Here is a 222613-nt window from a genome sequence, read left to right as displayed (position 1 = left end):
CCGCGCTTCGGTCGGCAGCAGCCGTTCGACCGATCGCTTGAAGCGGTCCCGCATGCTTGGCCTCTCTTTCGTGGAATTGCTCATCGTCAGGTTACTTGCTCATCCGGCGCGGCAGGATCAAGGCAAAACGGGAAAAATGCGGGGGACGGCTCATTCTCCAGACTCATGAGGGCATTCATAAATAGCCAAAGCGTTTGCCGATCCGGTTCGTTCCCGGCCTTTCGGAGAGGGGCAAGCTGATGTAGCACTTCTGCAACGACAAAACCGCGACAGGAGGACATCCATGAGCGAGCATCACAGCGCCACCCCACAGCAGGCCCGCGCCAAGATGGCGCCCTTCGACTGGGCAGACCCCTTCCTCCTGGAGGACCAGCTCACCGACGAAGAGCGCATGATCCGCGACACGGCCCGCGCCTATTGCCAGGACAAGCTCGCTTCGCGCGTCACCGAAGCCAACCGCCACGAGATCTTCCACCGCGAGATCATGAGCGAGATGGGCGAACTCGGCCTGCTCGGCCCGACGGTTCCGGAAGAATATGGCGGCGTCGGCGCCAACTACGTCTCCTACGGCCTCGTCGCGCGCGAAGTCGAACGCGTCGATTCGGGCTACCGCTCGGCCATGTCCGTGCAGTCCTCGCTCGTCATGCATCCGATCTTCGCCTTTGGCACGGAAGAGACCCGCAAGAAGTACCTGCCGAAGCTCGCCTCCGGCGAATGGGTCGGCTGCTTCGGCCTCACCGAGCCCGACCACGGCTCGGACCCCTCCTCCATGATCACCCGCGCCAAGAAGGTCGACGGCGGTTACCTCATCTCGGGTGCCAAGAACTGGATCACCAATTCGCCGATCGCCGATGTCGCCGTCGTCTGGGCGAAGTCCGACGCGCATGACAACAAGATCAAGGGCTTCGTGCTGGAGCGCGGCATGAAGGGCTTCGAGACGCCGAAGATCGAGGGCAAGTTCTCGCTGCGCGCCTCGGCGACGGGCATGATCATGATGCAGGACGTCTTCGTGCCCGAGGAAAACCTGCTGCCCGAGGTCGCCGGCCTTGCCGGTCCCTTCGGTTGCCTCAACCGTGCCCGCTACGGTATCGCCTGGGGCGCCATGGGCGCCGCCGAATTCTGCTGGCATGCCGCGCGCCAGTACACGCTCGACCGCAAGCAGTTCGGCAAGCCGCTCGCCGCCACCCAGCTCATCCAGAAGAAGCTCGCCGACATGGAGACCGAGATCGCTCTCGGCCTGCAGGGCGCGCTTCGCCTCGGCCGCCTCTTCGACGAGCACCGCGCCCCGGCCGAACTCATCTCGCTGATGAAGCGCAACAATTGCGGCAAGGCGCTCGACATCGCCCGCGTCGCGCGCGACATGCACGGCGGCAACGGCGTTTCGGACGAATACGGCGTCATCCGCCACGTCATGAACCTCGAGGCGGTCAACACCTACGAGGGCACTCACGACATCCACGCCCTTATCCTCGGCCGTGCCCAGACGGGTCTCCAGGCCTTCCAGTAAGCCATTCCGGCTTTTCCGGCTCCGACGGCCGCTTGCTCGAATGCAAGCGGCCGTCTTCACGTTTTGTCCATCCCGTTTCGGTACACTCGGTCACGAGCCACAGGAGCGGGAGGGAGCCATGCCCCTCGAACACATCCACGACCAGCTTCGCCTGCGCCACCCCAAGCGCAGCTTCGTCCAGTATCGCATCGACAGGCCGGGCTTCGTCACGCCGATCGGCCATCACCTCAGCACGGCGATGCGCTACACCTGCCTCATCCGCAGCATTTCCAGCGCCGGCGCGGTGCTTTCGATCAACAAAGCGCTGACCCTGCCGGAGAACTTCTATCTGGAGATCCACGGCATCCGCGACGAGATCCCCTGCACGGAGTTCAAGCGCGACGGCGAGGAGCTGGTGGTGCGCTTCAACATGTTTCTCGATGCGGATTTTCTCGACCTCGTGCTCGGCCGGACGCCCCAGGACCACGACGCCTGAGCGGCGGCTGTGCCGAAAAGCGGAACACTTAAACTTTTAAGCATTTGTTTTAACGAAACAAAATAATCGCCTGCGACACTCTGCCCGTCTCTGTCGGACATGACGTCCTCTTTGGGAGAAAGCGGCAATGAGTGACGACGCAAAGCAGCGCATAGGCGCAGGCCTCTACGAACGGAAATGGGAACGGTTCGCGGTCAACCGGCAAGGCATGCTGATGACGGTCGGTTTCGACCTGATGGCGCCCAAGACACGCACATGCAAGCTGATCGACATATCGCTCGGCGGCGCGAGTTTTATCGTCAACACGACGATCGGTCTGCCGCTGCACTATTACCTTTCCATCGTCGGTGTCACCTCACGCATCGGCTGCGCGGAAGTCTACCGCAACGACAACCGCATCGGCGTGCAGTTCATCAAGGAGATCGACGAAGAACTCCTGCGCATGATCGTGCGGTCGGATTACTTCACCGGCGGCATTACCGGCCGCCTCAAGCAGCCGGAGCGGCGTTACATGACGGGCGTGGAGAAGAAGGCCGGCATCGGCTCGGCAGCCAACTGAGCGTTTCCCCGCCCCGCATTATTGGCTAGGCTGCCGCCGGGAAACCGATTCCGGCGGCGTGGTCTTGCGGCGCATCGGCAGCGGCCTCCCGCATCCGTGTCGATCGATCCCAGCAGGTCCCATGTCCGCATTCTCCCGCTTCACCGCCCTCGCCCAGTCCCTGCCCGCAACGGTGCCCTTCGTCGGGCCGGAAGCCATCGAGCGCAACCGCGGCCTGGCCGTGCGCGCCCGCATCGGCGCCAACGAGAGCGGCTTCGGCCCGGCACCGTCCGTGCTGGAGGCGATGAGCGCCGCCGCCGGCACCACCTGGATGTATGCCGACCCGGAGAATTTCGAGCTACGGGAGGCGCTTGCCCTGCATCACGGCATTTCGCGCGACAACATCGCCATCGGCGGCGGCATCGACGGGCTGCTCGGCGAGATCGCACGGCTGGTCATCGAGCCGGGCACGCCGGTCGTCACCTCGCTCGGCGGCTATCCCACCTTCAACTATCATGTGAACGGGTTCGGCGGACGGCTCGTCACCGTGCCCTATGTCAACGACCGGGAGGACCTCGACGGCCTGCTCGAAGCCGTGCGGCGGGAAAACGCGCCGCTGGTCTATTTCGCCAATCCGGACAATCCGATGGGAAGCTGGTGGGACGCCGACAGCGTCGTCTCCTTCGCGCGGGCGCTGCCGGAAACGACGCTGCTCATTCTCGACGAAGCCTATGGCGAGACGGCACCGATGGGCACCATTCCGGCGATCAGTGCACTGATCGGCCAGCCGAACATCTTGCGCATGCGCACGTTCTCGAAGGCCTACGGCCTTGCCGGCGCGCGGATCGGCTACGCGATCGGCACGCTCGGCAATGCGCAGGCCTTCGACAAGATCCGAAATCATTTCGGCATGGCCCGGATTTCGATCGAGGCGGCACTCGCCGCGCTGAAGGATCAGGCCTACCTTGCGGACGTCATCGCCCGTATCGCCGCGTCCCGCGAACGCATCTCGCAGATCGCGCGGTCCAGCGGCCTCGCTCCCCTCGCCTCCGCCACCAATTTCGTCACCATCGATTGCGGCCGGGACGGCACCCACGCCCGGGCCATTGTCGATGGTCTGATGGAACATGGCGTCTTCATCCGCATGCCGGGCGTCGCCCCCCTCAACCGATGCATCCGCATCAGCGTCGGGCCGGAAAACGATATGGCGTTGCTCGAGGAAGCGTTGCCGCAGGTTTTGAAGCAAATAGCGAACAGTGAATAGCAAATTGGGGCGTTGCCGTTTCCACGGTCTTCTTGACGCTTGCCTATTCGCTGCTCCCTGTTCGCCAGTCGCCTGTCAATGAACCGTCATCCACTCGCGGGCGGCGCGCAGCGCCAGGGCGAGGTCGGTCTTCGTCATCGTCGCGGCAAGGTCGGCGCGCAGCTCCGCGGCGCGTTCGCAACCCTTGATAGCGGCGATGTTGAGCCATTTGTGTGCCTGTACCACATCGACGGCGCAGCCGCGGCCGGTGGCATACATGAGGCCCATGTCGCAGAAGATTTCGGCGCGGTTCTCGCCGCCCGTCATGGCGGCCGTTTCGGTGTTCTGAAAGTCAAAGCGTGCCATTTCGATTGTCCCTGTCTACCTGGTTTTCTGCTCGTATTGTCCTGTTTTACCTGCCCTTTCGGGCCTCTTCCGGCGCCTGCCGTCTTGTGCGGCCTTGGTCTTCCGTCAGAGTTTTGCCGGCGGGTTTTCCCTGCTCGTCTTATGGCTCCACTATGCCGCGGGCCTTTCAAAATGCGCTTAAAATGCATGCTTAATTTGAGACAAACAAAGTCCAAACGCTTGGTAAAATTGGGTTTTCGTTAAACATCGAAAGCGCTGGAAACCGCGGCATTTGCTTCAAAATTTACCGATTGTTCAACCGCCGATTTCAACCTTTCGCTAACCACGCAAACCGGTCGGATTTTTCCAGGGCGCATTTTTCCACACCGCCAGCATCAAAGACCGCGCACGAATCCGCCTTTCCAGCATGTTTACTTTTACGTTCGCGTAAGACACTATTCCCACCGCATTCTGGAGGAGGAAGCACATGAACCTGAAGACATGGATCGCCGCGGCATTGCTCGCCGTTCCCGGCACGACCCTCGCCGCCGAGCCGATCGAGGGCAACTGGAAGACCGCCAGCGGCGAGACCGCGGCAATCGCCAGATGCGGCGGCAGTTTCTGCATCACATTGAAAACCGGGAAATTCGCCGGCAAGCGCATCGGCAAGCTGGACGGCGCCGGCGTGGACTATTCCGGTTCGATCACCGACCCGGCCGCGGACAAGACCTATAGCGGCTCCGGCGCGGTCAGCGGCAATTCGCTGAAGATGAAGGGCTGCGTCCTCAAGGTGCTCTGCAAGTCGCAGACCTGGTCGCGGCTTTGAACGGACAGGGGTGAAGAAACCGGCCGGCGCCCCGGCGCCGGTATACCCACCCGACTGCGGCTCTGTGCAGAGGCCCTCCGCCCTTGCTGCTGCCGATTTGCATTCCCAGATGAAAACAGCGGCCTTTCAGGCCGAACACGGGCTTCAGAACCGCTCGGTGTATGCCAATCGCCTCGCGTGATGGGCGACGGCATTCTGGACATGCGCCGCGCCTGCCGCCGCTCCGCGCGGCCTGCTCCCCCCCCTTTTGGCGCGATCACAGCTTTCCTGAACGGGAGATGAACCGACCTCTCAGGGAGCGTTCAGTCCCGCAATGCGACAAGGGCCACACTGAAACATTTCACTGAGGGACGACACCATGGACATCCTCGCACGCCGCCTGACGATCATCACCCTGCTGATGGCCATTTTTGCGATCATGCTCGCCGCCGCGGTCGAAACCGACTACCGCCGCAGCACGCACAACACCACGGGCAAGCTCGTCGCCTGCATGGCGCCGGACATGTGCCGCGCCTCGCTCTGATCCTTTCCCCAAGACGCCGGAACACGCCGTGATGACGACCGCCCTGACCCATACCTGCGCCACGGCCCTGCGCATTCTCGCCCTCTCGGCGATGCTGATCACCCCGGTCGGCGCGCTCGCCTGGAGCAATGCCGGCGGCCTCGGCATCGAAAAACAGGGCGCAGGCCTCGTGCTCTTCGTCACGCTCCAGCGCCAGTCGATGAGCTGAGAATACGCTTTCCCCTTCTGCCGTCCGTGCTAAACCGGTCAGGCCAGCGCATAGCCCTTCGGTAAAAATCCGGGAGCGGGCCGAGCGCAGATCGAACGCCTGCCCCTGGAGCCCGGATGAAATCCCTTCTCGTCTTTTCCCTTGCGGCCCTTGCCGAGATCGCCGGATGTTTCGCCTTCTGGGCGTGGTGGCGGCTCGACAAGTCCATTCTGTGGCTCGTGCCCGGTATGGTCTCGCTCGCGCTTTTCGGCTGGCTGCTGACGCAGGTCGACAGCGCCTTTGCCGGCCGCGCCTATGCGGCCTATGGCGGCGTCTATATCGCCGCCTCGCTCCTCTGGCTCTGGCTTGCCGAGGGGCTTCGCCCCGACCGCTTCGATGCGGCGGGCGCGGCGCTGGCGCTGGTCGGTGCCGGCATCATTCTGGCAGCCCCGCGCTAGGACCGATCGACATTCAGCCCGTACCGGCCTGCAAACGGCACGGGTTGAATGTCGATCGGTCCTGAGGCTTGCGGGCGCGCTGAAGTTGTCGTTTGCTTGTCAAACAACAACACTTATAGTGATTCATGAGCAAACGAATCTTCTCCCCCAGGCCCCTTTCCTTCGCAACGCCCGAGCCCTATGAGCCCCGTTCCTTCGAGGATCCGGTGGCCGCGGTCGACGCCCTTCAGGCCCTTTACGACCGCAACACGACCTTTCTGACGAATGCCTTCGTCTCGCTCGGCAAGAACGGTACGCCCGACAAGCGGTTCCGCGCCTGCTACCCGCAGGTCTCCATCGAGACGACCAGCTTCGGCCATGTCGATTCCCGGCTCTCATACGGCTATGTCGCCTCGCCCGGCGTCTACACGACCACCATCACCCGTCCGAAGCTCTTCCGGCACTATCTCAAGGAACAGCTCGGCCTCCTGATGCGCAACCACGGCGTTCGCGTCGTGGTATCGGAATCGACGACGCCGATCCCGCTGCATTTCGCCTTCGGCGAAGGTGCCTATGTCGAGGCGGAGATCGCCGAGGGCATCGAGCTGCCATTGCGTGATCTCTTCGACGCGCCGGACCTCACCACCACCGACGACGAAATCGCCAACGGCGCCTATGAGCCCGGTCCCGGCGAGCCCTCGCCGCTCGGGCCGTTCACCGCGCAGCGCATCGATTATTCGCTCGCCCGTCTCAGCCACTATACGGCGACGAGCGCCAACCATTTCCAGAACTTCGTGCTCTTCACGAACTACCAGTTCTATGTCGACGAGTTCTGCGCCTGGGCGCGCCTGCAGATGGCCGAAGGTGGCAACGGCTACACGACCTTCGTCGAGCCCGGCAACATCGTCACGCCCGCCGGCGCCGACAAGCCGGAGACCGATCTGACGCTCGCCCGCCTGCCGCAGATGCCGGCCTACCATATCAAGAAGAAGGGCCATGGCGGCATCACGCTCGTCAATATCGGCGTCGGCCCCTCCAATGCCAAGACGATCACCGACCACATCGCCGTGCTGCGTCCGCATGCCTGGCTGATGCTCGGCCATTGCGCAGGCCTCAGGAACAGCCAGACGCTCGGCGACTACGTGCTCGCCCATGCCTATGTGCGCGAGGACCACGTTCTCGACGACGACCTGCCGGTCTGGGTGCCGATTCCGGCGCTCGCCGAAGTGCAGGTGGCGTTGGAAAGCGCTGTGGAAGAGGTGACGGGCCTCGAAGGCTACGACCTGAAACGTATCATGCGCACCGGCACCGTCGCCACCATCGACAACCGCAACTGGGAACTGCGCGACCAGCGCGGCCCCGTCAAACGCCTCTCCCAGTCCCGCGCCATCGCGCTCGACATGGAATCCGCGACCATCGCCGCCAACGGCTTCCGCTTCCGCGTGCCCTACGGCACCCTGCTCTGCGTGTCCGACAAGCCGCTGCACGGCGAACTGAAGTTGCCGGGCATGGCGACGGCATTTTACCGGACGCAGGTGAACCAGCATCTGCGGATCGGCATCCGGGCGCTGGAGAAGCTCGCAGGCATGCCGACGGAGAAGCTGCATTCACGCAAGCTCAGGAGCTTCTTCGAGACGGCGTTTCAGTGATTTTATTGTAAGCGACCTCACCATGGTGTATGATTTTCGTGTTTCATACACATGCGAGGTTGCCATGCGCACGAACATCGATCTCGATGATGCCTTGATCGCTGAAGCGATGGAACTCAGCGGCTTGTCGACAAAGAAGGCAACCATCGAATTGGCACTTCGCGAGCTTGTCGAGGAAGGCCGTCGACGCAAGGCTCTGGAAGAGCTTTGGGGAATGGGCTGGGAAGGCGATCTCGATGCAATGCGCACAGATTGGGGACCGCCTGAAACGCTGCGGGATGACGCTGCCGAATGATCGTCGTCGATAGCTCGGTGTGGATTGCGGCATTCCGGGGGATCGTCACACCGCAATCCATGCGGCTCAAGACGATATCGCGAGCGAGGGACATCCTGCTCGGCGATATTGTCCTTCTGGAAATTCTGCAAGGCGCTCAGAGCGACGGGAATGCCGCCAACCTTCAAAAGCGGCTGGCCCCATTCCAGGTCGTTCCGATGCTGTCTCCCGACATTGCAATCAAAGCCGCCGCGAATTTCTGCCTTCTTCGCTCAAAAGGCATCACCATCCGCAAGACCGCCGATCTCATCATCGGCACCTATTGCATGGAGCATGGCCACAGCCTGCTCCATGCCGACAGGGATTTTAATCCGATGGCCGAGCATCTCGGCCTTCGGATCGCGTGATGAGGCCGATCAGGCCGTCATCACCTTCCAGGCGTGCTCCAGTCCCTTGCGGGTGATGTCGATCATCTGGTCGACTTCCGCATGGCTGATGACGAGCGGCGGGGAGAAGAGCATGCGGTCGCCGGTGGCGCGCAGCACCAGGCCGTTTTCCAGGCAATGGTTGCGCACGGTGACGCCGGCCTTTTCCTTGTCCTCGAAGCGCTTGCGGCTCGATTTATCCTCGGCAAGCTGGACGGCGGCCATCAGGCCAACCTGCTGGACCTGGCCGACAATCGGCAGGTCTTCGAGCGACTTGAGACCCGCAGCGAGATAGGGGCCGATGTCGTCGTGAACGCGCTCGACGAGCTTCTCATCCTCGATGATGCGCAGGTTTTCCAGCGCCGCGGCCGCACAGACAGGGTGGCCGGAATAGGTGAAGCCGTGGTTGAAATCGCCGACTTCTTCGACCAGCACGTTGCCGACGCGGTCGGACACCATGACGCCGCCGATCGGCAGGTAGCCGGAGGACAGGCCCTTGGCGATGGGCGCAAGGTCAGGCTCGACGCCGAAATGCTGGTGGCCGAACCAGTGGCCGGTACGACCGAAGCCGCAGATCACTTCGTCGGTCACGAGAAGGATATTGCGCGCCTTGCAGATGCGGGCGATTTCCGGCCAGTAGGTGGCCGGCGGCACGATGACGCCACCCGCGCCCTGGATCGGCTCGGCGATGAAGGCGGCAACGTTGTCCTCACCGAGCTCGTCGATCTTCTCTTCGAGCTGGCGGGCCATCTTCAGGCCGAACTCGTCCGAGGTGAGATCACCACCCTCGGCATACCAGAAAGGCTGGTCGATATGGTGGATGCCCTCGATCGGCAGGTCACCCTGCTCATGCATCCACTTCATGCCGCCGAGCGATGCGCCGGCAACCGTCGAGCCGTGATAGCCGTTCTTGCGGGCGATGATCGCCTTCTTGGTCGGCTTGCCCATGGCGCCCCAGTAGACGCGGGCCATGCGGAACCACGTATCGTTGGCCTCCGAACCGGAGCCGGTGAAGAAGACACGGTTGATGTTCGGGCCGGCATGCGACGTGATCTTCTGGGCGAGCAGCACGGCCGGCGGCGTCGTGGTGCCGAAGAAGGTGTTGTAATAGGGCAGCTCGTTCATCTGGCGCACGACGGCGTCCGCGATTTCCTTGCGGCCATAGCCGATGTTGACGCACCAGAGGCCGGCAAAGCCGTCGAGATAGCGCTTGCCATGGTTGTCGAAGATGTAGCAGCCCTCGCCTCGTTCGATGATGCGGGTGCCGGTCGCGTTCAGCTTCTTCATGTCCGAGAAGGGGTGAAGATGATGGGCGGCGTCGAGGGCTCCGAGGTTGGAAACGGCTGCTGCACTGCTGTTCGACATTTGACTACATCCTTGGGGGTAGATCCCGCCTTATTGAACGGCGGGACAGAATGGGTTACGAAAATGCCCATACAACAGGCATTTGGCAAGAGATCGAGCGAAAGCAAATTTTCTTGTCCATGCTTCCCGCCAAACCAAAAGCAGGCACCATGACAAACCACAAGACGGCAGCCGGTTCGCCGCCCGCCAATGCCCCGCCCCGTATCGAAATCCTCCTCGTCGGCATGAACGGGGACCTCCGCGGCAAGCAGGTTCCGCCCGAAGGCGAGAAGAAAATCTGGGATGGTTCGGTGCGCCTGCCCTCCTCCACCCAGTCGCTCGACATCTGGGGCGACGACAATGACGACATCACGGGCCTCTCGCTTTCCGTCGGCGATCCCGATGGCGTGTGCATTCCCGACCGCCGTTCGCTGACCGCCATGCCCTGGGCGCCCGAGGGATCGCGCCAGGTGCTCGCCACCATGCACGAATTCGACGGCACGCCCACCTTCATGGACCCGCGCGCCATTCTCGCCCGCATGCTGAAGCGGTTCGAAGACAGGGGGTTGACGCCCGTCGTCGCGACGGAACTGGAGTTCTACCTGGTCGAGGACGATTTTCGCGTGACCGGCAAGCCGCGTCCGCCGGCGGCGTTGATGTACCGCAACGAGCCGAACGGTTTCCAGCTCTACGACATGCGGGCGACGGACGTGCTCGACGACTATCTCCAGACCGTGCGGGCCTGGGCGAAGGAAATGGACCTGCCGGCGGATGCGACGACGGCGGAGTTCGGCCCCGGCCAGTTCGAGATCAATCTCCTGCACCGGCCGGACGCGCTCGCCGCCGCCGACGACTGCATCTACTTGAAGCGCATTGCCGAACAGGCTGCACGCCGCTTCGGCCTCAAGTCCACCTGCATGGCAAAACCCTATGCCGACCAGGCGGGCTCCGGCTTGCACGTCCATTGCAGCGTCATCGACAAGGACGGCAAGAACATTCTGGATGCCAAGGGCGGCGATCCGGTGAAGCTGAAATCGGTTTGCGCCGGCATGTTGCAGACGATGCGCGATGCGCAGCTCGTCTTCGCGCCCTTCGCCAATTCCTACCGCCGCTTCCAGCCGGGTTCGTTCGCACCGGTCGATCTGACCTGGGGTTTCGGCCACCGCGGCACCGCCATCCGCATTCCGGACAAGGATGGTCCGGCGGCGCGCGTCGAGCATCGCGTGGCGGGCGCGGATGTGAACCCCTACCTGCTGCTGACCGCGATCCTCGGCGGCATCCTGCTCGGGCTCGACGAGACGCTCGATCCGGGTCCGGTAACCGAGCCGGGCAAGGACGCGCCGGACGCCAAGCGCCTGACGCACGACTTCCTGACGGCTGTCGAGGAGTTTTCCGCTTCGCCCTTCATCAAGGATGCGTTCGGGGCGGAGTACCAGAAACTCTACGGCGACACGAAGCGCAAGGAGGCGATCGTCTACCTGCGCACGGTGTCGGATTTCGACTACCAGACCTATCTGCCGCGGATTTAACGGTCCACCCTCATCCGGCCTGCCGGCCACCTTCCCCCCGGCAAGCGGGGCAAGGGATAGGCCGATCCGTTTTCCTCAACCAACAGCCCGCCCGTGGGGCAGGTCCCCTCTCCCCGCTTGCGGGGAGAGGGTTAGGGTGAGGGGCAAACGCCACGCACCCCGCGCTCAGGCCGCCGCCGGTTCCGTCGTGGCCATGGCCTTCGCCTGGACTTTCGGCACCATCACCTTCAACTCGCCCGGATGCAGCCGGATCGAGACGTCGCGGTCCATCGGCAGCAGCTCGCCGTCGATGACGCAGTTGATCGCCCGGTCGACCTTCGGAAAATGCAGGTCGACGGCCGTGCCGGTCATTTCGGTAACGTCGGCATTTTCCCGCAGTTTTCCGCGCAGGATATCGAAGGCGAGCTTGGCCACGCCCGTCGGCTTCAGCGGCTTCGTCGTGTAGAAACCGAGATGGCCGCCGGTGAGGTCCTCGGCATAGAGCAGGCCGTTTTCGCCAAACCGGTTGTTCGAGACATTGATGGCGGAGACCATGCGATGCTCCTGGACGCCGTCGACATTGAACTCCACCTCGAATTCCGGCGGATCGAAGATGACGCCGACGGCCGCCCGGGTGTTGGCCGCGATCTTGCCCATGCGCGAGCGGTAGGTCATGGCATTGCGCAGGCGCACCATGCGGGCGTGCAGGCCGGCGGAAAACTGGTGCACGAAGGCCCGGTCGTCCGCCGTGCCGATGTCGGCCGCCGCGATGTCGCCGTCCGCCAGCGCATCGATCGCCTGCCAGATGTCGAGCGGAATGTTCAGCGAGCGGGCAAAGAGGTTCATGGTGCCGGCAGGGACGATGCCGAGCGGCATCCTGCTCTGCCAGGCAAGCCCGGCCGCGGCTGAGACCGTGCCATCGCCGCCGCCGGCCAGCATGGCGTCGAGATCCGTCCGGTCGGAACAACGCCGCAGCGCCATTTCGATATCGGCCCCTTCGACGATATCGCAGTCGAGGTGGTGCCCTGCCTCGTAGAAAACCCTCTCCGCGTGGCGGGCAAAGGCCTCCATGTCGGTGGTGCGGAACGTCCCCCCGTCCCTGTTGAATATCGCCTGTACTCTCATTCGCATACTCCGCGTCTAGGCCGAGAACGCCTGAAGGGTGATGATCGATCCATTAGATAAGAGAGAAAGCGGCGATTAACAGGCGCCCGTGAAATACGGCGCAAGAATTCGTGAGCGCCGGCCGCGCGGCCAAATGCGGGATGGGTGAAAAATCGCAGTAGGCAGAGCGCCCTTCTTTGATATATTGCCGCCCGGTCGCCTGCGTCGGGAGTACGCATGCCGGCCGCATTGTACCTTCCCCATCGTGGCCTTTCCGGCCGGACCATACCGCATCAGCAGCCAGGAGGAGTGGCCGCCCGTGCAGGGTCTGTCGCCGATTGTCCGCGTGTGGACCATTCCTGCGGAGCCATCCCGTGTCCGAACATGCCTTGCCCCATGCCGCCCTCTCCTCCGGGCAGCCGCCGCTTTCGGCGCTCACCGTCACCCTGATCATCCTGGCGCTCGCCGTTGGCAGTTTTGGCATCGGCACCGGCGAATTCGCCATCATGGGCCTCTTGCCGGACGTCGGCACCACTTTCGGCGTGACGACGGCCGAGGCCGGCTATGTCATCAGCGCCTATGCCCTCGGTGTGGTGGTCGGTGCCCCGATCATCGCGGTCGTCGGCGCCCGGTTCCGCCGGCGCGACCTGCTCCTCGTGCTGATGGGCCTCTTTGCCGCCGGCAATCTCGCCAGCGCGGTCGCGCCCACCTTCGAAAGCTTCATCCTCTTCCGGTTCCTCTCCGGCCTGCCGCACGGCGCTTACTTCGGTGTCGCCGCGCTCGTCGCCGCCTCCATGGTGCCGGTCAACAAGCGCACGCAGGCGGTCGGCAAGGTCATGCTGGGCCTCACCGTCGCCACGCTGATCGGCACGCCGCTCGCCGCCTTCTTCGGCCAGATGTTCGACTGGCAGTTCATGTTCGTCGCTGTCGGCATCACCGGCCTGCTGACGGTCGCACTCATCGCCGTCTTCCTGCCGCGCGACAGCGTGCCGAAGGGCATCAATGCCCTCACCGAACTCGGCGCGCTGAAACGCAAGCAGGTCTGGCTGACGCTCGGCATCGCCGCCAGCGGCTTCTGCGGCATGTTCGCCGTCTTCTCCTATATCTCGCCGATCGTTACCGAGGTCGCCGGGCTCCATGTCGGCATGGTACCGGTCATCATGGCGATCTTCGGCTGCGGCATGATCGTCGGCAACATCTTCGGCGCCAAGCTCGCCGACCTCTCGCTGATGCGCACCATCGGCTGGTCGCTGGTGCTCTATTTCTTCGTGCTGATCAGCCTGTCGCTGACGGCGGAAAACCCGATCCTGCTCGGTATCTGCTGTTTCCTCATCGGCTGCAGCTTCGTCGTCGGCCCGGCGCTCCAGACGCGCCTGATGGACGTGGCCGGCGATGCGCAGACGCTCGCCGCCGCCCTCAACCACTCGGCCTTCAACGTCGCCAACGCGCTCGGCGCACTCTTCGGCGGCATGGCGATCAGCGCCGGCTACGGCTACGGCTCGATGGGCTTTGTGGGGGCGGCAACCGCCGTCGTCGGCTTCGGTGTCTTCCTCGTCTCCCTGGCGCTCGAAAAGACCGAGCGTGCGGCAACGCCGGCCTGCCCGGCCGAGTAATCCGCCTAAGGCTCAACCAATCAGACGGCGTCCTCTTCCGGGGGCGCCGTTTTCGTTTCATGGGCCAGGCGGATGACCGTCTGCCCATCTTCGCGGGTGACGTTTTTCGAACCCCAGGCGGCGAGCGCGCTGATCACCGGCTCCAGGCTGCGGCCCGCGGCCGTCAGCTCATAATCGACACGGGGCGGCACGACGGGGAATACGGTGCGCGACAGGATGCCCGCATCCTCCAGTTCGCGCAGCTGTTTCGTCAGCATGCGCTGCGTGACGCTCGGCAATTTGCGGCGCAGTTCGTTGAAGCGTAGCTTTCCCTCCAGCAGATGAAACAGGATCACGCCCTTCCATTTGCCGTCGAGGAAACACAGCGTCGATTCCACCGGGCAGCCCGGGAAATCCTTCGTGAGCTTGGCGCGCGGGCGGGACATTCACGGTATCCTTTTCGACACTATGGGCATTAAATGTGCATTCTTGCGGATGGTGAGATTACTCTTCATCTAGGCTCCATTCAACGCGAAAGGAGACCCAGATGCGCGCCATCGCCTACCAGACCTCGCAGGAAATCACCTCCGAAACGGCCCTCGTCGATATCGAGCAACCCGTGCCCGAGCCGAAAGGCCGCGACCTCCTCGTCGAGATCAAGGCCGTCTCCGTCAACCCCGTCGACACCAAGCTTCGCCGCAACGCCGCGCCGGCCGGCGGCGAATGGCGCGTGCTCGGCTTCGATGCGGCCGGCATCGTGAAAGCCGTCGGGCCGGCGGTCACGCTGTTCAAGGCGGGCGACGCCGTGTTCTATGCCGGCGCCATCGACCGGCCCGGCACGAATTCCGAGTTTCACCTGGTGGACGAGCGCATCGTCGGCAGCAAGCCCGCCTCGCTCGATTTCGCCGCCGCTGCCGCGCTGCCGCTGACGGCGATCACCGCCTGGGAAATGCTGTTCGACCGGCTGAAGGTCCGCGATGCCGTGGCGGGTGCGGCAAACGCCATCCTCGTCATCGGCGGTGCCGGCGGCGTCGGCTCGATCGCCGTGCAGCTCGCCCGCAGCCTGACGGACCTTACCGTCATCGCAACGGCCTCACGGCCCGAAACGGCAGATTGGGCCAAGAGCCTCGGCGCACACCATGTCGTCGACCACAGCAAGCCACTTGCGGCCGAGGTCGCGGCGCTGGGCATCGGCGCCCCGGCCTTTATCTTCTCGACGACCAATTCGGTGGACCATCTGGCGGAGATCGCCGAGGCCATCGCGCCACAGGGCCGCTTCGGCCTCATCGACGATCCGAAGGCGCTGGATGTGCTGCCCCTCAAGCGCAAGTCCGTTTCGACGCATTGGGAGATGATGTTCACCCGCTCGCTCCTCCAGACGTCGGACATGATCGAACAGCACGAGCTGCTGAACGCGGTCGCCCGTCTTGTTGACGACGGAAAAATCCGCACGACGCTGGCCGAGGTCGTCGGTCCGATCAATGCCGAAAACCTCAGGAAGGCCCATGCGATGATCGAAAGCGGGCGCACGCGCGGCAAGCTGGTGCTCGACGGCTTTTGAGCCTGCGCGCGCCCTTCGTCGCCCCGGAAAATGGGCGGCGAAGGGTGTTACCGGGGTGACACGACCGCACCCGAACTCTGATAGACATAGGCCATCGCAGCACGCCGGACACGGACAGAACAACCGGCGGGCGGCAGGCGGGGACAGCCTGAAAGACGCCCCGCGGGTCCATGTCATCTATCGGAGACTATCCATGTCCGCCCTCGTCGAAAACATCACAGGCAGCCGCGTCTTCGGCTTCCTCGCCCGCACGATCCTCACCTCGATGTTCTGGCTCTCCGGCATCGCGAAACTGGCGGATTTCAACGCCGGCGTCGCCGAGATGGCGCATTTCGGCCTGGAGCCGGCGACGGGTTTCAACATCGCCGTCGCCATCACCCAGCTTGTCGGCTCGGCGCTGATCATCGCCAACCGCTGGACCTGGCTCGGCGCCGGCATGCTTACCGTCTTCACGGCGCTGACCATCCCGATCGCGCATAATTTCTGGACCATGCAGGAGCCGATCCGCACGATCGAATTCTACGTGGTGATGGAGCACATCACCGTCATCGGCGCGCTCATGGTCGTCGCCTGGAAATCCGCGAAAGCGCCTGTCGCCTCTGCGCATTGACGACAGGCCGGACGTCGTCCCTCTCTCCGGGGGTGGCGTCCCCGGACGGCCCCGCCTCTCCGGCCGTCCCAACCGCCCCGACGCCTCTCGTCGGGGCGGTTTTCCGCGTCAGAGCGACGGCAGCTTCAGGGGGCCGCCGGTCTTGATGCTGCGGATCGCGAAATTGGAGCGGATGTCGGTGACGCCGGGCATGGCGAGCAGTGTCTCGGTCAGGAGCCGCTCGTAGGCGGAAAGATCCTCCACCACCACCTCCGCCAGGAAATCGGCATTGCCGGAAATCAGGAAGCAGGACACCACTTCCGGAATGGCAAGCAGCGCCTCCTGCTGGGCCATGGCGTTTTCCTTGCTGTGCCGCCCCACCTTGATCTCGACGAAGACGGTGAGGCCGAGGCCGACCTCCTTGCGGTCGATATCGGCGCGGTAGCCGCGCAGCACGCCGGATTTTTCCAGGTTGCGGATGCGGCGCAGGCACGGCGACGGCGAGAGGTTCACCCGCTCGGCGATCTCGACATTCGTCGCGCGCGCATCCTCCTGAAGCACCTTCAGGATGGCGATATCGAATTTATCGAGATTTGGCATTTTCCAAAACTTTCCTCGCAGATTTTGGCATGATCATGCGCATTCTACATTCAAAGAGGCATAACTCGCAAGGACATGCCTCGGCCCCCGGCGCTAGAGTCTCACCATGAATTGCGCCAACGCCGGGAAGGAACGTCGCCATGGCCATGATCTCGCTTTCGTCCGAAGGGAAATCCAATCCGCAGGTCGCCGGTTATGCCGGCGCGGTCGTCACGGTGCTGATCTGGGCGACCTGGGTGCTGGCGACGCGCCACACCGCGGCAACGCCGCTCGGCACCATCGATATCGGCCTCATTCGCTACGGCGTGCCGGCCATCCTGCTGGCGCCGATCTGGCTGAAGACCGGGCTCTTGCCGAAGGGCGTGCCGCTGAAACTCGTCGTCGTCATGGTGGCGGGGGCCGGCGCGCTGTTCTTCCAGGTCACGGCCGCGGCCCTGCATGTGACGCCCGCCGCACCCGGCGGCATCCTGCTCGGCGGCTCCATGCCGCTGGCCACCGCTGTCATCGGCATCGCGCTCTTCGGCGAGCGGCCGGATCGCATGCGCCTTGCCGGCCTTGCCGCCATCGTCGCGGGCGTCGTCATCCTGCTCGCCGCCAGCCTGCAGAAGAGCGGCATGACGATGACCGGCTTCCTGCTCCTGCCGCTCGGCGCCGTGCTCTGGGCCGGCTTCACCCATGCCTTCCGCCGCTCGGGGCTAAGTGCGCTGGAAGGGGCTGCCCTCATCGCCGTCTGGTCGTTCCTGATCCATCTCGTGCTCGCCGCCATCTATGGCACGCATCTCGGCCAGGCCTCGCTGTCCGACCTCGCGCTCCAGGTCACCAGCCAGGGCATCCTCTCCGGCCTCATCGCCACCTTCGCCTATGGCACGGCCATCCGCGCGCTCGGCGGCAGCCAGGCCGCCGCCTTCACCGCCATCACGCCGGTGCTAGCAACGCTCGGCGGCGCGGTTTTTCTCGGTGAAAGCTTTGGTGCGGCGGAAATCACCGCGGCGCTGGTCGTCGGCGCGGGCGTGGTGCTTTCGACCGGATTGTTCTCGCGCAAGCACTAAGATCCAAACAAAAGGGGCGCCCGCGGCTTGTCGCCGGGGCGCCCTTTTTCACGTCCGCGCGAATCAACCGTGAATGATCTCGCGGTGTTTCTGCAGGCGCTTGCCGAAAGCCTGGCTGACGCGGTCGAAGATGATCGCGATGCCGACGATGGCGAGGCCGTTGAAGATGCCGAGTGTGAAATACTGGTTGGAGATGGCCTTCAGCACCGGCTGGCCGAGGCCTTGCACGCCGATCATCGAGGCGATCACGACCATGGCGAGCGCCATCATGATGGTCTGGTTGATGCCCGCCATGATGGTGGGCAGTGCCAGCGGCATCTGCACGTTCTTCAGCTTCTGCCAGCTCGAGGAGCCGAAGGCGTCCGCCGCTTCCAGCACATCCTTGTCGACGAGGCGGATACCGAGATTGGTGAGGCGGATCATCGGCGGGATGGCATAGATGACGACGGCGATGAGCCCCGGCACCTTGCCGATGCCGAGCAGCATGACGACGGGGATGAGGTAGACGAAGCTCGGCATGGTCTGCATGACGTCGAGAACCGGGTTGATGACGTTCTGCACCCGGTCCGAGCGCGACATGAGAATGCCGATCGGAATGCCGATGACGATGGAGAGGACGGTACAGACGAAGATCATCGAGACCGTCTTCATCGTGTCGTCCCACATGTCGAAATAGCCGATGAGAAGCAGCGTGCCGACGGCACCGGCGACGATCTTCCAGTTGCGGCTGGCGAACCAGGCGACGAGCGCGATCAACACAAGGATGATGGGCCAGGGCGTCTTCGTCATGAAGCGCTCGGACCAGATGAGAAAGTGCTGCAGCGGCTCGAAGATCGATTCGATGCCATCACCATAGGCGCGGGTGAAGGTGCGGAAGCCCTCATCGATCGTCTTCTTGAGATCGCGCAGGGTATCCGCGTCCATCGTCGGAAATTTCGTGAACCATTCCATATCGATCCCCTTCCGGCTCTGACCAATCTGCGCCGGTCTTCAAGCCAACCCTGATAGATGTTGCGCTGATATGCGCAGCGATTTGCGCCAGCGACATGCGATAAAACGAAGGCAGGACGGCGCGCCCGAAGACACGCCGCCCGTTTCGATCAGCCGCTCAGAGCGCAGCCTTGATCTTTTCGGCTGCTTCCGGCGAGACCCAGTCCTTCCAGAGGGCTTCGTTCTCCTCCAGGAAGTGCTTGGCGCCATCGTCGCCGCTCGCCTGGTTGTCGGTCATCCAGGCCATCAGCTTGTTGACCGTGTCGTTGCTCCACGAACGCTTGTTCAGGTAGCCCATGACATCGGCACCGGCGCGCTCGGAGAAGGTCTTGGTCACCAGCGTCTGGACCTTGTCCTTCGGCCAGTCGTTCTTCTTCGGATCCGGGCAGTCGGCAACCGTGTTGCAGCGCTTCCATTCGGCGGCGTCATAGGGAACGCCGTGCTCGAGCTTCACCATCTCGTACTTGCCGAGAAGGGCCGTCGGTGCCCAGTAGTAGCCGACCCAGCCTTCCTTGCGCTCGTAGGCCTTGGCGATCGAGCCGTCGAGGCCGGCGGCCGAGCCGGTGTCGACCAGCGTGAAGTTCGCCGCTTCGCCGCCATAGGCCTTGTAGAGCTGGCCGGTCACAACCGTGCCGCCCCAGCCCTGCGGGCCGTTGTGCACGGCGCCCTTCGACTTGTCTTCCGGATCCGGGAACAGTTCCGGATGCTTCAGCGCGTCGTCGATCGTCTTGATGTCCGGATTGGCGTCGGCGATGTATTTCGGGATCCACCAGCCCTGCACGGCGGCGTCGGAAAGGGCAACGGCAGCACCGATCAGCTTGCCTTCCTCGATGCCCCGGTTGACGACGTCCGGCAGCAGGTCGACCCAGCCTTCCGGCGCAAGATCCGGCTCACCCTTCTCGATCATCGAGGTGATGGTCGGAACCGTGTCACCGACGATGACTTCGGCATTGCAGCCGTAACCTTCGGTGAGGATGAACTTGTCGAGCGCAGCCAGAACCTCGGCGCTCTGCCAGTTCATGCTGGCAATGGTCACGTCGCCACATTCGGCGCGCGCCGCACCCGTCATGGCCAGAAGGCCGGCGACGAGGCAGGTGGAAGCAAGAAGATGTTTCATATCCGTTCCCTCATTTCGGCGGTGTCATTGTGCCGACAAGGGCCCGCTGCACCGCCGGCGCCGGGCCCGTGATCCCATGCGGATCCAATCTTGGACAGGGCCAGTCGAGGGCCTTCTCTTTCCACGATACCGCAGCCTCGACTTTTGCAGCTACGGAGTCGAATGCCGGTACGAATGCGTCTGCCATTGACCCCTATGCGTCATGGAACGGCCAAATCCGCAAGACGGCCCCGACTTTGTCCAAACTTGGGGTCGCGACGGCAATGTTATGATACAGTTCAGCTTTTTCAAAGAATGAAAACGCCGAAAGGGCCGGCGAAAGCCGACCCCTCTTCCCGCACCGGCCCGGCGCGATGTCGCATCCGCGCCGCCCGTCAGGCTTGACGGCGCCCCTGGATGACGTGGACGCGGCCGCCGGGCTGCACCCGAGCGTAAAGGTCGATCACGTCCTGGTTGAGCATGCGCACGCAGCCGCTCGACATGGCCTCGCCGATCGACCACGGCTGGTTGGTGCCGTGGATGCGGAACATGGTGTCGTTGCCGTTCTGGTAGAGATAGATGGCGCGGGCGCCGAGCGGGTTGTTGAGCCCGCCGGGCACGCCGCCGGCATATTTCAGGTTCTTCTTCGGGTCGCGGCGGATCATGTTCGGCGTCGGCGTCCATGTCGGCCACTCCGCCTTACGGCCGATGGTGGCGCTGCCGGCCAGCGAATAGCCCTGACGGCCGACACCGATGCCGTAGCGCATCGCCCGGCCGTTGCCGAGCACGTAGTAGAGCCTGCGGGCCGGCGTGTCGACGACGACGGTGCCGGCCGCATGGCCGGTGTCATAGGCGACTTCCTGGCGGCGCAGGTCGGGCTTGATCTTGTCGATCGGGATCGCCTTCAGCGGGAATTTCTCGTCCAGCCGGTCGCCGTAGTTGGCGCGGTCGCTGGTGCCGTTCGTCGCGCAGCCGGCGAGCAGTGCGGATGCGCCGAGCAAAAATCCGCGGCGGGAAATCGACATGGTTAAAGCCCCTTGAATTTTTCGTCCTCGGGGCGGGAAATTATGTGGTTATGGTTAATCGAGGGTTAAGCGGCGCGTCGGGGTTGCAGGCAAGGTTAAGGTGCGTGGCGAGAAAACGGCAATCGCTCTGTTGGCGCTTAAGCAGTCAATCCCCTACTCGCGCGAGATATTCATCGCGTGAAAAATCGGCAAAACCATCGGTGGGAAAGCGGTCTTCGCGAGGATGAGCCGTTGAGCGTATGCCGAAGAAGCCATCTGACAGAACATCACGGCTCCTGGTGAGGACGGCGTCAGACGTACCGGCTTCTACTTGCTTTTCAAATGCGTCCTCCCCTACCGTCGACATGCACCAAACAAGACGGACCTTCGTGGTGCAGATGTCGATAACAGGGTAGGAGCTAAAAGGCTCGCACACACCGATGGAGATATGTTCGCTCGATTGCCATATCGGTCTGCGCAGAAAATCGGACAAGCGCATTCCCTCGGCAAAACCATCCGCAGAAACGGCAATCTTTCCAGCACGAAAATATGAGGCGCCACTTGGTGGCAGTGCCGCCAGTTTTATCGATACAACTTCATATGGCTGCGCTGGATCGAAAAGCACTTCCAGATAACGGCCATATCCCCACAGGAGAGGAACGTGCGCATCATCGCTCCCTCCTTCCATCCACCAAGTGGGAGGTCCCAAGAGATTGGAGACCGCCAGCATGCTGAGGCCAAGCTTGAGAGGCCCCAACTCCCCGGTCCGGAGTAGACTAAGCAGGGAGGCCCGTTGGCTTTTGGCTCCCGTCCGCATCACATATTGGGATAGACGGGCCCTTCGCCGCCCTGCGGGGGCACCCAGTTGATGTTCTGGTTGGGGTCCTTGATGTCGCAGGTCTTGCAGTGCACGCAGTTTTGCGCGTTGATGACGAACACGTCCTTGCCGTCCTTCTCCACCCATTCGTAGACGCCGGCGGGACAGTAGCGGGTGGACGGGCCGGCATAGATGTCGAGCTCGGACGTCTTCTGCAGCTCCGGGTTCTTCACCTGCAGATGGATCGGCTGGTCCTCCTCGTGGTTGGTGTTCGACAGGAACACCGAGGAGAGACGGTCGAAGGTCAGGACGCCGTCCGGCTTCGGATAGTCGATGCGGCTGTGCTTTGCCGCCGGTTCGAGCGACTGCGCATCCGTCTTGCCATGCTTCAGCGTGCCGAAGAACGAGAAGCCGAACAGCGTGTTCGTCCACATGTCGAGCCCGCCAAGCGCCACGCCGATGGCCGTGCCGAACTTCGACCACAGCGGCTTGACGTTGCGCACCTTCCTGAGGTCCGAGCCGATCGCGCTGTCGCGCCAGCCCTGCTCGATCTCGATCGGCTCGTCATTGGCCCGGCCGGCGGCAATCGCATCCGCCAGCTTTTCCGCCGCGAGGATGCCCGAGAGCACCGCATTGTGGCTGCCCTTGATGCGGGGAACGTTGACGAAGCCGGCCGAGCAGCCGATCAGCGCGCCGCCCGGGAAGGACAGCTTCGGCACCGACTGGTAGCCGCCCTCGGTGATGGCGCGCGCGCCGTAGGAAAGCCGCTTGCCGCCCTCGAAAGTGCCGCGGATCGCCGGATGCGTCTTGAAGCGCTGGAACTCCTCGAAGGGGAAGAGATAGGGGTTCTTGTAGTTGAGATGCACCACGAAGCCGACGGCGACCATGCTGTCCTCCAGATGATAGAGGAACGAACCGCCGCCGGTCTTCATGCCGAGCGGCCAGCCGAAGGAGTGCTGCACGAGACCAGGCCTGTGGTTCTCCGGCCTGACCTGCCAGAGTTCCTTGAGGCCGATGCCGAACTTCTGGGGTTCACGATCCTTCTGGAGGTCAAACTTTGAAATCAGCTGCTTGGCGAGCGAGCCGCGCACGCCCTCGGAAATGAGCGTGTACTTGCCGAGAAGGGCCATGCCGCGGGTGTAGTTCGGGCCGGGCTCGCCGGTGCGCTCGATGCCCATGTCGCCGGTGGCGACGCCGATAACGGCGCCCTCGTCATTGTAGAGCACCTCTGTGGCAGCAAAGCCGGGATAGATCTCGACGCCGAGCTCTTCCGCCTTGGTCGCCAGCCAGCGACAGACATTGCCGAGCGAGACGATGTAGTTGCCGTGGTTGTTCATCAGGGGCGGCATGGCAAAGTTCGGCAGGCGCACCGAGCCGGCCGGGCCGAGCAGCAGGAAATGGTCGTCCGTCACCGCGGTCTTGAAGGGATGGTCGGCGTCCTCGCGCCAATCGGGCAGGAGGCGGTCGATGCCGATGGGATCGACGACGGCGCCGGAGAGGATATGCGCGCCGACTTCCGAGCCCTTTTCGAGCACGACGACGGTGAGATCCGGATTGACCTGCTTCAGCCGGATCGCCGCAGACAGACCCGCAGGACCAGCCCCCACGATCACAACGTCGAATTCCATGCTCTCGCGTTCGGGGAGTTCCATTTCTTCGCTCATTCGTCTCTCCACCCCGCAACCCCTCAAAAGCCGCGGCAATTCCCTCGGGTCGGCCTGTCATGACAAATGCCGAAAGCCTTGTCGAGCCGTTCTGCGACAGACTTTCCCTGCATTTGCGCATGACATCATGACAGGGTCGAAAGTTTATTGACTTTCACGTAAACGTCAATCGAATGCTGCCCGTATCATCCGTTGTCCGCTTGATTCCGCCTCTCCGCCGCACTACGCATTCCAGCCGGCCCATCGGCAGAGGAAACGGGAACATGTCCGAGATTATCCGATCGCTCGAACGCGACTTGAACGATTTCGGCGATGATCTCCACCTTGTCGGAAGCGACCGGCTGGCGAACCGGCACCCCGGTGAACATGCCGGCAATTTCGGCGCGGGCGCCATGGCCGAGCCGGCGACGCCCGAGGCCGCGGCCGCCGTGGTGCGCTGGTGCTCCGAAAACGACGTGCCCGTCGTGCCGCAGGGCGGACGCACCGGCCTTGTCGGCGGCGGCATCAGCCGGCCGGGCGAGCTCATCCTTTCCACCGCCCGTCTCAACCGGATCGAGGCGATCGATCCCCTCGCCCGCACCGTCACCGTCGGCGCCGGCGTCACGCTGCAGGCCCTGCAGGAGGCAACCGCCGAAGTCGGCCTCATTCCCGGCATCGACCTTGCCGCCCGCGGCAGCGCCACCATCGGCGGCATGATCGCCACCAATGCCGGCGGCATCCTCGCCTTCCGCAACGGCGTGATGCGCCACCAGGTACTCGGCATCGAGGCGGTGATGCCGGACGGCAGCCTCGTCAGCGACCTGACGCGTGTGCTGAAGGTCAGCGCCGGACCCGACGTCAAGCAGCTTCTCATCGGCTCGGAAGGCGCCTACGGTTTTGTCACACGCGCCGTGCTGAAGCTCGAAAGCTTCAATCCGATGCGCGCCACCGCGCTTGTCGGCGTGCCCGACGCGACGGCCGCCCTCTCGCTGATCGCCCATTTCCGCAGCCAGCCGGCCCTGCAGCTGGAAGGCGCGGAACTGATGTGGCAGCGTTATCTGCGCGACAGCGCTGCGGACAAGGGCTTCGATCTCGGCTGGCTGGAGACCGATACCCCCGCGATCCTCCTGATGGAAGTGTCCGCCGGCAGCGAGGCGGAGGCGCGCGAGGCGCTGGAAGAGGGTCTAGCCGCCCTCTGGGAGGAACACGGGCTGACTAGCGGCATCGTCGCCGCCTCGCTCGACCAGGCCCGCCGTTTCTGGGCACTGCGCGAGGACGGCGACTTCATGTACCGGCATTTCCCGGCCGCCCCCTCCTTCGACGTCTCCGTGCCGCCGGGCGCGCTCGACGGATATGTCGATGGCCTGCGGCAGCGGCTGAGGGCGATCGATCCGGGTTTCGACGCCTATGTCTACGGCCACATTGCGGACGGCAACCTGCATATCTCCGTCATCGGCAACGGCGTAGCGGCCCCGGGCGCGAAAGAGCCGATCGAGGATGCCGTCTATACCGGCGTCGCCGAACTCGGCGGCAGCTTTTCCGCCGAGCACGGGGTGGGAACGGAGAAGCGCCGCGCCTATCTCAGCTATGGCAATGCATCGCGCCGCGCTGTGGCGCAGGCGATCAAGGCCGCCCTCGACCCGAAAAACCTCTTCAATCCGGGCAAGGTGCCCTACCGCACCGACACGCCCCGCGCATAGGACACATCACGATGGATCTCGGAATTGCCGGCAAACGCGCCCTTGTCCTCGCCTCCTCCCGCGGCCTCGGCAAAGGCATTGCCGAAGCGCTCGCCCGCGAGGGCGCGCATGTCCTCCTGTGTGGGCGCAGCGCCGAGACACTGGCGGCCAATTGCGAGGCCATCAATGCGGAAGGCACCGGCCGGGCCGACTGGGTGCAGGCGGATCTCGGCGACGAGGACGTCGTCGAGACGCTTGTGAAGGCGACCCGGGAAAAGCTCGGCGGCGTGGATATTCTCGTCAACAATTCCGGCGGGCCGACGCCCGGCTCCACCGAGGACATGAGCGCGGAAAAGCTGGCGACCTACTTCCAGTCCATGGTGCTGCGGATCATCACCCTGACCAACCAGCTGCTGCCGGTCATGAAGGAGCAGCGCTGGGGCCGCATCCTGACGGTCGCATCCTCCGGCGTCATCGAGCCGATTCCCGGCCTGGCGCTGTCCAACACGCTGCGCCCGGCACTGGCCGGCTGGTCGAAGACGCTGGCAAGCGAGGTCGCCGAGTACGGCGTGACCAGCAACATGCTGCTGCCCGGCAGCATCATGACGGACCGGCTGAAGAGCCTCGACACCGCTGCCGCCGAGCGCAGCGGCAAGAGCGTCGCCGAGGTGCGCGCCGCCTCGGAACGGGCCATCCCGGCCCGGCGCTACGGCGCCGTGGAGGAGTTCGCTGCGACCGCCGCCTTCCTGTGCAGCGCGCCGGCAAGCTACGTTACCGGCAGCCTCATCCGCTGCGACGGCGGGGCGGCGCGGTCGGTCTGAGGCACAGGGGATAGCCCCTCATCCGCCTGCCGGCACCTTCTCCCCGTAAACGGGGAGAAGGAAATATGCCGCGCCAATTTCTCCAACCAACACCCGTTCGTGTGGCAAGTCCCCTCTCCCTGCCTGCGGGGAGAGGGTTAGGGTGAGGGGCAATCATACCTTCCCCCTTGCCTTCCCCGCCCGCCTGTGCGATCTGGCGCGCTCTCCAATTTCCGGGCGCGCCGATGCGCCTTTCGCGCGGGGCTTTCGCTCCGCTTCAACACATTTTTGACGATCGAAGGGGCACGGCGATGGCACGGGCACTCGGGCTTGATTTTGGCACGACGAACACGGTTCTGGCGCTTTCCGAAGACGCCGGGGCGACACAGTCCATGACCTTCACCAGCAGCGTCGGCGTCACCGACACGATGCGCACGGCGCTCTCCTTCATGAAGGATCCGGTCGTCGGCGCGCAGGCGCTGAAGGTGGAGGCCGGACAGGCGGCGATCCGCCAGTTCATCGACAATCCCGGCGACTGCCGTTTCCTGCAGTCGATCAAGACCTTTGCTGCGAGCGCCCTTTTCCAGGGTACTCTGGTCTTTGCCCGCCGCCATGCCTTCGACGACCTGATGGAGGTGTTCCTGCGCCGGCTGAAGGCCTATGCGGGTGATGGGTGGCCGACGGACGTCTCACGCATCATCACCGGCCGGCCGGTGCAGTTCGCCGGTGCAAGCCCCGACCCGGCGCTCGCCCTCGAACGCTACAACGCGGCGCTGACGCGGCTCGGTTTCCCGGAAATCCACTATGTCTACGAGCCGGTTGCGGCGGCCTACTACTTCGCCCAGACGCTGAAGAGCGACGCCACCGTGCTGGTCGCCGATTTCGGCGGCGGCACGACGGACTATTCGCTGATCCGCTTCGAACGGCAGGCCGGCCGGCTGACCGCAAAGCCGATCGGCCATTCGGGTGTCGGCATCGCGGGCGACCATTTCGATTCCCGCATGATCGAGCGCCTCGTCGCGCCGGAAATCGGCAAGGGCAGCTTCTTCAAGAGCTTCGACAAGGTCCTGGAGGTGCCATCGGGCTACTACGCTAACTTCGCCCGCTGGAACCAGCTGTCGATCTTCAAGACGACGCGCGAATTTTCCGACCTCAAGTCGCTGGTCCGTGCCTCGCTCGAGCCGGAAAAGCTCGAGCTCTTCATCGATCTCGTCGAGCACGACGAGGGTTACCCGCTCTACCAGGCGATCTCGGCCACCAAGATGGCGCTGTCGGCGGCAGACGAGGCGGAGTTCCATTTCGCCCCGCTGGGCGCGGCCGGCCGCAAGACGGTCAAGCGCAGTGATTTCGAGGACTGGATCGCGCCGGACCTCGCCCGCATCGAGGGCGCGCTGGACGAGGTGCTGGAGAAGACCGGCACCACGCCTTGCGCCATCGACAAGGTGTTCCTGACCGGCGGCACCTCCTTCGTGCCGGCCGTCCGGCGCATCTTCACCCGTCGCTTCGACGCCGACCGCATCGAGAGCGGCGGCGAATTGCTCTCGATCGCCCACGGCCTCGCGCTGATCGGCGAAAGCGACGACGTCGCGCAATGGGCGGCATGAAGATGGTGGCGGCGCTTTCCTCCGCGAAGCCGCTTCGCTAAGGTGCAGCCATGAACGCCGCGAACGACCTCGACCCCGCACAGCTTCGATCGCTTCTGCATTTCTATGCGGATGCCGGCGTCGAATGGCTGCTGGAGGAGGAGGCCGTCGACCGCATCGCCGAATTCGAGGCGATGCGCGCGGCGCGCGGCGTGCAGGCGCCGCGGGAGACTGCCCCCTCCCCGCAGCAGGCCGCCCGGCCGGCGCCAGCCCGGCAGGAGCCGTCGCGCGCCGCGACCCCTGCGCCCCAGCAGAACATCCTGCCCAATGTCGCGATACCGGACAGCCAGGCGGTTGCGGAAGCCGAGCTTGCGGCAAGCGGCGCCCGCACGCTGGACGAACTGCGCACGGCGATGGAGGCCTTCAACGGCTGCAACCTGAAGACCAGCGCCCGCTGCCTCGTCTTTGCCGAAGGCAATGCAAAGCCCGACGTCATGGTGATCGGCGCCATGCCGAATGCCGACGACGATCGGGACGGCCAGCCCTTTTCCGGCCGGCAGGGCGCGATGCTCGATCGCATGCTCGCCGGCATCGAGCTCGACCGGGCCGGTATCCTCTTGAGCAATGTCGTGCCCTGGCGTCCGCCGGGCAACCGCCCGCCCTCACAGCGCGAAGCCGATATCTGCCGACCCTTCATCGAGCGGCAGATCGCGCTTGCCGAGCCGGGCCACCTGCTGATTCTCGGCAATTTTGCCGCCCGATTCCTGCTGCGCTCCAACGACACGATCCACCAGTTGCGAGGAGAATGGCGGGATATTGCGATTTCCGGCCGCACCATCCCGACTTTTGCGACGCTTCATCCGCAGGATCTGGTAACGGCGCCGGTCAGCAAGCGTCTCGCCTGGCAGGATCTGCTTGCTTTTCGTGCAGGGCTCAAAGGCTGATCGGCAGGACCACTTTCATATTTTTCAATGACTTGCCGTTGGAGGCCTGTGGCTCGTCTGCAGAGGCTGCCGAAAATCTGCCGCAAGCATGAACAAAATGTTTCGCCAGTCATGCGATTTGCACATACCTGCCGGGCAGAATGTCGCATTGCAAAATCGATGCTGCGGCGCAATATATCACCATGGGAGGGACAGGATTTAAGGAATCGACCCATGACCGCCCGCTTTCGGCCCATCCATTCGAGCTTCGAGACGCTCCGCCATTCCGGTCTGCGCACCGGTCGCGGCTTCGGCGGCATCGCTGCCCCGGCCAACGAGCAGCTCACCGCCTCCGGCTTTGCCCGCATCAACCGCCCGGTCCAGCTCTTCGCCGAGTTCATCCAGCGCTAAGCCGATGCAAGGCGCCGACCGACGCCTTCCGATACAGACCCGACCCCAGGAGCACGCCATGGCCGCCCTTCGCAAGCTGATGTCCGATATCGCCGATATCCGCGCCGCCGTGAACGCTGCCCGGGAGTATTCCGTGCTGGCCTCTCTGCCGCGCGATGCCGCGCAGCGCCGCGACCCGCTCAAGGCCTTCCTGCCGAACTGAGCCCGGCCGCGGCTTTGAAGCCGGCCGGCGCTGTGCTATTGTCTTCATCGTGAGGAGGTGAGACGCCTTTTCCTCCGGTGGAGACCGGGCCGAAGCCCGATCCCCGTTTTCTTAGCTGATCGTCAGGGTGAACCGCCAAGTCCTGAACCTGATCGTCAGCGTAAGCCGGAATTTCAAACGTCTCACCTCCTTTCGTTTTGCCGGTCATTCGCCCGGCACGCAACCACAACACAACCTATCCGGGAATTCCTTCCGTTCACCGGGAGCGCTTCGGAAATCGGATTGCTTTACGCCAGCCACTGTCGCAGTGGACAGCGCGCGATCGTCGCAATAGAGCGACACTCCGAAACAGAACATGCCTTCTCCCGGAGCCCCCATGCTGGCGAGCCTCGTCTCCATTCTCAGCCTGATGCTGTCCACCCTCCTGATGATGGTGGCCTTCGGGCTGCAGAGTTATGTCGTGCCGGTGCGGGCGGTGGCAGAAGGCTGGTCGACGCAGACGATCTCGATGATCGCGACGGGCTATACGATCGGTTTCACGCTCTCCTGCATCGTCACGCCGAAATTCGTGCTGCTGGTCGGGCATGTGCGCGTTTTCGTGGCGCTGATCACGCTGCTCGCCATCGGCATCCTGCTCTGCGCGCTCGTCGTCGACTGGCGCGCCTGGATGCTGTTTCGCGCGATGTCCGGTTTTGCCATTTCCGGCAGCTACCTCATCATCGAAAGCTGGCTGAACGAGCGCGTGACCAACGAGAACCGCGGCTCGATCTTCTCCGTCTACCTGATCACCACCATGGTGGGCACGATCGGCGGGCAATATCTCGTACCGCTCGGCGACCCGTCCAATACATCGCTCTTCATTCTCTGCGGCATCATCTTCTCCGTCGCCCTCCTGCCGACGGCCCTCACCTCCTCGCCGCTGCCGGCTCCGCCGACGCAGGCGCGCTTCGATGTCGCCAAACTCTACCGCCGCTCGCCGGTCGCCGTCGTTGGCGCCTTCCTCGCCGGGGCGATGTCCGGCGCCTGGCTCAATCTCGGCGGCGTGTTCACGCAGCGCAGCGGGCTTTCCACGGCGGAAGGCGCGACGCTGCTGGCCTGCGTGCTCCTCGGCAGTGCGCTCTCGCAGATTCCAATCGGCCGCGCCTCCGACCGGATGGACCGCCGCCTCGTCATGGTGGCCTGCGGTATCGTCGGCACGATCTCCTGCCTTGCCATGGCGGCAGTCGCCGGCGGGCCGCCGGTGCTGCTCTATATCGCCGCCGCCTTCGTCGGCTCGGTCATCTTCCCGATCTATGCGCTGAACGTCGCCCATGCCAACGACCGGGCGCAGCCCGACGAATATGTCGAGGTCTCCTCCGGCATGATGATCGTCTACGGCGTCGGCACCATTTCCGGCCCCATCGTGGTCGGCCCCATCATGGACCGGTTCGGGCCGGGTTCGCTCTTCGTCGTGCTGGCCGCCTATTTCGTGCTCTACGGCGCCTATGCCGCCTGGCGCATCAGCCGGCGCGAGGAAAATGACGGCCTCGTGGTCAAGACCGACTATCAGGCAATGGCGGTGCAGCCGCTGGGCGCGGATGTTGCCGCGGCTGCGCTTCAACCGGACATGGCGACCGATGACCGCATCGAGGATACGACGACACCGGAATGGCGGTAGCGCCGGCCCTGCCCGTCCGCACTGCTTGCGGGCACAAAGTCGCTCCGCATGCCTGCTGGCGCCGGCCTACCCCTGAAGGGCCTGGTGGCGCAGGGCCGCCCGACGTTTCAATTCGAGCTGATGCTCGCGCAGGATGACGAAGATGCCCGCGGCGACGACAATGGCCGTTCCGACGAGCATGGTCTCCGTCGGCACCTCGCCGAACACGAAATAGCCGATGATGAGGCCGAGCACGATCGAGATATATTCGAACGGCGCGATGGTGGAGACGTCGGCATACCGATAGCTCGCCGTCAGCAGCAGCTGCGCGATGCCGCCGCAGAAGCCGGCAAGCGCCATCAGGCCGAGCGACGGCCAGCCAAGCTCGATCCAGCCGAAGGGCAGCGTGCCCAGCGAGAAGACCGAGGCGAACAGCGAGAAATAGAGCACGATGGTCGGCGTGCGCTCGGTCTGTACCAGCTTGCGCACCAGCACCATGGCAACGGAGCCGAGCACGGCAAAGGCCAGCATGGCAAGCGCCCCTTTTGCTTCCGACGAGCCGAAACCGCCTTCGCGGAACAGGGTCAGCCGCGGCCAGCTGATGATAGCGACACCGAGAAGCCCCACCAGCACCGCCGTCCAGCGATAGATGCCGACCTTCTCCTTTAGGAAGACCGCGGCGACGACCACGGTGACGAGCGGCAGCGCATAACCGAGCGCGATCGTTTCCGGCAATGGCAGGTGCACGAGGCCGTAGAAGCCGAAGCCCATCGACAGGATGCCGACGAAGCCGCGCTTGAAATGACCGAAGATGTCATTGGTGCGGAAGGCATCGCGCAGCTGGCCCTGCACGGCAAGGAAAACGATGATCGGCACCATCGCGAAAGCGGACCGCAGGAAGGTGATCTGCCCTGCCGGAATTTCTTTGCCCGCCGCCTTGATAAGAGCGGACATGCACAGGAAGATCACCACGGAAATGACCTTGAGCGAAATGCCCCGCATGGGGTTGGGGTACGTCATGTCCATGGAGAACTCTGCACGGCCGGCGGGCCATGGCATCAGGCGTTGAAGAGAGACCGGAGAACCGATTCAGGCTGGTGCCGAGTTTACCCGGATCGGTTGCCGGATGGGATCAATTCTGGTGATGCGTCACGGATAATTTTGATCGGATCCGCGATGGGATAGACTGTGCCGGGAAAGCACAAAATCGCAATTGGGGGTCCCGTGGAAATGAGATGTTAAGCCAATAAGCTTATCAATCCATGGAATTTGGGGGCAGACTGTCCGCGCTTCCCGTAGCGTTGTACGAAAACGATACGGCCCGGACGGCAACGAGCAGGACATATCCATGCGGACAGAGAACGGCCGGATCATTCATCTGGCAGATTATCGCCAGACCGACTTTGTTCTCGAGCGCGTCGATTTGACCTTCGAACTGGATCCGACGGAGACCAAGGTCGAGGCAAGGCTGATCTTCCATCGCCGCGAAGGCGCCGATCCCGCGGCACCACTGGTCCTTGACGGCGACGAGCTGGTGATGACCGGCCTGCTGTTCGACCAGATGGAGCTGGATGCCGCACGCTACGACGCCACGCCCGACAGCCTGACGATCCGCGACCTGCCGGCGACGGAACCCTTCGAAATCACCGTCACCACGATGATCAATCCGGAGGCCAACACCCAGCTGATGGGCCTCTACCGCACGAACGGCGTCTATTGCACCCAGTGCGAGGCCGAAGGCTTCCGCCGCATCACCTATTTCCCCGACCGGCCGGATGTGCTGGCCGTCTATACGGTCAACATCATCGCCGACAAGGCGAGCTGCCCGCTGCTCTTGTCCAACGGCAATTTCCTCGGCGGCGCCGGCTACGGCGAAGGCAAGCATTTCGCCGCCTGGTTCGACCCGCACCCCAAGCCCTCCTATCTCTTCGCGCTGGTCGCCGGCGATCTCGGCGTCATCGAGGACACGTTCACCACGCTGTCCGGCCGCGAGGTGACGCTGAAGATCTATGTCGAGCACGGCAAGGAGCCGCGTGCGGCCTATGCCATGGACGCGCTGAAGCGCTCGATGAAATGGGACGAAGAGGTGTTCGGCCGCGAATACGACCTCGACATCTTCATGATCGTCGCCGTCTCCGACTTCAACATGGGCGCCATGGAGAACAAGGGGCTCAACGTCTTCAACGACAAATACGTGCTCGCCGATCCCGAGATCGCCACCGACCAGGATTATGCGAATATCGAGGCGATCATCGCCCACGAATATTTCCACAACTGGACCGGCAACCGCGTCACCTGCCGCGACTGGTTCCAGCTCTGCCTCAAGGAAGGTCTGACGGTCTACCGCGACCACGAGTTCTCCGCCGACCAGCGCTCGCGCGCCGTCAAGCGAATCGCCGAGGTGCGGCACCTGAAGTCGGAACAGTTCCCGGAGGATGCCGGTCCCCTCGCCCATCCGGTGCGCCCGACGAAATACCGCGAGATCAACAACTTCTACACGACGACCGTCTACGAAAAGGGCTCCGAGGTGACGCGCATGATCGCGACCATCGTCGGGCGCGACGGCTTCAAGAAAGGCATGGATCTCTATTTCGAGCGTCATGACGGCGATGCCGCGACGATCGAGGACTTCGTCAAATGCTTCGAGGAGGCGAACGGCGTCGATCTCACGCAGTTCTCGCTCTGGTATCATCAGGCCGGCACCCCGCTCGTCAGCGTCTCGTCGAGCTACGACCAGGCGAAGGGCGAGTTCACGCTGTCACTGGAGCAGATGATCCCCCCGACGCCCGGCCAGGGCACCAAGGAGCCGATGCACATTCCGCTGCGCTTCGGCCTCCTCTCCGCCGATGGCTCAGAGGCGCTCCCCAGCGCCGTCAGCGGCGCCGAGGTGACCGGTGACGTACTGCACCTGAAGGAACGCCGCCAGACGGTGAGCTTCTCCGGCATCGCCTCACGCCCGGTCGTCTCGCTCAACCGCAGCTTCTCCGCACCGATCAACCTGCATTTCGAGCAGGCCCCCGCCGATCTCGCCCATATCGCACGCCACGACAGCGATCTCTTTGCCCGCTGGCAGGCGTTGAACGACCTTGCGCTGCCGAACCTCGTCGAGGCCGCCCGCAAGGCACGGGCCGGCGAAGCCATCGAAACGAACCCGGTCCTCACCGATACGCTGATCGCCATCGCAGGCGACGCGGCGCTGGAGCCGGCCTTCCGGGCGCAGGCGCTGGCGCTTCCCTCCGAATCCGACATTGCCCGCGAACTCGGCAGCAACAACGATCCGGACGCCATCCGCGCCGGCCGCGAGGCAGTGCTCGCCTTCGTGGCAAACCACGATCCCGCCGTCTTCACGACGCTCTTCGAAAGCCACCGCACCAGCGGCGCCTTCACGCCGGATGCGGCAAGCGCCGGCCAGCGGGCGCTGCGCAATGCCGCACTCGCTTATCTCGCCGTCTCCGACGGCACGCCGGCCCGTGCCGCGGAAGCCTTCGCCGCGGCCGACAACATGACCGACCTCAGCGCCGCGCTCACCGTGCTCGCCCACCGCTTCCCGGACGCGCCGGAGACGACGGCGGCACTCGAAACCTTCCGCGCCCGCTTTGCCGACAATGCCCTCGTCATCGACAAGTGGTTCTCCATCCAGTCCACCATCCCCGGCGACGGTGCACTCGAACGCGTCAAGGCGCTGATGGAAAGCCCGCACTTCAACAAGGCGAACCCGAACCGCGTGCGCGCGCTCGTCGGCACCTTCGCCTTCTCGAACCCGACCGGCTTTAACCGGGCGGACGGCTCGGGCTACCGCTTCCTCGCAGAGCAGATCCTCGAGATCGACCCGAAGAACCCGCAGCTCGCCGCCCGCATCCTTACCTCCATGCGCTCCTGGCGAGCGCTTGAGGACGGCCGCTCGGACCATGCGCGCAACGCGCTGCGTACGATTGCGGCGGGCGAAAAGCTCTCCTCCGACGTTTCGGACATCGTGGAGCGCATGCTGAAGGGTTGAGTAGATAGCGTTTCCTCTCCGGCCGGCGGGCCGGAGGGGACGCGCATCCCGCGAAGCGCCTCTCTGGCCACCGCAACCCCAATTTCCCAACCGTAATAATTGGTTAACAGTCCGTTACCTTTTCCTCTGGACAAGCCGAATCACAATTGATTCATTAGGGCAGATTCGGGCGAGCGGCGCGCCGAATCACGAGAGGGTACAAGGTTTAAGACTATGACGGACGCGCAACGAGGACGCGCAGCCGGCGGGTGGACTCACCTCAAATTTCCGGGAATGGCGGCCTGGGAAGATGAGTTGACGGGACAGGCGAAGATTTTCGCCGGGCCTGCCGCACGGCATTTGACACGGGCCGAGCCCGTGCTGAAGCGGTCGATACCGATCCTGATTATCGCCTTCCTGTTCGTGGTGGCCATCTCGCGTATGGCCGGCATCCTGGTCGAGCACGACCGGATGGAAACCAGCGTCAAGGACACGACCTCGCTGACGGCGATGGCCGTCGAGGCGGCGTTTTCCGGTCCGATGGCGGAAAGCCTTGCAAAGTCCGACCGCATGGCGGTCGAGGCGGCACTGTCCCTGCATCTGCCGCAGGACCGCATGCAGGCGGGCGGCCTTGTCCTCTTCGTCGCGGAAAAGGGCCAGGTCTTCGGCGCCTCGCTGGGCGCGGCCCGCTATGTCGGCCTGTCGCTGGCGCGCTTTGCGCCGGAGCTCGCGGCAACCCAGTATTTCGGCGATCCGGCCGGCGTCTTCCGCGCCCGCATCGGCGATGAGGACTATTACGCCTCGCTCGTGCAGATGCCCAAGAAGGGCGGCTTCATCATCGTCGCCAATCCGCTCGGGCAGCTCGCGACGTTCTGGCGCGACGAGGTGGCGTTGAACGTCACGCTCTTCGCCGGCATTTCGGCGATCCTGCTCGTCATCCTCTATGCCTACTACATCCAGGCAAAGCGCGCGCGCGATGCGGATGCGATCTTCGCGGAATCGAACCTGCGCGTCGAGACGGCGCTCGCCCGCGGTCGCTGCGGCCTCTGGGATTTCGACCTGTCGAGCCGGCGGCTGTTCTGGTCCCGCTCCATGTACGAAATGCTCGGCATGCCGGCGCGGGACAGCGTGCTGTCCTTCGGCGATGCGGCGCGCCTGATGCATCCCGACGACGACGGCATCTACCAGGTGGCGCGCGCTGTGGCGCGCGGCGAGGCCAAGCAGGTGGACCAGGTGTTCCGCATGCGCCACGCCGAAGGCCACTATGTGTGGCTGCGTGCCCGCGCCCAGCTCATCCGCATGGCCTCCGGCCGCATGCACATGATCGGCATCGCCATGGATGTCACCGAGCAGCACCGGCTTGCCCAGCGCTATCAGGAGGCCGACCAGCGGCTTGCCGACGCCATCGAATGCACGTCCGAAGCCTTCGTCCTCTGGGACAAGAGCGACCGGCTCGTCATGTGCAATGCGCACTACCAGCAGGCCTACGGCCTTCCGGACGACGTGCTCGTTCCCGGCACGGAGCGGGCGACGGTGCATGCCGCCGCGGCCCGCCCGGTCATCGAGCGGCGCATCGCTGATGCCGACGGCACGGGTGCCTCGCAGACCAGCGAAGTGCAGCTTGCCGACGAGCGCTGGCTGCAGATCAACGAGCGGCGCACCCGCGACGGCGGCCTCGTCTCGGTCGGCACCGACATCACCATGATGAAGCGCCACCAGGTGCGGCTGCGCGAATCCGAACGCCGCCTGATGGCGACCATCGGCGACCTCTCGGCCTCCCGCGCCAAGCTGGAGCGGCAGAAGGCCGAGCTTTCCGTCGCCAATGCCAATTACCAGGCGGAAAAGGACCGCGCGGAGGCGGCCAACCGGGCGAAGTCCGAATTCCTTGCCAACATGTCGCACGAGCTGCGCACGCCGCTCAACGCCATCCTCGGTTTCTCCGAGATCCTGCAGAACCAGATGTTCGGTCCGCTCGGCTCGGACAAGTACCGCGAGTATTCCCGCGACATCCACGAAAGCGGCAAGCACCTGCTCAACGTCATCAGCGACATTCTCGACATGTCGAAGATCGAGGCCGGCCATATGCGCATCAGCTGCGAGACGGTCGACCTGTCGCCGCTGATCGAGGAGACGCTGCGCCTCACCATGCTGCAGGCGGAGAAGAAGCATATCGAAGTCCAGCAAACCTGCCCCGGCCATCTCCTGACCGTCGCCGACCGCCGCGCGATGAAGCAGATCCTGCTGAACCTCCTGTCGAACGCCATGAAGTTCACCAATGCAGACGGTAAGGTGAAGGTGCGGGCGCGCCGGGTCGACGGGGCCGTCACGCTGACGATCGCCGATACCGGCATCGGCATCCCGAAATCCGCGCTGCAGAAGATCGGCCAGCCTTTCGAGCAGGTGCAGAGCCAGTATGCCAAGAGCAAGGGCGGATCGGGCCTTGGCCTTGCCATCTCCCGCTCGCTCGCCCACCTGCATGGCGGCGCCATGCGCATCTATTCCGTCGAGGGCAAGGGCACGATCATCTCCGTGCGCATCCCCGACCGGGAACGGCTGGCGGCACTGCATCTCGCAGCGGCCTGAGGGTAAGGTCAGGGAGTGGCTACCCCTTGACCGTCGCCTGAAAGATCTTTCGCACCGCCTTGGAGACCCGGCGGATATCCGCCTCCAGCGTGCGCATATCGGGGCAGTCGCCGGCGCGGCAAACGAGGTCGACGAGGCCGGCGGGCGCCTCCTTCGGGTCGAAGCCGCCATCGACGCAGAGACGCACGATCTGGGAGATCTCGGTATAGAGGGTGAGCGCCCGCTGCACCGTGTCGAGGTCGTTGGGGTCCATCATGCTCTGTCCGAGCAGAGCCAGCGCATCGCCGGTCGGCAGCGCCCCTTCCGGCGATGCCGCGCCCCGCACTGGCGCCACGAGCGCGAGGAACTGCGCGATGAACTCGATATCGATCAGCCCCCCGGCGATGAGCTTCAGGTCCCAGATGTCCTTCGGCGGCTTCTCCTGATCGATCAGCGTTCGCATCTCGGCCACATCCTTGGCGACCTTGCCGGTATCGCGCTTGCGGCCGAGCACGGTGCGGAAGATCTCTTCCGCCTGCCGCATCAGGCTCTCGTCGCCGCACAGCACGCGGGCACGGGTCAAAGCCATGTGCTCCCAGGTCCAGGCCTCCTCCGCCTGATACTTTGCGAAGGAGGTGATACGGGTGGCGACCGGCCCCTTGTTGCCGGAAGGGCGCAGCCGCATGTCGACCTCGTAGAGCACGCCTTCGGCGGTCGGCGCGGAGAGGGCCGCGATCAACCGCTGCGTGATGCGGGTGAAATACTTCATGTTGTCGAGCGGCTTGGCACCGTCCGATTCGAAGGCGTCGCTGTCATGGTCGTAAAGCAGGATCAGGTCGATATCCGAGCCTGCCGTCAGCTCGAAACTGCCGAGCTTGCCCATGCCGACCAGCGCGACGCGCCCGCCCGGGAACTTGCCGTGCGCCGTCTCCACTTCCTCCAGCACCGCCTTGAAGGCCGCCTGGACGATGAGATCGGCGACATGGGTGAAGGCGCGGGCGGCCTGCTTTCCCGTGATCGCGCCGGTTAGAAGGCGGATGCCGATAAGGAAGCGCTGCTCGGCGGCGATGATGCGCAGGCGGTCGAGGATTTCCTCGTAGTGCCGTGCGCCGGAGACGAAGCCGTCGATGCGCTCGGAAAGATAGGTGCGGGTCGGCAGTTCGGCGAGAAGCCCCGGATCGAGCATGCCGTCGAAGACATGGGGCTTTGCCGCAATCACCTCGGCAAGCCGCGGCGCCGACGACATGATGTTGACGATGAGGGAGAGCAGTGCCGGGTTGTTGCCGAGCAGCGAGAAGAGCTGGATACCCGCAGGCAGGCCGGAAATGAAATTGTCGAAGCGCAGCAGCGCCTCGTCCGCCCGTTTGCTCTCGCCGAAGACGCGCAGCAGCTCCGGCGTCAGTTCCGTCAGCCGCTCGCGCGCCTCGACGGACTGCGTGGCGCGGTAGCGACCATAGTGCCACGTGCGGATGGTGCGGGAAATATCGGCAGGGCGCTCGAAGCCGAGGCGCTTCAGCGTCTCCAGCGTGTCCGGATCGTCCTTCTGGCCGGTGAAGACGAGGTTGCCGGTCTCCGAGGAGAGTTTTGCCTCCTGCTCGAAGAGCGCCGCATACCGCCGTTCCACGGTCTTCAGCACCTCGACCAGCCGCGCGGAAAACGCCGCCGTATCCGCAAAGCCCAGCATATAGGCGATGCGCTTCAGTTCGGCCTCGGTTTCCGGCAGCACATGGGTCTGCTCGTCACGCACCATCTGGATGCGGTGCTCGACATCGCGAAGGAACCAGTAGGCCTCCGTCAGCTCCGCCGCCGTCGCGTCGTCGATCCAGCTCGCCCTCGCAAGTTCCGCCAGCATCGGTTCGGTGGCGCGCAGGCGCAGCGCCGGAACGCGCCCCCCGGCGATCAACTGCTGGGTCTGCACGAAGAATTCGATCTCGCGAATGCCGCCGCGACCGAGCTTGACGTTGTGGCCCTTCACCGCGATCTCGCCATGCCCCTTGTGTACGTGGATCTGCCGCTTGATCGAATGGATGTCGGCGATCGCCGCATAGTCGAGATACTTGCGGAAGACGAAGGGGGTGAGCTCCTTGAGGAAGGCCTCGCCTGCCTTGAGGTCGCCGGCAATCGGCTTTGCCTTGATGAAGGCGGCGCGCTCCCAGTTCTGCCCCCTGCCTTCGTAGTAGAGCATCGCCGAATCGACAGAAATGGCGAGCGGCGTCGCGCCCGGATCCGGCCGCAGGCGCAGATCCGTGCGGAAGACATAACCGTCCGCCGTGCGCTCCTGCATGATGCGGATCAGGCGGCGAACGAGGCGGGAAAAAGTCTCGACAGCCTCGCTCGGATCGACCGCGATCCCGGCCATCGGATCGAAGAAGACGACGAGGTCGATGTCGGAGGAATAGTTGAGCTCCGCTGCACCCAGCTTGCCCATGCCAAGCACGATGAGGCCCGATCCTTCGCTCGGTCGGGCGGGATCGGGCAGCTTCAGCTTGCCGCTCTCATGCGCCGAGAGCAGAAGGTAGTCGATGGCGGCTGACGTCGTCGCCTCGGCAAGCTCCGTCAGCAGCGCCGTGGTGCGCCGCGCGTCGAAAATGCGGGCAAGATCGGCAAGGGCGGTGAAGAAGGCGACCTCGCGCTTGGCGCGGCGCAGCCGCGTCATCAGCACCGCCTCCGTCACCTCGCCGCCCTCGGCCTGCCAGGCACTGCGGGCGCGGTCGATGGCAGTGCTCACGGCAGGCAGGATCGGCTCTTCGAGCGCGCGGGCGAGCAGGCCGGGATCGATGCGGGCCGTGTCGCGCAGATAGGGCGACAGTGACAGGGTCGCAACGATGAAGTCCTTGAGCGGCCCCTCTTCGCCGAGAAGCCGTGCGATGGCTGCGTGCTCCTTGCCCCAGTCCTTGAGATCGGACAGGACCGACTTGACCTCCGTCTGGCTGAGAGCCCGCACGGGGCTGGCCGAAAGATCGGAAAACCGCGTCGTTTCCGCTGCGCTCATGATGCCTCCTCACCGCATCCGACCGGAAAGGCCGGCGCGAAGAGGTGTATCAGTCCGCAACGACGGGGAAAACCATCCTGACCGTCAGCCCCCGATTGTTTTCCCGTTCCGGATGGGTCGCGTCGAGTTCAAGGCGGCCATGGTGCATTTCCATGACCGCGCCGGCCAGCGAAAGGCCAAGGCCCGTGCCGGGCTTGGAGCGGCTGGCATCGAGCCGCACGAAACGCTTCACGACATCCTCGCGCTTGTCGTCGGGCACGCCCGGGCCGCTGTCGGCGACCGAGAGCACGACATCACCCTGCCGCCGCTCGAGGAAAATGCGGATCTCGGGCTCGCCGCCGCTGCCCTCGGCATATTTGATCGCATTGTCGATGAGATTGCCGAGCGCCTGGCCGACGAGCTCCCGATTGCCCTTGACCTCGATACCGTCGGCAATGTCCGTCACCAGCTTCAGGCCGCTGTCCTCGGCCACCGGCTCGTAGAGTTCCGCGCTGTCCTGGGCGATGCCGCTGATGTCGATCGCGCTCATCTCCGCCGGCGCCTGGCCCGCCTCGACGCGGGAAATCATCAAGAGCGCGTTGAAGGTGCGGATGAGCTGATCGGATTCCCCGATCATTTCCTCCAGCGCCGCGCGGTAGTCGGCCCGCTCGCCGCCGGCAAGCGCCGCCTCCGCCTTGTTGCGCAGCCGGGTCAGCGGCGTCTTCAGGTCGTGCGCGATGTTGTCGGAGACCTGCTTGAGGCCTTCGCCGAGTTTCTCGATACGGCCGAGCATGGTGTTGAGCGATTCCGACAGGCGGTCGAACTCGTCGCCCGAGCCGCTGGTCGGCAGCCGCTGAGAGAGGTCGCCCGCCATGATGCGCTGGCTCGCGCCGGACATGCGGTCCATGCGTTTCAGCGCATTGCGCCCGATCAGGTACCAGATGGCGAGCGCCCCGAAGCCCATGACGCCGAGCGCCACCATCAGCGCCTGGCGCACGAGATAGCGGAAATTCTCCGGCTCGCCGAGGTCGCGGCCGACGAGCACACGCAGGCCGTTGGAGAGCACGATGACCTGCGCATAGGCCATCGGCCGGTTGCTGCCGCGCGCCTCTTCCTGGTAACGCTGGTAGCGGAAGGGCGTCTCCGTCCAGCCCTCCGTGTCGAGCACGCCGGGCTGGAGCGAGGCGACGTTGCCAGCCAGAACCTCGCCCGTCGGGCTCGCTATGATATAGAGGTTGGCGCCCGGCTGGCGGGCCCGCCGCTCGAGCGTGCGCAACAGGCCGTTCATGCCGTTGCTGTCGAAGATACGCTCGATTTGCTCGACCTCCTGTGCCACCGCCTCGCGCATCTGCTGGCGCAGCAGCCGTTCCGACATGGAGGAGACGTAGAAGACGAGAAAGGCCGCACAGATGGCGAACAGCAGCAGATAGACCGCGGAAAGCCGGACCGCGGTCGTGCGATAAAGGGCGGTCAGCCTGCCGAGCAGTCGATGCATGGGGTCAGCCCGCCGCCTCGTCCTTCATCATGTATCCCGCGCCGCGCACGGTGCGCAGCAGCGGCTGGTCGAAGTCCTTCTCGATCTTCGAGCGCAACCGCGAGACATGGACGTCGATGACGTTGGTCTGCGGGTCGAAATGGTAGTCCCAGACATTTTCCAGCAGCATGGTGCGCGTTACGACCTGACCGGCATTCTTCATCAAATACTCGAGCAGGCGGAACTCGCGTGGCTGGAGCAGGATCTCCTTGCCGCCACGCTTGACCGTGTGGGACAGCCGGTCGAGTTCCAGATCGCCGACGCGGTAGACCATGTCCTGCTCCGGCGTACCCTTGCGGCGCCCAAGCACTTCCACACGGGCCAGGAGCTCGCTGAAGGCATAGGGTTTCGGCAGATAGTCGTCGCCGCCGGCACGCAGCCCCGTCACACGGTCGTCGACCTGGCCGAGTGCGGAGAGGATGAGCACGGGCGTATGGATGTTGCGGCGGCGCAGCTCCGAGATCAGCGACAGGCCGTCGCGGCGCGGCAGCATGCGGTCGATGACAAGGACGTCATAGCTGTTCTCGGTGGCGAGGAAGAGACCGCTTTCACCGTCGCTCGCGTGGTCGAGCACGATGCCCGCCTCGCGAAAGGCCTTCGAGAGATAGGCGGCCGCCTCCAGATCGTCTTCCACAATCAATATCTTCATCGTCAGGACCTTACAGCATGTTCGGCAGGACTTGGCCAGAGCGCCATCGTCCGGATACGGCAGCGCCGCGAAACCTTGCGATTTCGCGGCGCCGTCAAGCGGGATTGCGGAACCGCTCAGCCCTGGTCGATCGGCAGGGCCAGGAAGCGGCTGCCGTCATTGGTCTCGATCTGGAACAGCGCCTTGGAGCGGCCGTCCTTGCGGGCGCCATCGAGAACCTTCACCACGTCGTCGGCCGATTTTACCGGCTGGTTGTTGACCGAGGTGATGCGGTCGCCCTGCTTCAGGCCGCGGTCGCTGGCGTCGGAGTCCGGATCGACGGAGGAAACCGTCAGGCCCTTGTCGTCAGGGGTGACCGAAATGCCGAGATCGGCAAGCGCCTGCTCGGCAGCCGGGGCTTCCGGTTCGGCTTCCTCGGCGCCCGTCGCTGCCTGGATCTGTTCGCCGGCCAACGTTCCGATCTCGACCGGGATCGTCTCGGACTTGCCGTCACGCCAGACCGAAAGGTCGACCTTCTTGCCGGGCGCGATGTCGGCGACGCGGCGGGCAAGGTCACGCGGATCCTTGATCGGCTCGCCATCGAGCGCCGTGATCACGTCGCCCTTCTTGATACCGGCCTTGGCGCCGGGCGAATCGGCCTGCGGCTCCACGACCAGCGCACCGGCGGCGTCCGCAAGGCCGAGCGAGTCGGCAATGTCGCGGCTCACCGCCTGGATCTGCACGCCGAGCCAGCCGCGGTCGACCTTGCCGTCCTTCATCAGGTCGGCGACGACGCCCTTGGCGACGGATGCCGGAATGGCGAAGGCGATGCCGACATTGCCGCCCGACGGCGAGAAGATCGCGGTGTTGATGCCGACGACCTGGCCGTTGAGGTTGAAGGTCGGGCCACCTGAATTGCCGCGGTTCACGGCAGCATCCACCTGAAGGTAGTCGTCATAGGGGCCGGAGCCGATGTCGCGGCCGCGGGCCGAGATGATGCCGGCCGTCACCGTGCCGCCGAGGCCGAACGGATTGCCGACGGCAACGACCCAGTCGCCGACGCGGATCTGGCTGTCATCGGCGAAGCTCACATAGGTGAACTTGCGCTTGTCCTTCTCCTCGACCTTCAGCACGGCAAGGTCCGTACGGCTGTCCTTGCCGACGAGCTTGGCATTGAGCTCCGTGCCGTCGTTCATCACGACGGTGAAAGCGCTGCCGTCATTGACGACATGGTTGTTGGTGACGATGTAGCCGTCTTCGGAGATGAAGAAGCCGGAACCCTGCGAGGTCGGGCGCAGGTGTGGCTTGCGGTCACGGCCGCGACGGTCGCCGCGTTCTCCGAAGCGACGATCCGGCCCACGGTCGCCCTGGAACTGGTCGGGGCCGCCGAATTCACGGAAGAAACGCTTCAGCGGGTGATCGTCGGGAAGCTCGTCGAGGCCCCGGCCACCGAAGTTGAAGCTGAAATTGCTCTCGTCATTGGCCGGCTTGATGTCGGACTGGACGCGAACGGAAACGACGGCCGGCGAGACGGCCTCCACGACATCGGCGAAGCTCGCAACCTGCGGACCCTGCACCGACACGGCTTGTGCAAAACTCTCGGTGACGCGCGCGGGAATGCCGGTGGCAAGCATGACGGCCGCAAGCCCGGCGACGGTGGTCGTCCTCAGGACGGTCTTGAGACCCGGACGGAATGCGGAAATCTTGGACATTCTTTGCACCTTTTCTCTCACTTCATGGCTGCGTTTGGCAGCGGATGATCAAGAGATAGGCGCCTGCACATTACAGCACACTATCCGCCGCATGAATTTTTGGTAATGTTGGACAATTCCGGGCGCGGACGCCTATTCCCCCTTGAGGGCGCGTTCCAGTTCTGCTTTTTCCGCCTCGGAAAGCGGCGTCCCCGTCGGCTTTCCGCCGCGCTTGCGCACGAAGAGCACCATCGCTGCCGCGCCCGCGAGGAAGAGCACGATCGGCGCGCCCCACAGGAGCAGCGTCTCGCCGCGCAGCCGCGGGTTCAGCAGCACGAACTCGCCATAACGCGAGACGACATATTCGATCACCGCCTCGTCGCTGTCGCCGTTCTTCAGCCGCTCGCGTACGAGAAGCCTTAGGTCGCGGGCAAGCTCCGCATTGGAATCGTCGATCGACTGGTTCTGGCAGACCATGCAGCGCAGTTCGGCCGAAAGCGCCCGCGCGCGCGCCTCCAGCGCCGGATCGGCCAGCACCTCGTCCGGATTGACCGCAAAGGCGGGAGCCGCGGCAAGCAGGAAGGCCGAGGCGAGGAGCAGGCGGCGCATCATTCCGCCGCCTCCAGCACAGGCTTGACCTTGCGCACCTTCTGCGGCGCGCCGACGCGCAGTCGCCGGTCGCACAGGGAGACAATGCCACCCGCCATCATGATCAGCGTGCCGATCCAGATGCAGAGGATCATCGGCTTCCACCAGACGCGCACGACGATGCCGCCGTCGGCCATCGCATCGCCGAGCGAAACATAGAGCTGGCTGAGCCCGAAGGTGCGGATGCCCGCTTCCGTCGTCGGCATGCGGCGAGCGGTATAGAGCCGCTTGGACGACCAGACGTCGGTAACGACGACACCGCCGCGCGCCACCGTGAAATGGCCCGATTCCTCGGAATAGTTCGGCCCCTGCCCGCGGCGCATGCCGTCGAAGGTCAGCGTATAACCGCCAGCCTCGATCTGCATGCCGGGTTTCATCTCGACGACATGCTCCGTCTCGAAGGCCGTCACCGCGATGACGCCGACGACCGTCACGCCGACACCGATATGCGCGAGCGCCGTGCCGAAGGCCGAGCCCGGCAGGCCGATGAAGCGGCGGAAGGCGACATTGCGCGCCACCTTGCCGACGCCGGCGCGCAGCCACAGGTCGGTAATCGCACCGGCGATCATGTAAAAACCGATGGCAAGGCCGAAATAGGCAAGCACCGGCCCGCCGTTCTGGATGTAGAGGACCACCGCCGCGAGGACAAGGCCGATTCCCGCCGCCGCAAAGAGGCGCTGGCCGGCGGCGAACACGTCGCCCCGCTTCCAGGCAAGCAGCGGACCGAACGGCACCGCCAGCAACAGCGGCAGCATCAGGAGGCCGAAGGTGAGGTTGAAGAAGGGCGGGCCGACGGAGATTTTTTCGCCCGTCAGCGCCTCAAGCACCAGCGGATAGAGCGTGCCGGTCAGCACCGTCGCCGCCGCGGTCGTCAGGATCAGGTTGTTGAGAACGAGCGCGCCTTCGCGCGAGATCGGCGCGAAAAGTCCGCCGGCCTTCAGCGTCGCCGCCCGGAAGGCGAAGAGCGACAGCGCGCCCCCGATGAAGAAGACGAGGATGGCGAGGATGAAGACGCCGCGCGTCGGATCGGTCGCGAAGGCATGCACCGAGGTGAGCACACCGGATCGCACCAGGAAGGTGCCGAGCAGCGACATGGAGAAGGTGAGGATCGCCAGCAGCACCGTCCAGATCTTCAGCGCCTCGCGCTTTTCCATGACGAGCGCCGAATGCAGCAGCGCCGTGCCGGCGAGCCAGGGAATGAAGGAGGCGTTCTCCACCGGGTCCCAGAACCACCAGCCGCCCCAGCCGAGTTCGTAATAGGCCCAGTAGGAGCCCATCGCGATGCCGGCGGTGAGGAAGCTCCAGGCCGCCAGCGTCCACGGCCGCACCCAGCGCGCCCAGGCCGCGTCGATCCGCCCGTCGATCAACGCTGCGATGGCGAAGGAGAAGCTGACGGAGAAGCCGACGTAACCGAGATAGAGCAGCGGCGGGTGGATGGCGAGGCCGATATCCTGCAGCACCGGATTGAGGTCCTGCCCCTCGGCGGGCGCCGGCTGGAGCCGCAGGAACGGGTTGGAGGTAAGCAGGATGAACAGCGCGAAGGCGGTCGAGATGAGGCCCTGCACGGCCAGCACATTGGCGCGCAGTCGCTCCGGCAGATTGGCGCCGAAGGTGGCGACGAGCGCGCTGAAGAAGACCAGGATGAGGAGCCAGAGCAGCATCGAGCCCTCATGGTTCCCCCAGACCCCGGTGATCTTGTAGATCATCGGCTTCAGCGAGTGCGAATTCTCCCAGACATTGCCGACCGAGAAATCCGAGACGACATAGGCGAAGGTCAGCACCGAGAAGGAGAAGAGCACGAGGAGGAAGCCCGCCAGCGCCGCGGCGGGCGCCACGGCCATCAGCGCGCGGTCGTTGCGGATCGTGCCGACCAGCGGCAGGATCGACTGGACGATGACGGTCGCCAGCGCGAGGATCAGGGCATAGTGTCCAAGCTCGATGATCATTTGATCGTTTCCTTGCCGGAAAGTTCGACGCCCTGCGCCTTCAGGCGGTCCGCGACGTCCTTGGGCATGTAGGTCTCGTCATGCTTGGCGAGCACCGTGTCGGCGAGAAAGAGCCCGTCCGTACCGAAGGCGCCTTCCGCCACCACGCCCTGCCCCTCCCGGAAGAGGTCCGGCAGGATACCCGTATAGGTCACCGGCACCGTCGAGAGCGTATCCGTCACCGTAAAGGTGATGGTGGAGCCCTCGCCGCGCTTGACCGTGCCGGCCTCCACGAGCCCGCCAAGGCGGATGCGCGTTCCCGGCGGGACATTGGCCTTGGCGAGATCGCCGGGCACATAGAAGTAGGCGATGGACTGGCTGAAGGCGAACATGACGAGCAGCACCGCCGCCACCAGGAAGGCGATACCGCCGCTTATCACTGCCAGACGTTTCTGCTTGCGAGTCATGGTCCGCTGCCCTCAGCCGAAATCGATAGGTCCCGGGCAAGCGCCAGAAGCTCTTTGCCGTTGTCGCTGTCGGCCGGGAAGGTCTTCAGCGCCGTCTGTAACGCGGCTTCGGCCTTCGGCCTTTGATCCAGCACAACATAGGAACGGATGATGCGCGTCCATCCTTCGATATTATCAGGGTTCTCCTGAAGTTTCGCCGCAAGGCTCTCCACCATGCCGGCGATCATCTGCTGGCGGTCGCCCGCCGACAGATCCTGCGCCGCCGCCACGTCGTCGGCGGTCGGATTGCCGAGGGTGCCGGCAACCACCCCGCCCTCTCCCCCGGCAAGCCCGGCTATATGCCGGTTGACGAGCGGCAGCCAGGGCGCATCGGCCGGCGCTTCCTTCACCATTGCCTCGAAGGCGGCGCGCGCCTCGGCGCGCTTGCCCTCCTGCTCCAGCGCCAGCGCCAGATAATATTCGGCACGCGGATTGTCCGCCTTCAGCGCCAGCGACTGCTCCAGCCGGGCACGCGCCTCGGCGGTCACGATGCCGTTCGACTGGGCGATCAGCGTTTCCGCATAGCCGTCCAGCCGTTCCGGCGTCGGCCCGAGCAGGCGGATCGCCTGGGAGAAGGCATTTGCCGCATCCTCCACCCGGCCGCTGCGATAGTAGATCGGCGCCAGAAGATCCCAGCCCGCGCCGTCGTCCGGATTGCGCGCCAGGTGGTTCTCCGCCTTGGCGATCAGGACGGAAATGTCGTTGCCGGGATTGGCAAGGCGCTCTGCGAGCGGCTGGGCCGGAAGATCCGGCCGGCCGGTCGCGATGTAAAGACAGAGCCCGATGGCGGGCAGAAGGAGGATCACGAAAGCCTGCGCCAGCCGGTTTCTGCGCTCGGCGGGGCTTGCCCTGCCCTTCGCCTCGGCCTTGCTGGCGGCGATCAGCCGGCGCGCGACCTCCGCGCGGGCAAGCTCGGCCTCGGTCGCGCCGATAAGCCCGGTCGCCTCGTCGCGCCTCAGTTCTTCAAGCTGGTCGCGATAGACCTCGACGTCATGGCCGGCATCGTCCGCGGCCACCACGGGGCGGCGCAGCAAGGGGAGAAGGAGGACGGCGGCCACGGCGGCCGTCATGATGGCGACGAGAATCCAGAAAAACATGACCGTTCAAATACTGGAACGCGCGAACGTTTCCAATTCCCCAGGGAACGATGACGTGAATTTGAGGCGTTTCGCCGCAACCGTCGAACGATCAGGCTTGCGTTTACGCATTTCCAGCCGAAGCGGCGCCGATCAGGGCGAAAGGCCTCGCATCCTTCCGGCAACGGGAGGCCGCCGGAAACAGGAGGCTATGACAGCGGCGCCCAGGCCCCGTCCGCATTGCGGCAGGCCGCGCCGCGTGTCGCGGTGTCCCGGCCCTCTACGGTCACCGTATGGCTGTACTGCCGGCAGTTCTGCGAGCCGACCTGATAGGGCGCAGCCGCGACCACCGATCCGCCGACGCCCTTGCCCTGCCAGACGACGGGCTGGCCGCCGGGCGCCGCTTCCAGCGCGCGGTATTCGGCTTCCAGCGCCCGCTGCATATCCGCCTTGGAGAGCTGGGCGCCACCGGCATTGCGGCTGACGAGCCCACCCTGCAGCGCCGTGATGTAAACACCCGCACCGGCTGCAACAGGCTTACCACCGGTGCCGGCCGCGCCGCCCGATGTGGTCGTGCATCCCGAAACCGTCGCTGTTGCCAGAAGGAAGGGGAAAAAGGCGCCGCGCAAACCCGTCTTCATCCGCTGGGACCGTCTCTCTTCATGAGAGAGCGCCTTCACCCGCCGGCGAAAACGCTCTAGCTTTCCGTTTCCACGCAAATGCGGTTGCAAAACCGCCGCGCGCTCCTGTTGGCCTGGTCCCGGAAGCGACACGCCCTCCCGGCACTTCGTCCACGTCGCGATCCTCATATTCGCGAGCCCCTCCCTTGTTGCATTGTCCGCCGCCTCAGGCAACATCCTTTGTGACGGCCGGCAGCACGAGCCGCGCCAGCAACCCGCCGCGCGGTCCGCGCGAAAGCCCGAAGGTTCCCTGGTACTCCGAGGCGATCTCGCTGACGATGGAGAGGCCGAGCCCGGTGCCCGGCTTGCTCTCGTCGAGCCGCTTGCCGCGTTTCATCGCCTCGCGAATCTCGTCCGGCTCCAGCCCCGGCCCGTCGTCCTCCACCTCGATGACGATCCAGTTCTTGCGCGCATCGTCGTTGCCGCGCACCTCGGCAGGCGCCATGGAGGCGCGCACGGCCACCGTCGTGCGGGCGTACCGCGCGGCATTCTCCAGGAGGTTGCCGACGGTTTCCTCGACATCCTGCTGTTCCATCGCCAGAACCAGCCCGGGCGGGTCGACGGTCAGCGGAAACTGCCGCTCGGCATTGAGCCGCCGCATCACGCGCACCAGCCGCTCCAGAACGGCCTGCGTCTCGGTGCGTGCCAGCACGGATTCGCGCTGGGCGGCGATGCGGGCGCGGTTGAGATAGGATTGCACCTGGCTCTGCATGGCTTCGGCCTGCGTGCGGACGAGATCGCCCTGCGGGGCGGCGAGCAGCCGCGCTTCATTGAGGAGAACCGCAATCGGCGTCTTCAGGGAGTGCGCAAGGTTGCCGACCTGCATGCGCGCCCGCTCGACGATGCGCCGGTTGCTGTCGATCAGCGCATTCACCTCGCTCGCGAGCGGCAGGATCTCCCGCGGGAAATCGCCGTCGAGCTGCTCGCTCTCCCCCGCGCGGATCTTCTCCAGCGCCTTGCGCGCCCGGTCGAGCGGCTTCAGGCCGATAAGGATCGCCGCCGCGTTGAGAAGCAGGCTGCCCACGCCGAAGCCGGCCAGCGCCAGATAGAGGCTCCCGGAGAAGTCATCGATATCGCCCTCCAGCACATCGCGGTTGCCGATGACGCGGAAGCGCGCCGTGCGCCCCTCATCGTCGAGCACCACTTCCGTCTCGCCCACCTCCACCTCGTTACCGAAGGAGTCGATGGTCGTGTAGAAGCGCTCGTAGCGCGTATCGAAGGGGATGCTGTCGGTATCGGGAATGGGGATGCTCCCCGTTCCGAGCGAGGAAGAGGTCAGCGTCTCGCTCGCCAATGCCCCGCCGATCGGCTCGACCACCCAGTACCAGCCCGATTGCGGCTGGAAGAAGCGCAGGTCCCCGAGCTGCGGCGTGCCGGTCAGCCGCGTCTCCTCGTCCGCCGAAACGGAATTGATGACGTTGTAGAGCTGCGCGCGCAAAAGATCACGAAAACTCTTCTCCGCGCTCTGGCGGTAGAGCGTCGAGATGACGACGGCGATGACGATGAGCGCGACCGCTGCCCAGAGCGAGGCGAGAAGAAGAACGCGGAAAGTGAGCGAGCGGGAGCGCCTGGCCTTATTTGCCATTGGCGGGGGCTTGCATCCGGTAGCCGAGGCCGCGCACAGTCTCGATCAGGTCGACGCCGATCTTCTTGCGCAGGCGCCCGACGAAAACCTCGATCGTATTGGAATCACGGTCGAAATCCTGATCGTACATGTGCTCGACCAGTTCCGTGCGCGATACCACCTCGCCCATATGGTGCATGAGGTAGGAAAGCAGCCGGTATTCATGCGAGGTCAGCTTCAGCGTCTCGCCATTGACGGTTGCCTTGGAGCCCTTCGTGTCGAGCCGCACCGGCCCGCAGACGATGTCAGGGCTCGCATGGCCCGCCGCACGGCGGATCAGCGCGCGGATGCGGGCCAGCACCTCCTCGACATGGAAGGGCTTGGCGACATAGTCGTCCGCACCGGCATCGATGCCGGCCACCTTGTCGCTCCAGCGGTCGCGGGCGGTGAGGATAAGGACAGGCATCGTCTTGCCGTCGGCACGCCACTTTTCAAGAACGGTGATCCCGTCCATTTCCGGCAGGCCGATATCGAGGATGATGGCATCATAGGGTTCAGTATCGCCGAGATAGTGGCCTTCCTCGCCATCGAAGGCCTGGTCCACCACATAGCCTGATTCCTTCAAGGCCTCGCTGAGCTGCCGGCTCAGGTTGACATCGTCCTCGACCACCAGGATGCGCATTCGCCCTCTTTCCTATCTCACTCATTCCATCACGAAGGCCGAAGGCCTTACATCGGCACGCGCACGGTCACCTTGCGCGGCCGGGCATTGCCCTTGCCGGGCACGAGCACCGTCACCACGCAGGTATCGCCCTTCGGCTGCGCCGAGAGCAGTTCGCCCCCCGTCTGGGAAACCACCTGCGCAGCCGCGTCGCTGCAATCGCCGGCGACCTCGACGACGCCCCGTGCAGTGCCCGTCTCGACGGGACCCGGGAGGATCATGCTGGCCGCAAGGGCGGTTATGAGAAGTGGCGAGGCCATGAATGTACTTTCGGGTGTGGATCAGTGTGATGCAAGCAATAAACGATCCACGCTGAATGGCAAATGAATGCCTTGTGGATCGTCAAGCCGCCTCACCGCACGCGCCGGCGCGCCAAAATCCGCCCGTAGAGCGCCACAAGCCCGCCCAGCGTGCCCACCGCCGCCACGAGGAGATCGGCCAGTTCCCCCTCGTCCCCGGCCGTCACCTCGACACCCGCCGCATTGGCAAGCGAAGCGAGGATCGCGACCAGCGCCCCCCAGACGGTGCGCGACTGATACCAGGCTTTCGCGTCGTCATTCATCGGAGTTCCTTTCCGTCAAAGGGTGATCGTCGCGCGTGCCGGCAGGCCGAGCGGGATGGCCCGGCCGAGCTGGCGCACGCGGATGGAGAGCGCCGCCTGCGGCGCCCCGAAATCGGCAAGCTCCTGGACAACGGGATAGGTGAAGACCGGCGCGGGGGTCTCGACGCTGCGCACCGCTGTCTCGCCCGAGAGGATATCGAGACGGTAGGCCTCCACCGGCTCGTCGAGCGGGATCTCGGCAGCCAGCCAGCTGTCCGAATCGATCCGCCCGCGCCGGATCCACGAGAGGCGCACGGCACCGTCGAGGTTCCGCTGGCCGCGCAGATGCACCGGCGCCAGGGGCGTCAGCGCCCGCTCCCCGCCGGCAAAGACGAACGGTCCCGCCTGCCCCGGCGTCATGCCGACAGGCTCGACCAGCCAGTTCGATGGCCGCCCCACCTCCTCCACGTCGAGGCCGAGCGGCACGACGGCATCGTCCAGCACCACCGCCCGCGCGCCCGCTGCATGGCCGGACGCCATGGCGTCCTCCGTGCCATTGAGGGCACGCAGCAGCCCGGTGAGCCGCCACCGCCCCGGCGCGATCTCGCTCGCCCCGGCAAAGCCGATGATTTCCCAGGCCCCGTTGCCGGCCCTGATCGCAAGCCGGTTGGCACCGTTCAGCATGGCAAGCGTCTCGACCGCGGAAAGCCCGCCGGAGGGCAGGTCGAGCACGACCGCCCGCCCCGGATCGAACCGCCCGACGACGCCCGCCGCCAGCGGTGCGACCAACGTGCCGATCCGCGCCGGCCGGTCCAGCCGCACGCGGCTGCGGTAGCCCTCGCTGCCTCCGGAACTCGACACGATCATCGATCGCCACGGCTGCGCATAGGCTGCGACACGCGCAAAGTCCTGCGCCCCGCCCGACCCGAGGACCGGCAGATCGAGAAAAACGACGTCCGGCGCGAAGCCATCGCTCGGCCCCGGTCCCGCGCCGCCGACCGCCCGCCCGCGGCCGTCCAGCAGCAATGGCGCCGGGCTTTCCCCGGCCGCGATCGCCCGCGCCTCCACCTCACGCACCAGCCCGTCGGTGATGCCGGTGACGAGGAAGCGCCCTTCCGGCCCGTCGGCCAGCCGCACGATGTCGCCCGGCGTCACGCCCATCGCCGTCGGCGGCAGGCGGAAGGTGAGCCGCCGCTGCCCGGCCCGCTGGTCGCGGAGCGCCGCCTCGACGCTTGCCGCGGCCGCCCCCGCATGCAGCACCGCCGGCAGCGCCAGCCGCAACACGCGATCGTTCTCCCCCGCCATGCGGCGCGAGCGCGCCGTCACACGCGCATAGGTGCCCGAATCGTCGAAATGATCGAGGATCGCCTCGCCCGCAAAATCGCTGAGATGCCCGCGGCTCTCCTCGAACAGCGCCTCCTCCGGCCGTTCGGCAAGCACGCTGATCTGCGCCGGTGGCAATGCAGATTTCAGCCGCGAGCGGAAGACAAGCCTGCCGTTCGCCTCCAGCGCATCGATCTGGAACGCCTCCATCAGCGGCTCGATCAGGGCGCGCGCCGAGGTCTGGTCGGCCTGTACGAAACCGGAAAGATCCCCCGCGACGCCCGAGACGTCGAAATCGTGAAAACCGTGATCCTTCAGGATGGCCGCGATCACATCCGCCACCGTCCCGGCCCCGAGCCGCGCGTTCAGCCAGTGCCCGCGCTGCCAGTTGAGCCCGTCCGACCAGAGCGCCGTGTCCTCGGGAAAGGCCGGATAGGGCCGCGCATCCCAGGTCCAGACGAAGACATGGCCCGGATCGACCATGCCCGCCTCCGGCCCGCCGCCCTGCCACCAGCCGTGATGCACATCGAGAAAGCGCCGCTGAATGCTGTCATTGCGCGCGCCACCGGAATGATAGGGCAGCGCGTTTTCCGAACTCTTCGGATCGACGAAAACGTTCGGCTGGTTCGGCCCCTTGTCGACCGCCGGGCAGCCGAGTTCGGTGAACCAGATCGGCTTGGAACGCGGCACCCAGGCCGTGTGGCCAGAGAGTTCCGCTCCGCCCGGTCCCCGCTCGTAGTGGCGGTTGCCCCACCAGCTCTCGAGGTCCTTGTAGCGGAACACCCAGGGCTTTCCCGCCATGCCGTCGGTGATAAGCACACGCTCGCGCGCCACCCGCGCCGCCGCGTCGGGGTAATACCAGTCGAAACCTTCCCCGCCCGCGATCATGGCGCGCATGGCTGCCATGTCCTCGCAGTGGCGGAACCCGTCCGGATTGCCGGCCAGCGTGTCGGCATTCTGCCAGTCGGACAGCGGCATGTAGTTGTCGATGCCGACGGCATCGATCGCCGGGGACGCCCAGAGCGGGTCGAGATGGTAGCGCACCTCGCCGCTGCCGTCCGGCGGCTGGTAGCCGAAATATTCGCTCCAGTCCGCGCCGTAGGTGATCTTCGTACCCGGCCGGAGGATCGCCCGCACGTCGCCCGCAAGTGTGCCAAGCGCGTCGACGAAGGGAAAGGCCCCGCTCCCGTCGCGCAGCCATGTCAGCCCGCGCATTTCCGAGCCGATCAGGAACCCGTCCACCCCGCCGGCGGCCTCCGCCAGCAGCGCATAGTGCAGGATCAGCCGCCGGAACCCCTCGTCGCCGGTCGGCCCGGTGATCGTCTCGCCGGAAACGGCAAAACTCCCCGCCCCGGCCGCGCCGACGAATGCGTTCACCTGGTCGCGCGCCAAAACTGTCCCGTCGGCCGATGGCGGATGGCAGGTGACGCGCCCGCGCCAGGGATAGGGCGCCTGCCGCGCGCCGCCATAGGGATCCGGCAGCGTGTTGTCGATCGGCACGTCCATCATCAGGAACGGGTAGAGATAGACCTCGATCCCCCGCGCCTTCAGGTCGCGGATGGCCGCAATCACGCTCGCATCCGAGGGCGTGCCGCCATAGGCCGGCCGACCCTCGACCCGGCTCACCACATAGGCGTCTTCGCGTGCGATGCCGGAAACCGTCCATGGCTTGCTCTCCTCCTGCCGGGCGGATACCTCCACCCCCGGCAGGATGCGGCACTGGCCGGCCCGAAGGTCCGTGCCGAACCAGGCAACCACCAGACCGACCCGTTCGAGGCCGGGGCACAGCGCCTGCAACTCGTCGATCGAGGCCACCCAGTCCGTCGCCGCCACCAGCGTGTTGCGGTTCATGTTGCGCGCCTTGCCGGCCGCGATCTTCTCCGTCACCAGTTGCGGGTCGTAGCCGTGTTCGCTCGAACCCGGAATGAGCGTCACCGCCCGCACCTTGCCCTCCAGCGAGCCGACCGGCCTCAGTACCTCGAACTGCAGGATGGGGATACGGTTGCCGAACGTGTCGAGCGGCAGCCGCTCGAAGACGACATAGGCAAGTCCGCGATAGGCCGGCGCATTGCCCGTTCCCTGCTTGGCGAGAATCAGCGGATCGGGCGCCTGGTCGGCGGTGCCGCGATGGACGCGCATCTCGATGCCTGTCAGGTCGATCTCCCGCCCATCCGCGAAGACGCGCCTTATGCCGGCGATCGGCCCCTCGCACACGCCGACGGCGAAATTGGCGAAGTAGCTGAAGGTCTCGACCCGCGGCCCGCTCGCCTTGCCGCCCGCGCGCTCGACGGAGACGTCCTCCTCGAAGCGCGTCGCCCAGATCAGCGTGCCGCCGACACGCGCCGTGCCGTAGACGCGGCTCATCGCCGTGCCTTCCTCGGCCCCCGGAACGCGCCCGTCGTTCAGCCGCGCGCCCGGGATCTTCGTCATGCCGCCCAACAGCGAGCGGTCGACCGCCGAGCCCGCCAGTGCCCCGACAGCCCGGCCCAGCATGGCGCCGAACGGCCCGAAGAGGCCGCCGAGCGTCGCGCCCGCGGCCTGGAAGAGAAGTGTCGCCATGGATCAGGAAATCTCCGGAAAACGGAAGACGCCGGCGATCCGCCGCCGCCATGCGGGCACGAGCGGCGATTCGATCACCGCCGCCTGCTCATAGGCATGGATGAAATGCGCGTCGGGCGCCGCGATGCCGGCATGTTTGGCCGCCACCCCCGCCCGCCAGCGAAAGATCAGGATATCGCCCGGCCGCAGCGCCGCCGCAGGCAGCGCCGCCCCGCAGTGCCGTGCCGCCGCTTCCAGCAACCGCTCCACGCCCGCCCGCTCCGCCCAGTCCGCGGCATAGGCGCCTGGCATTTCCGGCTCCGCCCCGTAAAGCTCCCGCCAGACCCCGCGTACCAGCCCGAGGCAATCGCAACCGACCCCCTTCAGCGCGCCCTGATGCCGGTAGGGCGTGCCGATGAAGCTGCGGGCGATGGTGACGACGCGCGCGCCGGTATCCTGCCCCTGCCCCTCATCCGGCCTGCCGGCCACCTTCTCCCCGTTCAAGGGGAGAAGGGATTTGCCGCCACGGTTTCCCGCATGACATTGCCGCGGTGGAAGGAGGCGGTTCGGCATGTCCCCTTCTCCCCGTTCACGGGGAGAAGGATGAGGGGCACCCCGCAGCATCTCACGCATAGAGCGGCCTTCCGTCATGCACCGTCTCGCCATCGGCATAGCCATAGGTGAAATCACTACCCGGCATGTGCGGAAAACCGCGAAAATTCAGCACGTTGGAGAATTTCGCCTTGCAGGTGGCAAAGCGCTTGTCGCATCCCGCCGTCACCTGCATCGCGTCGCCCGCGACCACCCCGGCCGGCACCGGCAACCAGAAGGTCAGTTCGTCACCGCCCGAAACCTTGCGCTGGTCCTCGATATCCGCCGTCAGCCCCGCCGCAGCGCCGCTCGTGAAGGTGAGCACGCCGTAGCGGAAGAACCGCTCGGCAAAGCCGGACAGCCCGCTCACCCGCAGCCGCATGTCGTCGAGCACCGCGCCCACTGTCGCCGTCGCCCGGAAGGCCGGCGCCGCCACGTTCACACCGCACCGGCCGTCACCCAGCACCGCGTCGCAGCGATGCCCGTAGATGCGCCCGCGCACCTGGTCCAGCCGGTGCGTCAGCCGCCGCAGCTCCGCACGAAAAAGCCCGCCCTCGCGCCGCACCTCGCCGAGTTCGGCGGTACGCAACAGCAGCCTTTGGGCCGGGTCCTGCCAGTTGACCATATAGACCTCGACCTTCGCCCCGTCATAACGTCCCGCCGAAAGGTCCTCGGCGCGGATCGCCTCCGCCGAAAAGCCGCCCGAGAGATCGCCGCCCTCGGCCGAAAGCCCGTTGCCGTCCTCCGCCTCGCTCGCCTCGAAGCCGCTTGCAGCGAGATAGGAAAGCCCGCCGAAGGAGAGGTCGCGGTCATGATCGGTAAAGCCCATCACCACGCCGTCGCGCCGCGTCACCCGCCAGGCATGACAAAGCGTCGTCGCCTCACCGTCGAGATGCGCCTGCAACCCGTCCGGGATCGTCCTCATGGCCTTATCTCCACCAGCGGAATCGACGGGATGCGCCCCGCGTCGAACTGCGCGAGGTCGATATCGATGCGGTCCGTGTCGAAACGCACCGGCACGTCGAACGCGTAGCCGGCCCGGATGGCGCCCGAGGCCGGAATCTTGCCCGGCTTGAAGGTGACGACACCCGTCGCGTGGTTCACCGTATAGTCCGCCGCCGGCCGCAGGCTGCCCGCCACGGAGACGACCACCGTGCCCATGACCGGCTTGTCGATGGTCCGCACCGTCTCCCCGCCGGCATCCGCATAGCGCTTGACGAGCTGGAAGGCCGCCGTCGTGCCGTCCCCCGTGCCGATCTGCTGGTCCATGGCGCTCACCGTCCCGCCCGGCGCACAGGATTTGTGGTCCACCGGGTCATGGAAGCGGAAACCGTTGAACTGTCCCGCCCGTGCCTCGAAGAAGGCGAGCACCGCATAGAGATCCGCGACCGAGCGCACGCCCGAACCCGCATCATAACGCCGCCGCGCGTCGTGCCAGCGGCGGTTGCGGTTCTCCCGCCCGTTGGAAAGGCTGACGATATCCGTCCGCCGCACCGGCCCGCCGCTGGTGCCGAGCGCGACACGCAGCGGAAACCGCACCTCATGAAACCCCGCCATGCCTTCTCTCCGTAAATTCCCTAGCCCCTCGCCCTCACAAACTGCGCTGCCCGCGCCCCACGGCGCGTGTCAGCATGGCCGAGATCTGCCCCTCGGATTTGCGGAAACTCGCCGCATCCTGCGCCGTCACGTTGAAGACGATGCGCGCCCCGCCGCCATCGCTGGCGACGCCCAGCGCCCCGTCCGGCCCGCGCTTCAAGGGCAGGATCGCCTCCGCCCCCGCCTCGCCCATCAGTCCGAGCCCGCCGCCCGTTCCGAAATAGGTCGGCGAGGCGACGACCCCACCCTTGGCGAAGGGCGTGGCGCCGCCGAGCAGCCCGGAAAGACCCGACGACAAAAACCCTTCCAGCGGCTTCAGCCCCACCGAAAGCGCAATGTCGCTCATGCGCAGCGCCAACCCGCGCAGCACGCCCTCCAGCCCCTTGCCGTCGACGACCGCACCCTTCAGCGCATTGGTCAGCGCCGAGCCGAAGGAGCGTGAACGCGCCTCCAGATCGTCGAAGACCGCCGAAAGCTGTCCGGCATCGTCCAGCGTGCCGGAAAGAGGTCTGTCATCCGCATCCGCCATGGTTCACTCCTTGTGGTCGGGAAAGGCGCGCATCAGCGCGGCAAGCGCATTGCGTCCGGGCGCCGACGGCACAGGCCGCAGCACACCGAGCGCGAAGGCCAGCTCGCGCGGCGTCATCGCCCAGAAATCCTTTGCAGAAAGCCGCATCCGGCAGAGCCCAGCATGGAGCACCGCCTCCCAGGGAAAGGCCGCCCTCTCGCCGTTCAGCCCGGATGCGGCCCCGGAGGGTTTTCCGGCCGCGCCTCCACGCCCGGCCCGAATGTCGCCTGCAGCAGTTCCGCCGCGATGCGCGCAAAACCGGAGAGCCCGTCCGCCACCGCCATCGCGGAAACCTCCTCGTCAGAATAGAGATTGCCCCCACCCCGCAGCCCCGCGCCAAGAATGCGGATGAGATCGTCGGCCTTCAGCCGCCCGGAGGAGAAGCGTTCCGCCAGCCCCGTCAGGCTGTCGGCCGCGAAGGCCGTCTCCAGCTCCGCCAGCGCGCCGAGCGTCAGGCACAGCACGCGCCGCTCGCCGTCGAAGGCAGCCTCGATCTCGCCGCGGTGCCGGTTCGCCCGCGCGCCCATCAGAGCGCCCCGAAGGTGAGGAGCCCGGCCGATTCCAGCGCGATCTCGAAGACCACCTCGCCGTCATGCGCGCCGGAATAGTCCAGCGCGGCGATCTGGAACGGCCCCGCGACCGTGCCGAAATCCGGGATCACGATCTGCCAGGCGACGATCGTGCCGGCAAAGAACAGCGCGCGCACCAGAGCGTCCGAAGCCTGGTCCTTGAAGATACCGGCTCCGGACAGGGCCGCGCGCTGCACGCCCGCCCCACCCAGCAGTTCGCGCCAGCGCCCCGCCGATTCCGCATCCGTCACATCGACAAGCTGCGCATTGAACGACAGCCGCTTCGAGCGCAGCCCCGCAACGGTGACGAAACCCGCCCCGTTGTCGATCTTGATGAGGAGCTCGCGCCCCTTCTGTGCCACCATGGTAAGGTCCTTTCCGAAAATGAGGTGTCAGGCATGCGGCTCCGTCACCGCCCGGAAGCGCATTTCCGCGCGGTGGAAGCGGGACTTGCCGTCACGGCGCAGCCGCGTATCGCGGTGGAAGAGCAGGACGAGATGGTGCCCGGCGATGACCAGCGCCGCGTCGTCGAGCGCCGCGCGCACCGCCGCGGCAATCGCCTGCGCCTGCCGGTGCCCCGCCGCCTCGGACCAGGCCTCCAGCGTCACGATATGTTCCTCGCCCGCCTCGCTCGCCGTCGAATGGTCGGTGCTGTCGATGCCCGCGATGACAAGGAGCGGCGTCGCCGGCCCGTCGGGCCTGCGGTCGGTGATGCCGTTCGCCCCGACCAGCGCCGTCAGCGCCGCATCGCCGGAGAGCCTGGCGAAGATCGCCCTCTGCAGGGCCGATGCCGCGCTCATGGCCGGATCTCCTCGCAGTCGCAGAGCATGTAACGCCCCGTCTCGTCCGGATCGCGGAACGCATGGATGGCGAAGATCCGCGCCCCCTTCCGCAGCCGCATGCCGCCGGCAAGGTCGCCCCGGTGCCGCAGCCAGATGCGGTGCGTCACCGTCACCGGCAGCGTGCCCGCCGCCTCGTCCGCCCGTGCCGCCACCGGCTCGATCGCCGCCCAGAGCGTCGCCAGCGCCGCAAAGCCGCGTTCGGCGCCGCCCTGCCCGTCCGGCGTCTCGACCGGCCCCTCCAGCGTCAGCCGCGCCGAGAGCGCGCCGGGATCGATGATCCTTACCTTCGCCATCACAGCCTCCGCAGCCGGTAGGGCGCCACCAGCCGGTCGTAACCCGCCGGCACCGTGCCCGGCTGGTCCACCGGCGAAAGCACGCCGCGCAGCTCGAACATCGCCGCCACATGCATGAGCAGCGCCCGCTTCAGCCCGTCCGGTACGTTCGCGCCGCTTTCGCCAAAGCCGGCGGTGAAATCGATCTCGATGCCGTTGAGCGCGCGGTCCGTATCCGGGCGCGCCGGCAGTAGCAGCCGCGCCGGGCGCGCCGCGCCGTCGAGCCGGTAGCCGGTCACATCGGCAGCGACCGGCAGCCCGGTCGCATCATAAACCGTCACCATCTCAATGGTTTGCACCGGCCCTCTGGCAATCTGAATCACCCGCGTCTCGGGCCAGTCGTCGAGATAGAGCCGCAAGGGTCGCGCAATCAGGCAAAGCCCCGTCGTGGCCTCCAGATATTCGCGTGCCGCGCGGATCAGCGTGGATACGAGCGCATCCTCGTCGGCCGCGTCGAGGCGCAGATGCGCCTTCGCCTCGGCCAGCGTCACCGGCTCCACGGCCGGCGGCAGCAGTTCGGCAATGGTCATGATCGTCCTTCGCGATGGAGAAAGGGATGCGGGCGCGGCCGGGAGGAAACCGCGCCCGCCGGCACCGGCAGCAGGAAACGCCCGCCGGTGCGAGAAAGAGGAAAACAGTGCGGCACCGCCCTTCGCCCCGCCTGCGGGGAGAAGGTGCCGGCAGGCGGATAAGGGGCGGCCGCACCGCGGCATCGGTTCGTGCGATCGCCCCTCACCCCGACCCTCTCCCGCAAGCGAGGAGAGAGGAGAACGTCAGCTCGCCGCGAACTTCACCAGCTTGATCGCCTCGAAATTCTGCACCCCGCCGCCGACGCGCTTGGTCGTGTAGAACAGCACATAGGGCTTGGCCAAGTAGGGATCGCGCAGCACGCGCACACCGGTGCGGTCGACGACGAGGTAACCGGCGCGGAAGTCGCCGAAGGCGATGGAGAGGCTGTCGGCCGCGATGTCAGGCATATCCTCGGCCTCGGCGATAGCAAAGCCGAGCAGCGAGGCCGCCTGCCCCGCCGAAGCCGGCGGACGCCAGAGATAGTTGCCGTCCGCATCCTTGAACTTGCGGATCTGGCCCTGCGTCTTGCGGTTCATTACGAAGGTGCCGTTCTGCCGGTGCCCCGCCTTCAGCGAATAGACCGTGTCGAACAGCGTGTCGGAGGGATTCGAGGCCTTGAAGGCCCCGGCCGCGCCCGTCGCGATATAGCCGATATTGCCCCAGCTCCAGCCCGCGTCGGCGACAGCCGTGTAGCCGAGGAACCCCTTCGGCTTGTTGGTGCCGTCGCCGGAAACGAAGGCGGTGCCCTCCTGCTCGGCGAAGACCATGTCGATCTCCGAGGCGATCCACCCCTCGACGTCCACCGCCGCATCGTCGAGCAGCCCGGCGGTCGCCGCCGGCATGGCGTAGAGCTCCATGGTCGGGAAGGAGAGTTCGGCAAGCTGCGCATTGCCCGTCTGCGGCCGCGCGGCGGTTTCCGCCACCCAGCCCGCCGCCATGCCGCCCGTCGCGAACGGCTTCTTCAGTACCGTGCCGGAGACCTGGCGCACGGTCGCGAGCGACCGGACCGGCGAGACGGCGGAAAGCCGGCGGCCGATCTCCGTGTCGGTCTCCGGTGGCACGAGATACCCGCCGTCCGCCGCCGAGCCGACCGACATGGCCTTGCCCTCCAGCGCCCTGAGCGCGCTCTCGTCGCCGCGCCGCATATAGGCGGAAAAGGCCGCCTTGTGCTCGCTCACCTCCAGGCTGCCCTCGCCGCCGAGCGCCGGGCGCGCCTTCTTCAGCGCCAGCTGGTCGATGACACGCTTGTGCTCGTCCATCGCGCGGTTGATGCGATCCACCTTGTCGCGCGTCACCACGTCGGCGGTCAGTTTCTGCTCGATCTCGCCGAGCCGGCGGTCGTTCGTCGCCTTGAAGGCCTCGAACGCCTCCATGAAGTCGTCGAAGGCGGCGGTCATCGTATCCGGCACGGCCTTGATTTCCGGCGCGGTCTTCTGGGTCTCCATGCTGTCTTCCTTTCGGGTTGGAATTTCCAGCCGACGCGAAACCGCTTCGGCGTCGGACACTGCGGTAAAACAAACGCCTAGCGTTTCATCATCCGGGCCGCCCGGCGCATGATGCGCACCAGCTCGGTCTCCCGGTCGCGGAACCACCGCGCATTCTTCACGTTCGACACCCGCGCCGAGGGCAGCATGGGAAAGGTGACGATCGAGATCTCCCAGAGGTCAGCCTCCAGGATGCGGCGCACCCCGCTCGCCCGGTCGGTCTTCGAGCGCACGGTCTGGAAACCGATGGAAAGCCCGTCGAGCGCGCCCGACTTCATGAGGTTCAGCACCTCGCGGGCCCGCGCCACGCCGGGCGAAAGCACGCCCTCGACATAGAGCCCGCGGCCGTCCTCGCGGATCGTCCGCCAGCGCCCGAGCGGTTCGGCCGGGTCGTGCTGGAACAGCATGCGCACGCCCGATGGTCCGCGCTTTTCCAGCGAACGGGCAAAGGCACCCGGCGCGATCGCATCCTTGCTCAGGTCCACCTCGCCGAAGAGGCTCGCATAGCCGGAAAACACCCCGTCGCCGGAAACGCCGGCAAGCGTCAGATCGGCATATTTCTTCGTCCGCCAGACCGGCAGGTCGTCGGTGATCATGGTCGTCTCCGATGATGTGAAGGGGGGCGAATGGCGAATTGGGAACAGCGCGCGGGAAAATGAATTCCCGGCCCACACCGACCTCCATTCGCTATTCCAAATTCCCTACTCGCTGTTCGCGGCTCGCTAACGCCGGATCCGCTCCGCCAGCCGCGCCAGCACGCCCAGCCCCCACCAGGCCGAAAGGCTGGCCGCCGCCGAGCCGGTCAGCAGCACCTCCACCGGCCCGAGATAGCCGGCAATGCCGAGCCGCACAGCGATCCACAGCCCGGTGGGCCCGCCGAAGACGAGGCCGCAGGCAAGCCCGGTGAAGAACCGGCACGCCGCCTCACGGCGGCTCTTGGGCAGGAGATAGATGAGCGAAACGGCCGCGCCCGCGGACGCGCCGATCAGCCGGGCCGTCCAAAGCCCGCCGTCGTTTCCGAAGTCAGCCATTGTTAAGCCTTTCAGATTATTATCGAAATCCGAGCCATCAGACCGCGAGCGGCAAAAACCGTCGGCTTTCCGCAAAGGAAGGCCGGGCCGATCGGCGAGTCTTTTGAATCCCTTGCCGCGCTTTGCTGGAAAACCGATTCAAGGTTTTCACAAGGCGGGTGCGGCACTCCGCAAAGTGATTCACATGCGCAGTGCAACCAATTAATTTTCCTGGAGAAAGCAGCAATCCCGGCCCCTCACCAACCCTCTCCCCGCAAGCGGGGAGAGGGGACTTGCCTCAAGAACGGTCATTGACCGGGGAAGCCGGCGCGGCATATCCTCTTCGCCCCGCTTGCGGGGAGAAGGTGGCCGGCAGGCCGGATGAGGGGCAGGCATCCCCGCCCCCCTCAATACCCCACCGCCCGCCGCTTCTCCTCGTCCGTCAAAAACCCCGCCGCGCCCACCCTGGCCCAGAGTTCCGAGCGCTCGTCCGCCAGCCCGCTCACCTGATCGAGATCCGGCACCAGCCGCAACGCGTCGCGCTCGGCAAACCACCCCGCAAAAGCTGCCGCCGTGCGCTGCACCAGCGGCAGCACGGTGAGCCGCCAGAAGGCGCGGTTGGCCTCCTGGTAATTGGCATAGGTCGCATCGCCGGGAACACCGATCAGCATGGGCGGCACGCCGAAGGCGAGCGCGATGTCGCGCGCCGCGCCGTTCTTCGCCGCGACGAAATCCATCTCGCGCGGGGAAAGCCCCATCGCCTTCCAGTCGAGCCCGCCTTCCAGCAACATCGGCCGTCCGGCCCGCGCCGGCCCGGAATACCCCTCCTCGAGCTCCGATTTCAGCCGGCCGTACTGGTCGGGCGTCAGGTTGCCGCCCTCCTTCGGCTGATAGACCAGCGCGCCGGAAGGCCGCGCCGAATTGTCGAGCAGCGCCTTGTTCCAGATGGCCGCGGCATTGGAGAGGTCGAGCGCCATGGACGCCGCCTCGAGCGGCGCAAAGCCGAGCTGGTCGTCGAGCGGATGGAACAGGCGGAGATGCAGGATCGCCTGCCCCTCGCCCGCAGGGTGCCGACGCACATGCCCGCCTGCGCGGTATTCATAGGCCTCCGCCCAGCCGTCCCGCCCCTCGACGATGCGCACTCTGTCGGGCCTCAGCAGATGAAGTTCGCGCAGGCCCTCGCCCACCCGCACGCCCTCCACGAAGGCATTGCCGGACAGCAGAAGGTGGCCGTAGAGCGTCTCGAAGAAATCCGCGCCCGCCTGGCGCCCGTTCGGCCGCGACAACAGCAAGAGCAAGGGCTCGTCCGGCCGCTCCGCCTCGCCCTGAGCAAGCCAGGGCACCGAGGCCGCCGCCTCCGCGATCATGCGCACGGCACGGTGCGCCACCGGGTTCTTCATGAACCCCTCGCGCGACAGCGAGGCATAGGAGCGGGACGACCAGTGCGCCCGGCCTTCGGCCGTCAGCGCGAAAAAGCCCGACGCCTTGGTCTCGGCCGCCCGGCGCTGCCGGGAGAAAAAGGATGGTAGCTTCATGATGTCCTCGACTTCACGAGATGAGGGTGGCGCCGCTCGAACGCCGGTTGTGGTTTTTTGCGCGCGGCGGTAGAGTATGACCGGAGCATTTCCGGTATCGACATGGGCAAGAGCAGCCGTGACAAGTGAAACGCTGAGCCTTGAATATCTGGCAAGACAGGCCAAATCGAACATGGATGAGATGCGTCTCATCCGTAAGGATCTGACCGAGATGATGCGGCTGCTCACCGCCAACTACGATCTCACGCGCCGCAACGAACGACGCCAGGTCGAGTTGCGCGACGACCTCGAACTGATGATCAAGATGGAACTGGGCGGTTCGCTGGCCAATATCCAGACCTCGATCGAAAACTCCCTCGGCCGCGTGGAGACTGCTATCGGCGATGTTGTTCAACGGGTCGATCATCTCGAAGGCAAATCCTGAAACCTACCCGCCAAGCGCCGCGAAGAACGCCCGCCCGTAGCCCGCCACCTTCTCCGCCCGGTCGCGCCCGTTGACGATCCGCCGCGCGCCGACCCAGTCCGCCCGCGCATCGGAGAAATGATCCTCGAGCCGCTGCCCGGTAAAAGCCCCGCGCAGCATGCCGGTGAACAGGATCTCGACCGCCGCCGCCATCTCCATCGCCCGTTCCGGCCGCGCAAGAAGGTCGATGCCGGTCAGCGCCGCCAGCCGCGCATAGTTGCGCCGGTGGGTGATCTGCACGAGCCCGCGCCCGAGCCAGCTCCTCCCCAAAGCATCGCGCCGCCAGTAGGGCGCGGAAACCTGCGGCAGCCGCCCGGCGGCAAAGGCCCGGTCCAGCCGGTCGATCGCCTCCCCGTCCGTCGCCGCGAAGGTCTCGCGCACCGGCTGCAGGCGCCCGCCCGTCTCGTGATGGGCCGTCGCCAGCATATAGGCGAGGAAGCGCAGGTCCTCCGTCTCGCCGCCCTGCTCGAACCGGTCGAGCAGCGCCGTCAGCCCCGCCACCTGCGTCCTTGCCAGCCGGCCGCCGTACAGCGTCCCGCGCACCGCATCGAAAAAGGCTTTGCGATCGATCGCCATCTCAAATCCCCCGCACCCGCGGCTCGCCTGCCCGCTCCAGCACCAGCGCCGTCAGCGCCCAGACCAGCGCGTCGAGCCGGTCCGGCGAGCGCCCGGAGGACAGCCCGTCCGGCCCGAAATCGCACATCTGGTCCTCCAGCTCGGCAAAGGTGGCCGCATGGACCACCCGCCCCTGCTCGTAGAGCGCCGCCACCGGCTCGGCGCGCAGGAATTTTCCGCGCGTCGCCCGCACGCTCGTCACCGGCAGGTTGACATCGATGCTTCTCAGCATCGCGCTCACCATGTCGCCGCCCTGGTTCACCTCGGCGACCACCCGGTCCGCGTCGAAGCGGCGGAAGGCACGCACCACGGCGCCCGCCCAGCCGGCCGGGCTCGCGCCCGTCACCGAGCAGTCGGCGAGCACCACGGCCCGTCCTGCCTCGTCCAGCCCCGCAACGACGATGCCGCAGACGGAGGCCGCCGAGGCCGTCGCCGGCGGGTCGACCGCCACGACGATGCGCGACAGTGGCCCGGGATTGCGCTGGCGGAGTGCCTCCAGCCGCGCCCGGTTCCACAGCGCGTCCTCGCGGTCGGCAATCAGCTCGCCGTCCAGCTCCTGCCGCCCCAGCCGCGTGCCGCCATAGCGCTCGGCCATTGCAACAAGAAAGCCTGGCGAGAGATTGCCGGCATTGTCGTCGGTGCGGATGCGCCGCACCGCGGTCTTCGGATCGCCCGCCAGCGCCCGCAGCAGCGGCACCGGTCGCGGTGTCGTCGTCACCAGCACGCGCGGATCGTCCCCGAGGCGCAGGCCGAATTGCAGCATGTCCCAGGTCTCCTGCGCATGTTTCCATTTGCCGAGCTCGTCGCACCAGGCGAAGTGGAACTGTGGCCCGCGCAGGCTCTCCGGATCCTCGGAGGAGAAGATCTGCGCGATCGAGCCGTTCGGCCAGACGAGCCGCCGCCGCGAGGCCTCGAATTCCGGCCGTGCCCGCCCGGCGATCCGGCAGATGCCCGATACGCCGTCGATCATCACCTCGCGCGCGTCGCCCAGCGTCTCGGCCACCAGCGCAATGCGCAGGTCCGCCGTCCCGCTGGCGATCGCCTGCACCCATTCGGCGCCCGCCCGCGTCTTGCCCGAGCCGCGCCCGCCCATCAGCAGCCACACCCGCCAGTCGCCGTCCGGCGGCATCTGGGCGAGGCGGTAGCGAAGGTGCCAGGCCTGCAACTGGTGCAGGCTCGTCGGCACGATCGGTGCCCCGCGGACAGGCTCCATTCCTTTGGCCGCGCCCCTCATCCCCCTGCCGGGACCTTCTCCCCGCAGGCGGGGAGAAGGGGGAACAGGCGCTCGATTGTTCCATTCCTCTTGCTCCTGATGGGTAGGAAACCCTGGCCCCATCCCCTTCTCCCCGCCTGCGGGGAGAAGGTCCCGGCAGGGGGATGAGGGGCAGGCCTCAGATGGGGGGCAAGCCTCGCCGCCCGTCCGCCCCAAAATCCCCGCCTCCAGCGCATCGGCCTCGATCGAAAACGCCGTCCGCCCGCGCTTGTCCTCGATCATCCTCAAACCCGCCGCCGCCGTCCGCATATCCGCGTCGAATTTTTTCCCGATACTCCGGCAGGCGCGCCGTGCCCTACGGTTCGCTTTCCGCACGCGCGGCAGCATCGCCGCCAATCCCGGGCTTTGGCCCGAGCCCACGCATCCAGTCTTCCTTCGCCGCATTCAACCGTTCCTTCACGCGGTCCTCGACAAGCCGGTCGAACTCCGCCGCCAGCGCCGCCGCGTCCTCGTCGCCGTCGGCGGCAGCGTCCGCCTCCGCCCGCGCCGTGAGCAGCGTGCGCTGCAGGCTGTCGATCTTCTCCAGCGTGCGCACGATCAGCGAGACCGCCTCGATCGCGGCCTTGGCGTCCGCCTGCGCCTGCTTGCGGAACGCCTCGTCCTGCGGCGCATCCGCATCCGCGTCGGCCAACACCTTCTGGCTCTGGAAGCGCTGGAAACGCTCGCGCAGCTCCTTGGTCATCTCGAAGAGCATGGCCTGCATGTCGAGAAACGGATCGAGCGGCGCCTCGGCCTTGATGTCGAGCATCAGTGCCGCCCCGCCCTCGAGGCCGGCCCGTTGCTCCACCAGCCCGTCATAGACCGCCGGCACCGGAGAGACGCCGAAGAGATCGAGATCGATCGCCAGATCCGTTTCCATGCCCATCCCCCAAATGAAAAGGCGCCCGGTCCGAAGGGAACGAGCGCCTGTCAATAAATTCCTGTGTCCGGATGCAGCAAGCCGGCCGCGGGCGAAGATCGCCGCTCCCCCAGCCTCCGGGAAAACCGGGGCGGATCTCTCCGCCCGCACCTTTCCGACTATACCACAACCCTACCAGACGACCGTGACGCCGTCAAGGACTATTTTCCTAATTATATACTTGACGTACCACGCGGCTCTTTGGTACAAGTATCCAAGGAGATAGCCCATGTTCGACATCACAAACGAAATCTACACCGATGCCGAAAAGGCCCGCGAACACCTTGAAGCTATCCACTGGCCGAATGGCCCGATCTGCCCCCATTGCGGCAATTGCGATACCACGACGATCACCAAGCTTGCCGGTAAGTCCACGCGCCCCGGTGTCTACAAGTGCAACGCTTGTCGCGACCCCTTCACCGTTACCGTTGGCACGGTCTTCGAGCGTTCCAAGATTGCCCTGAACAAGTGGGTTCTGGCTGCTCACCTCATGGCCTCCTCTAAGAAGGGCATGAGCGCTCACCAGCTTCACCGTATGCTTGGGGTCACCTACAAAACCGCTTGGTTCATGGCTCACCGCATCCGCGAGGCCATGAAGGAGGACGTTAAGTCCTCTGGTCCGCTTGGTGGTGGCGGCAAAACCGTCGAAGCCGATGAAACCTATATCGGCAAGCGCGAGACGCCCCGCAAACTCGCTCGTGGCCGCATCGCAAAGCCCACGAAAGGCGGCAAGTCTGGCGGCGCTGACAAGCGCATCGTTGTTGGCCTCGTTGAGCGCGGTGGGAAGTCCCGCATGTTCCACCTGAACGAAGCCACCCGCGATACCGTCCGCGAGGTTCTGGTCCGCAACGTCTCCCGCGATAGCAACCTCTACACCGATGAAAGCCGTCTCTATACGGTCGTCGGCAAGGAGTTCGAAACGCACAAGACGACGAAGCATTCCGCCAAGGAATATGCCCGTCGTGAAGGCGACGTTGTTGTTCACTCCAATACGATTGAAGGCGTCTTCTCTGTCTTCAAGCGCGGCATGGTAGGCGTCTACCAGCATTGCGGCGAAGCCCATCTTCACCGCTACCTCGCCGAATTCGATTTCAGGTATAACCGCCGCACCGCTCTGAAAGTATCGGATGCGGAGCGCGCCGAAGACCTGCTTCGTATGGCCCGCGACAAGCGCCTCACCTATCGGCGGTTTGACGAAAGCGCTCACGCCTAAGCAAAAAGCGCGCCGCCTTCTTCGAAAACGAAAGAAAACAACCTGCGATTCCCGTGGATCGCGGGGCAATGCCACTTGCAATATTGGGAACATGTCGAGAACATAATTGATGGCGGCGCTGATTCTCTCCCCAGAGGGGCGCCGCCATCAACGTGACCAGCCAAAGGACGGCTAGGCATGAAGACATTCCAGACTTTGAATCCTCCTTGGAGAGTCGTCAAGCCGTCCCTTGGTATCCATACAAGGAAACTAAAGAATGGCAGGAACCTACCAAGTCAATTGCCACAAGCCTGACAACTCCGACCCCGACAGGCGCATCCAAGGCCTAGGCGGGAAAGGGTCAACTCAGTGGTATAGAACTATCGACCAGTTGATCGGCCTGATTGAGGGCGGAGACAAGTTCTGGACGGTCGATCAGAAAGGCAATTCCGTTTGGATCATCGTGGCCGCAAGAAACGGTCGTAAATACCTAAAGACCGAGTCAGATGGCATCGAGCCTAACAATCTCTTGGCACTCCCGGTGTGTCCATAGATCCATCCGGCGCGCATTGCTTCCTCCCAGGCTTCGGCTTGGGAGGGACTTTCGGTTCCGGCGGAGTTCTTAGCATCCGCTTTAGAACGTCGTCACCCTTCTTTTCATCTGGCTTTTGATTGGTGTTAGCCATGCCAAATCCTATCGAAACTGATTTCAAGCTAGCCCTCGCCCTTGGTCGCCTTGCAGGCCGATGGGGGCAGGCAGAAATAGGTGTCGAGATGATCTATACGACCCTATCTGAAATGCCCTATCGCAAAGCGATCATTTCATTCTCTTTCCACAAAAGCGTGGCAACACAAAGAGATATAATTAGCCACTTAGCGGATGAGACTACTTGGATAGCTGAGGAGCTACGGGCAGAAATCAAATCGTCCCTGAAAGAATTCGTTGACAAGTCCGCTAAACGAAATGGGTGGATACATTTCCCCTTTGGGGTGTCCACCGCAGACGGGACAGACGAGATTTATAAAATGACGCGCGCAAGGAAAGGTGACGTTCTTTATTCGAAAACCCCGGCAAGCCATAAACTGATTACCGAATTCGCGGACGAGGTGTCTGAACTCACGTCTCGGCTTTATCGGGCGCACGGCCTTCTAACGCTCTCATACGAGAATAAACTAGCAGCACAGCGTCATGATCATAGTCCACAAGGGTTGTCCTCGCGTCTTCATGATATCCAAGCACTTCTCGCAGTGCCTGCACCCCGTTTTCAATCATCAAAGGACTGATCTCAAAGCCCTCATTTTTTTCCGGCCTGTCACGCTCGGGGATCATGACATTCCCAATCTTGGTACGTCAAGTATATAATTAGGACTATTTTCCTATTTCCGGCAAAATCTTTTCGGCCGGCCGAAAGGGTGGTACCCTTCCACCATGATATCCGACGATCTCGTGGTCATGGCCCTCGGCATGCCGGGGGCGCGGGAAAGTGCTCATTTCGGCAAGCGCGACTTCCGGGTGGGCGAGAAGGTGTTCATGACCCTGCCGGAGGCTGGCCGGGCGGTTCTGAAGTTCACGCCGGACCAGCAGGCGCTGGTCATGGAGACGGATCCCGGCCTCTGCGCGCCGGTGCCGGGCGGCTGGGGCCTCAAGGGCTGGACCTCGCTCTATTTCGACGGCGCGGACGGCGCGCGGGTGCGTGAACTGATCGACACCGCCTGGCGCAACGTGGCGCCGAAGAAGCTCGTGGCGGCCCGGCTGCACTGAACCGTCGTTACTTCCCCTCGCCCACTTCCAGCGGCCAGGTCACGAGATAGTCCTCGTAGTCGTCGACATCGATGCCCTCCTCGCTCACCGTGCGCCCGCGGGCGGAAATGCCGGCCTGGTGCACGGTGTCGGGATCGCCGGAAACCAGCGGGTGCCACCAGTAGAGGTCCTCGCCGTCGCGGATGAGCCGATAGCCGCAGGTCGGCGGCAGCCAGGAGATCTTCGCCACGCTCTCCACCGTCAGCCGGATGCAGTCGGGCACGGTCGCCTGCCGGTTCTCGTAGTCCGAGCATCGACAGCTTTCCCCGTCGAGCAGCACGCAGCGGATCGAGGTCCAGGCGATCTCGCCCGTATCCCAGTCCTCCAGCTTGTTGAGGCAACAGAGCCCGCAGCCGTCGCACAGGCTTTCCCATTCCGGATCGGTCATCTCGGCAAGGGTCTTTGTCTTCCAGAACGGCTGACCGTCCGGCTTTTCGGCACTGGTGATCGTCATGCCCGACCCCTGAACCCCTTGGCGGCAAAGGTCAAGGGCCCCGCCGCCAGGACCAATCGACATTCAGTTCAGGCCGCGCCGAAAATGGTGCTTTTCCAAGACCCGGAGCGCAGCGTACTTTCGGTAGGTGAGCACCGGAAGCTGGAAAAGCGCCATTTGCAGGTCGGCATGGGCTGAAGAGCGATTGGTCCTAACCGTTCCGCGCGAAATCCGTTCTGTTGCCTTCAAAAGACTGATATCCTCACCGAATAAACCCGTGGTGAGAGGACGTTAACCCAACGCAGGCAGGCTGCGACCCGCCCCCGCCAAAGGTATGCGAACCGTGGAAGACGACAGCCAGACGCCAAAAAGACCCCGCCGCCGCAAGCGGCATATCTTCCTGCGCATCGATTCCTGGATCGATTCCACGGTCTGGAATGCCGGCTTTCGCTTGGGCGAGATCTGGGAGGAGATCACCATCTTCTCCCGCCGCTTCCACGTCAAAGGCTGGAAGAAGGCCGTCTTCGAGGTCGCCGGCGAAGGGATGAATCTCGGCACGGCCGGCTTCATCCTGCTGCTCGCGCTCGCCCTTCCCGCCTTCGAGGAGACCAAGGGCAACTGGCGCGCCCAGAGCGACTTCGCCGTCACCTTCCTCGATCGCTACGGCAACGAGATCGGCCACCGCGGCATCATCCATGAAGATTCCGTGCCGATCGACGAACTGCCCGACCACCTGATCAAGGCGGTGCTGGCAACGGAGGACCGCCGCTTCTTCAGCCATTTCGGCATCGACTTCCTCGGCCTTGCCCGCGCCATGAACGAGAATGCGCGCGCCGGCGGCGTCGTGCAGGGCGGCTCGACGCTCACCCAGCAGCTGGCGAAAAACCTGTTCCTTTCCAACGAGCGCACCATCGAACGCAAGATCAAGGAGGCCTTCCTCGCCCTTTGGCTGGAGGCCAACCTTTCCAAGAAGGAGATCCTGCGCCTCTATCTCGACCGCGCCTATATGGGCGGCGGCACCTTTGGCGCGGCCGCGGCGGCACAATTCTACTTCGGCAAGAACGTCACCGACGTGAACCTTGCCGAATCCGCCATGCTCGCCGGCCTGTTCAAGGCCCCCGCCCGCTACGCCCCGCATGTCAACCTGCCCGCCGCCCGCGCCCGCGCCAACGAGGTTTTGACCAATCTCGTGCAGGGCGGCCTGATGACCGAGGGCCAGGTGATCGCCGCGCGGCGCAACCCGGCCACCGTCATCGACCGCAACGAGAAGACGGCGCCGGACTTCTTCCTCGACTGGGCCTTCGACGAGGTGCAGCGCATCGCCAAGCCCTTCGCCCAGCATTCCCTTGTCGTGCGCACGACCATCGACATGGGCCTGCAGGCCGCCGCCGATGAGGCGGTGGAAAGCGGCCTTCGCCAGTATGGCGAGAGCTACCGCGTCAAACAGGGTGCGCTGGTCATGGTGGAAAACGGCGGCGCGGTGCGCGCCATGGTCGGCGGGCGCGATTACGGCGAAAGCCAGTTCAACCGCGCCACACGGGCGCTGCGCCAGCCGGGCTCGTCCTTCAAGGCCTATACCTACGCTGCCGCCATGGAATCGGGCATGACGCCGGAGACGACCATCGTCGATGCGCCGATCAGCTGGGGCGGCTGGTCGCCGCAGAACTACGGCCGCAGCTATGCCGGCCGCATGACGCTGATGACGGCGCTCGCCAAATCCATCAACACCGTGCCCGTGCGCCTTGCCAAGGACAAGCTCGGCACCAAGCGTATCGCCGAAATGGCAAAAGCCATGGGCGTCGAGACGCCGATCCGCACCGACAAGACCATGCCGCTCGGCACCTCCGAGGTCACCGTGCTCGACCAGGCGACCGGCTATGCGGTCTTCCCCGCCGGCGGTTTCCAGTCGCGCCGCCACGGCATCAGCCAGATCCTCAACTACGACGGCGACATCCTCTACGATTTCGGCCGCGACGAGCCAGCGGCAAAGGAAGTCTTGTCCGAACAGGCGGTGTCCTCGATGAACCGCATCCTCGTCACCATCCCGGTGAGCGGCACGGCACGGCGCGGCGCGCTCGACCGCGGCATCGTCTCGGGCGGCAAGACGGGCACCACCCAAGCCTATCGCGACGCCTGGTATGTCGGCTTCACCGGCAACTACACGACCGCCGTCTGGTTCGGCAACGACGACTATACCTCGACGAACAACATGACCGGCGGCTCGCTGCCCGCCATGACCTTCAAGCGCCTGATGGATTATGCCCACCAGGGCATCGAGCTGCGTCCCATTCCGGGCATCGAGAACCCCCTGCCGGACGGCAAGGCGGCAAGCGAGGTGGCGGCGACATCGAGCGACGAGAACGCGCTGCCCGCGCTCGTGCGCCCGCGTTCGCTCTCCACCGACGTGACGAAGCTGCTGAAAGACGTCGCCCGCGAACTCGGCGCGGCGAAGGCGCTGAAGGCCGATGGCCGGGTCGCCGCGCTCGACGGAGCGCTTGACCTTGCTCCGGCGAACCGCACAGAGTGACGGCAACCTGATTCCAACGGTCGATCGCCTTGTTTCGCACGCCCCTCGTCATCGCCACAGCGCTCGCCGTCGCCTTCGGCCTCGGCATATTGAGCTCGATCTACGCGCTGCGCGCCACGGTCGGCTTCGGTGCCATCGCGCTCGGGCCCTGGACCGCCTTCCCTGCCGCCCAGACGGTCGATGCCGACCCCTATGCAAAAGCCCACCGGGCGCGCGACGGCAAGCTGCTGCTCGGCGGCGCCGAAGGCCTGACCTTCACCGCCGCCACCGACAGCGAGAGCCGCACGCTGGTGGAAAACTGCCGTTACGAGATCCGCGGCATCACCCCGCCGGCGCGCCTCTGGACGCTGCATGCGGCGGACCGCAACGGCAACCCGCTTGAGGACGCCCGGCCCGGCCTGCCAACCGGCCTCAACGCCTGGTCGGTGCTGCGCGCCGCCGACAGCAATTTCTCCATCCGCATCGCCTCCTCGGCAACGCCGGGCAACTGGCTGGCCGTGCCGCAGGGCAAGGCGCCGTTCCTGCTGGTCATGACGCTGCTCGACACGCCGACCGCCGGCAGTTCCGGGGTCATCGACCTTGCCATGCCCGGCATAACACGGCTGGATTGTGCCGATGCGTAGCTTCCTCTATGCCATCGCCGTCGGCCTCGTCGGCGCGGCGCTGCTGCACATCGTCATTATCCTCTCGCTGCCGAGCTTCACCGGCCGCGACGCCTATACCCGCGTGCAGGCCTTCGGCGAGGCGAACCGCTTTTTCCCGCTGGCGGGAAGCAGCGATTCCCTCGCCCCGATCAACGACGACCCGGCGATGAAGACGGCGGTCTGCGCCTTTTCCGTGGAGACCGGGCCGATCCGGCTGTTTGCCGAGGGCGATGTGCCCTTCTGGTCGCTTGCCGTCTATGACAGCGCCTCCAACGAGGTGTTCAGCATGAACGACCGCACCTCGGTCAGCGGCGCACTCGATACGCTGATCGCAACGCCCATCCAGCTCATCGGCATCCGCAAGGCCGTGCCGGCCGAGCTGGAGCAGTCTATCCTCGTCGAGATGCGCGGTGAGGAAGGCTATGCCGTGCTGCGCACCTTCATGCCGACACAAAGCCGCGAGGAAGCGGCGACCGCCTTCCTGGCGGATGCCAGCTGCGAGCCGTTTGCGGCGGAACAATAGGAAGGATCGCTCCGAAAGGAGCCGTGTGAAGCGGGACTATCCCCGCTAGGGCCATCTAGGCCCGTTCAGGCCATGCGCGGCGGCCGCACGCGCATGCTCCAGCGCTGCACCGGGCAGCAACCGGAAGAGGATCAGGGCCGGCGGGCGGTGTCCTGAACACCCTGCTTTGCCGCCTTGCCGCGGGCCGCCAGCATGGCGGGCGTCAGGCGTTCGTATCTTACGCCGGTGAAGAGAAGAACCTGGGCCGGAGCCGCACGGCGAATGGTGTCGCGACGCGGCGTTCGCGCGAGCCATTCCTTCAATCGTACCACGTCTGCCATTCTCGCCTCCAAAAGAAGAATCGAGACGGATGAAGCACTCCTACAAATCTCACCCTGCCCGTTTCAACGGGCCGGTGCATCCGGTTCCGTCACCCCCGGACGCGACATGAGATCGATGTCTCCCCAGTCGCATACGGGTGGAAAACGGCGATACGGGACCAGAAGTTTCCCATTCACGGGAATGTGTCTGGCGACCGTCCGGTATCCGGAACATCGCACCTTTCCCTCGCGGAACGGCGGGCGCCTGCCGGCGGATCCACCGTTCACATGATCGAATCATAACACGTCCATCGCAATAGACGAGCCGATCCATGTCCCTAAAACTAGCGACTATCGGGTTAACATGCTGTTAACACTAGCGTGAAGCGGGCGTGTTCGCTGTTCCCTGCGGCACAGGGCAGGCCTGCGGGCGAGGAAAGCGGGGCTGTCCCGATGCGGCACGCGGCCGGTCTGCAACCCCGGCGGCACTACCTTGTAAACATTGCGGTTTCCGCGCGAGCAAGGTTAACGCCTTGCTAACGCTTTTCCTCTACTTTTCATGAACGATTGAGAAGCGGCAAGGGGCTGCCGTTCCGGGGAATAACGGGTGTTTCGTGGCGGACAGGTTTCGCGAACTGGAGAGACCGCAGGCGGGGCGGCCGAAGGACATCGTGCTGATGGCCACGGTCTCCAGCTTCGAGAGCCTGCGTTTTCCATCCCGCTCGGACCTGCGCCAGTTCGGTGAACTCTTCGAACCGCTCTACAGCGCCTCCAGCGAGGAAGCCCGCCGGCAATCCGTCGCCGCGCTCTCCCGCTGCCCGCAGGTGCCGGACGAAACCGCCCTCTTCATCGCCACGCAGCCGATCGGCGTCGCCGCCATTTTCCTCATGGGCTCAAAGGCCATCGCCGATCGCACGCTGATGCATGTGCTGCGCGCCGCCAGCCCCGAACATGCCCGCGCCATCGGCCGGCGGGACGACCTTTCCCCCGCCATGGTCGAGGCGCTGGTCGCAAGCCACCAGGATCATGCCAGCCGCAGGGCCGGCGAGGATCGCGAGGAGTCGCTGAAGGAAGCGGCAAGGCTGGAGCGGGAAGAACAGATCCGCGAGGAGTTGCGGGCCCTGGTGCGCGCCGCGAAGCCAGCGGTCGAAGCACCGCCGACGCTAGAGCCGGCAACGGAGGTCCATCACGCGCTGTTCGTGCGGTTTGCCCGCGCGGGCGAGGCCGGCATGCTGGCCGTCACGCTCGCCGACGCGCTCGGCGCCAGCCAGTGGCTGTCCGAGCGTATCCTTCTCGATGTGTCCGGAAGGCAGCTCGCCGAGACGCTGCTGGCGCTCGACGTGCCGGAGGAAGACAGCCTGTACGTGCTGGCGAAAATCTACCCGCACCTCGCCGAAGGCGGTGCGGCGGCCCTGCTTTCGGCGCTAGACCCGGCCGAGGCGATCGACCGTGTCGAAAGCTGGCAGCGGGCGGACAGCTACACGAATGGCAATGGCCTGCCGAAGGCGGCCAACGGCGGCGACGCGAAGTCGAATGGGCAGGATAACCACGACAGGTCCTCCGAAGCCGCACGGCACCGCGCCGCCGGCTGATTTCTTCTATTAGAAAATCCGGCGCCGCGCCGGTACGCGAATCGTCGCGCCTTCGTTGCGCTCGGCCGAGAGCGCGGCCAGCATGGTGATGACGAACATTCCCGAAATCAGCAGTGCAAGAGCGGGCAGCACGATAAACATGGCGTTTCTCCGAGGGTTCGACACAGGCCATCGCCTGTGTGGCTCCCTTTTCCCACGCGCCGCGCCGCTGCGATGTTCCCGCGGGAACAGGCCCTCAGAACAGGAAGTCGCCCTTGTCGAGCGCGCGCAGCGCAACGTGCTCCAGAGTCAGCATGTCGTTGCCGGCACGGATCACCACGTCGTCGCCGCGCTGAACGGCATGGTTCGTCATCAGGTCGTCAAAGCCGGTGATTTCGGCATGGCCGGAAAAATCCACCCGGTCCGTGCCCGGCGTGAAATCCGCCACCCTGTCGCGCCCGGTCCCCTCGGCGAACAGGAAGACATCCTTCCCGCTGCCGCCGATGAGCGTGTCGTTGCCCTTGCCGCCGTCGAGAATGTCGTTTCCGCCGCCACCCGAGAGCGTGTTTGCGCCGCTGTTGCCGATGAGCACATTGGCAAGCCCGTTGCCCGTACCGCTCATGCCGGCCTTGCCGAGCAGGATGAGCTTTTCGAGATTGGCGCCGAGCGTGTAGCTGACGGTGGACTGCACCGTATCGGTGCCACCGCCCGCCTTCTCGACGAGCTTCAGCCGGGCATCCCCGACGATATAGGTGTCGTTCCCCTTGCCGCCCGCCACCGTGCCGGTCACCTTGCCGCCGCGCGTGTCGAACGTGTCGTTGCCCGCGCCGAGATCCACCGAACCGCGGATCGTACCGTTATTGGTGACGATCTCGCTGCCGCTGCCGCCCTTCAGCGCCAGGCCCTCCGCCTTCAGCGACCCATTGTTGGCGAAGGTGTTGAGCCCCTTGCCGAGGAGGGCGACCGCAATGCCCTTCGTCGCCGTGATCGCGCCGTTGTTCGTCACCGTCGCGCTGGCCCCGTCGCTGAAGATGCCGGCTGCGCCCTTCAGCGTGCCGTTGTTCATCACCTGCGCGTGCGCGCCGCCGATATCGACAGCCTCGCCGGCCGTTGTCGTTATCGCCTTGTGATTGGCGAAATTGACGTTTGCCCCGTCGAGCCGGATGCCGCCCTTCGCCGCGGAAATCGTACCGTTGTTCGCCACCACCGCATTGGCGCCGCTGATGACCACGCCCTCGTCGGCACGCGAAAGGACCTTGCCGTTGTTGGTGACGACGGCGCCCGCGCCCGACACCGTCAGCCCGTCGCGGTGGGCGTCCAGCGTGCCGCTGTTGGTCACGATCGCCGCAAGGCCGGCGCTGCGAATGCCGTCATCGGCCGTCGACTGGATGAACCCGTAATTGGTGATGATCGCCTTGGCGCCCGAGACCGTGACGGCATCGCCTGCGCTTTTCACGGTGCCGTGGTTGGTGACCAGCGCCTCGCCGCCCGCCACCTTCAGCCCGGTCCCACCGGAGGACAGCACGGAGCCCCGATTGGTGATGCTGGCGCCCGCTCCGCTGAAATGGCCGGCCGCCGCATCGCCTGAAAGCGTGCCCTGGTTGGAAAAGACAAGCCCGCCGCCGCTCGCGGAAAGGCCGGTCAGCGCCGCGGAAACCACCCCGTTCGCCTTGATCGCGACGGTCCCGGCGTCGCTCCCCAGCGTGCCTGCCCCGAGCACGACGGCATGTCCCGCCGTGGAGCGGACCGTTCCGTCGACGACGAGCATGCGCCCGGCGAAAGCCCCGCCCGCATCGACGGCAAGGCCGGCCGTGGTTATGGAAATGCCGGGCGCGACGATCCACTGGCTGCCCGCCTCGCGTGCGACGAGGGTCGATGTCCGATCCTCGATAATGTCGTATTTGCTCATGTCTTTCCGGCGCCCGTCATCGGCATGGCCACGTCCTGCGGCAGCCCCGCCGCCTATCGAACGGCGGGATGCGTCTCGTTTTCGGGAGGGTTCCAGCGCGTGTGAGGGGCCTGCCCGCCGGAACCGCCATACCGCACTTCCTGCAAAAAATCCGTTTCACCCGGATCGGCACGGCCGGTTTCCGCCCGCAGGCTTAACGTCGGAAGAACCCGTCGTCCTTCGGCTCGGCTCCTGCGAATTCGATGAGGTCATCGAGCGCGTCCGCCTCGATCGACACGACCCAGAGATCGCCGTCAAAGCGCCGCTCCCGCGCCAGTGCATCGGCAACGGCCGCCGCCTCGACACGCTCCAGCCGCGCCTCGAAGCGCCGGAGCCCGCTCTCCTCGGCCTCGAAGACACTCTGCGGCGCCGGCCCATACAGGCTCTCCGTCCCGTCGCGGAACACCTGCCGCACGAACACCGCCCCCGCCTCCTCCGCGCCCTTCACCTCGACAGCCGCAAAATCGCCGCGGGCGAAGACGCGGCGCATCAGGGCGGACACGAAGATATCGGAGCGAAGGCGCATGGCCGCGGCATACACGGCACGGCGCGGCGGGGCAATGGCGAAGGCTGGCGAGCCCCGCATCAGGGCCGCCGGGAAAAGCCCCGCCTCACACGCGGATTGCCAGCCGCAGCCCGCCCCAGTGGCGGCCGTTGACGGTTATGGGGGCGGAGATGTCCTTCATCAGCACGAACTGGCCGCCACCCATGTCGCGGCGATAGGTCTGCACGAGGAAGGGTTCGGTGCTGCGCCCGGCGGCGAGCCCCACCCGGTCGTTGAAGATCCGGCGATTGCGGCAGTTGGCGGTGTTCCAGGCCGGATCGCCCGGCCGTTGCGCTTCGGAGAATTTTCGGTTGTGCGTCGGCAGGTATCCCTGGTCGTCGATCGCCGCGCAGAAGGCGATGCGGCCGTCCGCGGCCACCGCCGGCTCCTGGATATCGGGCAGAACGCGGTCGGTGAAATCGGTGAAGCGCGTCGTCATCTGCACCGGGTCGGTGCCAGGGATCGGCCGGTACTGCCGGTCGAACAGGGCCTCCATGCCCATCTCGCCGCTGCGGATGGCGGCCGAAAAGCGCGCCGAGACCTTGTCGGCCAGTTGCTGCACGAGGCGGATGTAGGGGCTGTCCGGCGTCTCGATCCCCGCGCTCGCCGTCGCCTGGATGATGCGCTCGGAAATCGCCACCACCTCGCCGACCTTGCCGGACGCGCCCTGCAGCGTCCCGTTGGAGCGGATGATCTCGGCCGAGGCCGCACCGATCGAGCGGGCGAAATCGCTGCATTCCCGGTCAACCGCACCCGTCGTCGCGGCAAGCGCCGAGGCGCTGTCGAGGATCTTCGACATGACCTGTTCGACGCCGGCAAAGGAACCCTGGACCTCGGACGCCGTCACCTTGACGCCCTCGGCGGAAACACGCGCGCCCTCGCCCGCTACCTCCAGCCGGTCGATGCGGGCGCGCAGTTCCTGCAGCGTCTTCTGGATGGAGGCGGTCGTGCTGGAGGTCTCGAGCGACAGCGCCCGCACCTCCGCCGCCACGACCGCAAAACCCTTGCCCGCCTCACCCGCACGCGCCGCCTCGATGGCCGCGTTCAGCGCCAGGAGGTTCGTCTGCCGGGCGATGGTGCCGATGGCGTCGGCCAGCCGGCCGACATCGGCAAGCGCGCCGGAAAAGGCCGAGATTTCCGTGCCGATCTCGTTGGAGGCCGTCACCATGTGGTCGATGGCGGCGATCGAGCCGTCGAGCTGCACCGCCTGCTCGCCCAGCACACGGCGGGCGCTCGCGGCCAGCTGGTCCGTCTCGCCGAGCGAGCGGGCAATGTCGCCATTGGCGCTGGCGATCGCCGTCGCCGACTGGGTCAGCCGGGTGAAGAGTGCCGCGTGCTCGCGCGACTGGGCGGCGGTGTCCTGGATGGAGCCGGCAATATCGACGAGATGCAGGCCGAGGTCCGAGGCTTCGGCGGCCAGCGACCCGACGACCCGCCGCAGCGCAGCCCCATCGGCTGGCGCCGGCTTCTCGTCCTCTTCCCAGATATGCGCAGTCTCACGCAAGGCAGCGTTGGACATGGTTCGACAATCCTCCCGGTGATCGAGGGATCATCGGGCAGACATGGTTAACGCATCCTTTAAAAACAACCGGTAGATGTATCAGTCAAGGCGTACGACTTTGGTCGCATGCACGACGCGGCTCAGAGCGCACCGATGTCCTTCAGCTTGGCCAGAACCTGCTCGTTCGGTTCGCCGGTGACCGGCAGGCGGTAGTGCTTTTCGAAGTGGCGGATCGCGGTGCGGGTCTTCTCGCCGATCAGCCCGTCCACGGCGATATCCGTATAGGCGATGTTGCTGAGGCCCTTCTGGATCTTCATCACCAGATCGCTCGGCACAGGCCGTGCGACGGCGGAGGTCACGGCTGGATCGGCTTCTGCCTCGGCCCGCATGATGGCCGCCGCGACCGGGTCCTCCTCGACTTCCGCCTGCGTCTGCGTCCTGGCGGGTTTGCTCTCTATGACCTTGGCCACCTCGTCGAAGGGCCGCTCGGCCGGCGTCACGTCGGTGACCTCGGGCAAGGGTTCGCCCTCCTCAGCGCGCTCGATGACGAAGGTCGTCACGTCGTGCGGTTCGGGCTGGGTGGCCGTGAAACCGAGGGAATTGTCGGCAGAGCGCATCTTCAGGAACGGCGCCGGATGCCCGCCCGGCTGGTACCACAGCGCATTGGCGGCGACGAAGGAGAAAACAACGAGGAAGGCGCAGGTTCCGCCCACCACGGTCGGATGGCGCGCGGCAAGGCCGCCGAGCGCCACGAGCCCGGTGATGACGATATTCGGCCGGCGCGGCTCCACGCGTGTGCCGGACCGGCCCTTGCGGGCCTGGCCCTGGGGCCGCCGCTCAGGCTGTCTTCTGACGTGCGCGTTCATCGTTCGTGTCCTTGCCATCTCGCGACGGCTCGTAAACCGTCTCGATTACAGCCGCAAGGCGCGGCGGAAATTCGACGGTGGATGCAGTTCCGGTGCGCGGCTCGCCATCCGGCGCGACGCCCGAGCCGTCCGCCGGCACGCGTACGGTGATGACCGTGCCCTCGCCCGGCCGGCTCTGGATGACGAAGCTGCCGCCATGCAGCGCCACGAGACCCTTGACCAGCGACAGGCCGAGGCCGGTGCCTTCGTATTTGCGGGTATATTCGTTCTGCACCTGCATGAAGGGCTGGCCGATCAGCGCCAGCTTGTCGGCGGGGATGCCAATGCCGGTATCGCTGACGGTCAGGACGAGGTCCCTGCCCTCGCGTGCTGCATCGATGGTGACGATGCCGCCGCGGTCGGTGAACTTGATCGCATTGCCGACGAGGTTGATGAGCACCTGCTGGATCGCCCGCTGGTCGGCGATGGCCTCGCCGATGGCGCGCGGCACCCGGCTCGTCAGCTTGATGCCCTTCTCGCGCGCCTGGAGGCCGAGCATCTGCTCGCAGGCCCGGACGCTGTCGGCGACGAGGAAGGGCTCGGTCAGGAGCTCGTAGCGGCCCGCCTCGATCTTCGAGACGTCGAGCATCGTGTTGACGACCGACAGGAGATGCGAGCCCGACTGATGGATCAGCGTGACGTATTCGCGCTGCCGGTCGTTCTGCAGCTTGCCGAAATATTCGCCGGCGAGGATGTCGGAAAAGCCGAGGATGGCGTTCAGCGGCGTACGCAGCTCGTGGCTGACGGCCGCAAGGAACCGCGTCTTGGCATCGTTGGCCGATTCGGCCTCGGCGGCCTTGCGGGCGCTCTCGCCGCGCAGCTTCGCCTCGTCGGAAATGTCGCGCGACTGGGCGACGACGGCAGCAAGCGCGCCGTCCGCGCCGGCAAGCGCCGTCATTTCCACACGCATATGGGTGAACTGCTCGGCATCGGCCTCGATGCGCGCGCGGTCGATGCGTACGTCCACCGTTTCGCGCGTGCCGCCCTGGCGCAGGCGGTCGATCGCCGCGAGGAAGCCGATCCGGTCGGAGACATGGATCTGGTCGAGATAGCCGCGGCCGGCAGGGTCGCGCATCCAGGCGAGCATGTCGGCGCGGTCGCGGCCGTGCACCGCCGTGACGAAGCCACGCGCATCGTGCAGCGTCACGAGGCCGGCGAAGAGATCATAAGGAGAGGCGGCCGGCGGCGCGGCGGCGGCCAGCTCCTCGGCGAAGGTTTTCTGCAGTGCCGGCTTTTCCTTGAAGGTCGAGGCGGCCGCGGCCGCCAGCAGCGCACCGGCACCGGCCAGCGCCACACCGGCGGGCAGCGCGGCGGAGGCGGGCATGACGGCGGAGAGGACAAGCGGCAGGCCGGGAACGGCCGCCAGCAGTGCCAGCGTGGTGGCGCGCAGCGACGCGGACGGACGCTGACCGGCAGCAGGTGCGCCAGCAACGCCAGCAACGGCGCCCAGGCGGGCTGCCATTCTGTCAGCGATGGTGGTCAATTGGCGCAACGCAAAACCCTGCCGTTTATGTTCTTTTGGTGAGCCCAAAATCGCATCGGCGACTTAAGGAAAGAATAAACGACGGGGCCGGAAAGCAGGGCAAAAAGGCCCAAAAGTCCCATTTCGGGGCAATCCAACGGCCATTCGTCCGGCGTGGTTAACGGGGCGTAAGCGCCTCATTTTGCGGCATTTTTCTGTTCATATTAACTTCTGGGGCAAAGGGCGGGAAAGGCCCCTCCCGGCATTCCGGCGCCTTGCTGCCGCGCTGCCCGCCACGATCCTTAACGGCGATCGCTAAAATCTGCCTCAAATGCGTTTAAAGTGCCGGGAAAGGCGAGATAGATCGCATTTTAATCAAAACTGGGCAAAACCCGAATGATTCTTTCAAAGGGGAATTTCCTTCCCGCCCCTATTCTCGCATCAACGGTTCGCCAAGGACCAAACAAGCCGAAGGCCGCAAAGAGCCGAGGCGATAACGAGGATGGCAAGCGATGTGGTTTCTGATCAAGGGAACGTTCTGGTTCTCAATGGTTCTCGTCCTGCTCCCCTTCCTGGACGCGGAATCCTCCGCCAAGCTGGAAAAGGGCCCGACGGTCGAGATCGGCGACACGTTCACCGCCGCCAGCGAAGCGCTGCATTATGTAACGGCGATGTGCCTCGAAAAGCCGGACGTCTGCGAAAAGGGCGCCGAGACCTTCGTCGCCCTCGGCCACCGGGCCCGTGAAGGCGCCCGCATCGCCTATCAGTTCCTCGACACCCAGTTCGCCGAAGAAGGCACCGCCGTCGCCAAGGCCGATCCGGCCGCCGAAGAAGCGCTCGACCAGCCGCTTCCGGCCGTTGCCACGATCGATGCCGACGACGAGGTCATCACCGGCACCGTTGCCATCCCGACCCGCCGCCCCGACCACAAGGGCTGATACCGCCACCCATTTCCCGCATGTCCGGAACAGGCCGCCTTTTCCCGCCCGGACCTCGCGTGACCGTTTTTCTGCCTGCCTCACTCGTTGCCCTGCAACCGCCGTATGGACCCGTTCCCTACGGCGTTTCTTTTTGTCCGCACGCTTTCCGGTTCAAATTCCGGGCCGGCTCGCCTATATGAAGGCAGTCCCCGCATACGGAAGAACCATGGCCACGCTGCAAGAGATCATCGACGACTTCGCCTTCCTCGAGGAGTGGGAGGACCGCTACCGCTATGTGATCGAGCTGGGCAAGGCGCTGCCGGACCTGCCGGAGGAACAGCGCACCGCCGCCAACAAGGTGCAGGGCTGCGCCAGCCAGGTCTGGCTCGTCAGCAAGGCAGATGCGGGCGCCGATCCTATGATGACCTTCGAAGGCGATTCGGACGCCCACATCGTGCGCGGCCTCGTCGCCATCGTGCTCGCCATCTATTCCGGCAAGCGCGCCTCCGAGATCGCCGCGCTCGATGCGATCGACACCTTCAACGCCATCGGCCTCGTCGAGCACCTCTCCTCCCAGCGCGCCAACGGCCTGCGCTCGATGGTGCGGCGCATACGGGAAGAAGCCGCCGTACGGGTGGCGGCCTAGAGCATTTCCGGCTCACCGGAAATGCTCTGGATTCTTGTTTTTACCGCATTATCCGACGCCGAAGCGATTTCGCTTCGGCTGGAAATGCTCTAGGCACCGCGCGGCCCGCCAACACGCCGCGGCGGGCGGCCCCTCATCCCGGCAGTTCCGGCCGATAGCCTTGCGCACCCCAGGCATGCGACCGCCGCCCGGCCGGGACCGGCGGGGCATAGTGGCGGGCGAGCGCCATCAGGGCGGCGCGCAGCATGAGTTTGGCGGAGCGGGCGGGCCATTGCCGCTCGCGCTCCACGGTCTCCAGTCCCTTCATGAAGCAACAGACATCGAGCGCGACGCCGGACAGCTCCGGGCCGATCGCCGCAATGGCGCGCGCGACCCGCAGGCGCGCGGCAAGCGCGGTATCGGTGAGCTCGCGCGCCGTGCCCGCCTCGCCTTTCTGGCGGCCCGCGATGCGCGGCTCCCACGCCATGGTCAACCGCGGCTGCAGGCCGCCGCGGGTGAAATCCGCATGCAGCCTTTCCCCGGCGGCAAAGGCCGTCTCCGGCAGGAAGGCCTCGCCCGTCTTCTCCTTCAGCCGTGTCAGGCTCGCAAGCGGCGATTCCAGCTGGTTGGCGCGCGCCCGCTCCCGCATCCCGTCACGCAGCACCGTCACCTCGGTCATGTCGCGGTGCTGTTCGGCAAAGGGTGTTCCGGCCGTGCAGAGCCGGCGCCTGAGATAGGCGCGCGCCTCCCCCGCCGCAAAGGCACGGTCGCCCTCACGCCGCACCAGCCCGCGGCGCACCGCCTCGGCCAGAAGCGCCGGCGCAAGCGGCTGCCGGCGCCCGTCGGCGGCAAGCGCTTCGTCCTCTGTCACCTTTGCCCCACCGGCCACCAGCAGAAAGCGCAGGAGCCTTGCAAGCGCGGCATCGTCCACCACCGCCCCCTCACCCATGGCTGCCGATCCCCGCCGGGCCGAAGACCGACTGCACGACGCGCTCGACCGCCGAGACGAAGGCATCGAAGGCGGCATTGTCGCGGCGGTCTTCCACCACATTGCAGGCATGGCCGACCGTCGTCCGGTCGCGCCCGAAGGCGGCGCCGATATCGGCCTGGGGCAGCCGCAGCACGACGTGGCAGACATACATGGCGATCTGGCGCACATGGCAGGCGGAGCGCCGGCTGTCCCGCCGCCAGAGCGCCCGGTCGCCCGCCATGGCCATCATTTCCAGGACGAGCTGGCGCACGATGCGGCAGGCAATGCCGGCCGGCACGACCGGTGCTGGCGCGTCGGGCACGACGCATTTGATCTCCGGCGCAGGACCGGATGCGGTCTTGAGGGATGCCCGCCGGTGGGGAACGATGAACTGGTGCATGACTGGCCACTCCGTTTATAGGAATTTATTCATACACCCTAGAGGATGACCGAGGACGAATGAAGCATAATCGCCCAACCATCCATTGAATTTCTTTAATAACCTGTGCCTCATATCCCCATATAGGCATTTTTTCCTTTTCATTCGATCCGATGCGCGCCCAGACGGGCCATAAACGCAGAAAGCCGGCCCCTTTCGGGACCGGCTTTCGATTCGCATAGATAGATGCGAGACTTACTTGCCCTTGCGGCGCTGGCCGAGGCCCATTTCCTTGGCGAGGCGCGAACGGGCCTCGGCATAGGCGGGCGCGACCATCGGGTAATCTGCCGGCAGGTCCCACTTCTCGCGGTACTCTTCCGGGGTCATGCCGTAATGGGTCATCAGGTGGCGCTTCAGCGACTTGAACTTCTGGCCGTCCTCCAGGCAGATGATGTAATCGTTCTGCACGGACTTCTTCACCGGAACCGGCGGCTTCGGCTTTTCGGCGACGACGGGCACTTCCACGGCGGCAGCGGGCTGCGTCGTGTTGTTGAGTGCGGCATGCACGTCGGCGATCAGACCCGGCAGTTCTGCAACCGGAACGACATGGTTGCCGACATAGGCAGCGACGATATCGGCAGTCAGTTCCACAAGCAGATTGGAGCCGGCGCCAAGGGTTGTTTCGGTCATTTCTTTCTCCTGTCGGACAACACGAAGGTCGATGGCCCTATCCACCGGCCTGAACAATGAATTCGGCGTAAAGCGTCTTTGTCGGGCGATCCTGTGGCAGAATAATGCTCGCCGGCGGAAATGCAGACATTTCTGTCGATATAACTTCCACTACAGCGGTCGCCGCGTCACATGCCGGCTCTTTCCGAGACATATACCCCGCGGGCATAAATACGGTCCGAACTCAACTTAAACAGGAAAACCGCACGCAAGCTAAATCAACCCGAATGCTTTACTTCACTTGGAATATCATTCCGCAATTCGTTGTCCAGTATTATTTTAGAGAAATAACATTGGAATCTTTGAGGTGAAATAGAAACCACTAAAAATTGGTGGATAGTACAATTTCTCGGGGTTTGCTTCTCAACCCTTTATCAACGCTTCTTGTTGCCGCGTTCGCGCGCGTCGCGCATCTCGTCGAGCACCGCATGGCGCGAGAAGCGATATCCCGCCTCGTGCGCCGCCCTGGCGATGAGGTGGGCGGCGATCGGCGCGGTCAGCACGAAGAAGATGAAGCCGGCGAGCGCGCGCGTGAAGATCGCCGCGTCGAGGGAATGGATGCCGGCGGCAAAGAGCATCAGGCCGGAGCCGACCGTTCCCGCCTTCGAGGCGGCGTGCATGCGGGTATAGACATCCGGCAGGCGCACGATGCCGAGGGCCGCCAGGAAGGTGAAGATGCCGCCGGCGACCAGCATGACGGCGACGACGATGGAAAGAACGAGATCCAGCATCAGCGCCGCCTCCTTGCCCTGGTTGCCTTGCCCTGCCGCACGCCCTTGCGGGCGGGGCTCTCGCCGCCCGCCGCCGGTTCGTCCGCCTCCATGCCCTGGCGCAGCACGAAGCGCGCGAAGGCCACGGTGGCGAGGAACCCGACGAGGCCAAGCGCGATGGCGATGTCGATATAGAGGTTGAAGCCGGTCTTGATGGCGAGGACGGCGATGAAGCCGATGGCGATGGCCACCAGCATGTCGAGCGCGACGATGCGGTCCGGCAATGTCGGTCCCTTGACGACCCGGTAGGCCGTCAGGAAGAAGGCCGCGCACATCAGGAAGAGCGCGATGGTCGCAGCGGCGGAGATGACGGTTTCGGCGCCCATCAGCGGAAGGCCTCCAGGATCTTCTTCTCAAAACCATCGGCGATGTCCCGCCGGGTGCCGACGGGATCGGAGCAGTCGAGCGCGTGCACATAGAGCACCTTGCGGTCGGCGGAAACATCGACGGAAAGCGTGCCCGGCGTCAGCGTGATGAGGTTGGCAAGCAGCGTGATCTCGAAATCCCGGTCGACTGTCAGCGGAAAGGCGAAGATGCCAGGTTTCAACGCCATTTTCGGGCTCGCCACCAGCACCGCCACCTTCCAGGCGGAGAGCGCCAGCTCCTTGATGAACAGGAGGACGAGCGACAGCAGCTTGAGCGGCCGGATGCGCCGTCCGTCCGGCTGGATGTGGTCGCGGATCAGCGCAAGCGACAGCGCACCGGCGACAAGGCCGAGCAGGAGATTGGGAAAGGTGAAGCTGCCGGAGACGGCGAGCCATAACAGTGCCAGGAGGGCGATGGTGAAGGCGGGCCGCATGTCAGTTCCCCCCCGGAAAGACCGAGCCGATATAGGCCCGCGGATCGGCCAGCCCCTGCGCGGCCAGCTGGATGGTGGAGAGCAGCGCCTCGGGAAAGAGGCCGAAGACCACCGTCAGCGCGGTGAGCGCGGCAAGCGGCAGCAGCGCGCTTGCCGGAATGGCCTCATCCGCCAGCGCGCCGCCCGCCGGCCGCCAGTAGGCCAGAAGGAAGACGCGGCCGACTGCGATGGTCGTCAGGAAACCGGTGAGGAAGACCACCGCCGCCAGCCACCAGGCACCGATATCCATCGCCGCCTTCGCCACCATGACCTTCGGCCAGAAGCCGGAGAACGGCGGCAGGCCGGACACCGCGAAGAACAGCACCAGCGACAGGGCGGCAAACAGCGCCGAGCGCGTGTAGAGCCCGCCGAGACGGGCGAGATCGAACGAGCCGGCAAGCCGCCCGGCAAGGCCCGCAGCCATGTAGAGCGCCGTCATCACGACCATGGAGTGCAGCGCATAGAAGATCGCCCCACCCGTGCCGCCGGGGCTGCCGAGCGACAGACCGGCCAGCATGACGCCGATGCCCGAGATGACGAGATAGCCAAGCAGCCGGCGGATGTCGCTCTGCCCGAGCGCGCCGAGCGCCCCGAGGATCATGGTGGCGGCGCCCGCCAGCGCGATGACGAAGCTCAGTTCCTCCCGCTCGACGGGAAAGAGCATGATCAGCGTGCGCAGCAGCGCATAGATGCCGACCTTGGTGAGCAGGCCGGCGAACAGCGCCGACACCACGACGCGCGGCGTGTGGTAGGAGGCCGGCAGCCAGAAATTCACCGGAAAGGCCGCGGCCTTCATGCCGAAGGCCGTGAGATAGAGCATGGCGAGCGTCATCAGCGGCAGCTCGGCGCGGCCCGCCGCCGCCTTCGTGGCAATGTCGGCCATGTTGAGCGTGCCGAAGATACCATAGAGATAGCCCGTGGTGACGAGGAACAGCGTCGTCGCGATGAGGTTCAGGAAGGCGTATTTGATCGCGCCGTCGATCTGCCGTGGCTCCGAGCCGAGCGTGAGGAGACCGAAGGACGAGATCAGCAGCACCTCGAACCAGACATAGAGGTTGAAGATGTCGCCGGTCAGAAACGCGCCGGAAACGCCGGCCATCAGCAGGAGCAGGAAGGGATAGAAGCCGTAGCGCAGGCCGCTGCCGTCGATATCGCCGAGTGCGTGCACGGCGCCCGCAAGCGCCACGACGGCGCCCACGAGGGCAAAGAGCACGCCTGTCAGGTCCGCCGTGAACGCGATGCCGAACGGCGGCAGCCAGCGGCCCATCACCATCGTCACGGGGCCGTTCGCCAGGACATGGCCGAGCAGCAGCGCATCGAGCAGCACCAGCACGGCCAGTGCGGGAACGGCAAGGAAGCCCTGCAGGTGTAGCGACTTGCGGGCCATCAGCAGCACCGCGCCGGCCAGAATGCACCAGACGGGCGGCAGGACGACCAGCCAGTCGAGGGTTGCGACCGGGGTCATGACGAGGGCTGCGGAGAGATCGGTAGGCGTAGCGGCCATTGGCGGGGCGGTTCCTGTCAGTAGCCGGTCGGCGGGAGGGGATCGTTCTCCGGCTCCGCCAGGCGCATCTCGTTACCGTTGTCGGTACCGAGGTCCTGGTAGGCGCGGTAGACGAGCACCAGCAGGAAGGCGAAGAAGGAAAAGGAAATGACGATCGCCGTCAGGATGAGGGCCTGCGGCAGCGGATTGGCGGTGAGCGTCTGCGGCACGTCGTGGCCGGCGGGGATAATCGGCGGCACCTCGCGCAGAATGCGGCCATTGGTGAAGAGCAGCAGGTTCACCGCATTGCCGAGCAACACGACGCCGAGCAGCACGCGCACCAGGAACTTCGACAGCATCAGATAGACGGCGGCGGCGAAGAACAGGCCGATGAGGAGGACGAAGGGCACTTCCATCACACGTCCTCCGTCTCGAGCGCCAGCGCGATGGAGGTGATTGCCCCCACCACCACGAGATAGACGCCGGTATCGAACAGCATAACGCTGGAGAGCGGGATCTCGACGCCGAGGATGACGGGATAGACCCAGAGCCCGGTCATGAAGGGGACGGCAAAGAAGATCGACATAAGGCCGGCGACCGCCGCGATGAAGAGGCCGAAGGCCGAGATCGCCATCGGGTGGAACCACAGGGCCTTGCGCACGGCGGCAATGCCGTTGGCGATGCCGAAGATCGCAAGCGCGGAGACCGCGATCAGCCCGCCCGTGAAGCCGCCGCCGGGTTCGTTGTGGCCGCGCAGCAAGACGAAGATCGAGAACAGCACCATCAGCGCGGTGAGGAACGGCGCGACGGTGCGGAAGATGAGCGTGTTCATGCCTTGCCTCCCGCCTTGCCACCCTTGCGGATGCGGATGATCGACAGGATCGCCAGGCCCGTCACCATAACGACGGCGATCTCGCCCAGCGTGTCCGTGCCGCGGAAATCGACGATGATGACATTCACCACATTGGCACCGTGGGCGATCGTCTTGGAATAGAGGTTGAAGAAATCGGTGAGCGCCGTGTCGAAGCGGCCCTGCGTGACCTTCAGGAGATAGAGCGAGAAGCCGAGCCCGCAGGCGATGGCGATCACGGCATCCGGGATCTTCTCCCTCAGCGGCCGGTGGTCACGCGGTGTCAGCTTCAATCGTGTCATGACAAGGGCGAGAATGACGACCGACAGCGTCTCGATCATGAACTGCACGAAGGCGAGATCCGGCGCGCCGAAGAGCAGGAAGAGCATGGCGACGCAAAAGCCCTGGATGCCGAGCGCGACGATGGCCGTCAGGCGATTGCTCGCCGTCAAGACGGCGCAGAGGCCGACGACGGCGAGCACCATGACCGCCAGCTCGTGGAACGGCATGTCGGCCGGCCAGACCGGCAGGCGCGGCCATTCGCCATAGACCGCCGGCGGCACGAGCAGCGCGAGCGCAATCACGGCGAAGGTCGCCGTCATGTAGATTTCCATGCGGCCGGGCTGGACGAGCCGGGTGACCGTCGTGGCGGCGCGCACGAGGCCGGTCATCGCCTGGTCGAAGCCGCGGTCCGGTCCCCAGCCGATGTCCTCGACCAGCCGGTTCGCCATCGCGCGCGCCTTGTCGAGGAAGAGGAAGACGGCAATGCCGAAGGCAACGGTGACGGCGGACAGCGCCAGTGCGAGGCTGAGATGCGGCACGGCCGAGATGGTGACCGTCTCCTGCTTTCCGGCAATGGCGGAGGCAAGCGGCGAGGTCAGCACGGCATGGGTGATCGCGGAGAAGACGCCGACGACCAGCCCCATGACGGCGAGCAGCATGGGACCGATCCAAAGGAGGGCCGGTCCTTCATGCGCATGTTTCGGCGTCTCGACCGGCGCGCCGAGGAACGGCTTCAGCGCCACGGCGAAGGCGACGGCGAACATCAGGCCGTTGCCGATGATGGCCGCGGCGGTGAAGGCGATCTGGCGCAGGTTGCCGCCGGCGAGCGCCACATAGATCTCTTCCTTGGCAAGGAAGCCGAAAAAGGGCGGCAGGCCGGCCATGGAGAGCGCGGCAAGCAGCGCGGCGAGGAAGGTGACGGGCATCGCCCGCTTGAGCCCGCCCAGTTTCGTGATGTCGCGCGTGCCCGTCTCGTGGTCGATGAGCCCGGCGACCATGAAGAGCGCGCCCTTGAAGAGCGAATGGGCGACGAGATAAAGCGCAGCGGCGGCCACCGCATGGTCCGAGCCGAAGCCGGTCAGCATCACGAGAAGGCCAAGCGAGGCGACCGTCGTATAGGCCAGCATCAGCTTGAGATCCGTCTGGCGGATGGCGAGCACCGCGCCGACGAGCAGCGTCAGCCCGCCGAAGGCCGGCAGGATCGTCTCCCAGGCGACCGTGTCGCCCATCACGGGATTGAGCCGCATCAGGAGATAGACGCCGGCCTTCACCATGGTCGCGGAATGCAGATAGGCCGAGACGGGCGTCGGCGCTTCCATGGCGTTCGGCAGCCAGAAATGGAACGGGAACTGCGCCGACTTGGTGAAGGCGCCGCCGAGAATGAGGAAAAGCAGCGGCAGGTAGAACGGGCTCGTCCGCACCTCCGCGCCAAAGGACATCAGCAGCGACAGCTGCGTGACGTCCGTGACGTTCCACAGGAGCAGCAGTCCCGCCAGAAGGAAAAGCCCGCCCCCGCCGGTGACGACCAGCGCCTGCAGCGCGGCGCGGCGCGAGGCTTCCCGCGCATGGTCGAAGCCGATCAGGAGGAAGGAGGTGATCGAGGTCAGCTCCCAGAAGACGAAGAGCATCAGGAAACTGTCGGAGGCGACGAGGCCGAGCATCGCACCCATGAACATCAGGATGAAGGAGAAGAATCGCCCCTGATGCGGATGTCCCTTCAGGTAACCGCCCGCATAGAGCACGATCAGCGTGCCGATGCCGGAAATCAGCAGCAGGAAGGCGAGCGACAGGCCGTCGATCAGCCAGGAGAAGCTGACATTGTAGGACGGCACCCAGGCATAGCCGCCCGTGACGATCTCGCCGCGCGACACTTCCGCGTTGAAGCCGAGAAAATGGAGGAAGACGGCGGCCGGCACCAGCGCCAGGGGCCAGGCGGCATGGTGTCCGAGAAGCCGCGTGAGCGCCGGCGCGATGAGCGCGCCGAGAAACGGCAGACAGAAGGCGAGGAAGGTCAAGCCCATCGTGTCTGGAATCATTCCGTCTCCCTCATCCGCGGGCTCCACCCGTCTTGCCGTGTTTTTTCAGATCGCCGGTTCTACGTCGGTATGACGAAAATCACCACCCTTGAACGGCAAACCTGCGACGTTTTACCCACCTTCAGGCGGATCAGGCGTATGCAAGGCAAGGCTCGGGAAGTAAGTCCGGTATCGCCCGGCGTCCCGTGTGATCAAGGTCAGGCCGGCAACCGCGGCATGGGCGCCGATGAAGAAATCCGGCAGCACGCTCACGCGGTTGCCGCCGGTCCGGCGATAGGCCTGGAAGGCCTTTCCCGCAAGGAAAAGGGCCTGCCGCGGCATGGGCAAGGGCTCCAGCTCCGCCAGCGCGACCATCGCATCGAGATCGGCAATATCCCGGTAGCGCACGGAAAGCTCGGCATAGACGACATCGTTGATCGCGAGGGGACCAAGCAATGCGGCGGCCTCAAGCTCGGCCTGCGACCACGCAGCCCAGACCGGATCTTCCGTCACGAGGTCGAGCAGGACATTCGTGTCGACCAGGAACATGCTCAATCGTCGCCGCGCGTCAGTGCCATGATCTCGTCCGTCGTCATTCCCTGACCGGCCTGGCCGCGCAAGTGCGCAAATCGGCTTTTCGGCCGGGCATCGTCCAGGGGCACGACGACGATGCTGCCATCCCCGACCCGGCGGAACTCGACCCGGCTACCGGGGCCGATGCCAAGGAAGTCCCGCACGGCCTTCGGGATCGTCACCTGCCCCTTGCTCGTCACCGTCGTGCTCATGAACCCTCGGTAATACCGTCGTGAAAGTGCGTATTACTTTACGCCGCAAACGATGTGTTTGCCAGCTCTCCATCAGGATACCGCCAAAGATTGTCTTGCCGCCCCCGGCACCCTATCTATGGTTCCGACAGGAGGACGCGATGAGCGACACGAAGACACTGAAGGTCAACAAGACGAAGGACGAGTGGCGGGAGATCCTCACACCGGAACAGTTCCGCATCACGCGCGAACACGGCACGGAGCGTGCCTTTTCCAGCCCCGACTTCGACCTTTCCAAGAAAGGCACCTATCACTGCATCTGCTGCGACAGGCCACTCTACCGCTCGGAGGCGAAGTTCAATTCCGGCACCGGCTGGCCGAGCTTCTACCAGCCGATCGAGCCCGGCGCCGTGGCGGACCATTCCGACTATTCCTACGGCATGACGCGCACGGAAATCCGGTGTTCGGACTGCGACGCGCATCTCGGCCACGTCTTCCCGGACGGTCCGCCGCCGACGGGCCTGCGCTTCTGCATGAACGGCGTGGCCCTCAGCTTCGATCCGGACTGAGGCGTATGGAAAGGCGGCCGCGGGCCGGGCCTACCGCTTGGGAACCTTGAGTTCCATGCAGGTCAGGTCCAGCCAGCGGCCGAACTTGATGCCGACCTCGCTGAACCGGCCGACCACGCGGAAGCCGAGCTTTTCGTGCAGCTTGATCGAGGCGGCATTCTCCGCCTCGATGCCGGCGATCATCACATGGATGCCGTTGAAACTCGCCCGGTCGATCAGCGCCTTGAGCAGGCGCTTGCCCGTGCCGGTGCCGCGGGAATCGCCGCGCACATAGACGGAATGCTCGACCGTGTGGCGATAACCGTCGAAGGCCCGCCAGTCGCCATAGGAGGCGTAACCGATCACCTGCTTGCCCCGCATGGCGACGAGCACCGGGAACCCGCGCTCGCGGCGGGCGGAGAACCAGGCCTTGCGGTTTTCGAGGTCAACGGTGGCCTCGTTCCAGATCGCCGTCGTGTTGGCGACGGCATCGTTGTAGATGTCCATGATGCCGGGAAGATCCGCCTCCACGGCGTCGCGTATCGTGATGTCCATGGTTCCCCCCGGTTTTGCCTCCTGCCATACAGGAGGAGCGGGAAAGCTGTCCAGCCTGCTTTGTGGCGCGGCGCCGCAAACTTGACGCGCGAAGGATGCTGTAACAGTTTAAAAGCGCTGCACAATTCCTTGAAACGGAATCGCTTCGCGGATTTCAGCAGCGCTTGAAGGGTGAAGAAACGCCCGCCTTTGTCCGTTCCCCAGGGGACGCCATCAACGAGTAGCCCATCGTGCAACGTTTTCTCTTCCTTCTTTTCTTCACCCTCCCCGCCGCCGCCTTCGCCCAGGGCTGGGAGCCCTATGCCAACGCCCGCTTCGGTTTTGCGGTGGACGTCCCGCCCGGCTTCACGCTCGTGCAGGAGGCCGACAATGGCGACGGGCGGACCTATGCCAATGGCGAGGCCAAGCTCTCCGTCTGGGCGAACCATCTGGTGATCGGGTCGTTCGCGGACGAGGTCGCCAGCCGGCGCATGGCCTATCTGCGGGAGGGCTTGGATCTCAGCTACGAACGGCAGGCGGCCGGCTGGGCAAGCCTTTCCGGCACGCTTGTCGATTCCATCCTCTATCACCGCATCATCGCACTTTGCGACGAGGTGGCCGCCTCCTTCGTGCTGGAATATCCGCAATCGATGAAGGCGGAGATGTCGCCCCTCATCGGCAAGCTGGTGAAATCGCTGCGGCCGGCCGAGGGCTGCACGAGCGCACAGGGCACCGCCCCGCCGGCGCAATAGCGGCGAAACACGCCGTCAGACACCCGAAACGACGCTGGTCAGCACTGCCGAATAATGCACGGCGGCCGCGGCGACGACGAAGCCGTGCCAGATGGCGTTCTGGAAGCGCAGCTTCTCCCAGACATGGAAGATGACACCCACCGAATAGAGCACGCCGCCGGCAACGATGAGCGTCAGCGTGGCGGTGGAGAGGTGTGTCGTCAGCGGCCCGGCGGCAAGCACACCGCTCCAGCCCATGGCGAGATAGATGAGGATCGCCAGCCGGTCGTAGCGGCCGGGCAGGAGGAATTTCAGCGCCACGCCCGCCGCCGCCATCAGCCAGATGCCGACGAGCATGCCGGCGAGCAGCGGCTCGTCGATGCCGCGCTGCAGGAAGGGCGTATAGGTGGCGGCGATCAGCACGAAGATCGCGGCATGGTCGAAGCGGCGCAGGTGCCATTTGACCGTCGAGACCGGCCAGAGATTGTAGGCGAAGGAGGTGGCGAGCGCAGCGACGAGCCCGACGCCGTAAACCCAGGCGGCCGCCAGTTGCCCGCTCGTCGCCCAGACGGTGGCATAGAAGATCAGCGCCGTCACGCCGATCAGCGCGAGCACGACGCCGACACCATGCACGATGCCGTCGGCGATCACCTCGCCCCGATCATAGTTCCATTTGACGCCCTTGATCTCCATCACGGCCGATCCTGCCTTGTCTGTGAAGACATAGGTGGCGCGTTTGGAAGCCAGGGGCAAGAGTGTGGCCGGATCACAAAAGTTTGCCGCGTGAGACGAATGCTCGACCCAAACCCGAGACCCCTCCCGCGGCAAGCGCTATTGCTGCGCGATGCACTCCTCGCAGAGCGCGGCATGGGGCACGGCGGCGAGGCGGGCCGCGGAGATCGGCGCGCCGCACTTGGCACACCGTCCGAAGGTGCCGGCGGCGATGCGGTCGAGCGCGGCGTCGATGGCGCCCAGTTCCTTGAGACCGGTCGTGCCGAATTCCTCCAGCACCTCGTCGTTCTCCCGCTCGATGGCGCGGTCGGCGCTGTCGCCGCTCTTCAGCGTGTCGAGATCCTTCTCGATCCTGTTCAGGCGGCTGTAGAGCTCGCGCTTGCGGGCCTCCAGAATGTCCTTGTACTGCGCCAGGTCCGTCACGGTACCGATCTCCTTTCATCTGCGATCATGCACTGAAAATGGCATCGCGCCTGAGAAACGACATTGATCGGAATCAAGTTCCCGAACCGGCACCGTCAACGCTGCATTGACAGTAAATCGCCGAAACACCACCTTTCGTGAACGCCGCCGCTCCGCCATATTCCCCCACGACAGAACGGTTTCCAAGGGAAACCGAAACAGGGATAAAACCATGACGGACCTCGACAGACGGACATTCCTCGGCGCCGCCGCCGCGGGCATCGCCGCCACCAGGGCCGGCCCCAGTCGCGCGGAGACCGCCCCGATGAACGATATGAACAGCCACGCCATCGACATGCCTGCCTTCGTCGATCATTCGCACCTGACGGTGATCGACCTGCCGATGCTCTCGGCCTTCTACCAGAAGGTGATGGGGCTTTCGGTGCTGGACACATCGGCTTCTGGCGAAACGCTCGGCGTTGCGGGCCGGCCGCTCCTGACGCTGACGACGGGCAGCAATGCCGCGCGCGCGCCGCGCAATGCGCCGGGCCTCTTCCACACCGCCTTCCTCGTGCCCAACCGCCGGGAACTCGGCCGCTGGCTCGCCCATGCCGCGCATAACAACGTGCCGCTCACCGGCGCTTCCGACCACCTCGTCAGCGAGGCGATCTATCTCGACGATCCGGAAGGCAACGGCATCGAGATCTATCGCGACCGCGACCGCGCCGAATGGACCTATGTGCCCGACGGCAAGGTCAAGATGGCGACGAACCGGCTCGACCTGCAGGCTCTTTATGACGAAGCGCCGAAGGACGGCTGGACGGGCCAGGAAAACGGCACGGCGATCGGCCACATCCATCTCCAGGTCTCCGACATCCCGGAGGCGGATGCCTTCTTCCGCGATGTGCTCGGCCTCGACATCATGGCGAGCTATCCCGGCGCCAGCTTCTTCGCGACAGGCAAGTACCACCACCATGTCGCCGCCAATGTGTGGAACTCCCGTGGCCAGCCGAAGCGCCAGACGGGCATGACGGGCCTTTCCGACTACACGATCCGCTTCAACGATCCGGCGAAGCTGGAAACGGCACTGAAAAAGCTGGATGAATTGTCGATCGCGACGACGCGCGAGGGCGACACAGTCTCGCTCGTCGATCCCTGGGGCATTGGCCTCAAGCTCTCGGCCTGAGCCGACGCGCGCCAAGGTGGAGGGTTGGAGCATCCACCCTCTGCCCTGCTGGGCAGAGGGTGGTATCGGGCGTCGCTATAAGACGCCCCACGGCCTCAATCGTAGAGATAATGCGCGGCCCAGTCCTCGTGCGGCACCACGTCGCCGATGTGGTACTTGAAGGCATTGACCTCCAGCCGGTCGGCGCTCGCCTCGCATTTGTAGGACAGGCGATACCATTCGCCACCGCTGCGGAAGACGGCGCCCTTCGTCTTGATCGTGGTACCGTCGAGCTTGGGATCGCCGAAGGCATAGGCGATCACCTTGTCCGGGCGAAAGCCGCCCTTGTCGCCGCTGATCTTGTCCATCGCCTCGATGTCGCAGCGCTGCTCCAGCCGCTCTTCCGGCGTCAGCTTCTGAAGCTGGCTGCGCACGCGGGCATCGATCGCCAGCGCGGGGGATGAACAGAGCGGCGCGAGCGCCAGAGTGCAAAGGGCGATAAAAAGCCCGCCTGCCTGCCGTTTCAACTGTCGGCCTCCTCTTCGTGGCGTCATTACCGACACCTTAATTCGGGGTTAACGGGCAATATGTCGATTTCGCGGCGCTGGCAACCCACCGCAGGTTTCAGGCCACAAGCGGCGGAACTTCCGCACGCTTCGCGCGTTTTTGGCGCCAAAGAAGGGCTATGCCATGCACGACATTTCGGGAAAACCGGCGGAACGGCGGCTCTTGCGGGGCAGCCTCGACATGGAAAAGGACCTTTCGCAGGACGCGCCACGCCGCTACGGGCTGGACATCGCCGCGGCCTGGGCCGCCATCGGCATCTTCGTCATCATGGCCATGGCCGTCGTCTATCTCATGGCGCCGATCCTCATTCCGCTGTCGCTGGCGGTCGTCACCGGCCTGATCTTCGGCGTGGCCGCGGAAAAGCTGACCGATCTCGGCATTCCGCCGCTCCCGACCGCGCTGCTGCTGGCCGGCGCCTTCGGAGTGGGCGTCTTCTTCATCGCCGGCATGCTTGCCGATCCGATCACGCAGCTTGCCGCAAACGCCCCCGATCTGGTGCGCGGGGCCTATGACCGCATCACACCGCTGTTCTCCCGCCTCGGCTGGCTGAACATCAGCCCGCAGACCTTCGAGAGCGGCCAGATGTCGATGGAAAAGGTGCTGGAAAACACCGGCAGCATCCTCGGCATCCTCTCGGCCAGCCTCACCCCCGCCCTCCTGCAGGGCATGATCTTCTTCGCCGCGCTGGTGCTCTTCCTCTCGGCCCGGCTGAAACTGCGCCAGATGCTGATCATGGCCTTCCCGCGCCGCGGCCAGCGGCTTGCCGCCATCCGCGTAATGAACGCCATCGACAGCGCGCTCGGCTATTATTTCGCCACCGCCGCGCTGGTCTACGGCGCGCTCGGCGTCGTCACCGCGCTCATCACCTGGGGCGGCGGGCTCGCCATGCCCGTGCTCTGGGGGCTCTTCGCCTTCCTCTCCTCCTTCGTGCCCTTCCTCGGCGTGACGCTGATGACCATCGCGCTCGCCACCGCCGGCCTGCTCACCCACGAGACGCTGATGATGGGCCTCCTGCCGGCCCTCGCCTTCTTCGTCGTGCACCTTGCCATGGAAAACCTCATCATGCCGGCCGTGATGGGCAAGCGGCTGGAGGTCAACGCTTTCATCATCTTCACCGCCATCATCTTCTGGACCTGGATGTGGGGCGCGGCCGGCGCCATGCTGGCGCTGCCTCTGTCCATCATCGGCATGACCATCGCCGACGAGCTGCGCCCCGCCAAGCGCAAGGCCCGGCGCAGCCTGCCCGGCTGACAAACCGTCGCACCGTCACAGTCCCGCTTGCCAATAAACATTATACATTATATGAAAGTGTATAATGTTGAAAGCAACGGCTGGAAGGACGTGCCCCTTGAGCGTGACGACACCGCCCGGCGGCAAGGCGACAATGCCGCCGCAGGCCATGGAGGCGCGGGCGGCCGAGGTCGCCGGCCTCCTGAAGACGCTCGCCCATCCGGCCCGGCTGATGCTGGTCTGCACCCTCGTCGAGGGCGAATTCTCCGTCGGCGACCTCGAACGCCGGCTCGGCATCCACCAGCCGACGCTCTCCCAACAGCTCAACGTCCTGCGTGAGGCCGGCATCGTCGAGACCCGCCGGGAAGGCAAGCAGATCTTCTACCGCCTCACCGCCGAAAAGGCCGCAAGGCTCGTCGGCGCGCTCTACACGATCTTCTGTACGGACGAGGACAATCCATGACCGACTACCTCCCCTCCCTTCTCGGCGGCATGATGATCGGCCTTGCCGCCGCGCTGCTGCTCGCCCTCAACGGCCGGGTCGCCGGCATCAGCGGCATCCTCGGCCGGCTCACCCAGGGGAGCAACGTCGCGGTCAACGCCGCCTTCGTCGCCGGCCTCCTCCTCGGCCCCATCCTCTATCGCGGCTTTGCCGGCGGCTGGCCGGCCGTCACCATCGCAATGCCGTTGCCGCTCATCGCCGCCGCGGGCCTCCTTGTCGGCTTCGGCACGCGCATGGGCTCCGGCTGCACCAGCGGTCATGGCGTCGTCGGCCTTGCCCGGCTTTCGCCACGCTCCTTCGCCGCCGTCGCCAGCTTCCTCGTTGCCGGTGTTTTCGCCGTCGCGCTCCTGCGGAGTTTCGGCCTGTGACCCGCCCCGTCCCGCAAATCCTGTCGGCGCTCGCCTGCGGCGCGCTCTTCGGCCTCGGCCTTGCCCTGTCCGGCATGCTGGACCCGGCGCGCGTGCAAGGCTTCCTCGACCTTGCTGGCGACTGGGATCCGAGCCTTGCCTTCGTGCTCGGCGGCGCCGTCGCCGTCATGGCGCTCGGCCTCGCCCTCATCCGCCGCCTGCCGCGCCCGGCCTTCTCGGACGGCTTCCACCTGCCCGATACCCACCCCGTCGACCGGAGGCTTATCCTCGGCTCGGCGCTGTTCGGCCTCGGCTGGGGGCTCGGCGGCTTCTGCCCCGGCCCGGCGCTGGCCGCCCTTTCGCTCGGCCGGCCGGAACCTCTCCTCTTCGTTGCCTGCATGGTGGCCGGCATGGTGTTGCACGACCGGCTTTTCGCCCGTCGGGTAGGCTGAACGCTTGATGCAGGCCGCAGGGCTCTCTATCTCTCTGATCCCGCCTACCGATTTGCCGGAGTGAAATCTTGCCCGTCTTCAAAAATCTGCCCGCCGCCCCCGTCGCCGCCAAGAAGCCGGTCGCCGATACCCGCCACGGCATCACCCGCACCGACGACTACGCCTGGTTCCGCGACGAGAACTGGCAGGCGATGTTCAAGGATCCCTCGATTCTCCAGCCGGAGATCCGCACGCATCTGGAGGCGGAGAACGCCTATATGACGGCTGCGATGGCCGACACCGAGGCGCTGCAGAAGACCCTGTTTGCCGAGATGCGCGGCCGTATCAAGGAGGACGACAGCTCGGTGCCCGTCAAGGACGGTCCCTTCGCCTATGGCACGGCCTATGTCACCGGCGGCGAGCAGCCGCGTTACTTCCGCGAACCGCGCGACGGCGGCGAACGCACCATCCTGCTCGACGGTGACAAGGAGGCGGCAGGCAAGCAGTACTTCCGCCTTGCCGGCATCGGCCATTCCACCGACCACTCGCTCGGCATCTGGGGCTATGACGACAAGGGCTCGGAATACTTCACGCTGAAGGTGCGCGACCTTGCGACCGGCGAGGACCGCGGCGACGACCTCGTCAATACCGGCGGCGACGGCGTCTGGGCGCCGGATGCGAAGAGCTTCTTCTACACCGCGCTCGACGAGAACCACCGTCCGTCGAAAATCTTCCACCACATCCTCGGGGAGCGGCAGGAAAACGACCGCCTCGTCTATGAGGAGAAGGATGCCGGCTTCTTCATGTCGGTCGGCGGCTCGCTGATCGACGACTTCATCTATATCGACATCCACGACCACGAGACGAGCGAATACCGCCTGCTCTCCACCAAGGACCTACTTGCGACCCCGGTCCTCGTCGCTCCGCGCCAAGTGGGCCTTGAATATTCGATGACGGAAGGCGGCGACGTCTTCTACATCCTTACCAATGCCGACGGCGCCAAGGACTTCAAGATCTGCCAAACGCCGGTGACGGCGCCGGGCCGCGAGAACTGGACGGAGGTCGTGCCGCATCGCCCGGGCACGCTGATCCTCAACCACATGGCCTTTGCCCGCCACCTCGTCTGGCTGGAGCGCCATGAAGGCCTGCCGCGCATCATCGTGCGCGACCGGGAAAGCGGCGAGGAACACGCCATCGCCTTCGCGGAAGAAGCCTATTCGCTCGGCCTTTCGGGCGCGGCGGAATACGACACTGACGTCATCCGCTTCTCCTATTCCTCGATGACGACGCCCTCGCAGCTCTTCGACTACAACATGGCGACGCGCGAGCGCACGCTTCTGAAGACGCAGGAAGTGCCCTCCGGCCACACGATCGACGACTATGTCACCCGCCGCGTCTTCGCCCCCGCCTGGGATGGCGAGACGGTGCCGGTCACCCTGCTCTACCGCAAGGACACGCCCCTCGACGGTTCTGCGCCCTGCCTGCTCTACGGCTACGGCGCCTACGGCATCACCATCCCGGCGTCCTTCAACACCAATTGCCTGTCGCTGGTCGATCGTGGCTTCGTCTACGCCATCGCCCATATCCGCGGCGGCAAGGACAAGGGTTTCGCTTGGTACGAAAACGGCAAGATGGACAAGAAGACCAACACCTTCAAGGACTTCGTCGCCGCAGCCGACTATCTGAATCAGGAGAAGTTCACGTCCTACGCGAACATCGTCGCCGAGGGCGGCTCGGCCGGCGGCATGCTGATGGGCGCGATCGCCAACATGGCGCCGGAAAAGTTCGGCGGCATCATCGCCGCCGTGCCCTTCGTCGATGTGCTCAACACCATGCTGGACGACACCTTGCCGCTCACCCCGCCGGAATGGCCCGAATGGGGCAACCCGATCGAGAGCAAGGACTTCTACCAGTTGATGGCCAGCTACTCGCCCTACGACAACGTCGAGGCCAAGGCCTACCCCGCCATCCTCGCGCTCTCCGGCCTCACCGACCCGCGCGTCACCTATTGGGAGCCGACCAAATGGGTCGCCCGGCTGCGCGAAAGGACCACCGGCGACGAACCGATCCTCCTCAAGACCAATATGGGCGCCGGCCACGGCGGCGCCTCGGGCCGCTTCCAGCGCCTGGAGGAAATCGCCTTCGAATATGCCTTCGCGATCAAGGTGGCGGGGAAGATGTGACGGCGACCCGCAGGCGGAGGTTTAGCCCCTCATCCCGCTGCCGCGACCTTCTCCCCGCAGGCGGGGAGAAGGAAGCAAGCCGTGAGGCTTTCCTGCATTCGACCATCTCCTCCTGGTGGGAAACCAGTGCAGCAAATCCCTTCTCCCCGCTTGCGGGGAGAAGGTGCCGGCAGGCGGATGAGGGGCGGTTGCAGCTTCGCCCCTACCGGAACGCCGCCACGCAGGCCTGCAAATCGCTCAGCATGGCGCTCGATCCCTTCAGGCTCGTGCGCACGTCGCCGATGCGGATGTGGTTGCCGCGCTTCAGCGCGTCGATCACCCCGCCGTCGCGACCGAGGTCGTAGGCGATCTCCTGGCCGCCATAGGCCTTGCCCTTGACGTCGTAGCCTGCACCGTCGTCGATCCAGTATGTCGCATCGTTCGTGTAGTCGTCGCGGTAGTCGTAGGCCGTGTCCTGGAAGCCGAAGGTGACATGGCCGTCGTCGTACCAGCGGAAGGCGGCGTGGCGGCCGCCCTCGCCGCTGCGGGTGGCGCGGCAGTTCAGGAAGCGGCGGTCGCCGGAGAAATCCGCGGCGATCTCCCAACCGCCGACCGTGCGCGCGGCGCGGTAGGGATCGGCGTCCTTGCCGTAGCCGTCGTCGTGGCCGGCGGCAGCGGTTTCGCCATAGGCATCCGTCTTCGTCTCTTGGCTGGCCTCCGCGGCATAGCCGTCCGTCTTCGTGTCGTGGCCGGCCGTGTCGCTTGACGCGTGCTGCTCGTCCGGGAAATCGCGCAGCGCGGCGCGGTACTTGTCGTAGAGCCCGAGGCGGCGCACGTCGACGAAGTCGAACTCGTAGTCCTCCAGCGCGCGCACGCTATTGTCGCGGAAACGCACGAGGCCGCGCACGCGCAGGCACCCGTCGCCGCATTCCACCTCGTCGACATACTCGCGGGCATTGTCATCAGGCGTCTTGAGGGCGACGCCGAGGCTGTGGCGGCGCTCCTCGTTGATCGCGCGGAACATCAGGGACTGCGCGTAACCACGGCGGTCCTCGTCGAAATAGTCATAGATCGCGCGCTCCTCGCTGGGGCTGAGATCGTCCCGGCTCGCGACATAGATGCGCCGCTCGGGAATGCTGGCCGCGGTGATGACGTTGCGCAGCCGCTCATGCGAATAGACCGTGGTGAAGTAGGAGAGATAACCGCAGCCTTCCGGCGGATACCAGAAGCGGACGTCGATCAGCACCAGCTGGCCGTCCTTGTAGACATCGGAAAGACGACGATCCTGCGCATAGTCGCCGAAGGTGATGCGCCCGCAGGGATCGCTCCGGTCGTTGGATACCGTGAGATAGGGCATCTCGTCGCTCACCTCGCGGTCGCCGGAAAAACGCCGGGCGAGAAGGTCGATCTTGCGCTTGGCCACAGAAGCGAAGATGCCCTCGGGATAGCGGCCGAGATAGCGGTCATAGGCCTCGCGGTTGTCGGCGAGCGAGGCGAATTCGTAGAAGGCGATCTCGGCCTCGTCGACCTTGTCGTCCTTCGGGCTCAGGGCGAACTTTCCGTAGTCGGCATCGCTCTGCCAGGTCTCCTGCTTGCCCTTGCTGCGCTCCTTGACGATCTCGCCGGTCTTGCGGAAGGCATCCTCCAGCACGATGCCGGGAATGCTGATCGCATCGACGAAGGCCGAAGCGAAGGCGCTGATCGGCGTTCCCTCGTAGTCATAGGCGGTGCCGGGCGCGGCGGCATAGGCATAGTGCACGCCCGCGGCGTCCTTCGGCTCAGCGAGCCCTTCCGGGATGTCGCGCAGCGTCAGGAACGGGTTTTCGTGTGCGGCGTCGAACAGCACGACCTTCAGGCCCTTGCCGAGCCCGCGCAGCGTCTTCGTGATTTCCGAGACGGGCAGCGAACGGTTGCGCAGGCCCGTGACGGTGCGGCCGGAGGCATCGACCGGCAGCAGGAAATTGTCGCCGTCGATCTGCACCGCATAGCCGGAGAAATAGACGAAGAGCACCGGATCCTCAGCCTTCTCCGCCAGCCGCGTGAAGTTGTTGAGCGCCGAAAGCATGCCGAGATGGTCGGCATCGGTGACACGCGTCACGTCGAACTCCACCCGCTCCAGCGCCTCGCCAACGAGGTCGATGTCGTTCAGCGGATTTTCCAGCGGCTCGGCATCCTCGTATTCGGCATTGCCGATGAGGAGCGCGTAGCGTTCGGCGGCAAAGGCCGCAGGCGCGACGAGAAGAACAAGACAGGCGGCAAGCGCCGCGACCCACCGATGGACATTCCGCTGCACGATACCCTCCCCGAGGCATGATCGCGGTCCGCCGGCACGCCGGCAACCGGACATTCGCTCACCCAATGCATGCTTGAAAAGGGGACGGACGGCGCCGCCCGCTTATTCAGAAGGTCATGAAATTCCACACGGCGGCACGGCGCGGCGTCAGGAGCCGGTGCAGGCGGCCACCAGCTTGTCGATCGCCGCCTTCGAGCCCGTCAGCGGAAGGGCGAGCGGCTTGAATGCCGTTTCGGGATAGGCGACGGTGAGCGCCTTGCCCGCCTTCAGCCGATCGACCAGCGGGCCCGCGAGCGGGACCTCGCTGACCATCGCGCCGTCCATCGCCTCGTAATGCGCCGGCCGGTCGAATGCTTCGCCGTCGACGGAAAGACGCAGCGGGCTGGAAAAGTCCCCGCCGTCGCCCGGCGGAAAATCCAGCGCCGCAGCGGGAAGGAACCGCAGGTTCAACTGACCTTCCGGGCCGCATTTCAGGAAGAGGTTGCTTTCCGTCGTCCCGGCGCCGACACAGACTGCGGCCAGCATGACAGGCCCTTCCTCCTCCTCGGAGACGGCGGCGCTCCAGGCGCCGCAGGTTTGCGCGCAGGCGATGGACGGGAACAGCAAAAAGACCGCGAGCGCACGCATCTGGCAGGACCCCGACATGTTGAACCGGCATGGCTTGTCACCGAACGCTAGCACCGCGCCTGAGGGACGGCAAGCGAGCCTCCTTGCTCCGGCCCTTTCATTCCGGCCGCGCATCGCTACCTATAGGCAAACGAGACGAGAACGCCCAAGAGGACGCCATGAGCAACGCCACCAACCCGCAGCGCAGCGACGACGGCCGCCCCGTCGCCTTCGACAACAGCTATGCGCGCCTGCCGGACCTCTTCTTCGCGCCGGTCGATCCGAGCCCGGTGGAAGCGCCGCGGCTGATCGCGTTCAACCGCACGCTTGCCGGGGAAATCGGCCTTGATGCGGATGCGCTGGAGCGGCACGGCGCGGGCTATTTTTCCGGCAACGTGCCGCTGCCCGGCTCGCTGCCGCTTGCCATGGCCTATGCCGGCCACCAGTTCGGCCAGTTCGTGCCGCAGCTCGGCGACGGACGGGCGATCCTCCTCGGCGAGGTGATCGACCGCGACGGCCGTCGGCGCGACATCCAGTTGAAGGGCGCCGGCCAGACGCCCTATTCGCGCCGCGGCGACGGGCGGGCGGCGCTCGGACCGGTGCTGCGCGAATATATCGTCAGCGAGGCCATGCATGCGCTCGGCATACCGACGACGCGGGCGCTGGCGGCGGTCGCCACCGGCCAGCCGGTCTATCGCGACCGGGTGCTGCCCGGCGCGGTCTTCACCCGCGTCGCCGCAAGCCATATCCGCGTCGGCACCTTCCAGTTCTTCGCCGCCCGCGGCGACACGGAGAATGTGCGCGTGCTCGCCGACCACGTCATCGACAGGCACTATCCGGCGCTGAAGGGCGCGCAAAACCCCTATCTCGCGCTGCTCGACGCCGTCGCCGACCGGCAAGCGTCGCTGATCGCGAAATGGCTCGGCGTCGGCTTCATCCACGGCGTGATGAACACCGACAACATGACGGTATCGGGCGAGACGATCGATTTCGGTCCCTGCGCCTTCATGGATCACTACGATCCGCGCACCGTCTATTCCTCCATCGACCGCAACGGGCGCTATGCCTTCGGCAACCAGCCCGCCATCGGCCAGTGGAACATCGCCCGGCTTGCCGAGGCGCTGCTTGCCCTTCTCGACGACGACCAGGACAAGGCGGTGGCGATGGCGAACGCAGCCGTCGCCCGCTTCATGGATCGCTTCCAGGATCACTGGAAGGTGGTGATCCGGGCGAAGATCGGCCTTGGCGCCGAGGAAGACGACGACGACCAGGGCCTGATCCGCGACCTCATGGTCACGCTCTACGAGCAGAAGGCGGATTATACGCTCGCCTTCCGGCGCCTTGCCGACGCGGCCGAAAGCGAGGCAGCGGACGCAGCCCTGGAAGACCTTCTCGAAACGCCCGGCACGCTTGCGCCCTGGCTTGCCCTCTGGCGCGCGCGGCTGGCGCGGGAGGCCGGGACCCCGCAGGCGCGCGCTGCGGCGATGCGCAACGCCAACCCCGCCTTCATCCCGCGCAACCACAAGGTCGAGGAGGCGCTGGCGGCGGCGGTCGACCACGGCGACTTCTCGCTGTTTTCGGCGCTGAACGACGTGCTGGCGCGGCCCTACGAGGACCAGCCCGCCTTCGCCGCCTACGCCCTGCCGCCCAAGCCCGGCGAGGAGATCACCGCAACCTTCTGCGGGACGTGACCGAAATGGGGTTGAAGGCCGCCCTTCCTTGTAGGCGCCCATCACCCGGGGCGCTTGCCCCTCATCCGGCCTGCCGGCCACCTTCTCCCCGCAAGCGGGGCGAAGGGATATGCCGCGCCGTTTTCCCCAAGCAACACCCGTTCGTGGGGCACGTCCCCTCTCCCCGCTTGCAGGGAGAGGGTTAGGGTGAAGGGCAAGTTCCCCGTGTGATGGTTTCGCCCTAAAAACATGAGTCTAAAAGTATAATTTTCTCTTCTCCCCTTCTCCGGGATTGAAGCGCCACGATTCCGCCCTAATTTCTCCCGTGTCCCTCCTTGAGCCGGACGTCTTGTCGGCCTCCTCCCCGGTCGGCAGCACCAACGGAGATCCCCATGTTGCTCACACTGACCGCCGCCCTCTTCGCCATCATCGGATTGGTGCTGACGGGCGGAGGCGGGTGGCTGCTGTCGCTCGGCGGCAGCCCCTATTATCTCGTCACCGGCCTTGCCTTCCTCGTCACCGCCGTGCTTCTGCTGCGCCGCTCCGGCGCGGCGCTCTGGCTTTACGCCCTCGTCATCCTCGGTTCGCTCGGCTGGGCGATCTGGGAAGTCGGTTTCGACTGGTGGCAGCTCGGCCCGCGCGGCGGCGTCATCGTGCTGCTCGGCCTGTGGCTGATGCTGCCGGCCATCCGCCGCCCGCTCGGTTTTGCCAGCCCCACCGGCACGCCCTACCCGGCCTCGGCCCTGCCGCTCGCCGTTGCCGTCCTCGTCTCCATCGGCGTTGCCGGCTTTGCGATGACGCAGGACCCGCACGACGTGGCCGGCAGCCTGCCGACCGACGTCGTCAACGCCACGCCCGCCCTCGGCGGCAATGTGCCATCAGGCGAATGGCACCAATACGGCCGCACGCAATACGGCCAGCGCTATTCGCCGCTCGACCAGATCAACACGGAGAATGTCGGCACGCTGAAAGTCGCCTGGCAGTACCAGACCGGCGACGTGAAGCTGCCCGACGATGTCGGCGAGACCACCTATCAGGTGACACCGCTGAAGATCGGCGACACGCTCTACATGTGCACGCCGCACAACTGGGCAATCGCGCTCGATGCGGCCTCGGGCAAGGAGAAATGGAAATACGATTCCAACTCCGGCATGAACCCGGACCGCCAGCACCAGACCTGCCGCGGCGTGACGTATTATGCCGATCCGGCCGTGGCCGCCGGCACGACCTGCGCCACGCGCGTCTACCTGCCGACCTCGGACGCCCGGCTGATCGCGCTCGACGCGGCGACGGGCGACGTCTGCACGAGCTTCGCCGAAAACGGCGTGCTGCAGCTCGAACAGGGCATGCCCTACAATCCGGCCGGCTACTACTATTCCACCTCGCCTCCCGTCATCACCGACGGCAAGATCATCATCGGCGGCGCGGTGAACGACAACTACTCCACCCAGTCGCAGTCGGGCGTCATCCGCGCCTTCGACGTCAACACCGGCGCGCTCGTCTGGAACTGGGATTCCGGCAATCCGGACGTCACGACGCCGCTGCCCGAGGGCCAGGTCTATACAGTCAATTCGCCGAATTCCTGGTCGGTCTTCAGCTATGACGACGCCCTCGGCCTCGTCTATATCCCGCTCGGCAACCGCGTGCCCGACCAGCTCGGCATGGGCCGCAGCGAGCATGTCGAGAAATACGCCTCCTCCATCGTCGCGCTCGACATCAAGACGGGCGCGGTGCGCTGGGTGCGCCAGACGGTTCACCACGACCTCTGGGACATGGACGTGCCGGCCCAGCCGGCGCTGATCGACATCACCAGGGACGGCGCCACCATCCCCGCCCTCGTGGGCCCCACCAAGCAGGGCGACATCTACGTGCTCGACCGGCGCACCGGCGAGCCGATCATCGAGGTCAAGGAAGTGCCGGCACCGACCGGCGCCATCCCCGAGGACTTCACCGCGCCGACCCAGCCGGTCTCCGGCCTCACCTTCATGCCGCCGCCGCTCAGGGAAAGGGACATGTGGGGCATCAGCATGTTCGACCAGCTCGCCTGCCGCATCGACTTTCTGTCGATGAAGTACGAAGGCCGCTACACACCGCCCTCGCTGGAAGGCACGATCGTCTATCCCGGCAATTTCGGCACGTTCAACTGGGGCTCCGTGGCGGTCGATCCGGAGCGGCAGGTGATGTTCGGCATGCCGACCTACCTCGCCTTCACCTCCCGCCTCGTGCCGCGTGACCAGATCCCGCCGAAGGGCCAGGACGAGAAGGGCTCAGAACAGGGCCTCAACCGCAACGAGGGCGCGCCCTACGGCGTCTTCATGGGCCCGTTCCTCGGCCCGCTCGGCATTCCCTGCCAGGCGCCGCCATGGGGCTATGTCGCCGGAGCGAACCTTGCCACCGGCGAGATCGCCTGGAAGCACAAGAACGGCACGGTCATGGACATGACGCCGCTGCCGCTGCCCTTCAAGGTCGGCGTGCCCGGCATCGGCGGCCCGATGATCACCAAGGGCGGCGTTGCCTTCCTCGGAGCCGCAGTGGACGACTACCTGCGCGCCTACGACCTGACGAGCGGCCGCCAGCTCTGGGAGGCCCGGCTCCCCGCGGGCGGACAGGCCACGCCGATGACCTACACGGCCGGCGACAGGCAATATGTGCTGATCGTCGCCGGCGGACACGGCTCCGTCGGCACCAAGCCCGGCGACTACGTCATCGCCTATACGCTGCCGTAACGAAGACGTGATCCGCCATCCGGCCGGCGCGCGATTGCCACCGCGCGCCGGCCTTTTCACTATGCCGCCTCCTCCTCTCCTCCCGGAGATTCGCCATGCAAGACGACTGGCGGCTCATTGCCGCGCCGGTGAAGATCATCCTTGCCAACTACTGGCGCTCCTCGCGTGGCCTGCTGGCGCTCGTCGCGATCATCGTCTTCCTTTCGGCGATCGCCTCCATCGCCGCGCCCTACCTCTTCTCGCGCCTCATCGACGCCATGGCCGCCGACCGGATGGCGGAGATGCTGGCGGCCGGCCTTGTCGTCTATGCGCTGCTCATCGGCATCGCCGCAGCCCTCCAGCACATGGTGCAGTATCTCTCCTACATGAGCGCGGAGAACCTCAGCTTCATCGCCAGCACCAGCCTGTTCGAGCGTCTGCTGAAGAAACAGGCCGCCTTCTTCACCGAGCACAACCCGGCCGAGATCGAAAGCGCCGGCCAGCGCGGCCAGGGCGCGATGATGACGCTGGTGCAGCTCGCGCTCATCGTCTTCATTCCCGGCATCACCCAGATCACGCTGGCGCTCGTCATGCTCGGGGCGACGATCAATCTCGAGGTCGTCTTGATCGTCGTCGCCTATGGCGGCGTCTTCATCACGCTGACGGCCATCGCCAACCATCGCACACGGCAATATCTCGACGCGGCGATCGAAGCCGGGCAGGAGAACGCCAAGTTCATCGGCAATGCCATGACGGCCATGGAGACGCTGCGCCATTTCGGCAGCCATGGCTGGATGCAGGCGCGTTTTGCCGGAAAGGCCGGCGAGGAGCGCGACAACTGGGCGGTCTTCTGCCGCCGGCGCATCGGCTATTCATCGCTGATGGGCGCCGGGCTCGCTTTGCAGTTCGTCATCACCTTCCTGCTCCTCCTGCCGCGCTACCGGGCGGGCGATCTCAGCGTCGGCGACATCGTGCTGTTCAACACGCTGCTGCTGCAGCTCAACCAGCCCTTCGAGATGATCGGCCACGCGCTCGACGACGTGGTGCGCGCCCGCGCCTCGCTGCTGCCGCTCGCCCGCATCTGGGCCGCGCCCGAGGAGCCGGATACGGGCACGTCGGGCGGTTTTTCGCCCGACGACGGGCGCCTCGCCTTCGAAGATGTCTCCTATGCCCACGAGAACGGCCGCGGCGTCGAGAGGATCGGCTTTGCCGCGACGCGCGGGCGCATCACCTATCTCGTCGGCGAAACCGGCTCCGGCAAGTCGACGCTGCTGCGCCTCGCGCTGAAATCCATCCGCCCGCAGGCGGGCCGCATCACCGTCGACGGCATCGACCTCGACGGCGTCTCCCAGCGCGACTGGTATGCCGCCGTCGGCATCGTGCCGCAGGAGGCGGTGCTGCTCAACGACACGCTCGCCGTCAACATCGTGCTCGGCCGCGTCCTCGACCCGCAGCGGCTGCGGCGTGCGGCGGAAAAGGCGGCGATCCTGGCCTTCATCGAAGGCCTGCCGGAGAAATTCGAGACCATGGTCGGCGAGCGGGGCATGAAGCTTTCCGGCGGCGAGCGGCAGCGCATCGCCATCGCCCGCGCGCTCTATGCCGACCCGCAGTTCCTCTTCCTCGACGAGGCGAGCTCGGCACTGGACGAGGCAACGGAAGCGGGCATCATGCAGCATATCCGCGGGCTTGCGGGCGACGTGACCATCCTTGCCGTCACCCATCGCAAGAGCGTCATCGCCCCGCAGGACCATGTCGTGCGGCTCGGTTCGGGCCGCATCGAGAGCGACGTGTAAAGGGTGGCAAGGCTCGCAAAAGCTGCAACCTGTAATGGTTCCCGCAACCAAGGTTCCGGGAGCCCTTCCATGAAGATCGACGGCAGCATGCTTTCCGCCTACACCTACGGCAAGCCGCGCGCGACGAGCGGGGAAAGCCTTTACGACGGCACGGGCGGCGGCGGCTCGGGGCGCAACGTCCCGACCGTCAGCCCCACGGCCCCGATCCCCTCCGGTCTTGCCAACGCGCTGTGGCTGACCCAGGCCAAGCTCGACAAGGCCGAGGACGAGAGCGCCAGCCTGATGTCCGAGTTCCTGGAGCTTTCCAAGATGACGCCGGCCGAGCGGCTGCGCAAGGAAATGCTGGAAGCCCTCGGCCTGACCGAGGAGAGCCTGGCGCAGCTTCCCGAGGAAGAGCGATCGGCGATCGAGGAAGACATCCGCCGCGCCATCAAGCAGCAGCTCGGCATCGACGACACCCAGCAGGCAGGCACGGCGGAAGGGCAATCCGTCGCCGGCACGGAGGAAGCGGGGGGCTGACCGCCTCCGCTTTCATCCCGCTTTCTGCAGGCGGCGACGAAAGCCGATTGACAAACGGCGCGATTTCGAGAATATCGCGTCCATGATCAAGAGCACGCACATCGCCGCGACGTATTTTTGGCTGTTCCGATAAGGAGCGGCTGTTCGATCATGTCAACAAGCCGCCATCAGGCGGCTTTGTTGTTTCTGGGCACCTGATGGCACAAAACCCTAGGAGCCCGAAATGCAGAATACCGTCATCAAACTCGACCCCGCCGCCCTCGATCGCCCGCCGATGCTGACCATCCGCGCCGCGCGCCCGGGCGACCTGCAGCAGATTCTCGACATGATCGCCCTGCATGCCGAATGCCACGGCGACACGGCGAAGGTCTCGGCCGTCGATCTCGACCGCGATCTCTTCGGCGCCCATCCCTGGATCACCGCGCTCGTCGCCGAAGCCGGCGGCCGCCTGATCGGGTACGCCCTGCTCGTGCCGATGTACCGCGCGCTCGAAGGCCAGCGCGGCATGGAGCTGCACCAGATCTTCGTGCGCAAGGACCATCGCGGCCACGGCATCGGCCGCCACCTCGTCTCGCGCGCCCGCGAACACGCCCGCATCGCCGGCTGCGGCTACCTTTCGGTGAGCGCGGCGACCGGCAATTTCGGTGCGCACCGCTTCTACGAGCAGATGAATTTCCGCGCCGGCCCGGTGACCGGTATGCGTTACGTTCAGTCCCTGGGCTGATCGATTCGAAGAGGAGGACACCGACATGGCGAAGAGACTGGCGATCGTGCTGACCGAGGGATATGCCGACTGGGAATGCGGGCTGCTGATGGCGACGGCGCGCGGCGACTGCGGCGCCGAGACCGTCATCCTGACGCCCGGCGGCGCGGACGTGACCTCCCTCGGCGGCGTCTCCATAAAATCCGCCGGCAGGGCGGAGGATGCCCTGCCCGCCGATTTCGACGTGCTCGTGCTGTGCGGCGGCACGATCTGGCAATCCGGCGAGGCGCCCGACCTTTCGGCTCCGGTCGCGCGCTTCGTTTCGGCCGGAAAACCGGTCGCCGGCATCTGCGATGCGACCCTGGCGCTTGGCCGCCTCGGCCTGCTCGACGACCGGGCGCACACCGGCAACTATCGCGGCCAGCTGCCGGACGTCGTGCCGGCCTATCGCGGCACGGCGCTCTACCGCGACCAGCCGCAGGCCGTCCGCGACCGCGCCGTCATCACCGCCTCGGGCGCGGCCCCGGTCTCCTTCGCGCGCGAAATTCTCGACGCCATCGGCCTCGGCTCCACCGAGCTTTTCGACTATCTGGCAATGTATGGTGACGAGCATCGCAAGGCGCCGGCGTGATGGCATGATCGCCCTCCTTTGCCGTGCCGGTTGCCCTCCACTTTGGGCGCGGAGGCGTCACTGCCCCGCCCCTCGGTCATGCTCGGCCGTCAGCCAAGCATCCACGCGCCGGGCGAGCCCTGAATCCTCGGCTCAAGGCCGAGGATGACCACAATGAAATGGGGTGGAGTGAGATGGGCTGACGCTGCCGAGCCGGAGACCGCCCCGCCTCAATGCGCCGGAATCGCCTTCAGATAGGCCGCGATCGCCTCGCGGTCTTCCTTGGGCAGCAGCGCCATGTTCTTCTGCACCGACACCATGGCGCCGCCGACGCTGTCGAATTCCGGGGTGAATCCCGTTTCGAGATAGCTGACGATGTCGCCCGCGCTCCAGCTGCCGAAGCCGCCCTCGGCCGGCGTGATGTTGGGCACCCGCCCCTCGCCTTCCGGGTTCGGCCCGCCGGCCAGCCACAGGCCCGTCTCAAGCCCGCCGATGACATCGCGCGGCGTATGGCATTCGCCGCAATGGCCCGGCCCTTCCACGAGGTACTGGCCGCGCCTGACGGTCTCGTCGGCATTCGCCAGCGCCACCCGCGGCGCCTCGTTGAGATAGAGGAATTTCCAGCCGCCGAGCGCAAGGCGTATGTTGAAGGGGAACGGCAGGTCGTGGCCGGGCGCGACATTGCCGCTCTTCGGCAGGGTCTTCAGGTAGCCGTAGAGATCGGCGATGTCCTTGACGGTCATGCGCGCATAGGAGGCATAGGGGAAGGACGGGTAGAGATGCTCGCCGTCGCGGCCGGTGCCGCGCTTCATGGCGTCGCCGAACTCCGCCAGCGTCCAGGCACCGATGCCGGCCGTCTCGTCGGGTGAAATGTTCGGCGCGTGGAAGGTGCCGAACGGGCTCTTCAGCGCAAGACCGCCCGCCAGGACCAGCTTCTGGTCATCCGCCGCGCCCGGCGCGGCGTGACAGCTCGCACAGCCGCCCGCATGGAAGATGCGCTCGCCATTCGCAAGATCCGGCGTGCCCGCCGCGGCCCAGGCCTCCGCCGGCAGCCGCTCCGGCGCGGTGAGAAACAGGAAGGCGCCGGCGCCGATCGCACCGAGCACGACGATCCCGCCGAGAAGTTTCTTGAGTGCCATGAAAATCCCCTATCGTCCCCCGTCACCGCAGCATCCGGAACGCCCGTTTTCACACAACCCGGTGCCGATTGGATCTCGCCGCGGGGAATGTTCAGCAACGCCCGCCCCGGCACTCTGCCGGGGTGGTCGCTGTTCGCTTCAGGTGGAATGGTCTACCGCAATCACTTCTTGATGCGGTAGACCTCATGACAGCCCGCACAGTTGGGGCCGATCGTGCCGAGCGCGGCACCGACGGCCGCCTGGTCCGCCGGTATGCCGGCAGCAAGGATCGCATCGGCATCGGCGGCAAGCTTGGCGGACTTCGCCTTGAAGTCGTCCATCGCTTCGAAGATCTTGGGGCTCGCTTCGGTTTCGTTGCCCGCCTCGGAACCGGCCGGGAACTGGTCCGGGAAGGCCTTGGCCACTTCGCTCATGGTGGTCAGCGATGCCTTGACGACCTCCGCATCGTAGGGCTTCTCGCCCTTGCCGATGCCGGCAAGCGCGCCCATGGCCCCGCCGACCTTCTTCATCATCTCCTGACGGACGACCTGCGGCTCATCCGCCGCCACGACGGCCCCCGCGCCGATGACCGCAATCGCGGCCGCGGCTGCCAAAGTCCTGAACTTCATCGGGTTCTCCCGGTTGCTGGCGGGCGGTTTCCTCCGCGCCGCCGGTTTACGATGCGTGGGCATCTTTGCATTTTAGGAAGTCGAGGAAAGTAAAATATTTTTGAAAACCAAAATGATGGGTGTTCACACACTCACACCGTCCCCCAGCCCCGCCACACCGTAGCCACCGCGATCGCCACGAGCAGCACGCCCGCGGCGCGGCCGACGAGGCGGGTGGCGGCAGGATTGCCGGTCAGGGCATCGCGGCTGCGGGCGGCGGCGAGCGCGAGGCCGCCGTAGACGGCAAGCTGCGTGGCCCAGATCATCAGCAGCATGACCAGCGCCTGACGCCACAGCGGGCCGAACTCCGGGCGCAGGAACTGCGGGAAGACCGCGAGCATGAAGAGATAGGCCTTCGGGTTCATCAGGCTCGTCAGCGCGCCCTGGCGAAAGCGGGTCGCAAGGCCGCGCCGGTCGAGACTGCCGACAGCGTCCACCACGATCGAGGAGCGGAAGAGCTGCCAGCCGATGAAGGCGACATAGGCGGCGCCGAGAAGCAGCAGGCCGTTGAACAGGCCCGGCGCGAAATGCAGGAGCATGCCGACGCCGAGCGCCGCATAGAGCGTATGCACGAGGCCGCCCGCCATGATGCCGAAGGTCGCCGAGAGCCCCGCCTTGCGCCCGCCGGAAAGGGAGCTCGCCAGCACGAAGACCATGTCCATGCCGGGCACGATGATGATGCCGGAGACGAGCAGGAAGAAGAGCCAGAGGTTTTCGCTGTAGGTCATGTCAGTTGTCCATTGCCGGTGCACGCCCGGAAGCCCATTGCTCCCTTGTGTTTCAAGCGCTTGAAGCGTGCTATAGCGAAGGCCAACTGACAGGGATGTGTCAGTTGTGAAGGGAACAACCATGCGCAAGGCCTCCCGGCTCTTCGAGATCATCCAGATCCTGCGCCTTGCCCGCCATCCGGTGACGGCGGCCGAGATCGCCGCGCGGCTGGAGGTGACGGTGCGCTCGATCTACCGCGACATCGCCGCCCTGCAGGCGATGCGCGTGCCGGTGGAAGGCGAGCGGGGCATCGGCTATATCCTGCGCCCCGGCTTCGACCTGCCGCCGCTGATGTTCTCCATCGAGGAGACCGAGGCCGTGGTGCTGGCGCTGGCGCTTCTGGAGCGCACCGGCGATGCGGAGCTGCAGGCGGCCGCCCGGCGGGTGGGCGACAAGATCGCCGGCGCGGTGCCGCCGCCGCTGCGCCAGACGCTCTCGGCCCGCGCCCTGCATGCCTGGGGCACCGCGCCGCGCCAGCCCGAGGGCATCGACCTTGCCGCGGTGCGCCGGGCGATCCGCGACGAGGAGACGCTGCGCATCGACTACCGCGACGAATATGGCCGCGCCAGCGAACGCACCGTCCGCCCCATCGCCCTCATCTACTATTCCGAGACCGCCAACATCGTCGCCTGGTGCGAGCTGCGCGAAGCCATCCGCAACTTCCGCGCCGACCGGGTGGAGGCCTGTGAAGCGACTGGCCTGCATTTTCGCGGCGAGGGCGACAGGCTGCGGCAGCTATGGATTTCCGGCTGGGCGGAGAGCCGGCGGCAGGAGGCGGGGTGAATAAAAAACCCCGGCCGTTTCCAGCCGGGGTTTCCTGATTTCGAAAGCGAAGAACGCCTTACTTCGTAGCGGCTTCGTAGCGCTCCAGGACGTAGTCCCAGTTGATCAGGCTGTCGACGAAGGCCTCGAGGTACTTCGGGCGGGCGTTGCGGTAGTCGATGTAATAGGAATGCTCCCAGACGTCGACGCCGAGGATCGGGTTGGCGCCGTGCACGAGCGGGTTTTCGCCGTTCGGGGTCTTGGAGATGGCGAGCTTGCCGTCCTTGACGGAGAGCCAGGCCCAGCCGGAGCCGAACTGCGTGGTGCCGGCGGCGACGAAATCGGCCTTGAACTTGTCATAGCCGCCGAGGTCGCTGTCGATCGCCTTCTGCAGGGCGCCCGGCAGGCTCTTGCCGCCGCCGCCCTTCTTCATCCACTTCCAGAAATGGACGTGGTTGTAGTGCTGGCCGGCATTGTTGAAGAGGCCCTGGTTGGTGCCGTAGGACTTCTTGACGATCTCTTCCAGCGAGAGGTCCTGAAGGCCCGCTTCCTCGGCCAGCTTGTTGCCGTTGTCGACATAGGCCTTGTGGTGCTTGTCATGGTGATATTCGAGCGTTTCGCGCGACATGAAGGGCGCGAGCGCGTCGTAATCGTAGGGAAGCGGCGGAAGTTCGAAAGCCATCGTGGTGTCTCCTCTTGGCGACGGAATTTTTTCAATGAAATCCGTGAGCGGAACATAGGAGCGGCGACCGGAAGTGGCAACCGCCCGGGTTCCAATTTTTCCTGACATGCGACAAAATCCTTCCCGTTTCCCGTGTCAGATCAATGACGAATGGAACCGGAAGCGATTCCGGACATTTTGTCCGACACCCCTGACACGGAGCCTGCCCATGCATCTTCGCCTGCTTTCCGCCCTTCCGCTTCTCCTCGTCGCCCCGCTCGCCCATGCCTCCTCGCCCGATGCCTGGGAGGAATTCCGCGCCGACGTGGAGAAGAGCTGCCTGGCGAGCCTGCCGGAAGCGCTCGGCACGCCGAACGTCTTCGTCGAGCCGACAGGCACGCAATCCTTCGGACTTGCGGCAATCGAGGGGCTTTCGCCGGAATCGAAGAGCCAGATCACCTATCTATGCATCTACGACAAGGAAAAGAAGACGGTGGAGGTCTCCCCGCCCATCGCGGCCGAGTTTCTGCATGTGGTGCGCGAAAGCGAGCGCGAGGCGGCAGCGGCAGAAAAGGCCAAGACGGGCGACAACAAGACGGTGGACGAGGCCGGCCAGGAATAGCGCCGCGCGACCGCCGCCCCGCCGCGGCAGCAGTGTTTCTATCCGCACCTCCCGCCGGAAGCGCCGTCGTGCAAGACTTGGCCACTGATTCCCCATCCGCCGGGAGGCGCTGTTGGACGATCTCAACGCCCTGCTTTCTTCCGGCGGCTCGACGGCGCTGCTCGCCATCAGGGGCCGCGAGGTGGTTTTTGCCCGCGGCTTCCATGCCCATCGCTCAAGCGTCGCCTCGGTGCGCAAGTCCCTGATCGGTATCCTCTACGGCATCGCCGTTGCGGCCGGTGAAATCGACATCCACGCCACGCTCGACGCGCTCGGCATCGACGATCTCTCGCCGCTGACGGCGCAGGAGAAGCAGGCGACCGTCGCCGACCTCATGAAATCGCGCTCCGGCGTCTACCATCCCTGTGTCTACGGCATGGAGCCGGGCCGCCCGGTGCGCGGCAGCCACGCGCCGGGGACCTTCTGGTACTACAACAACTGGGATTTCAACGCCCTCGGCACGATCTACCGGCAGGAGACCGGACGCACGCTCGCAGCCGCCTTCCGGAAGCAGGTCGCCGAACCGCTTCAGATGCAGGATTTTGCGGCCGAGGATGTTTCCGATGTCTTCGGCCCGCAATCGCGTCACCCCGTCTACAAGATGCGTCTTTCCTGCCGGGATCTGGCGCGCATCGGTAGGCTGGTCCTCGAAGGCGGCCGCTGGGAAGGCCGGCAGGTTGTGCCGGAGGCGTGGGTGGCGGAGAGCACGCGGCCGCTGACCGATCTCGGCGGCGGGCGCGGCTATGGCTATCTCTGGTGGTCGGCGGAAGCGAACGCGCCGGGCGACGACCTCGCGACGGACTGGCCCATCGTCTATGCCAGTGGCGCCGGCGGGCAATATATCATCGTTATTGCGGCGCTCGACCTCGTCGTGGTGCACCGGGCGGCGGATGTCGACAACGGCATCAGCCATGCACGGATGGGACAGATCCTCCGCGCCCTGCTGCGCACCATCGTCTGACCCGCCCCTTCCCAAACAGGGGCCCGATCCGGTATGGAGAAGCGCGCGCCGGTGCGGCGCCGGGAGCCCTTCATGCAGTCCTCGTCGTCAACCGTCTTCTCGCCGGACTGGCCGGCCATTGCCGCCGTCATTCTCGGCGTCACCGCCTTTTCCGTGGCGCAGGGGCTCACCTATCCGCTGATCTCGCTGACGCTGGAGGCGCGCGGTTTCTCGCCGGCGCTGATCGGCGTCAACGCGCTCGCCTTCGCCACCGGCCTTGCCGCCTCGACGCTGCTCCTCGGCAGCCTGACGGCGCGCTGGCGGGCCGACCGGCTGATCATCGCCAGCCTCGTCGGCTGCTCGCTCTGCCTTGCCACCTTCGCGGCCTCCTCCTCGTTTGTGGTCTGGTTCGTCGCCCGTTTCCTGCTCGGCTTCTTCGCCAGCCTCATCTTCATGCTCGGCGAAGCCTGGCTCAGCGCCGCCTGCCCGGACCGGCTGCGCGGCCGGGTCTCCGGCATCTACGGCGCCGGCATGTGCGCCGGTTTTGCCGCCGGCCCGCTCGCCATTCCGCTGCTCGGCAGCGAGGGCGGGCTCGGCTTCGCGTTGACCGCCGTCTATCTCGCCATCGTCGCGTTTGCGACCGCCATGCTGATGTTCTCGACCAGGACCGTGCCGGAGCCTTCCTCGACGGGCGACGTCTTCCGCTTCTTCAGGGCGGCACCGCTGCTCGTCGGCATGGTCTTCGTCTTCGGCTTCGCCGATATCGCCGCCATCTCGGCCATGCCGGTCTATTTCGTGAAGATGGGGCATACGGAGGCCTTTGCGGCGATCAGCGTGACGGTGCTGGCGCTGCCGACGGCGATCGCCCAGCCCTTCATCGGCCTGCTGCTCGACAAGCTGCCGCGCGAACGCGTCGCCATGGCCGCCGTCAGCACCGCGGCGGCGAGCTATCTCATCCTGCCGTCGATGCAGTCGGAAATCGCCATCCTCTCGGTCTTCGCGCTGATGGGCACGGCCACCTTCTCGCTCTACACCTGCGCGCTCACCATGCTGGGCGAACGCTACAGCAGCGCCATGCTGGTGGCCGGCGCCGCCGCCTTCGCCCTCGCCTATGCGGCGGGCAGCGGGGCAGGCTCGGCACTGACCGGCGCAATCATGGAGGCCGGCGGGCCGAAGGCCGGGCCGCTCTCCGTCGGTATCGGGCTGACGCTCTTCACCGCCGCCCTGATGCTGGCACGCCGGCGCTGAGCCCCTCCCGATCCGGCCGCCGCGATTTGACGCATGTCGCCGGCGAAAAACCGCTGTAGGCTCCTGAACGACAGGTTTCAGGGGTATCATGGCCGTTCCGCAGGACAGGGCCGCGCTGATCGCGGCCATCGACACCGAATTCGGCAAGCTTCTGAAGACGCTGGCGGAGGTTCCGGAGACGCGTGTGCACGAGCGCACGATGGAGGGCCATGCCAAGGGCACGCAGATGAGCCCCTTCGACCTCGTCGCCTATCTGACGGGCTGGAACGAGCTGGTGCTAAAATGGCTGGCGCGGGACGACGCCGGTGCGCCCATCGACTTTCCGGAAACCGGCTTCAAATGGAACGAGCTTGGCAGGCTCGCCGGAAAATTCTACCGCGACTACGAGGGCCTGCCCTATCCGCACCTGCTGGACCGGCTGCAAACCGCCAAGCAGGCAATTCTCGCCGCGGTGGAGCGGAAGAACGACGCGGCGCTCTACGGACGCTCCTGGTACGAAAAATGGCCTATGGGCAGGATGATCCAGCTCAACACCGCATCCCCCTATGCCAATGCGCGCGGCCGTCTGCGCAACTGGCTGAAATCCCCGCCACCCGGCTGAGGCGGGAGGCCATCCCGCCGGTGCGGGATGGCGAAGGCCGGATCAGACGAACTGGCTGAGGCCCGGTACGGAGGCGACGACCTCGTCGACAACGTCGGCGCCGGCATGCTCGCGGGCGACCGCCATGGTTTCCTTGGCAAGGCCGGTGATCTCGCCCATGCCGAGGCCTTCGCTCATGAGCTGCTGACCGAGCCCCATGACGCCGCCGCCGCCGATGGCGCTCATCAGGCCGCCAAGCAGACCGCCGCCGCCCGTGCCTTCGCCGTTATACTGGGCGACCAGCTCGGAGGCGCCCGGAATGGCCTCGATCATGCGGGCGACCGGGCCGTCGGCGGCCTCGCGCTGCAGGAAGCCGAGCATCATGCCGATGGCCTTTTCCGCCAGGGCGGCATCGATACCGACGGCATCGGCAACGCGGGTGACGAGTTCGTTCATGGAAAATCCTCCGAAAGGGAATTGACGTTGACGTCAAGGTAAATGAATTCCCCGGCAAACTCAAGCCGGCTGCACGGGGCGTCCACGACCGGGCGGGCGCCCTTTGAAAGCGTGTTGTTCCCGTGCGGGACTATCCTTATAACCTGCCTGAGACGATTCAATGAAAACCTGCCCGGCGCGGCGATCCGCCCGTGGGCAGCGATCGGATCAGAACGGCTTTCGAAGGAGTTTCAACGTGACGGAATCCATTCTTCAGGACGGAAAACTCTATATCGGCACCAGCCGCAAGCCTGACGATACGAACAACAAGCCGGAGTATCTGGAGCTGAAGTTCGGCAACCGCCACGGCCTCGTGACGGGCGCGACGGGCACCGGCAAGACGGTGACGCTGCAGATCCTCGCCGAAGGCTTTTCCAATGCCGGCGTGCCGGTGTTCTGCGCCGACGTGAAGGGCGACCTCTCGGGCATCGGCGCCATCGGCGAGGCCAAGGACTTTTTGCAGAAGCGCGCCGACCAGATCGGCCTTTCGCCTTACGAATTCCAGCAGTTCCCGGTGATCTTCTGGGACCTCTACGGTGAGAAGGGCCACCGCGTCCGCACCACCATTTCCGAGATGGGCCCGCTGCTGCTCTCGCGCCTGATGAACGCGACGGACGCGCAGGAAGGCGTCATCAACATCGCTTTCAAGATCGCAGACCAGGGCGGCCTGCCGCTGCTCGACCTGAAGGATTTCCAGGCGCTGCTCAACTATATGGGCGAGAACGCCTCGACGCTCTCCAGCCAGTTCGGTTTCATCTCCAAGGCCTCCGTCGGCTCGATCCAGCGCGAATTGCTGATCCTCGAACAGCAGGGCGCCGAGCAGTTCTTCGGCGAGCCAGCGCTGAAGATCTCCGACATCATGCGCACCACCAATGACGGACGCGGCGCGATCTCGGTCCTGGCGGCCGACAAGCTGATGATGAACCCGCGCCTCTACGGCACGTTCCTGCTCTGGATGCTCTCGGAACTGTTCGAGGTGCTGCCGGAAGTGGGCGATCCCGACAAGCCGAAGCTCGTCTTCTTCTTCGACGAGGCGCATCTTCTGTTCAACGACGCGCCGAAGGTGCTCACCGAGCGCGTCGAACAGGTCGTGCGCCTCATCCGCTCCAAGGGCGTCGGCGTCTACTTCGTCACGCAGAACCCGCTCGACGTGCCGGAAACCGTGCTCGCCCAGCTCGGCAACCGCGTGCAGCATGCGCTGCGCGCCTATACGCCGCGCGAGCAGAAGGCGGTGAAGACCGCGGCCGACACCTTCCGCCCCAACCCGGATTTCAATTGCGCCGAGGTCATCACCAATCTCGGCACCGGCGAGGCGCTCGTCTCGACGCTCGAAGGCAAGGGTGCGCCTTCCATGGTGGAGCGCACGCTGATCCGCCCGCCGGCCTCGCGCCTCGGCCCGGTCACCGAGGCCGAGCGCAAGGAGATCATGGGCGTCAGCCCCGTCGCGGGCCTCTATGACGAGGATTTCGACCGCGAATCCGCCTACGAGATCCTCACCGCCCGCGCCAAGAAGGCCGCCGAAGCCGCCGCCGCGCAGGAGCAGGCGGAAGAGCAGCAGGCAGACACCCCGTCCTCCGGCGGCAGCCGCTGGACCCTGCCCGGTTTCGGCGACGACGAGCCCGCCGCCCAGCCCGCCCCCAAGCAGCCGAAGGCCCGCTCCGGCTACCAGCGCGAGACGGTGGCGGAAGCGGCGATGAAGTCCGTGGCGCGCACCGTCGCCTCCTCGCTCGGCCGGGCGCTGGTGCGCGGCATCCTCGGCAGCCTGCGGCGGTAGGCGCTGCGGGCGCGGCGCGGCCCCTCATCCGGCTGCCGCCACCTTCTCCCCGCAGGCGGGGAGAAGGAGATGCCGATCCGGTTTCCCGCAAGAGGGGCCGGCGGAAATAGGACGGGACCTTGCCACAAATCCCTTCGCCCCGCTTGCGGGGAGAAGGTGGCGGCAGCCGGACGAGGCGCCTTTGCCCCGCTTGCCAAACCCCGCAAGCCGATGCTATCCCTCCCCCGTTCGCAACACGTAAGAGAGGGCTGCGCGTGAAATACGAATTTCTGCCACACCGTACGCACGGCCCTGATCTTGCCCTGCAGATGCGTTTGCAGGGCTGATCGGAACGAACACACTCTTCTTCTGGTCCGCCTTACCCGGCGGATGCGCTCACTCCGCATCCGTGTCCCCTGAGCCTTTTCGCGTGATCGACGGCCGATGCCGCGCCGCGGGGCTCCGAAGACCAGAGATCGTTCCATGTCGCTCATCAATATCCGCGCCCTCGGCGTCACCGTCTCCACCCCGCTTTTCGCCAATCTCAACCTCGCCGTCGCCGCCGGCGACCGGATCGGCCTCGTGGCGGCCAACGGGCGGGGAAAATCCACCCTGCTCAAATGCATCACCGGCGCATTCGAGCCGACGACAGGCGAGATCACCCGCGCGCGCGGCCTCACCGTCGGGCATATGGAGCAGAACCTTCCGACCGGCCTCGACGCGCTGACCTTCCGCGAGGCCGTGCTCGGCGCGCTTTCTACCGAACAGCAGGAGAGCGAAAGCTGGCGGGCCGATGTCACGCTGGAGGAGCTGGAAGTCCCCGAGACGCTGCGCGAGCGGCCGCTCCGCCAGCTCAGCGGCGGCTGGCAGCGCATCGCGCTGATCGCCCGCGTGCGCGTCGGCGAGCCGGACGTGCTGCTCCTCGACGAGCCGACCAACCATCTCGACCTCTCGAAGATCGCCCGGCTGGAGGGGTGGCTCGCCAGCCTGCCGCGCGACATGCCGGTCGTCATCTCCAGCCACGACCGCGCCTTCCTCGACGCCGTGACCAACCGCACGCTGTTCCTGAGGCCCGAGCGCTCGCAACTCTTCACGTTGCCCTATTCGCGCGCCCGGGCGGCGCTCGACGAGGCGGACGCGGCCGAGGAGCGGCGCTTCGAGAAGGACATGAAGGTTGCCCAGCAGCTGCGCCAGCAGGCCGCCAAGCTCAACAATATCGGCATCAACTCCGGCAGTGACCTCCTGGTGGTCAAGACCAAGCAGCTGAAGGAACGGGCCGAGCGGATCGAGGACGCCGCGCGCCCCGCCCACCAGGAGCGCTCGGCCGGCGCCATCCGCCTCGCCAACCGTGGCACCCATGCCAAGGTGCTGGTGACGTTGGAGGACGCCGCCGTGGAGACGCCGGATGGCACCCTCCTCTTCCGCACGGACCAGAAGTTCATCTGCCAGGGCGACCGCATCGTGCTGCTCGGCCTCAACGGAGCCGGCAAGACGCGGCTCGTCCAGCGGCTGCGCGCGGCGATCGCGGCAGCGGGCGCCGGTCAGGAGGGCATCAAGGCGACGCCCTCGCTGGTGCTCGGTTATGGCGACCAGGCGCTTTCGGACCTTTCGGACGCCGCGACGCCGCACGGCACGATCATCCATCGCTTCGACATCGGCGACCAGCGGGCGCGCAGCCTTCTGGCCGGCGCCGGGCTCTCCATCGAACAGCAGGGGCGGCCGGTCGGCCAGCTCTCCGGCGGGCAGAAGGCGCGGCTCGGCATGCTGGTGCTGCGGCTGACCAACCCGAACTTCTATCTGCTCGACGAGCCGACCAACCATCTCGACATCGAGGGCCAGGAGGCGCTGGAGCGGGAGCTGACGGCAAACGAGGCGAGCTGCCTCATCGTCTCGCACGACCGCGCCTTCGTGCGGTCGGTGGCCAACCGCTTCTGGGTGATCGAGAAGCGGCGGCTCATCGAGGTGGACGGACCCGAGGACTTCTTCGCCGAGGCGGCCCTATCCGCCTGAAACGATGCGCGGGTCGCCACGAAAATCCTCGCGGGAGAAGCCGATGCGACGCGGCGGGTGGTCGCACAGCGCCTGCACGCCAAGCCGCGAAAGCCGGATGCGCCAGGTCTGGCGCTCCACCGGCTTTGGCGCAGCGAAGACAGAGGCGGTGAGAAGTGCCATGTTGGTGCCGCCGGCCGGATCGCGCACCGAGCGATAGAGGATGGCGGCAAGGCCGGCCGCCCGCGCACCGTCGGCCAGCGACTGGCAGGCGGCGTAGTCGGTCGGGTGCGTCCACACGGCCGCATCGCGGTCGAGCGGTGGGGCGGTAAGGTCGAGCGCCCCGCCGGTCTCGACCAGGGCGGAAAACGCGGTGTAGTCGGCTGCGTTGGCCGGCAGCGGCGTTGCGGGCGATTCGGCGAAGAACAGCAGCCGGTAGAAGGCCATTTCGGAAAGCGCCGTCTCGACGGAAAGCCCGGCATAGTAGACGCCGAGCGTGCGCCCGGCGCGGCGGAAACGCGAGCCGTGCGGATAGACGGCACCGTAGCGGAACGGGGTCGCGAGCAGATAGTCGAGACCGGCGCATTCCGGCGGCAGCACCGGCTTGCTCTCCTCCAGGAGGTCCTCCAGCAGCGCCTGCTCGTCCAGCGTATCGACGAGTTTCAGCGTCGAGACGCGGTGCTGCGCCTCGACGAAACGCCAGACGGGCCCCGCAAAGGGCCGCGCCTCAGACGAGAGCGCGGCGGGCGTCCAGATAGGCGAGGACATCGACGAGGCCGGAAATGGAAACGATGCGGTCGACAGGGCGTTCGCCGAGCACGGTGTTGTCCGCCGTCATCCAGGCGCGGGCGACAGCCTCGTCGCCACCGGTGACGGCATCGAGCGAGCGGAAGAGGCGCACGAGCAGCACCGCCAGCTCGAACGGCTTGGTGCCACGCTCCAGAAGCACGTCCTGCCGCTTCAGCCGGGAGACCGTCGCCTCCGAGACGCCGATGACCGCCGAGAGGATGCGCGCCGTCAACCCCAGCCGCTCCGCCGCATTGACGGCCGCCTTGGTGAGCACGGCGCCTTCGGCATTGGCCTTTGCGATGGGCTTGCGTTGCATGGCGCGATTTCCTTTCATGAGAAACAATATAGCAATTATTTTTCTCATGACAAGCTGATCGAGCGCCCTCCCCGCACGACAAAAGGCCCGGAGGCTGGGGCTCCGGGCCTTTCGCTCAAAGGTCTGTGCCGGGGACGCTTACTTGCAGACCTTGATCTTCTTGATGATGACGTTGCCGTAGTAGTCGTAGGACTTTACCTTCTTGATGAAGCAATGCGGCTTGTAGCCATAGCTGTAATATCCGGCCTGCGAGGGGGCCGCGAAGGAGACGGCGGCAACGAGGGCAACGGTGGCGGAAACGATGATCTTGCGCATGGGGTCTCTCCTGATCTCTCTTGGATGAGCCTCTCTCATCCGGTGACCAGAAGGTCGCACATCGCCGCGCCCGCCGCTGTTTCGCATGGAACAGAGCCCGCGGGCCGGCCACGCCACAGCGACTGAGCGATTACCGAAAGGTAAATACAACCATAATTAGATATTTCTAAATTTAATATATGCTAAATAAAATTTCTCTACCGTTTACCATCTCCACGGTTCAGAACGGTAAGGCCTTCCCATGCAGATCTCCACGAAACTCAGTGCGGTGACGCTCGTCCTGACGCTGCTGCTCGCCGGCGCCACGCTTTCCACCTATCTCGTTCTCAATGCCATGTCGGCCTCGATGAGCACCATCGTCGTCGACCGGCTGCAGCCCGCTGCAAGCCTGAAGAAGGTCGGCGACCTCTATGCCGTCAACATCGTCGACACCGCCCACAAGGTGCGCAGCGGCGCGCTCGGCTGGGAGGAAGGACAGCGGCTGAACACGGAGGCGCTGGCGACCATCCAGACGATCTGGGACAGCTATGCCGCCTCCTACCTCACCAATGAGGAGCGCGGCCTCGTCGGCCAGATGAGCGCCGAAATGCAGAAGCAGGCCGGCAGCATCCAGGACCTCATCGCCATCCTGAAGGCCAGGGACAAGGCGGCGCTCGATGCCTATGTGGAAACGCGGCTCTACCCGACGATCGACCCGATCGGCACCTATGTCGCGGCCCTGGTCGACCTGCAGATCCGCGTCGGCGAGGAGGAATTCGCCAAGGCCAGCGCCACCAAGACCTTCAACCTCGTCCTGCTGTCGATCTTCGGCGCGGTGGCGCTCGCCGTCTCCGCCCTCGCCTTCTGGATCATCATCGCCGGCGTCTCGCGCCCGCTGAAGACGATCACCGCGATCATGCAGACGCTCGCCCGCGACGTCACCGATTTCGAGGTGCCGTTCCGCGGCCGCAAGGACGAGATCGGCAGCATTGCCGGCGCGGTCGAGATCTTTCGCCAGTCGGCGATCGACAAGCACCGGCTGGAGCGCGCGGCCGAGGCAAACCGCCTGCAGGCGGAGGCCGACCGGGTGCGCCTGCAGGACGAGGCGGAGGCGGCCGCGCAGAAACGCCTGCAGGAGGCGACCGCCGGTCTTGCCGCCGGCCTGCGCCGCCTTGCCGCCGGCGACCTCTCCTTCCGGCTGAACGATGCCTTCGCGCCGGATTTCGAGCAGCTGCGCAGCGACCTCAATGCCGCCGTGGGCCAGCTCGGCGAAGCGCTCGGCGCCGTCGCGCAGTCGGTCGAGGAGATGGATACGGGCACCCGCGAGATCAGCCACGGTGCCGACGCGCTCTCCCGGCGCACCGAGCAGCAGGCCGCCTCGCTCGAGGAAACCGCCGCCGCGCTCGACGAGATCACCGCCAATGTCGGCAATTCGACGCGGCGGGCGGAAGAGGCCCGCACGGTGGCGGTGGAAGCCAACGGCTCGGCCAGCCATTCCGGCGAGATCGTCGCGAGGGCCGTCAACGCCATGCAGCGCATCGAGCAGTCTTCGGGCCAGATCTCCAGCATCATCGGCGTGATCGACGAAATCGCCTTCCAGACCAACCTTCTGGCGCTGAATGCCGGCGTCGAGGCCGCGCGCGCCGGGGAAGCCGGCAAGGGCTTTGCCGTCGTCGCCCAGGAGGTGCGCGAGCTTGCCCAGCGCTCCGCCCAGGCGGCAAGGGAGATCAAGGAGCTCATCCGCAACTCCGAAACCGAGGTGCGCAACGGCGTGAAGCTGGTCAGCGACACCGGCGAGGCCCTGCAGGCGATCGGCGGCCATGTCGCGACGATCAACCAGCACATGGAGGCGATCGCCGTCTCCGCCCGCGAACAGTCCGTCGGGCTCTCGGAGATCAACACGGCCGTCAACCAGATGGACCAGACGACGCAGCAGAATGCCGCCATGGTGGAGGAAACCAACGCCGCCTCCGCAACGCTGGTGGCGCAGGCCGAAAAGCTGCGGCAGCTGATCGGCCGCTTCACGCTCGCGCAGCCGGCCCGCGTGGCGCAGGCCGTACCGCAGCGCATCGCGCAGGCCCGGCCCCGCCTTGCCGGCAACACGGCCCTGAAGGCGGAGAGCTGGGAAGAGTTCTGATCTGCCCCAAGGACACAAAAAGGCCGCCCGGGACATGTTCCGGGCGGCCTTTTTCGTTTGGCTCACAAGCCGATCAGACGACGGTGGTCTTGACGTCCAGATTGCCGCGGGTGGCGTGGCTGTAGGGGCACACGACATGGGCCTTCTTGGCGAGGTCCTCGACCACGGCCTTGTCGACGCCGGGCACGGAGACTTCGAGCGCAGCTTCAAGGCCGAAACCGCCGCCATCTTCGCGCGGGCCGATGCCGACAGTCGCCGTGACCTTGGCGTCATCGGGGATCTTTACCTTTTCCTTGCCGGCGACGAACTTCAGCGCGCCGAGGAAGCAGGCGGAATAACCGACAGCGAAGAGCTTTTCCGGGTTGGCGCCGGCCGCGCCGTCACCACCGAGTTCCTTCGGCAGGGTGAGCGTGACATCGACGGTGCCGTCTTCGGTTGCGCCATGGCCGGCGCGGCCGCCGGTTGCAGAAGCCTTGGTTCTGTAGAGAATGGGCATGGGATGTCTCCTTCCGGGTTTCGTTGCTGATGGAATCTAGATAGCGCAAAATTAGATTGCGCGCAATATGATTTTGCAAATTGCAATTTTTTACCGTTTGTGCGACAATGGCACCATGACCGACAAACGTGACGAAGCTGAGACGGACGATATCCCCGCGGGCATGCTGGCCCTCGACCAGCAGCTCTGTTTCGCCGTCTATTCGGCCGCCCATGCGCTGAACCGCACCTATAAGCCGCTGCTCGATCCCTATGGCCTCACCTATCCGCAATATATCGTGCTGATGACGCTGTGGGAGGAGGACGGGCGCACGGTGAAGGCGCTGGGCACGACACTCGGCCTTGATTCCGGCACGCTCTCCCCTCTCCTCAAGCGGCTGGAGGCAGCCGGCTACATCCACCGTGCCCGCGACCGGAGCGACGAGCGTCAGGTCCTCATCACCCTCACCGACAAGGGCCATGCGATGAAGCGCGAGGCCGTGGCGATCCGCATGCAGATCGGCAAGGCGACGGGCTGTTCGGTCGAGGCCCTGCAGGCCCTGACCGCGGATCTGCAAACCCTCACCGGGCAGCTCGACACCGGCACGACGCGGGACGATGCCGCCTGACCGGCGGAGATTTTACCGTATCCTTCCCCTACGGCACCTGTTCGCGATGCAACCTTCACGCTAGAGTGCGCGCGGCGGTCGAACCGCGATGGGGGCACTCTTGAATTCTGCATGGTCCTGGCAAAGGGCGAACGTCGCGGCGGGCCTTTGGTGCATCGTCGTGGGCACCGTCATGGTGGCGATCTGGCTTGCGGAGCCCGTCGACCTGGCGAAGCGCCATCCCTACCTGTTCGGCATGAAGTTCAATGCGGCCCTCGCCTTCGCCATCGTCGGGCTCGCGCTCCTTCTTTCCACACGCGGCCTCGTGCGCCTGCCGGCACTGATGATGCTGCCGGTCTTCCTCTACGGCGCACTGGCCCTCTCCCAGCATGTCTTCGGCATCGATGCGGGCATCGACACGCTGCTGCACACGCCCTTCGTCGATATCGGCACCAGCCTGCCGGGGCGGATCGCCCCCAACACGGCGCTCTGCCTGATGCTGGTCAGCCTGGCTCTGGCGCTGCGGGCCCTGTCCGGCCGCAACAGCATGATGCAGATAGCGCTCGGCTTCGTCACCTTCATCATCGCGGCGGCCGCCCTGATCGGCTACGCGATCTCGCTGGACTTCGCCCATGACTGGGTGCGCTTCACGCGCATGTCCTTCCAGAGCGGGAGCTGCTTCGTCGCCGTCAGCGTCGCGCTCATCTTCGTGGGCACGGAAGAGACCGGCCAGGACCGGTTGACGCTTGCCGGCGTGCTCGGCCTTGCCACCTACCTTCTCCTGCTCGGCATGGCCTATTACGAGCTGGAGCGCTACGAGGCCTCGTTCGGCATCACCTTCTCGGGCGACGGCACGAATGCCCGCGCGACGCTCTCCTCGCTGGTGCTGATCTCCGGCCTTCTCTACGGCGCCCTCGTCGCGCACCTCTATTTCTCGTCCCGCCGTGCGCGGCGCATGGCAGCGGATCTCGCAGAAAGCCGCGCCCGGCTCACGGCCATCATCGACAACGCGGTGGACGGCATCATCACCATCGACGACCGCGGCCTCATCCTCTCGGCCAACCCGGCCTGCACGCGCATCTTCGGCTTTTCGCCGGAGGAGATGATGGGGCGCAACGTCAAGATGCTGATGCCCGAGCCCTATCACGGCGAGCACGACCGCTACATTTCCAACTACAACCACAGCGGCGAGGCGAAGATCATTGGCATCGGCCGCGAGGTGGAGGGCCGGCGCAAGGACGGCAGCATTTTCCCGCTCGACCTTGCCGTCGCCAAGCTGGAGCTCGACGGCGCGGTCATCTACAGCGGCATCGTGCGCGACATTTCCGAGCGCAAGGCGAGCGAGCAGGCGCTGATCGAGGCCAATGCCGAACTGGAGGAGTTCGCCTACCGTACCTCGCACGACCTGCGCTCGCCGATCGCCTCCTCGCTCGGCCTGCTCACCATTTCCAGGGACATGCTGGCAGAAGGCGAGATCACGGCGCTCGGCCAGACGTTGCAGCGCATGGAGAAGAATTTCCGCCGGCTCGACCACCTGATCCAGAACATCATCACCATCACCCGCAACCGGCTGATGGAGGAGGAAGAGCGGCCCATCGCGCTGCGGGCGCTCGTGTCCGAGGCGATCGACGCGCTGTCGCATCTTGAGGATTCCAAGCGGATCCACATCGAAAATCATGTGCCGGCGGAATTGACAATCCTAAGCAAGCCGTCGAAATTCCAGGTCATCGTCGGCAACATGCTCTCCAACGCGGTCAAGTATCACGACCCGAAGGAAGCCGAGCCGGCGATCGACATCCGCGCCTTCCGCTATGCCGGCAAGCTGCGGCTGTCGGTGGAAGACAACGGCCTGGGCGTTCCGCCCGCAAGCCGCCATTTGTTGTTCAAGATGTTCAAACGGCTACACCCGAACCGATCCTTCGGCAGCGGGCTCGGCCTCTACATATTGAGAAAGAGCACGGAAGCCCTCGGCGGCACGGCGCTCTATGAAGCTAGAGATAAGGGCAGCCGGTTCATCATAGAACTGCCCGACGGGGACTGAGCATGAATATCCAATCGATCCTGATCGTCGATGACGATGAGAACGACCAGTTCATCTGTGAATACACCATCCGCAAATACGATCCGTCGATCCGCATCCTGAAGGCGTTCGACGGTGCGGAGGCGCTCGACATCCTGCACCGCGAAACGCCCAACGCCATCATCCTCGACATCAACATGCCCGTCATGAACGGCTTCGAATTCCTCGACCGCTATGCCGAGGAATTCGAGGTGCACGCCCCCGTCGTCGCCATGCTGACGAGCTCCCATCTCGGCAAGGACCGCGAACGGGCGATGCAATACAGCTTCGTGAAAAGCTATTTCGAAAAACCCCTGCAGGCCGATCACCTGCGCATCATGGCGGAACTGCTCGACGAATAGCGCCGGCGGGAGGGGCGCCGGTCCGGATTGCATACAATTTCCGCGCCCGCCCCGCTTTCCCTCTCCCATTCAGGAAATCCTTCGCCATAGTGGCCGCATGTCCACGATTCGCCCCCTGATTCCCCTTCTCGTCACCGCAGGCATCCTGATCGGAGGGAACGGGCTGCAGGGTACGTTCATCGCGCTGCGCGCCTCGCAGGAAGGCTTTTCCACCTCGGTCATCGGCTTCGTCGGCGCGGGCTATTCCATCGGGTTTGCCATCGGCTGCATCTATGTGACGCGCGTCCTGCGCGCCATCGGCCATATCCGCACCTTCTCCGCCATGGCGGCCATCGCCTCGGCCTCGGCGATCGCCATGCTCCTGGTCGTCGACCCGATCTTCTGGTTCGCCATGCGGCTCGTCGCCGGCATCTGTTTCGCCAGCCTCTTCGCCACCGTCGAGAGCTGGCTGAACGCCGCCGTCACCAATGCCAACCGGGCACGCACCCTCTCGATCTACCGCCTCGTCGACCTCGGCTCCGTGACGGCGGCACAGTATCTCATCCCGGGCATCGGCATCGGCGGCTTCGAGCTCTTCGCCATCGTCGCCATGTCGCTGTCGCTGTCGCTGGTGCCGATCTCGCTTGCCGACCGCTCCAGCCCGACGGTGCCCGAGGCGATCCGCTTCGACGTCAAGAAGCTCTGGAACATCTCGCCGCTGGCGACCGTCGGCTGCATCGTCGTCGGCCTCACCAATGCGGCCTTCCGCAATCTCGGGCCGATCTACGCCCACGACATCGGCCTGACGGTGACGGCGATCGCCAGCTTCATGAGCGCCGGCATCGTCGGCGGCGTGGTGCTGCAATATCCCCTCGGCCTCTATTCCGACCGGCTCGACCGGCGTCTGATCATCCTCATCGCCACCTTCGGCTCGGCGCTTGCCGCGCTCTACCTCGCCATCTTCGCCGGCGGCGACGAACTGAAGAACCTTGTCGGCATCTTCGTCTTCGGCGCCTTCGCCATGCCGCTCTATTCGCTCTGCTCCGCCCATGCCAACGATCATGCGGGCGAAGGCGAACATGCGCTGGTTTCCGCCGGCATGCTGTTCTTCTGGTCCTGCGGGGCGATCATCGGCCCGCTCTTCGCCTCGGTTCTGCTGCAGTTCTTCGGCCCGCAGGCGCTGTTCCTCTACACCGCCGTCGTCCTCGTCGCCTTCATGGCCTATACGGCGCTGCGCATGAGCGCCCGCCCGGCCGTGCCCGCCGGCGCGCGGCGCAGCCGCTTCCGCAACCTCCTGCGCACCTCCTTCTTCTTCAACAAGCTCGCCGACAAGGACCGCAACGGCGAGCCGTGAGCCTGCGGCAATGTGGTCGAGCGGCGCTTATTGCTGAGCCATGCCCTCAGGTTTAGAAGCAAGGGACGCACCGGAGGGACTGCCATGCTGACACGCCGCACGCTGATGAAGGGCGCACTCGTCGCCGGGGCCTATGCCGGCGGCGTCGGGCTGGCAGGCCGCTATGGTGGGCTGGCGAAGGCGGCGGCGGCGACAACGCTCGTCGCCCGTCCCGGCGAGGCGATGCTCACCGGCAAGGGCCCGACCAGGGGCGTCATGACCTATGGCGATGCCGAGATTCCGCCGGTGCTGCGCATGCGGCGCGGCGAAGCCTTTGCCCTGCGCCTCGACAACAGGCTCGACGAGCCGACGACAATCCACTGGCACGGGCTTCGCATCGACAACAAGATGGACGGCGTGCCCTTCCTGACCCAGCCCTATGTCTATGGCGGCGACGGGTTCGACTATGCCTTCACCCCGCCCGATGCCGGCACCTTCTGGTACCATCCCCACTGCAACACGCTGGAACAGATGGGCCGCGGCCTTGCCGGGCTCATCGTGGTGGAGGACCCGGCAGATCCGGTCTTCGACGCCGAGATCGTGCTCAACCTGCGCGACTGGCGGCTCGGCGGCGACGGCCAGTTCATCGCCCAGTTCAAGCCGCGCGATGCCGCCCGGGCCGGCACCTTCGGCACGGTGCGCACCGCCAACTGGCGGCAGTCGCCGCAATATGACGCGCCGGCCGGCGGCCTCGTGCGCCTGCGCCTTGCCGCGACCGACGTCACCCGCATCCTTGCGCTCCAGGTGGAAGGCGCGGAGGCCACGGTCATCGCCCTCGACGGCAATCCGGCGGCGACGCGCTTTGCGCTCGACCATCTGCTGATCGGCCCCGGCCAGCGGCTCGATCTCGCGCTGCGCATGCCCGACATGGAAGGCGCCGTCGCGGCGCTGAAGGACCTGCGCGGCACGAAGCCGGCAACGCTCGCCACCTTCCGCGCCACCGGCGCCTCGCTGAAGCGCGACGCGCGCGACCTGCCGTTGCTTTCGCAAAATCCGCTGCCCGAGCCGGACCTTTCCGCCGCCACCGAAATCCCCTTCATCCTCAGCGCCTCGGCGGAGGAGCGGCCGAAGGACGGCATCTGCGGCTCGCTCGGCTACAATTTCTGGGCCATCAACAAGGTGCCGTGGGCGGACGACACGGGCGACCCGACCGCCCCGCTCGCCGAGATGAAGGCGGGCCGGACCTATATCTTCAATGTCGAGAACCCGACGCCGCAGGTCCACCCCCTCCACCTGCACGGCCTCGTCTTCCGGCCGATGAATTCCAACAAGCAGGCGATCCGCCCGCATTTTTCCGACACCTACCTTATCCTGCCGGACGAGAAGGTGCAGCTCGCCCTCGTCGCCGACAATCCGGGCGACTGGGTGTTTCATTGCCACATCATCGAGCACCAGAAGACCGGCATGACGAGCTATGTGCGGGTGACCTGACATCCGGAGGGCCAAGTTTTCGATTGTGGCAAAACCGTGGAACGTCTAAAGCTGCCCGATCCAAGAACGAGAAAGTCCGCCCGAGCCGCTATGCAGATCATCGAGACCACCGCAGCCCTTGCCGAAGCCTGTGAGACACTCGCCCGGTCCGAGTATCTGACCATCGACACGGAGTTCCTGCGGGAAACCACCTTCTGGCCGGAACTCTGCCTGATCCAGCTGGCGGGACCCGAGATCGAGGTGATCGTCGATCCGCTGGCCAAGGGTCTCGACCTCGCCCCCTTCTTCGCCCTGATGGCGAACCCGGCGGTGCTGAAGGTGTTCCATGCCGCCCGGCAGGACATCGAGATCATCGTCAACCGCGGCGACCTCATTCCGCATCCGATCTTCGACACGCAGGTTGCCGCCATGGTCTGCGGCTTCGGCGACAGCGTGTCCTACGACCAGCTCGTCCAGAAGATCAAGAGCGTGCATATCGACAAGTCCTCGCGCTTCACCGACTGGAGCCGCCGGCCGCTCACCGAAAAGCAGCTCGAATATGCGCTGGCCGACGTGACGCACCTGCGCGACGTCTATCTCGCGCTCAAGGAGAAGCTGGAGGCCGCCGGCCGCTCGCTGTGGCTGACCGAGGAAATGGCGGTCCTGGAATCGCGCGAGACCTACGACCTGCATCCGGACGACGCCTGGAAGCGGCTGAAGATGCGCGTCAAGAAGCCGATCGAGCTGGCCGTGCTGCAGAAGGTCGCCGCCTGGCGCGAGCGCGAGGCGCGCGGCCGCAACGTGCCGCGGTCGCGCATCCTGAAGGACGACACGATCTACGAGATCGCCCAGCAGCAGCCGGCCGATGCCGAGGCGCTGGCGCGCCTGCGTACCATTCCCAAGGGCTGGGAGCGCTCGCAATCGGGTGCCGCCCTGCTGGAGGCCATCAACGAGGCGCTCGCCATTCCGAAGACCGACCTGCCGCGCCTGCCCCGACAGGCCCACGTGCCGGAGGGGGCTGCCGCGGCCAGCGAAATGCTGAAGGTGCTCCTGAAGATCGTCTCGGAGAAGGAAGGCGTCGCCGCCAAGATCATCGCCAACAGCGACGATCTGGAAAAGATCGCCGTCGACGGCGAGAAGGCCGAGGTCGCCGCCCTCTCCGGCTGGCGCCGCGAGCTCTTCGGGGAAACAGCCCTCAACCTCATCACCGGCAAGGTGGCACTGCGCTTCGTCGACAAGAAGATCGAGGCGGTCGCACTTTAGCGCATTTCCAGCCGAAGCGAGATCGCTTCGGCGTCGGACAATGCGGTAAAAACAAGAATCCAGGGCATTTCCGGTAAACCGGAGTTCGCTGGAAATGCCCCAGTCAGGCGTGCAGCTTCGCTCCCTTGGTGATTCGGTCGACCGTCTTCTTGTCGGCGTGCACCGCGATGCCGACGACCTTGGCGTCAGCGGGCCCGAATTCTGAAAAGACGGCGCGGTTGGCGGCGTCGTGGCCGGTCGCAAACATTTCCTCGATATAGACGGAGGCCGGGACGTCGCGTTCCAGCGCCCGGGCATGGATCTTCGACAGCGTCGTTCCGTCCCCCGACAGCACGATGACCGGCTGCACGCTCAGCGCATTGTAGACATTGCCGGCCGCATCGCGATAAGCTTCGCCGATCAGCTCCGGTTTCCGGCCGATGACGCCGCCGGACAGGAAGGCGGTCACGTTCAGCTTCTGCCAGACCTCCAGGTCCTCGCGCAGGACGATGGCGAACTTGGTATCGAACATGCAGGTATACTCCCGGGAAGAGGCTGCGGACCATTCCGCGGCCAATGCGATAGCAGGCGCGGTCGAAGGCCCGCTTGAACGTTCGTGCACGGAAAGGGACCGCATCCTCGTGGCGCCGGAACTCGCCGGCATCGAACGCATCGAGGCGCGCTTCCACGGCAAGGGCTTCGAGCCGCACCGGCACGACACTTATGCGCTCGGCGTCACAATGGCCGGCATCCAGACCTTCTCCTACCGCGGCGAGGCCCGCTTCAGCCCGCCCGGCAACGTGATCGTGCTGCATCCCGACGAGATGCATGACGGGGGCGCGGCCACCGAGGACGGCCTCACCTACCGCATGATCTACATCCCGCCGGAGCGCTTCCTGCCTGCGACCGCCGCGCGCGGGCGTACGCTGCCCTTCGTCGCCGCGCCCGTCATTGACGATCCGAAGCTGGCGGGCCTGCTGCTGGACGCCATCGGCAGCATGGATGCGGCAATCGAACCGCTGAAGCTCGACGAGCTGCTGGGAGAAATCGCCGGCCTTCTGCTCGACCATGCCGGCGCGCCGCAGGCGAAGATGGGCCGGCTCGCCCATCCGGAGGTGCGTCGGGCCTGCGATTTCCTCAGGGAAAACCTTTCCCGGCAGGTGAACTCCGCGGAGCTCGAACAGGTGACCGGACTGGACCGCTTCGCGCTGTCCCGGCAGTTCCGCCAGCTGCTCGGCACCAGCCCGCACCGTTATCTCGTCATGCGCCGGCTGGAGCGGGCAAAAACCCTGATCGCTGCGGGGGAAAGCATCGCCGAAGCCGCCTTTGCCAGCGGCTTTGCCGACCAGGCGCATCTCAACCGCCACTTCAAGAAGGCGCTCGGCATGACGCCCGGCCGCTTTGCGGCGCTCGCCATCTGATCCCAGAAATCCCCCGGACCGTCACGAAAGCGACAAGCAACTGTCAAGCAGCAGTCATGTGCGCCCCCTATCAACGGCCTCGTTTTGCCAACCCGATGGGGATATTCATGACCAGACATCTTTTTTCGACCGCCGCGCTCGCACTCCTGATGGCAACCGCCGCCGGGGCCAGCGACAAGGAATTTCCGGCCACGCTGAAGGCCCATGCGATCCTGCCGGCCAACACGATCATCGCCGCCCCGGCCGATGCCGCCACCTATCTGAAGACCTCGGGCAAGTTCACCACCGCCGACCGCAAGCGCACCGAGGCGCTCGGCACCGTCATGGGCAAGGACGGCGTGCGCGAGACCGGCCTGTCGCTGCCCTTCGACGGCCAGCCGATGCAGGGTTTCTCCGGCATCAAGGCCATGGAGGACGGCTCGTTCTGGACGCTTTCCGACAACGGTTTCGGCAACAAGCTGAACTCCACCGACGCCATGCTGATGCTGCACAATGTGCGCTTCGACTGGGACAAGGGCACGATGGAGCCGGTCAAGACCGTCTTCCTCTCGGACCCGGATAAAAAAGCACCGTTCCCGATCGTCATGGAAGGCGCTGAAAAGCGCTATCTGACGGGCGGCGACTTCGACGTCGAATCCATCCAGCCGGTTGCCGACGGCTTCTGGGTCGGCGAGGAATTCGGCCCCTACATCCTGAAATTCGACCTCGACGGCAAGCTCACCGACGTGATCGCCACCGAGGTGGACGGCGAGCCGGTCACCTCGCCGGACAATGCAACGCTCGCCGTGCAGGCCGATCCCACCAAGAAGATGCCGGCCTTCAACCTGAAGCGTTCCGGCGGCTATGAGGGCCTGGCGCTCTCCAAGGACGGCACGAAGCTCTACGGCCTCCTGGAAGGCCCGATCTGGGTGGACAGCGAGAGCGTCGAGCAGGCAGACGGACGGCCTGCGCTGCGCATCATCGAGCTCGACGTCGCCTCCCGGGCGTGGACGGGCCGCAGCTGGCTCTATCCGCTCGCCGAGGGCGGCGAGGCGATCGGCGACTTCAACATGCTGGACGAAACGACCGCGCTGGTGATCGAACGCGACAACGGCGTCGGCACTGCGGACAAGGCCTGCGCCGACGCCAAGGACCCCAAGCCCGGCTGCTTTGCCACCGCCTCGAAGGTCAAGCGCATCTACAAGATCGCCATGACCGACGAGAATGCCGGCAAGGCCGTGCGCAAGATCGGCTATATCGACCTCCTGAAGATCGCCGACCCCGACAACAGGAAGCGCCAGGGCGGCGGCGAAGGCTTCTACGACATGCCGTTCCTGACGATCGAGAATGTCGACCGCATCGACGAGACCCACATCATCGTCGGCAACGACAACAACCTGCCCTTCTCCGCCGGCCGCGCCCTCGACAAGGCCGACGACAACGAGTTCGTGCTCATCGAAGCGGGCGACCTGCTGAAGGCCGAGTGAACATCTGCGGCGGCGCCTCCGGGCGCCGCTGCTCCCCTTGATGTCTAGCGCGGATCGACCAGTTGCAGGATGAGCTGGTGGACGTTGCCACCGTCGTTGAGTTCGACCTGGTCGAAGTCGCGGCTGCGGGTGCGCTGGGCCTGGGAGAGTTCGCCGAGCTTTGCCTGAAGCTGCGGGCGGATCTTCTGGCAATTGGGATCGTTTTCGACCGTCATGCCGACACTCGCCGCCTCGATCTCCTTCACCATGTCCCTGATGAAATCCCCATGCACCTTCTCATGGGCGGTCACGCCGGCAATGAAAGTATCCCAGCGGCTCTTCAGCGGCTCGGAGAGCTTCGTCTTCAGCTTGGGCAGCGTATAGGTGATGATCAGCTTCGGCCTGTTGACCGTGATGGTGCAGGCATTGCCCTGGCGCTCGTACTTGCGCGTCCAGGTAAGCTTGAAGCCGGTATGGGCGATGACGCGGCCAACGCCGAGCTTCGGACCGCGCGCGCCGATCGACTGGTAGATCTCGAGCCCCGTCGAACCCGCGACGCTGTAGGGCTCGACGCGCTCGACCGCCTGCCATTCCTGCGCAGCCGCGCTTGCGGCAAAGAACAGGGCTGAAAGAAGGGTCAGGGCTCTCATCGCAGGCCTCACAGGAACCGGAAGGCGAGCTTCCTGCCCGTCAGCTTGGCAAGCTGCTGGAGGCGGCCGTCGAGCCGTTCGCCGGCAAGCTCGGAAAAATCGGCGGGCACGACGAATTCGAGGTCGGTATCCGGCGCGCTCGACTTGCGGATGGAAAGGTGCGGCACGACGCCGGGCATGGAGGCAGAGAACGGGTAGACGATCCGCAGCAGGGCGCCGACGAGTTTCGCCAGCTCACGCAGCCGGGGCGTGGCGATTGCGGCCAGCGAACTGCTGACGGCATCGTCGTTCAGGCCTTCGAAGCGGTAGTAATTGGTGAGTGCGATGAAGGCGCGGCCCGGATGGGTGATGCCGATGAAGGTGCCGTGTGCGATGAGGTTCAGCGCCTGCAGGCCGCGATAATCGGGATGGGCGCGCCAGCTGATATCGGCAAGCAGGCAGGCAGCCTCGCGGTAGCGGCGCTCCTCCTCCGTTTCGGTGATACCGAAGAACGGCATCATGCGGCCGGTCCATTCGGCAAGCTCGCGGGCATGTTCCGGCGAGCGGGCGCGCAGGATGGCAAGCTCGCCGGCGGCGGCAAGCAGTGGATCGCGCCCCTTTTCCCGGTCGGGCAAGAGCGAATAGAGAAAACCTTCGCGCACGCCCTGCGCGGAGAAGAAGACCCGGGAGGGCTTCATCAGCGCGATCGTCTCCTGCAGGGCGACGGCGCCGAAGGGAAGCAGGTTGCGGCGGCCCTTGGAGATCGCCGCATAGGCGGCGTCCTTCTGGTCCTTGGCCGTCACGATGTCCGTCAGGAAATCCATGGCATCGGCAAAGCCGAGCTCATAGCCCTGGATCATGTGCAGCGGATAGTTCTGCACCTCCATGTGCAGGGCGCCGATGGCGCGCCAGGTGCCACCGACGGCATAGAAGGCGCGGCCGGTGCCGTTCTTCAGGAGGTTGGCGGTGCGCAGGTACTTGCGCGCGACGATACGGGCCTGGGCGGTCGAGCCGCCGGAGGCTTCCGAGAGGCGGATGCCGCCAAGCGGCAGCGTGATGCCGCGGCCGATCATGGCGCCCGCCACGTCGACCAGCTCCAGCGAGCCGCCGCCAAGGTCGCCGACGATGCCGTCGGGATCGTGAAAACCGCTGACGATGCCGAGCGCGGAGAAATAGGCCTCTTCCTCGCCGGTGAGGACGCGGATCTTCTGGCCGAGGATGAGCTGCGCCTGGTGGATGAAATCCGGACCGTTTTCCGCCTCGCGCGCCGCGGCGGTCGCCAGCGCGAACATGGTGGAGGCGCGCGCCTGCCAGGAGAGCGCCTTGAAGCGATGAAGGGCGGCAAGCGCCCGCTCGACGCTGGCGGGATCCATGCGACCGGTCTTGGCAAGACCCTTGCCGAGGCCGCACATGACCTTCTCGTTGAACAGGATGGCCGGCGAACGGCTCATGCCCTCGTAGATCACGAGGCGAATCGAGTTCGAACCGATATCCACGACTGACACCGGGGCAATTCCAGGCAAACGCCCCTGGGCTTCAGACTCAACCATGCATATCCAGTTTACTTCTTACGGCGGCCTTTCCAGCCCGCGATCGCCTTCGGTGCCGAGGACTTCAGAGCTTCACCCCGGCCGGACAGGCTGGGGTTGGTCATGAAGTAGTGCTGAGCGTTGAACGGCTCGGCACCGGGCTGCACTTCCATGCGCCGGGACGTTCCGTCCGCAAGAATCTCGTAGCTCTGCTGGTTATCGATGAGATTGCCCAACATGATCTGCGAGAGAACCTGCTCATGCACCGTCCGGTTGATCAAAGGCACGAGTGTCTCGACTCGCCGGTCCAGGTTTCGCGGCATCATGTCCGCGGAGCTTATATAGACCAGCGCCTTGTCCGAGGGAAGCCCGTGGCCGTTGCCGAAGCAGAAGATGCGGGAATGTTCGAGGAAGCGGCCGACGATGGATTTGACATGGATGTTGTCGGAAAGGCCGGGAACCTGCGGGCGCAGGCAGCAGATGCCACGCACGACGAGATCCACCTCCACGCCCGCCTGGCTCGCGCGATAGAGCGCGTCGATGATGTCGGGGTCGACCAGTGAATTCATCTTCATCCAGATGGCCGCCGGAGCGCCGTTCCTGGCATGCGCAATCTCCTCCTCGATATGGCGGAGAATGCGCGGGCGCAGCGTATAGGGCGAGAAAGCGAGCTTCATGCCGGCTTCGGGCTCGCCGTAGCCGGTGATGAAGTTGAAGATGTTCGCCATGTCGTTGGCGATCGTCGGGTTACAGGTGAAGAAGGAAAGATCCGTATAGATCTTCGCGGTGATCGGATGGTAGTTGCCGGTGCCGAGGTGGCAATAGGTACGAAGCTTGCCCTCCTCGCGGCGCACGACCATCGACATCTTGGAATGGGTCTTCAGTTCGATGAAACCGAAGACGACCTGCACGCCGGCGCGTTCGAGGTCGCGCGCCCAGCGGATGTTGGCTTCCTCGTCGAAGCGGGCCTTCAGTTCCACCAGCGCCGTCACCGACTTGCCGGCCTCGGCGGCATCGATCAGCGCGCGCACGATCGGGCTGTCGTTGGAGGTGCGGTAGAGCGTCTGCTTTATCGCCAGAACGTCAGGATCGCGCGCAGCCTGGAGAAGGAACTGGACCACCACGTCGAAGCTTTCGTAGGGGTGGTGGACGACCATGTCCTTTTCGCGGATGGCGGCGAAGCAGTCTCCGGCATGCTCTCGGACGCGTTCGGGAAATCGGGCATTGTAGGGCTCGAACCGAAGGTCGTTGCGCGGCGCCTTGGCGATTTCCGACAGCGTGTTGAGGGCGAGAAGGCCGGGCAGAACGGCGACACGGTTGTCCGGCACGTTGAGTTCGCCGACGACGAAGCGGCGCAGCGATTCGGGCATTTCCGAATCGGTCTCGATGCGGATCACCGAGCCGCGACGGCGGCGCTTCAGCGCCGTCTCGAAGAAGCGCACGAGATCTTCGGCCTCTTCCTCCACTTCGATATCGCTGTCCCGGATGATGCGGAAGGTGCCCGAGCCGCGCACGATGTAGCCGGGGAAGAGCCTTCCGATAAAGAGGCCGACCGCGTCCTCCAGCGTGATGTAGCGGATCGCGCCCTTGGCGTCGGGCAGGCGGATGAAGCGGTCGAGCGCGACCGGCAGGCGCAGGAGCGCCGTCATCGGCTCCTTGCCCGTCGTGCTTTCCAGCTGCAGGCCGATCGAGAAGCCCAGATTGGGGATGAAGGGGAACGGATGGGCCGGGTCGATCGACAGCGGCGTCAGAACCGGGAAGATCGACTGGGTGAATTCCTGCTGCAGCCAGACCTTGTCGTCGCTCGACAGCCCGGTCGGACGCACGATCAGGATGTCTTCCTTGGCGAGATACTGCTGGAGCACAGCAAGCGAGGCCTGCTGCTCCATCTGGAGATTGTCGATCTCCTTGAGGATGTCGTCGAGCTGTTCGGCCGAAGTCTTGCCGTCGGGGCTGCGGATGCCGACGCCCTGGCGCACCTGGCCCTCGAGGCCGGCGACACGCACCATGAAGAATTCGTCGAGGTTGCCCGCCGAGATCGACAGGAAACGCACGCGCTCCAGCAGCGGATGGGCGGTGTTCAGCGTTTCCTCTAGGACGCGGCGATTGAACTGCAGCCAGGAGAATTCACGGTTGATGAAGCGTTCGGGGCTTGCCATCAAGGCTTCGACATCGACGGTCGCGCCTTCCGGCGGCGGCACCTGCTCGACGGGCTTTTCCTGCGCATGTTCCGAAGTCGCTGTATCCATTGGAGAGTCCGCCCCACTTTGCCGCCGGATCGGCCGCATGCTTGCCACGCGGGTTCGGACGGAAACCGATTTCCACTTTTCCCCGAACCGCTTAGCGTAGTTTGACGACGGAACTGTGACAGTCAATCCGGCAGGCCGGTTTAGCCGGCGAAATCCTCGCCCCCGGTCATGTCGCCGAGCACCTCCTGCGCCAGCGCGCGGGTGATCCGGCTGCCGCGGGCAAGCGCCAGCCGGTCGAGGCGCTCGACGAGCGTCTGGGCGGCCTCCAGCGAGCGTTCCATGCGGGCGACGATATAGGCCACAAGCCTTTCATCGACGAAGAGCTGACGGTCGGCGAAGAGCTTTATGATGACCTGCGAGAGCAGTTCGTCGTCCGGCTCGCCGATCTCGACTACCGTGGCAGCCTTCAGGCGCGAGCGCAGGTCCGCCAGCTCGACCGGCCAGGACATCGGCCAGAGCCGGCTGGTGATCATCAGCGTATGGCCGTTCTGGCGCACATTGTTGATGATGTGGAAGAGCGTGCGGTCGTCGAAACCGATCCGGTCGGCGTCCTCGATCAGCACCGGCCCGCGCTCGGCCGCCGCCTCGGCGCCCCTGCCCGCCTTCGCCTCGATGATCTCGGCCCCCGCCTTCTCGCGCCAGATGGCCGCGAGATGCGATTTTCCCGAGCCGACGGGACCGGCGATGACGACGACCGGCGACGGCCAGTGCGGCCAGGCGTCGATCATCGCCACGGCGGCGTTGACCGGCTCGGCGAGCAAAAGGTCGTCGCGCCCCGTCGCGGGGTCGTGCCCGAAGGCCAGCGGCAATTGTTCGGCGGTCTTGCGCGATGTCATGGTGCTACTCGGTACTAACTCTTCGTTCTGGCGCAAGCCCGGGCAAGACTGCTCCCCTTGGGGCAGCCGCGCCATCGGTCAACCCTCGGGCGTGCTCTCTTCGAGCAGGACGGGTTTGCTCGCGCCGTAATAAAGGTCGCTGTCAAGGTAACGCTGCAGGCCGAAGCGGACAAGCACGCCGACGGCCGCAGCTGCCGGCACCGCGATCATCAGTCCGACGAAACCGAAGAGCGCGCCGAAGGCGACCAGCGCGAACATCAGCCAGACCGGATGCAGACCGACGCGTGAACCGACGAGCTTGGGCTGCAGGATGTTGCCCTCGATGAACTGGCCGGCGAAGAAGATGACGGCGATGAGCACCACCATCCAGTAGTCCGGCCAGAACTGCACGACGGCGACCCCCACCGCCAGCACCAGGCCGACCAGCGAGCCGACATAGGGAATGAAGCTGATGAGGCCGGCGAAGAGGCCGATCAGCAGGCCGAAATTGAGGCCGGCAAAGGACAGGCCGATGCCGTAGAACAGGCCAAGGATGATGCAGATAGAACCCTGCCCGCGCACGAAGCCGGCAATCGCCGCGTCCATTTCGGTCGCGATCTGACGCACGTTGGCGACGTGGTCGCGCGGTACCCAGCTGTCCACCTTGGCGATCATGCGGTCCCAGTCGAGCAGGAGATAGAAGGCAACGACGGGCGTGATGACCAGAAGCGAGACGATGTTGACCAGCGCCATGCCGGAGTTCCAGACCTGCTTGAACACCGTGCCGAGGAAACCCGCGCCTTCGGCGAGGATGGAGGAAAAGCTCTGCTTGATCGTGCCCATCTGGCTGCTGATCCAGGTGGGCAGCAGGTCGGGATTGAAGCTCGCCACCAGCTCCTGCAACTGCGTGACGTAGCCCGGCAGCTTCTCCAGGAAATCCGCCGCCTGCGTGGCCAGCAGCGGGATGACGATCATCAGCGACAGCGCGAAGAGGATGACGAAGGCGACGAGGATGACCACCGTCGCCATCAGCCGGCTGAGGCCCCAGCGCTCCAGCCGGTCGGCGACCGGATCGAGGAAATAGGCGAGCGCCATGCCGGCGATGAAGGGCAGCAGGATATCGCTGAACACGAGGAGGAAGAGGAGGAAGAAGGCGAGCGCGATGAGCCAGAAGACCACCTGCCGCTTCAGTCCCGCACCGCTGATATGGGCTGCCATCGCGTTTCTTCCTCGTGTTTTGCCGCAATGCATGAGGAGATAGGATGCGGGCATGAGAAAGGTCAAGGCTCGGTGGGGTGATGGGGGAATGGCGTTTGTCCTCAATTTTCCCCTCATCCGGCCTGCCGGCCACCTTCTCCCCGCAAGCGGGGCGAAGGAAATGCGCCGCGCCGTTTTCCCCTATTTCCACATCATGCGGGGCAGGTCCCCTCTCCCCGCCTGCGGGGAGAGGGCTAGGGTGAGGGGCAAGTAGCGCCGCCATCCCTGCAAACCGGTGAAAAAATCCCTGCATTCCCGGCATTCTGCTTGCACTTCATCCCCCGTCATGCCAATCGGGCGCGACAAGCCTCAAGCGGGCCTCAAGCCGGAGACGTGAGCATGAGCCAGTCGGAAAAGAACGGTCTGACCTATAGCGACGCGGGCGTCGACATCGACGCGGGCAACCTGATGGTCGAGAAGATCAAGCCGGCCGTGCGCTCGACGCGCCGCCCGGGCGCGGATGGCGAGATCGGCGGCTTCGGCGGCCTGTTCGACCTCAAGGCCGCCGGGTTCAAGGATCCGGTCCTCGTTGCCGCCAATGACGGCGTCGGCACCAAGCTGAAGATCGCCATCGACGCCGACAGGCACGACACGGTCGGCATCGACCTCGTCGCCATGTGCGTCAACGATCTTGTCGTCCAGGGCGCCGAACCCCTCTTCTTCCTCGACTATTTCGCCACCGGCAAGCTCGACCCCGACCAGGGCGCCGCAATCGTCGAAGGCATCGCCGAAGGCTGCCGGCAGGCCGGCTGCGCGCTCATCGGCGGCGAGACGGCGGAAATGCCGGGCATGTATTCGCATGGCGACTATGACCTCGCGGGCTTTGCCGTCGGCGCGGCCGAGCGTGGCGAGCTGCTGCCCTCGGGCGACATCGCCGAAGGCGACGTCATCCTCGGCCTCGCCTCCTCGGGCGTGCATTCCAACGGCTATTCGCTGGTGCGCAAGATCGTGACGCTCTCGGGCCTCGCCTGGGATGCGCCCGCCCCGTTCGACACCGCAAAGAGCCTCGGCGAGGCGCTGCTGACACCGACGAAGATCTATGTGAAGCCGCTCCTGAAAGCGATCCGCGAGACCGGATCCATCAAGGCGCTGGCGCATATCACCGGCGGCGGTTTTCCGGAGAACATTCCGCGCGTGCTGCCGAAGCACCTTGCCGCCGAGATCGACCTTGCCGCCGTCAAGGCGCCGGCCGTGTTCTCGTGGCTGGCGAAAACGGGCGGCGTGGCGGCCACGGAAATGCTGCGCACCTTCAACTGCGGCGTCGGCATGATCGCTGTCGTTCCGGCCGACAAGGCCGACGCGGTTATCGCTGTCCTCGCCCGCGAGGGTGAAACCGCCTTCCGTCTCGGCCGCATGGTCGCGCGCGACGAGGGCGCCGCCGGCACGATCTACAAGGGCACGCTCGCCCTATGAGCGGATCCCGCAAGCGCGTCGTCGCCTTCATTTCGGGCGGCGGCTCCAACATGCTGGCTCTGGCGAAGGCCGCGGAGGCCCCGGATTTCCCGGCCGAGATCGTCGCCGTCTTCTCCGACAAGGCGGAGGCCGGCGGCCTGGCCAAGGCCGAGGCGCTGGGCATCGCGACCCGCACCTTCCTGCGCAAGGACTATGCCAGCAAGGACGCGCACGAGGCTGCCATTCTGGAAGCGCTCGAGACGCTCTCGCCCGATCTCATCTGCCTTGCCGGCTACATGCGCCTCATCTCCGGCGCCTTCGTCAACCGGTATGAAGGCCGCATCCTCAACATCCACCCGTCGCTGCTGCCGCTCTTCCCCGGCCTCCACACGCACCAGCGTGCCATCGACGCCGGCATGCGCGTCGCCGGCTGCACAGTGCATTTCGTGACCGAAGGCATGGATGAAGGCCCGGTCGTCGTGCAGGCCGCCGTGCCGGTTCTGCCGGGCGACACGTCCGACACGCTCGCCGCACGGGTGCTGACGGTGGAGCACCGCAGCTATCCGCTCGCGCTGCGGCTCGTTGCCGAGGGCAAGGTACGCATGGAGGGCGGCAAGGCCGTTTCCACCGGTGACCTGCCGCAGATCGACGGCGCGCACCTGATCTCGCCGGCGGCGGTTTAACGCCGTCCTGCGGTTGCTTTCTCCTGCCCGCTCATTCGGGCGGGCTTGCCCTACCCACCAGCGTCATCCTCGGGCTCGCCCCGTAGATCCATCACCGCACCGGAGTGTGGATGGTCGGGTCAGGCCCGACCATGACGAAGGAGGTTGGCGGGGAACGGTTTGCGCTCAGATCACCAGGATCGGCGCCTTGCCCTTCACGCGATCGTAGAGATCCATCACATCCTGGTTGAGCATGCGTACGCAGCCGGAGGACACGGCCTTGCCGATGGATTTCCATTCCGGCGAACCGTGCAGGCGATAGAGCGTGTCCTCGCCGTTCTGGAAGATGTAGAGGGCGCGCGCGCCGAGCGGGTTGTTGAGGCCACCGGGCATACCGCCATTGGCGGCGGAGTATTTGACGAGTTCCGGCTGGCGCGCGACCATCTCGTCCGGCGGCGTCCATTTCGGCCAGGCCTGCTTCCACTGGATAACGCCGCGGCCCGACCAGGAAAAACCCTGCCGGCCGATGCCCACGCCGTAGCGCATGGCGCGGCCGTTCGGCTGGATGAGGTAGAGGAAGCGGTTTCCCGTATCGACGATGATCGTGCCCGGCCGCTCGCCGAACGGGCTCTCGACCTCCTGGCGGTAATAACGCGCGTCGATCTGCTGGTAGGGCACCGCCGGCACCTGATAACCCCCGTCGGAGACCGGGGCGTAGATCGCGGCGTACCGGGAGGATTCGGGCAACAGGCCCGATGGCGGCGTCTGGCCGTAGATGCTGGTCGGCTGCCTGCCGTCGATATATTCCGGCCGGCCTTCGAGCGCGGGATTGCGGAAATAGGGCCGTGTCTCCTCGCGGAACCGGTCGGTGTTCATCGAGGATGTGCAGCCCGCAAGCCCCGTCGTCATAGCAAGGCCGGAGAACTGCAGAAAACGGCGGCGGGAGAGCGCGGTGTCGGTCATGGAGATCGTCAAATCCGTTGTGCGGAAACGTAGAATGGGGCGAGAGGCTGAATCACTAACTAACAAGCGGCAAATTAGGTCCATAACCCTGCCGCAATTGTGGCAATTGCGGCTGACCTCAGGCTTGCGCGCCCGCTTTTCGCCGCGCTGTCGCCGCCCGGCCACGACGGGCCCGGTTTGTGAACGCTGTGTCAATCACCGGACGAATTGCCGTTTTCGCGCGCGCGGACTATCCCGGATGGCAACTTCAACCGAAACGAGGGTGGCACGATGCTTGTCAACGGCAAATGGACGGAAGACTGGCAACCCGTCCAGGAAAAGGACGCCAAGGGCGGCTTCGTGCGGCAGGTTTCAAGCTTCCGCAACTGGGTGACGCCCGACGGCAGCGCCGGCCCGACGGGCGACGGCGGCTTTGCGGCCGAGGCCGGGCGCTACCAGCTCTATGTCGCGCTGATCTGCCCGTGGGCCTCGCGCACGCTGATCACCCGCACGCTGAAGAGGCTCGACGACGTGATTTCCGTCTCGGTCGTCGAGCCAGCGCTGTCCGCCCAGGGCTGGCGCTTCGGCGACTATCCCGGCGCGAACCGCGACGACCTCAACGGCGCGACCTACATGCACGAGCTCTACACCCGCGCCGCGCCGACCTTTACCGGCCGCGCCACCGTGCCGGTGCTCTGGGACAAGGCATCGAAAACGATCGTCAACAACGAATCCGCCGACATCATACGCATGCTGAACAGCGGTTTCGGCGCGCTGGCGGACGAAAGCGTCGACCTTTATCCCGAAACCCTGCGCGGCGAGATCGACACGCTCAACGAACGCATCTATCCCGCGCTCAACAACGGCGTCTACCGCGCCGGCTTCGCCACCACGCAGGCCGCCTACGAGGAGGCCTTCGACGGCGTCTTTTCGATGCTGGACGAATTGGAGGCACGCCTTGCCGCCGGCGGGCCGTTCCTCACCGGCACGATCTTCACCGAGGCCGACACCCGCCTCTTCGTCACCCTCATCCGCTTCGACGCCGCCTATTTCGGCCTCTTCAAGTGCAACCGCCGGCAGCTTGCCGACTATCCGGCGCTCTCGGCCTATACGAAGCGCTTGCTCGACCTCCCCGGCGTGCGCGAGACGGTCAGCATCGACCACATCAAGCACGGCTATTATTCGATCAAGACGCTGAACCCGAGCGGCATCGTGCCGCTCGGACCGGATCTTTCGGCACTGGGGCTTTAAGCCTCCTTCGCCTCCACCATCGCCATCAGCGTCTCCAGCCGGTCGGCGTCGGCGGGCAGCTTGTCCTGTCGCAGGCGGGCGATGCGGGGGAAGCGCATGGCGACGCCGGATTTGTGGCGGGTGGAACGGTTGATGCCTTCGAAGGCGACCTCCAGCACGAAGCCGTAGCCGGGCTCGGCCCGGACGGCGCGCACGGGGCCGAAGCGGTCTGTCGTGTTGTTGCGCACATAACGGTCGAGCACGTCGAGCTCGGCATCGGTGAAGCCGAAATAGGCCTTGCCGACGGGAACCAGCATGGGGCCTTCCGGACCATCGGTCCAGACGCCGAAGGTGAAATCGGAATAGTAGCTCGACCGTTTGCCGTGGCCGCGCTGGGCATACATCATGACGGCGTCGATGTTGAAGGGATCGCGCTTCCACTTGAACCACGGACCCTTCATGCGGCCGGCCTGATAGGCGCTGTCGAGCCGCTTGAGCATCACCCCTTCGATGACCGGATCGGGCGGATCGCGGCGGATTTTCTCCAGTTCCTCCCAGGAGGTGAACGGGACCAGCGGCGAGAGGTCGAAGCGGTCGTGCGGCGCCCTTTCGATGATCGCGCCGAGGCGGGCGCGGCGAGCGGAAAAGCCTTCGGGACGCACATCCCCGTCGCCGTCGAAGAGCACGTCATAGGCCCGCACGAAGGCGGGATAGTCCTCCAGCATGCGCGCGGTGACGGTTTTCCGGTTGAGGCGCTGCTGGAGGTCGGAAAAGGTGCGCGTCGGGCTGTTCGTGCGCGCCGTGCCGCCGACCAGCAGCTCGCCATCCACCACGCCCTCGAAGTTGATCGCGTCGAGCACATCGGGAAAGGCGGCGGAGATATCGTCGCCGGAGCGGGAATAGAGGCGGCGCGTGCTGCCGGCCGCGGAGAGTTGCACGCGAATGCCGTCCCATTTCCACTCGGCGGCAAAATCCGCGGGATCGAGCGTGTCGAGGTCCCCCTCGCCCACGGGATTGGCGAGCATGACGGAATGGAAGATGGCGGGCGTTGCGAGCACCGGGCGCTCCGCCCTTCCCTCCAGCCAGGCGAAGAGCGGCTCATAGGGCGGCGCAAGCCCGTGCCACAGCGTCTCGATCTCGGCGACATCCTTGCCCGAGAAATCGGCGAGCGCCTGCTTGGCGAGGCGGGCGGAGACGCCGATGCGCAGGCCGCCGGTCGCCAGCTTCAGGAAGGCGAAGCGGGCGGAGGGATCGAGCCGGTCGAGAAGATCGCGCACGGCGCCGCGTACCTCCGTGCGGCCGAGCCCGTTCATGCGCGCGACGACCGTACCGAGCCGGGGCTGTGTTTCGTCCGGCACCCGCTCCTTGCGCTCCTGGTCCCAGACGAGCGCGATGGTTTCTGCGAGGTCGCCGACATAGTCGTAGGAATAGCGGAAGAGCACCTCGTCCATCCGCTCCAGCACGAGTTCGCGCAGGAGCGCCGGCTTGACGCTTTTCAGGTCCAGCGTGCCGGCAAGGGCGGCAAGGCCGTAGCCGCGATCGGGATCGGGCGTATCGCGGAAGTAGTCGGCAAGCAGCGTGAGCTTGCCGCCCCGCGACGGGGTGAGCACGAGGCGGTCGAGGAGTGTGGCGAAGGCTCTCATGGATGACCTTTCGCGCGATGGCAGCGGGTGCGTTTCAGCCTCAATCCCCCTCATCCTCATAGCCGACGAGATGCAGCGGCTGGGCCGGGACGCCAGCGAGTTCGCACCAGCGCACCAGTGCCTCCTCACGGCCATGTGTCACCCAGACCTCGCGCGGCGCAAGCTCGCGGATCGTCTCGGTCAATTCAGGCCAGTCGCAATGGTCTGAGATGACGAGCGGCAGCTCGACGCCGCCCTGTTTTGCCCGCTGGCGCACCATCATCCAGCCGGAGGCGAAGGCGACGAGCGGCTCGTTGAAGCGCCGCGCCCAGCGGTCGGCGAAGGCGGAAGGCGGGCCGACGACGACGGCGCCGCGGAAATCGGCGGGGCTGCTGCCCTCCGTCGTGGCGGGACGCAGATCGCCGAGCGCGATGCCGCAGCTGACATAATAGTCGCAAAGGCGGGCGAGCGAACCGTGGATGTAGATCGGTGCGTCATAGCCACAATCACGCAGCAGGCGAATGACGCGCTGCGCCTTGCCCAGCGAATAAGCGCCGAGGAGATGGCTGCGCTCGGGGAACTGCCGCAGCGAGGACAGCAGCTTGCCCATCTCGCCCTTCGGCTCGGGATGGTGGAAGACCGGCAGGCCGAAGGTCGCCTCGGTGATGAAGACATCGCAAGGCACCGGCTCGTAAGGGGTCGAGGTCGGGTCGGCGCCGCGTTTGTAATCGCCCGACGCGACGATGCGCAGCCCGTTCCGTTCGACGGCAATCTGCGCCGAGCCGAGCACATGGCCGGCAGGATGGAAGGAGACGGTGACGCCGGAAAGGTCGATGCGCTCGCCGAAGGCCGCCGCCTGCCTCGTGCCGCAGAAATCCGCGCCGTAACGGATTTCCATGATGTCGAGCGTCTCGCGCGTCGCCAGCACCGCGCCATGGCCGGCGCGGGCATGGTCGGAATGGCCGTGCGTGATCAGCGCCCTCGCCACGGGGCGGACGGGATCGATGTAGAAATCGCCGGCAGGGCAATAGAGGCCGGCGGGCGCCGGATGGAGGAGCTGGTCGGGCTTCATCTGGGAGAAGATAGTGGGTTTCGCGCGCGCCGCCAGTGGCAGGCGCGCGCGGCGGGCCGCAAACCGAGGCTCTCGCCCTGTGCGTCCGCTCAGGCGATCGCCAGCATGCCGGCGCGCAGCACCGCCATGTCGACGTCCGAAAGCTGGCGGTCGATCTTCTCGTGCGTTTCCTTCCAGACCGGGAAGGCCTTCGTCAGCAGCCGGCGCCCCTCGCCCGTCAGGCGCAGCAGCCGACCGCGCCGGTCGCGCGGATCGGCCTCGATGACGACGAGGCCGCGACGCTCGAGCGGCTTCAGCGCGGCCGTCAGCGTCGTGCGGTCCATGGCCAGCACGGCGGCGACCGGGCCCATCGGCGGCGGTTCCGGCCGGTTCAGCGCCATCAGCAGCGAGAACTGGCCGTTGGTAAGACCATAGGGGCGCAGGGCGTCGTCGAACCGCCGGGCCAGCGCCCGCGCCGCGCGCTGGGCATGCAGGCACAGGCAATTGTCGCGCACGAAAAGGGTCGTCTCATAGGGAATCAGGGCATCGTCGGACATACCTCTTACTGTTGATATCAACATAACAATGTCAAGGCCCATTCGGCCCACAAAGAAATCCCGCCTGCGAAAGCCTGACAATCGTCATTTTTAGACTTTGTTTAACAAGAAAATTCATACTTCGTGCACCAGTCGCCGGCAGCGAGGATTCCGCCCCCATGATGACAGACAAGACGCTTCTCGAGCAGATGCGCATCAACGAGATCGAAATCTTTCATCGCATGCAGCTGCTCGACCTCAGCCAGGACGAGCTGGACCTCATCGCCAGCCTGAAGAAACTGATCGAAAGCGAGATCGAGGACATCGTCGAGGCCTTCTACCGGCACCAGACGGAATTTGACGAGATCTCCATCGTCATCGGCGATTCCGAGACGATGCGCCGGCTGCGCGCGGCCCAGCGCAAATACATCATCGAGATGTTCTCCGGTTACTACGACGGCGAATATGTCAACAGCCGCCTGCGCATCGGCCTGGTGCACAAGCGCATCGGCGTCGAGCCGAAACTCTTCCTGTCCGGCGTGCGCACGCTCAAGCACATCCTGTTCTCCACCCTCGAACGGCATTTCGCCGATCCGGCGATCCTGCGCCCGATCATGGTCGCGATCGACAAGTTGTTCTTCTTCGACATCACGCTCGTCTTCGACACCTATATCGACACGCTAGTGAGCGAGGTCGAAAGCGCCAAGAAGCGCACCGAGGCCTATGCCTATGCGCTGGAAGAAAAGGCCAAGACGCTCGGCAACCACGCCGAACGGGACTCGCTGACCGGCCTCTACAACAAGCGCGGCATGATGAAGATCATGAAGAGCGAGCTGCGCATGGCCCAGCGCCGCCACACGCTGCTCAGCCTCATCTATATCGACGTCAACAAGTTCAAGCACATCAACGACACCTACGGCCATGCCAAGGGCGACGAGATCCTCATCTCGCTCGGCCACTGCATGAGCAACCAGGTGCGCTCGGCGGATTTCGCCTGCCGGGTCGGCGGCGACGAATTCTGCGTGATCCTGCCCGATTGCGACCATGCCGGCGCTCAGCAGATCGCCCAGCGCATCGCCAGCGAGTTCTCGCTGGAAAACCCGGATTTCTCGATCAGCATCGGCGTGTCGGAAACCGGCACGCAGGAATATATGAGCGAGGACGCGCTCATCAAGGACGCCGACCAGCGCATGTACCTGCACAAGACCGGTGCGAACCTGCGCGCGGGCGCAGCGCCGGAGCGGACCGCGCAGGAGCGCTACAAGGCCGCCGGCTGAAGGCGAGAGCATTTCCGCCTTTCCTTGAATCGCGAAGGTGCTCCAGCTCCTTGTTTTAACGCAATTCCGGACGCAAAACCGCTGTGCACTTTTGCTGGAGTTGCCCTAGAGACTGGGAATACAGAGGATCGCCTGAAGAGCGCGGGCGTCGATGGGGCGGGAAAGGTAATAGCCCTGGATCTCGTCGCAGCCGGCGTCGCGCAGGAAGTCCACCTGTTCGCGCGTCTCGACGCCTTCGGCGATCACCCGCAGCTGCAGCGTATGGGCGAGCGAGATGACGGCGCGGGCGATGGCGGCATCGTCACCGTCGTCGGGCAGGTCCTGCACGAAGGAGCGGTCGATCTTCAGGCGGCCGACGGGAAAGCGCTTCAGCGAGGAAAGGCTGGAATAGCCGGTGCCGAAATCGTCGATGGCCAGGTGCACGCCGAGCTTTTCGAGACGGTGCATGGTCTCCACCGCCTGCTGGACATCCTGCATGATCAGGCTTTCGGTGAGCTCCAGCTCCAGATAGCGCGCCTCCAGCCCGCTTTCGGCGAGGGCTGCGGCGACGCGCTCAACCCAGTCCTTCTCCTGGAACTGGCGGGCCGAGACGTTGACGCTGACGACGATGGGCGGCAGGCCGCTTTCCTGCCACGCCTTGTTCTGCCGGCAGGCGGCGCGCAGGGTCCAGTCGCCGATCGGGCCGATCAGCCCGGTCTCCTCGGCCAGCGGAATGAAATCACCTGGGCCGATCAGCCCGCGCTCGGGATGGCGCCAGCGGATCAGCGCCTCGACGGCGAAGATGCGCCCGGTCGCAAGATCCATCTGCGGCTGGTATTGCAGGAAGAGCTCGCCCTGGGCGAGTGCGTGGCGCAGTTCCTCCTGGCGCTCCAGCTTCTCGTGCGCCCGGTTGGCAAGCTCGGCGGTGAAGACCTGCATGGCATCGCGGCCGATCTCCTTGGCGCGGTACATGGCGGCATCCGCGCGGGCCATCAGCTCGGTCGCGTTGCGTCCGTGCTCCGGATAGGCGGCAACGCCCATGCTGCAGGTGATCTGGAAGGAACGGCCCTCGATGAGAACGGGCTCGGCGACCGCCTCGCGCACGGCGCGCAGCCGGTCCTCCACGCTCTCGCCCTTGCGCATCGCACCGTTGATCAGCACGACGAACTCGTCGCCGCCGAGACGCACGATGCTGTCGCTCGCCCGCACGCACTGCTGCATGCGCGCGGCGACGATCTTCAGCAGCGCGTCGCCGGCATGGTGGCCGAGGCTGTCATTGACCAGCTTGAAATTGTCGAGATCGAGGAAGGCGAGCGTCATCGAACCGCCGCGCTCGTCCGCCGCCTCGATGGCCGAGGCGACGCGCTCGTCGAGCATGCTGCGGTTCGGCAGGCCCGTCAGCGTGTCGTGATGAGCCATGAACTGGATGCTGTCTTCCGCTTCCTTGCGCTCGATGGCGATGCCGGCAATGTGCGTCGCCATGCCGACGAGCTTCATGCATTCGGCAGTGGGCTCGCCGCTGCTGCGCGAATAGAGCGCGAAGGAGCCGAGCACCTTGCCCTGGTAGGAGCGGATCGGCGAGGACCAGCAGGCGCGGAAGCCATAGGGCGCAACGAGCGCCTTGAAATCCTCCCAGAGCGGGTCGGTCTGGATGTCGGAGACGATGACGGGTTCGCCCCGCCACATGGCCGTGCCGCAGGAGCCGACCTTCGGGCCGATCTCCAGGCCGTCGATCAGCTTGCAATAACCGGGATCGAGATTGGGCGCGGCGCCGCTCAGCATGCGCTTGCCGTCGTGCGCTAGCATCAGGATGGAGCCGAGGACATCGGGCACATGCGCCTCGATGAGGAGGATGAGCGAAGAGAAGACCTCGGTCAGCGGCGCGCCGAGCGCGATCATCTTCAGAAGATGCGCCTGGCCGACATGCAGGCTCTCGGAGCGCTTGCGCTCGGTGATGTCCCGCGCGACGCCGACAAGGCCGATCACCTCGCCCTCGCCGTTGCGCACGGGCAGTTTCGAGGTGAGCAGCCATTTGAGCCGGCCCGTGGAATCGCGGATCAGCTCCTCCATGTCGAGCATCGGGCGGCCGGAACGGATGATCTCCTGTTCGGTCTCGAAGAAGCCGCGCGCGACATGTTCCGGATGGATATCGAAGTCGGAGAGGCCTTCGAGGCTCTCCAGCCCCTCGCGCCGGTTGTCGATGACGATCGCGCGGTTGGCGACGACGAAGCGGCTGTTCCTGTCCTTGAAGTAGAGGTAGTCGGGCACCTCGTCGATCATGGCCTCGAGCCACATCGTGCGCTCGCTCTGCGCGGAGGCGAGCGGGAAGAGCCGGGCCGCCTCGCTGATGAGACGCTGGCTGGCGGACATCAACCGCACCGTCGGGTCGGCCTCGTCGTTGCCAAGGTGAGACAGTTTTGTCGACATGAATCCCTGCAAGTCCCAAACGCGAGGAAAGACATTGCCGGCCGCCTCTCCTTTCGGAATGCCCGACGGTACACCTAGAGTCGTTATCCAACCCTAAAGGAAACCGGCGAAATGCTGCCAATCCGGGGCCTTCCGCCCCATTTCGGCAACCCTGGCGCGCAGCATCCTTACCGTGCCGTTTCGGCACAACACCACCTGGCACGGTTCCTGCTCCTTTGCCGGCAAGGAGCTTTCATGGTTAGCAGACGGTTATTCCTCTCGGGTCTCGGTCTCGGCGCGGCAGGCATCGCCGCCCCGGTACACGCCCGCACACAGCTGCCGGTCGTCGACGTCGACCTCAGGGGCAGCATCGATGCGTCGGCGCACGGCATCCGTCCCGGGGCGGACGACCGCAAGAGCAAGGCCTTCGCGAGGCTGCTGAAGGACGCGGCGGCGAAGAACACGCCGGTCTTCCTGCCGCCGGGCGACTATGTCGTCTCCAACATCACGCTGCCCGACAACACCCGCCTCACCGGCGTACCGGGCGCCACCCGCATCGTCTATGGCGGCGACGGCCACCTCTTCGCGGCCGATGGCGCGGGTCGGATCGAGCTTGCCAATCTCGTTATCGACGGGGCGAACCGCTGGCTCGGCGACACGGTGGACGGTCTCGTGCATTTCAGCAACGTCGCCAATGTGATCATCGAGAACTGCGAGATCCAGGGCTCCTCCAAGACCGCCGTCAGCCTGCAGCGCTGCGGCGGGCGCGTCGAGCGCAGCCGGCTTTCGGGCGCGGCCGAATACGCGCTCTATGCCGTCGAGAGCCGCGACCTCTCGGTCACCGGCAACCACGTCTTCGACTGCGGCAACGGCGGCATCCTCATCCACCGCTGGGAGAAGGGCCGCGACGGCACGATCGTCTCGGGCAATCGCATCGCCCGGATTTCCGCCACCCATAGCGGCACCGGCCAATATGGCAACGGCATCAACATCTTCCGCGCCGACGCGGTGATGATCAGCAACAACCACATTTCCGGCTGCGCCTTTTCCGCCATCCGCGCCAATGCCGGCTCCAACGTGCAGATAGCGGGCAACACCTGCCTCGACAGCGGCGAGACGGCGATCTACTCCGAATTCGGCTTCGAGGGCGCACTGGTCAACAGCAACCTCGTCGACGGCGCCGCCAACGGCATCCTTATCGTCAATTTCGACGAGGGCGGGCGGCTGGCCACCGTCAGCGGCAACGTGGTGCGCAACCTGAAGCTCGAAGGCCCCTATGTCCACGACGGCGCCGGCTTCGGCTTCGGCATTGCCGTGGAGGCCGATACGGTCGTCTCCGGCAACACGGTGGAGAATGCCCCCAAATGGGGGCTGATGCTCGGCTGGGGGCCCTATATGCGCGGCCTCGTCGTCAGCGGCAATCTGGTGCGCCAGAGCCCGGTCGGCTGCGCGGTGACGGTCGTGGAGGAAGCGGGCTCGGCCCTCATCTCCGGCAACATCTTCGAGGATACCCCGAACGGCGCCATTGCCGGCTACCGCTGGAACGAGCGCACCACCGGAGACCTTGCAAGCGAGGGCTCGACCTTCGCGCATCTGACGATCGAACGGAACCGGACGGGCTGACTCCGTCCCGCGACGCGTCTCTCTTTCCTGCCCGAACGGAGAGGCGCCATGGTGGATGAGGGGGCAGCCGCATCGCCCCCTCATCCGCTCTCATCCCCTGGTGGCCACCATCACCCCTTGGTGATCAGGATCAGCACCGTGAAGATTATCGGCACTATGGCGAGCGCCGGCAGGATGATCGCGGGGTAGCCGAAGATCGCGATCGCGAGGATCCAGATCAGCAGGCAATTGACGACGAACAGCGTCTTGGCGACCGCCGGGCCCTCGGCGGCTTCCCGCAGCATCCACCCGAAAACGGGGAAGGCATAGGCAAGCCGCAGGACGAGCGGCCGCCCGCTCGCTCGCGTCTCTTCACCCGCAGCCACTATTGGTGGCCTTCATGGCTGGCGGCGGCGCCGTCAGCCGGCTTGGCACCCGGCTTGGCGGCCTCGATCTTGAAATCCACGTCGATCTTGCCGGCCTTCTCGAAATTCAGCGTCGCCTTGAATGTCTCGCCTTCCTTGAAGGGATGCTTGATACGCATGAACATGACGTGCAGGCCGCCGGACTTCAGCTCGACCTTGGCGCCGGCCGGGATCTCGATGCCGTCGGGCAGCTGGCGCATCTTCATCACGTCGTTCTCCACGGCCATTTCGTGGATCTGCACGTCGTCGGAGACGTCAGGCGCGGTGACGGAGACGAGGCGGTCGGCCTCGGTGCCCTTGTTGGTGATGGTCATGAAACCGCCGCCGACGGGCTGGCCCGGCAGCGTCGCCTTGGAGGCGGGATGGCCGATCTCGAGGCTGCCGAGGGTGAACTCGTGGGCGAAGACGGCCGAGGCGGAGAGCGCCAGGGCGACGACGGAGGCAAAAATACGTTTCATGGAAAAAATCCTTTCTGGCTTTCGGTTCAGGAAAAGAAGCGCCGCAGCGGCGGCGCGAAGCGGATGACAACCTGGTCGAGGAGGATCATGGCGAGGATGGTGAGGCCGGTCAGCGGGAAGAGCACGCCGAAGATGGCGGCGATGGCCCACAGGCCGGCATAGATGCGCCCCTCGCGCGGGCCAGGCGGCACGCCGATGCGGCCCTTCGGCCGGCGCTTCCACCACATGACGACACCCGACAGGCTCATCGCAATGACGACGAGGCAGGTGGAGAGCATGAGAAGCTGGTTGAACAGCCCCCACTCCTGCCCCTTGTGCACGTTGATGCCCCATTCGATCAGCTTGCCGGTCGCCGGATAGTCGGCATAGGCGGTATCGACGAGGCGTTCGCCAGTATACTGGTCGATGTGCAGCGTACGCTCGTATTGCAGGTCGGCCGGATAGATCGCCGCAGTGTAGACACCGGTCTCGCCCGAGGGCGGCGAGAGGTCGTAGCCGGGCAGCATGCCGGCAGCATTGGCGATCGATACGGCATTGTCGAGGCCGATGGCGGGCAGTGCCACCTGCCCCTCGCCCGGCGGCGTGGAAGTCGGCACCGGCGCGTTTTCGAGGAGCCAGGCGGTCTTCGGCAGCACATCCGTGGTGACCAGCATGGAATGCGGCACCCGGTCCCACAGCTCGACCGGATAGCCCATGCCGTTCGCCGTGAGATAACCGTTGACCTTGCTGCCCCAGAAACCGGTCCACAGCAGGCCGCTGAAGGCCAGGAACAGGATGAGCACGGCGGCGAAGATGCCGGTGACGGCATGCAGGTCGCGCCAGAAGACGCGCCGGGCCGGCGTGCCGCGCACGCTGAGCACGCCGCCCGTCTGGTTGCGCGGCCACCAGAGATAGACCCCGGTCAGGACGAGCACCACGGCAAACCCGGCGACGACCTCGATGATGCGCTCCCAGGAGGTGCCGAAGTAATCGAGGCTGTGCAGGTCCTCGACGACCTGGTTGAATTCCTCCTTGGCGCCGACCGTATCCAGAACGGCACCGTCATAGGGATTGACGAAGACCAGCACCTTGCCGGCCTCGGTGGAGACGGTCACGCGGGCCGAGCGGTCCGCGCCGGCCGGCGTGCGGTAGGAGGAGAGCGCCGCGCCGGGCACGGCGGCGACGGCCTTTTCCACGATGGCCGAGGGCGGCAGCGCCGCGCCGCCGACCGCGACATAGTTGCGGTAGCGGAACAGGCTGGCGTCGATCTCGTCGTTGAAGAGGTAGAGCCCGCCGGTGATGGCAAGGCTGATCATGAAGGGCACGGCGAGAAGGCCGGCGAAGAAGTGCCATCGCCAGATGGCGCGGTAGAGGCGCTGCGCGAGCGCGGAGGGTTCAGCGGCGGCAACGGCCGGCGCATCGGAAATCACGGACATGCAAGGGTCCTGTCAGGCTGGAGTTTCGGCACACGGCGGTAAACCGGCGTGCGGGCGCAACGATCAGGCGGACAGGAAGGGAGGCGCGCGGGGCGGCGCGCCGGGACGCTCGCGCCGCGGGCGCAACGCCTCCTCGATGAGGGGGAGCGCCGCGACACGGCGGAAGACAAACACGGCGCCGTCAAGATCGGCCGGCGCCGGTATCAGCATGGCACTGCCGATGCGGCAGGCCTCGCACTTCACCGGCGTCACATGCTTGACCTTGCCGTCGACCATGTCGTTGAGGCAGATGTCCGGCAGGGTGCCGTCGGGAAGAACGTACTGGGTGAGCTCCAGCGCACTTGGCGCGGTGGCCGAGGCCGGCTGATGGGCGAAACCGACGAACAGCAGGGCGACCGCGCAGAGAATGCGCAGGCAAGCGGCCCAGCGTGTCATGCATCGTGTCATCGGTCGTCCCCATCCGCGATCCGCACGGACCCTTCGCCCTTAGCCCCAGGCCGGCGGAAGGTCAATGCGACAAAGCAGGCCCGGCACCATCACGACAATTCATGGATCGATCAGGCCGGCGCTCTACCGCTTCCCCGAACCGCCGCCTATGGTGCGGCACGGCCCGGGCCGTTTCGTCTTTCATCTAGCGCGAGAGATCGTCCGGGTTCTTTGTTCTGACGCAAGCCCGCACCAAGCCGGGCATCCCAGGGAGGATCCATGCTCACCATCTACGGCGTCTACCGCTCGCGCGCCTCGCGCAACTACTGGCTTGCCGGCGAACTCGGCCTTCCCTTCGAAAGCGTGCCGGTCATCCAGGCCTACCGGCTCGACGACCCGCAGGCGGCCGACGCCCCGCTCAACACCCAGTCGCCGGCGTTTCTCGCCGTCAATCAGACCGGCCTCATTCCCTGCATCGACGACGATGGCTTCGTCATGATGGAATCACTGGCGATCAACCTCTACCTCGCCCGCAAGCATGGCGGCCCGCTCTCCGGCCAGACGATCACCGAAGAGGCGGACATGCTGCAATGGACGATGTGGGCGGCAACCGAGGTCGAGCCGCATGCCGTGAAGATCATCATGCTGAACAACAGCAAGTCCGCCGAGAGCGAGGAAGGCCGTCTTGCCATCCGCGGCGCCGCGCGGGCGCTGAGAACCTGTTTCAGGCGGCTGGATGCCCATCTTGCCGCCACCGGCCATGTCGTCGGCGACCGCTTCACCGTCGCCGACCTCAACCTTGCGGAGGTCTTCCGCTATGCGATGAGCCAGGAGCAGCTCTTCGACGCGGCACCGAACGTCAAGGCCTGGCTTGCGGCCTGCCAGGCGCGCCCGGCCTTCAAGGCGATGATAGCGACGCGGCTCGCCGAGCCGGAATGACCGCGCCGGCAAAGCCGTCCTCGTCCTCGGCGAGTGCCGCGCGCAGCCAGCGCTTGAACAGCGAGACCTTGCGCGGCTCCGGCACGCCCGGCGCCGTCACGAAATAATAGCCCATGCCGGTTTCCACCCGGATGGGGAACGGTGCGACGAGCCGCCCCTCCTTCAGTGCCCAGGAGGCCAGCACCGGATAGGCCAGCAGCACGCCCTGCCCTGCCAGCGCCGCATCGAGGCAGAGCGAGGCATCGGAAAAGACATGCCGCGCCTTGGGCGGCGGCACGGCGAACCCGGCAAGCGCCAGCCAGCGCTCCCAGGTGAAGGCGTCGTTGCCGTCGACCACGGCCGGTTGCTCCGACAGGTCCTGTGGCGTCCGGATCCCCTCCGCCAGCGCCGGCGCGCAGACCGGGAAGACGACCTGCGGCACCAGGAATTCCGCCGCCACATCCGGCCAGGTGCCCGGGCCGACACGGATGCAGAGGTCGACATCGGAGCGCGCCAGATCGACCAGCGTCGTCGAGGCCTCGATGCGCAGGCTGATATCGGGATGGGCGGCGGCGAAACGGTCGATGCGGTGGATGAGCCAGCGCGAGGCGAAGATCGGCGCGACCGAAATCGTCAGGATCGCATCGTCGCGGCGCTGGGTGGTGGCGACCGCCTCGGAAAGCTGGCCGAAACCTGCCGTAAGCCGCGCGAGGAACGGCGTGCCGAAGGCGGTCTGCTGCAGGCCGCGCGCGGTGCGGTCGAAGATCGCCCGGCCAAGCTGGTCCTCCGCCTTGATGATCTGCTGGCTCACCGCGCCCACCGTTACGCCGAGCTCTTCCGCCGCCGCCTGCAGCGAGCCGAGCCGACCCACCGCTTCCAGCGCCCGCAGGCCGTTGAGATGCACGCGATTGAGGTTTCTCATATAGCTTTTCTATATCCTCATCCTGAACTACTCGATTGCGGGAACGGCCTTTCAGCGAGATTATCAGCCATCATCCATGGTAACGAACCACAAGGAGAAGGCAATGTTCAAGATTTTCTCCAGAGCCGCAGAAGCACTGCGTGCCGAGGCCGATGCTGCGGAGGCGCCCGTCTGGCTGCGCGACCCGCTGTCCCATCCCGAGATCGAGGCGATGGATTCGCGCGCGCTCGGCGACCTGCCCTTCGGGCTCTTCCGTACCCCGGCCCTGCGGGCCGAGGCCTGCCCCCGGCCACTCTGATCCTCCCCTCGCCGTTCCCCCCGGTCCGGTCTATCCTGGCCGGGGAGGATGGCACATGCCTGAAGACACGACCGAAGCGCTCCTGGCGCGGCTCCAGCGCCTCGCAACAGGCCTGCCGGGCGTCGAGACGGGCACATCCTACGGCACGCCCGCACTCAAGGTGGCGGGAAAACTCTTCCTGCGCATCAAGGATGCCGAGACCTTGGTCTTGATGGCGCCGATGGACGAGAAGGAGCGCCTGATCGAGATGGCGCCCGAAATCTACTATGAGACGGACCACTACAATGGTTGGCCGGCCCTCCTCCTGCGCGCCGCCGCGATCGGCGATACGGAACTGCGGCAGCGGATGACCGAGGCCTGGCGCCTCAAGGCGCCTGCGCGGCTGCGCAAGCTGTTGGCGTAGGATCTTACGGAGCAATCGCCGGGGTGCGCGGTCTCATCGAATGAAAAAGGCCCCTCATCCCGCTGCCGCGACCTTCTCCCCGCAGGCGGGGAGAAGGAGTTGCCGCACCGCTTTCCCGAAACGGCGCCAATTTCCCAGACATTTCCGCCCGTTCCTTCTCCCCGCTTGTGGGGACAAAATGCCGGCAGGCGGGCGGATGAGGGGCGGGACGCCAGTCTCCGCGCAGTCCCTCGCCCGCCCTCAGCCGACCGACTGGTCCATGTGCATGAACTCCCAGACATTGCCGTTCGGATCCTGGAAGGAGCAGCCGTACATCGGGCCGAACTCGATGTTCGGCTTCCATTCGCGCCCGCCAGCGGCGAGCGCTTTCGCCTTGATGTCGTCGACCTCCTGACGGCTCGCGGCGGAAAGGCAGGTCAGCACCTGCGTCGCCTCCTCGGGATCGCCGACCTTGCCCGTGACGAACTGGGCGAACTTCGGCTCCGTCAGGTGCATGACAAAGATGTTGTCGTCCACCACCATGCAGGCGGCGGTTTCGTCGCTGTAGGCCTCATTGAAGGAAAAGCCGAGGGCGCCGAAGAAACGGCGGGTCGCGGGCAGGTCCTTGACGAGCAGGTTGACGAAGATCATGCGCATGAACGTTCTCCTTGGTTTGCCATGTCGCGGGCGCCGCCGGCGGCGGATCGCCCGTTATGCCACAAGGACGGATCACCGCGCCCCTTCCCGACACGGACCTGCAAAAATTATGCAGCCGCCGCGCAGCCCGGCACGTCCTCCAGCCGGTGCCAGACCGGAATGCCGCGCTCGCGGGCGATGCGCACGTCGTTGTCCGCCCCCTTGGAGTCCCCCGGAAGGCGCAGCACGCCCTCGCAGAGTTCGAGCAGGCGGTGCGCCGTCGGGTAGAAAATCTCCTCGTGCAGTGCGTCGCCCACCGTCTTGCCCCCGGCCGCATGCCAGACGGGCTGCGCCACCCATTCGCCGATCATCGGCACATGGCCCGCCTTGAACAGCGCATAGGACGGCGCCTCCAGCCGCTTCAGGTTCTCCGTCATCTTCACGGGATCGTCTCCGGTGCCCGAACGATAGGGGCCGGCAATCAGGATCAGCATGTCTTACTCCTTACCATTGATGCATGAAATATCCGGAATTTTCTGGATATCTCATGATTATTCGTGTAATTTCGTGCAGAGTCAAGATGGAGCACAGATATGCTGACCAGCCAGAGAAAGACGCTGATCGCCCAGCGTCTCGACCGCGACGGCGAGATCGTCGCAAAGACGCTCGCCGCGGAACTCGACCTGTCGGAGGACACGATCCGGCGGGATCTTCGGGAAATGGCGGCGGACGGCCTGCTCAAGCGCGTGCATGGCGGCGCGCTGCCGCTCGCTCCACCGCTGCCGGATTTTTCGGCACGACAGGCGATGGCGACGGACGAGAAGACCGCGCTCGGCGCGCGCGCGGCGGCGATGATCGAGCCCGGCCAGGTGATCTTCCTCGATGGCGGCACGACGACGGCGGCGCTTGCCCGCCTGCTGCCGCGCAATTTCGCCTTCACGGTGGTGACGCACAGCCCGACGATCGCCTGCGAGCTCGAGCGCCACCCGACCGCCGAGATCGTGCTGATCGGCGGCAGGCTCTACAAACATTCGATGGTGTCAACCGGCGCCATGGCGCTGGAGGCGATACGCGGCCTGAAGGCGGATCTCTACTTCATGGGCGTGACGGCCGCGCATCCGACGCACGGCTTCACCACCGGCGACATGGAGGAAGCCGCCACCAAACGCACCATCGCCGAGAACGCCGCAGCGACCTGGGTCCTGCTGACGCGGGAAAAACTCGGCTGCGCCTCGCCCTGGAAGATCCTGCCGCTCGCAGCCGCCACCGGTCTCCTCCTCCCGCCCGGCCTACCGCCGGAGACGATTGCCCCCTACCGGGAAGCGGGGATGGAGATCATCGAGGCCTGATCAGGCCGCGAAAGCGTCCGTGACGCGGACGTCGCCGACATGAACGCCGTTCCAGTTCGACATGGAGCGGTTGGCTTCGGCCATCAGAGCGGCGTGGAGGGCGGGCTCGTCGGCGAAGAAGCGGGCGAGCGTGGCGGCGACCATGCTTTCGGCGGCGCGGGTCGTGCCGTCCTCACATTTGAGGGCGATGGCGATGCCCTTTTCCGGGATGGCCGCGCAGAAGACGCCCTCGGCGCCGGTCTTGGCGAAGATGCGGCCGGGAGCCGTCTTCATCAGCCGCGTGCAGGCCCGCTTGGTGCCGGCGACGTAGAAGGGCTCGGCCATGCACGCCTCCATCAGCCGGCGCGCGGCCTTCGCGCGCTCAGGGGCAAGGCCGGTGCCGGTCGCCATCTTGGCAAAACCGTGCGCGAGGCTCTTCAGCGGCATGGCATAGGTGGGGATGGAGCAGCCGTCGACGCCGCAATTGTCGGTCGCGAGCGCAGCGCCCGTCAGGCTTTCCATGACGCCGCGGATCTCCGCCTGGACCGGGTGCTCGTAGCGCACATAGCCCTTGAGGTCCTTGCCGGTGTGGCAGGCGGCGCAGACGAAGCCGGCATGTTTGCCCGAGCAGTTGTTGTGGAGCGCACTCGGCCGCTCGAGGCCGCGCGCCTGACCGATCAGCACCGGCTGCTCGAAGGACCAGTGGGCGCCGCATTCCAGGACGCTCTCGTCGACGCCGGCGGCGGCCAGCATGGCACCGGCAAGGCTTGCATGTTCCGGCTCGCCGCTGTGCGAGGAACAGGCGAGCGCCAGTTCCCTGTTGCCGAAGCCGTAGGCGTCCGCCGCGCCGCTTTCGACGAGCGGCAGGCCCTGCATGGCCTTGCAGGCCGAACGCGGGAAGACGCCGGCCTCGATATCGCCCTGCGAAAACACCACCTTGCCATCGCCGTCGACCGCGACGACCATGCCGCGATGGCGGCTTTCGACGAGATTGCCGCGGGTGACTTCGACAAGGACGGGGTTTGCCATGTTCATGCCCTCAAATTTCCGGTTTCCGGTGCGGTATTATCCGAAAACCTGGGCCCGCACACGCGATTTCGGAGGTGCCGCGCATGAAACTGTTGAGGAATGTCCTTGTCCTCTTCCTCGTGATCTACCTCATGCCGGCGCTCGCCTCGGCGGGCTACTGGTACATCAAGGACCGGCCGCAGAACTGGCGGGAGGCGAACTGGAAATCCGCCGGCATCCTGCCCGGGGCCGAAGACACGCCACAGGCGACGATCCACATCTTTTCCGCCGCGACGGGCGGCCTCAAGGGCGCGGTGGCGAGCCACGCCTGGATCGTCACCAAGGAGGCGAACGCCGGAAGCTACAACCGCTACGACAAGGTCGGCTGGGGCACGCCGGTGCGCAAGAACGGCTATGCGCCGGACGCCTTCTGGTACTCCAACACGCCCCGCGTGGTGGTCAGCGTCAGCGGCGAGGAGGCGGCGCGGCTGATCCCGAAGATCGAGAAGGCCATCGTGGCCTACCCCTACTCCAAACCCGGTGGCTATCGCATCTGGCCGGGGCCGAACTCCAACACCTTCGTCGCGCATGTGCTGCGCTCGGTGCCGGAACTCGGCGTGGTGCTGCCACCGGACGCGGTCGGGCGCGACTACCTGCCGGAGGGCAGGATCTTCGCGATCGATCCCGACGGCAAGGACGTGCATGCGACGCTCTACGGCCTCGTCGGCATCTCCGCCGGCCTGCGCTCCGGGCTGGAGCTGCACATCATGGGCCTCGTCGCCGGCGTGGATTTCTACCGCCCGGCGATCAAGATCCCGGCGATCGGACGCATCGGCGTGTAGCGCCGTCCGCCCGGATCCCCCCTTTACAGATACGCCACCTCGCAAGCCGCAACACGCGCGGGATCGGCAATGGAATCGATTGCGATGATGTGATCGCCCTCCACCTCCATGAGCACGACGAGCTTGAGCGCGCCGCCGAGAATGACGGCGAGGCCGAGCTGGCCGTCGATGAGCGCGAGCCTTGCCGCCTTCGCCTTGCCCTTGAAGTTGGTCGCCACGGCCTGGGCGCCGTGCATTTCCGCAAGCGAGCCGAGCCGGACGGCATCGGCGTCCGCATGGAAGACGACGTCGGGATCGAGCACGGCGAGCAGGCCGGAAAAATCGCCGTCACGCGAGGCGGCGAGGAAGGCCGCGACGACGTTTTTACGACGGTCGTAATCGGCGGACGGGGTTTCCGGCATGCCCTGCACGCGGCGGCGGGCGCGGCTGGCGAGCTGGCGGGCGGCGACGGGCGAACGGTCGACGATGCGGCCGATCTCCTCGAAGGGCACGTCGAACATGTCGTGCAGCACGAAGGCGAGGCGTTCGGCGGGCGCAAGGCGCTCCAGCACGACGAGAAGCGCAAGGCCGACCGAATCGGCAAGCGCCGCCTGCTCGTCCGCCGCCGCGCCGGGATCTGCGTGCTGGACCGCGCCGTCCTCGCCGTCGATCGGCTCCTCGCGCCGCCGGGCGCGGGCGCGCAGCATGTCGAGACAGATGCGGCCGACGACGGTGGTCAGCCAGCCGCCGAGATTGTCGATCTCGCCGCCACCCGCCCGCTCCAGCCGCAGCCAGGCCTCCTGCACCGCATCCTCGGCCTCGCCCTGCGAGCCCAGCATGCGCAGCGCAACGGCGCGCAGGCGCCCGCGCTCGGCCTCGAAACGGTCGGTCCAGAAACTTTTTTCGCGCATCGGTCACACTCCTTCGTCCAGCGGCGTCATGGCCATGACGAACGAAGCCGCACCGGTGTGACAGGGCTCGCTGCCGTCGATGCTGAAAACAAATCAAGGAGTGATGAAATGCAATCCCGTATGACCAATATCGTTACCGTGCTGCCCGACGTCATGAAGGCCATGCAGGCGCTGCAGGGCGCTGCCCAGAAGACGGAACTGCCGGAAAAGACCGCCCATCTCGTGCATCTGCGCGCCAGCCAGATCAACGGCTGCGGCTTCTGCGTCGATCTGCACCCGCGCATCATGAAGAAGGCCGGCGAGAGCGACCGGCGCATCCTCTCCGTCGCCGCCTGGCGCGAGGCGCCGTTCTACACGGACGCGGAACGGGCCGCTCTGGCGCTGACCGAGGCGCTGACGCGCATCGCCGACCGCGAGGAGCCGGTGCCGGATACGATCTGGAACGAGGCTGCCCGGCACTATGACGAAAAGACGCTCGCCGCGCTGGTCGTCGAGATCGCGGCGATCAACATGTGGAACCGCTTCAATGTCGCGACGCGGCAGGTGGCGGGGGAATGGAACCCGTAAGCCCCGGCGAAGCCTGCCTCACCTGCGCGACGGCCCTTCCCCGACCCGGGAAGGGCCGACGAAGGCCACCGCCGCGATTGCCGTTTCTGCAAGGCCATGCTTTCATACCCGCCAATCTTTCAGGGGCGAGCGACGCATGGCCGAGCAAGGTTCCCAATCCAGAGCAGCGATCGCTCTTGCGGTTGTTGCCGGCTTCCTGATCCTGCGCTGCCTGTGGAGAGTGTTCATCCCGGGCACCGAATTTGCCCTGCCACCATGGCCCCTCGTCTCGGTCATCTTCGACATTCTCGTGATGATCGCGCTTTTCATCCTGAAGCCCATGGTGCCGGCCGCCACGGCGGGGTCTCCGGCCTACGTCCGGCACGCGACTGCGCTGTTCATCGGCGGCATCATCGCGACCGTGATCATGGTGCTGATCAGGGTGTCCAGCGATCGCGGCTGGTGGACCGGGCATCTGATGTAGGTCTGCCTCCGCGTCTACCGAGCAGCTTTTCATCGGCATCGGCCACGCCCCGCGCCTGACGGCTCCTCTTTCACCCAAAAGTCACGGCTTGAACTGCCGTGTGCCCCATGCGAGGTCTTCGGCCTCGAATTCGCAAGGCCTATCCATGTCCGACAGTGTCACGATCCCGAAGGATGCCGCACCGCGGCTTTCCAGCCTGTTCTCCCGCGCCTATCTGTTCAGCACGCTGATGCTCGGCGGCGGCATCATGCTGCATGCGGTGGAGACCTATATCACCGCCACGCTGATGCCCTCGATCGTGCGCGATATCGGCGGCCTTTCGCTCTTCGCCTGGGCGACGACGATCTATGTGGCGGCTTCCGTGCTCGGCTCCACCTTCGTCGCCGTGCGGCCGGAAAGGGTGACGCTCAACCATTGCTACAGGGCCGGCGCGCTGCTCTTCGGCATCGGCAGCCTCGTCTGCGCCGTCGCGCCGACCATGGAGACAGTGCTTGCCGGCCGGGCGGTCCAGGGGCTCGGCGCGGGCTTCCTCGTGGCGCTCGGCTATGCCTTCATCCGCCATGTCTATCCCGAACCGCTGTGGAGTACCGCTTCGACGCTCTATGCCGCGGCCTGGGGCATCGCCACCTTCCTCGGCCCGACGATCGGCGGCATCTTTGCCGCCGGCAGCGCCTGGCGCGAGGCCTTCGCGCTGCTCGTGCCGCTCTCGGTGCTGATGACCGTCGCCGCGCCGCGCCTGCTGCCGTCGGGCGAAGGCGAGCGCGTGACGACGAAGACGCCGTTCCTGCAGATCGCACTGCTCGTTGCCGCCGTGGTGGTGCTGTCCTTCGCCAGTTCCGTGGCGGCGCCGGTGCTGCGCGGCGCCTTTGCGGCGGCCGCCGTGCTTGCGGTGCTGGCGACGGTCGCGATCGAGCGCCGGGCCGAGGGGCGGCTGCTGCCGGCGGGCACGATCAGCCTCGGCTCGCCGCTCGCCCGCGTCTACCTCATCATGCTCCTACTGCTGGTGACGATCTGCTCGGATATCTACATTCCCTACTTCCTGCAGGTACTGCATGGCGTGAGCCCGCTCGTCTCCGGCTATCTCGTGGCGCTGCTGGCGCTCGGCTGGACCATCGCAGCCTTCGCGACCGCCGGCCTCAAGGGGCGCCGCGCCAACCGGGTGATCGTCGCGGGCGCGCTGATCGAGACGCTGGCGACCGTCCTCCTCGTCGTCGCGCTCGCCCGGCACAATCCGGCAAGCGGTCTCGTGCTGCTCACGATCGCCACCGTCTTCATCTTCCTCATGGGGTTCGGCATCGGCATGGGCTGGGCGCATCTCGTCACCCTCGTTCTGCATCTTGCGCCGCCCGGCGAGACGGACAAGGCCTCGGCGGCGATCACCACCATGCAGGCGCTGGGGGCCGCCTTCGGCGCGGCGCTTGCCGGCGTCATCGTCAATTCCACGGGCCTCGTGCACCCCGGCGGCGTGGACGGGGCGCTGACGGCGGCGCGCTGGCTCTATGCGCTGCTCGCCCTGCCGGCTGCCGTGGGCATCCTCCTTGCCCTCCGCCTTCCCGCCGCAAGGGGCACGGCGGCGGATTGAGGATTTGTTAACGGAAACCGAGGGTCTTCGTTGCGACCCCGCCACCTTCTGCCACAAACAATGGCGATCGTCCGGTGTGACACCCGACGATTCGGTCACGAGAAGGAAACGGCGGGTGAAACGCAACGACGGGCACAGGTGGCCGGGCGGGAGCGGCATGACGCATGTCGATGCGATCCTGCCGCTCGCCCTCATCCGGGACCGGGCCACAACGGATCTCATACTGTCCGGGCTCGACGCGTCCGGCGTCGCCTTCGCGCTGTTTTCACCGGAGGACGAGCTTTCCTATGCCTCGATGGTCTTTCGCGCGCTTTTCGACGTACAGCCGGGCGCCCGCACCTTTGCCGACATCATGCGCCACTGCCATGCCAACGGTGTCGGCCCGCGGATGAGCGGACCGATCGATGCCTTCCTGGACATGGCCCATGCCAAGCGACGCAGCCGCCCGCAGCGCGTCTTCGAGATCGACATCGGCGACGACCGCTGGTTCCTGGTGAACGAGACGCTTTTGGGCGACGGCTGGCTGTGGAGCGTCTTTACCGACATCACCATGCTCAAATCCAACGAGCGCATGCTGCAGATCGCCCGCGACGCGGCGCAGCTTGCCGCCGACACGGACCCGCTGACGGGCCTCCTCAACCGCCGCGCGGCGATGGCTAGGCTGGACGCGGAAATGCGGATCGCCTTTCGCGACGGTGCGCGGCTCTCGCTCGCGCTTATCGACCTCGATCATTTCAAGGCGATCAACGACCGCTATGGCCATGCCCGGGGTGACGAGGTGCTCCGGCATTTTGCCGCGGCGGGACGGCAGCAATCGCGCGCCGGCGATCTCTTCGCCCGGATCGGCGGGGAGGAATTCCTCATGCTGATGCCGGGCGCCGGTCTTGGCGAGGCGATGCACGCCATGGAGCGCCTTCGCTGCCATGTGGCGCGGGCAGAAGACCGTGCCGGCCCCGGCTGCGCCTACACCATGTCGGCGGGCGTCGCGGAATTCTGCGGCAATGCGGTGGAGGACCTGTTCGAGCGGGCCGACCGCGCACTCTACAGCGCCAAGCGCCTCGGCCGCGACCGCATCGAGCAGGCGCCTTGAGCCGCCCCGCGCCAAGGCGGCGCCGCTTCGACCGGAAACGCGCTACTCGAAGGTCAGCATGATCTTTCCGATATGATCGCCATGCTCCATCATGCGGTGGCCGGCGGCCGCCTCGCTGAACGGCATGACGGCGTGGATGACGGGGGCGATGCGCCCCCCCTCCAAGAGCGGCCAGGCCTTCTCCAGGAGCGCGTCGCGGATCTCCTGCTTTTCCGCCGCTGTGCGCGGGCGCATGGCCGAGCCCATCAGGTGCAGGCGCTTCTGCAGGATGGGCGCAAGGCTCACCTTCTCCGCGAAGGTGCCGCCGAGGAAGGCGATGATCGAAAGGCGCCCGTCGCGGGCGAGCGACTTCAGGTTCCGCTCGAAATAGGCCGCGCCGATCATGTCGAGAATGACGTCGACGCCGGTCCGGCCGGTCTCCTCGGCAATGACGGCGCAGAAATCCTCGCTGCGGTAGTTGATCGCCCGGCTGGCGCCGAGATCGACGCAGGCGGCACACTTCTCCGCCGTGCCGGCCGTCGTGAAGACGCGTGAACCGAGCGCGCTGGCGAGCTGGATCGCCGTCGTGCCGATGCCGCTCGAACCGCCGTGGATCAGCACGCTCTCGCCGGGCTTCAGGCCCGCCATCATGAAGAGATTGGCCCAGACGGTGAAGAAGGTTTCCGGCAGGGCCGCGGCCTGCACCGCGTCAAAACCTTTCGGGAACGGCAGCGCCTGGCCGGCCGGCACCGCGCAATATTGCGCATAACCGCCGCCATTGGCCAGCGCGCAGACCCTGTCGCCGAGCGCGTAGCCGGTGACGTCCTCGCCGAGCGCCACCACCTCGCCGGCGATTTCGAGGCCGAGAATGGGGCTGGCATCGGGCGGTGGCGGATAATCGCCCTTGCGCTGAAGCACGTCCGGCCGGTTGATGCCGGCGGCCGCGACGCGCACGAGGATCTCGCCGCGCTTCGGCTGTGGCGTGCGGCCCTCCATCACTACGAGATTGTCGGGGCCGCCATGTTCGCTGAGCCCGACATGGGTCATGGATGAGGGAAGTGACATGGGCTTATCTCCCGGCAGGCATGAGGTGGCGCTCTCTTGCGGCGATTCTAGCCGAAAGCACGAATCTTTTGAATCGCTTGCGAGGGATTGTGCGACAGAAACGTTAGCGGCGGATATGCCAAGTTTCGGCCGCAAAGCCCTGAAATTCCGGCCGTTTCGCGACAGTCAGAATTAAATCTTGTTAATTTGAAAACGGATTTTTCCGGGCCTACCGTCCATCTCGAAGCCGGGGAGCGCCGGCGGCTCCACCCCCAGGGGGCCGCGACACGACGCTTCCGGACGGTTTCACAGCGCCCCGCCCGGGGCCAATTCAGGACGACACAGATGCGTGTTCTTCTTTCCAATCTCGCCATCGTCACGGTTCTCGCCACCCCGGCGCTTGCCCTCGCCGCCCAGACGGCGACCGGCACGGTCAAGGACTACAACAAGGCGTCGATGTCTCTGACGCTTTCCGATGGCACCGTCTACCAGCTTCCCAAAGGGTTCCACGATCCCGGGCTGAAGGCTGGCGAGAAGGTGTCCGTCTCCTTCGACATGTCCGGCAAGAACCACGAGGCGAAGACGGTGAAGATCCTTCGCTAACGTGGCAGGGGCAGGCTCGAAAGGGCCTGCCCTCCTGTATCAACGGAGGGCGGCCCCCTGCCCTGCGTTCGCGGATGCCGAGGACAGCACGAGCCCCCCGTCGCTGCCCTTGGCATCCGCCTTCAGGCCGGCGATGCGGCTGCTGATCAGCCCCGCCTCGCCGATCACCTCCCCCTCCGGCAACACGAGAACGACGGCCGAGCAGCGCATCAGCGGAAAGGTCGTCTCCTGGCCGGCGCGGTCGCGGCCGCGGATTTCTCCGGCCAGCCGATCCTCCGGCGAATAGAGCGAGCGCACCTCGCGGGTGAAATCGGCCAGCAGCCGCTCCAATACCTCCCGCACCGCCTCGACGGAACGTCCGGAAACGCCCGCGAAGAAATCGTCCCCCCCGACATGGCCGATGAAGACGTCCTCGCCGACGAAATCGCGGCGCATCAGCGAGGCGAAGAGCGAGAGCGCAAGGTCCCCCTTGTGGAAGCCGTAGTGATCGTTGAACGGCTTGAAATTGTCGAAATCGAAATAACACAGGCATCGGGTCTGATCGCCGTCGAGCGCCTTGTCCTGCAGGTAGTCGCGGATCGAGCGGTTGCCGGGAAGGCCGGTCAGCGGGTTCTGGTCCTCCGCCGTCTTCAGGCGCTTCTCGTTGATGATCTTCAGGAGCGAGGAGGCCGAGAGGATGCCGGCATACCGCAGGTTCTCCGTCAGGATCACGCATTCGTTGCCGCCCATGCCGGTGAAGACGTCGAGCAGCTGTTCGGCGGGCGTGTCGAGATCGGCGATCGGCGCCATGGTGACGAAATGCGACAGGCTCTTCTGGTAGAGCTTGTTCTTCAGGAGATCGCGGCCGAAGGGGTGATAGGAGAGCTCCTTGACGTGGTATTCGTGCAGGATGCCGCGCGGCTCGTCATTGGCGTTGAGCACCGGGAAGAAGGTGCGTTTCGGATCGCGCCGGAAGAATTCGAAGACCGATTCCAGGCTCTCGTTCTCGCGCAGCACCGCGACCTGCTCGATCTCGCGGCGAATGAGGATGCTGTCGAGCGTGCGGGAGGAGCGGCGCCGCCCGCCGGCCCGCGCGACCTGCGCATAGACCGGGCTCAGCGCCGAAAAATCCGTGACCGGACGCGACACGAACCAGCCCTGCACGAGATCGCAGCCGGCATCGCGGCAGGCGATGAACTCCGCCTCGCTCTCCACCCCCTCGGCGATGACGCGGATGCCGAGCACGTGGGCGGCATTGACGGTGTTGCGCACGAGATGGCGCCGGCGCGCGTCGCTCTCCATGCCGGAGATGAAATGACGGTCGATCTTCAGGTAGTCGACCGGGTGGTCGCAGAGCAGCTTCAGGCCGTTGTGGCCGACGCCGAAATCGTCGATGGCAAGCTTGAAACCGGCAAGGCGCAGCTTGCGGACGAGCACAGCGAATTCCGGCAGCGTGTCGTTGTCGAAGCGCTCGGAGATCTCGAAGCAGATCGAGGAAGCCGGAATGCCGGCGCGAGCAAGATGCCCGGAGAGCCGGTCGACGAGATCGGCGCCGTCAGGCACCAGACGGGAATCGAGATTGACGAAGAGTGTACGCGAGCGGAAGTCCGGCAGCGCGGCGAAGGCAGCGATGGCGCGGCTGTTGACCATGTGTTCCAGCGCCAGGAGCTGTCCCGCCTCGTGCGCCCGGTCGATCAGGTCGAGCGGCGAGCGGAAGCCGAGGCGATCGAAGCCGCGCATCAGCGATTCGTAGCCGAAGACCGCCCCTGTCGCAGCCTCGACGATCGGCTGGAAGGCCGTTTCGATGACCAGCTTGGCGAGCGTGACGATCTCGCCATCCCCGAAGCGGCGAAGGGCAAGCAGTTCGGCGGCGGACATGCGCGGCTCCGAGACGTGAACGTTGCCGCGAAGTTTCTCCGCTGAGACCTGAAAAAATCGTTTCCGTACTGTGACAGTTCGGTGAAATCTCAATAACTACAAGGAGTTGAAAAAGAACTCCCTCATATAGGCAGAGCCAGCAGCAAGGCGCCGCCGCCGATCATCAGAACGGCGATCCAATGGGCCGTGGAAAGCTGTTCGCCGAGGAACAGAACAGCGAAGATGGCGACCAGAACGACGGAAAGCTTGTCGACCGGCGCGACCTGGGCGGCCTTGCCGATCTGCAGCGCGCGGAAGTAACAAAGCCAGGAGGCTCCGGTCGCAAGGCCCGAGAGAATGAGGAAAATCCAGCTCCTTGCCGGCACCGAGCCCGGCGCCTGCCAGTTCCCGGCCAGCGTCAGCATGAGGGCGAGCGCCAGGAGGATGACGACGGTGCGCACGAAGGTCGCGAAGTCGGAATTGACCTCGGAGATGCCGATCTTGGCGAAGACCGCCGTCAGCGCGGCAAAGACCGCCGAGCCGAGCGCCCAGACCTGCCAGGACGTCAGGAACGCCTTCACATTGCACCTCCTGCGAGCATAAGACGTGAAACTGCAAGTCCCGCCGCCACGGCGAGCAGCGAAAAAATTACCGATGCGCCGACATAAAGCACCGCCAACCCCGCTTCGCCGCGCTCCCAGAGCAGCGCCGCATCGAGCGAGAAGGCGGAAAAGGTGGTGAAGCCGCCGAGGATACCCGTCGTCAGGAACAGCCGCATCTCCTGCGGCAGGTGACCGCGGAAGGCGAAGATACCGGCGATCAGCCCCATCAGAAGGCAGCCGAGCACGTTGATCACGAGTGTTCCGGCGGGAAAGGCCGTGCCGAACAGCCGGGCGGCCAGCACATTCACCCCATGGCGCCCGGCCCCGCCGATGCCCGCGCCGAGAAAGACGATCAGATAGCTCATGTGCGTTGCCCTCACAGTCCGTTGATGCGACATCCGGACAACAAAAAACCGCCCTCGGGCGGTCGCAGAACATGCTCCCGCCGCCGACGGCCATCGCTGGCCGGTCTTGGCAGGAGCTATCAGCCGGTCAAACGGCGGTTGTCGGGGAGCTCCATCCCCATCCCACGCGATTTTTCTAGGCCTTGCCGTACCGCCTGTCAAACGCCACCCCACCGGCACCCGGCGGGGCGGCTGAACGGGTGGCTACTTCCGCAGCGCCAGGCCGAAGGCGATCAGCGCCCAGCCCTGCATGGCAAGGTCGAAAGCGAGGAACAGGCCGAGCAGCCAGAGGCTGTTGACCGGCCAGCCGATGAGAAAGACGAGGCCTGCGAGCGCCGTGACGATGCCGCCGGCAAGCAGCCAGCCCCAGCCCTTTTCCGGCCGGACCCGCAGGGCCGCGAAGATGCGGAACAGCCCCGCGACGAGGAGCGCGGCCGCCATCAGCAGGGTCAGCACGGCCGAGGTCAGTACCGGATTGACGAAGGCGAGCACGCCGGCGGCAAGATAGAGCAGTGCACTCAGCGCCCAGGCGATCGTCTCCCGCCAGGCCTTGACCTGGAAGGCATGGGCGAGATGCACCGCGCCGCCGACGATCATCAGCATGCCGACATAATAGACCGAGGCGACCGTCGCCCAGAAGAGATTGGCCGCGGCGATGCCGCCGAAGACGAGCAGGACGACGCCGAGCGCGACGAACCAGCCCCATTTTGCGCGCACGTCCGAGAGGGGGTTCATTCCGGGAGAGAGGACCATGTTGCACCTCGAAAGAAGAATGAAAACAAAGGCAGGCTAACACGGAACGCTCCCTCTTCGCGACAGCGAATTGACGCAGCGTGAAGCGCAAAGATTTTTATTGATTGATCGATCAATTAAAAATACCCTTGCAGAAAATCAGGAAAACGCCATGCCGAAAGTTGGAATGGAGCCGGTGCGCCGCAAGGCGCTGGTGGACGCGACGCTGAGGGCGGTCGGCGATCATGGCTCGCTGGCTGTCACCATGTCGGAAATCGCCCGCCATGCCGGCGTGTCCCCCGCCCTTGCCCATCACTATTTCGGCTCCAAGGAACAGCTCGTCATCGAGACGATCCGCAGCCTGCTGCGCCAGCTGCGCACCGATGCGGTGGCGGCGCTCGGGGCGGCGGAAACGCCACGGGAACGGCTCTCGGCGATCATCCGCGTGAACTTCCAGGCGCACCAGTTTGCGCCGGAAACGGTCGCCGCCTGGCTTGCCTTCTATACCGAGGCCCAGCGTTCGGAAGCGGTGCGCCGTCTCCTCGTCGTCTATGCACGGCGGCTGAACTCCAATCTCCTGTCGAGCCTCAAGCAACTCTGCCCGGCCGGGACCGCGGGGGAGATCGCCGACGGGGCGGCAGCAATGATCGACGGGCTCTACCTGCGGCAGGGCCTGAGATCCGCGCCGGTCAGCATCGAATCCTCGATCGCGCTGACGGAGAGTTATGTGCAGGCGCAGCTGGCGGCATCAGATGCGGCCGGGGTTGTCGCAGGATCGCCCCCGCCCGCCGCAGGGCGGCGGCCTTCCGTCGCCGCGCAGCGATAGAACTGTCAAAACCTCGCTTCCCCTTCAAGGATCCGCCCGTGACCGCCAGCAAGCCGAACATCCTGATCATCATGGTCGATCAGCTCAACGGAAAGTTCTTCCCGGACGGGCCGGCGGATTTCCTGCATGCGCCGCACATGAAGGCGCTCGCGGCGCGCTCGGCGCGCTTCCGCAACAACTACACCTCTTCCCCGCTCTGCGCGCCGGCCCGCGCCTCCTTCATGGCCGGCCAGCTTCCGAGCCGCACGCAGGTCTATGACAACGCCGCCGAATACATCTCCTCGATCCCGACCTTCGCCCATCACCTGCGCCGCGCCGGCTACTACACGGCGCTGTCGGGCAAAATGCACTTCGTCGGGCCGGACCAGCTCCACGGCTTCGAGGAACGGTTGACGACGGACATCTATCCCGCCGATTTCGGCTGGACGCCGGATTACCGCAAGCCCGGCGAACGCATCGACTGGTGGTATCACAATATGGGGTCGGTGACGGGCGCCGGTGTTGCCGAGATCACCAACCAGATGGAGTATGACGACGAGGTCGCCTTCCTCGCCAACCAGAAGCTCTATCATCTCTCCCGCGAAAACGACGACGACGCGCGCCGCCCCTGGTGCCTCACCGTCTCCTTCACCCATCCGCACGACCCTTACGTGGCGCGGAGAAAATTCTGGGATCTCTACGAGGACTGCGCGCACCTTCTGCCCGAGGTCGGCATGCTCGAGAGCCAGGACCCGCATTCCGCCCGCATCCTGCATTCCTGCGACTATGCCAAATTCGCCATCAGCGGCGAGGACGTGCGCCGCTCGCGCCAGGCCTATTTCGCCAACATCTCCTATCTCGACGAAAAGGTCGGCGAACTCGTCGATACGCTGACGCGCACGCGCATGCTGGAAAAAACGCTGATCCTCTTCTGCTCGGATCACGGCGACATGCTCGGCGAGCGCGGCCTGTGGTTCAAGATGAATTTTTTCGAGGGTTCGGCCCGCGTGCCGCTGATGATTGCAGGCCCGGGCGTCACCTCCGGCCTGCATCTCGCGCCGACGTCGAACCTCGATGTCACGCCGACGCTCTGCGACCTCGCCGGCATTTCCATGGAAGAGGTGATGCCGTGGACGGACGGCGAGAGCCTCTTGCCGGTCATCAACGGCGCCGAGCGGACGTCTCCGGTGCTGATGGAATATGCTGCGGAAGCCTCCTATGCGCCCATCGTCGGCATCCGCGAGGGCAAGTGGAAATACATCCACTGCGAACTCGACCCGGAACAGCTTTACGACCTCGACGCCGACCCGCTGGAGCTGACGAACCTTGCGGCCTCCGACGATCCCGTCATCAGGGCGACGCTCGCCGCCTTTAGGCAGATGCGCGAAGCGCGCTGGGACATGGAGGCCTTCGACGCGAGCGTGCGCGAAAGCCAGGCGCGGCGCTGGGTGGTCTACGAAGCGCTGAGGAACGGGGCCTATTATCCCTGGGATCACCAGCCGCTGCAGAAGGCATCCGAACGTTACATGCGCAACCACATGAACCTCGACAATCTCGAGGAATCCAAACGCTACCCGCGGGGAGAATGAGATGAAAGCCCAACCGAAAGCCTCGCACTTCATCGACGGCGACTATGTGGAAGACACCGCCGGCACGCCCTTCGACAGCATCTACCCCGCCACCGGCGAGGTGATCGCCCGCCTCCACGCCGCAACGCCGGCCATCGTCGAAAAGGCGATCGCGTCCGCCAAGCGCGCGCAGAAGGAATGGGCTGCGATGAGCCCGACCGCGCGCGGCCGCATCCTGAAGCGCGCCGCCGAGATCATGCGCGAACGCAACCGCGCGCTTTCCGAACTCGAAACGCTCGACACGGGCAAGCCGATCCAGGAGACGATCATCGCCGATCCGACTTCGGGCGCCGACGCCTTCGAATTCTTCGGCGGCATCGCGGCCGCCGGCCTCAACGGCGACTATATCCCGCTCGGCCAGGATTTCGCCTTCACCAAGCGCGTGCCGCTCGGCGTGTGCGTCGGCATCGGCGCCTGGAACTATCCGCAGCAGATCGCCTGCTGGAAGGGCGCGCCGGCGCTCGTCTGCGGCAATGCCATGGTCTTCAAGCCTTCGGAAAACACACCGCTCGGCGCTCTGAAGATCGCAGAAATCCTCATCGAGGCCGGCCTGCCGAAGGGTCTCTACAACGTCATCCAGGGCGACCGATCCACCGGCCCGCTGCTCGTCAACCATCCTGACGTCGCCAAGGTCTCGCTGACCGGCTCCGTGCCGACGGGCAAGAAGGTGGCGGGGGCAGCCGCCTCCGACCTCAAGCACGTCACGATGGAACTCGGCGGCAAGTCGCCGCTCATCGTCTTCGACGATGCCGATCTCGAAAGCGCCATCGGCGGCGCGATGCTCGGCAATTTCTATTCGACCGGGCAGGTCTGCTCGAACGGCACCCGCGTCTTCGTGCAGAAGGGCATCAAGGACAGGTTCCTGTCCCGCTTGAAAGAGCGCACGGAAAAGATCGTTATCGGCGACCCCATGGACGAGGCGACGCAGCTCGGCCCGATGGTCTCGAAAGCCCAGCGCGACAAGGTTCTGGACTATATCGAAAAAGGCAAGGCCGAAGGCGCGACGCTGCTGACCGGCGGCGGCATTCCGAACGACGTGCCGGGCGAAGGCACCTATATCCAGCCGACCGTTTTCGCCGACGTCACCGACGAGATGACCATCGCCCGCGAGGAAATCTTCGGCCCCGTCATGTGCGTGCTCGATTTCGACAGCGAGGACGAGGTGATCGCGCGCGGCAACGCCACGGAATTCGGTCTCTCCGGCGGCGTCTTCACGACGGATATCACCCGCGCCCACCGCGTCGTCGACCAGCTCGAAGCCGGCACGCTCTGGATCAACACCTACAACCTCGCCCCCGTGGAAATCCCCTTCGGCGGCTCCAAACAATCCGGCTTCGGCCGCGAGAACTCGCTTGCCGCGCTGGAGCACTATTCCGAGCTGAAGACGGTGTACGTGTCGATGGGCAAGGTCGAGGCGCCGTATTGAGGGGTTGCCCCTCACCCTAGCCCTCTCCCCGCAAGCGGGGAGAGGGAACGTGCCTTACGCACGTCCAGAGAACGGAAAACGGCGCGGCACATCCCTTCTCCCCGCCTGCGGGGAGAAGGTGGCGGCAGCCGGATGAGGGGCATTTTAGGGGAAAGCGAAGTTCACCATGCAGAACGCAGACTACATCATCATCGGCTCCGGCTCCGCCGGCTCGGCGATCGCCTACCGGCTCTCGGAGGACGGCAAGCATACGGTCATGGTGCTGGAATATGGCGGCTCGGATATCGGGCCGTTCATCCAGATGCCGGCAGCGCTTGCCTGGCCGATGAGCATGAAGCGTTATAACTGGGGCTACCTTTCCGAGCCAGAGCCGCACCTCAACAACCGCAGGATCACCGCGCCGCGCGGAAAGGTGATCGGCGGCTCGTCATCGATCAACGGCCTTGTCTATGTGCGCGGCCATGCGGAGGACTTCAACCGCTGGGAGGCGCTCGGCGCGCAGGGCTGGGCCTATGCGGATGTGCTGCCCTATTACAAGCGCATGGAGACCTCCAGCGGTGGCGAGGCCGGCTGGCGCGGCACCGACGGGCCGCTGCATGTGCGGCGCGGGCCGGTGACGAACCCGCTCTTCCACGCCTTCATCCAGGCCGGCAGCCAGGCGGGCTTCGAGCTGACGGAGGACTATAACGGCTCCAAGCAGGAAGGTTTCGGCCTGATGGAGCAGACGATCCACGACGGCCGTCGCTGGTCGGCGGCGAATGCGTATCTGCGCCCCGCCATGAAGCGGCCGAACGTCTCGCTGGTTCGCTGCTTTGCCCGAAAGATCGTCATCGAGAATGGCAGGGCCGTCGGCGTCGAGATCGAGCGGAACGGCAAGATCGAGGTGGTGAAGGCGAACCGCGAGGTGATCGTTTCCGCCTCCTCGTTCAATTCGCCGAAACTGCTGATGCTGTCGGGCATCGGCCCCGGCCAGCACCTCAAGGACATGGGGATCGACGTAAAGGTCGACCGGCCGGGCGTCGGCGCCAACCTGCAGGACCATATGGAATTCTACTTCCAGCAGGTCTCGACCAAGCCGGTCTCGCTCTATTCCTGGCTGCCCTGGTTCTGGCAGGGCGTGGCGGGGGCGCAGTGGCTTCTCTCCAAAGGGGGCCTTGGCGCGTCCAACCAGTTCGAGGCCTGCGCCTTCCTGCGCTCCGCGCCGGGCCTGAAGCAGCCGGATATCCAGTACCATTTCCTGCCCGTCGCGATTTCCTACGACGGCAAGGCGGCGGCCAAGAGCCACGGCTTCCAGGCCCATGTCGGCTACAACCTGTCGAAGTCGCGGGGCAGCGTGACGCTGCGCTCGTCAGATCCGATGGCCGATCCGGTCATCCGCTTCAACTACATGAGCCACGAGGAAGACTGGATCAAGTTCCGCCACTGCGTGCGCCTCACCCGCGAAATTTTCGGCCAGCAGGCGTTCGACGAGTTCCGCGGGCCGGAAATCCAGCCGGGCGCGAAGGTCGAGACGGACGCGGAGATCGACGCCTTCCTGCGCGAGCATCTGGAGAGCGCCTATCACCCCTGCGGCACCTGCCGCATGGGCGCGGCGAGCGACCCGATGGCGGTGGTCGATCCGGAAACCCGCGTCATCGGCGTCGAGGGTCTTCGCGTCGCGGACAGTTCGATCTTCCCGCATGTCACCTACGGCAACCTCAACGCGCCGTCGATCATGACCGGCGAGAAGGCGGCCGACCACATCCTTGGCAGGCAGCCGCTCGCCCGCTCCAACCAGGAGCCTTGGAAGAACCCGCGCGCGGCGGTGAGCGACCGGTAAAAAGTTCGGAACCTTAATGGTTGCAAGGGGTTGAGGCGGGCAATCGCCTCAAAGGGGGACCCTGTGGCAATCTACAAAAAGGTTTCGCATCGTCATATCCGCAAGGAGACCGACCTCGTCGTCACGCTGATCGAGGGCCTTGGCGGTCCCTGCGCTTTCCTCACCGACCCGGCGCAGGGCCGCGATACGATCCCCATTCCCGTCGAGGAAGCGCTCGCCGGCGCAGAGCAGGTGATTGCCGGCGCGCCGACACCCCGCGAGCTGGTAGTCGTCGACGAGGAGGATCTCTGGGACGAGCGCTGGGGCACCCTGACGCCTGACCCCGAGCGCACAATCAGATGAAGGCGATCCAGCGCCCTGCCAACACCGCACCGATCCAGACGGCCAGCGACAACAGCGCCTGCGCGCGCACGAGAGGCGGCACGCTGTCCGTCGCGATCACCCCGCGCCACCCGCCGCGGGCGTGCAGAACAACCGCATTAAGGACGCCGAGGGCGATGAGCGCGACCTTGGCGAGGAAGGCGGGGTTTTCGGCGTATTCCTGCGGGCGTACGGAGAAGAGACAGAGGCCGGTCGCAACCGCCGCGGCAACGCCGATCCCTGCTGTGCGTGACAACAGCGGTCCGATGGTCGCGACCGGCGGTGCCTTGAGGGCACCGATAAGGCGCAGATCGAGCGGCAGGATGGCGCCGACGATGAGGCCGATCGCCAGGATATGGGCGGCGTTGACGAGGAGATAGAGCGTGCCGGACGCCTTCAGCGCGGCGGCGACCGGCGTCGTCGAGAGCCAGGCAAGCGCCTCCATGCCCGCCTCGTCAGTTCGTTTGAATGCGCTCGGGATAGATGTCGAAGACTTTTCCGGCAACGGTGATGCGCACGGCCTTCATCCGCTTTTCCGTCTGGTCGAGCGAACGGTTGCCCAGGATGACGATCGTGTCGCCGGGCTTTGCCGAGTCTTGGGCAAAGCCGGACCGCTGCGTCTGGCGTGGATTGCCGAGTTCGATCTTCCACACCCCGTCCGAGGCCGTTTCGACGTCCAGCGAGGGGTGCGGCGGTGCGATCGACACGGTGCGGATCGTGCCGGTGAGGTCGCTCTGCGCCTCTTCGGCCCAACCCCAGCCGTGATGGGCGAAGGCGGCGAAAGTGGTCATCGACGCGGCAGCGGCAAGGACGACCATTCTGGTTGTTGCAGCTTGCATGGCATTTTCCTCTGTCGGTTCTGCCCCGACAGACAGGATACACGCCTCACCGGGTAAGGCTGTTCAAGGATAGTTGAACGGCCTTACCCAAATGAAAAGGCCGGGCAATCGCCCGGCCCTTCCTGTCCGCTTCCGACCGGAGGCTCAGAAGAAGAAGAAATCGTTGGCGTGAAGGTCTGCCTTGTCGATGCCTTCGAGCTTGATGCTGTTCTTGCCGTATTCGATGACGAGATCGCCTGACTTTTCGGTGGCGTGCGAAAGCACGTCGTTGAAGTTCGACAGGACCGACTTGTCGAGGCGGATCACGTCACCCTTGGCGCTGCCGCCCTGGAAGTCGGTGATCGTGTCGTTGCCCTGGCCCTTCTTGAAGATGAAGACATCGTTGCCGGAGCCGCCGGTCAACCTGTCATTGCCCGTACCGCCGTCGAGCGTGTCGTTGCCGGTCCCGCCCGAAAGCTTGTCGTTGCCGGAATCGCCATAGAGCTTGTCATTGCCCGAGCCGCCGGAAATCGTGTCGTTGCCGCCGCCGCCTTTCAGCGTGTCGTTGCCGTTGTTGCCGGAGATCTTGTCGGCCTTGCCGAAACCGGTGAAGGTATCGCTGCCGGTGCTGCCGGAGAACTCGATGGCATTTGCCTTGAGGATCTTTTCGAGGCTGGTCGTCGCGCCGCCATCGGTGTTCTTGCCGCCCATGATGTCGCTCAGGATCTTGCCGCTGAGGGTCTTGTCCGTCACGTTGAGGCCGGTGATCTCGATATCGGAGACCGACTTGAAGCGGGAACCGACGAGCTCGACCTTATTGCCGAAGGTGATTGCGTTCAGCGAGCCGGAGATCTTGTGGGTCGCCAGATCGTAGTCCCACTTCGCCTTGCCGGAGGTGAGCACGACGCCATAGTCCTTGGCATTGGTGCTGGCGTATTGCGTGCCGCTCATGGCCATCGGGTCCGTGCTGTTGAAGGAGCCGTAGCCATCGCGGAGGTAGGTCTTGTCGAAGTTGGTGAGGTAAGAGCCGAAGTTGATGCCCTTGCCATCCTTGTTCGCATCCTTGACCGAAATCTTGATCGCCATTTGCTCGTTCCTTCCTGTCGGGCGCACGCGCGCATAATACCTGAATTTGATACTCAGCTATTAAATCTGATTTTTTATGTCAAGTTTTTTAAAGCCCCTCTCGGCGTCGATCCAAGGCGGCAGGATTTCTGCCCGTGGCGCGAGATGGAGAGATATTTGCTCCCGCGCCGGTGTTTCAGAAATCCGTTTTGCTGTCTCGCCGGGGACAAGGCTGCGATAATCCGGCAACTTCTCATAAAGGCACCGAACGAATGACTGCTCTTACCGGAAACGGGACCGCGCAGGCCCTGAATGACAAACTCGCCGAACTCGACCTTGCCGGCCGTCTTGCGCTGGTGGCCGGGCTGGGCGGGCGCGCCGTGTTCACCACCAGCCTCGGCATCGAGGACCAGGTGATCACCGCCGCCATCGGCAGCGAACGGCTGCCGATCGACGTCTCGACGCTGGAGACCGGCCGGCTCTTCAAGGAGACCGTCGATCTCATTGCCGAGACCGAGGACCAGTACGGCATCACCATCACGCGCTATCATCCGCGTCAGGAGGATATCGACGCCTATGCCGCGCAATACGGCCTCAACGGCTTCTACGAGAGCGTCGAAGCCCGCCACGCCTGTTGTGGCGTGCGCAAGCTGAAGCCGCTTGCGCGCGCACTCGAAGGGGCATCCTTCTGGATCACCGGCCTTCGCCGCGGCCAGTCCGGCAACCGTGCCGACACGCCGTTCGCGGAGTTCGACGCGGAACGGGGCCTGATCAAGATCAACCCGCTGGCGGATTGGGATATCGAGCGCATCAACGCCTATGTGGCCGACAATGCCGTTCCGGTGAACCCGATGCACAAGCGCGGTTATCCCTCGATCGGCTGCGAGCCCTGTACGCGCGCCATCAAGCCGGGCGAACCCGAACGGGCCGGCCGCTGGTGGTGGGAAAACGACGAAAAGCGCGAATGCGGCCTGCACGTTCCCGAATCGGCACTCCCCTCCCTCGAATCGAGCGCCCTTTAAAAAACCATTCGCCTCGACAGGCACAGTTATCCGGAGTTACCCCTTTCATGTCCGATACCCGTCACGAAGCGGAAGCGAAGCACAACGCAACGCCCAAGCCCCCGCTCGATCCGCATCTGAAGGCGCTGGAAAACGAAGCGATCCACATCTTCCGCGAAGTCGCCGCCGAGTTCGAACGGCCGGTGATGCTCTACTCGATCGGCAAGGATTCCTCGGTTCTCCTGCATCTGGCGCGCAAGGCCTTCTATCCCGGCCGCGTGCCCTTCCCGCTGCTGCACGTCAACACGGGCTGGAAATTCGCCGAGATGATCACCTTCCGCGACAAGATCGTGAAGGACTACGACCTCGACCTGATCGAGCATGTCAATCCGCGCGGCGCGGCTGAGAACGTCACGCCCTTCACCCATGGTTCCGCGCTCTACACGGACATCATGAAGACCGAGGCGCTGCGCCATGCGCTCGACGCCGGCAAGTTCGACGCGGCCTTCGGCGGCGCGCGGCGCGACGAGGAAGCCTCGCGCGCCAAGGAGCGCATCTACTCCTTCCGCACGCCGGATCACCGCTGGGATCCGCGCAACCAGCGCCCGGAACTGTGGAACGTCTACAACGGCATGATCCGCCAGGGCGAAAGCGTGCGCGCCTTCCCGCTGTCCAACTGGACCGAGGTCGACATCTGGCGCTACATCCAGGCCGAGGACATCCCGATCGTACCGCTCTATTTCGCGGAAAAGCGCCCTTACGTGGAGCGCGACGGCATGATGATCCTCGCCGAGGACCCGCGCCTCGAACTCTTGCCCGGCGAAGTCAAGCAGGAAGGCGTCATCCGCTTCCGCACGCTCGGCTGCTTCCCGCTGACCGGGGCGATCCGCTCGCAAGCCACGACGCTCGACGACATCATCGCCGAGTTGGAGACCGCCACCGTCTCCGAACGCCAGGGCCGCGCGATCGACCGCGACCAGTCCGGCTCCATGGAAAAGAAGAAACGCGAAGGGTATTTCTGAGATGACCGTTTCCGCCACTGCAACCGCCGAAGTGCTTCTCCCCGTAGAAGAGCCGGCCATTGATCAGGTTCGGGCGATCCGCGATTCCCGCCCGCTTCGCCTCATCACCTGCGGCTCGGTCGACGACGGCAAGTCGACGCTGATCGGCCGCCTGCTCTGGGACACCAAGGCCGTCAAGGAAGACCAGGCCGCAACGCTGGAGCGTGATAGTTCCGGCAAGCAGAACGACCTCGGCCTGCCCGATTTCGCCCTGCTGCTCGACGGCCTCCAGGCCGAGCGCGAACAGGGCATCACCATCGACGTCGCCTATCGCTACTTCTCGACGGACCGCCGCTCGTTCATCGTCGCCGACACGCCCGGCCACGAGCAGTACACCCGCAACATGGCGACCGGCGCTTCGACGGCCGACCTTGCCGTTCTGCTGGTCGATGCCCGTGCCGGCATCCTCGAACAGACGCGCCGCCACGCGACCATCGCCTCGCTGATGGGCATCCGGCAGTTCGTGCTCGCCGTCAACAAGATCGACCTGACCAACTACGAGCGCGCCCGTTTCGAGCAGATCACGCACGATTTCAAGGAATTCGCGCTGACGCTCGGTGTCAAGCAGATCACCGCCATTCCGATGTCGGCGCTGAAGGGCGAGAACGTCGTCTATGACGGCAGCGCCGCCATGCCCTGGTATGACGGCCCGACGCTGGTCGAGACGCTGGAGAAGGCCACCACCCGCTCGAACCAGACGGTCGGCTTCCGCCTGCCGGTGCAGCGCGTCTCCCGCCCCGGCGAAAGCTTTCGTGGCTATCAGGGCACGGTTGCCGGCGGCTCGGTGAAGCCGGGCGACAGCGTGGTCATCCTGCCCTCCGGCATGGTGGCGAACGTCACCAAGATCGTCACCTTCGACCTCGTGCGCAACGCCGCCGTCGCGGGCGATGCCATCACGCTGGTGCTCGACCGCCAGGTGGACGTTTCGCGCGGCGACATGATCGTCGCCATCGACAGCCAGCCGATGACCGGCCGCGGTTTTGACGCGCAGCTCGTCGCGCTCCAGCCCGAGGGCATCGAACCCGGCAAGCGTTACTGGCTGAAGAGCGGCTCGCGCCGCCAGCGCGTCAGCGTCGATCCGATAAGCCAGCTCGACCTCAAAACCTCGAAGTGGAGTTCGGCCGAAAAGCTTGGCATGAACGCCATCGGCAAGGTGCATCTCACCTTCGACGAACAGGCGATCTTCGACACCTACGAGCAGAACCGCACGACCGGCGCCTTCATCCTGATCGACCCCGACACCAACAACACGGTGGCCGGCGGCATGATCACCGGACGCCGCTCGGAACTCGGCGGCATCCACAAGGACGACCAGCGCGTGCTGCTCTCCCTGCCGGCCGACCTGGCCGAAAAGATCATGGCGACAGAACTCTTCGCGGGCCGCCGTCAGGACGTGGACGTGCGCCACACCAGTGTCGGCCGGGCGGCGGAAATCCTGGCGGATCTGGACGAATAGGGTTTAGCGCAAGGCCCCTCATCCCGCTGCCGCGACCTTCTCCCCGCAAGCGGGGAGAAGGAAAGGGAGGCAAGGGTTTCCCGGACATCCATGGCGGCGCGGCATATCCCTTCTTCCCGCTTGCGGGGAGAAGGTGCCGGCAGGCGGATGAGGGACTGCGTCAGCTTCGAGAACAAAAAAGGGGCCGCTACGGCCCCTTTTTCCTGTGTCGTGCGCTCAGAAGAAGAAGTACCAGAGCAGGAGCACGACGAAGAGCGGAACGCCCATCAACCAGAGGATCAAAGCCCGAGCCATCGAAGTTTCCTTTCCCAAACCGTTGTGTTGACCGGGAAATGGCCGAGGCTGCGAATTGTTCCATCAGCGGTTGGTCAGGGACGCCCTCTCTCCTTCGGCGATCAGCGCGTCTGCGTCTCGAGCCGGCCGGCATCCTCATCGTTCGGTACCTGCGAAAAGTAGTTCGCGATCAGCGCGCCGGAAATATTGTGCCAGACGCTGAAGATGGCGCTCGGAACGGCGGCGACCGGTGAAAAATGCGCGTTGGCAAGCGCTGCGCCAAGGCCGCTGTTCTGCATGCCGACCTCGATGGCGATCGCCTTGCGCTTGGCGACCGAAAGCCCGGACGCGCGCGCGGCGAGGTAGCCGAGCAGATAGCCGATCCCGTTGTGCAGCACGACGACGGCGAAGATCATCAGGCCCGACGAGGCGATTGCCGCCTTGCTGGCGCCGACGACGGCAGCGACGATGAGCACGATGCCGACGACGCTGACGAGCGGCAGGGCCGGAACCGCCGCCTTTACCATGCCGGGCAGCAGCTTCTGCAGCAGGAAGCCGAGCGCGAGCGGCAGGAGAATGACCTTCACGATGCTGATGAACATGGCCATGGCATCGACCGGCAGGAACTGGCTGGCGAAGAGCCAGACGAGGAAAGGCGTGATGATCGGCGCCGCCAGCGTCGTCACGCTGGTGCAGGCGACGCTGAGCGCGACATCGCCCTTCGACAGATAGGTCATGACATTGCTGGACGTGCCGCCCGGGCAGCAGCCGACGAGGATGACGCCCGCGGCGACTTCCGGCGACATGGGGATGATCATCGTCAGGATCACGGCGACGATCGGCATGATAAGGAACTGCGCGGCCACGCCGATGCCGACATCCACCGGGCGCCTGGCGACTTCCTTGAAGTCATCCAGCGACAGCGTCAGGCCCATGCCGAACATGATGATTCCAAGCAGGGTGACGATATAGGGCGTCAGTTGCTTGAACGTATCGGGAAGGGCGAAGCCGAGCACGGCGAAAAGAATGACCCAGAGGGCAAAGGTCTTTCCGACAAATGCGGAAAGAGAGGCGATGGCTTTCACGGTTTTACTCCACGAATTGTTCTTCCGCCCGCCCTACGCCTCGGGGACGAATGTTTCAACCCGCTAAATTTACCGAAAATTACGCCTTCTCTCCACTTCCCGAGCGATTCATCTTTCCCGGAATGCCTTGGCGAAATAATCGGCGAGCGGCTTTACCAGATATTCCAGCGGCGAGCGCTCGGAGGTCTGGATGAAGGTTTCCACCGGCATGCCCGGCATGACGTGCTTGTCGCCGAGCTTGGCCATCTCGCCGCTGTCCGGCTTGATCTCCGCCTTGTAGTAGGTGGCGCCGGTGCGCTGGTCGGCGAGCACGTCGGCGGCGACCTTCGTCACATGGCCGAAGATTTCCGGCGTCGAGCGGTGATCGAAGGCGGCGAAGCGGATATGCGCCTTCTGGCCGATATGGACCTGATCGATCTGCGTCGGCGAGATCTGCGTGGTGATGATGAGGTCCTGCTCCTGCGGGATGATGTAGAGCAGCGGATCGGCCGGGCGGATGACCGAGCGCAGCGCGTGGACCTGCATGCCGAGCACGACGCCGGCCATCGGCGCGGTGATGTCCATGCGGCTCAGCGTCTCCAGCTTGGCGTTGCGGTTTTCCTTGAGCTCGGCGACCTTCGCCTCGATCTCGCGCAGCGCCGTCGTCGCTTCCTCGCGCACCGTCGAATGGATGTTGAGGATGGCGATCTCGATCTCGGCAACGCGGCCAGCATTTTCCGCGATATTGGCGCGGGCCTGGCTGATCGTGCCGAGGATCTCCGCCTCTTCCCGCTGCAGCGCCAGCACGCGGCTGGCATTGGTCAGCGACTGGGCGAGCAGCTTGTTCTGGGCCTCCAGCTCCTTGCCGATCAGGCCGAGCTGGGTTTCCAGCGCCTTGATGCGGCTTTCCAGGCCCTCGTTCTGCTTGGCGATCTGCGCCTTCTTCTCCTGAAGCTGGCCGGCCTGCTTGCCGCGCGTTTCGGCGCGGGCAGCCATCAGCCGCTTCTGGCCGGCGACGATTTCAGCCGCCTCCGGATCGGTGGCAACGGCCTTGAGCAGTTCGGGATCGAAGCTGATCTCGGTCTTCTCGTCCTGCTCCGCCTGCAGGCGCGCCGCCGTGCCGAGCAGGCTGAAGAGCTGGCCTTCGATGACGGCAAGCTCGGAGCGGTCGAAGGTGTCGTCGAGGCGCATCAGCACGTCGCCCGCCTTCACGGCATCGCCTTCCTTGACGCGGATATCGCCGACCACACCGCCCGTCAGGTGCTGCACGATCTGGCGGTTGCTGGCGACCTCGATGATGCCGCCGGCGACGACCGCGCCGTTGATGCGCGTCAGCGCGGCCCAGGCGCCCATGCCGCCGAGCAGCACGAAGACCGTCGCATAGCCGGCGATCGCGTAACCGCGGCTGGTCCACTTCTTGTCCTTGGCGCCCGTTTCCCGAACCATGGCTTCAAAACCCTTACTTGTTGCTGCCGCCGGTGCCGGCGACGACCTGCGTGTGGTTGCGCAGATGCGCCCGCAACACGTCGTCGCGCGGGCCGAAAGCCAGGCGCTGGCCGTTTTCCATGATGAGGATGAGCTCGCACTCCTCGATCGCCGCCGGGCGATGCGCCATGATGACGACGGACTTGCCCTCCGCCTTCATGTTGCGGATGGCAAGGTTGAGCGCCATCGAGCCCTCGGCATCGAGATTGGAATTCGGCTCGTCGAGCACGACCAGCACCGGATCGCCATAGAGCGCGCGGGCGAGGCCGACGCGCTGCTTCTGGCCACCGGAAAGACGTCCGCCCATAGCCGGCAGCTTGGTATCGTAGCCGTCGGGCAGGCGCAGGATCATGTCGTGCGCACCGGCCTTCCTGGCCGCCTCCACCACCTTGACCGGATCGGGATCGAGCGCCATGCGGGCGATGTTTTCCGCCACCGTCCCTTCGAACAGCACGACATCCTGCGGCAGGTAGCCGACATGGTCGGCAAGGCCATCCGTGCCGTACTGTTCCAGCGAGGCGCCGTCGAGGCGCACCTTGCCGGCGGCCGGCGGCCAGATGCCGGTCAGCACGCGGGCGAGCGTCGACTTGCCGGAGGCGCTCTGGCCGATGACGCCGAGCGCCTGGCCCGGATGCAGCTCCAGGTTCAGCATGCGGAGCGTTGCGACCTGCTCGCCGGGCGGCACGACCGTGACCTGCTCGACCTCGAGGACGGCGCGCGGCTTCGGCAGCGCGGTGCGCGCGTCTTCCTCCGGCACGCGCGCGAGCAGCTGGGAAAGGTTGCGCCAGCCCTGCATGGCACGCTGGATGAGCGACCACTGGCCAATCGCACCCTCGATGGGTGCCAGTGCCCGCCCGATGATGATGGAACTTGCGATCATCGCGCCGGCAGTGATCTCGTTCTGCAGCACCAGATAGGCGCCGAGCGCGAGGATCGCCGACTGCAGGAAGACGCGGAAGGTCTTCGAGCTGATGGAATAGAAGCCGTTGCTGTCCGAATAGCGGATGTTGGCCTCGAGCGCCTTGTCGCGCAGGAGCTGCCAGCGGCCGGCCACCGCGCGGCGCATGCCGAGGGCGCGCACCGTGTCGCTCTCCTTCTGCAGCGTCTGGGTCATCTCGTCGCTGAGCCGGCCGGCGATCATCGCCCGCTCCTGGTCTTCCTTCGTGCCGTTCTGGTTGAGCCAGGTGAGCCCGACGAGAATGAGGCCGCCGACGACGCCGAGCATGCCCATCCAGGGATGGAAGGTGAAGATGACGAAGAGGAAGAAAGGCGTCCACGGAATGTCGAAGACCGTAAAGAGCGCGGGCGAGGAGAGCACCTTCTGGATCGAATCGAGATCGCGCATGCCGGTGACGGTGGAAATGCCCTGGGCGTGCAGGTTCGTGCGGTCGAGCACGGCGTTGAAGACGCGCTTGTCGAAGCGGGCCTGGAAGCGGGCGCCGATGCGCGCGGCGACGCGGCTGCGGATATGGTCGAGCACGCCCATGACGAGATAGAGGCCGATGATCAGCCCCGTCAGCGCCACCAGCGTCGCTTCCGAGCGGGAGGAGAGCACCCGGTCGTAGATCTGCAGCATGAAGAGCGGCCCGGTCAGCACGAGCAGGTTCACGAAGAAGCTGAAGAGCCCTATGGCAAGGAAGCCCGCAGCGCTCGACTTCAGCGCGGCTCTGAGTTCCTCTACACCGGCCTTGCCCGATGGACGCATGACAATGTCTCTTTAAAGATCGACGCCGGAGGCTGGCCGATGGGACGACCATCATCCGGGCGGCGAAGGGCCACTCGACCGCTCCGCCGCGACAGGCCGGATGCGGGGGCCGCCCGCATCCTTGCGCGCGTCCTCGTTTGAAGACGGTATAGGGCCCGATTTATTCGCAAATCAACAGAATTCCGATGAAATGATCAAAACATAACCTGAACGGTCACGTTTCCTTGTTCCGTGTCGGCTCGTCCTGCGCATCGCTGCCAATCTCGATCTTGGCGAGAATGAAGAGAACGACGAAACACGCAACGGTCGCAACGACCGCCACGAACCAGTAGCCGAGGCCAACCGAAAGCCCGACGGCACCGGCAAGCCACATGCCCGCCCCCGTCGTCAGCCCCCTCACCTCGCCCCGCGAAAACACGATCATGCCCGCGGCCAGGAAGGCGACGCCCGAGGTGACGGCCTCGATGACGCGCAGCGGATCGATGCGCACCTGATCATCGGAAAAACCCGCCATGTGCACGCTTTCGATGGAGAGGATGGCGAAGACGCACGCGGCCAGCGCCACGAGGATATGGGTGCGCAGCCCCGCGGCGTGGGCGCGGTATTCCCGCTCCGCCCCGATCACCGCACCGAGCAGGATCGCCCCCGTCAGGCGGGCGAGGAGCACGGGATAGGGCACCGCTGTGCGCGGAAAGAGGTCGGCGATGATCTGTTCCATGGCGCGCAAACGCAAAAACCGAGCGCCGGTTCCCACCATCCACATGCCCGGAACAAAATTCCCCGGCCTTCCGGCACTTTCCCCAACAGTGCGAATTTTTTTGATATTTTGCGCTTGTCGAAACGAAAAGCCTGTTCTATAGAGGCGCCGCTGGTCACGGAGTGTAGCGCAGTCTGGTAGCGCACCACGTTCGGGACGTGGGGGTCGAGTGTTCGAATCACTCCACTCCGACCAGCTCGAACCCCTGAAATTCAGGCGGCTTTGACATTCTCCCGAATCCCAAAAAAAATCCTTCCTAAGCCCAGCAGACCGCTCGCAGCATCCCGCGCGGCTTTGCGATCTTCATCAAGATAGGATAACGGTCCGGCTTCGCGAACATTGCCCGGATTCACCTTCGAGGAAGACCATGGCCAAGAAACCCAAGCTCGAGCATTCCGAACTGTCCGGCGAATATACCGAGGACGGCGTCACGGTCCTCGTCGACATCTTCCGCCCGGCCGGAACGCAAGAGGACTGGAAGCTGGAGGTCGTCACGGAGAAGGAAGATCTCTTCGAATGGGACGAGCCCTTTGCCACGGACCGGGAAGCCTTCGACGAATTTCTCGCGACCGTCGCCCGCGACGGCATCCAGTCGTTCCTCGAAGACGACGACGTGCCGACGACGCATTGACGGCGACCGGCCAACCGCACCCTCCCCAGCGCCGAAAACACCCACCGCGATTGCGGGCGGGGCTTTTCCGGCGACGGGCAGGCAAGGCGGGCACGAAAAGCGCACATACGACCAAATTTGTTCTTCCGCTCGTGAATAAGGCTTCTTGCATGAACGTCTTGCCGCCATAAGATGCCATGGACTCACGGCGGGGGCCGATCCGAAGCTGCAACGATGCACGCCGGCGGTGACGATACGCGCCCGAAAACGACAACACACGAACTCTGCTTGAAGGGGTACAGCAATGACGGGAACGGGCAAACTCACCAAGACAGTCACCGCGACGGGATCACAGTTCGTCGATTCCGTTCTCAGCGGCTTCGCCTGGGGCGGCACCGGCGTCACCTATGCCTTCCCCACATCGACGAGCAGCTACTCCTACAGCGGCGAGCCCGACAACAATTTCGGGGCCGTCTCGGCCATGCAGAAGAACGCCGCACTCTTCATCATGGAGAAGAGCTTCGGCGGCGGTGCGAATGACGGTTTCTCCGTCGAAGGGTTCACCAACCTGAATTTTTCTGCCGGCACGACCAGCACCGCGATCTTGCGCTTCGCCCAGTCGGACGATGCCAAACCGACCGCCCACGCCTATTACCCGGACACCGGCGCCACCGGCGGCGACATCTGGTTCAGCACGGAATATGCCGGCACCATCAACGATTACCGCACGCCGAAGGCCGGCAACTACGCCTGGCACACGCTCGTCCACGAACTCGGCCATGCGCTCGGCCTGAAGCATGCCCATGAAACCGATACGTTCGGTGCGATCCAGAGCGAATGGAACAGTCCCGAATACTCGGTGATGACCTACAACTCCTTCGTCGGCGACAATGCCAGCGGCTATCAGTACGAAGAGTTCGGCGGTCCGCAGACCTTCATGATGGCCGATATCTACGCGCTGCAGCACATGTATGGCGCGGACTATACGACGAACAAGGGCGCAACCGTCTACAAGTGGAAGCCGGGCAGCGGCGATACCTTCGTCAACGGCAAGGTCGCCATCGATGCCGGCGGCGACCGCATCTTCGCCACGGTCTGGGATGGCGGCGGCACCGACACCTACGACCTCAGCGCCTACAAGACGGGCGTCGAGATCGATCTGCGTCCTGGCGCCTATTCCATGTTCAGCAAGACCCAGCTCGGCTATCTCGGCGGCGGGCCGAACGACGGCTATGCCCGCGGCAACATCTTCAACGCGCTGCTCTTCAACGGCGACCTGCGTTCGCTCATCGAGAACGCCAAGGGCGGCTCGGGCAACGACACGATCCTCGGCAACCAGGGCAAGAACTACCTGATCGGCAATGGCGGCAGCGACACGCTCAAGGGCGCGGCCGGCAATGACAAGCTTGCCGGCGGCACGGGCAACGACACGCTGACCGGCGGCAAGGGCTCGGACATCTTCATCTTCAAGAAGGGTTACGGCCGCGACACGATCACCGACTTCAAGAACAATGTCGACGATATCGACCTGCGCTCCTACAATTTCTCCAGCGTCAACAAGGTGCTGGCCAAGGCCGATCAGGTCGGCAGCGACGTGCATATCGAGCTCGGCGGCAACGACGTCCTGATCCTCAAGAAGTTCAGCCTCAGCAATCTCGACAAGGGCGACTTCCTTCTGTGACACCCGCTGCGCGGGGGCCCGGTGCGAAACCGCCGGGTCCTCTTCGCAGGCGGTTGCCGCCGCACCGCAAACTGTTGCAAATCCGCACGTTTGAGACGTCTTCGCTGGGGACGACGGCAAAGTTGGCGCGGCGGCGATTCCCCTTTTCGGCGCGCTGCGCTATGGCGGTGCCAGGCTCACATTCGCGGCCGCACCAAAGCCCCAAGGAAATGGCACCCATGAACTCCCGCATTGCAATTCTGGCAGGCGTCACGCTTGCCCTCGCCGGATGCACCACCGTCTCCGTCGCGTCCAACCCGTTGCAGGCCCGCTGGAACGGCAAGACCGCCGGCAGCTTCTTCGCGGCCTATGGCCCGCCGATCTCCGACACGGCGGGCGCGGGCGGCACGACGCTCTACAAGTGGCGCGGCGGCTTCGTGAAGGGCAAGTCCTGCACCGTGGAGCTGGCGGTGAGCGAGGCCTACCGGATCAACACCATCCGCGCCGTCGGCGACCGCGTCGATCCGAAGGGCGGCCCGACCCATTGCGAGAAGGTTCTCGACGCGGCGTCGTAAGCGGCAGCCCGACCAACCCTCTCCAAGGCCGCGCGAAAACGCGGCCTTTTTCTTGGAGCACACCATGGACGAAGACCGCCTCTACCACGACCCGGAGCTTGCCGATTTCTACGACCTGGAAAACGGCTGGGAGCGTTCGCCGGATTTCGCCTGTTGCAAAGCACTGGCCGAAGGGGCGGAGAGCGTGCTGGATCTTGGCTGCGGCACGGGCGCGCTTGCCGTTGCACTCGCCGGCGGCCGCACGGTGGTCGGTGTCGATCCGGCCCCGGCCATGCTCGCCATCGCCCGCGGAAAGCCTGGTGCCGAAGGCGTCGACTTCGTCGAGGGCGACGCACGTACGCTGCGGCTCGGCCGCCGCTTCGTGCTGGTCGTGCTGACCGGCCATGCCTTCCAGGTCTTCCTGACGCGGGAAGATCGCGCCGCGGTCCTCGCGACCATCGCCGCGCATCTAGCGCCCGACGGCCGCTTCGTCTTCGACAGCCGCAATCCCGCCTGCCGGGAATGGGAGGAATGGGGGCCGGAGGCGTCGATGCGCCTCGTCGATCATCCCCGCTTCGGCCCCGTCGCCGCCTGGAACGACGTCGCCCACGATGCCGCGACGGGCATCGTCACCTACGGCACCCACTACGAGATCCGCGCCACCGGAAAACGCCTCTCCGCCGCCTCCCGCATCGCCTTTCCCGAAAAGGCGGAGCTGGAGACGCTCATCGCCGGGGCAGGCCTTCGCGTGGACCGCTGGCTCGGGGACTGGGAAGGAAACGACTGGCAGCCGGGCGCACCGGAACTGATCCCGCTGGGCGGGCTTGCCTAGGCATCTTCGGTAAACATGGGTTCACCGGCAACGCTCTAGCCACCGTTCAGGGCGGGATGACGGGCTGTGGGCGTTCGGAAGGCCGACGCGCGTGCCTGACAACGACGGCGCCCTGCGTGGGACATGCGATGCAGGCGGCCTGTTCCAGACGCCCGCCGGGCTTTGCCGGCGGGTGTCTGCTTTCGATCAGTCCAACAGATCGGCAGGCACCTTGCCGCCGTTTTCGGCGAGGGCCTTCAGCAAGGCCTTGTGCAGCCAGATGTTCATGCTGGCGGAATCGTTCTTGTCGCCGGTATAGCCGAGCTCGTCGGCCAGCTCCTTGCGCTCCTTGAGGCTGGCATCCATGCCGAGGGCCTTCATCATGTCAACGATGGAGCGGCGCCAGTCGAGCTTCTGGCCATTCTTGGCAACGGCCGCGTCGAGGACCGCGGCGACGTCCACCGGCTGGCTCGGCGTGGCGACGGCGGGCTGGCTTCCGGTCGTTTTCGCCACCGTTTCGCTGCCGGCCGCCGGCGTGGCGGAAACATCCGCGGTTGCCGGCTTCACGGCTTCGGCCGTGATGGTTTCCGCCGGCTTTTCCTCTGCCTTGCCGAAAAGCTTTTCCTTGATGGAACTGAAGATACCCATGTCTTGCTCCCTGTTGATCTCTACCGGCTCTGACTCGGCAAGACCAACATAGAGGCGCCGCTCTTCATTTCAATGAAAGCTGCGCATGGAGAGGGAGAAACGATGCGGGTCGCCGGCCTGGCTATCACCAGTCCTGCAGCGCAGATGAATCCATGGGGAAAGCCGTGGCTGGGGCGCCAGGATTCGAACCTGGGAATGCCGGTACCAAAAACCGGTGCCTTACCGCTTGGCGACGCCCCAACACGGCGCAAGCCTGATAGCAAAGGCGGGCGGCATGGACAATGCTTAACTTCCGGTTCGGGGTGATTATTCTCCGGGCGGTACGTGCGAATGGCGACGAACTGCCGCTTGGTGCTTGGCAGGGGCGCGAGGCGGCGATAGGGTCCGGTCGAACGATCGCCTTTCGGCGGGCGTCCGGCACCGGCCGGGCTCTCCCCGCCCTGCCCTTTCCCGTGAGGAGCCCGCCATGCCCCAGTTCCGCGCCCGCCCGCCGGCCGTACCCACCGTTCTCCTCGACGATGCCGTCGTGCGTGTCACGCGCTGGGATTTCGAACCGGGCGCCGATACCGGCCATCATGTGCACGGGCTCGGTTATGTCGTCGTGCCGATGACCGATTGCGACTTCCTGATCGAGGAGGAGACCGGCGACCGGCGGGTGCACACCAAGACGGGCGCCGTCTACCGGCGCGAGGCGGGCGTGGCACACAATGTCGTCAATGGCGGCGACGCGCCGATGAGCTTCATCGAGATCGAATACAAGTGACGACGGCAAGCGACACTGGCCGGGAAGCGCCGCGGTTCGACCTCGAATTCAAGCCCGCCCATGGCGAGGCCGTGCCCGTGGCGACGCGCGTGCAGCGCATCACCGTCAACAATCCGGGCCCCTTCACCTTCCACGGCACCAACAGCTACATCGTCGGCGACCGCTCGGTGGCGGTGATCGACCCCGGCCCCGAGGACGAAGCGCATTTTGCGGCGCTGATGCGGGCACTCGCCGGGCGCGACGTGACCCACATCGCCGTCAGCCATACGCACCGCGACCACTCGCCGCTCGCCCGCCGGCTGAAGGCGGAGACGGGCGCGATCATCGTCGCGGAAGGGCCGCACCGCGCCGCACGGCCGCTGCATGCCGGCGAGAGCAATCCTTTTGCGGAAAGCGCGGACGTGGACTTCGTGCCCGATATCGCGCTTGGCCATGGCGAGAGCGTGGCGGGCGACGGCTGGGCGCTGACGGCACTGCTCACCCCCGGCCATACCGCCAACCATGCCGCCTTCGCGCTCGACGGGCCCGATGGCATCGTCTTTTCCGCCGACCATGTCATGGCCTGGGCGACCACCATCGTGGCGCCGCCGGATGGCGCCATGGCGGACTACATGGCCTCGCTCGAACGGCTTCTGGAGCGCGACGACCGGCTCTACCTGCCCGGCCATGGCGGCCCCGTCACCGAGCCGGCGGCCTTTCTGCGTGGGCTGAGGACCCACCGGCGCATGCGCGAGCGGGCCGTGCGCGAGCGTGTGCGCGCCGGAGACCGGCTGATTGCGGACATGGTGAAGGTGATCTACCGCGAAACGGATCCGCGCCTGCATGGCGCGGCGGCGCTTTCCGTGCTGGCGCATCTGGAGGACCTCGTCGCGCGCGGCGAGGTGGTCACGGAAGGCCCGCCCGCGCTGAAGGGGCTCTATTTCCCCGCCCCCGGCCTCTGAGGTTTTCGACACAGCGGCGGATCGAAGGGCCTCAGTCGCCGGCAATGCCCAGGAGTTCGGCGTCGAGCGCCTTCAGGTAGCCTTCGACCAGTTCCGCGCCAATGCCGAGATCGTGCGGGCCGTAACGCGAGGCGGCGCGCATGTCGACGAGCGTCGTCTCCGCCTCCTCGCGCAGGCGGATGACAAGATCGAAGCGGAAGCCGAAGACCGGCGAGCGCCACTCCCCCTGCAGGAGAACGTCGCCGGGGCCGCCGATGCGGGGAAGAAGCGGCGTATCCAGCGGGCGCGCCTCGGGGATCGGCACGTCACCCAGCGCTTCCTGGCTCTTGGCCACCTTGGCCGGATCGACGACGAGGTCTTCGAGGTCGGCGAGGATATTGTCGAGCCCGTCCTCGGCGGTGATGGTAATGCCATAGGCGGCGGCGACCTTGCGCACCCCCTGGTAGACACGGTCGAGCGCGCCGTCGTAACGGCGGCCCGAAAGGCCGGGATAGGCCTCGAGCTGCACCGCGCGGTCGCGCGGGCCGACCGGGCCGATGCGCGGCAGCCAGTCCTGCTCGGCGGCGGGCTCGGCAAGCCAGGGCGGGGCGGTGGCCGTATCCGTCGTCACGTCGTAGAGCGCCGGCTTGTAAAAATAGGCATAGGCGGCAGCACCGGTGAAACCGAGCGGCAGCAGGCAGAGCAGCAGCGCCATCAGCGCCGCCTTGCCGCCGCGCGCGCCGACATGCCAGAGCTGCGCGAGACCGATCGCCGCCAGCAGCATGGCAAGGACGGCCATGGCGGCGGAAAAGCCGGCCAGCGCCAGGAAGTGCGGCGTGGTGAGCGGGCCGAAACGATGCGACAGCACGACGGCGACGAACAGCAGACAGGAAAACAGCGCCATGCGCCGCGCCCAGTGCGCCGCATGCGAAACGGGCCGTTCGTACTGGATCGTGATTGCCATGGCCTCACCGGATGCGCGCGCGGCGCTCGCTGCCGCGTCCTTTTCCTACTGCAAATTTGCCGAAACCGGAATCGATTTAAGACATTGCGGCGTACCGTTCAGGTTCTACGGAAACCTGAAGCGCCGCCCACAGCGCCATGCGACCTCCTGGCCGGGGACAACATGCGGCAGAGCGGCAAAAATCCTTGCGTGCCGCAAATTCGCCACGCTCGTTAACGACGGTTTACGAACGGGGGTAGACCAAGGAGCAAGATGATGTTGCCGACGCAGACGGCCGCCGACACCGCTATCACCGCGCCCACGGGCGAACCCGCCCTCCCCCTGGAGCTTCTGGAGCTCGAACTCTCGCTCGACGGCTTTTCCGGCGACGAGGCTGGCTTTGCCGAGGCCGTGCGCACCGCCGCCGGCCAACTGGGCGGTGACTTCCTTTTCGACCTGCCCGCCTCCGGCCTTGCCGAGGATTGCCGGCGCATCGCCGCGCTGCGCGTGCCGCAGGGCGAGGGTGGCGCGCTCGCCGTGGTCTTCGCGCTGCTCGATGCGGAGGGGACCGCCATTCGCGTGGAGGCGCCCGACGAGACGACGAAGGACCTCAAGCGATTCGCCGATGCCTTCGTGGATGTGCTGCAACGCATCTAGGTACAAGGCCGCGACCGGGTCGCCACTGCGCTTCGGGATCCTGATTGCACGACTGCCATTGCCGCAAGGCGGCTGCACCCTCGTGCACGGCCGGCTTTGGGACGGCCCCGGCGCCCTCCGCCCGGGTGGAGATTGCCGGAAGCCCTTGCCGCGGCGCGCCGACGGGCCTATCCATGGCGCGCAACAGTTCGCCGGAGCCCGCATGCCCAAGATGCTTCTTCGTTTCGCCGCCCTCGCCGCCACCGCCCTTTTCCTCGCCGGCTGCCAGACGGCTGCCGAAGTGCGCGCCAATGACGAGGCCAAGTGCCGGTCCTACGGTTTTCGCCCGGGCACGGACGCCTTTGCCGAATGCCTGCAGCGTATCGAACTCGACCGTCGCGCGGACTTCCGCGCGGCGCGCCTGCAATCGCCGATGTGGGACCGGCCGACCTATATCTATGTGCCCGTTCGGCGGCGCTAGAGCCTTTCCAGCCGAAGCGAGACACAGCACAGCGGTCGTCAGGCCTTGCCGTTGAACGCCGCCTGCGCTGCGGCAAGCCGGGCGATCGGCACGCGGAAGGGCGAACAGGAGACATAGTCGAGCCCGGCCTCCTCGCAGAAATGGATCGAGGCCGGGTCGCCGCCATGCTCACCGCAGATGCCGAGCTTCAGGTCGTTGCGCGTGCTCCGGCCGCGCTCGGCGGCGATGCGGATGAGCTCGCCCACCCCGTCGAAGTCAAGCTGCACGAACGGGTCCTGCTCGACGATGCCCTTCTGGATATAGGTCGACAGGAACGCCGAGGCGTCGTCGCGTGAAATGCCGAAGGTCGTCTGCGTCAGGTCGTTGGTGCCGAAGGAGAAGAACTCGGCCGATTCGGCGATGACATGGGCGCGAAGGGCGGCGCGCGGCAGCTCGATCATCGTCCCGACGAGATAGTCGATGGCGACGCCGGTTTCCGCGATCACCGCCTTGGCGACCGCCTCGATGCGGGCCTTGACGTAATCCAGCTCCGCCTTGAGGCCGACGAGCGGCACCATGATCTCCGGCTCGACGGCCGCACCGGTCGTCTTGGCCGCCTCCGCGGCGGCCTCGAAGATGGCGCGCGCCTGCATCTCGGCGATTTCCGGATAGGAGATGGCGAGGCGGCAGCCGCGGTGGCCAAGCATGGGATTGAACTCGTGCAGCGTATCGACACGCCGGCGCAGCGCCGCCTCCTCGATGGCAAGGGCGGTCGCCACTTCGGCGATCTCCTCGTCGCTCTTCGGCAGGAACTCGTGCAGCGGCGGATCGAGCAGGCGGATCGTCACCGGCAGACCGTGCATGATCTCGAACAGTTCGGCGAAATCGGAGCGCTGCATGGGCAGGAGTTTCGCCAGCGAGGCGCGGCGACCGGCTTCATCCTCGGCGAGAATCATCTCGCGCATCACATTGATGCGGCTGCCTTCGAAGAACATGTGTTCGGTGCGGCAGAGGCCGATGCCCTCCGCGCCGAAGGAGCGCGCCGCGCGGGCATCCGCCGGCGTCTCGGCATTGGTGCGCACCTTCATGCGGCGCGTGCGGTCGGCCCACTCCATGATGCGGCCGAAATCGCCCGACAGTTCCGGCTGGAGCATGGGGATCTCGCCCTTCAGCACCTGGCCGGAGGAGCCATCGATGGTGATGACGTCGCCCTTCTTCAGCGTCACGCCATGGGCGACGAGAAGCTCGTTGCGCAGATCGACGCGCAGCGTGCCCGCGCCGGACACGCACGGCGTGCCCATGCCGCGGGCGACGACGGCCGCATGGCTGGTCATGCCGCCGCGGGTGGTCAGGATGCCTTCGGCGGCATGCATGCCGTGAATGTCTTCCGGGCTCGTCTCGATGCGCACGAGAATGACCCTGCGCCCCTCCTCCTGCGCCGCGACGGCGTCTTCCGAGGTGAAGACGATCGCGCCGGTCGCCGCGCCCGGCGAAGCCGGCAGGCCGGAGCCGATGACGTCGCGCCGTGCGCGCGGATCGATGGTCGGGTGCAGAAGCTGGTCGAGCGAGGCGGGATCGATGCGCGCGACGGCTTCGCCCTCGCTGATCAGGCCTTCCGTCGCCATGTCGACGGCGATCTTCAGCGCGGCCTTGGCCGTGCGCTTGCCCGAGCGGGTCTGCAGCATCCAGAGCTTGCCGCGCTCGATGGTGAATTCGAGGTCCTGCATGTCGCGGTAATGCCGCTCCAGCCGGTCGCAGATGCCGCGGAACTCGGCAAAGGCCTCCGGCATCAGCTTTTCAAGCGACGGACGGTCGGAGCCGGAGGCGATGCGCGCCTCCTCGGTGATGTTCTGCGGCGTGCGGATGCCGGCGACGACATCCTCGCCCTGTGCATTGACGAGGAATTCGCCGTAGAGCTTGTTCTCGCCCGTCGAGGGGTTGCGCGTGAAAGCGACGCCCGTGGCGGAGGAATTGCCGAGATTGCCGAAGACCATGGCCTGAACATTCACGGCCGTGCCCCAGACGGCGGGAATGTTGTGCAGCGTGCGATAGGTCACCGCGCGCGCGTTCATCCAGCTCGCGAAGACGGCGCCGATCGCGCCCCAAAGCTGGACTTCAGGATCCTGCGGGAACGCTTCGCCCAGCTCCTCCTCGATCGTCTCCTTGTAGCGGGCGATAACGTGCTGCCATTCGACGGCCGAGAGCTCGGTATCCTGCTCGTGCCCGAGCCGGCCCTTCTCGTCCTCCAGGATCTCCTCGAAGACCTCGTGGTCGAGCCCCATGACGACGTCGCCATACATCTGGATGAAGCGGCGGTAACTGTCCCAGGCAAAACGCGCATCGCCGGCATCATGGCCAAGCGCCTCCACCGTGCGGTCGTTGAGACCGAGGTTAAGGACCGTGTCCATCATGCCCGGCATGGAGGCGCGCGCACCGGAGCGCACGGAAAGCAGCAACGGCTTCGTCATGTCGCCGAAGAGGCGGCCGGTGATGCCCTCCATCTGGCGAAGCGCAGTGCGGACCTGGTCCTTCAGATCGTCCGGCAGCCGGCGGCCGTTGTCGTAATAGTGGTTGCAGGCGGAGGTGACGATGGTGAGCCCGGGCGGCACCGGCAGGCCGAGATTGCACATTTCGGCGAGGTTCGCGCCCTTGCCGCCGAGCGTGTTGCGATCGCCCGCGCTGCCTTCGGCGCGGCCTCCCCCAAAGGTATAGACCCACTTGTTCATGCACGCCTCCCCATATGCGTCCTGACAATCTACATGAACTGCATCTTGTTGAAAACGCGGCATGACGCGTTTTTTGTTGCAACGCATCAAATTTGCGACGGCAATGCAACATTACGAGAGCCAAATAAAAGCCGTGCCCCAGCGGGAACACGGCCTTGAGCAATTCCAACAAAGAACCGGGGCGCCTTTGCCGGAACTGCGGCGAAAGAACTGCGGGAGTGTTTTCGCATCTCGAAGACGGCGGACAAGCCCCGGTGAAAAAACGGCTTCAATTCCCCTCGATGGAAAGCCCCTGCTGGTCCAGACGGATCTCGACGCCGTCAGGCTTCTTCTCCTGCTGCCAGGCATAATAGGAAAACCCGGCCACCACGACGACGAGGGCGCCGATGATCATGTAAAGTGCGTCTCTGCTCACGTTTGATCCCCAATTGCACAAGATCCTGCGGGAACGGCAGGCGCTGTTCAATGCATGAGAGGGGTGTTTGTTCCGCTGCGTCACCGTCCAAAAAGAGGAACGGCTACGACGCCTCGCGCAGCTGCTCGGCCGTCTGCAGGTCGACGGAGACGAGCTGGGAGACGCCCTGTTCGGCCATGGTGACGCCGAAGAGACGGTTCATGCGGGCCATGGTGATGGGATTGTGCGTGATGATGACGAAACGGGTCTCGGTGGAGGCCGCCATCTCGTCCATGAGGTTGCAGTAGCGCTCGACATTGTGGTCGTCGAGCGGGGCGTCCACCTCGTCGAGCACGCAGATCGGCGCCGGATTGGTGAGGAAGACGGCGAAGATCAGGGCCATCGCCGTCAGCGCCTGCTCACCGCCGGAGAGCAGCGTCATGGTCTGCGGCTTCTTGCCCGGCGGGCGGGCGAGGATTTCGAGGCCGGCATCGAGCGGATCGTCGCTCTCGATGAGCTGAAGCTCGGCCGTGCCGCCGCCGAAGAGATGAGTGAAGAGGCGCTGGAACTGCACGTTGACCACGTCGAAGGCGGCCAAAAGCCGCTCGCGGCCTTCGCGGTTGAGGCTCTGGATCGCCGAGCGCAGCTTGCGGATCGCCTCGATGATGTCCTCGCGTTCGGCGACGAGCGCCTCGAGCTTTTCAGTCAGCTCCCGCTGCTCCTCCTCGGCACGCAGGTTCACCGCGCCGAGCCGTTCGCGCTCCATCTTCAGGCGATCGAGATCCCGTTCGCGCTCGCGCGGATCGGGCAGCGGGCTGCCGGCGGGATGGCCGGTCAGCCGCAGGGCTTCGTGCGGGGCGCAGTTCAGCGCCTCGCGGATGCGCGCCTCGCCCTCGACGCGGCGCTCGCGGGCGGAGACGAGGCGTTCTTCCGCACGGCCCCGGGTCTCGCGGGATTCGGCAAGCTGCGAGAGCGCGGTGGCGGCCGTGCGGTCGGCCTCGCGCTGGCGGTTCTCCGCCTCCTGCAGGGCATCGGCGGCCTCGCGGCGGGCAGCCTCGGCATTGCTGAGGCCGGTCAGGAGTTCGCGGCGCTTGTCCTCGATCTCGTCGGGCGCCTCGGCCAGCTCCTCCATCTCCTCATGCGCCTCGGCTTCGCGCTCGCGCAGGGTGGCGATATGGTTCTCGGCATTGGCGGCGCGGCTCCGCCATGTCTCGCGCTCGGCAGAGATCGACATCAGGCGCCGGCGGCGATCGGCCATTTCGCGGGCAAGCCCGTCATGGCCGGCGCGCGCTTCGGCCAGCGTCGCCCGGTCGGTCGCGACATCCATCGTGTGGGCGCGAAGGCGCAGGTCGAGATCGGCAAGATCGGGCGCCTCCTCCAGCGCCGCACGGGCATCCTCCAGCGAGACGGCGGCCTCTTCCACCTGTGCCTCGATCTGCGCGCCGGTTTCGAAGAGCACCGCCCTGCGGCGGATGAGATCACCGGAGGCCCGTTCAGCCGCCTCCAGCCCCTCGCGCGCCTCGGCAAGGGCGCGGGTGGCGGTGCGCTGGGCCTCGCGCGCCTGCTGCTGGCGCTGCGTTTCGGCACGGATGGTTTCGCCGGCACGCGAAAGGTCGGCTTCCGCATCGCCGAGCGCGGCGCGCGCGTCTTCCATCTCGGCTTCGAGCTCGGCAAGGCGATTCTTCTGTTCGAGGCGGAGCGCGGCGGCGCTCGGCGCATCGGCACCGGTGACATGGCCGTCCCAGCGGAAGACCGCGCCCTCGCGGGTGACGAGCCGCTGGCCGGCCTTGAGCTGCGGCAACAGGGACAACCCCTCCTCCGCGCTGCCGGCAATACCGATCTGGGAAAGGCGGCGGCCCAGCACGTCGGGCGCACGGACATGATCGATCAGCGCCGGCACGCCCTTCGGCAGGGGCGCGTCGCCGGATGCGTCGCCGGACAGGCGCCAATGAACGGGGGCCGAGTTGTCAGCGGGCGAATCGAGGTCGTCGCCAAGCGCCGCGCCGAGCGCCGTCTCATAGCCGCGGTCGACGTCGACCGCCTCGACGACCGGCGGGAAGGAGCCTCCGGTGCTGCCGGCCTCCAGCATGCGCCGGATCGTGCGGGCTTCCGTCTCGATGCCGGCAAGCCGGGCGCGGGCGGTATCGACCGGACCGCGCAGGGCGGATTCGGCAAAACGCGCCTCCTCCAGTGCCTCTTCGACGGCGACGAGCATTTCGCCGGCCGCCTCGAGCACCTCCTCGGCGGACTGCACGGCCGCGCGGCGTTCTTCCGGGTCGGGCAGCGCGGCGATGCGGGCGTCCATCTCCTCGAGTTCACGCGCCTGGGCGGCGTGCTGCTGGCCGAGGCGCAGATGACGTTCGGCAAGGTCGCGAATCGCCTTTTCAAGCTGGTTGCGCGAGGCCTGCGCTTCGGCGCGCTCGGCGGTGACAGAGGCAAGCGCGGCCTCGCTGCCGGAAAGTTTCGCGGCCGCAGCGTCCATCGTCTCGCGGGCGCCGACGGTGCGCTCGTCGGCCTCGGCGAGGATCTCGGCGATCTCGTCTTCCTCGGCGGTCAGGCGTTCCAGCACGGCGGCATTGTCGGCCACCATGCGTTCCTCGCGGATGATGTCCTCGGCAAGCTGGGCAAGCCGGCGTGTCAGCTCGTCACGCCGGCGCAACAGCCGGGCGGAATCCTCTTCTAGCTGCGCGCGGGCGATCTGCAGGCGCTGCAACGCGGCGGCGAGTTTTGCCTCGTTCTCGCGCAGCTCCGGCAATTTGAGGCTGGCGACAGCCTGCTCCTTGGCCGCCTGCATCTGGGCATTGGCGCGCTCGGCAACGAGCGAGGTTGCCTGGTTGAGCTGGCTGTCGGCCTCGGCCTCGGCTTCTTTCGCCTGCGCCCAGCGGATGTGCAGCAACATCGCCTCATGGCGGCGGATATCGGCGGAAAGCGCCTTGAAGCGGTTCGCCTGGCGCGACTGGCGCTTCAGGCTCTCGATCTGGCTTTCGAGCTGCGAGGTGACGTCGTCGAGCCGTTCGAGGTTGGTTTCGGCGGCGCGCAGGCGCAGCTCCGCTTCGTGGCGGCGCGAATGCAGGCCCGAAATGCCGGCCGCCTCTTCGAGCAGCTGGCGGCGCGCCTGGGGCTTGGCCTGTATGAGTTCGCCGATGCGGCCCTGCCCGACCATGGAGGGCGAGCGGGCACCGGTGGAGGCGTCGGCAAAGAGCAGCTGCACATCCTTGGCGCGCGCTTCCTTGCCGTTGATGCGGTAGATCGAGCCGTTCTCGCGCTCGATGCGGCGGGACACCTGGATCTCGTCCTCGCCGTTGAAGGCGGCGGGGGCCGTGCGGTCGGAATTGTCGAGATAGAGGCCGACTTCGGCGGTGTTGCGCGCCGGGCGGTTGCCGGAGCCGGAGAAGATGACGTCGTCCATGCCGGACGCGCGCATGTTCTTGTAGGAATTCTCCCCCATCACCCAGCGCAGCGCCTCGACGAGGTTCGACTTGCCGCAGCCGTTCGGCCCGACGACGCCGGTCAGGCCCCGCTCGATGATGAATTCGGTGGGTTCTACGAAGGATTTGAAGCCGAGCAGGCGGAGTTTGGTGAATTTCATGCGGCGCACCTGCGCGGGATGCCCCTCACCTGCCTGCCAGCATCCTCTCCCCGCAAGCGGGGCGAGGAACGATGGGCTCGCCGTATCCCTCCTTCTCCCCGCCTGCGGGGAGAAGGTCCCGACATGGGGATGAGGGGCAACGCAGTGTGATCAATCACAATGCAAAAAGCGGGCGCACGGCTTCCGCCGTCGCCCGCCAGAAATTCGGTCGAAGGGTCAGAGCATGCTGTCGATGAGGGCCGACATGGTGTCAACCGACATGTCCCCCGAATAGCGCTTGCCGTTGATCAGGAAGGTCGGCGTCGCCGCGATGCCGAATTCCTTGGCGCCGCGTTCGCGCACCGCATTTACATCATCCAGAAGCTTCTGGTTCGTCAAGCAGGCCTGGAAGCTCTCCTGTGTAAAACCGGCAAGTTTCGACATCTGCAGCAGCGCCTCGCGGCCATCCTGCGCTGCGGCCCAGGTTTCCTGCTGCTTCATCAGCATGGAGATCATCGGGAAGTACTGCGAGGCGTCCGAAAGCTCGGCCGGGTTCTGCGGCTTGCAGCGCGCCAGCATGAAGGCGGCGGCCGCGCGCGGGTCGAACGGGAACTCGCGCATGACGAAGCGGACCTTGCCGCTGTCGACATACTTCGTCTTGATCGCCTCGAACGTGTTGTTGTGGAAGGCAGCGCAATGCGGGCAGGTCGTCGACATGTATTCGACGATGGTGACCGGGGCATTGGCTTCGCCGAGCGCCATTTCCGGCAGCGCGCCGGGCTTCATCACTTCCGCCATGTCCACGTCGCCGTCGGCGGTGGGCACCTCGACGGACTTCGCCTCGGCGGCCGGCGCCTGGGCGGTCTCGGTCGTCGTGGTCGTCGTCGTTCCGGAGGAGGTGGCCGGCGTCGAGCTTGCGCTTTCGCCCGTCGTCGTCTGGCTGGTTTCAGGAGCCTTGGCGGTCTCCTCCTTCTTCTCGTCGGAGCAGGCAGCCAGCGTCACGGCGAGCGCCGCAACGGCAACGCCGGTCGCGAGGCGCTTCATCAGGCTCATTTCGGAAAGGGACATGGTCTCTCCTGTCGGGGATGGGAATTCTCGGATCCATTGACGCAAGTCCCAAGGAGGCTGCTTCGCGCATTCCCCGGAATTGCTATGGGCACTCCCGTTATACCTGCTTTGGGGCGGGAACAAGCGGAGTTAAGGCAAGTAACTTCAAAGAATTGTGACCGTTCGATGGTCGAAAGCGAGGCTTTCGGCCGCACTAGCGGCGCCGGCCGAGCACAGCCGTGCCGAGCCGTTTCAGCGCCGCCTTCAGGGCATCGCCCTCGATGCCGTCGACGAGGTCATCGAGATGGCGGGCGGCCGCGCCGGTCAAAGGGCGCGGCTTCGGCCGGCGGTTGGCATGGGGGCTGACCGGCTTCTGCACGATCTTCATCTGGTTCACGGCCGGAAAACCGAAGAAGCCGTTGATGCGCTGGATGATTTCGCCCTGCTGGTGGCTGAGGAAGAGGGCGCGGGCGCCCTCGCAGGCGATCGTCAGCACGCCCGGCTGGTGGCCGCCGCCCTCGCCCGCCATTTCGGAGGCGCGGCGCGGCCAGGTGATACGCTCCGGTCGCGTGCATTCGGCAAATTCCGCGCCCGCGATCTCGTCCCACGAGCCGAGCAGCATGGTGTTGATGCCGGCGCGTTTTGCCAGCACCGGGTCGATGAGGCCGTTGGCCACTTCACTGATCTGGACGACGCCTCGCCGATAGCCGCGCCGGGGCGCCTTGCTGGTGTTCACTTGCCTGCTCCCGATCGGGAAAATATTCCTGTTACGGCGAAAAATCGACTTGAAGATCGCCGCCTGCTTCGCCAGTTATAGAGCAATTCCAGCAAAAGTGTGCGAGCGTTTTGCGTCCGGAGCTGTGTTCGCATCATGGGTCGCTTCGACCCCGTTCAGGCCAATCATGACCCAAGCTCCCCGCATCACGGCGCCTGCCGATCTCGTTCTTGCCTGGTATGACAGGCATCACCGCGATTTGCCCTGGCGGGTGAGCCCGCCGATGGCGGCGCGCGGCGAACGTCCCGACCCCTACCGCATCTGGCTTTCCGAGGTGATGCTGCAGCAGACGACGGTGCAAGCGGTCAAGGCGTATTTCGCGCTCTTCACCACCCGCTGGCCGACGGTCACGGACCTCGCCGAGGCCGAGACGGAGGACGTGATGAAATCCTGGGCGGGCCTCGGCTACTATGCCCGCGCCCGCAATCTCAAGAAATGCGCCGAAGCCGTGGCCTTTCAGCATGGCGGGATCTTCCCCGACAGCGAGGACGGGCTGAAGGCGCTGCCCGGCATCGGCGACTATACGGCCGCAGCGATCGCCGCCATCGCCTTCAACCGGAAGAGCGCGGTGCTGGACGGCAATGTCGAGCGCGTCATCTCCCGCCTCCACGCCATCGAAACGCCCCTGCCCGCGGCAAAACCCGAGATGCGGGCGCTGGTCGCCGCCATGACGCCGGCGGACCGGCCGGGCGACTTCGCACAGGCGATGATGGACCTCGGCGCGACGATCTGCACCCCGCGCCGGCCGGCCTGCGCGCTCTGTCCCCTGAATGCCCGCTGTCGCGTGCTCGGGCACGCCGACCCGGAGCTCTATCCGCGCAAGGCGGCGAAGAAGGCAAAGCCCGTGCGGCTCGGTGCGGCCTTCGTCGCCGAGGACGAGACAGGCGCGGTCTTCCTGCGCAAGCGCGGGGAAACCGGCCTTCTCGGCGGCATGACGGAGGTGCCGGGCAGCGGCTGGACGGCACGGATCGACGGCGAGACCGGCCTTGCCGCCGCACCCTTTGCGGCCGACTGGCAGGCCTGCGGCACCGTCACCCATGTCTTTACGCATTTCGAGTTGCGCCTCTCCATCTACCGCTCCAGGCTGCCGCGCCAGACGCAGAGCGGCGACGGATGGTGGCAGGCCAGGGAAACGCTTGACGGCGAGGCGTTGCCGACCGTCATGAAGAAGGCAATAAAACAGGCCATACCCGACGCGTTTGGACGAACAGCGAGGAAAGCATGAGCAGCATCGAGATCCGACACATCGTCTTCGACATCGGCCGGGTGCTGATCCACTACGACCCGCACATTCCCTATGCCCGCCTCATTCCCGACGATGCCGAACGCAACTGGTTCTTCAGCAATGTCTGCACCCATGACTGGAACCTCGAACAGGACCGCGGCCGCGCCTGGGGCGATGCCGAGGCCCTGCTGATCGACGCGCATCCCGACCGGGCAGAGCATATCCGGGCGTTCCGCAAGCACTGGCATGAGATGGTCTCGCATGCCTATGTCGAGAGCGTCGCGATCATGGAGACGCTGATTGCCGAAGGCCGTGACGTGACCATGCTCACCAATTTCGCCGCCGATACGTTCAAGGAGGCGCGCAAGCTCTTCCCCTTCCTCGACATGCCGCGCGGCGTGACCGTTTCCGGCGAAATCGGCCTCATCAAGCCCGACCTTGCGATCTACGAGAAACACAGGCGCGATTTCGGTCTTTCGCCGGGCCACACGCTCTTCATCGACGACGCCGCGGTCAATGTCGAGGGCGCGCGCCTTGCCGGATGGAACGCGGTGCAGTTCACCGACCCCGAAAAACTGAAGGCAGACCTTGCCGCGCATGGCATCGCGCTCTGAGCAGCAGAGGGTAGAAACCGAAACGCCCGGAGCCAGAGGGCTCCGGGCGTTTTCGCATTTCCGGGACTGAAGGTACGAAAACCGGAAAAGCGATATCCGGCCTGCCCGGCCGGTTGATCGGCCCTGGCTTTCCGCAACGATTTCCGTTGCTTGGCCTGATGTGCTTTCGAAATCACACTAAGCCATTGATGGTTAACATCCGCTGAATCGCGCCAGTGGAAAATCGGGAGGCGCGACCCGAACGGCCCTCCCCCAAAAAAGCCACAGCCCCCGGTGCAGGGAACACCGGAGGCCGCAGCTGGAGAAACGGTAGTTCGGTGCCGGCCTATTCCAGGCCGGCCATGCCGGAGCGCACGACGGCACGCAGCGCATCGATCGGCTTCAGCTCGGCGCCATCGGCATAGTGCCAGAACGTCCAGCCGTTGCAGGCATCGAGCCCCTGCACCCTGGCGCCGACGCGGTGAATGGAGCCGGCGTCGTTGCCCGAGGCGAGCGTACCATCGGCGCGCACGATGGCGCTGTGGCGGCGACGGGCATCGGTGAGCACCGTGCCGGGTGCGATCAGCCCGCTTTCGATCAGCGTGTTGAAGGCAACGCGCGGTTCGGCCTTCTTGCCGCTCATCACCGACAGGGTTCCGCTGCCGAGCGGCTCGACTGCCTCGATGCGCTCGCGGGCCGCGTCGATATAGGCCTGCTCGCGCTCGATGCCGACGAAGTGGCGGCCGAGGCGCTTGGCGACGGCGCCGGTCGTACCGGAGCCGAAGAACGGGTCGAGCACCACGTCGCCGGGCTTGGAGGAAGCCATCAGGATGCGGGCGAGCAATGCTTCCGGCTTCTGCGTCGGATGCACCTTCTTGCCGTCCTCACCCTTCAGGCGCTCACCGCCGCTGCAGATCGGGAACAGCCAGTCCGAGCGCATCTGCACGTCGTCGTTGGCGGCCTTCATGGCGTCGTAGTTGAAGGTGTAGCCCTTGGCCTTCGGATCGCGCGTGGCCCAGATCATCGTCTCGTGCGCGTTCTGGAAGCGGCGGCCCTTGAAGTTGGGCATCGGGTTGGTCTTGCGCCAGACGATGTCGTTGAGGATCCAGAAGTTGAGATCCTGCAAGGTCGCGCCGACGCGGAAGATGTTGTGGTAGGAGCCGATGACCCAGATCGTGCCGGCGGGCTTCAGCACGCGCCGGCAGGCGAGCAGCCAGGCGCGGGTGAAGGCGTCATAGGCCTCGAAGGACGCGAACTGGTCCCACTCGTCGTCGCAGGCGTCGACCAGGCTCTGGTCGGGACGGTGCAGCGCACCGCCAAGCTGCAGGTTGTACGGCGGATCGGCAAAGATGACGTCGACGGACTGGTCCGGAAGCGCCTCGAGCGCGGCGACGCAGTCCCCCTTGATGATCGTGTCGAGCCAGCCGCTCTTGCGGGGCGAACGGGAGACGTCTGCAAGCGAAAGGACAGATGGCATTGAATACTCGCTGATACGCTGACTCGGAACTGAACTGGGGCTTATGGTTACCGAAGATGGTTACCAAAGGCTGAAGGGCCTGGAGAAAAAGCCAAATACGTTTCGCAACGGGATTTGCGCGCTTCATTCAAGGAACCGCGAATAGACGCCCCGCCTCGCCCGTCATGAAACAGCATCGCTGAGCCTTGCCGGCGTGGACGGCTGGCGTTTCCAGGGAAAACGGGGAGGAAAGACGTGCGTTTGAAAGCCGCCTTCATGCTTCTGGCGGGGCTTCTTGCCGCCACAGAGACGATTGCCGCCGACAAGACGATGATCGTGCTCGACGCGTCCGGCTCCATGTGGGGCCAGATCGGCGGACGCAGCAAGATCGAGATCGCCCGCGAGACGCTGGGCACGGTGCTGAAATCGGTACCCGCGGGCACCGAACTCGGCCTGATGGTCTATGGCCACCGCGAAAAGGGCTCGTGCAGCGACATCGAGCTGGCCGTGCCGCCGGGCGCGGGCACCGGGGAGGCGATCACATCCTTCGTCTCGGGCCTCAACCCCAAGGGCAAGACGCCGCTGACGCAATCCGTCGAGCAGGCCGCCGACATTCTCAAATACACCGAGGACAAGGCGACCGTGGTGCTGGTGACGGACGGGCTGGAGACCTGTGAGGCGGACCCCTGTGCCCTCGCCTCCGCGCTCGAAAGCAAGGGCGTCGACTTTACCACCCATGTCGTCGGCTTCGGCCTGACGGAAGAGGAAGGCAAGCAGGTCGCCTGCCTTGCCGAAAACACCGGCGGCAAATACTTCCAGGCATCCGACGCTTCCCAGCTCGTTGCCGCGCTGACGGCGACGGTGGCGGAAGCGCCGATGTCGAAGCCGGCCGAGGAAGTGGTGGAAGCCGAACCCGAGCCGGAGCCCGCCGTCGCGTTCAACACGGAGTTCGACAGTGTCCTTTCCGAGGGCGGCCCCTCGCTCGGCGACAACGACAATGTGTTCTGGGAAATCTACAAGGCGGATGCGGACGGCAAGCCGGCGGGCGACTACCTGGAGAGCCAGTACAAGGGCAAGTTTTCCGGCAACTATCCGCCGGGCAAGTATATCGCCGTGGCAACGCTGCAAAGCGCGGTCAAGCGCGAGGTGCCGTTCGAGGTGAAGGACGGCGCGGTCGCCAAGCCCTTCATCAACTTCGACGCCGGCCACGTGACGATCCACCCGAAGCGGACACCCGAGGCTGCCGAGGACGATGCGGACGCGGCCGTGGAGATTGCCTTCGGCGGCTACTCCACCACCTATTACGGCACGGCCAAGTTCTATGCCTCGGCCGGAGACGTGAAGCTGATCGGCAAGATCGGCCCGTCCATCGTCGAGGAGACGGTTTCCGTCAAGGCGGGCGAGACCATCGAGCGCGACCTCGTCATCGGTTCGGGCGTCGTGCTCAACAAGGCGATCTATGCGGAAGGCGGGACGGCGGTGGATTCCGGCAACGTCTTCTTCGAGGTGGTGGCGGCCAACAAGAACATCGACGGCACCCGCAAGAGCATCGCCTACAATTACGGCACCGGCACGAAGCTGGACGTCCCGCCGGGCGAGCACGTTCTGACCGCAAAGCTCGGCTCGGCGACGGGCGAGATCCCCTTCACGATCAAGGCAGGGGAGATGAAGGAGGTCACCGTCAACATCAATGCCGGCGTGCTGGCGATCACCGCGCCCGGGGCGAGCTTCATCGAGATCCTCAGCGCCGCGAAGGACATCCAGGGCAACCAGAAATCCATGTCCTACAACTACGGCGCCGAATGGCAGGACACGCTGCCGCCGGGGGACTACATCGTGGCCGTAAAATACGAAGGCGACGTCGCGCCGAAGCAGGCCAAGGCGACCGTCAAGGCCGGCGAGCGCTCGGAAGTGGCGGTACAGTAGGCGGAAAGCAACCTGCCGGGAAAACAGCGGCGCCCGCCTCCCCTTTTCGGGCGAGACGGGCGCCGCATCCGTGATCGTACCAGCCGCGCTACGCCGCGTGAAAGGCCCGGCTGTCGTCCGGGGCCTCGTTGCGGTCGTTGAGGCCGTAGTCCCTGACGACGCTGGCGATGCGCAGCCGATAGTTGTCGAAGGCGCCGTTGCGGCCGAGGGATTGGGCGGCACGGTGCTGCTCGCTGTTGCGCCAGGCCTTCACCGCCGCCTCGTCGCGCCAGAAGGAGAGCGACAGGAGACGCGTCGGGTCGGTGAGGCTGCGGAAGCGCTCGATCGAGATGAAACCTTCGCTGCTTTCCAGCAACGGGCGGAGGTCCCGCGCGGTGTCGAGATAGAGGTCGATGCGGCCGGGCGCCGGCACTACCTCGAAGATGACGGCGATCATGGCGTCACCCGCGGTGCATGCGGCAGCGAGACGTTCTTCAGGAAGATCCGGTCCTCCTTCAGGATGAAACGCTCGCTGCGGGCGAAATCGTAGTTCTCGCGGCCGAGCGGGTCGGCGGCAAGCCGGGCGCGATAGGCCTCGTAGGCGGCTAGGCTTTCAATGTTGTAGACACCGTAGGCGGTGGTGGCGGAGCCCTCGTGCGGGGCGAAATAGCCGATGAGATCGGCGCCGCACCGCGGGATCGCCTCGCCCCAGTTGCGGGCATAGGCGGCGAAGGCGTCCTTGCGGAACGGATCGATCTGGTAGCGGATGAAACAGGTGATCATGGTCGTCTCCTCGTTCTGGCCTCGTCCCGGATGCAAGAGCGCTCATGCGCCTGCTGGAATTGCCTGTGTTTACGCTGCCCTTTTCCCACATTGCCGAACGCGAATGCTTCGTCTATCGTCGAAGTATGAAAGAAGGCCCCGACATTTCCCAGATCGGCGCGCTGATCGGCGATCCCGCGCGCGCCAACATGCTGACCGCGCTGATGGGCGGGCAGGCGCTGACGGCGACCGAGCTTGCAGGCGCGGCCGGCGTCACGCTGCAGACCGCCAGCGCCCATCTTTCGAAGCTGGAGGGCGGCGGGCTGGTCGCCCAGCGCAAGCAGGGCCGGCACCGCTATTTCGCGCTCGGCGACGACGAGGTGGGGCTGCTGCTCGAAAACATCATGGGTTTTGCGGCGAACCGCGGGCTGATGCGCACCCGGCCCGGCCCGAAGGACCCGGCACTGCGCAAGGCGCGCGTCTGCTACAACCACCTTGCCGGCGATTTCGGCGTGCGCATGCTCGACCGGCTCGTGGCCGACGGGGATGTGGCGCTTGACGGCGAGGACGCGGCGCTGACGCCCACCGGCGAGGCACGCATCACCGCCATGGGCATCGACGTCGCCGCGCTGAGGACCCAGCGCCGCCCCGTCTGCCGCACCTGCCTCGACTGGAGCGAGCGGCGCTCGCACCTTGCCGGCTCGCTCGGCGAGGCGCTGCTCGCCCGCTTCATCGCCGACGGCTGGGCGAAGCGCGAAAAGGACAGCCGCGCCATCCGTTTCACGCCGGACGGCGAGCGACGCTTCCTGGCACTGTTCCCGGACTAGCCGCCGCATAGCTCGTCTCCGGAATCGGCAATTGTCGCCGCGCGCCCTTTCGTGTAGGGAGACCGCGGCTTCACGGGCGATCCCGCCCCTTCGTTCTACCGCAATTCCCGACGCCCATCCGCGTCCCGCCCCTTGCGGGCAATTGCGCCATTGAAAGACGGTTTGTCATGGACGGTTTCGACCTCATCATCTTCGACTGCGACGGCGTTCTGGTCGATTCGGAAATTATCGCCGCCGAGGTTGAATCGGCGCTTCTGACCGATGCGGGCTATCCGATCAGCGTCGAGGAGATGGGCGAGCGCTTTGCCGGCATGACCTGGCAGAACATCCTGCTTGCCGTCGAACGCGAGGCCGACATCCCGCTCTCCGCCTCGCTGCTCGACAAGTCGGAAAAGCTGCTCGATGCGCGCCTCGCCCAGGAGGTGAAGGTCATCGACGGCGTCAAGCTGATGCTCTCCCGCATCCGCAAGCCCTATTGCATCTGCTCGAACTCCTCTGCACCCCGCCTCGACATGATGCTCTCGAAGGTCGGTCTGCGGGAGGTCTTCGGCCCCTATGTCTATTCGGCCAAGGACCTCGGCGCGGACCGCGTCAAGCCGAAGCCGGACATTTTCCTGCACGGCGCCAAGCAGTTCGGCGCGAACCCGGCCAACACGCTGGTCATCGAGGATTCCGTGCATGGCATCGCCGGTGCGCGCGCCGCCGGCATGCGCGTCGTCGGCTTCACCGGCGCCTCGCACACCTACCCCTCGCACGCCGATCGCCTCACCGAAGCCGGCGCCGAGACCGTGATCTCGCGCATGAGCGAACTGCCGGACGTCATCGCGGCGCTTGCCGAATGGCAGGAAGCGATCTGAGCCGATTGCATCCAGGAACAAAAAGGCCGCGGAAGCATGCTCCCGCGGCCTTTTTCATTCCCTCCGGCCGGAGCCGTCATTTCGTGTTGTACGGGCCTTCGTCGAAGCCGACATAGACCTTGGTGAAGCCGCCGGAACCACCGGGCAGCGCCACGTCACCCTTGGTGAAGATGAACTGGCCGGCGTCCGTGTTCACGGCATACTGGACGAGTTCGGAATAGAGCGTCGTCTTGCCGTCCGTGGCGGCGACGCGGATCGGCACATTGACCGTTCCCCCACTGCCGGCAGGGCCGGACACGACGCGCCCCTGCACCATCACGGTCATGACGAGCTGGTTCTGGTTCAGCACGCACTGGCGGGTCGAGTCGGCGAGCGTCACCTGGTAGAGCAGCTTCTGCGGATCGTCCTTGGCGCCCTTGGCGTAGCGGCGCATCACAGCCGTGCCGTCGCGCAGATAGACCTGCGGGCACGAGCCCTGCACGACGGCGGTGCCCGTCTGCTGCTGGGTGGCCGTTTGTACGCCAGACGGATCGCTCGTCACGCCGAGATCGGCGGGCTTGTCGGTCTGATTGCAACCGGCGACGACGGCGAGAAGAGATATGCCGAGAAAGCGGCGGATATTCATTCCAAACACGATACTGTAACCCCTGCGATCAGGCCCCGCCCCCGGCGTGCAAGCCTTTCGGAACTCTTTTACGGGCCTTTTCACGACCCTAGGCGATGGTCTATAGCAGCGACGTGGCGAAAAATCGATTGTCGATTGAAACCGCCCGCAGAATTTCGACACGGCCCGTTTCACGCCGGAGCGGGCAGAATGCAACGGCATTGCCACGATCTGCCGCAAAGTGACCCGCGGCCTTGCGTGGCCTTTCGCTAGACTGGGCGACAGAGCATTGGTACGAAGCGACAGTCGGTTCCTGCGATTTTCGTCGCTCGAAATCATCAACCTTCCCAAGGACGTATGAACGTGGACTATGTTTCGACGCGGGGCGAGGCCCCTTCCCTCGGCTTCTCCGATGCGCTTCTGGCGGGTCTAGCCCGCGACGGTGGCCTCTATGTGCCGCGTGAATGGCCGAGCTTCTCCAAGAAGGAGATCCGCGCGCTGCGCGGCAAGTCCTACCAGGAGATCGCCTTCACGGTGCTCTCGCCCTTCGTCAAGGGCGACATCCCCGCAGACACGTTCCGCACGATGATCGACGAGGCCTATGCGACCTTCCGCCATCCGGCGATCGCGCCGCTGGTGCAGACGGGGCCGAACTCCTTCGTCATGGAGCTCTTCCACGGCACGACGCTCGCCTTCAAGGACGTGGCGATGCAGCTGCTCGCCCGGCTGATGGACCACGCACTGGCGGCCCGCGGCGCGCGCGCCACCATCGTCGGCGCCACCTCGGGCGATACCGGCGGGGCGGCGATCGACGCCTTTGCCGGCCGCGAGCGTACCGACATCTTCATCCTCTTCCCCGAGGGCAAGGTCTCGCCGGTGCAGCAGCGCCAGATGACGACCTCCAAGGAAAAGAACGTCCACGCGCTTGCCATCAAGGGCAATTTCGACGACTGCCAGAACCTCGTCAAGGCGATGTTCAACGACGTGAAATTCCGCGACCGGGTACAGCTCTCGGGTGTCAACTCGATCAACTGGGCGCGCATCATGGCCCAGATCGTCTACTACTTCACCAGCGCCGTGGCGCTGGGCGGCCCGGACCGGAAGATCTCCTACACCGTACCGACAGGCAATTTCGGCGACATCTTTGCCGGCTATGCCGCCAAGCGCATGGGCCTGCCGATCGACAAGCTGATCATCGCCACCAACGAGAACGACATCCTCGCGCGCACGCTGAAGACCGGGCGCTACGAGATGAAGGAGGTGAAGGCCACCACCTCGCCATCGATGGACATCCAGATCTCGTCCAACTTCGAGCGCCTCTTGTTCGAGACCCATGGCCGGGATGCCGGCGCGGTGCGCCGCGCCATGGAAAGCCTCAAGCAATCCAGCGCCTTCGACATCGGAGAAAAGGCGCTGAAGGCGATCCGCAAGGATTTCCGCGCCGGCCGCGCGTCCGAAAAGCAGGTGGCTGCGACGATCAAGGATACGCTTGCCGAGACCGGCTATCTGCTCGATCCGCATTCGGCGATCGGCGTCTTCGTCGCCGCCAAGCACGAGAAGCCCGGCGCGCCCATGGTGACGCTCGCCACCGCCCATCCCGCGAAATTCCCCGCCGCAGTAAAATCGGCCAGCGGTATTGACCCGGCGCTTCCGACGTGGCTTGCTGACCTCATGCAAAGGGAGGAGCGGTTCGACGTCCTCGATGCGGAGCTCGATGCGGTGGAAGACTTCATCGGGAAACACACGCGGGTTCGAGGCTAGAAACGCAGAAAGTGCGCAGGATGAAAGTTGAGTGCACCCGGCTTCAATCCGGGTTGACCGTGGTGACCGAAAACATGCCGCATCTCGAGAGTGTCGCTCTCGGCGTGTGGATCAAGTCGGGGTCACGCAACGAAACCACGGACGAGCACGGCATCGCCCATCTTCTGGAACACATGGCCTTCAAGGGGACGGAGCGTCGCTCCGCCCGCCAGATCGCCGAGGAAATCGAGAATGTCGGCGGCGAGGTCAACGCCGCCACCTCGACGGAGACCACCTCCTACTACGCCCGCGTGCTGAAGGACCACGTCCCGCTCGCGGTCGACATCCTTGCCGACATCCTGACGGAATCCGTCTTCGACGAGGAAGAGCTCCGCCGCGAGAAACACGTCATCCTGCAGGAAATCGGCGCGGCGAACGACACGCCCGACGACGTGGTCTTCGACAAGTTCTCCGAGGTCGCCTATCGCGACCAGATCATCGGCCGCGCCATTCTCGGCACGCCGGACTCGGTGCTGTCCTTCTCGCCCGGCGAGATCCGCTCCTATCTCGACCGCAACTATACGACGGACCGCATGTTCGTCGTGGCGGCCGGTGCCGTTAACCACGAAGACTTCGTGCGCCAGGTCGAGGACCGCTTTTCCTCACTTCCGACCGCACCGAAAATCTCGCCTGTCTTCGAACCGGCCCGCTATACCGGCGGCGACATCCGCGAGACGCGCGACCTGATGGATGCGCAGGTGCTGCTCGGCTTCGAGGGCAAGGCCTACCATGCCCGCGACTTCTACTGTTCGCAGATCCTCGCCAACATCCTCGGCGGGGGCATGTCCTCGCGCCTCTTCCAGGAGGTGCGTGAGCACCGGGGCCTGTGTTACTCGATCTACGCCTTCCACTGGGGCTTTTCGGACACCGGCATCTTCGGCATCCATGCCGCGACCGGCGGCGAGAACCTGCCGGAACTGATGCCCGTCATCTTTGACGAGCTGAAGAAGTCCTCCGAGACGATCCACCAGCAGGAAATCGAGCGCGCCCGCGCGCAGATCCGCGCCCAGCTTCTGATGGGTCAGGAAAGCCCTGCAGCCCGCGCCGGCCAGATCGCCCGCCAGATGATGCTCTACGGCCGCCCGATCCCCAACGAGGAGCTGATGGAGCGCCTTGCCGGCATCACCATCGAGCGCCTGACGGACCTTGCCGGCCGCCTGTTCTTCGATACCGTGCCGACCATCTCGGCCATCGGCCCGCTGGAGCATCTCGTCTCGACCGGCGACATCACGCGTTCGCTGTCGCGCCAGGCCCTTCCCGACCGCGCGGCGAGCTGAGGAGACCATCTCCCACAACTGCCGGGAAAACTTCCGGCAGCGGTGTCGGAACGGAGATGGCGTGTCCGTCCTTGTCCTGAAACGGAAAGGAGATGGACCATGGCCGACCTCGTTCTCACGACCTTCGACTGGATGCCCGAAATGCCGCGCGGCTTCGTGCGCGACCTGCGCGTGCGCTGGGCACTGGAGGAGGCCGGATTGCCCTACCGTGTCGAGAGCGTGCCCTTTGGCGACCGCAAGGCCAGGCACCTCGCGCACCAGCCCTTCGGCCAGGTGCCCTGGCTCGTGGATGGCGACATCTCGATCTTCGAGACCGGTGCGATCCTGCTCCATCTCGGCGAACGCAGCGCGGCCCTGATGCCCACCGATCCGCGCGGCCGGAGCGACGCCATCAAGTGGCTTTTCGCGGCACTCAATTCCGTCGAGATGGCGAGCCTGCCCTGGGCCCTGCTGA

Annotated in this window: 226 protein-coding genes, 2 tRNA genes and 1 riboswitch (2 of these 229 only partly in view); of the genes, 106 read left to right on the top strand and 122 right to left on the bottom strand. The window is 65.6% G+C overall.

The genetic code is table 11. The annotated features are described in order from the left end of the window. On the bottom strand, nucleotides 1–54 hold the start of the coding sequence (locus K0P03_RS05225; protein ID WP_165909290.1) for an extracellular catalytic domain type 1 short-chain-length polyhydroxyalkanoate depolymerase. It extends 975 nt beyond the left edge of the window; 54 of the gene's 1029 nt are visible here — the first part of the coding sequence; its start codon is at nucleotides 52–54; its stop codon lies off the left edge, out of view. A 229-nt stretch (nucleotides 55–283) separates the two neighbouring features. Here K0P03_RS05225 and K0P03_RS05220 point away from each other — a divergent pair, with 229 nt between their 5' ends. From K0P03_RS05220 to K0P03_RS05205, 4 genes are all read left to right on the top strand, one after another. After that, on the top strand, nucleotides 284–1507 hold the full coding sequence (locus K0P03_RS05220) for an acyl-CoA dehydrogenase (protein ID WP_023513777.1): 1224 nt from the start codon (nucleotides 284–286) through the stop codon (nucleotides 1505–1507). A gap of 118 nt (nucleotides 1508–1625) precedes the next feature. Continuing rightward, on the top strand, nucleotides 1626–1982 hold the full coding sequence (locus K0P03_RS05215; RefSeq protein ID WP_024270735.1) for a hypothetical protein: 357 nt from the start codon (nucleotides 1626–1628) through the stop codon (nucleotides 1980–1982). A gap of 127 nt (nucleotides 1983–2109) precedes the next feature. Further along, nucleotides 2110–2541, top strand: coding sequence for a PilZ domain-containing protein (locus K0P03_RS05210; RefSeq protein ID WP_023512392.1), 432 nt, complete (start codon nucleotides 2110–2112; stop codon nucleotides 2539–2541). A 121-nt stretch (nucleotides 2542–2662) separates the two neighbouring features. Continuing rightward, complete coding sequence (locus K0P03_RS05205) at nucleotides 2663–3784, top strand: pyridoxal phosphate-dependent aminotransferase (RefSeq protein WP_023512393.1); 1122 nt, start codon at nucleotides 2663–2665, stop codon at nucleotides 3782–3784. Nucleotides 3785–3859: 75 nt separating this feature from the next. Here the strand turns inward: K0P03_RS05205 and K0P03_RS05200 are convergent, their stop codons facing one another. After that, complete coding sequence (locus tag K0P03_RS05200; RefSeq protein ID WP_024270734.1) at nucleotides 3860–4129, bottom strand: SEL1-like repeat protein; 270 nt, start codon at nucleotides 4127–4129, stop codon at nucleotides 3860–3862. Between the two features lie 466 nt (nucleotides 4130–4595). On the opposite strand from K0P03_RS05200, the gene K0P03_RS05195 reads away from it, so the two are divergent. The 7 genes from K0P03_RS05195 (at nucleotide 4596) to vapC (ending at nucleotide 8411) form a co-directional block, all read left to right on the top strand. After that, the gene (locus K0P03_RS05195) at nucleotides 4596–4934 is read left to right on the top strand and encodes a DUF2147 domain-containing protein (protein WP_272789077.1); all 339 of its coding nucleotides are present in this window, start codon (nucleotides 4596–4598) and stop codon (nucleotides 4932–4934) included. A 358-nt stretch (nucleotides 4935–5292) separates the two neighbouring features. Continuing rightward, nucleotides 5293–5457 carry a hypothetical protein gene (locus K0P03_RS05190; RefSeq protein WP_023516590.1) on the top strand — a complete coding sequence of 55 codons (165 nt, stop codon included), beginning with the start codon at nucleotides 5293–5295 and terminating at the stop codon, nucleotides 5455–5457. 31 nt (nucleotides 5458–5488) lie between these two features. Next, entirely contained in the window at nucleotides 5489–5665 is a 177-nt protein-coding gene (locus tag K0P03_RS05185; RefSeq protein ID WP_023516589.1) for a hypothetical protein, read from the top strand. A gap of 116 nt (nucleotides 5666–5781) precedes the next feature. Beyond that, complete coding sequence (locus tag K0P03_RS05180) at nucleotides 5782–6102, top strand: YnfA family protein (RefSeq protein WP_023516588.1); 321 nt, start codon at nucleotides 5782–5784, stop codon at nucleotides 6100–6102. Nucleotides 6103–6227: 125 nt separating this feature from the next. Next, entirely contained in the window at nucleotides 6228–7730 is a 1503-nt protein-coding gene (locus tag K0P03_RS05175; protein WP_050746569.1) for an AMP nucleosidase, read from the top strand. Between the two features lie 64 nt (nucleotides 7731–7794). After that, a complete protein-coding gene (locus K0P03_RS05170; protein WP_272789076.1) occupies nucleotides 7795–8025 on the top strand; it encodes a type II toxin-antitoxin system VapB family antitoxin in 231 nt (76 codons plus the stop codon). Further along, entirely contained in the window at nucleotides 8022–8411 is a 390-nt protein-coding gene (vapC, locus tag K0P03_RS05165; RefSeq protein ID WP_272789075.1) for a type II toxin-antitoxin system VapC family toxin, read from the top strand. The genes K0P03_RS05170 and vapC overlap by 4 nt, the downstream gene beginning before the upstream one ends. 9 nt (nucleotides 8412–8420) lie before the next feature. On the opposite strand, the gene K0P03_RS05160 is transcribed toward vapC, so the two are convergent. Further along, the gene (locus K0P03_RS05160; protein WP_272789074.1) at nucleotides 8421–9794 is read right to left on the bottom strand and encodes an aspartate aminotransferase family protein; all 1374 of its coding nucleotides are present in this window, start codon (nucleotides 9792–9794) and stop codon (nucleotides 8421–8423) included. A 149-nt stretch (nucleotides 9795–9943) separates the two neighbouring features. On the opposite strand from K0P03_RS05160, the gene K0P03_RS05155 reads away from it, so the two are divergent. Beyond that, the gene (locus K0P03_RS05155) at nucleotides 9944–11302 is read left to right on the top strand and encodes a glutamine synthetase family protein (RefSeq protein ID WP_272789073.1); all 1359 of its coding nucleotides are present in this window, start codon (nucleotides 9944–9946) and stop codon (nucleotides 11300–11302) included. Nucleotides 11303–11467: 165 nt separating this feature from the next. Here the strand turns inward: K0P03_RS05155 and K0P03_RS05150 are convergent, their stop codons facing one another. After that, nucleotides 11468–12406 carry a diacylglycerol/lipid kinase family protein gene (locus K0P03_RS05150; protein WP_272789072.1) on the bottom strand — a complete coding sequence of 313 codons (939 nt, stop codon included), beginning with the start codon at nucleotides 12404–12406 and terminating at the stop codon, nucleotides 11468–11470. A gap of 353 nt (nucleotides 12407–12759) precedes the next feature. Here K0P03_RS05150 and K0P03_RS05145 point away from each other — a divergent pair, with 353 nt between their 5' ends. Beyond that, nucleotides 12760–13998 carry an MFS transporter gene (locus K0P03_RS05145; protein ID WP_272789071.1) on the top strand — a complete coding sequence of 413 codons (1239 nt, stop codon included), beginning with the start codon at nucleotides 12760–12762 and terminating at the stop codon, nucleotides 13996–13998. Between the two features lie 20 nt (nucleotides 13999–14018). Here the strand turns inward: K0P03_RS05145 and K0P03_RS05140 are convergent, their stop codons facing one another. Further along, nucleotides 14019–14423: a winged helix-turn-helix transcriptional regulator gene (locus tag K0P03_RS05140; protein ID WP_050746574.1), complete on the bottom strand. Its 405-nt coding sequence runs from the start codon at nucleotides 14421–14423 to the stop codon at nucleotides 14019–14021. Between the two features lie 101 nt (nucleotides 14424–14524). Here K0P03_RS05140 and K0P03_RS05135 point away from each other — a divergent pair, with 101 nt between their 5' ends. Further along, on the top strand, nucleotides 14525–15538 hold the full coding sequence (locus tag K0P03_RS05135; RefSeq protein WP_272789070.1) for a zinc-binding alcohol dehydrogenase family protein: 1014 nt from the start codon (nucleotides 14525–14527) through the stop codon (nucleotides 15536–15538). 193 nt (nucleotides 15539–15731) lie between these two features. Continuing rightward, the gene (locus tag K0P03_RS05130; RefSeq protein WP_272789069.1) at nucleotides 15732–16148 is read left to right on the top strand and encodes a DoxX family protein; all 417 of its coding nucleotides are present in this window, start codon (nucleotides 15732–15734) and stop codon (nucleotides 16146–16148) included. Nucleotides 16149–16256: 108 nt separating this feature from the next. On the opposite strand, the gene K0P03_RS05125 is transcribed toward K0P03_RS05130, so the two are convergent. Next, complete coding sequence (locus K0P03_RS05125) at nucleotides 16257–16727, bottom strand: Lrp/AsnC family transcriptional regulator (protein WP_023517247.1); 471 nt, start codon at nucleotides 16725–16727, stop codon at nucleotides 16257–16259. 140 nt (nucleotides 16728–16867) lie between these two features. Between K0P03_RS05125 and K0P03_RS05120 the strand changes: the two genes are divergently transcribed. Next, complete coding sequence (locus K0P03_RS05120; protein WP_272789068.1) at nucleotides 16868–17776, top strand: DMT family transporter; 909 nt, start codon at nucleotides 16868–16870, stop codon at nucleotides 17774–17776. Between the two features lie 63 nt (nucleotides 17777–17839). On the opposite strand, the gene K0P03_RS05115 is transcribed toward K0P03_RS05120, so the two are convergent. The 5 genes from K0P03_RS05115 to K0P03_RS05095 all read right to left on the bottom strand — a co-directional run bounded on the left by K0P03_RS05115 (nucleotide 17840) and on the right by K0P03_RS05095 (nucleotide 23347). Beyond that, the gene (locus K0P03_RS05115) at nucleotides 17840–18727 is read right to left on the bottom strand and encodes an ABC transporter permease (RefSeq protein WP_130514847.1); all 888 of its coding nucleotides are present in this window, start codon (nucleotides 18725–18727) and stop codon (nucleotides 17840–17842) included. A gap of 157 nt (nucleotides 18728–18884) precedes the next feature. After that, a complete protein-coding gene (locus K0P03_RS05110) occupies nucleotides 18885–19883 on the bottom strand; it encodes an ABC transporter substrate-binding protein (RefSeq protein ID WP_023512014.1) in 999 nt (332 codons plus the stop codon). A gap of 374 nt (nucleotides 19884–20257) precedes the next feature. Next, nucleotides 20258–20887, bottom strand: coding sequence for a L,D-transpeptidase (locus tag K0P03_RS05105; RefSeq protein WP_023512015.1), 630 nt, complete (start codon nucleotides 20885–20887; stop codon nucleotides 20258–20260). Nucleotides 20888–21032: 145 nt separating this feature from the next. Continuing rightward, a complete protein-coding gene (locus K0P03_RS05100; RefSeq protein WP_272789067.1) occupies nucleotides 21033–21596 on the bottom strand; it encodes a hypothetical protein in 564 nt (187 codons plus the stop codon). An 86-nt stretch (nucleotides 21597–21682) separates the two neighbouring features. Then, nucleotides 21683–23347 (bottom strand): electron transfer flavoprotein-ubiquinone oxidoreductase, encoded by a 1665-nt coding sequence (locus K0P03_RS05095; RefSeq protein ID WP_130514843.1) that lies wholly within the window; start codon nucleotides 23345–23347, stop codon nucleotides 21683–21685. 263 nt (nucleotides 23348–23610) lie between these two features. On the opposite strand from K0P03_RS05095, the gene K0P03_RS05090 reads away from it, so the two are divergent. The 7 genes from K0P03_RS05090 (at nucleotide 23611) to K0P03_RS05060 (ending at nucleotide 30581) form a co-directional block, all read left to right on the top strand. Beyond that, nucleotides 23611–25026, top strand: a complete 1416-nt coding sequence (locus K0P03_RS05090) for an FAD-binding oxidoreductase (protein WP_272789066.1) — start codon at nucleotides 23611–23613, stop codon at nucleotides 25024–25026. 11 nt (nucleotides 25027–25037) lie between these two features. Further along, nucleotides 25038–25826, top strand: a complete 789-nt coding sequence (locus K0P03_RS05085; protein ID WP_050743572.1) for an SDR family oxidoreductase — start codon at nucleotides 25038–25040, stop codon at nucleotides 25824–25826. Nucleotides 25827–26116: 290 nt separating this feature from the next. Further along, nucleotides 26117–27409 (top strand): Hsp70 family protein, encoded by a 1293-nt coding sequence (locus K0P03_RS05080; RefSeq protein WP_272789065.1) that lies wholly within the window; start codon nucleotides 26117–26119, stop codon nucleotides 27407–27409. 50 nt (nucleotides 27410–27459) lie between these two features. Then, on the top strand, nucleotides 27460–28332 hold the full coding sequence (locus K0P03_RS05075; protein WP_272789064.1) for a uracil-DNA glycosylase: 873 nt from the start codon (nucleotides 27460–27462) through the stop codon (nucleotides 28330–28332). A 213-nt stretch (nucleotides 28333–28545) separates the two neighbouring features. Beyond that, nucleotides 28546–28722, top strand: coding sequence for a hypothetical protein (locus tag K0P03_RS05070; protein WP_023517454.1), 177 nt, complete (start codon nucleotides 28546–28548; stop codon nucleotides 28720–28722). Nucleotides 28723–28780: 58 nt separating this feature from the next. Next, nucleotides 28781–28924 carry a hypothetical protein gene (locus K0P03_RS05065; RefSeq protein ID WP_023517455.1) on the top strand — a complete coding sequence of 48 codons (144 nt, stop codon included), beginning with the start codon at nucleotides 28781–28783 and terminating at the stop codon, nucleotides 28922–28924. Nucleotides 28925–29300: 376 nt separating this feature from the next. After that, nucleotides 29301–30581 carry an MFS transporter gene (locus K0P03_RS05060; protein WP_023517157.1) on the top strand — a complete coding sequence of 427 codons (1281 nt, stop codon included), beginning with the start codon at nucleotides 29301–29303 and terminating at the stop codon, nucleotides 30579–30581. 66 nt (nucleotides 30582–30647) lie between these two features. Here K0P03_RS05060 and K0P03_RS05055 read toward each other — a convergent pair whose 3' ends face one another. Next, nucleotides 30648–31586: a DMT family transporter gene (locus tag K0P03_RS05055; RefSeq protein ID WP_272789063.1), complete on the bottom strand. Its 939-nt coding sequence runs from the start codon at nucleotides 31584–31586 to the stop codon at nucleotides 30648–30650. Between the two features lie 322 nt (nucleotides 31587–31908). Here K0P03_RS05055 and pepN point away from each other — a divergent pair, with 322 nt between their 5' ends. Both pepN and K0P03_RS05045 read left to right on the top strand, forming a co-directional pair. Continuing rightward, nucleotides 31909–34557 (top strand): aminopeptidase N, encoded by a 2649-nt coding sequence (gene pepN, locus K0P03_RS05050; protein WP_272789062.1) that lies wholly within the window; start codon nucleotides 31909–31911, stop codon nucleotides 34555–34557. A 213-nt stretch (nucleotides 34558–34770) separates the two neighbouring features. After that, nucleotides 34771–37119: a PAS domain-containing sensor histidine kinase gene (locus K0P03_RS05045; protein WP_023514085.1), complete on the top strand. Its 2349-nt coding sequence runs from the start codon at nucleotides 34771–34773 to the stop codon at nucleotides 37117–37119. 19 nt (nucleotides 37120–37138) lie between these two features. Here the strand turns inward: K0P03_RS05045 and K0P03_RS05040 are convergent, their stop codons facing one another. The 28 genes from K0P03_RS05040 to K0P03_RS04905 form a co-directional block, all read right to left on the bottom strand. Further along, nucleotides 37139–40090: a bifunctional [glutamine synthetase] adenylyltransferase/[glutamine synthetase]-adenylyl-L-tyrosine phosphorylase gene (locus K0P03_RS05040; protein ID WP_050743566.1), complete on the bottom strand. Its 2952-nt coding sequence runs from the start codon at nucleotides 40088–40090 to the stop codon at nucleotides 37139–37141. A gap of 49 nt (nucleotides 40091–40139) precedes the next feature. Beyond that, nucleotides 40140–41564, bottom strand: a complete 1425-nt coding sequence (locus tag K0P03_RS05035; protein ID WP_050743565.1) for an ATP-binding protein — start codon at nucleotides 41562–41564, stop codon at nucleotides 40140–40142. 4 nt (nucleotides 41565–41568) lie between these two features. Continuing rightward, nucleotides 41569–42252, bottom strand: coding sequence for a response regulator transcription factor (locus K0P03_RS05030; protein ID WP_023514088.1), 684 nt, complete (start codon nucleotides 42250–42252; stop codon nucleotides 41569–41571). Nucleotides 42253–42368: 116 nt separating this feature from the next. After that, nucleotides 42369–43943, bottom strand: coding sequence for a Do family serine endopeptidase (locus tag K0P03_RS05025; protein WP_272789061.1), 1575 nt, complete (start codon nucleotides 43941–43943; stop codon nucleotides 42369–42371). 132 nt (nucleotides 43944–44075) lie between these two features. Next, nucleotides 44076–44534 carry a cytochrome c-type biogenesis protein gene (locus K0P03_RS05020; protein WP_272789060.1) on the bottom strand — a complete coding sequence of 153 codons (459 nt, stop codon included), beginning with the start codon at nucleotides 44532–44534 and terminating at the stop codon, nucleotides 44076–44078. Next, nucleotides 44531–46516, bottom strand: a complete 1986-nt coding sequence (locus K0P03_RS05015) for a heme lyase CcmF/NrfE family subunit (protein ID WP_272789059.1) — start codon at nucleotides 46514–46516, stop codon at nucleotides 44531–44533. The genes K0P03_RS05020 and K0P03_RS05015 overlap by 4 nt, the downstream gene beginning before the upstream one ends. Beyond that, the gene (ccmE, locus tag K0P03_RS05010) at nucleotides 46513–46962 is read right to left on the bottom strand and encodes a cytochrome c maturation protein CcmE (RefSeq protein WP_272789058.1); all 450 of its coding nucleotides are present in this window, start codon (nucleotides 46960–46962) and stop codon (nucleotides 46513–46515) included. The genes K0P03_RS05015 and ccmE overlap by 4 nt, the downstream gene beginning before the upstream one ends. Further along, nucleotides 46959–48098, bottom strand: a complete 1140-nt coding sequence (gene ccmI, locus K0P03_RS05005; RefSeq protein WP_272789057.1) for a c-type cytochrome biogenesis protein CcmI — start codon at nucleotides 48096–48098, stop codon at nucleotides 46959–46961. Before ccmI ends, ccmE begins: the two co-directional genes overlap by 4 nt. Nucleotides 48099–48286: 188 nt before the next feature. Beyond that, complete coding sequence (locus K0P03_RS05000) at nucleotides 48287–48718, bottom strand: putative outer-membrane lipoprotein (protein WP_023514094.1); 432 nt, start codon at nucleotides 48716–48718, stop codon at nucleotides 48287–48289. 205 nt (nucleotides 48719–48923) lie between these two features. Then, nucleotides 48924–50342 carry an ATP-binding protein gene (locus K0P03_RS04995; RefSeq protein ID WP_023514095.1) on the bottom strand — a complete coding sequence of 473 codons (1419 nt, stop codon included), beginning with the start codon at nucleotides 50340–50342 and terminating at the stop codon, nucleotides 48924–48926. Continuing rightward, the gene (locus K0P03_RS04990; protein ID WP_023514096.1) at nucleotides 50332–51003 is read right to left on the bottom strand and encodes a response regulator transcription factor; all 672 of its coding nucleotides are present in this window, start codon (nucleotides 51001–51003) and stop codon (nucleotides 50332–50334) included. The genes K0P03_RS04995 and K0P03_RS04990 overlap by 11 nt, the downstream gene beginning before the upstream one ends. 47 nt (nucleotides 51004–51050) lie before the next feature. Then, complete coding sequence (locus K0P03_RS04985) at nucleotides 51051–51302, bottom strand: hypothetical protein (protein ID WP_023514097.1); 252 nt, start codon at nucleotides 51300–51302, stop codon at nucleotides 51051–51053. Nucleotides 51303–51394: 92 nt separating this feature from the next. Beyond that, complete coding sequence (locus K0P03_RS04980) at nucleotides 51395–51604, bottom strand: hypothetical protein (protein ID WP_023514098.1); 210 nt, start codon at nucleotides 51602–51604, stop codon at nucleotides 51395–51397. A 15-nt stretch (nucleotides 51605–51619) separates the two neighbouring features. Beyond that, entirely contained in the window at nucleotides 51620–55465 is a 3846-nt protein-coding gene (locus K0P03_RS04975) for a baseplate multidomain protein megatron (protein WP_272789056.1), read from the bottom strand. Nucleotides 55466–55468: 3 nt separating this feature from the next. Then, entirely contained in the window at nucleotides 55469–55876 is a 408-nt protein-coding gene (locus tag K0P03_RS04970) for an NlpC/P60 family protein (RefSeq protein WP_443020571.1), read from the bottom strand. A gap of 193 nt (nucleotides 55877–56069) precedes the next feature. Continuing rightward, entirely contained in the window at nucleotides 56070–56960 is an 891-nt protein-coding gene (locus K0P03_RS04965) for a DUF2163 domain-containing protein (RefSeq protein WP_272789055.1), read from the bottom strand. Further along, nucleotides 56957–57592, bottom strand: a complete 636-nt coding sequence (locus K0P03_RS04960) for a DUF2460 domain-containing protein (RefSeq protein WP_130514820.1) — start codon at nucleotides 57590–57592, stop codon at nucleotides 56957–56959. Before K0P03_RS04960 ends, K0P03_RS04965 begins: the two co-directional genes overlap by 4 nt. A 34-nt stretch (nucleotides 57593–57626) precedes the next feature. Further along, nucleotides 57627–58160 (bottom strand): phage tail tape measure protein, encoded by a 534-nt coding sequence (locus K0P03_RS04955; protein ID WP_130514818.1) that lies wholly within the window; start codon nucleotides 58158–58160, stop codon nucleotides 57627–57629. Between the two features lie 3 nt (nucleotides 58161–58163). Further along, a complete protein-coding gene (locus K0P03_RS04950; RefSeq protein ID WP_037407745.1) occupies nucleotides 58164–58367 on the bottom strand; it encodes a rcc01693 family protein in 204 nt (67 codons plus the stop codon). Then, nucleotides 58364–58726 carry a gene transfer agent family protein gene (locus K0P03_RS04945; protein ID WP_272789054.1) on the bottom strand — a complete coding sequence of 121 codons (363 nt, stop codon included), beginning with the start codon at nucleotides 58724–58726 and terminating at the stop codon, nucleotides 58364–58366. Before K0P03_RS04945 ends, K0P03_RS04950 begins: the two co-directional genes overlap by 4 nt. After that, nucleotides 58726–59133 carry a phage major tail protein, TP901-1 family gene (locus K0P03_RS04940; protein WP_023517496.1) on the bottom strand — a complete coding sequence of 136 codons (408 nt, stop codon included), beginning with the start codon at nucleotides 59131–59133 and terminating at the stop codon, nucleotides 58726–58728. The genes K0P03_RS04945 and K0P03_RS04940 overlap by 1 nt, the downstream gene beginning before the upstream one ends. Nucleotides 59134–59160: 27 nt before the next feature. Beyond that, entirely contained in the window at nucleotides 59161–59568 is a 408-nt protein-coding gene (locus tag K0P03_RS04935) for a DUF3168 domain-containing protein (protein ID WP_130514812.1), read from the bottom strand. Next, nucleotides 59565–59903 carry a phage head closure protein gene (locus tag K0P03_RS04930; protein WP_024270723.1) on the bottom strand — a complete coding sequence of 113 codons (339 nt, stop codon included), beginning with the start codon at nucleotides 59901–59903 and terminating at the stop codon, nucleotides 59565–59567. The genes K0P03_RS04935 and K0P03_RS04930 overlap by 4 nt, the downstream gene beginning before the upstream one ends. Next, nucleotides 59903–60472, bottom strand: a complete 570-nt coding sequence (locus K0P03_RS04925) for a head-tail connector protein (RefSeq protein WP_272789053.1) — start codon at nucleotides 60470–60472, stop codon at nucleotides 59903–59905. Before K0P03_RS04925 ends, K0P03_RS04930 begins: the two co-directional genes overlap by 1 nt. Nucleotides 60473–60715: 243 nt before the next feature. Next, nucleotides 60716–61957, bottom strand: coding sequence for a phage major capsid protein (locus tag K0P03_RS04920; RefSeq protein WP_272789052.1), 1242 nt, complete (start codon nucleotides 61955–61957; stop codon nucleotides 60716–60718). Between the two features lie 77 nt (nucleotides 61958–62034). Next, on the bottom strand, nucleotides 62035–62592 hold the full coding sequence (locus K0P03_RS04915) for an HK97 family phage prohead protease (RefSeq protein ID WP_023517458.1): 558 nt from the start codon (nucleotides 62590–62592) through the stop codon (nucleotides 62035–62037). A gap of 126 nt (nucleotides 62593–62718) precedes the next feature. Then, on the bottom strand, nucleotides 62719–63027 hold the full coding sequence (locus tag K0P03_RS04910; RefSeq protein WP_130514803.1) for a DUF6107 family protein: 309 nt from the start codon (nucleotides 63025–63027) through the stop codon (nucleotides 62719–62721). Nucleotides 63028–63413: 386 nt separating this feature from the next. Further along, nucleotides 63414–64541, bottom strand: a complete 1128-nt coding sequence (locus tag K0P03_RS04905; RefSeq protein ID WP_272789051.1) for a phage portal protein — start codon at nucleotides 64539–64541, stop codon at nucleotides 63414–63416. A 118-nt stretch (nucleotides 64542–64659) separates the two neighbouring features. Between K0P03_RS04905 and K0P03_RS04900 the strand changes: the two genes are divergently transcribed. Continuing rightward, nucleotides 64660–64965, top strand: coding sequence for a hypothetical protein (locus K0P03_RS04900; protein ID WP_272789050.1), 306 nt, complete (start codon nucleotides 64660–64662; stop codon nucleotides 64963–64965). A gap of 3 nt (nucleotides 64966–64968) precedes the next feature. Here the strand turns inward: K0P03_RS04900 and K0P03_RS04895 are convergent, their stop codons facing one another. From K0P03_RS04895 to K0P03_RS04885, 3 genes are all read right to left on the bottom strand, one after another. Further along, nucleotides 64969–65580, bottom strand: coding sequence for a hypothetical protein (locus tag K0P03_RS04895; RefSeq protein WP_272789049.1), 612 nt, complete (start codon nucleotides 65578–65580; stop codon nucleotides 64969–64971). Between the two features lies 1 nt (nucleotide 65581). Further along, nucleotides 65582–66832: a DNA-packaging protein gene (locus K0P03_RS04890; protein WP_443020531.1), complete on the bottom strand. Its 1251-nt coding sequence runs from the start codon at nucleotides 66830–66832 to the stop codon at nucleotides 65582–65584. Between the two features lie 355 nt (nucleotides 66833–67187). Beyond that, a complete protein-coding gene (locus tag K0P03_RS04885) occupies nucleotides 67188–67751 on the bottom strand; it encodes a hypothetical protein (RefSeq protein ID WP_272789048.1) in 564 nt (187 codons plus the stop codon). A gap of 268 nt (nucleotides 67752–68019) precedes the next feature. Between K0P03_RS04885 and K0P03_RS04880 the strand changes: the two genes are divergently transcribed. The 4 genes from K0P03_RS04880 (at nucleotide 68020) to K0P03_RS04865 (ending at nucleotide 70744) form a co-directional block, all read left to right on the top strand. Further along, the gene (locus K0P03_RS04880; RefSeq protein ID WP_272789047.1) at nucleotides 68020–69003 is read left to right on the top strand and encodes an IS1595 family transposase; all 984 of its coding nucleotides are present in this window, start codon (nucleotides 68020–68022) and stop codon (nucleotides 69001–69003) included. A gap of 256 nt (nucleotides 69004–69259) precedes the next feature. Then, a complete protein-coding gene (locus K0P03_RS04875) occupies nucleotides 69260–69535 on the top strand; it encodes a DUF3892 domain-containing protein (protein WP_272789046.1) in 276 nt (91 codons plus the stop codon). Between the two features lie 131 nt (nucleotides 69536–69666). Then, on the top strand, nucleotides 69667–70266 hold the full coding sequence (locus K0P03_RS04870; protein WP_272789045.1) for a hypothetical protein: 600 nt from the start codon (nucleotides 69667–69669) through the stop codon (nucleotides 70264–70266). 145 nt (nucleotides 70267–70411) lie between these two features. Continuing rightward, entirely contained in the window at nucleotides 70412–70744 is a 333-nt protein-coding gene (locus K0P03_RS04865; protein WP_023514008.1) for an MmcQ/YjbR family DNA-binding protein, read from the top strand. Nucleotides 70745–70751: 7 nt separating this feature from the next. Here the strand turns inward: K0P03_RS04865 and K0P03_RS04860 are convergent, their stop codons facing one another. Beyond that, entirely contained in the window at nucleotides 70752–71237 is a 486-nt protein-coding gene (locus tag K0P03_RS04860) for a YcgN family cysteine cluster protein (RefSeq protein ID WP_023514007.1), read from the bottom strand. A gap of 322 nt (nucleotides 71238–71559) precedes the next feature. Here K0P03_RS04860 and K0P03_RS04855 point away from each other — a divergent pair, with 322 nt between their 5' ends. The 3 genes from K0P03_RS04855 to K0P03_RS04845 are packed head-to-tail and all read left to right on the top strand — an operon-like array spanning nucleotide 71560 to nucleotide 74910. After that, on the top strand, nucleotides 71560–73743 hold the full coding sequence (locus tag K0P03_RS04855) for a transglycosylase domain-containing protein (protein WP_024270253.1): 2184 nt from the start codon (nucleotides 71560–71562) through the stop codon (nucleotides 73741–73743). A gap of 29 nt (nucleotides 73744–73772) precedes the next feature. Continuing rightward, complete coding sequence (locus K0P03_RS04850) at nucleotides 73773–74366, top strand: DUF1214 domain-containing protein (protein ID WP_023514005.1); 594 nt, start codon at nucleotides 73773–73775, stop codon at nucleotides 74364–74366. Continuing rightward, on the top strand, nucleotides 74359–74910 hold the full coding sequence (locus K0P03_RS04845) for a DUF1254 domain-containing protein (RefSeq protein WP_272789044.1): 552 nt from the start codon (nucleotides 74359–74361) through the stop codon (nucleotides 74908–74910). Before K0P03_RS04850 ends, K0P03_RS04845 begins: the two co-directional genes overlap by 8 nt. 131 nt (nucleotides 74911–75041) lie before the next feature. On the opposite strand, the gene K0P03_RS04840 is transcribed toward K0P03_RS04845, so the two are convergent. Then, nucleotides 75042–75230: a hypothetical protein gene (locus tag K0P03_RS04840; RefSeq protein ID WP_023514003.1), complete on the bottom strand. Its 189-nt coding sequence runs from the start codon at nucleotides 75228–75230 to the stop codon at nucleotides 75042–75044. Nucleotides 75231–75823: 593 nt separating this feature from the next. Here K0P03_RS04840 and K0P03_RS04835 point away from each other — a divergent pair. Then, a complete protein-coding gene (locus K0P03_RS04835) occupies nucleotides 75824–76801 on the top strand; it encodes a hypothetical protein (RefSeq protein WP_272789043.1) in 978 nt (325 codons plus the stop codon). Nucleotides 76802–76810: 9 nt separating this feature from the next. Here K0P03_RS04835 and K0P03_RS04830 read toward each other — a convergent pair whose 3' ends face one another. From K0P03_RS04830 to K0P03_RS04805, 6 genes are all read right to left on the bottom strand, one after another. Next, nucleotides 76811–76942 carry a hypothetical protein gene (locus K0P03_RS04830; protein WP_272789042.1) on the bottom strand — a complete coding sequence of 44 codons (132 nt, stop codon included), beginning with the start codon at nucleotides 76940–76942 and terminating at the stop codon, nucleotides 76811–76813. A gap of 94 nt (nucleotides 76943–77036) precedes the next feature. Continuing rightward, nucleotides 77037–78689 (bottom strand): hypothetical protein, encoded by a 1653-nt coding sequence (locus K0P03_RS04825; protein ID WP_272789041.1) that lies wholly within the window; start codon nucleotides 78687–78689, stop codon nucleotides 77037–77039. A 193-nt stretch (nucleotides 78690–78882) separates the two neighbouring features. Next, nucleotides 78883–79254 (bottom strand): DUF1491 family protein, encoded by a 372-nt coding sequence (locus tag K0P03_RS04820; protein WP_037406084.1) that lies wholly within the window; start codon nucleotides 79252–79254, stop codon nucleotides 78883–78885. A gap of 85 nt (nucleotides 79255–79339) precedes the next feature. After that, entirely contained in the window at nucleotides 79340–80791 is a 1452-nt protein-coding gene (locus K0P03_RS04815) for a methyl-accepting chemotaxis protein (RefSeq protein WP_272789040.1), read from the bottom strand. A 122-nt stretch (nucleotides 80792–80913) separates the two neighbouring features. Continuing rightward, nucleotides 80914–81639 carry a peptidoglycan-binding domain-containing protein gene (locus tag K0P03_RS04810; RefSeq protein ID WP_130514793.1) on the bottom strand — a complete coding sequence of 242 codons (726 nt, stop codon included), beginning with the start codon at nucleotides 81637–81639 and terminating at the stop codon, nucleotides 80914–80916. Continuing rightward, nucleotides 81611–83140, bottom strand: a complete 1530-nt coding sequence (locus K0P03_RS04805) for a sensor histidine kinase (protein WP_272789039.1) — start codon at nucleotides 83138–83140, stop codon at nucleotides 81611–81613. The genes K0P03_RS04810 and K0P03_RS04805 overlap by 29 nt, the downstream gene beginning before the upstream one ends. Nucleotides 83141–83652: 512 nt before the next feature. On the opposite strand from K0P03_RS04805, the gene K0P03_RS04800 reads away from it, so the two are divergent. Next, nucleotides 83653–84078: a DUF5330 domain-containing protein gene (locus K0P03_RS04800; RefSeq protein WP_024270257.1), complete on the top strand. Its 426-nt coding sequence runs from the start codon at nucleotides 83653–83655 to the stop codon at nucleotides 84076–84078. A 208-nt stretch (nucleotides 84079–84286) separates the two neighbouring features. Continuing rightward, nucleotides 84287–84706 (top strand): SufE family protein, encoded by a 420-nt coding sequence (locus K0P03_RS04795; RefSeq protein WP_023516683.1) that lies wholly within the window; start codon nucleotides 84287–84289, stop codon nucleotides 84704–84706. A 133-nt stretch (nucleotides 84707–84839) separates the two neighbouring features. On the opposite strand, the gene K0P03_RS04790 is transcribed toward K0P03_RS04795, so the two are convergent. The 12 genes from K0P03_RS04790 to K0P03_RS04735 all read right to left on the bottom strand — a co-directional run bounded on the left by K0P03_RS04790 (nucleotide 84840) and on the right by K0P03_RS04735 (nucleotide 93786). Continuing rightward, nucleotides 84840–85634 (bottom strand): DUF6456 domain-containing protein, encoded by a 795-nt coding sequence (locus tag K0P03_RS04790; protein ID WP_272789038.1) that lies wholly within the window; start codon nucleotides 85632–85634, stop codon nucleotides 84840–84842. Beyond that, nucleotides 85627–86055, bottom strand: a complete 429-nt coding sequence (locus tag K0P03_RS04785; protein ID WP_050743540.1) for a helix-turn-helix domain-containing protein — start codon at nucleotides 86053–86055, stop codon at nucleotides 85627–85629. The genes K0P03_RS04790 and K0P03_RS04785 overlap by 8 nt, the downstream gene beginning before the upstream one ends. 234 nt (nucleotides 86056–86289) lie before the next feature. Continuing rightward, entirely contained in the window at nucleotides 86290–86724 is a 435-nt protein-coding gene (locus K0P03_RS04780) for a MucR family transcriptional regulator (protein WP_024270260.1), read from the bottom strand. Between the two features lie 413 nt (nucleotides 86725–87137). Beyond that, entirely contained in the window at nucleotides 87138–87494 is a 357-nt protein-coding gene (mnhG, locus tag K0P03_RS04775; protein WP_023516530.1) for a monovalent cation/H(+) antiporter subunit G, read from the bottom strand. Next, entirely contained in the window at nucleotides 87494–87859 is a 366-nt protein-coding gene (locus tag K0P03_RS04770) for a cation:proton antiporter (RefSeq protein WP_023516529.1), read from the bottom strand. Before K0P03_RS04770 ends, mnhG begins: the two co-directional genes overlap by 1 nt. Then, entirely contained in the window at nucleotides 87859–88332 is a 474-nt protein-coding gene (locus K0P03_RS04765) for a Na+/H+ antiporter subunit E (RefSeq protein ID WP_272789037.1), read from the bottom strand. The genes K0P03_RS04770 and K0P03_RS04765 overlap by 1 nt, the downstream gene beginning before the upstream one ends. Nucleotide 88333: 1 nt before the next feature. Next, nucleotides 88334–89875 carry a Na+/H+ antiporter subunit D gene (locus tag K0P03_RS04760; RefSeq protein WP_023516527.1) on the bottom strand — a complete coding sequence of 514 codons (1542 nt, stop codon included), beginning with the start codon at nucleotides 89873–89875 and terminating at the stop codon, nucleotides 88334–88336. 17 nt (nucleotides 89876–89892) lie between these two features. After that, entirely contained in the window at nucleotides 89893–90270 is a 378-nt protein-coding gene (locus K0P03_RS04755) for a Na+/H+ antiporter subunit C (protein WP_050743537.1), read from the bottom strand. Then, nucleotides 90270–90686 (bottom strand): Na(+)/H(+) antiporter subunit B, encoded by a 417-nt coding sequence (locus K0P03_RS04750; protein ID WP_023516525.1) that lies wholly within the window; start codon nucleotides 90684–90686, stop codon nucleotides 90270–90272. The genes K0P03_RS04755 and K0P03_RS04750 overlap by 1 nt, the downstream gene beginning before the upstream one ends. After that, nucleotides 90683–93022 carry a putative monovalent cation/H+ antiporter subunit A gene (locus K0P03_RS04745; RefSeq protein ID WP_272789036.1) on the bottom strand — a complete coding sequence of 780 codons (2340 nt, stop codon included), beginning with the start codon at nucleotides 93020–93022 and terminating at the stop codon, nucleotides 90683–90685. The genes K0P03_RS04750 and K0P03_RS04745 overlap by 4 nt, the downstream gene beginning before the upstream one ends. Before the next feature lie 111 nt (nucleotides 93023–93133). After that, entirely contained in the window at nucleotides 93134–93550 is a 417-nt protein-coding gene (locus K0P03_RS04740; RefSeq protein WP_023512955.1) for a type II toxin-antitoxin system VapC family toxin, read from the bottom strand. Between the two features lie 2 nt (nucleotides 93551–93552). Continuing rightward, nucleotides 93553–93786 carry an AbrB/MazE/SpoVT family DNA-binding domain-containing protein gene (locus K0P03_RS04735; protein WP_272789035.1) on the bottom strand — a complete coding sequence of 78 codons (234 nt, stop codon included), beginning with the start codon at nucleotides 93784–93786 and terminating at the stop codon, nucleotides 93553–93555. Nucleotides 93787–93926: 140 nt separating this feature from the next. Here K0P03_RS04735 and msrB point away from each other — a divergent pair, with 140 nt between their 5' ends. Further along, nucleotides 93927–94334, top strand: coding sequence for a peptide-methionine (R)-S-oxide reductase MsrB (gene msrB / locus K0P03_RS04730; RefSeq protein ID WP_023512957.1), 408 nt, complete (start codon nucleotides 93927–93929; stop codon nucleotides 94332–94334). 30 nt (nucleotides 94335–94364) lie between these two features. Here the strand turns inward: msrB and K0P03_RS04725 are convergent, their stop codons facing one another. Continuing rightward, a complete protein-coding gene (locus K0P03_RS04725) occupies nucleotides 94365–94868 on the bottom strand; it encodes a GNAT family N-acetyltransferase (RefSeq protein WP_023512958.1) in 504 nt (167 codons plus the stop codon). Nucleotides 94869–95098: 230 nt separating this feature from the next. On the opposite strand from K0P03_RS04725, the gene K0P03_RS04720 reads away from it, so the two are divergent. Further along, entirely contained in the window at nucleotides 95099–95599 is a 501-nt protein-coding gene (locus K0P03_RS04720; protein WP_272789034.1) for a hypothetical protein, read from the top strand. Nucleotides 95600–95614: 15 nt separating this feature from the next. Here the strand turns inward: K0P03_RS04720 and trhA are convergent, their stop codons facing one another. Beyond that, nucleotides 95615–96271 (bottom strand): PAQR family membrane homeostasis protein TrhA, encoded by a 657-nt coding sequence (gene trhA, locus K0P03_RS04715; protein WP_088016481.1) that lies wholly within the window; start codon nucleotides 96269–96271, stop codon nucleotides 95615–95617. Between the two features lie 138 nt (nucleotides 96272–96409). Beyond that, nucleotides 96410–96733, bottom strand: coding sequence for a TraR/DksA family transcriptional regulator (locus K0P03_RS04710; RefSeq protein ID WP_050743533.1), 324 nt, complete (start codon nucleotides 96731–96733; stop codon nucleotides 96410–96412). A gap of 304 nt (nucleotides 96734–97037) precedes the next feature. On the opposite strand from K0P03_RS04710, the gene K0P03_RS04705 reads away from it, so the two are divergent. Further along, on the top strand, nucleotides 97038–97898 hold the full coding sequence (locus tag K0P03_RS04705) for a VOC family protein (RefSeq protein ID WP_272790448.1): 861 nt from the start codon (nucleotides 97038–97040) through the stop codon (nucleotides 97896–97898). 95 nt (nucleotides 97899–97993) lie between these two features. Here the strand turns inward: K0P03_RS04705 and K0P03_RS04700 are convergent, their stop codons facing one another. After that, entirely contained in the window at nucleotides 97994–98404 is a 411-nt protein-coding gene (locus K0P03_RS04700; protein ID WP_443020530.1) for a DUF930 domain-containing protein, read from the bottom strand. A gap of 163 nt (nucleotides 98405–98567) precedes the next feature. Here K0P03_RS04700 and K0P03_RS04695 point away from each other — a divergent pair, with 163 nt between their 5' ends. The 5 genes from K0P03_RS04695 (at nucleotide 98568) to K0P03_RS04675 (ending at nucleotide 103137) form a co-directional block, all read left to right on the top strand. Beyond that, the gene (locus K0P03_RS04695; RefSeq protein WP_023516335.1) at nucleotides 98568–99695 is read left to right on the top strand and encodes an AI-2E family transporter; all 1128 of its coding nucleotides are present in this window, start codon (nucleotides 98568–98570) and stop codon (nucleotides 99693–99695) included. Nucleotides 99696–99828: 133 nt separating this feature from the next. After that, nucleotides 99829–100137 carry a sulfite-sensing transcriptional repressor BigR gene (gene bigR, locus K0P03_RS04690; protein ID WP_272790446.1) on the top strand — a complete coding sequence of 103 codons (309 nt, stop codon included), beginning with the start codon at nucleotides 99829–99831 and terminating at the stop codon, nucleotides 100135–100137. Beyond that, the gene (locus tag K0P03_RS04685; protein WP_272789033.1) at nucleotides 100134–100544 is read left to right on the top strand and encodes a YeeE/YedE family protein; all 411 of its coding nucleotides are present in this window, start codon (nucleotides 100134–100136) and stop codon (nucleotides 100542–100544) included. Before bigR ends, K0P03_RS04685 begins: the two co-directional genes overlap by 4 nt. Then, nucleotides 100541–100975 (top strand): DUF6691 family protein, encoded by a 435-nt coding sequence (locus K0P03_RS04680; RefSeq protein WP_130514770.1) that lies wholly within the window; start codon nucleotides 100541–100543, stop codon nucleotides 100973–100975. The genes K0P03_RS04685 and K0P03_RS04680 overlap by 4 nt, the downstream gene beginning before the upstream one ends. Before the next feature lie 68 nt (nucleotides 100976–101043). Beyond that, nucleotides 101044–103137 (top strand): S9 family peptidase, encoded by a 2094-nt coding sequence (locus tag K0P03_RS04675; RefSeq protein ID WP_272789032.1) that lies wholly within the window; start codon nucleotides 101044–101046, stop codon nucleotides 103135–103137. Nucleotides 103138–103339: 202 nt separating this feature from the next. Here the strand turns inward: K0P03_RS04675 and K0P03_RS04670 are convergent, their stop codons facing one another. Beyond that, the gene (locus K0P03_RS04670) at nucleotides 103340–105409 is read right to left on the bottom strand and encodes a caspase family protein (RefSeq protein WP_272789031.1); all 2070 of its coding nucleotides are present in this window, start codon (nucleotides 105407–105409) and stop codon (nucleotides 103340–103342) included. Nucleotides 105410–105556: 147 nt separating this feature from the next. Further along, entirely contained in the window at nucleotides 105557–106036 is a 480-nt protein-coding gene (locus tag K0P03_RS04665; RefSeq protein ID WP_050743528.1) for a hypothetical protein, read from the bottom strand. A gap of 158 nt (nucleotides 106037–106194) precedes the next feature. Here K0P03_RS04665 and K0P03_RS04660 point away from each other — a divergent pair, with 158 nt between their 5' ends. The 6 genes from K0P03_RS04660 to K0P03_RS04635 all read left to right on the top strand — a co-directional run bounded on the left by K0P03_RS04660 (nucleotide 106195) and on the right by K0P03_RS04635 (nucleotide 114036). Next, nucleotides 106195–107706 carry a protein adenylyltransferase SelO gene (locus K0P03_RS04660; protein WP_272789030.1) on the top strand — a complete coding sequence of 504 codons (1512 nt, stop codon included), beginning with the start codon at nucleotides 106195–106197 and terminating at the stop codon, nucleotides 107704–107706. Nucleotides 107707–108077: 371 nt separating this feature from the next. Beyond that, entirely contained in the window at nucleotides 108078–110411 is a 2334-nt protein-coding gene (locus K0P03_RS04655; RefSeq protein ID WP_272789029.1) for a glucose/quinate/shikimate family membrane-bound PQQ-dependent dehydrogenase, read from the top strand. Nucleotides 110412–110506: 95 nt separating this feature from the next. Next, the gene (locus tag K0P03_RS04650; RefSeq protein WP_272789028.1) at nucleotides 110507–112183 is read left to right on the top strand and encodes an ABC transporter ATP-binding protein; all 1677 of its coding nucleotides are present in this window, start codon (nucleotides 110507–110509) and stop codon (nucleotides 112181–112183) included. 69 nt (nucleotides 112184–112252) lie between these two features. Further along, nucleotides 112253–112702, top strand: a complete 450-nt coding sequence (locus K0P03_RS04645; protein WP_272789027.1) for a hypothetical protein — start codon at nucleotides 112253–112255, stop codon at nucleotides 112700–112702. A gap of 223 nt (nucleotides 112703–112925) precedes the next feature. Continuing rightward, nucleotides 112926–113426: a GNAT family N-acetyltransferase gene (locus K0P03_RS04640; RefSeq protein WP_023516107.1), complete on the top strand. Its 501-nt coding sequence runs from the start codon at nucleotides 112926–112928 to the stop codon at nucleotides 113424–113426. Nucleotides 113427–113451: 25 nt separating this feature from the next. Further along, nucleotides 113452–114036 (top strand): DJ-1/PfpI family protein, encoded by a 585-nt coding sequence (locus tag K0P03_RS04635; RefSeq protein ID WP_272789026.1) that lies wholly within the window; start codon nucleotides 113452–113454, stop codon nucleotides 114034–114036. Nucleotides 114037–114245: 209 nt separating this feature from the next. Here K0P03_RS04635 and K0P03_RS04630 read toward each other — a convergent pair whose 3' ends face one another. From K0P03_RS04630 to K0P03_RS04620, 3 genes are all read right to left on the bottom strand, one after another. Next, entirely contained in the window at nucleotides 114246–115154 is a 909-nt protein-coding gene (locus K0P03_RS04630; RefSeq protein WP_272789025.1) for a c-type cytochrome, read from the bottom strand. 161 nt (nucleotides 115155–115315) lie between these two features. Beyond that, entirely contained in the window at nucleotides 115316–115762 is a 447-nt protein-coding gene (locus K0P03_RS04625; RefSeq protein ID WP_272789024.1) for a c-type cytochrome, read from the bottom strand. Nucleotides 115763–115893: 131 nt separating this feature from the next. After that, nucleotides 115894–116529: a LysE family translocator gene (locus K0P03_RS04620; protein WP_023516103.1), complete on the bottom strand. Its 636-nt coding sequence runs from the start codon at nucleotides 116527–116529 to the stop codon at nucleotides 115894–115896. 121 nt (nucleotides 116530–116650) lie between these two features. On the opposite strand from K0P03_RS04620, the gene K0P03_RS04615 reads away from it, so the two are divergent. Then, nucleotides 116651–117352 carry a helix-turn-helix transcriptional regulator gene (locus K0P03_RS04615; protein WP_272789023.1) on the top strand — a complete coding sequence of 234 codons (702 nt, stop codon included), beginning with the start codon at nucleotides 116651–116653 and terminating at the stop codon, nucleotides 117350–117352. A 58-nt stretch (nucleotides 117353–117410) separates the two neighbouring features. Here the strand turns inward: K0P03_RS04615 and K0P03_RS04610 are convergent, their stop codons facing one another. Further along, nucleotides 117411–118013: a superoxide dismutase gene (locus K0P03_RS04610; protein ID WP_024270857.1), complete on the bottom strand. Its 603-nt coding sequence runs from the start codon at nucleotides 118011–118013 to the stop codon at nucleotides 117411–117413. A gap of 208 nt (nucleotides 118014–118221) precedes the next feature. Between K0P03_RS04610 and K0P03_RS04605 the strand changes: the two genes are divergently transcribed. From K0P03_RS04605 to K0P03_RS04590, 4 genes are all read left to right on the top strand, one after another. Then, nucleotides 118222–118614: a hypothetical protein gene (locus tag K0P03_RS04605; protein WP_272789022.1), complete on the top strand. Its 393-nt coding sequence runs from the start codon at nucleotides 118222–118224 to the stop codon at nucleotides 118612–118614. Between the two features lie 112 nt (nucleotides 118615–118726). After that, entirely contained in the window at nucleotides 118727–119614 is an 888-nt protein-coding gene (locus K0P03_RS04600; protein ID WP_272789021.1) for a serine hydrolase domain-containing protein, read from the top strand. 72 nt (nucleotides 119615–119686) lie between these two features. Continuing rightward, the gene (locus K0P03_RS04595) at nucleotides 119687–120841 is read left to right on the top strand and encodes an MFS transporter (RefSeq protein ID WP_023515238.1); all 1155 of its coding nucleotides are present in this window, start codon (nucleotides 119687–119689) and stop codon (nucleotides 120839–120841) included. Between the two features lie 88 nt (nucleotides 120842–120929). Beyond that, nucleotides 120930–121442, top strand: a complete 513-nt coding sequence (locus tag K0P03_RS04590; RefSeq protein ID WP_023515239.1) for a ClbS/DfsB family four-helix bundle protein — start codon at nucleotides 120930–120932, stop codon at nucleotides 121440–121442. A gap of 42 nt (nucleotides 121443–121484) precedes the next feature. On the opposite strand, the gene K0P03_RS04585 is transcribed toward K0P03_RS04590, so the two are convergent. Next, nucleotides 121485–121877, bottom strand: a complete 393-nt coding sequence (locus K0P03_RS04585) for a hypothetical protein (protein WP_023515240.1) — start codon at nucleotides 121875–121877, stop codon at nucleotides 121485–121487. 247 nt (nucleotides 121878–122124) lie between these two features. Here K0P03_RS04585 and K0P03_RS04580 point away from each other — a divergent pair, with 247 nt between their 5' ends. Together K0P03_RS04580 and K0P03_RS04575 are read left to right on the top strand one after the other, a co-directional pair. Continuing rightward, a complete protein-coding gene (locus K0P03_RS04580) occupies nucleotides 122125–123690 on the top strand; it encodes a helicase HerA-like C-terminal domain-containing protein (protein ID WP_037407989.1) in 1566 nt (521 codons plus the stop codon). 462 nt (nucleotides 123691–124152) lie between these two features. Beyond that, a complete protein-coding gene (locus tag K0P03_RS04575; RefSeq protein ID WP_272789020.1) occupies nucleotides 124153–125679 on the top strand; it encodes an ABC-F family ATP-binding cassette domain-containing protein in 1527 nt (508 codons plus the stop codon). On the opposite strand, the gene K0P03_RS04570 is transcribed toward K0P03_RS04575, so the two are convergent. The 3 genes from K0P03_RS04570 to K0P03_RS04560 all read right to left on the bottom strand — a co-directional run bounded on the left by K0P03_RS04570 (nucleotide 125668) and on the right by K0P03_RS04560 (nucleotide 127078). Then, on the bottom strand, nucleotides 125668–126426 hold the full coding sequence (locus K0P03_RS04570) for an RES family NAD+ phosphorylase (RefSeq protein ID WP_272789019.1): 759 nt from the start codon (nucleotides 126424–126426) through the stop codon (nucleotides 125668–125670). The genes K0P03_RS04575 and K0P03_RS04570 overlap by 12 nt on opposite strands. Further along, nucleotides 126386–126763 carry an MbcA/ParS/Xre antitoxin family protein gene (locus tag K0P03_RS04565; protein WP_050743515.1) on the bottom strand — a complete coding sequence of 126 codons (378 nt, stop codon included), beginning with the start codon at nucleotides 126761–126763 and terminating at the stop codon, nucleotides 126386–126388. Before K0P03_RS04565 ends, K0P03_RS04570 begins: the two co-directional genes overlap by 41 nt. Before the next feature lie 138 nt (nucleotides 126764–126901). Continuing rightward, entirely contained in the window at nucleotides 126902–127078 is a 177-nt protein-coding gene (locus tag K0P03_RS04560; RefSeq protein ID WP_023517002.1) for a hypothetical protein, read from the bottom strand. 241 nt (nucleotides 127079–127319) lie between these two features. Between K0P03_RS04560 and K0P03_RS04555 the strand changes: the two genes are divergently transcribed. Further along, a complete protein-coding gene (locus K0P03_RS04555) occupies nucleotides 127320–129194 on the top strand; it encodes a methyl-accepting chemotaxis protein (protein ID WP_272789018.1) in 1875 nt (624 codons plus the stop codon). A 73-nt stretch (nucleotides 129195–129267) separates the two neighbouring features. Here K0P03_RS04555 and K0P03_RS04550 read toward each other — a convergent pair whose 3' ends face one another. Further along, a complete protein-coding gene (locus K0P03_RS04550; protein ID WP_024270860.1) occupies nucleotides 129268–129690 on the bottom strand; it encodes an organic hydroperoxide resistance protein in 423 nt (140 codons plus the stop codon). 115 nt (nucleotides 129691–129805) lie between these two features. On the opposite strand from K0P03_RS04550, the gene K0P03_RS04545 reads away from it, so the two are divergent. The 6 genes from K0P03_RS04545 to rnd all read left to right on the top strand — a co-directional run bounded on the left by K0P03_RS04545 (nucleotide 129806) and on the right by rnd (nucleotide 136742). Then, a complete protein-coding gene (locus K0P03_RS04545; protein WP_023515241.1) occupies nucleotides 129806–130297 on the top strand; it encodes a MarR family winged helix-turn-helix transcriptional regulator in 492 nt (163 codons plus the stop codon). Between the two features lie 100 nt (nucleotides 130298–130397). Then, complete coding sequence (locus K0P03_RS04540; protein WP_272789017.1) at nucleotides 130398–132317, top strand: sensor histidine kinase; 1920 nt, start codon at nucleotides 130398–130400, stop codon at nucleotides 132315–132317. Nucleotides 132318–132319: 2 nt separating this feature from the next. Next, a complete protein-coding gene (locus K0P03_RS04535) occupies nucleotides 132320–132697 on the top strand; it encodes a response regulator (protein ID WP_023515243.1) in 378 nt (125 codons plus the stop codon). A gap of 97 nt (nucleotides 132698–132794) precedes the next feature. Then, on the top strand, nucleotides 132795–134030 hold the full coding sequence (locus tag K0P03_RS04530) for an MFS transporter (protein ID WP_023515244.1): 1236 nt from the start codon (nucleotides 132795–132797) through the stop codon (nucleotides 134028–134030). An 84-nt stretch (nucleotides 134031–134114) separates the two neighbouring features. Next, nucleotides 134115–135500 (top strand): multicopper oxidase family protein, encoded by a 1386-nt coding sequence (locus K0P03_RS04525; RefSeq protein WP_272789016.1) that lies wholly within the window; start codon nucleotides 134115–134117, stop codon nucleotides 135498–135500. A 96-nt stretch (nucleotides 135501–135596) separates the two neighbouring features. Next, nucleotides 135597–136742 carry a ribonuclease D gene (gene rnd / locus K0P03_RS04520; protein ID WP_037407995.1) on the top strand — a complete coding sequence of 382 codons (1146 nt, stop codon included), beginning with the start codon at nucleotides 135597–135599 and terminating at the stop codon, nucleotides 136740–136742. A 103-nt stretch (nucleotides 136743–136845) separates the two neighbouring features. Here rnd and K0P03_RS04515 read toward each other — a convergent pair whose 3' ends face one another. Then, nucleotides 136846–137253 carry a DUF2000 family protein gene (locus tag K0P03_RS04515; protein ID WP_023515247.1) on the bottom strand — a complete coding sequence of 136 codons (408 nt, stop codon included), beginning with the start codon at nucleotides 137251–137253 and terminating at the stop codon, nucleotides 136846–136848. On the opposite strand from K0P03_RS04515, the gene K0P03_RS04510 reads away from it, so the two are divergent. Further along, on the top strand, nucleotides 137252–138142 hold the full coding sequence (locus K0P03_RS04510; protein WP_272789015.1) for an AraC family transcriptional regulator: 891 nt from the start codon (nucleotides 137252–137254) through the stop codon (nucleotides 138140–138142). The genes K0P03_RS04515 and K0P03_RS04510 overlap by 2 nt on opposite strands. Before the next feature lie 107 nt (nucleotides 138143–138249). Beyond that, complete coding sequence (locus K0P03_RS04505) at nucleotides 138250–139608, top strand: esterase-like activity of phytase family protein (RefSeq protein ID WP_272789014.1); 1359 nt, start codon at nucleotides 138250–138252, stop codon at nucleotides 139606–139608. A 44-nt stretch (nucleotides 139609–139652) separates the two neighbouring features. Here K0P03_RS04505 and K0P03_RS04500 read toward each other — a convergent pair whose 3' ends face one another. The 5 genes from K0P03_RS04500 to K0P03_RS04480 all read right to left on the bottom strand — a co-directional run bounded on the left by K0P03_RS04500 (nucleotide 139653) and on the right by K0P03_RS04480 (nucleotide 146027). Then, nucleotides 139653–140237 carry a DUF922 domain-containing Zn-dependent protease gene (locus tag K0P03_RS04500; protein WP_272789013.1) on the bottom strand — a complete coding sequence of 195 codons (585 nt, stop codon included), beginning with the start codon at nucleotides 140235–140237 and terminating at the stop codon, nucleotides 139653–139655. 8 nt (nucleotides 140238–140245) lie between these two features. Then, nucleotides 140246–141766, bottom strand: coding sequence for a Ppx/GppA family phosphatase (locus K0P03_RS04495; RefSeq protein ID WP_023515251.1), 1521 nt, complete (start codon nucleotides 141764–141766; stop codon nucleotides 140246–140248). A gap of 11 nt (nucleotides 141767–141777) precedes the next feature. Continuing rightward, nucleotides 141778–143994 (bottom strand): RNA degradosome polyphosphate kinase, encoded by a 2217-nt coding sequence (locus K0P03_RS04490; RefSeq protein WP_024270861.1) that lies wholly within the window; start codon nucleotides 143992–143994, stop codon nucleotides 141778–141780. A 140-nt stretch (nucleotides 143995–144134) separates the two neighbouring features. Then, nucleotides 144135–144830 carry a DnaA regulatory inactivator HdaA gene (gene hdaA / locus K0P03_RS04485; protein WP_272789012.1) on the bottom strand — a complete coding sequence of 232 codons (696 nt, stop codon included), beginning with the start codon at nucleotides 144828–144830 and terminating at the stop codon, nucleotides 144135–144137. A 78-nt stretch (nucleotides 144831–144908) separates the two neighbouring features. Continuing rightward, nucleotides 144909–146027, bottom strand: a complete 1119-nt coding sequence (locus tag K0P03_RS04480; protein WP_023515515.1) for an AI-2E family transporter — start codon at nucleotides 146025–146027, stop codon at nucleotides 144909–144911. Between the two features lie 378 nt (nucleotides 146028–146405). On the opposite strand from K0P03_RS04480, the gene purM reads away from it, so the two are divergent. Then, on the top strand, nucleotides 146406–147479 hold the full coding sequence (gene purM, locus K0P03_RS04475) for a phosphoribosylformylglycinamidine cyclo-ligase (protein WP_024270863.1): 1074 nt from the start codon (nucleotides 146406–146408) through the stop codon (nucleotides 147477–147479). Then, nucleotides 147476–148141 carry a phosphoribosylglycinamide formyltransferase gene (gene purN, locus K0P03_RS04470; RefSeq protein ID WP_272789011.1) on the top strand — a complete coding sequence of 222 codons (666 nt, stop codon included), beginning with the start codon at nucleotides 147476–147478 and terminating at the stop codon, nucleotides 148139–148141. The genes purM and purN overlap by 4 nt, the downstream gene beginning before the upstream one ends. 165 nt (nucleotides 148142–148306) lie before the next feature. Here purN and K0P03_RS04465 read toward each other — a convergent pair whose 3' ends face one another. Beyond that, the gene (locus K0P03_RS04465) at nucleotides 148307–149083 is read right to left on the bottom strand and encodes a L,D-transpeptidase (RefSeq protein ID WP_272789010.1); all 777 of its coding nucleotides are present in this window, start codon (nucleotides 149081–149083) and stop codon (nucleotides 148307–148309) included. A gap of 270 nt (nucleotides 149084–149353) precedes the next feature. On the opposite strand from K0P03_RS04465, the gene K0P03_RS04460 reads away from it, so the two are divergent. Further along, nucleotides 149354–150313 carry a glutathione S-transferase family protein gene (locus tag K0P03_RS04460; RefSeq protein ID WP_272789009.1) on the top strand — a complete coding sequence of 320 codons (960 nt, stop codon included), beginning with the start codon at nucleotides 149354–149356 and terminating at the stop codon, nucleotides 150311–150313. Here the strand turns inward: K0P03_RS04460 and K0P03_RS04455 are convergent. The 3 genes from K0P03_RS04455 to K0P03_RS04445 form a co-directional block, all read right to left on the bottom strand. Beyond that, complete coding sequence (locus K0P03_RS04455) at nucleotides 150310–151935, bottom strand: cisplatin damage response ATP-dependent DNA ligase (protein WP_023515074.1); 1626 nt, start codon at nucleotides 151933–151935, stop codon at nucleotides 150310–150312. The genes K0P03_RS04460 and K0P03_RS04455 overlap by 4 nt on opposite strands. 40 nt (nucleotides 151936–151975) lie before the next feature. Then, the gene (locus tag K0P03_RS04450; protein WP_272789008.1) at nucleotides 151976–152986 is read right to left on the bottom strand and encodes a ligase-associated DNA damage response exonuclease; all 1011 of its coding nucleotides are present in this window, start codon (nucleotides 152984–152986) and stop codon (nucleotides 151976–151978) included. An 89-nt stretch (nucleotides 152987–153075) separates the two neighbouring features. After that, nucleotides 153076–153522: a MarR family winged helix-turn-helix transcriptional regulator gene (locus K0P03_RS04445; RefSeq protein WP_272789007.1), complete on the bottom strand. Its 447-nt coding sequence runs from the start codon at nucleotides 153520–153522 to the stop codon at nucleotides 153076–153078. 158 nt (nucleotides 153523–153680) lie between these two features. Between K0P03_RS04445 and K0P03_RS04440 the strand changes: the two genes are divergently transcribed. After that, the gene (locus tag K0P03_RS04440; protein ID WP_024271213.1) at nucleotides 153681–154778 is read left to right on the top strand and encodes a GGDEF domain-containing protein; all 1098 of its coding nucleotides are present in this window, start codon (nucleotides 153681–153683) and stop codon (nucleotides 154776–154778) included. A gap of 105 nt (nucleotides 154779–154883) precedes the next feature. Here K0P03_RS04440 and K0P03_RS04435 read toward each other — a convergent pair whose 3' ends face one another. Then, nucleotides 154884–157184, bottom strand: a complete 2301-nt coding sequence (locus tag K0P03_RS04435; RefSeq protein ID WP_272789006.1) for an EAL domain-containing protein — start codon at nucleotides 157182–157184, stop codon at nucleotides 154884–154886. Between the two features lie 234 nt (nucleotides 157185–157418). On the opposite strand from K0P03_RS04435, the gene K0P03_RS04430 reads away from it, so the two are divergent. Next, entirely contained in the window at nucleotides 157419–158786 is a 1368-nt protein-coding gene (locus K0P03_RS04430; protein WP_272789005.1) for a TIGR03808 family TAT-translocated repetitive protein, read from the top strand. Nucleotides 158787–158896: 110 nt separating this feature from the next. Here K0P03_RS04430 and K0P03_RS04425 read toward each other — a convergent pair whose 3' ends face one another. The 4 genes from K0P03_RS04425 to K0P03_RS04410 all read right to left on the bottom strand — a co-directional run bounded on the left by K0P03_RS04425 (nucleotide 158897) and on the right by K0P03_RS04410 (nucleotide 161498). Next, the gene (locus tag K0P03_RS04425; RefSeq protein ID WP_272789004.1) at nucleotides 158897–159151 is read right to left on the bottom strand and encodes a hypothetical protein; all 255 of its coding nucleotides are present in this window, start codon (nucleotides 159149–159151) and stop codon (nucleotides 158897–158899) included. Beyond that, on the bottom strand, nucleotides 159151–159648 hold the full coding sequence (locus K0P03_RS04420; protein ID WP_272789003.1) for a copper chaperone PCu(A)C: 498 nt from the start codon (nucleotides 159646–159648) through the stop codon (nucleotides 159151–159153). Before K0P03_RS04420 ends, K0P03_RS04425 begins: the two co-directional genes overlap by 1 nt. Before the next feature lie 26 nt (nucleotides 159649–159674). After that, nucleotides 159675–161054: a PepSY-associated TM helix domain-containing protein gene (locus K0P03_RS04415; RefSeq protein ID WP_443020570.1), complete on the bottom strand. Its 1380-nt coding sequence runs from the start codon at nucleotides 161052–161054 to the stop codon at nucleotides 159675–159677. Between the two features lie 72 nt (nucleotides 161055–161126). Then, nucleotides 161127–161498 (bottom strand): hypothetical protein, encoded by a 372-nt coding sequence (locus K0P03_RS04410; RefSeq protein ID WP_272789001.1) that lies wholly within the window; start codon nucleotides 161496–161498, stop codon nucleotides 161127–161129. A 270-nt stretch (nucleotides 161499–161768) separates the two neighbouring features. Here K0P03_RS04410 and K0P03_RS04405 point away from each other — a divergent pair, with 270 nt between their 5' ends. After that, nucleotides 161769–162428, top strand: a complete 660-nt coding sequence (locus K0P03_RS04405) for a glutathione S-transferase family protein (RefSeq protein ID WP_272789000.1) — start codon at nucleotides 161769–161771, stop codon at nucleotides 162426–162428. Here the strand turns inward: K0P03_RS04405 and K0P03_RS04400 are convergent. Continuing rightward, nucleotides 162388–163329 (bottom strand): LysR substrate-binding domain-containing protein, encoded by a 942-nt coding sequence (locus K0P03_RS04400; protein WP_272788999.1) that lies wholly within the window; start codon nucleotides 163327–163329, stop codon nucleotides 162388–162390. The genes K0P03_RS04405 and K0P03_RS04400 overlap by 41 nt on opposite strands. A 103-nt stretch (nucleotides 163330–163432) precedes the next feature. Between K0P03_RS04400 and K0P03_RS04395 the strand changes: the two genes are divergently transcribed. Further along, a complete protein-coding gene (locus K0P03_RS04395; RefSeq protein ID WP_272788998.1) occupies nucleotides 163433–163627 on the top strand; it encodes a hypothetical protein in 195 nt (64 codons plus the stop codon). A 55-nt stretch (nucleotides 163628–163682) separates the two neighbouring features. Beyond that, nucleotides 163683–164030 (top strand): MmcQ/YjbR family DNA-binding protein, encoded by a 348-nt coding sequence (locus tag K0P03_RS04390; protein ID WP_272788997.1) that lies wholly within the window; start codon nucleotides 163683–163685, stop codon nucleotides 164028–164030. Between the two features lie 240 nt (nucleotides 164031–164270). Here the strand turns inward: K0P03_RS04390 and K0P03_RS04385 are convergent, their stop codons facing one another. Both K0P03_RS04385 and K0P03_RS04380 read right to left on the bottom strand, forming a co-directional pair. Next, nucleotides 164271–164666: a VOC family protein gene (locus K0P03_RS04385; RefSeq protein WP_272788996.1), complete on the bottom strand. Its 396-nt coding sequence runs from the start codon at nucleotides 164664–164666 to the stop codon at nucleotides 164271–164273. Between the two features lie 107 nt (nucleotides 164667–164773). Next, a complete protein-coding gene (locus K0P03_RS04380; RefSeq protein WP_272788995.1) occupies nucleotides 164774–165139 on the bottom strand; it encodes a DUF4406 domain-containing protein in 366 nt (121 codons plus the stop codon). A 99-nt stretch (nucleotides 165140–165238) separates the two neighbouring features. On the opposite strand from K0P03_RS04380, the gene K0P03_RS04375 reads away from it, so the two are divergent. Beyond that, nucleotides 165239–165994, top strand: a complete 756-nt coding sequence (locus K0P03_RS04375; RefSeq protein WP_272788994.1) for a DeoR/GlpR family DNA-binding transcription regulator — start codon at nucleotides 165239–165241, stop codon at nucleotides 165992–165994. On the opposite strand, the gene K0P03_RS04370 is transcribed toward K0P03_RS04375, so the two are convergent. Continuing rightward, nucleotides 165995–167002 (bottom strand): asparaginase, encoded by a 1008-nt coding sequence (locus K0P03_RS04370; RefSeq protein ID WP_024271215.1) that lies wholly within the window; start codon nucleotides 167000–167002, stop codon nucleotides 165995–165997. A gap of 83 nt (nucleotides 167003–167085) precedes the next feature. Here K0P03_RS04370 and K0P03_RS04365 point away from each other — a divergent pair, with 83 nt between their 5' ends. Beyond that, nucleotides 167086–167823: a DUF3750 domain-containing protein gene (locus K0P03_RS04365; protein WP_272788993.1), complete on the top strand. Its 738-nt coding sequence runs from the start codon at nucleotides 167086–167088 to the stop codon at nucleotides 167821–167823. Between the two features lie 23 nt (nucleotides 167824–167846). On the opposite strand, the gene K0P03_RS04360 is transcribed toward K0P03_RS04365, so the two are convergent. Further along, entirely contained in the window at nucleotides 167847–168713 is an 867-nt protein-coding gene (locus K0P03_RS04360) for a sigma-70 family RNA polymerase sigma factor (protein WP_272788992.1), read from the bottom strand. Nucleotides 168714–168821: 108 nt separating this feature from the next. On the opposite strand from K0P03_RS04360, the gene K0P03_RS04355 reads away from it, so the two are divergent. From K0P03_RS04355 to K0P03_RS04340, 4 genes are all read left to right on the top strand, one after another. Further along, nucleotides 168822–169280, top strand: coding sequence for a carboxymuconolactone decarboxylase family protein (locus K0P03_RS04355; protein WP_272788991.1), 459 nt, complete (start codon nucleotides 168822–168824; stop codon nucleotides 169278–169280). 136 nt (nucleotides 169281–169416) lie between these two features. Next, nucleotides 169417–169743: a hypothetical protein gene (locus K0P03_RS04350; protein ID WP_023515726.1), complete on the top strand. Its 327-nt coding sequence runs from the start codon at nucleotides 169417–169419 to the stop codon at nucleotides 169741–169743. Nucleotides 169744–169888: 145 nt separating this feature from the next. Further along, nucleotides 169889–171325 carry an MFS transporter gene (locus tag K0P03_RS04345; protein WP_272788990.1) on the top strand — a complete coding sequence of 479 codons (1437 nt, stop codon included), beginning with the start codon at nucleotides 169889–169891 and terminating at the stop codon, nucleotides 171323–171325. A 115-nt stretch (nucleotides 171326–171440) separates the two neighbouring features. Further along, complete coding sequence (locus tag K0P03_RS04340; protein ID WP_272788989.1) at nucleotides 171441–172415, top strand: sensor domain-containing diguanylate cyclase; 975 nt, start codon at nucleotides 171441–171443, stop codon at nucleotides 172413–172415. A 42-nt stretch (nucleotides 172416–172457) separates the two neighbouring features. Here the strand turns inward: K0P03_RS04340 and K0P03_RS04335 are convergent, their stop codons facing one another. Beyond that, nucleotides 172458–173459 (bottom strand): NAD(P)H-quinone oxidoreductase, encoded by a 1002-nt coding sequence (locus K0P03_RS04335; RefSeq protein WP_272788988.1) that lies wholly within the window; start codon nucleotides 173457–173459, stop codon nucleotides 172458–172460. Nucleotides 173460–173783: 324 nt separating this feature from the next. Between K0P03_RS04335 and K0P03_RS04330 the strand changes: the two genes are divergently transcribed. Further along, nucleotides 173784–174041, top strand: a complete 258-nt coding sequence (locus tag K0P03_RS04330; protein WP_023514432.1) for a DUF1344 domain-containing protein — start codon at nucleotides 173784–173786, stop codon at nucleotides 174039–174041. 39 nt (nucleotides 174042–174080) lie between these two features. On the opposite strand, the gene K0P03_RS04325 is transcribed toward K0P03_RS04330, so the two are convergent. The 4 genes from K0P03_RS04325 to K0P03_RS04310 all read right to left on the bottom strand — a co-directional run bounded on the left by K0P03_RS04325 (nucleotide 174081) and on the right by K0P03_RS04310 (nucleotide 177636). Then, nucleotides 174081–175898, bottom strand: a complete 1818-nt coding sequence (locus K0P03_RS04325) for a GGDEF domain-containing protein (protein ID WP_023514431.1) — start codon at nucleotides 175896–175898, stop codon at nucleotides 174081–174083. Between the two features lie 122 nt (nucleotides 175899–176020). After that, nucleotides 176021–176458, bottom strand: a complete 438-nt coding sequence (locus tag K0P03_RS04320) for an EamA family transporter (protein ID WP_272788987.1) — start codon at nucleotides 176456–176458, stop codon at nucleotides 176021–176023. Further along, nucleotides 176455–176844, bottom strand: a complete 390-nt coding sequence (gene crcB / locus K0P03_RS04315; RefSeq protein WP_272788986.1) for a fluoride efflux transporter CrcB — start codon at nucleotides 176842–176844, stop codon at nucleotides 176455–176457. The genes K0P03_RS04320 and crcB overlap by 4 nt, the downstream gene beginning before the upstream one ends. 103 nt (nucleotides 176845–176947) lie before the next feature. After that, nucleotides 176948–177012, bottom strand: a riboswitch (Fluoride riboswitch). 75 nt (nucleotides 177013–177087) lie between these two features. Further along, entirely contained in the window at nucleotides 177088–177636 is a 549-nt protein-coding gene (locus K0P03_RS04310) for an HdeD family acid-resistance protein (RefSeq protein ID WP_023514428.1), read from the bottom strand. A 151-nt stretch (nucleotides 177637–177787) separates the two neighbouring features. On the opposite strand from K0P03_RS04310, the gene betI reads away from it, so the two are divergent. The 5 genes from betI to K0P03_RS04285 all read left to right on the top strand — a co-directional run bounded on the left by betI (nucleotide 177788) and on the right by K0P03_RS04285 (nucleotide 183635). Then, nucleotides 177788–178441: a transcriptional regulator BetI gene (gene betI, locus K0P03_RS04305; protein WP_023514427.1), complete on the top strand. Its 654-nt coding sequence runs from the start codon at nucleotides 177788–177790 to the stop codon at nucleotides 178439–178441. Between the two features lie 38 nt (nucleotides 178442–178479). Beyond that, nucleotides 178480–180009 (top strand): choline-sulfatase, encoded by a 1530-nt coding sequence (gene betC, locus K0P03_RS04300; protein WP_272788985.1) that lies wholly within the window; start codon nucleotides 178480–178482, stop codon nucleotides 180007–180009. Between the two features lies 1 nt (nucleotide 180010). Then, nucleotides 180011–181474 carry a betaine-aldehyde dehydrogenase gene (betB, locus tag K0P03_RS04295; RefSeq protein WP_272788984.1) on the top strand — a complete coding sequence of 488 codons (1464 nt, stop codon included), beginning with the start codon at nucleotides 180011–180013 and terminating at the stop codon, nucleotides 181472–181474. Between the two features lie 166 nt (nucleotides 181475–181640). Further along, nucleotides 181641–183293, top strand: a complete 1653-nt coding sequence (gene betA, locus K0P03_RS04290) for a choline dehydrogenase (protein ID WP_272788983.1) — start codon at nucleotides 181641–181643, stop codon at nucleotides 183291–183293. Nucleotides 183294–183356: 63 nt separating this feature from the next. Then, complete coding sequence (locus K0P03_RS04285) at nucleotides 183357–183635, top strand: hypothetical protein (protein WP_272788982.1); 279 nt, start codon at nucleotides 183357–183359, stop codon at nucleotides 183633–183635. Here the strand turns inward: K0P03_RS04285 and K0P03_RS04280 are convergent. The 3 genes from K0P03_RS04280 to K0P03_RS04270 form a co-directional block, all read right to left on the bottom strand. Then, nucleotides 183628–184098, bottom strand: coding sequence for a DUF6644 family protein (locus K0P03_RS04280; RefSeq protein WP_272788981.1), 471 nt, complete (start codon nucleotides 184096–184098; stop codon nucleotides 183628–183630). The two genes, K0P03_RS04285 and K0P03_RS04280, sit on opposite strands and share 8 nt — an antisense overlap. A gap of 10 nt (nucleotides 184099–184108) precedes the next feature. Next, nucleotides 184109–184471 (bottom strand): DUF6152 family protein, encoded by a 363-nt coding sequence (locus K0P03_RS04275; protein WP_272790445.1) that lies wholly within the window; start codon nucleotides 184469–184471, stop codon nucleotides 184109–184111. 165 nt (nucleotides 184472–184636) lie between these two features. Further along, on the bottom strand, nucleotides 184637–185557 hold the full coding sequence (locus K0P03_RS04270) for a calcium-binding protein (RefSeq protein WP_023514420.1): 921 nt from the start codon (nucleotides 185555–185557) through the stop codon (nucleotides 184637–184639). A 251-nt stretch (nucleotides 185558–185808) separates the two neighbouring features. On the opposite strand from K0P03_RS04270, the gene K0P03_RS04265 reads away from it, so the two are divergent. From K0P03_RS04265 to cysN, 3 genes are read left to right on the top strand one after another with little or no spacing between them, the layout of a single operon-like run. After that, on the top strand, nucleotides 185809–186558 hold the full coding sequence (locus tag K0P03_RS04265) for a phosphoadenylyl-sulfate reductase (protein ID WP_272788980.1): 750 nt from the start codon (nucleotides 185809–185811) through the stop codon (nucleotides 186556–186558). A gap of 47 nt (nucleotides 186559–186605) precedes the next feature. Then, entirely contained in the window at nucleotides 186606–187559 is a 954-nt protein-coding gene (gene cysD, locus K0P03_RS04260) for a sulfate adenylyltransferase subunit CysD (RefSeq protein ID WP_272788979.1), read from the top strand. 1 nt (nucleotide 187560) lies between these two features. After that, nucleotides 187561–189054 carry a sulfate adenylyltransferase subunit CysN gene (cysN, locus tag K0P03_RS04255; RefSeq protein ID WP_023514417.1) on the top strand — a complete coding sequence of 498 codons (1494 nt, stop codon included), beginning with the start codon at nucleotides 187561–187563 and terminating at the stop codon, nucleotides 189052–189054. 395 nt (nucleotides 189055–189449) lie between these two features. On the opposite strand, the gene K0P03_RS04250 is transcribed toward cysN, so the two are convergent. The 4 genes from K0P03_RS04250 to K0P03_RS04235 all read right to left on the bottom strand — a co-directional run bounded on the left by K0P03_RS04250 (nucleotide 189450) and on the right by K0P03_RS04235 (nucleotide 194299). Next, the gene (locus tag K0P03_RS04250; RefSeq protein WP_272788978.1) at nucleotides 189450–190412 is read right to left on the bottom strand and encodes a bile acid:sodium symporter family protein; all 963 of its coding nucleotides are present in this window, start codon (nucleotides 190410–190412) and stop codon (nucleotides 189450–189452) included. Between the two features lie 108 nt (nucleotides 190413–190520). After that, nucleotides 190521–191837 (bottom strand): HlyD family type I secretion periplasmic adaptor subunit, encoded by a 1317-nt coding sequence (locus K0P03_RS04245; protein ID WP_023517090.1) that lies wholly within the window; start codon nucleotides 191835–191837, stop codon nucleotides 190521–190523. Between the two features lie 13 nt (nucleotides 191838–191850). Continuing rightward, nucleotides 191851–193581, bottom strand: a complete 1731-nt coding sequence (locus K0P03_RS04240) for a type I secretion system permease/ATPase (protein WP_023517089.1) — start codon at nucleotides 193579–193581, stop codon at nucleotides 191851–191853. A 214-nt stretch (nucleotides 193582–193795) separates the two neighbouring features. Continuing rightward, nucleotides 193796–194299: an MgtC/SapB family protein gene (locus K0P03_RS04235; RefSeq protein ID WP_037408655.1), complete on the bottom strand. Its 504-nt coding sequence runs from the start codon at nucleotides 194297–194299 to the stop codon at nucleotides 193796–193798. A 157-nt stretch (nucleotides 194300–194456) separates the two neighbouring features. On the opposite strand from K0P03_RS04235, the gene K0P03_RS04230 reads away from it, so the two are divergent. The 5 genes from K0P03_RS04230 to K0P03_RS04210 all read left to right on the top strand — a co-directional run bounded on the left by K0P03_RS04230 (nucleotide 194457) and on the right by K0P03_RS04210 (nucleotide 197994). Beyond that, nucleotides 194457–194533, top strand: a tRNA-Pro gene (locus tag K0P03_RS04230). A gap of 172 nt (nucleotides 194534–194705) precedes the next feature. Next, entirely contained in the window at nucleotides 194706–194969 is a 264-nt protein-coding gene (locus K0P03_RS04225; RefSeq protein ID WP_023514766.1) for a hypothetical protein, read from the top strand. A gap of 283 nt (nucleotides 194970–195252) precedes the next feature. After that, nucleotides 195253–196629 (top strand): M10 family metallopeptidase, encoded by a 1377-nt coding sequence (locus K0P03_RS04220; RefSeq protein ID WP_023514765.1) that lies wholly within the window; start codon nucleotides 195253–195255, stop codon nucleotides 196627–196629. A 218-nt stretch (nucleotides 196630–196847) separates the two neighbouring features. After that, the gene (locus K0P03_RS04215) at nucleotides 196848–197183 is read left to right on the top strand and encodes a hypothetical protein (protein ID WP_272788977.1); all 336 of its coding nucleotides are present in this window, start codon (nucleotides 196848–196850) and stop codon (nucleotides 197181–197183) included. A 64-nt stretch (nucleotides 197184–197247) separates the two neighbouring features. Next, entirely contained in the window at nucleotides 197248–197994 is a 747-nt protein-coding gene (locus K0P03_RS04210) for a class I SAM-dependent methyltransferase (protein ID WP_272788976.1), read from the top strand. 186 nt (nucleotides 197995–198180) lie between these two features. Here K0P03_RS04210 and K0P03_RS04205 read toward each other — a convergent pair whose 3' ends face one another. Both K0P03_RS04205 and K0P03_RS04200 read right to left on the bottom strand, forming a co-directional pair. After that, complete coding sequence (locus K0P03_RS04205) at nucleotides 198181–198621, bottom strand: DUF3597 domain-containing protein (protein ID WP_024271220.1); 441 nt, start codon at nucleotides 198619–198621, stop codon at nucleotides 198181–198183. Between the two features lie 165 nt (nucleotides 198622–198786). Continuing rightward, nucleotides 198787–198861 (bottom strand) — tRNA-Gln (locus K0P03_RS04200). Nucleotides 198862–199087: 226 nt separating this feature from the next. Here K0P03_RS04200 and K0P03_RS04195 point away from each other — a divergent pair. Continuing rightward, nucleotides 199088–199384: a cupin domain-containing protein gene (locus K0P03_RS04195; protein ID WP_023517389.1), complete on the top strand. Its 297-nt coding sequence runs from the start codon at nucleotides 199088–199090 to the stop codon at nucleotides 199382–199384. Then, complete coding sequence (locus K0P03_RS04190; protein ID WP_050743477.1) at nucleotides 199381–200325, top strand: MBL fold metallo-hydrolase; 945 nt, start codon at nucleotides 199381–199383, stop codon at nucleotides 200323–200325. Before K0P03_RS04195 ends, K0P03_RS04190 begins: the two co-directional genes overlap by 4 nt. A 31-nt stretch (nucleotides 200326–200356) precedes the next feature. Here K0P03_RS04190 and K0P03_RS04185 read toward each other — a convergent pair whose 3' ends face one another. Beyond that, nucleotides 200357–201262, bottom strand: a complete 906-nt coding sequence (locus K0P03_RS04185; protein ID WP_272790444.1) for a DUF1499 domain-containing protein — start codon at nucleotides 201260–201262, stop codon at nucleotides 200357–200359. Nucleotides 201263–201520: 258 nt separating this feature from the next. Between K0P03_RS04185 and K0P03_RS04180 the strand changes: the two genes are divergently transcribed. After that, a complete protein-coding gene (locus K0P03_RS04180) occupies nucleotides 201521–201904 on the top strand; it encodes a hypothetical protein (RefSeq protein ID WP_088016479.1) in 384 nt (127 codons plus the stop codon). 202 nt (nucleotides 201905–202106) lie between these two features. Beyond that, entirely contained in the window at nucleotides 202107–202364 is a 258-nt protein-coding gene (locus tag K0P03_RS04175; protein ID WP_023516954.1) for a hypothetical protein, read from the top strand. A gap of 38 nt (nucleotides 202365–202402) precedes the next feature. On the opposite strand, the gene ppdK is transcribed toward K0P03_RS04175, so the two are convergent. From ppdK to K0P03_RS04150, 5 genes are all read right to left on the bottom strand, one after another. Next, entirely contained in the window at nucleotides 202403–205069 is a 2667-nt protein-coding gene (gene ppdK / locus K0P03_RS04170) for a pyruvate, phosphate dikinase (protein WP_023516955.1), read from the bottom strand. Between the two features lie 268 nt (nucleotides 205070–205337). Further along, nucleotides 205338–205484, bottom strand: a complete 147-nt coding sequence (locus tag K0P03_RS04165) for a hypothetical protein (protein ID WP_037408656.1) — start codon at nucleotides 205482–205484, stop codon at nucleotides 205338–205340. A gap of 103 nt (nucleotides 205485–205587) precedes the next feature. After that, a complete protein-coding gene (locus tag K0P03_RS04160; protein WP_272788975.1) occupies nucleotides 205588–209052 on the bottom strand; it encodes a chromosome segregation SMC family protein in 3465 nt (1154 codons plus the stop codon). Between the two features lie 216 nt (nucleotides 209053–209268). After that, nucleotides 209269–210099 (bottom strand): DsbA family protein, encoded by an 831-nt coding sequence (locus K0P03_RS04155; protein ID WP_272788974.1) that lies wholly within the window; start codon nucleotides 210097–210099, stop codon nucleotides 209269–209271. Between the two features lie 193 nt (nucleotides 210100–210292). After that, complete coding sequence (locus K0P03_RS04150; RefSeq protein WP_023516536.1) at nucleotides 210293–210814, bottom strand: DUF721 domain-containing protein; 522 nt, start codon at nucleotides 210812–210814, stop codon at nucleotides 210293–210295. A gap of 166 nt (nucleotides 210815–210980) precedes the next feature. On the opposite strand from K0P03_RS04150, the gene mutY reads away from it, so the two are divergent. Further along, nucleotides 210981–212078 (top strand): A/G-specific adenine glycosylase, encoded by a 1098-nt coding sequence (gene mutY, locus K0P03_RS04145; RefSeq protein ID WP_023516537.1) that lies wholly within the window; start codon nucleotides 210981–210983, stop codon nucleotides 212076–212078. Next, nucleotides 212075–212692, top strand: coding sequence for an HAD family hydrolase (locus K0P03_RS04140; RefSeq protein ID WP_272788973.1), 618 nt, complete (start codon nucleotides 212075–212077; stop codon nucleotides 212690–212692). The genes mutY and K0P03_RS04140 overlap by 4 nt, the downstream gene beginning before the upstream one ends. 325 nt (nucleotides 212693–213017) lie before the next feature. On the opposite strand, the gene K0P03_RS04135 is transcribed toward K0P03_RS04140, so the two are convergent. Beyond that, entirely contained in the window at nucleotides 213018–214148 is a 1131-nt protein-coding gene (locus K0P03_RS04135) for a site-specific DNA-methyltransferase (protein ID WP_023512584.1), read from the bottom strand. Between the two features lie 234 nt (nucleotides 214149–214382). On the opposite strand from K0P03_RS04135, the gene K0P03_RS04130 reads away from it, so the two are divergent. Then, entirely contained in the window at nucleotides 214383–216053 is a 1671-nt protein-coding gene (locus K0P03_RS04130) for a vWA domain-containing protein (RefSeq protein ID WP_272788972.1), read from the top strand. 88 nt (nucleotides 216054–216141) lie between these two features. Here K0P03_RS04130 and K0P03_RS04125 read toward each other — a convergent pair whose 3' ends face one another. Further along, the gene (locus K0P03_RS04125; protein ID WP_023512586.1) at nucleotides 216142–216489 is read right to left on the bottom strand and encodes an antibiotic biosynthesis monooxygenase family protein; all 348 of its coding nucleotides are present in this window, start codon (nucleotides 216487–216489) and stop codon (nucleotides 216142–216144) included. Beyond that, complete coding sequence (locus tag K0P03_RS04120; protein WP_023512587.1) at nucleotides 216486–216815, bottom strand: NIPSNAP family protein; 330 nt, start codon at nucleotides 216813–216815, stop codon at nucleotides 216486–216488. Before K0P03_RS04120 ends, K0P03_RS04125 begins: the two co-directional genes overlap by 4 nt. A gap of 125 nt (nucleotides 216816–216940) precedes the next feature. Here K0P03_RS04120 and K0P03_RS04115 point away from each other — a divergent pair, with 125 nt between their 5' ends. Together K0P03_RS04115 and K0P03_RS04110 are read left to right on the top strand one after the other, a co-directional pair. Beyond that, on the top strand, nucleotides 216941–217621 hold the full coding sequence (locus K0P03_RS04115) for an ArsR/SmtB family transcription factor (protein ID WP_050743588.1): 681 nt from the start codon (nucleotides 216941–216943) through the stop codon (nucleotides 217619–217621). 167 nt (nucleotides 217622–217788) lie between these two features. Next, nucleotides 217789–218478, top strand: a complete 690-nt coding sequence (locus K0P03_RS04110) for an HAD family hydrolase (RefSeq protein ID WP_023512589.1) — start codon at nucleotides 217789–217791, stop codon at nucleotides 218476–218478. 76 nt (nucleotides 218479–218554) lie between these two features. Here K0P03_RS04110 and K0P03_RS04105 read toward each other — a convergent pair whose 3' ends face one another. After that, the gene (locus tag K0P03_RS04105; protein WP_371260045.1) at nucleotides 218555–219112 is read right to left on the bottom strand and encodes a hypothetical protein; all 558 of its coding nucleotides are present in this window, start codon (nucleotides 219110–219112) and stop codon (nucleotides 218555–218557) included. A gap of 327 nt (nucleotides 219113–219439) precedes the next feature. On the opposite strand from K0P03_RS04105, the gene thrC reads away from it, so the two are divergent. From thrC to K0P03_RS04090, 3 genes are all read left to right on the top strand, one after another. Then, complete coding sequence (gene thrC, locus K0P03_RS04100) at nucleotides 219440–220843, top strand: threonine synthase (RefSeq protein ID WP_272788971.1); 1404 nt, start codon at nucleotides 219440–219442, stop codon at nucleotides 220841–220843. Nucleotides 220844–220863: 20 nt separating this feature from the next. Then, nucleotides 220864–222159: a M16 family metallopeptidase gene (locus K0P03_RS04095; protein WP_023512592.1), complete on the top strand. Its 1296-nt coding sequence runs from the start codon at nucleotides 220864–220866 to the stop codon at nucleotides 222157–222159. Between the two features lie 99 nt (nucleotides 222160–222258). Beyond that, on the top strand, nucleotides 222259–222613 hold the 5' portion of the coding sequence (locus tag K0P03_RS04090) for a glutathione S-transferase family protein (RefSeq protein WP_272788970.1). Its footprint extends 284 nt past the window's final position; the window shows 355 of its 639 coding nt (coding positions 1–355); it begins with the start codon at nucleotides 222259–222261; its stop codon lies off the right edge, out of view.

The sequence above is a fragment of the Shinella sp. HY16 genome, from assembly GCF_028534175.1.
GTDB lineage: Bacteria > Pseudomonadota > Alphaproteobacteria > Rhizobiales > Rhizobiaceae > Shinella.
Note: the sequence above shows the minus strand (reverse complement) of the source record. Positions and strands in the feature narration are given on the sequence as shown.

Excerpts from the sequence above, each read along its gene's own strand:
- K0P03_RS04115 (WP_050743588.1), top strand. The coding sequence starts at position 216,941 with ATGAAAGAAGGCCCCGACATTTCCCAGATCGGCGCGCTGATCGGCGAT.
- K0P03_RS04110 (WP_023512589.1), top strand. The coding sequence starts at position 217,789 with ATGGACGGTTTCGACCTCATCATCTTCGACTGCGACGGCGTTCTGGTC.
- K0P03_RS04605 (WP_272789022.1), top strand. The coding sequence starts at position 118,222 with ATGCATCTTCGCCTGCTTTCCGCCCTTCCGCTTCTCCTCGTCGCCCCG.
- K0P03_RS04995 (WP_023514095.1), bottom strand. The coding sequence starts at position 50,342 with ATGGCAAATAAGGCCAGGCGCTCCCGCTCGCTCACTTTCCGCGTTCTT.
- K0P03_RS04640 (WP_023516107.1), top strand. The coding sequence starts at position 112,926 with ATGCAGAATACCGTCATCAAACTCGACCCCGCCGCCCTCGATCGCCCG.
- K0P03_RS04180 (WP_088016479.1), top strand. The coding sequence starts at position 201,521 with ATGATGTTGCCGACGCAGACGGCCGCCGACACCGCTATCACCGCGCCC.
- K0P03_RS05085 (WP_050743572.1), top strand. The coding sequence starts at position 25,038 with ATGGATCTCGGAATTGCCGGCAAACGCGCCCTTGTCCTCGCCTCCTCC.
- K0P03_RS05080 (WP_272789065.1), top strand. The coding sequence starts at position 26,117 with ATGGCACGGGCACTCGGGCTTGATTTTGGCACGACGAACACGGTTCTG.
- ppdK (WP_023516955.1), bottom strand. The coding sequence starts at position 205,069 with ATGAACAAGTGGGTCTATACCTTTGGGGGAGGCCGCGCCGAAGGCAGC.
- vapC (WP_272789075.1), top strand. The coding sequence starts at position 8,022 with ATGATCGTCGTCGATAGCTCGGTGTGGATTGCGGCATTCCGGGGGATC.
- K0P03_RS04905 (WP_272789051.1), bottom strand. The coding sequence starts at position 64,541 with ATGAAGCTACCATCCTTTTTCTCCCGGCAGCGCCGGGCGGCCGAGACC.
- K0P03_RS04925 (WP_272789053.1), bottom strand. The coding sequence starts at position 60,472 with ATGACCATTGCCGAACTGCTGCCGCCGGCCGTGGAGCCGGTGACGCTG.
- K0P03_RS05210 (WP_023512392.1), top strand. The coding sequence starts at position 2,110 with ATGAGTGACGACGCAAAGCAGCGCATAGGCGCAGGCCTCTACGAACGG.
- K0P03_RS05035 (WP_050743565.1), bottom strand. The coding sequence starts at position 41,564 with ATGCATCGACTGCTCGGCAGGCTGACCGCCCTTTATCGCACGACCGCG.
- K0P03_RS04570 (WP_272789019.1), bottom strand. The coding sequence starts at position 126,426 with ATGTCCTCGCCTATCTGGACGCCCGCCGCGCTCTCGTCTGAGGCGCGG.
- K0P03_RS04830 (WP_272789042.1), bottom strand. The coding sequence starts at position 76,942 with ATGTTTATCGTGCTGCCCGCTCTTGCACTGCTGATTTCGGGAATGTTC.
- ccmI (WP_272789057.1), bottom strand. The coding sequence starts at position 48,098 with ATGTTTTTCTGGATTCTCGTCGCCATCATGACGGCCGCCGTGGCCGCC.
- K0P03_RS04525 (WP_272789016.1), top strand. The coding sequence starts at position 134,115 with ATGCTGACACGCCGCACGCTGATGAAGGGCGCACTCGTCGCCGGGGCC.
- K0P03_RS05020 (WP_272789060.1), bottom strand. The coding sequence starts at position 44,534 with ATGATGCGCCGCCTGCTCCTCGCCTCGGCCTTCCTGCTTGCCGCGGCT.
- K0P03_RS04685 (WP_272789033.1), top strand. The coding sequence starts at position 100,134 with ATGACCGACTACCTCCCCTCCCTTCTCGGCGGCATGATGATCGGCCTT.
- ccmE (WP_272789058.1), bottom strand. The coding sequence starts at position 46,962 with ATGACTCGCAAGCAGAAACGTCTGGCAGTGATAAGCGGCGGTATCGCC.
- K0P03_RS04815 (WP_272789040.1), bottom strand. The coding sequence starts at position 80,791 with ATGTCCAACGCTGCCTTGCGTGAGACTGCGCATATCTGGGAAGAGGAC.
- betB (WP_272788984.1), top strand. The coding sequence starts at position 180,011 with ATGAAAGCCCAACCGAAAGCCTCGCACTTCATCGACGGCGACTATGTG.
- K0P03_RS05175 (WP_050746569.1), top strand. The coding sequence starts at position 6,228 with ATGAGCAAACGAATCTTCTCCCCCAGGCCCCTTTCCTTCGCAACGCCC.
- K0P03_RS05190 (WP_023516590.1), top strand. The coding sequence starts at position 5,293 with ATGGACATCCTCGCACGCCGCCTGACGATCATCACCCTGCTGATGGCC.
- K0P03_RS04195 (WP_023517389.1), top strand. The coding sequence starts at position 199,088 with ATGCCCCAGTTCCGCGCCCGCCCGCCGGCCGTACCCACCGTTCTCCTC.
- K0P03_RS04705 (WP_272790448.1), top strand. The coding sequence starts at position 97,038 with ATGAACGATATGAACAGCCACGCCATCGACATGCCTGCCTTCGTCGAT.
- K0P03_RS04205 (WP_024271220.1), bottom strand. The coding sequence starts at position 198,621 with ATGGGTATCTTCAGTTCCATCAAGGAAAAGCTTTTCGGCAAGGCAGAG.
- K0P03_RS04140 (WP_272788973.1), top strand. The coding sequence starts at position 212,075 with ATGAGCAGCATCGAGATCCGACACATCGTCTTCGACATCGGCCGGGTG.
- K0P03_RS04975 (WP_272789056.1), bottom strand. The coding sequence starts at position 55,465 with ATGGCGACACTTCTCTTCCAGGCCGCGGGCGCGACGCTCGGCGGCCTC.
- K0P03_RS04220 (WP_023514765.1), top strand. The coding sequence starts at position 195,253 with ATGACGGGAACGGGCAAACTCACCAAGACAGTCACCGCGACGGGATCA.
- K0P03_RS04175 (WP_023516954.1), top strand. The coding sequence starts at position 202,107 with ATGCCCAAGATGCTTCTTCGTTTCGCCGCCCTCGCCGCCACCGCCCTT.
- K0P03_RS04390 (WP_272788997.1), top strand. The coding sequence starts at position 163,683 with ATGCCTGAAGACACGACCGAAGCGCTCCTGGCGCGGCTCCAGCGCCTC.
- K0P03_RS04560 (WP_023517002.1), bottom strand. The coding sequence starts at position 127,078 with ATGCGCAAGATCATCGTTTCCGCCACCGTTGCCCTCGTTGCCGCCGTC.
- K0P03_RS04840 (WP_023514003.1), bottom strand. The coding sequence starts at position 75,230 with ATGGCAGACGTGGTACGATTGAAGGAATGGCTCGCGCGAACGCCGCGT.
- K0P03_RS05140 (WP_050746574.1), bottom strand. The coding sequence starts at position 14,423 with ATGTCCCGCCCGCGCGCCAAGCTCACGAAGGATTTCCCGGGCTGCCCG.
- K0P03_RS04360 (WP_272788992.1), bottom strand. The coding sequence starts at position 168,713 with ATGCGCGAAAAAAGTTTCTGGACCGACCGTTTCGAGGCCGAGCGCGGG.
- K0P03_RS04135 (WP_023512584.1), bottom strand. The coding sequence starts at position 214,148 with ATGCCATCTGTCCTTTCGCTTGCAGACGTCTCCCGTTCGCCCCGCAAG.
- purN (WP_272789011.1), top strand. The coding sequence starts at position 147,476 with ATGAGCGGATCCCGCAAGCGCGTCGTCGCCTTCATTTCGGGCGGCGGC.
- K0P03_RS04370 (WP_024271215.1), bottom strand. The coding sequence starts at position 167,002 with ATGGCAAACCCCGTCCTTGTCGAAGTCACCCGCGGCAATCTCGTCGAA.
- K0P03_RS04505 (WP_272789014.1), top strand. The coding sequence starts at position 138,250 with ATGACCAGACATCTTTTTTCGACCGCCGCGCTCGCACTCCTGATGGCA.
- purM (WP_024270863.1), top strand. The coding sequence starts at position 146,406 with ATGAGCCAGTCGGAAAAGAACGGTCTGACCTATAGCGACGCGGGCGTC.
- K0P03_RS04555 (WP_272789018.1), top strand. The coding sequence starts at position 127,320 with ATGCAGATCTCCACGAAACTCAGTGCGGTGACGCTCGTCCTGACGCTG.
- K0P03_RS05170 (WP_272789076.1), top strand. The coding sequence starts at position 7,795 with ATGCGCACGAACATCGATCTCGATGATGCCTTGATCGCTGAAGCGATG.
- K0P03_RS04945 (WP_272789054.1), bottom strand. The coding sequence starts at position 58,726 with ATGGGCGCGCGGGCGAACCGGCACCGCGGCGAGATCGAGGCTGCCTTC.
- K0P03_RS04410 (WP_272789001.1), bottom strand. The coding sequence starts at position 161,498 with ATGACACGCTGGGCCGCTTGCCTGCGCATTCTCTGCGCGGTCGCCCTG.
- K0P03_RS04245 (WP_023517090.1), bottom strand. The coding sequence starts at position 191,837 with ATGGTTCGGGAAACGGGCGCCAAGGACAAGAAGTGGACCAGCCGCGGT.
- K0P03_RS04280 (WP_272788981.1), bottom strand. The coding sequence starts at position 184,098 with ATGGAGGCGCTTGCCTGGCTCTCGACGACGCCGGTCGCCGCCGCGCTG.
- K0P03_RS04810 (WP_130514793.1), bottom strand. The coding sequence starts at position 81,639 with ATGAACGCGCACGTCAGAAGACAGCCTGAGCGGCGGCCCCAGGGCCAG.
- mnhG (WP_023516530.1), bottom strand. The coding sequence starts at position 87,494 with ATGCTGGATCTCGTTCTTTCCATCGTCGTCGCCGTCATGCTGGTCGCC.
- K0P03_RS04515 (WP_023515247.1), bottom strand. The coding sequence starts at position 137,253 with ATGTTCGATACCAAGTTCGCCATCGTCCTGCGCGAGGACCTGGAGGTC.
- K0P03_RS04565 (WP_050743515.1), bottom strand. The coding sequence starts at position 126,763 with ATGCAACGCAAGCCCATCGCAAAGGCCAATGCCGAAGGCGCCGTGCTC.
- betA (WP_272788983.1), top strand. The coding sequence starts at position 181,641 with ATGCAGAACGCAGACTACATCATCATCGGCTCCGGCTCCGCCGGCTCG.
- K0P03_RS04350 (WP_023515726.1), top strand. The coding sequence starts at position 169,417 with ATGGCCGAGCAAGGTTCCCAATCCAGAGCAGCGATCGCTCTTGCGGTT.
- K0P03_RS04630 (WP_272789025.1), bottom strand. The coding sequence starts at position 115,154 with ATGGCACTCAAGAAACTTCTCGGCGGGATCGTCGTGCTCGGTGCGATC.
- K0P03_RS05100 (WP_272789067.1), bottom strand. The coding sequence starts at position 21,596 with ATGCTGGCGGTCTCCAATCTCTTGGGACCTCCCACTTGGTGGATGGAA.
- K0P03_RS05220 (WP_023513777.1), top strand. The coding sequence starts at position 284 with ATGAGCGAGCATCACAGCGCCACCCCACAGCAGGCCCGCGCCAAGATG.
- K0P03_RS04455 (WP_023515074.1), bottom strand. The coding sequence starts at position 151,935 with ATGAGAGCCTTCGCCACACTCCTCGACCGCCTCGTGCTCACCCCGTCG.
- K0P03_RS04235 (WP_037408655.1), bottom strand. The coding sequence starts at position 194,299 with ATGGAACAGATCATCGCCGACCTCTTTCCGCGCACAGCGGTGCCCTAT.
- cysN (WP_023514417.1), top strand. The coding sequence starts at position 187,561 with ATGACCGTTTCCGCCACTGCAACCGCCGAAGTGCTTCTCCCCGTAGAA.
- K0P03_RS04960 (WP_130514820.1), bottom strand. The coding sequence starts at position 57,592 with ATGGCGGGGTTTCATGAGGTGCGGTTTCCGCTGCGTGTCGCGCTCGGC.
- K0P03_RS04495 (WP_023515251.1), bottom strand. The coding sequence starts at position 141,766 with ATGGTTGAGTCTGAAGCCCAGGGGCGTTTGCCTGGAATTGCCCCGGTG.
- K0P03_RS04405 (WP_272789000.1), top strand. The coding sequence starts at position 161,769 with ATGCTCACCATCTACGGCGTCTACCGCTCGCGCGCCTCGCGCAACTAC.
- K0P03_RS05090 (WP_272789066.1), top strand. The coding sequence starts at position 23,611 with ATGTCCGAGATTATCCGATCGCTCGAACGCGACTTGAACGATTTCGGC.
- K0P03_RS04120 (WP_023512587.1), bottom strand. The coding sequence starts at position 216,815 with ATGATCACCTGTTTCATCCGCTACCAGATCGATCCGTTCCGCAAGGAC.
- K0P03_RS04910 (WP_130514803.1), bottom strand. The coding sequence starts at position 63,027 with ATGGCTGACTTCGGAAACGACGGCGGGCTTTGGACGGCCCGGCTGATC.
- K0P03_RS04420 (WP_272789003.1), bottom strand. The coding sequence starts at position 159,648 with ATGAAACGTATTTTTGCCTCCGTCGTCGCCCTGGCGCTCTCCGCCTCG.
- K0P03_RS04980 (WP_023514098.1), bottom strand. The coding sequence starts at position 51,604 with ATGAATGACGACGCGAAAGCCTGGTATCAGTCGCGCACCGTCTGGGGG.
- K0P03_RS04155 (WP_272788974.1), bottom strand. The coding sequence starts at position 210,099 with ATGTCCCTTTCCGAAATGAGCCTGATGAAGCGCCTCGCGACCGGCGTT.
- K0P03_RS04595 (WP_023515238.1), top strand. The coding sequence starts at position 119,687 with ATGCAGTCCTCGTCGTCAACCGTCTTCTCGCCGGACTGGCCGGCCATT.
- mutY (WP_023516537.1), top strand. The coding sequence starts at position 210,981 with ATGACCCAAGCTCCCCGCATCACGGCGCCTGCCGATCTCGTTCTTGCC.
- K0P03_RS05065 (WP_023517455.1), top strand. The coding sequence starts at position 28,781 with ATGGCCGCCCTTCGCAAGCTGATGTCCGATATCGCCGATATCCGCGCC.
- K0P03_RS04770 (WP_023516529.1), bottom strand. The coding sequence starts at position 87,859 with ATGGGCGCCGAAACCGTCATCTCCGCCGCTGCGACCATCGCGCTCTTC.
- K0P03_RS04885 (WP_272789048.1), bottom strand. The coding sequence starts at position 67,751 with ATGGAAACGGATCTGGCGATCGATCTCGATCTCTTCGGCGTCTCTCCG.
- hdaA (WP_272789012.1), bottom strand. The coding sequence starts at position 144,830 with ATGACATCGCGCAAGACCGCCGAACAATTGCCGCTGGCCTTCGGGCAC.
- betI (WP_023514427.1), top strand. The coding sequence starts at position 177,788 with ATGCCGAAAGTTGGAATGGAGCCGGTGCGCCGCAAGGCGCTGGTGGAC.
- K0P03_RS04805 (WP_272789039.1), bottom strand. The coding sequence starts at position 83,140 with ATGGCAGCCCGCCTGGGCGCCGTTGCTGGCGTTGCTGGCGCACCTGCT.
- K0P03_RS04365 (WP_272788993.1), top strand. The coding sequence starts at position 167,086 with ATGAAACTGTTGAGGAATGTCCTTGTCCTCTTCCTCGTGATCTACCTC.
- K0P03_RS05205 (WP_023512393.1), top strand. The coding sequence starts at position 2,663 with ATGTCCGCATTCTCCCGCTTCACCGCCCTCGCCCAGTCCCTGCCCGCA.
- K0P03_RS05075 (WP_272789064.1), top strand. The coding sequence starts at position 27,460 with ATGAACGCCGCGAACGACCTCGACCCCGCACAGCTTCGATCGCTTCTG.
- K0P03_RS05105 (WP_023512015.1), bottom strand. The coding sequence starts at position 20,887 with ATGTCGATTTCCCGCCGCGGATTTTTGCTCGGCGCATCCGCACTGCTC.
- K0P03_RS04215 (WP_272788977.1), top strand. The coding sequence starts at position 196,848 with ATGAACTCCCGCATTGCAATTCTGGCAGGCGTCACGCTTGCCCTCGCC.
- K0P03_RS04785 (WP_050743540.1), bottom strand. The coding sequence starts at position 86,055 with ATGCACCAGTTCATCGTTCCCCACCGGCGGGCATCCCTCAAGACCGCA.
- K0P03_RS04780 (WP_024270260.1), bottom strand. The coding sequence starts at position 86,724 with ATGACCGAAACAACCCTTGGCGCCGGCTCCAATCTGCTTGTGGAACTG.
- K0P03_RS04575 (WP_272789020.1), top strand. The coding sequence starts at position 124,153 with ATGTCGCTCATCAATATCCGCGCCCTCGGCGTCACCGTCTCCACCCCG.
- K0P03_RS04645 (WP_272789027.1), top strand. The coding sequence starts at position 112,253 with ATGAAGATCGACGGCAGCATGCTTTCCGCCTACACCTACGGCAAGCCG.
- K0P03_RS04445 (WP_272789007.1), bottom strand. The coding sequence starts at position 153,522 with ATGTCCGACGATGCCCTGATTCCCTATGAGACGACCCTTTTCGTGCGC.
- thrC (WP_272788971.1), top strand. The coding sequence starts at position 219,440 with ATGAACGTGGACTATGTTTCGACGCGGGGCGAGGCCCCTTCCCTCGGC.
- K0P03_RS04400 (WP_272788999.1), bottom strand. The coding sequence starts at position 163,329 with ATGAGAAACCTCAATCGCGTGCATCTCAACGGCCTGCGGGCGCTGGAA.
- K0P03_RS04610 (WP_024270857.1), bottom strand. The coding sequence starts at position 118,013 with ATGGCTTTCGAACTTCCGCCGCTTCCCTACGATTACGACGCGCTCGCG.
- K0P03_RS04210 (WP_272788976.1), top strand. The coding sequence starts at position 197,248 with ATGGACGAAGACCGCCTCTACCACGACCCGGAGCTTGCCGATTTCTAC.
- K0P03_RS04530 (WP_023515244.1), top strand. The coding sequence starts at position 132,795 with ATGTCCACGATTCGCCCCCTGATTCCCCTTCTCGTCACCGCAGGCATC.
- K0P03_RS04755 (WP_050743537.1), bottom strand. The coding sequence starts at position 90,270 with ATGGAAGTGCCCTTCGTCCTCCTCATCGGCCTGTTCTTCGCCGCCGCC.
- K0P03_RS05135 (WP_272789070.1), top strand. The coding sequence starts at position 14,525 with ATGCGCGCCATCGCCTACCAGACCTCGCAGGAAATCACCTCCGAAACG.
- K0P03_RS05040 (WP_050743566.1), bottom strand. The coding sequence starts at position 40,090 with ATGAGCGCAGCGGAAACGACGCGGTTTTCCGATCTTTCGGCCAGCCCC.
- K0P03_RS04625 (WP_272789024.1), bottom strand. The coding sequence starts at position 115,762 with ATGAAGTTCAGGACTTTGGCAGCCGCGGCCGCGATTGCGGTCATCGGC.
- K0P03_RS05015 (WP_272789059.1), bottom strand. The coding sequence starts at position 46,516 with ATGATCATCGAGCTTGGACACTATGCCCTGATCCTCGCGCTGGCGACC.
- K0P03_RS04275 (WP_272790445.1), bottom strand. The coding sequence starts at position 184,471 with ATGGTCGTCCTTGCCGCTGCCGCGTCGATGACCACTTTCGCCGCCTTC.
- K0P03_RS04330 (WP_023514432.1), top strand. The coding sequence starts at position 173,784 with ATGCGTGTTCTTCTTTCCAATCTCGCCATCGTCACGGTTCTCGCCACC.
- K0P03_RS04510 (WP_272789015.1), top strand. The coding sequence starts at position 137,252 with ATGCAGGTATACTCCCGGGAAGAGGCTGCGGACCATTCCGCGGCCAAT.
- K0P03_RS04765 (WP_272789037.1), bottom strand. The coding sequence starts at position 88,332 with ATGCGGCCCGCCTTCACCATCGCCCTCCTGGCACTGTTATGGCTCGCC.
- K0P03_RS04660 (WP_272789030.1), top strand. The coding sequence starts at position 106,195 with ATGAGCAACGCCACCAACCCGCAGCGCAGCGACGACGGCCGCCCCGTC.
- K0P03_RS04545 (WP_023515241.1), top strand. The coding sequence starts at position 129,806 with ATGACCGACAAACGTGACGAAGCTGAGACGGACGATATCCCCGCGGGC.
- K0P03_RS04795 (WP_023516683.1), top strand. The coding sequence starts at position 84,287 with ATGGCCACGCTGCAAGAGATCATCGACGACTTCGCCTTCCTCGAGGAG.
- K0P03_RS05060 (WP_023517157.1), top strand. The coding sequence starts at position 29,301 with ATGCTGGCGAGCCTCGTCTCCATTCTCAGCCTGATGCTGTCCACCCTC.
- K0P03_RS05200 (WP_024270734.1), bottom strand. The coding sequence starts at position 4,129 with ATGGCACGCTTTGACTTTCAGAACACCGAAACGGCCGCCATGACGGGC.
- K0P03_RS04825 (WP_272789041.1), bottom strand. The coding sequence starts at position 78,689 with ATGAGCAAATACGACATTATCGAGGATCGGACATCGACCCTCGTCGCA.
- K0P03_RS05030 (WP_023514088.1), bottom strand. The coding sequence starts at position 42,252 with ATGAAGATATTGATTGTGGAAGACGATCTGGAGGCGGCCGCCTATCTC.
- K0P03_RS05120 (WP_272789068.1), top strand. The coding sequence starts at position 16,868 with ATGGCCATGATCTCGCTTTCGTCCGAAGGGAAATCCAATCCGCAGGTC.
- K0P03_RS04920 (WP_272789052.1), bottom strand. The coding sequence starts at position 61,957 with ATGGAGACCCAGAAGACCGCGCCGGAAATCAAGGCCGTGCCGGATACG.
- K0P03_RS04325 (WP_023514431.1), bottom strand. The coding sequence starts at position 175,898 with ATGTCCGCCGCCGAACTGCTTGCCCTTCGCCGCTTCGGGGATGGCGAG.
- K0P03_RS04650 (WP_272789028.1), top strand. The coding sequence starts at position 110,507 with ATGCAAGACGACTGGCGGCTCATTGCCGCGCCGGTGAAGATCATCCTT.
- K0P03_RS04125 (WP_023512586.1), bottom strand. The coding sequence starts at position 216,489 with ATGATCGCCGTCATCTTCGAGGTAGTGCCGGCGCCCGGCCGCATCGAC.
- K0P03_RS04800 (WP_024270257.1), top strand. The coding sequence starts at position 83,653 with ATGTGGTTTCTGATCAAGGGAACGTTCTGGTTCTCAATGGTTCTCGTC.
- K0P03_RS04460 (WP_272789009.1), top strand. The coding sequence starts at position 149,354 with ATGCTTGTCAACGGCAAATGGACGGAAGACTGGCAACCCGTCCAGGAA.
- K0P03_RS04500 (WP_272789013.1), bottom strand. The coding sequence starts at position 140,237 with ATGAGAGCCCTGACCCTTCTTTCAGCCCTGTTCTTTGCCGCAAGCGCG.
- K0P03_RS05150 (WP_272789072.1), bottom strand. The coding sequence starts at position 12,406 with ATGAGAGTACAGGCGATATTCAACAGGGACGGGGGGACGTTCCGCACC.
- K0P03_RS04965 (WP_272789055.1), bottom strand. The coding sequence starts at position 56,960 with ATGAGGACGATCCCGGACGGGTTGCAGGCGCATCTCGACGGTGAGGCG.
- K0P03_RS04440 (WP_024271213.1), top strand. The coding sequence starts at position 153,681 with ATGATGACAGACAAGACGCTTCTCGAGCAGATGCGCATCAACGAGATC.
- K0P03_RS05055 (WP_272789063.1), bottom strand. The coding sequence starts at position 31,586 with ATGGACATGACGTACCCCAACCCCATGCGGGGCATTTCGCTCAAGGTC.
- K0P03_RS04345 (WP_272788990.1), top strand. The coding sequence starts at position 169,889 with ATGTCCGACAGTGTCACGATCCCGAAGGATGCCGCACCGCGGCTTTCC.
- K0P03_RS04395 (WP_272788998.1), top strand. The coding sequence starts at position 163,433 with ATGTTCAAGATTTTCTCCAGAGCCGCAGAAGCACTGCGTGCCGAGGCC.
- K0P03_RS04355 (WP_272788991.1), top strand. The coding sequence starts at position 168,822 with ATGCAATCCCGTATGACCAATATCGTTACCGTGCTGCCCGACGTCATG.
- K0P03_RS04890 (WP_443020531.1), bottom strand. The coding sequence starts at position 66,832 with ATGGAGCCTGTCCGCGGGGCACCGATCGTGCCGACGAGCCTGCACCAG.
- K0P03_RS04385 (WP_272788996.1), bottom strand. The coding sequence starts at position 164,666 with ATGCGCATGATCTTCGTCAACCTGCTCGTCAAGGACCTGCCCGCGACC.
- K0P03_RS05045 (WP_023514085.1), top strand. The coding sequence starts at position 34,771 with ATGACGGACGCGCAACGAGGACGCGCAGCCGGCGGGTGGACTCACCTC.
- K0P03_RS04430 (WP_272789005.1), top strand. The coding sequence starts at position 157,419 with ATGGTTAGCAGACGGTTATTCCTCTCGGGTCTCGGTCTCGGCGCGGCA.
- msrB (WP_023512957.1), top strand. The coding sequence starts at position 93,927 with ATGAGCGACACGAAGACACTGAAGGTCAACAAGACGAAGGACGAGTGG.
- K0P03_RS04895 (WP_272789049.1), bottom strand. The coding sequence starts at position 65,580 with ATGGCGATCGATCGCAAAGCCTTTTTCGATGCGGTGCGCGGGACGCTG.
- K0P03_RS05070 (WP_023517454.1), top strand. The coding sequence starts at position 28,546 with ATGACCGCCCGCTTTCGGCCCATCCATTCGAGCTTCGAGACGCTCCGC.
- K0P03_RS04615 (WP_272789023.1), top strand. The coding sequence starts at position 116,651 with ATGCGCAAGGCCTCCCGGCTCTTCGAGATCATCCAGATCCTGCGCCTT.
- crcB (WP_272788986.1), bottom strand. The coding sequence starts at position 176,844 with ATGAGCTATCTGATCGTCTTTCTCGGCGCGGGCATCGGCGGGGCCGGG.
- K0P03_RS04735 (WP_272789035.1), bottom strand. The coding sequence starts at position 93,786 with ATGAGCACGACGGTGACGAGCAAGGGGCAGGTGACGATCCCGAAGGCC.
- K0P03_RS04160 (WP_272788975.1), bottom strand. The coding sequence starts at position 209,052 with ATGAAATTCACCAAACTCCGCCTGCTCGGCTTCAAATCCTTCGTAGAA.
- K0P03_RS04740 (WP_023512955.1), bottom strand. The coding sequence starts at position 93,550 with ATGTTCCTGGTCGACACGAATGTCCTGCTCGACCTCGTGACGGAAGAT.
- K0P03_RS04745 (WP_272789036.1), bottom strand. The coding sequence starts at position 93,022 with ATGATTCCAGACACGATGGGCTTGACCTTCCTCGCCTTCTGTCTGCCG.
- K0P03_RS04870 (WP_272789045.1), top strand. The coding sequence starts at position 69,667 with ATGCCAAATCCTATCGAAACTGATTTCAAGCTAGCCCTCGCCCTTGGT.
- K0P03_RS04940 (WP_023517496.1), bottom strand. The coding sequence starts at position 59,133 with ATGGTGGCACAGAAGGGGCGCGAGCTCCTCATCAAGATCGACAACGGG.
- K0P03_RS05115 (WP_130514847.1), bottom strand. The coding sequence starts at position 18,727 with ATGGAATGGTTCACGAAATTTCCGACGATGGACGCGGATACCCTGCGC.
- K0P03_RS04490 (WP_024270861.1), bottom strand. The coding sequence starts at position 143,994 with ATGGATACAGCGACTTCGGAACATGCGCAGGAAAAGCCCGTCGAGCAG.
- K0P03_RS05160 (WP_272789074.1), bottom strand. The coding sequence starts at position 9,794 with ATGTCGAACAGCAGTGCAGCAGCCGTTTCCAACCTCGGAGCCCTCGAC.
- K0P03_RS04380 (WP_272788995.1), bottom strand. The coding sequence starts at position 165,139 with ATGCTGATCCTGATTGCCGGCCCCTATCGTTCGGGCACCGGAGACGAT.
- K0P03_RS04450 (WP_272789008.1), bottom strand. The coding sequence starts at position 152,986 with ATGAAGCCCGACCAGCTCCTCCATCCGGCGCCCGCCGGCCTCTATTGC.
- K0P03_RS05195 (WP_272789077.1), top strand. The coding sequence starts at position 4,596 with ATGAACCTGAAGACATGGATCGCCGCGGCATTGCTCGCCGTTCCCGGC.
- K0P03_RS04990 (WP_023514096.1), bottom strand. The coding sequence starts at position 51,003 with ATGCGCATCCTGGTGGTCGAGGACGATGTCAACCTGAGCCGGCAGCTC.
- K0P03_RS04550 (WP_024270860.1), bottom strand. The coding sequence starts at position 129,690 with ATGCCCATTCTCTACAGAACCAAGGCTTCTGCAACCGGCGGCCGCGCC.
- K0P03_RS04435 (WP_272789006.1), bottom strand. The coding sequence starts at position 157,184 with ATGTCGACAAAACTGTCTCACCTTGGCAACGACGAGGCCGACCCGACG.
- K0P03_RS04845 (WP_272789044.1), top strand. The coding sequence starts at position 74,359 with ATGCGTAGCTTCCTCTATGCCATCGCCGTCGGCCTCGTCGGCGCGGCG.
- K0P03_RS04310 (WP_023514428.1), bottom strand. The coding sequence starts at position 177,636 with ATGGTCCTCTCTCCCGGAATGAACCCCCTCTCGGACGTGCGCGCAAAA.
- K0P03_RS04880 (WP_272789047.1), top strand. The coding sequence starts at position 68,020 with ATGTTCGACATCACAAACGAAATCTACACCGATGCCGAAAAGGCCCGC.
- K0P03_RS04620 (WP_023516103.1), bottom strand. The coding sequence starts at position 116,529 with ATGACCTACAGCGAAAACCTCTGGCTCTTCTTCCTGCTCGTCTCCGGC.
- K0P03_RS04860 (WP_023514007.1), bottom strand. The coding sequence starts at position 71,237 with ATGACGATCACCAGTGCCGAAAAGCCGGACGGTCAGCCGTTCTGGAAG.
- cysD (WP_272788979.1), top strand. The coding sequence starts at position 186,606 with ATGTCCGATACCCGTCACGAAGCGGAAGCGAAGCACAACGCAACGCCC.
- K0P03_RS04915 (WP_023517458.1), bottom strand. The coding sequence starts at position 62,592 with ATGATCACCGACGACCTGCCGGTCTGGCGGACGAAGAAATATGCCGAT.
- K0P03_RS04750 (WP_023516525.1), bottom strand. The coding sequence starts at position 90,686 with ATGAACACGCTCATCTTCCGCACCGTCGCGCCGTTCCTCACCGCGCTG.
- K0P03_RS04465 (WP_272789010.1), bottom strand. The coding sequence starts at position 149,083 with ATGACCGACACCGCGCTCTCCCGCCGCCGTTTTCTGCAGTTCTCCGGC.
- K0P03_RS04270 (WP_023514420.1), bottom strand. The coding sequence starts at position 185,557 with ATGGCGATCAAGATTTCGGTCAAGGATGCGAACAAGGATGGCAAGGGC.
- K0P03_RS04635 (WP_272789026.1), top strand. The coding sequence starts at position 113,452 with ATGGCGAAGAGACTGGCGATCGTGCTGACCGAGGGATATGCCGACTGG.
- K0P03_RS04955 (WP_130514818.1), bottom strand. The coding sequence starts at position 58,160 with ATGGCGGATGCGGATGACAGACCTCTTTCCGGCACGCTGGACGATGCC.
- K0P03_RS05185 (WP_023516589.1), top strand. The coding sequence starts at position 5,489 with ATGACGACCGCCCTGACCCATACCTGCGCCACGGCCCTGCGCATTCTC.
- K0P03_RS04240 (WP_023517089.1), bottom strand. The coding sequence starts at position 193,581 with ATGCGTCCATCGGGCAAGGCCGGTGTAGAGGAACTCAGAGCCGCGCTG.
- K0P03_RS04930 (WP_024270723.1), bottom strand. The coding sequence starts at position 59,903 with ATGGCGAAGGTAAGGATCATCGATCCCGGCGCGCTCTCGGCGCGGCTG.
- K0P03_RS04265 (WP_272788980.1), top strand. The coding sequence starts at position 185,809 with ATGACTGCTCTTACCGGAAACGGGACCGCGCAGGCCCTGAATGACAAA.
- K0P03_RS04335 (WP_272788988.1), bottom strand. The coding sequence starts at position 173,459 with ATGTCACTTCCCTCATCCATGACCCATGTCGGGCTCAGCGAACATGGC.
- K0P03_RS04375 (WP_272788994.1), top strand. The coding sequence starts at position 165,239 with ATGCTGACCAGCCAGAGAAAGACGCTGATCGCCCAGCGTCTCGACCGC.
- K0P03_RS04865 (WP_023514008.1), top strand. The coding sequence starts at position 70,412 with ATGATATCCGACGATCTCGTGGTCATGGCCCTCGGCATGCCGGGGGCG.
- K0P03_RS04760 (WP_023516527.1), bottom strand. The coding sequence starts at position 89,875 with ATGGCCGCTACGCCTACCGATCTCTCCGCAGCCCTCGTCATGACCCCG.
- K0P03_RS05125 (WP_023517247.1), bottom strand. The coding sequence starts at position 16,727 with ATGCCAAATCTCGATAAATTCGATATCGCCATCCTGAAGGTGCTTCAG.
- K0P03_RS04875 (WP_272789046.1), top strand. The coding sequence starts at position 69,260 with ATGGCAGGAACCTACCAAGTCAATTGCCACAAGCCTGACAACTCCGAC.
- K0P03_RS05130 (WP_272789069.1), top strand. The coding sequence starts at position 15,732 with ATGTCCGCCCTCGTCGAAAACATCACAGGCAGCCGCGTCTTCGGCTTC.
- K0P03_RS04820 (WP_037406084.1), bottom strand. The coding sequence starts at position 79,254 with ATGCGCCTTCGCTCCGATATCTTCGTGTCCGCCCTGATGCGCCGCGTC.
- K0P03_RS04790 (WP_272789038.1), bottom strand. The coding sequence starts at position 85,634 with ATGGGTGAGGGGGCGGTGGTGGACGATGCCGCGCTTGCAAGGCTCCTG.
- K0P03_RS04535 (WP_023515243.1), top strand. The coding sequence starts at position 132,320 with ATGAATATCCAATCGATCCTGATCGTCGATGACGATGAGAACGACCAG.
- K0P03_RS05000 (WP_023514094.1), bottom strand. The coding sequence starts at position 48,718 with ATGAAGACGGGTTTGCGCGGCGCCTTTTTCCCCTTCCTTCTGGCAACA.
- K0P03_RS05110 (WP_023512014.1), bottom strand. The coding sequence starts at position 19,883 with ATGAAACATCTTCTTGCTTCCACCTGCCTCGTCGCCGGCCTTCTGGCC.
- K0P03_RS04095 (WP_023512592.1), top strand. The coding sequence starts at position 220,864 with ATGAAAGTTGAGTGCACCCGGCTTCAATCCGGGTTGACCGTGGTGACC.
- K0P03_RS05095 (WP_130514843.1), bottom strand. The coding sequence starts at position 23,347 with ATGAGCGAAGAAATGGAACTCCCCGAACGCGAGAGCATGGAATTCGAC.
- K0P03_RS04590 (WP_023515239.1), top strand. The coding sequence starts at position 120,930 with ATGGCCGTTCCGCAGGACAGGGCCGCGCTGATCGCGGCCATCGACACC.
- bigR (WP_272790446.1), top strand. The coding sequence starts at position 99,829 with ATGCCGCCGCAGGCCATGGAGGCGCGGGCGGCCGAGGTCGCCGGCCTC.
- K0P03_RS04725 (WP_023512958.1), bottom strand. The coding sequence starts at position 94,868 with ATGGACATCACGATACGCGACGCCGTGGAGGCGGATCTTCCCGGCATC.
- K0P03_RS04225 (WP_023514766.1), top strand. The coding sequence starts at position 194,706 with ATGGCCAAGAAACCCAAGCTCGAGCATTCCGAACTGTCCGGCGAATAT.
- pepN (WP_272789062.1), top strand. The coding sequence starts at position 31,909 with ATGCGGACAGAGAACGGCCGGATCATTCATCTGGCAGATTATCGCCAG.
- K0P03_RS05180 (WP_023516588.1), top strand. The coding sequence starts at position 5,782 with ATGAAATCCCTTCTCGTCTTTTCCCTTGCGGCCCTTGCCGAGATCGCC.
- K0P03_RS04655 (WP_272789029.1), top strand. The coding sequence starts at position 108,078 with ATGTTGCTCACACTGACCGCCGCCCTCTTCGCCATCATCGGATTGGTG.
- K0P03_RS04935 (WP_130514812.1), bottom strand. The coding sequence starts at position 59,568 with ATGAGCGCGGCATCGGCCCTGCAGAGGGCGATCTTCGCCAGGCTCTCC.
- K0P03_RS04480 (WP_023515515.1), bottom strand. The coding sequence starts at position 146,027 with ATGGCAGCCCATATCAGCGGTGCGGGACTGAAGCGGCAGGTGGTCTTC.
- K0P03_RS04585 (WP_023515240.1), bottom strand. The coding sequence starts at position 121,877 with ATGAACGAACTCGTCACCCGCGTTGCCGATGCCGTCGGTATCGATGCC.
- K0P03_RS04665 (WP_050743528.1), bottom strand. The coding sequence starts at position 106,036 with ATGCGTGCGCTCGCGGTCTTTTTGCTGTTCCCGTCCATCGCCTGCGCG.
- K0P03_RS05155 (WP_272789073.1), top strand. The coding sequence starts at position 9,944 with ATGACAAACCACAAGACGGCAGCCGGTTCGCCGCCCGCCAATGCCCCG.
- trhA (WP_088016481.1), bottom strand. The coding sequence starts at position 96,271 with ATGGAGATCAAGGGCGTCAAATGGAACTATGATCGGGGCGAGGTGATC.
- K0P03_RS05025 (WP_272789061.1), bottom strand. The coding sequence starts at position 43,943 with ATGTCCAAGATTTCCGCATTCCGTCCGGGTCTCAAGACCGTCCTGAGG.
- K0P03_RS04695 (WP_023516335.1), top strand. The coding sequence starts at position 98,568 with ATGCACGACATTTCGGGAAAACCGGCGGAACGGCGGCTCTTGCGGGGC.
- K0P03_RS04985 (WP_023514097.1), bottom strand. The coding sequence starts at position 51,302 with ATGGCCTCGCCACTTCTCATAACCGCCCTTGCGGCCAGCATGATCCTC.
- K0P03_RS05215 (WP_024270735.1), top strand. The coding sequence starts at position 1,626 with ATGCCCCTCGAACACATCCACGACCAGCTTCGCCTGCGCCACCCCAAG.